Genomic DNA, 230,686 nt, shown 5'->3' on the forward strand with positions numbered 1-230,686 from the left:
CACTTGGTATTTATTCCTTCAAGAGTAATGCCACAGATGCCAAAACAAGTTTTGCATCGTTCTACCACGATAAATTTAATGGTAGAAAAACAGCAAGCGGAGAGATTTTCAATAATAAAGAGTTAACCGCTGCTAACAGAACCCTTCCTTTTGGAACAGAAGTAAAGATTACTAATTTGATTTCTGGGAAGAGTGTTGTAGTGAAAGTGAATGACAGAGGTCCTTACCATTCTTCAAGAGCCTTTGATCTATCCAAAGCTGCATTTAGTTCAATCGCAGATACCAGAAAAGGTACTATCGCCATTGAATACGAAATTATCGACTAAGATTATCTTACATTAAAAAGAAAAACCATCTCAAAACGAGATGGTTTTTTGTTTTTAGTATATGATGGTTTTTAATTCCAGATTTCATTCATTACTGTTAGGGTAATTGGTTTTCCGTCTGTAATGACAATCGACACTGTTGTTGATTTTTAGGATAAAATTACAAATGTTTAGGATTAAGATTGCTTTAAGGAAGCCATTTTATTTAACAACTCTTTCTTCATCAGAAAATATTTTCGTCCAATATAAAAATGGAAACTGTTGACAGCAAAAAACAATTGCTGTAAATGATGTTCCATATATTGATTTTGATTGAAGTACAGTAGATCATTATCGATGTAAAATTGCAGATCTTTCCTGTTATTTTCGTTGATCTCTTCGTTTAGAAATGGATTGCTCAGGATATCTTTTAGCTCTGCTTTCAGTTTTGTCTCCAAAGGTTTAAGGTTAAAGAAGTTCTTTTTAATCTGCTCAAATGGCGTTGTCGTGCTTACGAAATCCAATGCCTTACTAAGTTCGGTAAAGAGATTGAATTTTTCTTCATAAACTTTGTCATACTCGTGGAACTCAAAAAACTGATTTCTCATCTCGTATTCCATATTCTGAGTTTTTGCCAAACCAACAAAATAATGATAAATATTAATGTCATTTTGAGTGATTTCTTCATTCAGGGTTTTGATTTGATTTTCAAGCTTTGGAATCAGAGTTTTAGCCTCTTGTGATTTATATTTTTTCCCATCGTAATCAAATGTTTTGATTGGATACGTTTTGTCAGCAATTGATTTGATGATTTCTTTATCATTTTCCAAAGCAATCAGTGTATAAACCAATTCAATTTTTTCTTTTGAAAATAAATCATCAAAGGTAATATTAGTTTCTGATGGATTGGAAAGCGTCTGATTAAAAGTATTCGGGTTCTTATTGTCGTAATAACCATTAAAGATCCGGTCAAATGAGTTTTTATTGTAATTGTTTTCAAACTCATTTCGAAAACTATCAAAGCTTAATTCAGAACTTGGATGATCGTATTGAACTTGAGAAAATAATTTCGAAGTTAATTTTTCTTCAGTTGTTTCAATATTTTTAAATAATAATCTTGCCGAATCGTTATCGCTTTGTTTACTGATATTAAGTTGTTGTAGTCTTGCTACGCGATCTTCGGTTGACGGATGCGAGGCCCATTGATTTTCTATTACTAGTTTGGACTTGTTGAATAAACCTGCTTCTTCTATTTTTATAAAAGGAAGATTGTTTTTCGTTTCGATTTCACTTTCTTGTGCGAGGAAATTCATTACAAAAAATTGTTCTCGGTAGATGTTTTTGCTTGTTTTGTTGTCCGTAATCTTCCCATCATAAAAACTAATCACATTATTGTAAGAATTGGCAGCTAAATCTAATCTCAATAATGATTCTTCCAAAGCTTTTGATCCTGCAATATTCGCAGCAACTTCATCAGCGTGAAATTCCATTTCTCTGGAAAGTGCCATATGACGAATGTTTACAAAGGAATACATCTTTGAAAGAATCCATTTGATGCCTTGTGATACCTTCAAAGCTAACATTGCAAAAATGGCAAAGTAACCGCTTGTGTTAGCCCAGCCTTCGATGGCTTTTCTGTAAGATTCGTCGTCGTTTATCAGATTGAAAATAATTTGATTAACATTATAAACGTAGCTTCCAACCTTCATCGAGCGCTGGGAAAAATGCCCGAATTCGTGCGCTAAAATGGCTTTCAGCTCTTGCTTTGTACAGGCATTGACAAGACCAAGTCCAATAATCAGGTTTTTCTTGATGGGCAAAAACATACTCCAGAAGTTTGAGTCATAAAAAACACTGGCATTAACATCATAGGTAAGATAGACTTTTTTGGGGAAATCTGTTCCGGCTTCTTTCACTATTTCGTCGATCATTGCGAAGAGCTGTGGCTCATCAGTACGTTTGATTTCTGTAAGCGAACTCCGGTCATTGATGTGCTTTTTAAAAAGAAATTTTATCAAAAAATATGAAATCATAATCCCGAATCCGGCAAGACCGGCGCCGATCATCAGTGTGGAAAACATCGGTTTTGCGGCAATCAGGAAAATTCCGGCTGCAACACAGCCTAATGTTAAAGCAATGGCAGAAAGAAATAGTAAAATATAGACAATAATAAATAAGATAATGGAAAGAATGGCAGAGCTGCTTTTCTTTTTAAATTCTTTTGAAACCTGAATCAACATAAACGGTAATTAATTTTTCATAAAAATAAAGAATCAAAAGGTATTTTAAGAATATATTCGATAAATTATTTTACAAAAATTCAACAAAAAACCGCTCAGAAAATCTGAACGGTTTAATTTATATTGCTTCGGCTGCTGACCGTTACATCATTCCTGGCATTCCGCCACCCATTGGCATTGCAGGTTCATCTTTTTTAACTTCTGTGATAACACATTCCGTTGTCAAAAGCATTCCGGCGACAGAAGCAGCATTTTCCAGAGCAACTCTTGTTACTTTTGTAGGGTCAATGATTCCTGCTTCCAGCATATTCACGTATTCGTCAGACTTAGCATTGTACCCGAAGTCACCTTGTCCTTCCGCTACTTTAGCTACAATAACAGAACCTTCACCACCGGCATTAGCCACGATTTGTCTTAATGGTTCTTCAATCGCTCTTTTTACAATTTTGATACCGGTTGTTTCGTCAGCATTATCACCTTCGAAGTTAAGCGCGGCAACGGCTCTTACCAATGCAACACCTCCACCTGCAACAATACCTTCTTCAACAGCTGCTCTTGTAGCATGAAGTGCATCGTCCACTCTGTCTTTTTTCTCTTTCATTTCTACTTCAGAAGCAGCACCTACGTAAAGTACAGCAACACCACCAGCTAGTTTAGCCAATCTCTCCTGAAGTTTTTCTCTGTCATAGTCGGAAGTTGTAGTTTCCATCTGAGCTTTGATCTGAGCTACTCTTCCTTTGATTTGAGCTTCATCACCGCCGCCGTTCACGATAGTTGTATTGTCTTTGTCAATTACTACTTTCTCGGCGGTTCCAAGAATTTCAATAGAAGCATTTTCCATAGTGAAACCTCTTTCTTCAGAGATAACCTGTCCGCCGGTTAAGATAGCGATATCTTCCAGCATTGCTTTTCTTCTATCTCCGAATCCTGGAGCTTTAACTGCGGCAATTTTAAGAGAACCTCTCAATTTGTTTACTACCAGAGTTGCCAAAGCTTCGCCTTCAACTTCTTCAGAGATAATCAATAAAGATTTTCCACCTTGTGCTACAGGCTCAAGAACTGGCAATAATTCTTTCATGGAAGAGATTTTTTTCTCGACCAAAAGAATGTATGGATTGTCAAGTTCTGCAACCATTTTTTCAGGATTAGTAACGAAATAAGGTGATTGGTAACCTCTGTCAAACTGCATTCCTTCTACAACATCTACGGTCGTATCGATACCTTTTGCTTCTTCTACAGTGATCACACCTTCTTTACCAACTTTTCCAAACGCTTCAGCGATTAGGGAACCAATTGTCTCATCGTTGTTCGCAGAAACAGAAGCAACTTGTTTTATTTTATCATTATTGTCACCGACAGTCTGAGATTGGGATTTCAGGTTTTCAACAACCGCAGAAACCGCTTTGTCAATTCCTCTTTTCAAGTCCATTGGGTTGGCGCCGGCTGCAACGTTTTTAAGACCTTCTCTTACAATAGCCTGTGCCAGAACGGTAGCTGTAGTTGTACCGTCACCAGCGATGTCGTTGGTTTTAGAAGCTACTTCTTTCACCATTTGCGCTCCCATGTTTTCTACTCTGTCTTCAAGTTCGATTTCTTTTGCTACAGAAACACCGTCTTTTGTAACGTGAGGGGCACCGAAAGATTTTTCAATGACAACATTTCTACCTTTTGGTCCCAGAGTTACTTTTACTGCATTAGCTAATGCATCAACACCTCTTTTAAGAGCGTCTCTTGATTCGATATCGAATTTTATTTCTTTTGCCATAATTTTTTGATTTAGTCGAAAATTTTAATTTCAGATGAATTTTTAATATTAACCGATGATTCCTAGTAAATCTCCTTCTTTTACAATCAGGTAGTCTTTACCTTCAAACTTCAATTCAGTTCCGGAATATTTTCCATAAAGAACTTTGTCGCCAACTTTTACAGTGGTAGGTTCGTCTTTTTTTCCTGGTCCTACCGCAACAACAGTTCCTTCTTGTGGTTTTTCTTTTGCTGTGTCTGGGATAATGATTCCTGATGCTGTTTTTGTTTCAGCTGGAGTTGGTTCTACCAAAACTCTGTCTGCTAATGGTTTAAAATTTACTGACATAATTATATATAATTTTTTAATATTTATTCTGACTGGTTAGTCTCCAACAATGTGCCAATTATTTTTGATGTCTTAATTCATTACCAAAACGTAATATTTGGCAGAAATTTTTTAAATGATGTGAAAAAATGTCAGTATTTATCATAGTTTATTATGATTAGTTTTTTCGCAAAAATTTAAGATTTTATATGAAATATTTGGCAAACAATTTGAATAATAATTATTAATAACTAAAAAATTTTAAGTCATGATTAAAAAACTATTTCTTGGATTATGCCTTATTTTGGCAAGTTTTGTATGTAATGCTCAAACCATTTCTTTAACTGGGCAACAGTTTAATAACTGGAATAATGACATAGATTTAGCACCTTCCATAAGTGGGGTTCTTTATACTGCAACTAATGTAACGCTTGTGCCCGGAGAAGTCAAATTTCGGGAAAATCACAGTTGGACAAATAGTTGGGGTTCAGGAAGTTTTCCAGTTGGAGTGGGAATTCTTTCGGGTGCTAATATTAATGTTACAACTGGCGGAATTTATAATATTACTTTTAACAAATTAACAGGAGTTTATGCATTTGTTTTAACTGCTTTTCCAAGGGTTTCAATTTGTGGACAAAATATAGGAACAGCATGGACAACTGACATTTTTTTAAATACTGTTGACGGGATTACCTATAATTTGAATAATTGTAGTATGCCTGTTGGAGAATTCAAATTCAGATTAGAAGCCGGCTGGCTCGTGAGTTGGGGGAATGGCGGGTCAGGCTTGTTTCCGAATGGTATAGCTGTACTTGCCGGAGGTAATATTAATGCTACAGTTGCCGGAAATTTCAACGTGAGCTTTAATGTTGTGACAGGTGCATACATCTTTACTCAAACATTAGCGATTTCTGACACAACAAAAAAACAGATCGTGCTTAACACCCTTGTTAAAAATGATCTTAAATTTTCAGATCAGGTAAGAAATGTTCAGGTTTATTCGGTGGATGGAAGAGTGATTAACAGCTACGAAAATGTATCAACAATTAATCTTTCAACATTATCGAATGGCGAATATATCTTGAAAATCAAAACAAAAGATAACGAGATGTTTAGTCAGAAAATTATTAAAAATTAATTCTTATACCAAAGATTTTCGCCTTTTAAAAATAAAGGTGTTTCAAAATTATTGGTAAACAGACTTCCGGTGCCCAAACCTTGTGGCATCGGATTTTTTTTGATGTAAGTATATTGAGCAATAGCATTGAGGCCGATATTGCTTTCCAGAGCAGAAGTGATCCACCAACCGATGTTATTTTGCTCAGCTAATTCTATCCATTCATCAGATCCGGAAAATCCTCCAATCAAACTTGGTTTTAAAATAATATATTGAGGTTTGATAATTTTCAATAGATCTTTTTTGGATTCATAATTAAGAATGCCAATCAGTTCTTCGTCTAAAGCAATTGGTGTCGGCGTATTTTTACAAAGTTCCGCCATTGCTTCCCAATCTCCGGCTTTGATCGGTTGTTCTATTGAATGAATATCGAGAGCTGCTAATTCCTGTAAAACAATTTTAGCCTGTTCCGGAGAAAAAGCGCCGTTGGCATCCACACGAAGTTCGATTTTATCTTTCGGGAATTTTTGTCTTAAAGATTTTAATATTTTTTTTTCAGAATCCCAATCGGTTCCAATTTTTAGTTTAATGCAAGTAAAATTATTCTTTATTTTTTCCTCAATTTGAGACTGCATATAATCTGAATCACCCATCCAAATTAAACCATTAATCTTAATCGAATCTTTTCCTTCTGTAAATTCACTTGGAAAATAAAGATCTCCCTGATGCTCAAGATTAAGAAGCGCCTGCTCGATTCCGAAAATAATAGAAGGATGATTGACCAATTCTTCCTGCAGTTCTTCCAGTTTCAAATTAATATTTCGGCAAGCCCATTCCAAAGCATTTTCATAGTCATCATCATCATCAAAACTTAATCCCCGGAAAAGAGAACATTCTCCGATTCCCTTTTTATCACCTTCAGAGATTTCTATAAAATAAGTTTCTTTGGTATTCAGAACACCGCGCGAAGTTCCGCTTGGTACTTTAAAATTCAGAATATATTGATGAAATTTTGCCGTCTTCATACTACAAAAATAAGAAAAGACCGGCGAACCGGTCTTTTATATGATTTAAAATTTCAATATTATTTTTTGTTGACAGCTTTTGCCATAAATTCTTCGGCTTTGGTGACCATTGCAGCGCTTCCACAGAAAAAAGGAACGCGCTGATGCAGTTCTGTTGGTTCGATTTCCATAATTCTTTTGAATCCGTCACTGCATTTTCCGCCGGCTTGTTCGGCTAAAAATGCCATTGGATTACATTCATAAAGCAGTCTCAGTTTTCCATTAGGAGATTGTGAAGTGGAAGGGTAAATGTAGATGCCTCCTTTTAGCATATTTCTGTGAAAATCAGATACTAATGATCCGATGTAACGGGAGGTGTAAGGTCTGTCACCTTCTTCTTCCTGGCAATATTTGATATAATCTTTCACACCTTGGGGAAACTTGATGTAATTACCTTCATTAATAGAATAGATTTTCCCGGAAATTGGGAATTTGATGTTTTTATGGGACAGGTAATAGGTTCCGATGGAAGGATCGAGTGTGAATCCATTCACTCCGTTCCCGGTAGTATAAACAATCATTGTAGAAGAACCGTAAACAATATAGCCTGCGGCAACCTGGTTAACGCCTTTTTGTAAAAAATCTTTAAGCTCAACAGGAGTTCCGGGATTTGTAACTCTTCTGTAAATGGAAAAAATTGTACCTACAGAAACATTGACATCAATATTAGAAGATCCGTCCAAAGGATCGATCAATACAACATATTTGCTGAGGTGAGCATTTTCGGTGCATTTGATTTCGATAAAATCATCACTTTCCTCGGAAGCAATTCCACAGACAACTTCTCTTTGAGATAAAGCTGCGATGAAAATATCATTGGCTAAAACATCTAATTTTTGCTGATCTTCGCCTTGGATATTTTGATTACCTACATTTCCAATGATGTCAGCAATTCCGGCTTTGTTGACTTCTCGATTTACGATTTTTGAAGCAATTCTTATAGAACTGATGAGACGCGATAATTCTCCTGTAGAATATTTGAAATCATCCTGTTTTTCGATGATGAACTCTCCTAAAGTCTGTAAACCCTGATGCGACATAAATTGGTTAATTTGATTTCCTACAAAACTAAATTTTTTTTTAATCAAATAAAACTAAATTCATCAAGAATTGATAATAATCATTATAATATAGATTAATATGGTTTTATTATCTCATTTCGAAGCATTGGAAATTAAGTGTCAATTTTCATATTTCGTTCATTATTAATATTTTTGAAGGTTAATAATCAATTAACCATTTTTTGATTGACAAATAAATTCTAACAGTTAAAAATCTAATGAAAGTTTACAAATTTGGTGGAGCATCTGTAAAAGATGCCGAAGGTGTGAAAAATGTGGCCTTGGTTCTTGAAACACAGGGTTTTGAAAAATGTCTGCTGGTGGTTTCAGCAATGGGAAAAACAACCAATGCGCTAGAGAAAGTGGTCGAGTTTTATTTCAAGAAACAGGATTATCAGGCAGAAATTGAATTAATCAAAAAAAATCACATCGATATTGCCAAAGGTTTATTTTCAGAAAATCATCCGGTTTTTGGAGAGATTTCTTTGTTTTTTGATGATATCGATTCATTTTTAAGAAGAAATAAATCACCAAATTATAATTTCGTTTATGACCAAGTAGTGAGTTGCGGAGAGATGATTTCATCTAAAATTTTAAGCGAATATTTGAATGATATTCAGTTTTTCAACCATTGGCTGGATGCGAGAGACTATATCAAAACGGACAGTAATTACCGAGAAGGAATTGTGAACTGGCAGGAAACTGAACAGAATATTTCTAAACTGGATAAGATCAACTGTTATGTGACACAGGGTTTTATTGGTTCGGAAAGTAATAATTTTACAGTGACATTAGGTAGAGAAGGTTCAGATTATACGGCGGCGATTTTCGCTTATTGTCTTAATGCTGACGAAATGACAATCTGGAAAGATGTTCCAGGTGTGATGACTGGTGATCCGAGAAAATTTGAAAATGTAGAATTGCTATCTCATATTTCTTACGAAGAAGCGATCGAAATGGCTTATTACGGAGCATCGGTAATTCACCCAAAAACGCTTCAGCCGCTTAAGCAGAAGAATATTCCGTTTTTTGTAAAATCTTTTGTAGAGCCTAAAAAACCGGGAACCAAAGTAGGAAATTCCGAGGAAAATGAATTGATCGAAAGTTACATCCTGAAAGAAAATCAAACGTTGCTGAATGTGGAAACAAGGGATTTTTCCTTTATTGCTGAGGATCATATGAGTTTGATCTTTACACTTCTGGCAAAATATAAAATTAAAGTTTCTTTGATGCAGAATTCAGCAATTTCATTAGCTTTATGTTTGGAAGATAAATTTGGAAATGCCAACCAGCTTAATGAAGAATTGCAGCAGAGTTTCATCACTCAGATGACCAAGAATGTATCATTGTTCACGGTTAGAAATGCTGAGCTGGAAAAACTGGATCAATTCTACAAAGACAAAAAAGTCCTGTTGGAACAGATCTCCAAAAAAACCTTCCAAATGGTAACCGCATAAAAAAACTATGAGCTTAATTTCCAAAGAAGACTTGATAAAAGCATCCGGACTGGATAAAATTGGTTTCCTCAAGAAACCTGTGGCTTCAGCTATAATGAATCTTGCTAAGATCAATGATGTTAATAATCTATACAACAAACTCAAACATACAAAAGGTGTAGAGTTTTTTGATGAATTTATCAGAGAGCAGGACCTTAGTTATATTGTATTTGAAGAAGATCTTGCCAAAGTTCCGAAAACAGGCCCGTTCATTATTGTTTCCAATCATCCGCTTGGTGCATTGGACGGGATATTGATGTGTAAAATATTGTTACGTGTTCGCCCGGATTTCAAAGTAATGGGAAATTTCCTGTTATCGAAAATAGAGCCTATGGCTCCTTTCGTGATTTCCGTTAATCCTTTCGAAAGCAGAAAAGAAGCTTACAGCAGTTCTTCCGGAATGAGAGAAACTTTCAAACATTTGGAAGAGGGTGGATGTTTGGGGATTTTTCCTGCCGGTGAAGTTTCTAATAAAAATAACGAATACGGCGAAGTTCTCGACAGACCGTGGGGAAAAACGGCGCTGAAAATTATCAAAAAAGCAAAAGTCCCTGTTGTTCCAATGTATTTTCACGCGACCAACAGCCAAATGTTTTATAATGTAGCGAAATTGCACCCCGATTTGCAAACGATGATGCTGCCCGCAGAAATGATGAAGAAAAGAGATAAGCCGATCAGAATCCGGATCGGAAAGCCAATCTCTGTGAAACAAATGGAAGAGGAAGAAACGATTGAAGAACTAGGCGATTATCTCTATAATAAGGTTTATATGCTGAAGTCTTATTATGAACGGAGAAAAAGTATTACTGAGAAACTGAAGCTGCCTAATATGGCGCTTAAATTACCACTTCAGAAACAGAATAACATCGTCCAGAATATCATTGATGAGACGCCTGTAGAAGACATCATTAATGAAATCAATACACTGAAAAATACCGAAAACAAAAGGCTTTTTTCTCACGGTGACTATGATGTGTTTTTTACCAAATCAGAAGAAATTCCTTCCATAATGAGAGAAATCGGAAGGCAAAGAGAACTGACCTTTCGGGCCATTGGTGAAGGTACTAATTTGCCTTTTGATCTGGATGAGTACGATAATCATTATCATCATCTTTTTCTTTGGGATAATGCAGATAAAAAGCTGGTTGGAGCGTACAGAATGGCTCTAGGTTCCGAAGTGATGAAAAAATTTGGTATCAACGGATTTTATACCAGCTCACTTTTCGAATATGATCCTGAATTACAACCGTTTTTCCGAAAGGTAATCGAAATGGGACGCGCCTATATTTCTGTTGAATATCAGCAAAAACCGTTTCCATTATTTCTGCTTTGGAGAGGAATTGTTCACGTTTGTCTAAGAAATCCGGAACACAAATTCCTGATGGGCGGCGTGAGTATCAGTAACAAGTTTTCAGAGTTTTCAAAATCTTTGATGATAGAGTTTATGCGCTCTCATTATTATGATTCTGCAGTGGCTCAATACATTCACCCAAAGAATGAATTCAAGGTGGTGATGAAGGAGCGTGATAAAGCCTTATTCTTTGAAGATATGGATGCTGATCTCAATAAGCTGGATAAGATCATTGATGATCTTGAACCTGAATTAAGATTGCCTGTTTTGATTAAGAAATATATTAAACAAAATGCAAAAATGATTGCTTTTAATGTCGATCCTAATTTCAATGATGCGATTGACGGATTGATGTATATCAGGATTAGTGATCTTCCGGAAGATACAATTAAGCCTGTTTTGGAAGAATTGAGTGATTTTTTCAAAGCGCAGACCGAAAAAAAATCTTCTGATAATCAATGATTTTTATAGTAATGTGCGAAGAAATTCTAATATAATTTGCATTATAAGAATAAAGAATATACTTTTGCACCACTCAAAACAACAATAGAGTATGGTTTCTTAGCTCAGTTGGTAGAGCAACGGACTGAAAATCCGTGTGTCCCTGGTTCGATCCCTGGAGAAACCACTTAAAGCCACCTGGTTCAGGTGGCTTTTTTATTGGAAAATATTAAATTAGTGTTAATCTAATTTGGATTATAAAAGGAAAGAGTGTATTTTTGCACCACTCAAAACAATGGAGTATGGTTTCTTAGCTCAGTTGGTAGAGCAACGGACTGAAAATCCGTGTGTCCCTGGTTCGATCCCTGGAGAAACCACTTAAAACCGCCTGATTTAGGCGGTTTTTGTTTTTTGCTACTTTATTGTCTGATTTTTCATATTAAAATTGAGTTTTGAAAGTTAATTTTATATTTTAATAATAAAAGTTGCTTATTTTCAAAAAAGAAATATTTTTGCAAAAAAAACTAATTTTCAAAACTTCATGATGAGAAAACTCTATTTTTTATTATTACTTACTATATATTCTCAATTATTTTCACAAATAAAAAGTGATACAATCAATTATCTTTCAAATGGTATTGTAGAAGACTCGCATGGGAAAATAATAACAAATCATGTTTTAAGAGAAAAGTTTCTAAAAGAGAGAGTGATGAAAGTTCTTTCAGAAAAGAAAAAAATGTTAAAGGCAACCCCAACTCTTGTGGAATTGTGTTCTAATGGCGGCTTTGAACAATTTGAAAGTGTTGGGGGGAAAAACTATCTTAAGAATTTTTTATTTTCTATAGGAGATCCGCCCGGACCAACGCAGTGTAGGTCTATTTCTAATAAAGCAGACTCTTATATTAATCAATATGATCCTACTGACGGAGATCTGATGGCAACAACTGTTCCTGCCAATCTTATCGATTCTTATATGGGAGACATAAAAGCATTTGATCAGTATGCCCTTAAAATTAATTATCCTAATTCAAGTACTTATGGATCAATAGTACAGGGGAAAAGATTCAAAACCAATAATGAGAATTTTGTAAAATTTAATTATAAGGCCATCCTTCAAAGTGTTTATGATAATAGCCATACTGATAATCAAGCTTTTTTTAAAGCAAGAATACTTAATAAGTCAAATGTTGTAGTAAGTGAATTTTGTCTTGTTGGCGATGAAAAGAACTGTATATTTACAAAAGTTCCGGACGGCAGCTACGGGTATGTGACATTATATACAGCCAACTGGCAGTCAGGATTGCTCGATATCTCTTCTATTCCTAATAATGAGGAATTTACGGTGGAGTTTATGGCGTCGCGTTGTGGATTAGGGGGACATTTTGGATATGCGTATGTAGATGATATTTGTCTGCTACATTCGAATGAGAGTTTTGTCGGAAGCATTGATCTTAGCCCTTTGAATGCTGTTTGTCCAACATTACCCATTAACGTTTCAGGTGTGTTTACGGTTCCAAATTCCGGCGGAGTAACCGCATCTGTCAAAAATATCACTTTGAAATTATTTAATGAAAGCGGTGCTACTGTTTATACAACACAATCTGCTACAATTGATAATGTTAATAAAAAATTTAATTTTGTTCTTAGTAATTCGGATTTTCCCAATACAAACCAAGCAAATTATAATGTAGGTGTATATGTAGATTATGATATACAAGGCAGTTCCTGCGGTGGTAATAACTTTTTCACAAATGCTTCGGATACAGACGCTAATGAAGGTTGGGATATCAGTTTTCTTAATTGCTCATCCTCTTGTAATATCCCTGTAAACACGGCAAAATTATCAAAATGTGATACTGATGGGAATGGAGTAGAGGATTTTAATCTCACTGATTTTGATAGCAAAGTAGTAACATCTACAGCAGGTCTTAGTTTTACCTATTTTAAAAATTATAACGATGCACTTAGTAATTCTAATAGTATTAGCAATTTTACTAAGTATCCATCTGGTACTGGAAATGTATATGTAAGAATATCCCGAGATGCCGGCTGTTACAAAATAGTTTCAGTATCCTTAGAGGTTAGGAATCCAACTGCAAATATTACAGGTATCCTGAATGTCTGTTCGGGCAGTACGAACTTGACTGCATCAACAGGTAGCAGTTATCTTTGGAGTCCGGGTGGTGAAACAACGCAAACTATTTCCGTGAGCAATACGGGAGTTTACTCCGTTACGGTTACAGATAGCTATGGCTGTAGTAGCACTGCGAGTGTGAGTATAGAACCAAGTTTAACCGCCGTTACACCAACTTTACAAGTTATGCAACCTTCCTGTTTTGTATCTTCGGGAACAATAAAGGTAATATCCCCCGCATCGGAGTATAGTTTTGATAACGGCGTTACCTGGACTACTAATGCTATAAAATCTAATTTGTATCCAGGAAAATATTTTGTAAAAGTCAAAACTGTCAAAGGCTGCATATCTTACTCTCAAGAAGTTGATATTGTACAATCTTTGTTGCCGTACCCCAATTGCAACTCGACACAGCCAAGATTTTGTGGAGATACAGGTTCCATCACTGTTACCAATTCTGCAGCTTATTACAGTTTTGATAATGGTGTAACCTGGGTTAATAATCCAGTAGCAGATAAACTACAGCCAGGCAAGTATACTGTCCGAACAAAGGATGCTGCAGGATGTATATCTAATCCGCAAGTTGTTGCTATAGAAAGTCAAACTTTGGGCGATCCGGAATATACATTGGTTAGTCCCGCTTGTTCGGTTGCTGGCAGTATTACTATTAATACACCTGCAGATTTTTATACTTTTGACGGTGGTACGACCTGGGTAACATCGAATGTTCTAAGTAATGTCAATTCAGGTAATTTTTCTGTAGGTGTCAAAAACTACTTGGGCTGCATATCTTATTTTAAAACTATCTATGTATATAAATTTGAGAATCAGTCACCACAATATGAAGTGATCCAACCAGAGTGCGGAACTAATGGGGCTATCTATATAAAAACAGAGGCAGCTCAATATAGCTTTGATAACGGTGCAACTTGGACTACGAGCAATTTGGCAGAATTGCCAGCAGGAAATTATACAATAAAAATTAAAAACAGTGCCAACTGTATTTCTCAGGCTACTACTGTAACTCTTAATCCGCCTTACCTTCCTAATCCTATATATACGGTCGAGCAGCCTGGTTGTGGAGTTAATGGAAAAATCACTATTAACAGCATATATGACTTTTATAGTTTTGATAATGGTGTAACTTGGGTTACGACCAATTCCAAAGTATTACCTGCGGGATCCTATCAGATTATGGTGAAGAATAACATTGGCTGCAAATCTTATGCTCAATATGTATATTTGTACGAACAAAAACTACCGCAGCCTTCTTTCAAAGTTGTGCAGCCAACTTGTACAACAAAAGGAAGTATAACCATCAATACTGTAGCTGATTTTTATAGTATTAACGGAGGCTCTACTTGGAGTACTAATCCTGTGTTTAGCAATTTGACAGGATCTAGTTTTACTATTGTTATTAAAAATAACCTGAACTGTATCTCAGAGTCTGCTTATACGTATTTTAATCAGCCATATTTGGAGTCACCAACATATACTGCAGTTAATCCAAGCTGTGGTAATACAATTGGCAGTATAAAATTTACATCAGCAGCAGATCAATATAGTATTAATGGAGGAAGTTCATGGTCAACAAATGCAGATTTTAACAACCTTAACAAAGGTTATTATAGCCTGGTAGTGAAAAAAGCAGGATGTATTTCTAATAGTATTAGTTTTTACATGGACGACACCTCATTAGCTGCTCCATCGGTCACAGTTGTACAGCCTACTTGTGGAAGTAAAGGAAGTATCACTGTTAATGCGGTTGCGGATTCATATAGTATTGATGGTTATACATGGGTAACTACTCCTGTTTTTAATAATTTAAATCCAGGATATTATAGTGTTTATATCAAGAATAATTCTGGTTGTAAATCATCAGGAGTTTCAGTTAATTTACAAAATTTCTATTTAGATGATCCGGATTATACTTACACATTGCCATCGTGTGGTGTTGGAGGTACAATTACAATTACAACGCCAGCTGCTTCTTACAGTATCAATGGAGGCAGCACATGGAACACAAGTCCTGTTTTTACTAATCTACAGCCCGGTAGTTATTCTATAGCTATCAAGAATAGTCAAAATTGTACATCCAACCTTTCCGGAAGATATCTTAATTTTAATAGATTTTATCTGCCCAAGCCAGATGTAGAAGTCACTCAGCCTGTATGCGGGCAAAATGGTAGTATAAAAATTATAACTTCAGCATCACAATATAGTTTTGATGGCGGAAATACCTGGACAACCAATCCTGTTCTTAACAACCTGACTAGTGGTTATTACTATATAATGATTAAAAATGCTCAGAACTGCACATCAGATCCTTATGGCTTCAGTGTATCCATTAACGCTTATTATCTGCCCCGGCCAATGGTTAACGTTGTTCAACCAACTTGTAGCAACAACGGAAGTATAACAGTTGTCTCCAATGCAGCATCTTACTCTTTTGACAATGGTGTTACCTGGACCACAAGTTCTTCATTGCTGAATCCAGCCCCGGGATACTATAGTATTAAGATTAAAAATTCAATCGGATGTGTTTCTACTGCTGCTAATGTAAATGTTCAGAAGTATTATTTGAATGCCCCGCAAGTGACAACAATACAGCCAACCTGCTCATCTCCTTCAGGTACAATTATAGTAAATACTATTGCTGATCTTTACAGTTTTGATAATGGAACAACTTGGGTTACCAATCCAATTAAAAATTCTGTTCCCTCCGGATATTACAATATTTTGATAAAAAATAGTTTTGGTTGCATATCTCAGGCTGCCTACACTTATATTAATTCAAGTCCCAATGTCCCAGCTGCTCCTGCGGTTACTGTAGTACAGCCGACAGCTTGTGATAGTACAGACGGCAGTATCAAAATTAATACGACAGGTGTCAGCTATTCTTTCAATGACGGAGCCTCTTGGACTACTAATCCAATGAAAACAAATCTTGGATCGGGAACATATATTATTAAAATTAAAACTAATTCATATAGCTGCGAATCAAAAACAACAGTTGTAAATTTGGATTCCGGAGTTGCAATTGCAGCACCTGATGTATCTGTAACACAACCGACTTGTAGTGTTTCTACAGGTACTATAACCGTTACAAGTCCAGCTTCTACTTATAGTTTTGATAATGGGTTAACATTCACTTATTCAAACTCTAAAAGTGACTTGCTGCCGGGAACTTATAATGTTAAAGTTAAAAATACAACAGGATGTATTTCTAATGTTGCAACTGTGGTGGTTTCTAAGCCGGCTCCATTGCCAGCTCCAGCTTATGCTGTAAAACAACCGGATTGTAATAATGCATTCGGAGAAATCAAAGTTACAAGCCCGGCTTCGGAATATAGTTTTGATAATGGTCTTACATTTGGTGCTGCAGACACTAAGACAAATTTAACTCCCGGAACTTACAATATCGTAATCAAAGATGCAGCCGGTTGTATCTCTTTTGCCGCAATAGTTACGGTTAATACGAGACCTTTAACACCCGAGCTTCCTCAGGTTTCAATTACCCAACCAGTAGGTTGTACTGCTAATACGGGAAATATTGCAGTAATATCTCCCGCAGCATATTATAGCTTTGATGATGGACTTACATGGATTACAAGCTCTAATGCGACATTGCCGCCCGGAACCTATCTGGTAAGACAAAAACTTTCCAATTCAGGATGTCCATCGCCAGCATTGTCAGTAACGATAGATATGCCGCCTAATGCACCTGTTTTACCTACTTACAGCATTAATCAACCAGCGTCATGTGTTAATCCATTTGGGGATATTAATATTACTACACCAGCATTTGCTTATAGTTTTGATAATGGTTTGACTTATACTTCAAGTGCATACTCAGGACAATTATCTCCAGGTAATTATTATCTTAAAACCAAAAATTCTGCCGGTTGTGAATCGGGTTCTGTACTTGTAGTAATAAAAAAGCCTATCGATACGCCAGTTAAGCCGGTAGTACAAGTTCAACAATTAGACTGTCACCATTCTAGTGGTGAGATTTTAGTTAATGCAGGTATAGCTGTACAGTATTCAATAGATAATGGTCTCACCTGGGTTGGTAATAATTCATTTGCTAATCTTGTTCCCGGGTCATACAGTGTGAGATATAAAAATCCTAATGGATGTATCTCTGATCCTGAAATAGTAATTATCAATACGTATACTAATAGTACACCAAAGCCAATTGCTGATGCCCAACAATATTTTTGTATACAAAATAAGCCGACAATTGCCGACATAATAATAACGGGAACAGGTGTCAAATGGTATAACTCTGCATTTGGAACTAGTCAGTTGGCTGCTTCTACATTATTAGTTGATGGACAAACATATTATGCATCACAAGTGGTTGCGACTTGTACAAGTGATCGTATTCCTGTTACGGTTAGTATCCAGTCAACTTTGCCGCCAACCGGAGATTCTCCGCAATTGTTCTGTATTAGTCAGAATGCAAAATTATCTGATGTCAAGGTGAATGGCAGTTATATAAAATGGTATGCTGATAAATTATCAATTATTCCTCTTCCTTCCAATACGTCATTACAGGATGGTTTTACTTATTATGCAACACAGACGGTAAATGATTGTGAGAGTGTTTTGAGATTGCCTATATTGGTTAATATAACCTCTGGTGTTATTCCTAATATGCCAGGTCCGGAAATCCAAAATATTCAGATAGAAAATAATACAGCTACTGTTATAATTAAAGGAGCTTCTAATTATGAATATTCATTAGATAATACCAATAATTGGCAAAATTCTAACGTTTTTAAAAATTTGGATAATGGAAATCATAAGGTATATGTGAGAGAAGTCTCCAATATTTGTGCAGTTTCTTTAAAAGAATTTACTATTTTTAAGATTAATAACATTTTAACTCCTAATGGCGATGGTATTAATGATAACTGGGAAATAGAAGGATTAGAGAATTATCCGGGTACAAAAGTTCGAGTTATGGATAAGAATGGAAGAGTAGTCTTAGATACAGTAGTATCAGGAAAGTTTTTTTGGAACGGAACTTTTTCGGGCAGGTTATTGCCTACGGATAATTATTGGTATCATATTGTGTTAACAGATGGCAGGCTGTTGACAGGTTATCTTGTGATAAAAAATAGGAATTAAAAAAAAGGCGCTTAATAAAGCGCCTTTTTTTAATAAAATAAATTAAAATTTCTCCACTCTAACAGCTTCCGGAACCATAATTTCGTAGTTGCCGCCATAAGAAATGATTTCTCTTACAATGCTGCTGCTGATGTAAGATTTCCCGGATGAGGTTAGAAGAAATATCGTTTCAACTGTATTGTCTCTGGTCAGGGCTCTGTTGGTCTGTGCAATGGATTTTTCAAATTCGAAATCAGCAGGGTTTCTAAGTCCTCTCAAGATGAAATTGACATTTTTACTTTTACAGTAATCAATTGTCAAACCTTCAAAATCATCAACTTCAACATTCGGGAATTTTTCAAAAGTTTTCTTGATGAACTCTTTACGTTGTTCAAGGGAGAACATATATTTTTTCTGAGAATTTTTTCCGATAGCAATGATGATTTTATCAAACAACGGAACTGCACGTTCAACAATATCATAATGACCAAGTGTGATTGGATCAAAAGACCCGGGAAAAACAGCAATTTTCATAGAAATTTTAAATTTTAGATTATGAATTTTAGATTCTCTGCATCATTTAAAATCTAAAATTTATCATTGATGATTATTTGTTAAGTGCTTTTTCTACTTCGTTTCCGCAAAGGTCTTTGATAGAGATACCGTATATTTTTGCCTGTTGTGGAAGGATGCTGGCCGGTGAAAAACCGGGATTAGTATTCATTTCTAAAAGATGCGGAATTCCGTCAACGATAATGAATTCCGAACGCGAAAATCCGCTCATACCGAGTGATTTGTAAGCTTTGATAGAGATTTCTTCCACTTTCTTTCTGGTCTCTTCATCAATTCTTGCCGGTGTGATTTCCTGAGAAGCACCCTCATATTTAGCTTCATAATCAAAGAATTCTTTGTCAGGAACAATTTCCGTGATTCCCAAAACAATCACTTCGCCTTTATAATCCAAAACGCCAACGGAAACTTCCATTCCATTCAAAGCGCTTTCGATAAGGATTTCGTCATCTTCTTTATAAGCAACTTCAAGTGCTTTTACTAATTCGGATTTTTCTTTCACTTTAGAAATTCCCAAAGAAGAACCACTTTGATTTGGTTTGACAAAAACCGGAAGTCCTAGTTTTTCTACAATTTCGTCATTAGAAATTTCCTCTCCCTTTCTCAAATAAATACTTTTCGCGGAAGGAATTCCATATTTAGACAAAACAGCTAAAGTATCTTTTTTATTGAAGGTTAATGCGCTTTGATAGAAATCACAACCCGTATATTTTTGCCCGACTGCATCCCAATACGCTTGGAGGATTCCGTTTTCACCAGGTGTTCCGTGGATGATATTGAAGCAAACATCAAATTTCAAGCTTTCTCCGTTGCCAAAATCTGCAGAGAAATCAGCTTTATTGATTGGTTTTTTATTGTCGTTTTCGTCTGAGAAATACCATTCGTCTGTTAGAATTACAACTTTATAAACGTTATAGGCTTCACGGTCTAGCGAATCAAAAATCAGTTGTCCGCTTTTAAGAGAAACTTTGTATTCATCAGAATAGCCGCCCATTACAACGGCCACATTTTTTTTACTCATTTCAAAATTATTCTTGAAAACAAATGTAAAGATTTTATGAAAAAAATATAGATTAAAAATTGCCTAAATATTAAAATTGAGAATTTAAGTGTGAATTGAAAACACAAAGGCACAAAGAATCTATATTTATTGTAGTGTTATTAGGTACAAAGTTTAATTTCATTAAATAAAAAATCTTTGATTTTCCTTGTGCCTTAAAACATTTCGATCTAAAAAAAACCTCGCGCCTTTGTGTTAAGCTAATATTTACTAAAATAATAATCTCAAATAAGGCCAATAAATCAAAGCTCCAACACAAACCGAAGAAATAGTCGCTAACATGACAGCGCCTCCAGCCAAATCTTTAATTATTCCTATTCGAGAATCAAATTCAGGATGGATATAATCGCAGATTTTTTCAACACAAGTATTCAAAGCTTCTGTTACTAAAACAAAAAAACAACAAAAAATTATTAAAGCTGTTTCCATTTTCGAAAGGCTAAGAAAAACGATCAGAAAAAGATTAATCAGCAAACCGAAAATATGAATCTGAAAATTGCGTTCGGTTTTCAAAATCCACATCAAACCTTTGATCGTAAAATGGACACTTTTGTGAAATGGCGGTTTTTTCATACTCTATAATATCAACAAAGATAGATAAATCCGAAAATTGTTAATAACTAAATAAATACGGCTTTTAAAATTTGTCCGAAATCATTATCTTTGTGGAATTGAAATAAATACAGTTTATGAGATTTATTGTTGCCAGTGGCGATTTGCAGAAAGCTTTACAGACGGTGAGTGGCGTAATTTCCGGTTCACAATCCAGACCCATTTTGGAGAATTTTCTTTTCGAGCTAGACCAGAACTTATTGACAGTGACGGCTTCTGACGGAGAAACGACACTGATTACTTCTCTCGAAGTCAAGTCTGATGACAAAGGAAAATTAGCAGTTCCGGGTAAGATTTTTCAGGATTTTCTGAAAACTTACGGCGAGCAGCCTTTAACTTTAGTGGTTAAAGATTCCGAGGACGGAAACGGTAGCGTTTTGGAAATTTTGGATGAGAAAGACAACTTTGCTGTGGCATTGGACAATGCTGATGACTACCCGGAATTGCCGGAGTTTGATGCGTCTCAGAAAGTAACCATCGGAGGTGGTGTTTTGGCAGAAGCTTTGGCTAACACTTTGTTTGCCACAAGCAATGATTCTCTTCGTCCTGTGATGACTGGTGTTTTGTTTCAGTTCAAAGAAGATGAGACCAATTTTGTGTCTACAGATTCTCACAGATTGGTGGTTTACAAAAGAACAGATATCGTACATCCGGAGACTTTGGAATTCATAATGCCAAAGAAACCGCTGTCGATTTTTAAAAATATCCTGAATAATTCAAACGAAGATGTTGTGATCGAATTTAGTGATAATATGGCTAAATTCACATTCGGAAATAATATCTGGATCTGTCGTTTGATTGACGGGAAATATCCAAACTACAATGCGGTAATTCCGAAAGAAAATCCAAATGTTCTGACCATCAACAGAAGCTTGCTTTTGAGTTCTATCAGAAGAGCATCGATCATGTCCAACAAGTCTACAAATCAGGTAAGGTTCAAGTTGTCCGGCAACGTTCTTCACCTTCATGCCGAAGATACAGAATACGCAAATAAAGCCGATATGCAGATTCCTTGCGATTATAACGGCGATGATATCAATATCGGCTTCAGTTCAAAATTCCTGACAGAGATGTTATCTGTTTTAGGTTCTGACGATATCACGATGAAAATGTCTCAACCCAACAGACCGGGGATTGTAGAACCGGTTGACGGATTAGAAGAAAACGAGAGTATCCTGATGCTGTCAATGCCTGTGATAGGTTTGTAATTTTAAAATTAATCATATTTAAAATTTGAGATTTGAAATTCAGGTCTCAAATTTTAGTTTAAAAATCATAAATTTTTGGGCAGCTTTTCCGCCTTCCGTTCCCAATCTTTTTTACCAAAGCTTTTCCGGCCACAAAAAAAAGGATTTCCACTCAAGTCGGGCTGCTGTAATTCAACGTGTAAAGTAATCTTATTCGAGTTAACGCCTTTGTGAACTTAAATAGGTTTTAAATAAAAATCTTTGTGCACTTTGTGTTCAAAAAAATTCAAATATAAAAAAGAATGAAAATTTCTAATAATTGGCTTAAAGATTATATCAAAACAGACCTTAATTCTGACAAAATCAGTGCATACCTTACCGATATTGGTTTGGAAGTAGAAGGTGTTGATCAATTCGAAAGCATAAAAGGAAGTCTGGAAGGAATTGTTGTAGGCAAAGTTTTGACTTGCGAAAAACATCCGAATGCCGATAAATTAAGCAAAACAACTGTTGATATTGGAAACGGAAAAGTTTTGGAAATTGTTTGTGGAGCACCTAACGTTGCAGCAGGACAAACCGTACCAGTTGCCGTAGTCGGAACAAAAATCTATGCAAAAGACGGAAACTCCTTCGAAATTAAAAAAGCTAAAATCCGCGGCGAAGTTTCCGAAGGGATGATATGTGCCGAAGACGAATTAGGCTTGAGCGATGACCACGCCGGAATTATGGTTTTGGACGAAAATAAATTCGAAGTTGGAAAACCATTGGCCGATTATTTTGAATTAACGAATGATGAGGTTTATGAAATTGGTTTAACGCCAAACAGAACCGATGCCATGTCACATTATGGTGTTGCAAGAGATCTACAGGCATTCCTTATTTCAAATGATTTGAAATCTCAGTTTGAAAAAGTGACTTCTGTTGCTTTGAATATAGAAGGTTCTCACGATTTCAAATTAGAAGTTGAAAATTCTGAACTGACTCCGAGATATTTAGGCGCTGTGATTGAAAATGTTGAGATCAAAGATTCGCCAAATTGGTTGAAAAACAGGTTAAAAGCTATTGGGCTTTCACCAATTAATAATGTTGTAGATATTACCAATTATATCCTTCATGGGCTTGGACAGCCGCTTCACGCTTTTGATGCAGATAAAATTACTGGTAAAACTGTAAAAGTGGGAACGGTAAAGGCTGGAACCAAATTTAAAACTCTCGATGGTGTTGAGAGAACTTTGAGTGGCTCAGAAATTATTATCAAAGACGGCAAAGACAAGCCGATGTGTATTGCCGGAGTTTTTGGTGGAAGTGAAAGTGGCGTTTCATCCGAAACCAAAACGATTTTCCTGGAAAGCGCTTATTTCAATCCGGTGGCGATTAGAAAAGCATCCAAACTTCACGGACTTAATACGGATGCGTCTTTCCGTTTCGAGAGAGGTGTTGACCCAAATAATGCGAGAACTGCTTTGACTCATGCTATCAATTTGATTCAGGAATTAGCTGGCGGAAAATTAGTTGGCGAGATTCTGGAACATTACCCTGAGAAAATCAAAGATTATTATGTGGTTTTCAGATATTCGAAATTAGATCAGATTCTTGGCGCTAAGATCCACAGAGAAAAAGTAAAAGAAATTCTGAAATCATTGGATATTCAGATTCTTAACGAGATCCAGAATGGTTTGGAATTATCGGTTCCGGTTTACAGAGCGGATGTAACCAGAGAAATCGATGTTATCGAAGAAGTATTGAGAATATACGGTTACAACAAAATCGATGCACCTAAGAAGATCTCTTTCACACCGGTGAAATTGAGTTTCGATGATCAGGATGCTTTGGAAAATTCCTGGGCAAGAACATTACAATCCAATGGTTTTCACGAGGTAATGAACAATTCACTTCGTTCTGTAAAAGATGAAACAGACGCTGTGAAGTTATTGAATCCTTTGAGTAATGATTTAGCATTTATGAGAAAGTCTTTGCTGGAGGGACTTTTGGAAAATGCAATTTACAATATCAATAGAAAATCATCTGACATTAAGTTTTTCGAATTAGGAAAAATTTATCATAAAAAAGAAAAATACGAAGAAAGAAAGCAATTAGCAATTCTGACATCGGGAAGGGAAGTAGCGGAAAACTGGCTTCAACCAAAAAGTGCGACAGATTTCTACTATTTGAAAGCTTACGTCAAAGTTCTTTTGGAAAAACTAAATCTTGAACTTCACGAATCTGCGTTAGAAGACCAGCGTTTTTCTGATGCTTTGGAAATAAAATCCGGCGATAAAACGTTGGCAAGGTTAGGAAAAGTTTCTCCGCAAATGTTGAAGGATTTCGATATCAGTCAGGAAGTTTTCTATGCAGAAATCGAACTGGAAAACTGCCAGATATTGAGAACAAAAGAAAATCTGAAATTCATCGATATTCCTAAATTCAACAAAATCAGAAGAGATTTGGCTTTGCTAGTGGATAAAACAATTACTTATGCAGAATTATATGAGCTCGCAAAATCTAACAAGTCACCGTTCCTGAAAAATGTTAATCTGTTTGATGTTTACGAAGGGAAAAACCTTCCGGAAGGCAAAAAATCCTATGCTTTAAGTTTTGAACTTCTGAACGAAGAAAAAACCTTGGAAGACAAAGACATCACAGAAGTAATGAACTCTCTTATCAAATCTTTTGAAAAAGAATTCAAGGCTGAATTAAGATAATTAATTCAAATTTATATAAATCAAAATCGGGAAAATTCTCCCGATTTTTTTATTTTTAGCAAAAAATTAAAACCGTGAAAAAAATCTTTATCTCTTTCCTTTTTGTTGCCGGTTTAGTCTCTTCACAAACGTACAATTGGAGCACATTAAACTTTCCCCCTTCAACTACTGGTCGTTATGACGATGTTTTCTTTCTTAATGAAAACTTAGGCTGGGCTGCAAGAGGAGGCAATGGAACTGTTTTCAAAACCACAAACGGTGGAACGACCTGGACAGAACAAATTGTTAGTTCACAAACGGGGCAATACTTCAGGAATATAGAATTTCTGAATGAAAATATCGGTTTTCTGGGAACTCTGAATAATAACTTTTATAAGACGACTAATGGAGGAACAACGTGGACAAAGGTCAATAATATTTCTCCTTACCCAGCCGCAATCTGTGGACTAGATACAGTTGGATCATCCACGGTCTATGGTTGTGGAGCGTGGTTTTCTCCAGCTTATGTTATTAAGTCAACAGATTCCGGTAATACTTGGAAGTTTATCGATATGTCAGCTTATGCATCTGCCTTGGTCGAAGTTCAGTTCATTGATGAAAATGTCGGTTTTGTTTCAGGAAGTGACGAACAGGGTGCTGTGATTCTCAAAACGACTGACGGTGGTGACTCCTGGACCAAAATATACAGTGCCGGAGAATATGGCGATTACGTTTGGAAACTGCAAATTTTTCCAGATAATAAAATTATTTTCGGTTCGATTGAATCCGAAACTCAAGGCAAATTACTGAAAACTTTTGACGGCGGATTGACCTGGCAAACAAAAAATTTCCCTGACCCATATGTTCAGGCAGTTGGTTTTGTGTCAACTACGCACGGTTGGATGGGCGGCCACAATTCAGGTTTTATGGAAACTTTTGATGGTGGTAATACTTGGATAAATAAAAATCTTGGAGGTTCTCTTAACCGTATTTTTTTCGTGAACGGAACTACAGCTTTTGCATCGGGAAATCAAATCTATAAAATGACCACAACAGGTTTGTCAACCAATGAGTCAGGCAATGAAAAAGTTGAAAACCTGAAAATAGAAATCGCTCCAAATCCGATAAACGATAAGCTAAATTTGAACATTCATTACATTCATTCGGATCATATTATTGTTGGATTATACGATTTGACAGGAAAATTTTTGGGCAATATTCTAAAAGATGATGTTAGTAAAAAAGGTCTCAAAAAATATTCTCTGGACTTCAAATATCCTACAGGTGAATATCTTTTGGCGGTGCAATCCAATTTGGGAAGACAGTCTATAAAAATTATTAAGAAATAGTTTTAGGAGCTTAATCCCGCTATCCACTATATCTTTTTCTTTTTTGGCAAAAAAAGAAAAAGGATGCCGTTCCTATCGGGGCTAGGGATTTTGTCAACCATAGAAATTCAATTATCAATAATAGAATTTAACAATCAAAAATCATCTCTAATTCAAAATCATTCCAAACATAGTTTTCGTAACTTTGCAGCGATGAATTCTTTAGTTGACAAATACAATATTCCAGGTCCGCGTTACACATCTTATCCTACTGTTCCTTATTGGAACGAGGCGGATTTTACGCCAGAACTTTGGAAAAAATCCGTAATTAAATCCTTTTCTGAAAGCAATGCCCAAGAAGGGATTTCCATTTACATTCACCTGCCTTTTTGCGAAGCACTTTGTACATTTTGTGCTTGTCACAAAAGGATTACAAAGCAGCATTCTGTAGAAGTTCCATATTTGGAAAGTGTCTTGAAAGAATGGAGATTATATCTTGAATTATTCAGTGAAAAACCGAAGCTGAAAGAACTTCATTTGGGTGGTGGAACGCCGACTTTTTTCTCTCCGGAAAACCTGAAAATACTTTTACAAGGGATTTTTGATACAGTTGAAATTGCAGAAGAACAGGAATTTAGTTTTGAAGGTCATCCGAATAATACGACTCGGGAACATCTTCAGACTTTATTTGATTTAGGGTTTAATAGAGTGAGTTTTGGTGTTCAGGATTATGACCCAAAAGTTCAGAAAGCCATCAACAGGATTCAGCCTTTTGAAAATGTGAAAAATGTAACCGGATGGGCAAGAGAAATTGGCTATAAAGGAATCAGCCACGATTTGGTTTTCGGATTGCCGCATCAGACTTGGGAAGCCACCGAATATACGATTAGAAAAACTTTGGAGTTGAAACCAGACCGATTGGCGTTCTATTCTTACGCACACGTTCCTTGGGTAAAAGGAGTCGGACAAAGAGGTTTTGACGAAAGTGATCTGCCAAGTGGCGATGAGAAAAGAAGATTGTACGAAGACGGGAAAAAACTCTTAGAAGAACTCGGTTATATTGAGATTGGAATGGATCATTTTGCTCTGGAGCACGATGACCTTTATCAATCGTTGATTCAGAAAAAACTGCATCGTAATTTTATGGGTTATACATCCAGCAAAACCCAGTTGATGGTAGGTTTGGGAATGTCAGCAATTTCCGATTCCTGGTATGCTTTTGCGCAGAATGCAAAAACGGTGGAAGAATATCAAAAAATCGTGGAAGAAGGTAAAATTCCTGTTTTCCGGGGACATATTTTGGATGGTGAAGATTTGACAATTAGAAAACATATTCTGAATCTGATGTGTCAATTAGAAACGAGCTGGGATTTGCAAACTTCATTTCCTGAAATCGAAGATGCAATTGAAAAATTGAAAGAAATGGAAACGGACGGTTTGGTAGAAATCTTTGATAATCAAATTAAAATCACAGAGAAAGGAAGAGCTTTTACACGAAATGTGGCAATGGTTTTCGACCTCAGAATGATGAGAAACAAACCAGAAACCAGGATTTTCTCGATGACGATATAATGAATTAAAAGAAGTTTTAGTAACTTCTTTTTTTATTTTAAATAAGATTGAAAATGAATTTAACCCAACACAAAAACATCATTCTCAAAAGTTCCAGAGAATTTTTGGCTGATGCAATTTTTCCTGATTCTGGTGAAAAGCTTCCTCTAATCATTTTTGTTCACGGCTACAAAGGTTACAAAGATTGGGGCGCTTGGGAACTGATGGGAGAGAAGATGGCGAAAGCTGGATTTTATTTTGTTAAATTCAATTTTTCGCATAACGGAACTACGATTGAGAGTCCTGATGAATTTGCAGACTTGGAAGCATTTGGAGAAAATAATTATTCTAAGGAATTGGAAGATTTGGAAATGGTTATCAATCATTTCAAAAATCAGAAGGAAGTTGATGCTGATGAAATTATTTTGTTAGGCCACAGCCGAGGTGGCGGAATTTCTATCATCAAAGCTTCTGGAAATAGTTCGATTTCAAAATTAATTACATTAGCGAGTGTTTCTACACTTGACAGATTTCCTAAAGATGAATCTTTTGAAAAATGGAAAAGCGAAGGTGTTTACTTCGTAGAAAATGCGAGAACGAAACAGAAAATGCCACATTATTTTCAGTTTTTTGAAGATTATGAAAATAATAAAGAGAGATTTGATGTTGAAAATGCTTGTAAAAATTTGACAATTCCAAGTCTGTTCATTCACGGTTCTGTTGATGAATCTGTTCAGTTAAATCATTCTGAAAACCTTCATCATTGGACGAAGGGTTCTCAACTGAAAATCATCGACAATGCCAATCATACTTTCGGCGCAAAAGAACCATGGGAAAGTCATTCTCTTCCAAAAGAATTACATGAGGCTGTTGAAACTTGTATCAATTTTTTGAAAAAGAATTAATTTTTCTTTTTGATCAGGTTGTTATTTTCTATCCAGCGTTTGCTGGTGTTGATGTCTTTCAGATACCAAATGTCATTAGCATTCATCAGATAAAGGCTGTAAATAATTGGTATAGCAATCTGTTTCCCTTCCAGATAATTGGCTCTTACCGAGATAGCATTTTTTTTGCGGATAAAATCCCCTGAAAATATGTTGGAATAACTTTGTCCAGTCGCTTTGTCATCAATCAGCTCGATGAGTGTAAGGCTGTTGTCAGCATTAAACTGTAGAATATGACGCTCCGAATGGTCTTCAAAATCTTCTACCAAAACAAATTTTTTATTGCTAATGATATATCCTGAAGCATCCTTCATCTTTTTATGTTTATTTTCGATCTTTTCCAGGATGTCATTGACCGCTGAAAAATTCTGAGAATAAAAATAAACCGAAGAAATCAAACTGAATAAGAGAAATAATTTTTTCATTTTTTATGTGTCTTATTTACAAAATAAGTTATTGTAAATTGGATACACAAATCTTTGACCAAAAATAATCAGACGTTTTTTAATTATCTTTGCAAAATGATACGGATTACAAAAATTTTCAATTTCGAAACAGCTCACGTTCTTTACAATTATGACGGAAAATGCAAGAATATGCATGGTCATTCTTACAAATTATTTGTTACGGTAAAAGGTAATCCTATCGATAATCTGGATGACCATAAAAATGGAATGGTTGTCGATTTTGGTGATATCAAAAAAATTGTAAAAGAAGAAATTGTAGATGTTTGGGATCATGCAGTTTTGGTAAATGGCGTTTCTCCACACAAATCTCTTGGTGAAAATCTGCAAAACGAAGGACACAAAGTGATTTTCTGTAATTACCAGCCAACATGCGAAAATATGCTTTATGATATTGCCTCAAAAATAAAATCAAAACTTCCCGACCATGTTCAATTGGCCTATCTTAAGCTTCATGAGACAGAAAATTCTTATGGAGAATGGTTAGCTGAGGAAAACTAACATAGTTTTGCTATTTGCTGAATTTTTCTTAAAATTGCAGCCTTAAATTAATAAACTATGAAAAAACTATTTTTAGTTGGTGCTTTGTCACTTTTTGGAGCTATGAACGCTCAGTCGGCTAAGTTTGGGCTTAACGCAGGTATGCTGACAGGGTTTGCAAAAGCAAAAGTCCCTGGTTATAGTGAGACAGATTCTTCTACAGGATTTTATGTTGGAGCTCTGGTAGAAATTAAGTTTGGAAGTTTTGCGATTCAGCCTGCAGTTAACTATGCTAATATTAGTGATGGAAGCGGGTTGCAAATTCCTGTAATGTTAAAATATTACGCTATTCCAAAATTGAATTTTCAATTTGGTCCCCAGTTTTTATTTGATTTGGAAGATACACCGGCGGGTTATGAAAATTTTTATAATAAAACAAATTTTGGACTGGCAGTCGGAGCAGGTTTTGATTTTACGTCTAGCTTATTTGCTGAAGCAAGATATTCTTTCCAGGTAAATAATCATCTTAAAGATGCGCCTTCAGGATATGCATTAAAAGCTAATTATTTTAATCTTGGTTTAGGTTATAAATTTTAATCCAAATCCAGAATTATATAAAATAAAAAACCTCGCAACAGCGAGGTTTTTTAATTAGGATAGACAATATATTTCTGCCTTATTTTTTCAAAATTGGCGAGGTCTTTTTTCCAGCTATCTTTGATTTCTTTTTCAGATTTTCCTGCAATGATCTGTTTTCTTAGTTCATCACTTCCGGCTAACTTATCAAAGAAAAGATTTTTCAAAAAGAAATCCTGCTGAGGATTTTTATAACTTATGTAGGATTTCAAAAGCCATTCAAGATTTATTTGTCTTAAGTCTTGAGAGTATTGACTCAGATTTTCGCCATAACATAATTTGCCATTCAGAAAAGGATCTTTTGCACCTTCTGTTGGTTTCGGTGTGAATTGATATTGGAAATCTTTTGTCCACGGCGAACCGTAGATTTGGAATGGTAAATCTGTTCCTCTTCCTACAGAAACCTGCGTTCCTTCAAAAAAACAGAGACTCGGATAGAGATTGATGGATTTATCATTAGGAAGATTTGGAGAAGGTTTGTCAGAAACGCCGTAACGCTGTTGTTTGTGGTAATTAAGCATTGGGATCAACGTGTATTTTGCTGTCACTCCATTTTTCAGCCACTTTTCGCCATTGACCATTTTTCCATATTCACCAATTGTTAATCCATAAACAACAGGAACATTATGTAAGCCAATAAAACTTTTCCATTGGTCGCGCATCATTGGTCCATCTATGTAACCATCGTGTGGATTTGGTCTATCAAGAACAATCACTTCAACATTATTTTCCGCTGCCGCTTCCATAATATAAGATAGTGTCGAGATATAAGTGTAAAATCGTACTCCAACATCTTGGATGTCGAACAAAATAACATCAGCACCTTTCAGATATTCGGATTTTGGTTTCTTGTTGTCGCCATACAATGAAACAATCGGTAAGCCGGTTTTACTATCGGTTCCGTTTTTAACGTGTTCGCCGGCATCTGCAACGCCTCGGAAACCGTGTTCAGGCGCAAAAATAGATTTGATTTTTATATTGTTTTCGACCAAGAAATCAACCAAATGTTTTTTATTCTTCAGAAGACTGGTTTGGTTAGCGGCGACAATGACGTTTCTATTTTTAAGCAAAGGCAAATAAAGTTCTGAACGTTCAGCCCCATTTAAGAAACAATCTGCATTGTTCTGAGACTTAATAAATGGTATTGAACTAAAATAAATTAGCAGGATAAAAACTAAAGTTTTATTTTTGAAGCTTAAAATCATTGATTTGAATTTTCCGTTATATTTCTCGAAAAAGATAGCGTTTTCCAAAGATAACAAAAATAATCTCTCCAAGGTGATTGTCTATATCGGCAGGCTTTCTGTTGCTTTGGGCATCATTGTTTCGCTGATTACAATCTCCACAGGTCTCGGTTCTAAAAAAGCCATCGAAGACAGGATTTCTAATTTCAGCGGAGATATTTCTGTAAAATCCACACGTTCCAATTCTTCTTATAATTCTTCTGTTTTGGATACAAAAGGATTGGACACAAAAGCTCTGAGATCAATTCCTGGCGTTGCCGGTTTACAATCTTATGCTTCAGTGAGTGGAATCCTTAGAACTGAAAATAATTTTGCAGGCATCATTTTGAAAGGTGTAGGGAAAGATTTTGATAAAGAAAGATTTCAGCCGTTTATGATTTCGGGCTCGATTCCGGATTATAAAGAAGACGGTTATAATAACGAGGTTATTTTGTCAGACAAAATCGCCAGTGATCTTTCACTCAAAGCGAATGACAGTATTGTGGCAATATTTTCAAAAGAAGACCAAAAACCGATTTACAGAAAATTTGTGATTAAAGGGATTTACAAAACAGATATCAAACTGGTTGATGATCTTTATATGATCGGCGATATCAATCACGTCCGCAAAGTAATGAATATGAATGATAAAGAAGTTGGCGGACTTGATATTTTCCTGGATGATACGAGTGAAATCGATTCTACTTTTCCTCAAATCGAAAAATATATTGGATATAAAAATTATGCAGAAAAAGTAACGGAAAAATACCCACAGATTTTGGATTGGGTCAATATTTTCAATCAGAATATCTCTTTGATTATTGCCATTATGCTGATTGTTGTAGTCATCAACATTATTATGGTTTTACTGATTTTGATTATCGAAAGAACCAATTCCATAGGGCTTTTGAAGACATTCGGAGCTTCTAATGCACAGATCAGATATATTTTTATTAATTATACATTAATTATAATGATTCCGGGATTGCTGGCAGGAAATGTGATAGGAATCGGATTGTTACTGATCCAAAAATATACAGGAATTATAAAGCTTGACCCGGAAAATTACTTCATCAGTACAGTTCCGGTAGATCTTAACCCGTTATATATCATTTCGATTTCGGTAGGGATTTTTATCGTTTCAGGCATCGCAATGATTTTACCAAGTTATTTGATAAGTAGAATCTCACCATTAAAGGCTATTAAATACAGTTAATTAATTTTTATAGATTTAAATACTTGAAAAAAATACTTAAATGATACTAAAAAACCTTAATTATCCACTTGATTTTAAATTCAAGATCACCACATTGGCCAGCGACTTTAACATTACGGACAGAAACGGGAATTATGTGGCTTATGTTCGTCAGAAAATGTTTAAGCTAAAGGAAGATGTAATTGTTTTCAATGATGAGAGCAAAACTCAGGAATTATTCAATATTAAAGCGAACCAATGGATTGATTTCAACGCATCTTATGTGATGACGGATTTGGTTAACGGTAAAAAGTTCGGAAGACTAGCAAGAAAAGGGGTTCGTTCTCTCTGGAAATCCCGGTATGATATCATCGATGAAAATGACCAGCCCAAATATCAGATCAATGAAGACAATGGCTGGGTAAAGGTTTTTGACAGTTTCATTGGCGAGATTCCTATTATAGGATTGTTCACAGGTTATTTTCTGAATCCTTCTTACACCGTGAAAGATAATGCGGGTAAAGAATACTTCAGACTTAAAAAAATGCCTTCTTTGGTTGGGAGGAGATTCCAATTAGAAAGATTAATTGATATTGATGACGAAGACGAATCTCTTGTTGTTTTGAGTTTTCTGATGATGGTTCTTTTAGAAAGAGCGAGAGGATAATAGCCTTAATTAAAATAATAGAATATGAAATATTACAATAATATAGTTGAAACGATTGGTAACACACCTTTGGTTAAAATCAATAAAGTCTTGGGAGAGGATTTCCCGGCTTTGGTTTTGGCAAAAGTAGAAACGACCAATCCCGGAAATTCTGTGAAAGACAGAATGGCGCTTAAGATGATTGAAGATGCTGAAAAAGACGGACGTCTGAAACCTGGCGGAACAATCATCGAAGGAACTTCCGGAAACACGGGAATGGGACTGGCTTTGGTGGCAATTCAAAAAGGTTACAAATGTATTTTCGTGACCAATTCCAAACAATCCAAGGAAAAATGCGACATCCTTCGTGCAGTTGGTGCAGAAGTGATTGTTTGCCCGACGGATGTGAAACCGACAGATCCGCGTTCTTATTATTCGGTTTCCAAAAGACTGGCAACTGAAACAGAGAACGGTTGGTATGTGAATCAATACGATAATTTGTCCAACAGACAAGCACATTACGAAAGTACAGCGCCAGAAATCTGGGAACAGACGGAAGGAAAACTGACGCATTTCGTAGTAGGCGCCGGAACAGGCGGAACAATTACAGGCTGTGGAAAATTCTTCAAGGAGAAAAATCCAAATATTAAAGTTATTGGCGTTGATACTTATGGTTCAATTTTGAAAGAAATTCACGAAACAGGAGAAATTCATTTGAATCACGCTTACACTTACATCACGGAAGGTATTGGCGAAGATATTCTTCCTGAGAATTATGATATGAGTGTTATCGACCATTTTGAAAAAGTCACCGACAAAGACGGAGCAGTCTATGCGAGAAAACTGGCAAAAGAAGAAGGAATCTTTTGTGGTTACTCTGCTGGAAGTGCAATGGCTTCACTTGTTCAGATGAAAGACCAGTTTACAAAAGACGACGTGATTGTGGTTCTGCTTCACGACCATGGTTCCCGTTACGTAGGGAAAATCTACAACGATGAATGGATGAAGGAAATGGGTTGGCTGGATTAATAATTATGAATTGTTAATTATAAATTATAAAAAAAAAACTGCTATCGAGAGATAGCGGTTTTTTTAATTTAAGAAATGAATTGATTCCCTGAGACATATAAATCAAAATCAATTGACAAGTTCAGATTATTTAATTTTCTGATAACTTCTTTAGATAAATTTGGCCCTCCAATCATTCCATTTCCATTGTGGAACTTCATATTGACTTGAATGTAGCCGTTTGCAATATCAGTTAATTTCTTAATACCAGCGATATCATTTTCTAATTCTGAAATTAGTTGATTGAGTTTTCCATCAAAACTATCAGTTTTTTTATTTGGCTCGATGATGATACTGCTAAAAGTATAATTACCTTTTCCAAATTTTCTCTTGTCTCCCATATTCCAGCCATCAGTTATTTGAAGTTTTGTAATTTGCTTTAATTCGTCTTCCGATAAATTTTCAGAGGTTGCTCTAAAATAAATAGAAATATAAGCTTCAGTAGAAATTCCAGAAATTTCTTTTTTTATTGAATCAATGTAAAATTTGAGATAGAACCTTTCCCCAACAATTGGTAAATAAACAATGATTTCATTGTTATTAATGATAATATTTTCAATTTTGATAATATCATCAATATAAACAGGAGAATGAATTTCTAAGATTTGCTCTGTAAACCCCCAGCTTTTATTCTCGATTTCAGTTTGAATAAGATTAATTATTTCTAAATCTGTCATTCTTATATTTTAACTAAAAACCTCAAAATCCACCCCATCAAAACTTGCAAAAACCATCGTCGGATAAGAATCCTGATGAAAGATATTACCTTCAGAATCAATCCCGATTGCACCAGCAAAACCATCAATTTCTTTCAGTTCTTCAAAGGTTCTGTCGAAAGCATTTTCTATAGTTAAACCGTCAGTTACTCGGGTTACGATTTTTGCAGCAGTCGCATTGCTCACGATATCTTCGCCAACACCAGTACAGCTTACTGCACAAAACTGATTGGCAAAATTTCCTGCAACAGTCGCCGAATCAGAGATTCTTCCCGGGATTTCAAAACCTTTTCCACCAGTTGAAGTTGCGACAGCAAGTTTCCCGTGTTTGTCAATCGCAACAGCACCAACAGTTCCTTTTCCTCCGTTTTTTAGTTTCTCTTCGTATTCTTTTCTTCGCTGAGGAATTTCCGTTGAGAAGTTTTCAAAACCGTGTTGATTAGCATATTGTTTGGCTCCGTTGCCGCCCAAAACGCGGTCGTCTTCTTTCATCAATTCTTTGGCAACAAGAATCGGATTTTTCACATCCTGAATATTAATCACACCACTCATTTTCTGAGTTTCACCGTTCATTATCGCTGCGCTCATCCGGATAATACCATCACTTTGGATTTGTGAACCAATTCCGGCATTGTACAGTTCATCATCTTCCAACAGCGAAACAGCATAAGCCACTGTGTCGAAAGCAGAATTGTCTTTTAAGAATTCATAGGATTTTTTCGCAATATCTTTTAGTGAATTTTGTTTGGCCAATTTCACTTCATTACTTTGACTGCTTTCTGAGAAAAATCCGCCGTGGATAATTATTTTCATTTTTAATTTTATTAGTTTTTCAAAAAAAATCTCACAGATTAAGCAGATTGCTGAATTATTTTAAATGTTAATCTGTTGAATCTGCTTAATCTGTGAGAAATCTATATTATTCTGAGCTTACCTGCGGAATCGGATTATATTGCGAATTGACAATTGTCATCTCCCGGCTTTTTAAATCGAATGTATCATTCATAGAAAGCACATCCACAATCAGATTTTTGATAGAAATCGGTTGCCCCAATTCTACATTCGTCAGGTTCGTATCTTTAATCTGAAGGCCGTCCACCAAAATCACAAGACCGGAACCAATCGCCGTCATCGTTTCTTCTTCAATAAACAAACCTGTGTCTTCACCAAGACCAATTCCCAAAGTTCTCGGATTGTTCACAACCGCCTGAAATAATCTTCCGATTCTTCCTCGCTGTACAAAATGTGTATCAATAATCACATTTTCTATAAAACCAAGACCTTGAGTCGTTTTGATTTCACCTTTCAAAAGTGCCTCGGAGCTGGAACCTAGATAGATCATATTTTCCGATGCAGCAGCAGCTCCGGCAGAAGTTCCTGCATAGATAAAATCTTCGGTTTGATATTTGGTTAAAATGGCATCGTGAAATCTCGTTCCACCTAGAATTGATGTTAAACGAAGCTGGTCGCCACCAGTGAACATCACAACATCCGCAGCATTGGCTCTCGCAACAATCGCGTCGCTGTTGGCTTGTTCACGATTTTGGATATCAAGAATATTGCAGTTTTTTGCACCAAGATATTCAAACGCTTTTTTATATTCAGGACCAACAATGTCAGGAATCTGAGATGCGGTCGTAATCACTTCAATGACAGAATCTTCTTTCAGCTTCGATTCATCAATAATCTTTCTGAGGATTCCGCGTTCAAAAAAGTTAAGATTTTTTTCAACATTTTGGTCAAAACTGGTCTCCGTAAAACTACCTTTGTTTACAGCGCCTCCAATGATGACTAGTTTTCCTTTTGATTTCATATTAACAAAAATAATAAATCATTACAGAATAAACCTCATATTAATCGCTTAAAAATCCACAAAACAGATTTAAACTTTTAATAATTAAGGACTTATTTCCGGAAAACAATGTTTGTTGATTAATGAATTGTTAATTATTCTGATGAATCAATAACAAATTTCTTTTATAACAGAATAATTATTTTCAATTTTTCTTGATTTTACATTATCTTTGATAAAATAGAGAATAACGATTTACAAATTAGCAAGCGTATTTGATTTGACATTTTAGTTCGGCATTAGATTTGGGCAGCTTTATCCGCCCTCCGTTCCCGCTATTTTTATTTTTTATCAAAAAATAAAAATGAGCTCCACTCAGGTCGGGCTGCGTGCAATTCAGTGTAAAATCATAAGTTAAAATCAGTGAAATAGAAATATGAAAATAGAAAAAATACAAGTTTTAAGAGGTCCCAATATTTGGAGCATTACAAGAAAAAAACTCATTCAGATGCGTTTGGATTTGGAGGAAACAGAGCATCAGCCGACCAACAAAATTGAAGGTTTCCGGGAAAGGATAGAGCAATTGTTACCATCATTGTATTCTCACAGATGTTCTGAAGGAACCGAAGGCGGATTTTTCAAACGTGTAGAAATGGGAACCTGGATGGGACACGTGATCGAGCATATAGCGTTGGAAATCCAGACATTGGCAGGTATGGATGTCGGTTTCGGAAGAACAAGAGAAACCAAAACACCGGGAACTTACAATGTTGTTTTCAATTACATCGAAGAAAGAGCCGGCGTTTTCGCTGCGGAAGAAGCAGTGAAAATTGCAGAAAGTCTCATCGCAGGAACCGATTATGATATCAATTCTTGTATTCAGACTCTAAAAGAAATCCGAGAAAGAGAACGATTAGGCCCATCTACAGGAAGTATTGTCGAGGAAGCGGCGTCCAGAAGAATTCCTTGGATTAGATTGGGTAAAAATTCTTTAGTTCAATTGGGTTATGGAATTAATCAGCAACGTTTTCAGGCTACGATTACAGGAAATACGAGCAGTATAGCCGTTGATATCGCCTGTAACAAAGAACTGACAAAAAAAATGCTGGAAGATGCGGCAATTCCTGTTCCTTCCGGAGGTCTGGTGACAGATGAGGAGGGTTTGCAGGCGGTTATCAGAAAAATAGGTTATCCGTTAGTTCTGAAACCTTTGGATGGTAACCACGGAAAAGGTGCTTCCATCAATGTTAAAGATTATGAAACGGCTGTTATCGGTTTGGAGCACGCTCAGAAATATTCCAGAAAAGTTATTGTAGAAAAATATATTACAGGTTTTGATTTCCGTGTTTTGGTCATTAATCATAAAATGGTCGCAGCAGCGAGAAGAGTTCCTGCACACGTTGTAGGCGATGGTGAACTGAATCTTCAGCAACTCATCGATAAAGAAAATCTTGACCCAAGAAGAGGTTATGGACATGAAAATGTACTCACAGAAATTGATGTTGATAAAGACACGAATGAACTTCTTGAAAAACTCAATTATACATTAGAAACTGTTCCACAAAAAGGCGAAATCGTCTATCTGAAATCTACAGCAAATCTTTCCACCGGAGGAACGTCGATCGATGTCACAGATATGATTCACCCGGAAAATATCCAGATGGCTGAACGTGTTTCCAGAATCATCGGATTAGATGTTTGCGGTATCGATATTATGGCAGAAAATCTAACGCAACCTTTGAAAGAAAGTGGTGGCGCCATTTTGGAAGTGAATGCTGCACCTGGATTCAGGATGCATTTGGCTCCAAGTGAAGGTTTGCCTAGAAACGTTGCGGCTCCGGTTGTTGATATGCTTTATCCTCCGGGAAAAGAATTCAGAATTCCGATTATTGCGCTTACAGGAACCAACGGAAAAACTACGACCACGAGATTGTTGGCTCACATCGTAAAAAACAATGGAAAAAGAGTTGGATTTACTACTTCCGATGGGATTTATATTCAAAATACATTACTTGAAAAAGGCGATACGACAGGACCAATGTCTGCAGAATTTATTCTCAAAGATCCAACTGTAGAATTTGCGGTTCTGGAAACAGCCAGAGGTGGAATTCTTCGCTCTGGATTGGGATTTGGAACTTGCGATATTGGGGTTTTGACCAATATTAAAGAAGACCATTTAGGCATAAGTGATATACATAATCTGAAAGATTTAACAAGAGTGAAGCGGGTTGTTCTGGATAGTGTTAAAAAAGATGGCTGGTGTGTTCTGAATGCAGATGACGAATATTCTATGCGATTGGCGGATGATCTACGAGCAAAAGTAGCATTGTTCAGTCTGGATGAAAATAATCCCCATATCAAAAAATTTGCAAAAGAAGGTAAAATTACCTGCGTTTACGAAGAAGGTTTCGTAACTATTAAAAAAGGCGAATGGAAAATCCGAATCGAGAGAGTTAAGAATATCCCGATCACAATGGAAGGAAAAGCAAAGTTTATGATTGCAAATGTTTTAGCTGCGTCATTAGCCGCTTACGTTTACGGTTTCGAAATCCCGAATATTGCTTTAGCTCTGACGACATTCATTCCAAGTGCTCAGTTAACACCTGGAAGACTGAATGTCTTCAAATTCAAAAACTTCAAGGTAATGATTGACTTTGCACACAATCCCGCGGGTTATGAAGCGATTGAAGATTATCTTAAGAATATCGAATCCAACAAAAAAATCGGAATTATTTCCGGAGTGGGAGACAGACGTGATAAAGATATCAGAGAATGCGGTAAAATTGCAGCAAGGATGTTTGACCACATCATTATCAGAAATGAGAAACATCTGCGCGGAAGAACCGAAGACGAAATCAACGGATTGATTATAGAAGGTATCCAAAGTATTGATAAAAATGTAAGCTACGAGATTATCCCGAAAGAAATCGATGCTTTGAAACATGCGATGAGCTTAGCGGAAGAAGGAACCTTTATAACTGCGTTAAGTGATGTCATCAATAATGCTATAGAAATTGTCCAGGAATACCAGGCCAAAGAATTACAGGACGAATAAATTGAGATAATTAAAACCGCCAGACCTGGCGGTTTTTGTTTTATAAAGGAATACCTTGTCAATTAGATACCTGATTCTTCGTGGCAACCACGGAATACACCATTGGGATTTTATCTCCCAAATGTTCGATCCTGAACTTTTTAGGTTCGAATTCTATGGTTTTATTGAAGCAATTGTAAGGCGAATAATCGTATTCATCCAGAGAATTTATTTCTAGACCGTTTTGTATTAAACTATTGATAACTTCACTTAGACCATGATTCCATGTTACATATTCCTGGGTGATATCAGCTGTTTTATCAGCATAAGTTCCGCTTTCTGTTTCTATGATTGCTCCGGAATTAAAATAGCGGTAAAAGACCTTTTCAAAATCGTTATCAAACATCCAGACCACGGGGTGAAATTCCACAAAAACAAATTTTCCTCCCGGTTTTAGAAATCTCGCAATCACTTTTGCCCATCGGTCCAGATCCGGAAGCCAGCCAATCGTTCCGTAACTTGTATAAACAATATCGAATTGCTGATGCAGATGATTGGGAAGGTCGTAAACATCGGAACAAATGAATTTAGCATCGGTACCAGAATCTTTAGCGATCTGTTTGGCACTTTCGATGGCTTTATCAGATAGATCAATACCTGTTGCATCTGCTCCAAGACGAGCCAGTGATATTGTGTCCTGGCCAAAATGGCATTGGAGATGCAGGACTGATTTTCCTTTGATATCACCCAACAGGTCGAGTTCTATGCTGTTCAACGAAGTATTGCCTTTCAGAAATCCGTCAAGGTCGTAGAAGTCGGATGTGAGGTGAGTATCTGTTCTATTGTTCCAGGATTGACGGTTGATTTCCAAATAATCATTCTCTTTACTCATAATTATACTGAATAGTTACTTTTCCAAATATCCGAAAATCTTTATTATTATGAAAAATGATTTCCAGATCAATAAAAGTGTATGTTCATACTCTCTTTTGATTTGGTATATTTGTATTCAAATTCACAGCGTGAAGTTCCAAAATAAGAAAAAATATCTTAGCTTTTTAAAATTCAAAAAAGATTTCCAACAGTTTGGACTGGAGAAAGCACGCAGCTATGAACTGATTCTTCATTGGCTAAATAGCAGGTTAAGCAGAAATCAGTTTCTTCTTCTTTCGGGTATTTTGGTAGGACTTACTGCCGGTTTGGCTGGTGTGATCCTGAAAACTTTGGTTCACAATATTCATTATTTTATCACGCACAAAGTTCACTTCGAGTATCAGATTTTATTCTACATCGTTTTTCCGTTTTTAGGGATTGTGTTAACGACAATTACCGTGCAGACTTTATTTAAGGGGCAGGATAAAAAAGGCATTGGTGTGATTTTGTATGAGATTGCCCAGAACTCAAGTATCGTTTCGTCGGTTAAGATGTATTCCCAGATTGTGCAGAGTGCGATTACTGTCGGATTAGGAGGTTCTGCCGGTCTGGAAAGTCCGATTGCTGTGACCGGAGCCGCTATTGGTTCCAATTATGCCCAGACTTATAGATTGAGTTATAAAGAAAGAACTTTGTTGTTGGCGGCAGGCGCTAGTGCTGGGATTGCATCAGCGTTTAATGCACCGATTGCCGGGATTATGTTTGCCTTTGAGATTCTGCTGACGGGCGTTGTGTTTACCGACTTTATTCCTCTGGTTGTGGCTGCGGTTTGCGGTAGTTTGTTATCCAGGATATTACTGCAGGAAGACGTTCTGTTCAGGTTTTATACAAGAGAAGCTTTCAATTACAAAAACGTTCCTTATTATCTTATTTTGGGAGTTGTCACAGGTCTGTATGCAAGGTATTTTGTATTGATGTCTCAGAAGGTTGAACATTTTATTCATCAACTGAAGATGTCACCGTTGAGAAGAGCAATGTTTGGTGGTGCTGTTTTATCTCTGCTTTGTGTATTATTTCCGCCATTATTTGGAGAAGGTTATGACACTATCAAGGCTTTTACCAGTGGTGATACTCTTTTGATTATTGAGAACAGCCTGTTCAGATATTTTGAAGTCAAAAGCTGGACGGTGATTATTTTCCTGATCCTGGTACTGGTTCTGAAAGCCTTTGCCACTCCTTTTACGATTTTCAGTGGAGGAAATGGAGGAAACTTCGCACCATCTTTGTTTGCTGGAGGAACTGCTGGTTTTTTGTTTGCAGTAGTTTGTCAGCAGATTGGTTTTAAAGAAGTGCCGGTTACCAATTTGGTTTTAGTGGGAATGGCTGGTGCAATGAGCGGAATTCTATATGCGCCGCTTACGGCAATTTTCCTGATCGCTGAATCCAGTTTTGGTTATGATCTCTTTATTCCGTTGATGATTGTGTCAGTAATTTCATACCTGATAGCAAAAAGTTTCTCGCCGATTTCTCCGGAACTGAAATCACTGGCTGATCAGGGGAAAATCTTTACAAGCAAGCATGACAATAATCTTTTATTTTCTCTGAATACCAAAGATTATATCGATTTCCAGTCTCAGGTCATTAATGAGAATGCTTCTGTCACAGAGTTATTTGATATGATAAAAAATGGGAACAAAAATTCTTTTGCTGTCGTCGATCACGCGAACAAACTGAAAGGTATTCTTGATATGGATGATGTCCGTCCTTATCTTTTTAGCGATGACATTGATAAGCTTTCACTTAGTAAAATGATGAAGGCGCCGCCTGCGGTAATATTTCAAGATCATAAAGCACCTGAAATTTTACAGACTTTTGACGAAACCGGTTATTGGTATCTGCCTGTTGTAGATCATGATAACCGTTTCATTGGATTCATATCAAAATCGTCTATATTGACAGATTACAGACAGTTACTCAAATTGTATTCTGAATAAAGATATAATCACAAATACAGGATCTTAAATATTTCCGATCACGAACATATTTTCCATCGTAGGAACGGGACTTCCGCCTCGCTTTTCCAATGTGATGGCGAATGCCTGTGCATTTGGAATGTTAGATAAGACGATTTTGCTGTCTTTATCTTCAGAGTACATCCCTGCACTTACAGGTTTCCCGTCTGAGATTGCCCAGAGCTGATATTCCATTCCTTCAGGAGCTTTCGGAAGATGTTCAGCATTCAGGTAAACATTCTTTGTTTTTTTATCCCAGAAAACAATCGCTTTGGAATCCGGATGTTTTTCTACACCTTTCAGGGAGACCATCAGCATATCGGGGTTGGAGAACATCTCCATTTTCTGACTCAGTTTTTGGATAGCAAGACTCTGACTTTCTTTTTCGGTCTCGAGTTTTGCAATCTCCTGTTTTGTTTTGGATTGATCGTTCATCCAGAACGCATTTCCTGCGAGGCTAAGCAATAGAAGAATAGATGCCGCAGCAGAAAGCAATTTCCAGTTGCTGTTTCCCTGTATTCTTATTTCTTCCTGAGGTTTTGCTGCTGGAATATCAACAGAAGCCATAGGTTGTACATTGTCAACAAGCTGTTCCTGCTGAATTTTGTTCCAGATCTTAGACTTCAGATCACTTGGAGGTGTCACAGCCTGAGCAGTGGCCATATCTTCCAAAGTTTTTTGTGCCTCTTCAAAAGCTGCTCTTACATCAGCATTGTTCTTCATTACACACTCCAAAATACCTGCTTCTTCGGGAGAAGCAAGACCTAGAATATAAGATTCTATGATTCCGGATGATATGTATTCTTGTGTGTTCAATTTATTGATAATCTTTTAGCAAATCCTTTAATTTCATTAATGCATTACGCATTTTGGTTTTTACGGTTCCCAGCGGGATCTTCAGTTTTTCGGATATTTCATTTTGGGTAAATCCCTGATAATATGCCATATTTATAAGTTCCTGCTTATCAGCTTCCAGGCTTTCCAGAACATTTTTCAGTCCAATAAAGTCAGACTCTTCATTGGTTGTTGAAAGTTCTGCAGTGTTATATACGAAATCCGGGAGCGGTTGGTTTTTGAGTTCGTTCTGGAATCCTTTCGATTTCAGATAATCAATGGCTGTATTCCTTGCGATATTGATCATCCATGTATAAAATCTGCCTTTTGAAACATCGTATTGATGGATAGAATTCCAGATTTTGACAAAGACATCCTGGATGACATCTTCAGTATATTCTTTGGAGCAGACTATCCGCAGGATAACACCATAAAGTGCACCAGAATAGTTGTCATACAGATGATGAAAACCATTTTCGTCCTTATTTTTCAATAGAACGATAAGCTGCTCTTCAGAATATTTAGTTTTAATAATTGATTATTTTTCATTCCAAATGTAATAAAATAAAATATACCACAGACAAAATCCAAAGAATCTTTTATTCCGTAAATGATATTAAGTAATCATTCAACATTTATTAAAATGAAAAATTTAATATCACACACGACTTTCAAGGTTATTCTTATTCTGATTTCAATTAACGCTTTCTCACAATCCGGGAATTTCAAAATCAAAAACCCATATTATTCCAGAACTGATACAAAACCATTAAAGGTGAGCAATGCCGAATGGAAAAAAATCCTGAAGCCGGAACTCTATCAGGTGGCAAGAGAAGCTGCTACGGAAACTGCTTTCACGGGAAAATATTATGAGTTCGATGAAAAAGGCACTTATTACTGCGCAGTCTGCGGCAATGCTTTATTCCTTTCAACCTCCAAGTTTGCAACCACTTGCGGCTGGCCTTCTTTTTATCAGCCTGTACGCAAAAACAGTGTTAAGTATAAGAAAGATACATCTTACAATATGGAAAGAACAGAGGTTCTTTGTGGAAGATGTGACTCTCATCTTGGGCACATCTTCGATGACGGACCAAAACCTACAGGAAAACGCTTTTGTATGAACTCGGTTTGTCTTGATTTTATTCCTGATAAAAAAATAAATGGTTGATTTATAATTATTTAAATAAAAACATCAAAAAAATTAAATCCAAATTAAAACCAATATCGTAAATCCACATAACACTAAATATTAACAAAAAAATAAACTGAAATGAATTCAAGATCAAAAATCACAGTATTAAGTATCCTGACATTATCATTCGCTTTTAGCGGAAATATGTTTGCACAATCAATGAAGGAAAAAACGGTAATGGTTGGCGGTGCTGCCATGTACCCTTCAAAAAATATAATACAAAACGCAGTTAATTCTAAAGACCACAAGACTTTGGTTGCTGCTGTAAAAGCTGCAGGCCTGGTAGAGACATTGGAAGGCAAAGGACCATTCACGGTTCTTGCACCAACCGATGAGGCTTTTGCAAAACTTCCTAAAGGAACGGTAGAAAATCTGGTGAAACCTGAAAATAAGGAGACACTGACAAAGATTTTAACTTACCATGTTCTTGCAGGAAAGTATAATGCAAAACAAATCTGGGCTGCAGTGAAAGCTGGCAACGGAAAGGCTATGATGAAAACAGTAGAAGGCGAAAATGTTACTTTTTGGACAAAAGGTAACGATCTGTATGTGAGAGATGCTAAAGGAACGGATGCAAAAGTAACGATTGCTGACGTAAACCAATCCAATGGTGTTATTCACGTGATTGATACAGTATTAATGCCATAAGTAGTTGATAAGGCAGCATAAATTTTTTATGCTGCTTTTTTTGAATTTAAAAAAATAAACCAAATACTAAAAATAATATTATGAAAAAAACAATCAGTGTATCCAATCAGGGTGCTACCCTGGATACAGGCAGAAGAAACTTTTTGAAGCTAAGTGGGGTAGGATTGGCAATGGCTGGTCTTGCGCTCGTAGGATGTAACGATGATGATATGATGATTGGTGGTAATGACAATGTTTTTGACCTTGGAAAAGGAGATGTTGGTGTCCTCAATTATGCATATGCGCTGGAGCAGCTGGAAGCGGATTTTTATACCAAAGTGGTTAATAACTTCTACTCCGGAATTTCCAGTGCGGAAAGAGAAATTTTTACAGACCTGTATCATCACGAGGTGATCCACAGGGATTTTTTCAAGGCTGCCATCAGCGGTGCAACATCCAATGTGTTACCGACTCTGGAATTTCAGTATCCTAATGTGAACTTCAATGACAGGAACTCTGTACTGGCAACTGCAAAAGCGCTGGAAGATACAGGTGTTGCAGCCTACAACGGCGCAGGCAGGTATATTACGAATCCGGATTATCTGGTCATTGCCGGTAAGATTGTTTCTGTGGAAGCAAGACATGCATCAGCTATCAGGAATCTCATCAATCCGGGATCTGCTGATTTTTCAGGCGATGATGTGATAGATGCCAACGGATTAGATCTGGCAAAAGAGCCTAAGGATATTGTCATGGCAGCAGGTGGATTTATCAAAACGCCATTCACATGGAAAGAAAGAAACATCGGTTAATTATTCATCTTTTTAAAATCAATTATTATGAACATTCTCAAAATACTAGATAAGCTTTCTGATGACAGATTCTTCACAACAGAAGCTTCACGATTAAGCACTTTAAACAGCATAGCAGGTTTTGGTAAAAAAGTAGCAGTAGCGGCAGTGCCACTCGGGTTAGGAGCATTGATGACCACTCCCGTAAAAGCAGAAACAACAGATGCTGCATCTTCTTTTGCATTTAAAAGTACATTGACCGATGCATTGCAGCTGGCTTTGGTTTTAGAATACCTGGAAGATGAATATTATAGAATGGGGTTAGGTGTTAACAACCTTATTCCCACAGCGGACAGAAAAGTTTTTATGCAGATTTCAAAACATGAGACAGCGCATGTTGCTTTTCTTAAAAGTGCCTTAACATCATTGGGAGAAACGCCGGGATCAAAACCGACATTTGATTTTACAGCCAAAGGTAATTTCTCTCCGTTTACGGATTATAGCCAGTTTCTGATATTGGCTCAGGCATTCGAAGATACAGGTGTGAGAGCTTACAAAGGACAGGCAGGCAATGTGATGTCTAACAAAGATGTTTTAACAGCGGCTTTGCAGATCCACTCCGTAGAGGCCAGGCATGCGTCTCAGGTCAGAAGAATGAGAGCTAATAAAGGCTGGATAGAATTAGCCAATGGTGGTAATATGCCTTCCGCAACCAATCCCGTCTATGCAGGTGAGGATAATACCATGCAGGCAGGTTTCAATACGGCAACAGCTTTTGGTGCTCCGGCAGGATCCGCAGCTTATGACGAAACAATGAGCGGTTCAGATGCACAGACTATTGCATCCTTATTTATTGCGTAGACCTTACCATAATAGTTATTTTTTTTGCTGACCATTTTCCGGTTTTAAGCCGGAAAATGGTTTTTCGTTCTTAACATATCAGGGTTTAAATAATCCAACTAAAACAATTTATAGTTATTACTGAAACTTCCCGGTTATTATTAATCCATAAAAATAGCGTGATGATAGAGGAATTAACATTAAAGTCATTCGGAGCTGACATTGAAGAATACAATGCCGGAGATACTGTTTTTAAGGAAGGAGAAGTGCCACAGTTTTATTACCAGATTGCTAAAGGGAATGTTAAGCTGAATAATGTCCGTCAAAATAACAAAGAATTGATACACTGCATCCTGAATGACAAGCAAAGTATTGCAGAATTTACATTGTTTATGAATAAAACTTACCCGGTAAATGCTGTGGCTATCACAGCTTGCGAGGTGTTGAAGTTGCACAAAGCAGGATTTTTAGATCTTTTGGTCAGTTATCCCAATATATATTCCAAAATTATCTGCAATCTTTCAGATTTTGTACATTTCAGGTTGTTTATGGGTGGTGTTTTGTTTGAACAAAATCCTGCCAGTAAGTTGATTTCACTGTTGGATCATCTCAAAAGTTCGCAGGATGATCGGGATCCTTTTTCATATCAGGTTCCATTCACAAGACAGCAATTGGCCAGCTTGACCGGTCTTCGTGTCGAGACCACAATCCGAACACTCAAGATAATGGAGAAGGAAAATGTTGTGAAAATCTCAAACGGAAAAGTGTTTTACTAAAGTAAAATCGACCTGTTTTTCTGATTATGATTTGAAACAATCAAAGGCTAATTGTTAGTTTTTTTTCTGTAACCTTTGATGAGGATATAGAGGGCAAACAAAAACGTCAAAGCATACAAAGCGGCCAGCCATGGCTTCTCCACGGTCATAGTTTTAAAATCTATTTGCTTATATAATGCCGATCCTACAATGATGGCAATAATGCTCATAACGAACACAGGCGCTTTCCTGTTTTCCATAGTTCATAGTTTTTATGATGCTTAAAGATAAGATTTTTGAAGGAAATTTTCTGCTGTCTGGAATAAAAAACCGCTCTGTCTGGGCGGCTTTTTATTTCATATCATTTGATACAATATTGTGAGTGTCATTTTTTACCACGGAATTTCTCCCGATTCAGGGTTCGTTTCTTCGCAGAAAAATTTTCCCGTTACGTCGTCATTGCCAATTAAAGCATATTTTACAATCCGTCTTCCGGCATCTTCCACCGTGCCTGTTCCACGGTTGTTGTTAAAATCCGTCTTTGTAAAACCTGGACTTACCGCATTGATTTTGAAGTTGGTATCACGAAGTTCATACGCCAGGTTCACAGTGTACATATTGAGTGCTGCCTTAGAAGATAGATAAACTGCCCCTTTGTGGTTGTAATACTTGTAAGTCGGGTCGCTGTGCAAAGTTATGGAACCCTGACTCGAGCTTACCATCACAATTCTTGGCTCGTCCGATTGTTTCAGCAGGTCCAAAAAAGCATGTGTCACCCTTATCACGCCATAAACATTGATGTCGTACACTTCTTTGAAAACATCAATGCTGGTGTGTTCAGCAGTTTGTGGGATGTAATCGCCTTTTTCATCAAACTTTGCACCCGAGATTCCCGAATTGTTGATCAGGATATCCAAAACATCTGTTGTTTTGCCGATCTCCAGTCGGGCGTTGTTTACCGAATTGTCATCAGTGACGTCGATCTGAATGGCTTCTACCTGGCTCAGTCCTTCTGATTTTAGTTGTTCTACAGCTTTCTGCCCGTTTTCCAGGCTTCGGTTTCCGAGATATACGTAAAGTCCCTGTTGTAATAATTGTCTTGCTGTTTCGAAGCCGATGCTTTTGTTAGCACCTGTTATAAATACTTTTTTCATGTCCTGTTGATTTAGAATTTGCTGCTGCTAAGTTGCGGCAACTTAAAACAGAATCGTTTACCATTTGGTAAAAAGTGATTTTAGCGGATGTTTTTCCGGATTCTGCTCAACGATTGTTGCGTTATACCCAGGTAGGAAGCGATGTAAGAAAGCGGAACACGGTTGGCAAGGGTGGGGAATTTTTGAAGGAAGGTCAGGTAGCGGGTCGTAGCATCATCCGAAACTAATGAACTTCTCCGATCCAGTTTTTCAACCAATGACTTATGGAATATCTTGTTGGTGATATCGTTCCAGCCAACGATCGTATTGGAAAGTTCGTTCCAGTCCTGCTGCGAAAATACAATCAGCTTACAGTCTGTAAGGGTCTGGATGTATTCCGTGATTGGCTCGCCTGGGCTAGGGTTGGTAAACAGATGGTGTTCATCCACAAAATACTTGGTTATCTCCTCACCTTTGTTGTTGTAGTAATAGATGCGTAAAATACCTTCCAGGATAAAAACAAACTGGTTGAAGGTTTTTCCTGCTTCTACAAGATAGTCACCTTTAACAAGTGTTATTTCATCCGCTTTGCTGCGGATAAGGTCGATCTGCTGTTGGTTCAGGTTACCGAATTGTAAAATATAGTTGGTCAGTTCTTCCATGGCTGCAAAGTTAATTAAGCCTATTGAACTGTGGTTTACCATTTGGTAAAAATGGTGGAGAACTTATCTGAATTATTTCCTAAAAAAATTTTGCTTTTGTTAGTAAGGTTGAAAATTCGCACTATCGGCATAATTTAACTTTTCGAATCTTTTATAAGACTTTGTTCTCTTACTACAATGAAGCCGGCTAATCTAGTATGATTGCAAATTGTTATTCCGAACCAATGAAAAAACATGGCAAAATGACAAAGACCACCCAAAATCAGGTGGTCTTTGCGTTGTAATTTAAGGTCTAAAGGATTTAATTAATTTAATAGGGGTTCAAGAGCCTCAACCTGACACTGATACATTTCAATTAATATTGTAAACGGTCTCAGTATGATCATTAATAATTAAATCATATTTTTTCATTCTTAATTTCATCCACAATCTCAGGATTCAGCAGTGTAGATGTGTCACCGAAGTTGGAGAAATCGCCTTCTGCAATCTTTCTCAGGATGCGGCGCATAATCTTGCCGGATCTGGTCTTTGGTAACCCGGATACAAACTGAATCTTGTCCAGCTTGGCAATCGGCCCGATCTGTTCGGAGATCAGCTGGTTTATTTCCTTCGCAAGGTTCTCGCGGTTTCTTTCTTCTCCCGACTCTTTCAGGATTACAAAACCATAGAGTGCATTCCCTTTGATATCGTGCGGATAACCCACGATTGCTGATTCGGCAACAGCAGGATGCTCGTTAATGCTGTCTTCAATAGGTGCTGTTCCAAGGTTATGCCCGGAAACAATCACCACATCATCCACGCGCCCAGTGATTCTGTAATAGCCAACTTCATCTCTCAGTGCGCCGTCACCAGTGAAATATTTACCTGGAAATGCCGAGAAATAAGTTTCCTTGTAACGCTGATGGTCGCCCCAAATCGTTCTTGCAATTCCCGGCCAGGGAAAACGGATGCAAAGATTTCCTGTTACTTGGTTGCCGGAGATTTCGTTACGCTTATCATCCATCAACACCGGCTGGATTCCTGGCAAAGGCAAAGTCGCATAAGTGGGTTTGGTAGGTGTGACAAATGGGATAGGAGAGATAAGGATTCCGCCGGTTTCGGTTTGCCACCAGGTATCAACAATCGGACATTTCTTATGACCGACATTATCATTGTACCAATGCCACGCCTCATCATTAATTGGTTCACCAACAGAGCCGATGACTTTAAGAGAATCCAGGTTGTGTTTCTGAACCCATTCCACGCTTTCTTTTGCTAAAGAACGGATAGCAGTCGGAGCGGTATAAAACTGAGTCACTTTATGTTTCTCAATCACTTCCCAGAATCTTCCTGCATCAGGATAAGTCGGCACCCCTTCGAAAATAACGGTTGTTGCGCCATTCAGTAACGGACCATAAAGAATATACGAGTGGCCCGTGATCCAACCGATGTCTGCTGTACACCAATAGATGTCATTTTCTTTATAATTGAACACGTTCTTGAACGTGTAAGCTGTGTAAACCATATAACCGGCACAGGTGTGAAGCATTCCTTTTGGTTTCCCTGTAGAACCGGAAGTATAAAGAATGAACAACGGATCTTCCGCATCCATAATCACCGTCACAAAATCCGAAGATGATTTATCATAATACTCCGACATCCAGTGATCTCTGCCATCTTTCATTTTCACATCGTTGTGCGTTCTTTTGACGACCAAAACATTTTCTACAGTTGGTGCCTTTTCTAATGCTTCATCCACGATGCTTTTCAGGTCAAGGACTTTGTTTCCTCTATAACTTCCGTCTGATGTGATAACCATTTTTGCACCACAGTCATTCACTCTGGAAGCTACAGCAGACGCAGAAAATCCTGCAAATATCACCGAGTGTACTGCTCCCAATTTGGCGCAAGCTAGCATCGTGACTGCCAATTCCGGAATCATGGGAAGATAGATGCAGACTCTGTCGCCTTTCTGGATGCCCATTTCTCTCAGAACATTGGCTGTTTTGTTTACTCTTTCATAAAGTTCATTGAAACTGATGTGCTGTGCCTCTTCTTTAGGATCGTTAGGTTCCCAGATAATGGCGGTTTTATCTCCGCGTACGGAAAGATGTCTGTCAAGGCAGTTTTTGGTGATATTAAGTTTTGCGTTTTTGAACCATTTGATATTGGCTTCTTCCATATTGTAATCTACAACTTTGGACCAACGCTGATACCATACAAAATTCTCATCCGCAACCTTATCCCAAAACTTCTTAGGGTTTTTGATGGATTTTTTATATTCTTTGAAATAGTCCTGCAGATTCTGGATGTGATAATTTCTCATATTATTTCCGGCTAGATTTAATTGTTTTTCCGATTGTATTAATGTTCAAGCCAATTTACATAAAATTAAGCAAATATGAACTGGAAATCATTCATTATTGAGATAATATTATTGTTAATATAAATTTAACAGATAAAATAATCTTTATTATTTGGATTATAAAGATAATTATTTCTATTTTTGCGCCTTAATTAGATAATATCAATGAAATTAGAAGTTTCTTCAGAGAAACATTTGGTTTATGTGGAAGAAATCAGAAACGAAATGGAGGATTCCGCGAAAAAACGCGGAACTGGTATTGCAAAGCGTTCTTCCGACTATCTGGGCAAAAAAATCTCAGAAGGCAATTCTATTATAGCAATCGACGAAAATGGGAACTGGGCGGGCTTCTGTTATATAGAAACCTGGACTAACGGCGAATATGTTGCTAATTCCGGACTCATCGTTGCACCTCAATTCAGGAATGCCGGTCTGGCAACTCAGATTAAGGAAAGGATTTTCCAATTATCCCGTGAAAAATATCCGTATGCTAAAATTTTTGGATTAACAACTGGGTTAGCGGTGATGAAAATCAATAGCAATTTGGGTTACAAACCCGTCATCTATTCTGAACTGACGCAGGATGAACAATTCTGGAACGGTTGCAAAAACTGCGTGAATTACGAAATTCTGATGATGAAAGAACGCAAAAACTGCCTTTGCACAGCAATGCTTTTCGTTCCGGAAAATCTGAACCAAGAGAAAAAGAAAAATTTAGAATCTATAAATAACAATAATGAGTAAGAGAGTAGTTTTGGCATTCAGCGGAGGTTTAGATACTTCCTATTGTGCCAAATATCTGAGTGAAACTTTGGGTTACGAAGTTCACGCAGTTACGATTAATACAGGAGGTTTTGATAAAAATGATGAGATTTCGCTTAAAGTAAAAGCGGAAAAATTAGGCGTGACTTCTTACAGGTTTGTTGATGCTTCGGAAAAATATTATAATGATTGTGTCAGATATTTAATTTTTGGTAACGTTCTGAAAAACAATACATATCCGTTGTCTGTGAGTGCGGAAAGAACGGTTCAGGCGCAGATGATTGCTGAGGTAGCTTTGGAAATTGGAGCTGATGCGATAGCGCACGGAAGTACTGGCGCAGGAAATGACCAGGTTCGTTTTGATTTGATTTTCAAAGTTATGTGTCCGAAAATCGAAATCATCACACCAATTCGTGATATGAGTTTGTCTCGTGAAGATGAGATTCAATTCCTGAAAGACCATAACTACGAAATGGACTTTGAGAAAGCGAAATATTCTATAAATAAAGGACTTTGGGGAACTTCCGTTGGCGGAAAAGAAACTTTGACTTCAAGACATAATCTTCCGGAAGAAGCGTTTCCGTCACAAATCGAAAGAACAGAACCTTCTCAACTGAAAATCGAATTCAAAAACGGAGAACTGATTTCTGTCAATGGCAAGACTTATTCACATCCGGTTTTGGCGATTCAGAAGATTGAGGAACTAGCTTCACCTTACGGAATCGGTCGCGATATCCACGTTGGAGATACGATTGTCGGCATCAAAGGTCGTGTTGGTTTCGAGGCTGCGGCGGCATCAATCATCATCAAAGCACATCATTTATTGGAGAAACACACTTTATCAAAATACCAGCAGACGATAAAGTCGCAGTTGTCAGATTGGTACGGAAACTGGCTTCACGAAGCGCTTTTCCTTGACCCGGTGATGAGAAATATCGAATCATTTTTGCAGGATTCTCAGAAAACAGTCAACGGAAAAGTGTTTATCACGCTTCATCCGTATCGCTTTATTCTGAACGGAATCGAATCTGAAAATGATTTAATGTCTTCAAAATTTGGAAGTTACGGCGAAGAAAATCTCGCCTGGAGTGGTGAAGATGTGAAAGGATTTACCAAAATCCTCAGCAACTCGCTCAACATCTATCATCAGGTCAATAAACTGAACTAGAATTATTTGGGCAGCTTAATCCGTCTTCCGCTCCCAATCTTTTTTGCAGACGACTTCAGTTTAAAATAGAACTTAAGTACAAGCAAAAAAGGATTTCCGCTCAAGCCGGGCTGCGTGTAATTCAATGAAAATCTGTTAAATCAGAAAAATCTGCGAGAAAAAATAAAAGATTCAAAAAATTTGCGAGTTAAAAACAGTTAGTAGTTAAAAAAAATCTTTGCGCGCTTTGCGTTCAAAATATTTATAATTAAAAATGAAAAAATCAGTCGGAATCATCGGAGCCAATGGCTACACAGGAAGCGAACTCATTCGATTGCTCGCATTCCATCCGAATGTAGAATTAAAGTTTTTGTTCAGCCGTTCCAACTCCGGAGTCAGGATTTCAGAATTATATCCGGATTTGGATTCAATTTGCGATTTGGTTTTGACGAATGAAATTTCACAAACCGACATTCTTTTTCTTTGCCTTCCACACAAAGAAAGTCAGAATTGGCTAGATGAAAATCCGGTGTCAGATGAAACTTTGATTATTGATTTAGGAAACGATTTCCGATTGGAAGGAGAATTTAAAAACAGAAATTTCATCTACGGTTTGCCGGAAATTTATTTCAATGAAATTAAGGATTCGAAAAGTATTGCCAATCCTGGATGTTTTGCGACTGCGATTCAGTTGGCGTTATTGCCTTTAGCAAAAGAAAATCTGCTGAAAGATGTTTATACAACGGGAATCACTGGTTCTACCGGAGCTGGACAGTCGTTGCAGGCGACAACGCATTTCACTTGGAGAAATGACAATATTTCCGCGTACAAAACTTTGAACCATCAGCACGTTGATGAGATTTTGAAACAAATCAATTCGCTGAATCAACAGAATGTCGAACTTAATTTTGTGCCGTGGCGCGGCGATTTTTCAAGAGGGATTTTTACAAGTTCTATTATTGATTGTGATTGGGATTTAGAAAAGATTTACACCTTATACAAAGACTTTTACAAAGATTCACCTTTCGTGAAAGTTTCAGAGAAATCGATGGATATGAAACAAGTCGTTAATACCAATTTTTGTGTTATATCAATCGAAAAAGAAGGAAATAAAACAGCGGTTCATTCTGCGATTGACAACCTTCTGAAAGGTGCATCCGGACAAGCGGTTCAAAATATGAATATTGCCAATGGCTGGGAACAAAGTTTAGGTTTAAACTTAAAACCTATCGCGTTTTAAATCAATCAACAATCAAGCTACAACCATCAACTAAAATGAATTTATTCAACGTATATCCACTTTTCAATATCAATCCAGTAAAAGCCCAAGGTTCTTTTCTCTGGGACGAAAACGGACAGCAATACCTCGATTTTTATGGCGGGCACGCTGTGATTTCCATTGGTCACAATCATCCGCATTATGTTGAAAAACTGAAAAATCAATTGGAGAAAATCAGTTTTTATTCTAATTCCGTTCAGAATCCTTTACAAACTGAATTGGCTGAAAAATTAGGGAAACTGTCAGGTTACAAAGATTACTCGTTATTCTTATGCAATTCCGGAGCGGAAGCTAATGAAAACGCTTTGAAGCTGGCTTCATTTCATAACAGGAAAAAGAAAGTGGTTTATTTCTCAGAAGCTTTTCACGGACGAACTTCTGCCGCAGTTGCCGTAACAGATAATCCAAAAATTGTTGCGCCAGTCAACGAATCTGAGAATTTTATCAAATGTGAATTCAATAATTCAGAAGAATTGGAGAAGATTTTTGCTGAAAATCAGGACGAAATTTCTGCTGTGATTGTAGAAGGAATCCAAGGTGTTGGTGGAATCAATTTATTGACGGAAGATTTCATTTTAAAGATTGAAAAATTGTGCAAAGAAAACAATTCGATTTTGATTTTGGACGAGGTTCAGTCAGGTTACGGACGTTCCGGGAAATTCTTTGCGCATCAGGAATTTGACATCAAACCGGATTTGATTACGGTTGCCAAAGGAATGGGGAATGGCTTTCCGATGGGTGGCGTTTTGATTAGTCCAAAATTCCAGGCGAGTTACGGATTATTGGGAACCACGTTTGGCGGCAATCATCTCGCCTGCATTGCAGGATTAGCCGTTCTGGAAGTCATCGAAAAAGAAAATTTAATCGAAAATTCAGAAAAAACAGGTGCTTATATTGAAGAAAAAATCAAATATTTTCCTCACATCAAAAACATCAAAAGGCGAGGTCTGATGATTGGAATTGAGCTCGACCAAGCTTGTGCAGATGTCAGGAAAGCATTGCTGTTTGAGCATTTTATTTTCACGGGCAATGCCAATGGCAAGAATGTTCTGCGGATTTTGCCGGCGCTCAATATTTCGGAAAAAGAATCCGATTTGTTCATCAATGCTTTAGAAAAAACCTTGAAATCTATTGATTCGAAAAAAGAAATTATAGAATTTAAATAACGCAAAGGCGCAAGAAATCAATAATTATAATGTTGAAAAGTCGCAAAAATCGTGCATTAAAATTTGCGACTTATAAAAGTCGAATTACATAAAATAATTTAGCGCCTTTGCGATAAAAAAAAATAAGATGAAAAATTTCACTTCCGTTTACGATATAAATAACTTGCAAAATACCATTGCAAAAGCTTTAAAAATAAAAGAAAATCCATTAGGAAATCCAACCAAAGGAAAAGGAAAGACAATTGGTTTGGTTTTTCTTAATTCCAGTCTCAGAACAAGATTAAGTTCACAAATCGCCGCTCAGAATTTGGGACTGAATGTCCTGGTTCTCAACGCTGCTCAGGAAGCTTGGAATCTGGAATTTGCTGACGGAACCGTAATGAACGGCGACACAGTCGAACACATCAAAGATGCGATAGAGGTTCTGAATCAATATTGCAACATCATTGCTGTGAGATGTTTTGCAGGAATGAAAAACAAAGAAGATGATGTGAACGAGAGTATTCTGAGCCAGTTCCTGAAACACGCCAAAGTTCCGGTTGTTTCTTTGGAATCGGCAACTCGACATCCGCTACAAAGTTTGGCAGATTGCATCACAATCACCGAAAATTGGACAGAAAATAGAAAACCAAAAGTCGTTTTGACCTGGGCGCCTCACATCAAACCGATTGCGCAGGCGGTCGGAAATTCGTTTACCGAGTGGATGCAGCAGATGGATGTAGATTTCGTAATCACAAATCCGGAAGGTTATGATTTGGATAAAAATTTCACGAAAGGTACAAAAGTGATTCATAATCAGGATGAAGCGTTGAAAGATGCGGATTTCGTGTACGTGAAAAACTGGTCTTCATTTGATGATTATGCGAATATGCCAAAAGTTGAAGGTAACTGGATGCTGACGAATGAAAAATTAAAACTCACCAATCAGGCGAAAGTAATGCATTGTCTGCCGGTTCGTAGAAATCTTGAGCTGAGTGATGAAGTAATGGATGGCGAAAACTCAATCATCTATCAGCAGGCAAAAAACAGAATCTTTTCTGCTCAGATAGTTTTCAGTGAAATTTTAGATGAATTAGATAAACCACAAAAGTCACAAAAGAAATAATTGGATTAGAATTACAAAAATCTTTTGTGTCTTTTGTGGTTCAAAACTTAGCTGAGCGTAAGCGCCTTTGCGAACCTTAAAATATTTTTAATAATCAATAAGAAAACTTTGCGGACTTTGCGTTTAAAAAATCATCAATGCAAAAACTACATATCATAAAAATCGGCGGAACTCTTATCGATGACAAAAAAGCATTGAAAGCTTTTCTTGCACAATTTTCAGAGATTGAAGGCGCAAAAATCCTGATTCACGGCGGTGGAAAAATTGCTGAAACTTTAGCCGAAAAGCTAAAAATAAGGCAAACAATGATTGATGGACGAAGAATCACTAATAAGAAAACGTTGAAAATCGTAACAATGGTCTATGCAGGCAGAATCAACAAAAACATCGTGGCAAAACTGCAAAGTTTCGATTGCAATGCGATTGGATTTTCCGGAGCGGACGGCAACGTTATCAAAGCAGAAAAAAGACAACATCCAGAAATCGATTTTGGATTTGTTGGCGATATCGATGAAAAAAGTATCAATCACGAATTGATTATTAATATAATAAATCTGGGTTTGATTCCGGTGTTTTCTGCCATCACTCACGATAAAAAAGGAAATCTGTTCAACACCAATGCAGACACGATTGCCGGAACTATCGCTCAGGCTTTATCAAAATATTTCGATACAGAATTACTGTTCTGTTTCGATAAAAATGGGGTTTTGGAAAATATTGAAGACGAAAATTCAAATTTGAAAACAATTAACAAACAAGAATTTTCTGAATTGAAATCCGAAGGAAAACTCCACAAAGGAATTTTACCAAAATTAGAGAATGCTTTCAAGGCCAAAGAAAATGGCGTTCAGAAAGTGGCTTTAATCAAAGAAGAAAAATTATCAGACCAAATAAAACTAGGAAATGAAGGAACTGAAATCTGTATTTAGCAGAGAAGAATTAACGGAAAATGCAGTCAAATTGCTGAAAAAAATCATTGCAACGCCCTCTATGAGCCGTGACGAATATAACGTTTCGCTCATCATAGAAGGATTTTTCAATGAGCATCAGTTAACTGTCAACCGATTCAAAAATAACATTTGGGCAACCAACAAACATTTTGATGCTGGCAAACCTTCCATTCTTCTCAACACCCATCACGACACGGTAAAACCGAACAAAGCTTATACTTTGGACCCGTTTATTCCTGTAGAAAAAGATGGGAAATTATTTGGTCTGGGAAGCAATGATGCAGGTGCATCTTTGGTGGCAATGGCGCAGACTTTTCTTTATTTTTATGAGGCTGAAGATTTGACTCATAATTTGGTAATTGCTCTGACAGCTGAGGAAGAAATCTCTGGTCTGGACGGTATCGAAGCCTTGTTCCCACAACTCCCAAATGTAGAATTAGCAATCGTAGGCGAGCCCACAAAAATGAATCTTGCTATCGCTGAAAAAGGTTTATTGGTGATTGACGGGGAAATGACCGGAACACCTTCTCACGCAGCACATCCTAACAATGATAATGCGATTGTGAAATGTATGCAGGATTTGCAGAATATTCTGACTTTCAAATTTCCAAAAGTTTCGGATTATCTGGGTGAAGTGAAAGTGACTTTGTCGGTTATCAATGCGGGAACTCAGCATAACGTAGTTCCGGAAAAATGTAATTTCACTTTGGACGTGCGTGTGACAGACGAATACACGAACCGGGAAGTTTTCGAAATCCTCCAGTCCCAGATGAAATCGAAACTCACGCCGAGGTCATTCCGTCTCAATTCTTCAAAAATCGATGTCAATCATCCGTTTGTTCAGGCGGGATTAGCGTTGGGCAGGACGACTTACGGTTCGCCGACATCTTCGGATCAAGCAATTATTCCCTGCACGTCGGTCAAGTTGGGCGTTGGAGACAGTTTGCGTTCCCATACGGCGGACGAGTTTGTTTATATTGACGAAATCCGGGAAGGAATCGATGTTTACATCAAGATTTTAGAAAAAGTATTATAAAATAATTTGACTACGTCGAATCTCTATTTTAGGTTTGAGTAGCTTTATCCGCCTTCCGCAATTCGACTTTACAAAATGATGTTTTCTTTTGATGAGCGTAAGCGTCTTTGCGAACTTAAAAACATCAGATTAAAATAAAAAATCTTTGCGCGTTTTGCGTTCAAAAAAAATTAAGAAATGAAAAAAATCTGGCAAAAAGACAATACAAAAACCAATGATTTGGTCAACCAATTCACAGTCGGGAAAGACCTGGATTTTGACGACAGATTAGCAAAATACGATGTGTTGGGCTCTATTGCTCACGCAAAAATGCTGGCGGAAGTTGGTTTGATTCGTTTGGATGAAGAGCAGGATATCGTTGCGGTTTTGGAAGAAGTCCTTACCGACATCGAAAAAGGAAGCTTCGAAATCGATAAATCGGCAGAAGACATCCATTCACAAATCGAAACGATTCTCATCGAAAAGCTTGGCGAAACAGGAAAGAAAATCCACACCGCAAGGTCAAGAAATGACCAGGTTCTTACAGATATTAAACTTTATCTGTTAGATGAAATCAGAGAGACTACAGAACTAACGGATTCATTCTTTCAAATACTGAAAGACAAAGCGAATCAGCATAAAGATGTTTTGTTGCCGGGTTACACACATTTGCAGGTGGCAATGCCTTCGTCTTTTGGATTGTGGTTTGGTGCGTATGCAGAATCTTTGGTGGACGATTTGGAATTGCTGTTTGCAACGAAGAATATCATTAATAAAAATCCATTGGGTTCGGCTGCCGGTTACGGTTCATCTTTCCCGATTGACAGAGAAAGCACAACTTATAAATTAGATTTCAGAACACTGAATTATAATGTAGTTTATGCACAAATGACTCGAGGAAAGTCGGAAAAATTATTGGCTAATTCATTGTCGGTTTTGGCAGGAACTTTAAGTAAATTTTCTTACGATGTTTGTCTTTATTTGAGTCAGAATTTTGATTTTATCAGTTTTCCAAAGGAATTCACGACGGGAAGCAGCATTATGCCGCACAAAAAAAATCCGGATATTTTTGAATTAGTAAGAGCAAGATGCAACAGAATTCAGTCTTTACCAAATGAATTGATTTTGGTGACGAACAATCTGCCATCTGGTTATCACAGAGATTTGCAGTTGACCAAAGAAATTCTGTTTCCTGCCATTGATTCTTTGAAAGAATGCCTCGAAATCTTGATTTACACACTTCCGAATATAGAAGTGAAAGACAATATTCTGGACGATGAAAAGTACAGATATATTTTCAGCGTAGAAAAAATCAACGAAGGAGTGAAAAACGGAAAATCATTCCGAGATGCGTACATCCAAATCGGACAAGAAATTGAAAATAACGTTTTTGAGTACGGTTACAAAGAACTGAATCACACACATCAAGGCAGTTTAGGAAATCTTTGCCTCGACGAAATTGAATATCAATTCAATAAAGTGAGAGATAAACTGCTAGGATAATTATCAATTGTTAATGATTAATTTTCATAATTAACCATTAAATCAATCCAACTTAAACTTAGTCGTTTTTTTAACTTCGGCTAGAACAATAGAACTGTGATATTGTCCAATATGAGGTCCGTTTGAAATGACGTTAACCGTGAAAGTATTATAAGAATTGATGTCGTTTGCAAGAATCTTCAACATATAATCATATTCGCCGGAAAGACTGATAATTTCCTGTACTTCATCGTATTTGGAAATATAATCTTCAAACTCTTTCAGTGTTTTTTGAGATTGTTCTTTCAGACGGATATTACAATAGACCACGATGTTGATGCCAAGTTTTTCCCGGTTGAGAATCGCAACGTATTTTTCTACAACACCTTGCTTTTCAAGGTTTTTGATACGTTCGTAAGTCGGCGTGAAAGTCAATCCGATTTTTTCGGAAATTTCTTTTACAGATAGTGTAGAATCCTCTTGAAGGAGCTGAAGGATTAATTTGTCTTTTTTATCCAAACTCATAATGGCAAATCATTCTTTCAAAAATAGAGAAAATTTTTGATTGTAAAAATTTTAGAGCAGAAGTTCATTCATTTAACATAAAAAATTATGAAGAAGATTTCATAATATTAAAAATATTGGTATCTTTGCACCCAATGAATCTGGTACAGAATTTAGCGATAGAAACAATTGGCAAGTTTGCCGACAACAACAATATTTTTTATATTTAACGAAGTCTTTTAGGCTTCGTTTTTTTTTATTTAAAAATTTGAGATATGATTAAGCTTTCACGCGTCTCTACAGAAAGTATAGAGAAAATATTACAAGAAGCGCAGCAGTTTGCTGACGGTAAAATAAGTAAGATTAAAGGCGATGTTTTCGCAGCGAATCTCTTTTTTGAGAATAGTACGAGAACTAAAACAAGCTTTGAAGTGGCTCAGAAAAAACTGGGCCTTCAGGTCATAGATTTCGAAACAGACAAAAGCTCTATCGCAAAGGGGGAAACAATGTTGGATACGATCAAAACATTGGAGGCCATTGGTGTGGAAGTTGCAGTTATCAGACACTCAGAAAAACGTTATTATGATGCGTTGAAAGATGCTAAGCTAAGTATTATAAATGCTGGCGACGGTGTAGGAAGTCATCCTTCACAGGCGGTTTTGGATGCGCTGACAATCATTCAGGAATTTGGAAAAATCGAAGGTCTTAAAATCGGAATTGTTGGTGATGTGAAACACAGCCGTGTTGCTAATTCAGATGCAGGATTATTCAGAAGATTGGGTGCGAAAGTTTATTTCTCAGGGCCAGAATTCTGGTTTGATGAAGGAATGCTGGTCAACGGAACTTACATGCAGTTCGATGATCTGGTAAAAGAAGTGGATGTTTTGATTCTGTTGAGAATCCAGCACGAGCGTCATGAGAGAAACTTCAATTTCAAACCGGAAGATTATTTGAAGAAATTCGGTTTGACAAAAGAGCGTGAAGCGAAAATGAAACCGACATCAATCATTATGCATCCGGCGCCAATCAACAGAGGTGTGGAAATCGATTCAGAATTAGTTGAATGTGAAAGGTCGAGAATCTTCAAGCAAATGCAGAACGGCGTTTTTGCGAGAATGGCAATCCTTAAATTTGATTTGGAAAACAGAGGATTCCAATTCATCGACTCCAAAAATTAAAATATTGATTCACGCTTTCGGGCGTGTTTTTTTTGAGTAAAAATCTAAAAATAAGTATTTAAACTGTCACTCTGAGCTTGTCGAAGAGTCTGGCGTTTGATAAAATTTAAAAATGAAAAAGAAATTAATATTAGAATCCGGCGAAGTTTTTCATGGAACAGGATTCGGAGCAGAGCAGGAAACTGCTGGAGAAGTGGTTTTCAACACAGGAATGACGGGTTATCAGGAACTGATTTCCGACCCGAGTTATTGCGGACAAATCGTTTGTATGACTTATCCTTTGATTGGAAATTACGGCATCAACCGTGATGATTACGAAAGCATCGAACCTGCAATCAAAGGTTTGATTGTGAAAGAATTATGCGATTTGCCATCCAATTTCAGAACTCAAATCACTTTGGACGAATTGTTCCAAAAGAAAAATCTGTCAGGAATCTCCGGAATCGACACCAGAAGATTGACAAGAATCCTTAGAAACAAAGGCGTTGAAAAAGGCAAAATCGTCAATGCAGATGCAGACGAAAAAGCTGTAATCGAAGAGCTAAAAGCGACTCAATTCTCCACAAATCAAGTAGAGCAGGTTTCTACAAAAACATCTTATGCCAGTCCGGGAAGAGGTTTCAAAGTGGTTTTGGTAGATTTCGGTTCCAAATTGGGAATCATTCGCGAGTTGTCTCAAAGAAACTGTGATATCATCGTAGTTTCTCACGACACAACCGCAGAAGAAATTCTATTAATGGATCCAGACGGAATTATGCTTTCCAACGGTCCTGGCGACCCGGAAGATAATGCGGAAGCTTTGGTAATGATTCAGAAATTGTTGGGAAAAGTTCCGATTTTTGGGATTTGTCTAGGTCATCAATTGATTGGTCTGGCTTGTGGAGCAAAAACTTACAAACTGAAATTCGGACATAGAGGTGGAAATCATCCGGTTTTGGATTTGGAAAAAAATAAAGTCGCAATCACTTCTCAAAATCACGGTTATGCGATTGACCAGGAATCTTTGAAAAATACAGATTTAGTAGAAACCCATATCGCTCTGAATGACCGAACCAATGAAGGTTTGAAACACAAAATTCATCCTTGTTTCTCCGTTCAATACCATCCCGAAGCCAGTCCAGGCCCGGAAGACGCGAATTATCTTTTTGATGATTTCATCACTTTGATGGAGGATTTTAAGAAATAAATTTAATTAAAACGTTGCTGCTATAAGCTAATAAGTCTTAAGTAGGCAGTGACAAAAGCAAAGTAGACAGTTACAAGAGTATAGTAGACAGTCAGAAGAGTTAAATAGACAATTAGAAGATTTGAGTATACAGTCAGAAGAGTTAAGTAGACAATCAGAAGAGTTAAGTAGATAGTCAGAAGAGTTAAGTAGACAATCAGAAGACTTAAGTAGATAGTCAGAAGAGTTAAGTAGACAGTCAGAAGAGCTAAGCAGATAGTTTCAATTGTAAAGCTGTCAAAATCAAAAAGAAAATAAAAATCTCCCGACTTCCATCATTGGATTTTGGACAATAAAAGTAAAAATGAAAAGAACAGATATACAAACCATTTTAGTAATCGGCTCAGGTCCAATCATTATTGGTCAGGCTGCAGAATTTGATTATTCGGGAACACAGGCGTGCCTTTCTTTGAAGGAAGAAGGCTACAAAGTGATTCTGATCAATTCCAATCCTGCTACAATAATGACGGATGTGGAGATTGCCGACAAAGTTTATATTGAACCGATTTCTTTGGAATTCGTTTCCAGAATCATTCGCAAAGAACGTCCGGATGCGCTTCTTCCGACTTTGGGAGGACAAACCGGACTGAATATGGCGGTTGAATTACAGAAATCCGGAATTCTTGAAGAATGTAAAGTAGAAGTTTTAGGAACGAAGCTTTCAGCAATCAATCAGGCAGAAGACAGAGATTTGTTCCGTGAATTGATGCGAGAACTGAACGAACCGGTTCCTGAATCTGACATCGTAACAACTGTGCAAGGCGCTTTGGATTTTGCAGATAGAATCGGTTATCCTGTGATTGTTCGTCCTGCTTTTACAATGGGAGGAACTGGTGGTGGAATTGCTTCTACTGAAGCAGAATTAAAAGAAATTGCCGAACTGGGATTGAAACATTCGCCCGTAACACAATGTCTGATTGAACGGTCAATTGCAGGATTCAAGGAAATCGAATACGAAGTAATGCGAGATTCTAACGACAACGCCATCGTGGTTTGTAATATGGAAAACATCGACCCGGTTGGTGTTCACACAGGAGATTCTATTGTGGTGGCGCCTTCGCAGACGCTTTCTGACAGAGAATATCAGTTGTTGAGAAACGCTTCCCTAAAAATCATCAGAGCTTTAGGAATCGAAGGTGGATGCAACGTTCAGTTGGCATTAGACCCACATTCATTCAATTATTATATCATCGAAGTAAATCCAAGAGTTTCGCGTTCATCAGCTCTGGCGAGTAAAGCAACAGGTTATCCGATTGCCAAAATTGCGGCGAAAATCGCGGTCGGTTTAACATTGGACGAAATCAAAAATCCAGTAACAGGAACTTCTTACGCTTGTTTCGAACCTGCTTTGGATTATGTTGTGACTAAGTTCCCAAGATTCCCGTTCGATAAATTTGAAACCGCGGACAGAAGATTGTCAACGCAGATGAAAGCAACGGGCGAAGTAATGGCTATCGGAAGAAACTTCGAAGAATCTCTGCAAAAAGCCATTCGTTCTTTGGAAACAGGATTGAGACATCTTGGACTTAAGAAAAAGCAGGCGGATGCTTTGACAGACGAAGAAATCGAAAGAAGAATTAGGGTTTGTGATGACGAAAGATTATTCATCATTGGTGATGCTCTACGAAGAGGTTACGATTGGGAACAGATTGTGGAATGGAGTAAAATTGACAAATTCTTCATCTGGAAAATCAAGAAACTGATTGACTTCGAAACAACAATCAAAGAAAATAAATTCAACAAAGAAATTCTTCTTGAGGCTAAAAAATTAGGTTTCGCCGATTTGAATATTGCTCATCTTTGGGAAACCACTCAGAAAGAAGTGTTCCAGTTCAGAAAAGATAACGGAATAATGCCGGTTTACAAAATGGTTGACACTTGCGCCGCTGAATTTGAATCCGAAACACCATATTTCTACGGAACTTATGAAGAAGAAAACGAAAGCGTAGTTTCTGAAAAAGAAAAAATCATCGTTTTGGGTTCTGGTCCAATCAGAATTGGTCAAGGAGTTGAGTTTGACTATGCAACGGTACATTCGGTTTGGGCGATTCAGCAAATGGGTTACGAAGCGATTATCATCAATTCAAACCCTGAAACCGTTTCCACAGACTTCTCGATTTCTGATAAATTATACTTCGAACCTTTGGCAGAAGAAGACGTGATGAACATCATCGAACTTGAAAAACCAAAAGGCGTTGTGGTTCAGTTTGGAGGACAGACAGCGATTAATCTGGCAGATAAATTGGCTGCTCACGGCGTTCAGATTTTGGGAACTTCTTTGGAAGATTTGGACAGAGCAGAGAACAGAGATAAATTTGAAAAAGCACTTCAGGATTTAGGAATTCCACAACCATTGGGGAAAACTTCGACTTCAAAAGAAGAAGCAATTGTGATTGCCAACGAAATCGGTTATCCGGTTTTGGTTCGTCCGAGTTATGTTTTGGGAGGTCGTGCTATGGAAATCGTTTATAATGAGAAAGAACTCGCTCATTATATGGAAAACGCGGTGGATGCAAGTCCGGAACATCCTGTTCTGATTGACCGTTACCTGACCGGAAAAGAAGTGGAAGTGGATGCGATTTCTGACGGCGAAACGGTTGTGATTCCCGGAATTATGGAACATATCGAAAGAGCAGGAGTTCACTCCGGAGATTCGATTGCAGTTTATCCGCCTCAGACTTTGACGGAAACTCAAATCAAAACATTAGAAGATTACACGATAAGATTAGCAAAAGGTTTGAATGTCATTGGATTAATGAATATCCAGTACGTGATTTCCAACGGCGAAGTTTTCGTCATCGAAGTGAATCCACGTTCGTCCAGAACCGTTCCTTTCTTATCGAAAATAACGGATGTTCCGATGGCAAACTTGGCAACCAAAGCGATTCTCGGATCGTCATTGAAAGATTTGGGTTACAAATCAGGATTGGTTCCTAACAAGGAAGGTGTTTATGTGAAAGTTCCGGTTTTTTCTTTCAGTAAGTTAACGAAAGTAGACATCTCTCTAGGACCGGAAATGAAATCGACTGGAGAAGTAATGGGGAAAGATTTGACGCTGGAAAAAGCTTTGTACAAAGGCTTAATCGGCGCTGGAAGAAAAGTCCCGACATTCGGTGCAATTCTCTTTACTGTTGCTGATGCGGACAAAGAAGAAGCTTCTGAATTGGCAAAACGTTTCAACAACGCAGGCTTCAGAATTTGGGCAACGGAAGGAACGGCGAAATTCTTTGAAGAAAAAGGAATTCAGACAAAAATCGGTTACAAAATCGGGGAAGAAGATGTGAACTTGATCGATTTGATTCAGAAAGGAAAAGTACAATATGTTGTTAATACAATGACGAAAGGCAAACAATCCGAAAGAGACGGTTTCCAAATCCGAAGAATGTCCGTAGAAAACGGCGTTCCTTGTCTGACATCGATGGACACGGTGGAAGCTATTTTGAAAGTGATTGAAAGTATGACGTTTAAAATGGAGGCGATGTAATTTCAACCTAATAAAATAAAAAAGCGAAAGAGATTTATTCTTTCGCTTTTTTTATGGATACTTTTCAGGACTTTGTGATGTGTGGAAGATTCTTGCAATTAAAATTATATTTTCTTTTTTATCAACAGAGAAAAATATTAAGAACGGATATTTGGCTAATGGTTTAGCTCTAAATTCTTCAAACCAAATTTTAAAATAAGGATTATCCGAAATTATTTTTATTGATTTTCTGAAATCTTTAATAAAGTTATCCGCTACTTTTTTGCTGGCTTTTTCTTGATAATATAAAAATGAGCTTTCTAAATCTACTTTGGCTTCATTTGAAATAATGATTTTAAATGCCATATTTTTCACTCATTTCGTTGAGGAAAATATTAACTTCTGTATGTTCGGAATAAGATCGTTCCTTTATTTTGGATAGACTTTCTTTTTGTTCATTAGAAAGTTCAAAATTCAGATGTTCTTTATTTTTATCAATTTCAGATAAATATGCAGAAATCCTTTCCAAGACTTCTTTTGGAACAGTTTTTAATTTGTCTGTAATTTCCTGATAAAGTGTTTGATTAGAAATGTTCATCATTGATATTTTTATCAAAGTTAGTAAAATCATTATAATATGATAATTTAAAATTGTACTTTTAGCTTCAAATAAAAATCTATGAAAGTATCACACATTTTATCTCTAGGGATTTTCTCAACACTATTGTTTTCCTGCGCTACTGTTCATGGCAAACTTAATACAGGAACCATTGTAAGAGACTGTACAGGAACGTATCTGAGAGTTGCCGAGAATGAAGATTATCTGGTTTGTAATGCCGAAATTCTGGAATCTAAAAAGGATGGCGAGAAAGTATCTTTGGTCTATGATAATACGGATAAATGCCCGGAAAGAGACGGCAAAATTATGTGTATGATGTACCACGAGAACAAAGGAATGATTAGAGTCAAAAGCATAAAATAAATCTTGAACATTATAATAAAACCTCATATTTTTATGAGGTTTATTTTTTTTGAATAGCTATGATTCAGATTTTACTTGGGAATTTAGATTGGGAAATAAGAAAATTAAAACGAAATGAATTTCTCAAAACTTCCGGAACGATTGATACGAATGTCTATTTTGTAGAAGAGGGAAGTGTCCGGATTTTTATCGAAGATGAAAATGAGGAACGGATTATCAGGTTTGGTTATCAAGGCAATATTATTGTTTCGCTGGATTCATTTTTGTCCGGCAAACCTTCGGAATTTTATATCCAGGCGATTAAAGCTTCAACTGTCAAAATAGCTTCTAAAAAAGATTTTTATGAACTTATCAATTCCAGCAATGAGAATTTGAAACTTTGGAGTTCAATCCTGGAAGATCTGGTTTTACAGCAGATTGAACGCGAAAAAGATTTGTTGTACAGTTCTCCGAAAATCCGCTACGAAAGAGTCTTGAAAAGAAGTCCGAAATTATTTCAGGAGATCCCGAACAAGTACATTGCGAACTATCTCAGGATGTCGCCGGAAACATTATCGAGGTTGAAAAAATCTTGACTTCAATCAATCTTTTTATCAATGAAGTTTTAGACTTTTGTGAAAAATTTTGACGATGACAATTCCAATTATTCAATTACTTAACGAACTTAAAATCATTACAGAAAATAATATTGAATTTGCTGAATCTTTACAAAATGTAAGCACTGAAAATCTGAACTTCAGAACATCCGAAGACAGCTGGAGTGTTTTGGAATGTTTGGAACATCTTAATTTTTACGGTCAATTCTATCTTCCTGAAATCGAAAACCGAATCAATGAAAGTCGCTTTTCCGCAAAAAAGCCAGATTTCAAAAGTGGAATTTTGGGTAATTATTTTGCTAATATGATGCTTCCGAAAGAAAAGCTCAATAAGATGAAAACTATGAAAATGGCCAATCCGATTCATAAGAAATTGGACAAATCGGTTATTGGAGAATTTATCAATCAGCAAAATAAAATGCTCGAATTGCTGGAAAAAGCAAAAACCATTGATTTGGAAAAAACCAAAACTTCAATCAGCATTTCAAAGTTGATAAAGCTGAAATTAGGCGATACTTTTCGATTCGTTATTTACCACAATTTGAGACATGTCAGACAAGCCGAGAGTGTTGTGAAAAATATTTAAATTACCTTTTCAAAAGATTAATACTCACTGTGGCCAATTCAGAATCCGGGAATTTTTTGAAAAGATTGGTGTCCGGTTCTAGTCCTGATTCTTTACAAATCCTGTGAAATACATCGACTTCTACAATGTACTGATCAGAAAATCCGTGTGTGGCGTCATAAGCTGTTGCAGCTGTCAATCCCAGGTTTTTGGAAGTGATTTCCGGTGAAAGCGTATGCAGTTCAATTAACAACAGTCCGAATTTTTCTACATAAGGTGTCCATTTTTTGAGATGATTCAGAAGATTTTCCTCCACATCTTTGTTGGATAATCGTTTTCCACGGAACGCAAAAGCGCCGGTTGATGTGCTGATTCTATTGCTATTAGTTTCCAATACGTCTTCCCAAATCCTGTTGTGGTCAAGGAATGTCCTGATGTTTAACAAATCTCCTAATCCAATATTATAATCTGAATGTAAATCTTCCGCCAGCTGTTTCGGATTTCCAATGTCGCCCCAAATCACTTTTGCCCAGATGTCATTCTTGATAAGATTGGCTCTTGTCACTTTCAGCGCAGCCTGGTTATAATCTGCACCAACCAGAAACAAAGGATATTCTTCCAGGTGTTTTCCTCGCAGAGTCTGTCTTTCGATGATCTCGTAAAGATGTTGCAAAAGCGCTCCGTTTCCGCAGCCCATATCAAGGATTCCTTTCGGTTGTTCTTCCAAAGGACGATTGAAAATCTCGATGATAAACTCATCAATCACTTTGAAATAGGTCAGATGTGCGCCACCGCTTCCCCAGACATTCATTTCACGGTTCACATGGATCTCATCTTCGCCATCTTCTATTTCACGGATTTCAGACGCTTTCCCGAAAATCAATTGATTCAGTTTTGAGAACATCGGAAGATAAGAAACCGTTACGCCATAAGCCGTTGCGCGTCTTGCGAAAAATAATCCGGTTTCGGTGAACTGGAAGTTTTTCCCTTTCTTGGAAAACCAACCAAGTTCAGAAAGATAATCAAGGATTTTTCCAAAATATTCCGGGTTCTTATGGAATTCTTCTGCGCTGAAACTGGCCTCCATAAAGTACTTGTGGAACATTCCGCTCATTCCCAACTTGATGATGATTGGGCCGACTAATGCACCTTCGATATGTTTTTGAATTTGGTAATTCACAGAAGATTCGTCATCAATCTCATTCAGAAAAGATTTGTATTTCTCAAAAATCTGAATCCATTTTTTGCATAGATCTTCAGTCAATTCTTTTGAATTAATGACATCGTCATCTGCCAGGAAATCGGCCAAATCAACATAGATATTCTGATAAGAAAAAGCTTGTTCGGTTTTAGAATTCTTTGAGATTTTAATAATGTCGGATTGATTATCAAGCTGATAGTTCAAAAACCCCTGAGAAGCTAAAACACGTAAGGCCACATTCAGATAGCCTTCGTTAACTTCGAATTTTTTATTGATTTCGGAAAGTTCCAGATTGTCATTAGTTAAAATAAAATCCAAAACATTTTTCTTTGACAAAGCTGAAATCACTGGCGCTGTAACAATACCGTCCAAATGTCTGAAAATAGATTCACGAAGTTTTCTTTTGTCCATAAAACTGTTGATTTTCTGTTTTGGAAGATAAAAATTTTCCTTTAATATTGACAAAGAAAAAATACTTGTTCATTTTTCGGTTGTTGATTGGTTATTGAACATCTACATTTGTATCATTCAAGACAATCAATTATGGAATTGAGTAGCGAAATAATGTATCAGGCATCATTTGAAAAGGATCCCGAATTCGAAGGTGTTTTTTGGATGGGTGTGAAAACGACAGGGATTTTCTGTCGGCCGACTTGTACTGCAAGAAAGCCAAAGCCTGAAAATGTCGAGTTTTTTGACAGTGCAAGAGATGCTATTTTGAAAGGTTACAGACCTTGTAAAGTCTGCAAACCGCTGGAAAATCCTGACGAAACGCCAATTGAAATTCAAAAATTAATGGATGAATTATCTGCAGATCCAAGTTTGAAATTCAAAGACGTTGATTTGATTGAGCGTGGCTTACAGCCAGCGACCGTGAAACGCTGGTTTATAAAGCATCACGGGATGACTTTTCACGCTTTCCAAAGATCATTCAAAATCAATTCGGCTTTCAAGAAACTACAGCAAGGCGAGACTGTTCTGGATGTAGCTTTGGAAAATGGTTATGAAAGCTTAAGCGGGTTCAATGAAAGTTTCAGATCAATTATAGGAACTTCTCCTAAAAATTCGAAAATGGAAAAAATTGTTGACCTCAAAAGAATTGAAACACCTCTCGGAACAATGATTGCCTGCGCCAACGAAAACGGAATCTGTATGCTGGAATTCTCCGACAGAAAATCATTATCAAAAGAGTTTGAAGATATTTCGAAATATTTCAAAGCGAATATCATACAGGGCGAGAATCCTCACTTCAAAACTTTAGAAACAGAATTGGCAGAATATTTCGAAGGGAAAAGATTAGATTTTACAGTCCCTTTGGCACCGGTTGGTACCGATTTTCAGAAAAAAGTCTGGGAAATCCTCAGAACTATTCCTTACGGGACTACCAGAAGTTACCAGCAACAAGCCGATATTCTGGGCAATCCAAAAGCTGTGAGAGCTGTAGCCAACGCTAACGGACTTAATAAAATTTCGATTATTATCCCTTGTCATAGAGTGATTGGGACTAATGGAACCCTGACCGGTTATGGTGGTGGAATCTGGCGAAAGCAAAAGCTGTTGGAGTTGGAAAAAGCGATACTGTTTTAGAAGGTTTCGAGAATCTCAGCCTGACAATAATGTCTCGCAGATTAAACTGATTTTGCAGATTGATTAAAATCAGCTTAATTTGCTAAATCAGCAAGACCTTAAAATGAAAATTATAAAAGCAGAAGAATTAAAAAATATAGCCAACCTTTGGTTCAAGGCATTCAACGAGCAGAATTTAGATGATTTGCTTAGTCTGTATGATGAATCTGCACAGCATTATAGTCCGAAACTTAAAATCAGAGAACCCGACACAAAAGGTTTGATAAAAGGTAAAAATGCATTGAGGATCTGGTGGAAAGATTGCTTTGAAAGGCTTCCGACTTTGCAATATGAAGTTAATAAGCTGACTGCGGATTCTGAACAGGTTTTTATGGAATATACTAGAAAAGTGATGGGCGAGGAAGATATGAAAGTAGGAGAGGTTCTCGAAATTAAAGATGGGAAAATTATATGTTCAAGAGTCTATCATGGCTGATATTTTTTATCTTTGAAAAAAAACAGGAATGAGATTTTCTATCCAACCAACTTTAGAGAACGACTTTGTAAGATTAGTTCCCTTAGAAAAGGATGATTTTGAACCATTGTTTGCTGTTGCTTCTGACCCCAAGATTTGGGAACAACATCCCAACAAGGACCGGTATAAAAGAGAGGTATTTCAAAATTTCTTTCAAGGCGCGATGGAAAGCCGGGGCGCTTTCAAGATCATTGAGAAAAATACCGGAGAGATTGCCGGCAGTACAAGGTTCTACGATTACAATTCTGAAGACAATTCCATATTCATAGGCTATACTTTTTATGCGACAAAATTCTGGGGTTCCAAACTGAATCCTCAGGTCAAAAGGCTAATGCTGGATTACATCTTCCAGTTCGTAGATAAGGTCAAATTCCATGTTGGTAAAGATAATATCCGCTCTCAAAAAGCCATGGAAAAATTAGGAGCGAATAGAGTAGATGAGGTTAATGTTGCCTATTATGGCGAACCGGAAAAGCTGAATGTTGTTTTTGAAATTACTAAAGAAGATTATCAGATATGAAAAAGTACAGAATCCAAGCCAGTCCTTTTATTGTTCCCACAACCGACGGAAAGTTAATCGAGGAACATTGGGGTAATTCAACCAGAAATTCAGAGATCTCTATTGCTCATATGGTGGCACCGCCCAACTGGAGCGAACCGCATCAGACACCGGAGTTTGATGAGTTTACGTTGATAATATCCGGGAAAAAGCATTTTGAGATTGATGGTGATTCTGTCATTCTGGAAAAAGGACAAAGCATTATGATAGAAAAAGGAGCCAGAGTCCGTTATTCTAATCCGTTTTATGATCCTTGCGAATATATTGCTATATGTCTTCCTGCCTTTTCGATGGATCTGGTGAACAGGGAAGCGGATTGATAAATTGATGTACTTAATTACACTTTAGAAATATTGCTTAGTTTTATAAGGCACTTTTGGTAATTTTCTATTTGCCGTTTTGTCAGAAATCCCATTCTATAGTAGAAGATTCTTTTCCTTTTTTTAGTATTGATCGTTATTACGAGAAAAGAATTCATAAAGCCCTTTCTCATTTTACAGGACTCTATTTTATCAATAGGGACTTCCAGAACCGGGGTTACTTTTCTTTTTTGTAAAAATGGACGCCTGAGTTTTACAGATATGATATGTTCAGAAATATCTACCTCGGTAACTTTTAAAACCGATAACTTCCATACTATCATTACAAAAATCAGAAACAAAAGTATATATACAAGATTATTATTGACCTTAAATAAAACTTTTGCAGTACACAGAAAAACAATATCCAAAAACAATAGTAGTAAGAGGATATACATTGTTATTCTGATATTTTTTTTATTACTTAGTTTCATTTTTAAGAAAATATCCACCTCTGTAATTTCATTTTTGCTTTTCTCAGAAAGTGGTTTTGTTGTTTTAAAATAAATCCGGGGAGACAGGCAATCTCTTCTGTGTTTTTTCCATACAGCGATTGGATATTTCTTCTTTTTGCCGCATCCAGGATAACCTGATGCCAGTTTTTATAAAGCATTTCTTTCTTCGATTCATCCTGAGATATGCCTCTTTTATATTTCCTGTAAAAATACAGGGGCTCTTTTATGAATGTGAAATTACCGGTTTCATATAGCTTAAGGTATAGATCCTGGTCAACTGCTGAGCTAAGGTCGGGATTGATGCCGGACGTTTTCTCGTAAGCCGTCTTTTTAAAGCTAAAGAAATGGTTGACTTCAAAAAATATGTTGAAGAACTTTTGATCTCCATTTTTCACCGCTCCGGAGGATGGAAACATCTTAAGAGCCAGGTTATCTTCACAGAAAAAAAAGCGGGAGTAGACTGCTACGTTATCTCCGGCATGTTTTTTCAGACTGAGCTCTATGGCATTGTTTGCCAGGGCATCATCGGAATCCAGGAATCCGCAGACCTCACCCGAAGCCAGTTCCACACATCTTCTTTTTGTAAAACCAACGCCCTTGTTCTCCTTGTTTTTATACAGCCTGACCCTTGGATCATTTTGTGTCAGGGTTTTAATATTTTTAAAGGAATCATCCGTAGAACAGTCATCCACGATAATGACCTCAAAATCATCAAAGGATTGATTCAGGAGGCTTTGATAACAAGCCTTGAAATATTCGAAGTTGTTGTAATGGGCAATAAGAACTGAGAATTTTTTCATCGTGTGCTTTAAGAAGGAGTTAATTATTTCATCAAATCAATCCGTTTTTATTTTTTAATTTTCATTTGTTTTTACTGATATGGGATTTAAAAAGCAGCCGGATATGTAAACACTACTAAATCTCCGGCTGCAAACACTAAAATGATGTTATTTTGTATTGCTCTGCATCACAAACACTTTCTGCTGAACTCGCCGAGGCATCTGTTATTTAACAACTTCCTTTTTCGCCTGGGATGGCAAGCTGTTTTCTATAGTTTTCTTATATTGGACAGAATATATAGGGTGATTACTCTATCATCATTATCAAATTCTATAATTAATACCGTTTTCTTTCCGAGCCAGTAGTTGCTCAGGATATAAACCCATTCTTTTGAGTGACACAGTTTAGGACGACTATCAAGGTTTAACAGAACTTCCAGCTTGGACAGCCCGATAAATCTTTCCCGATCCTCTGTAATAATGTATTTCATATTATTATGGATTGGAATGAAGCTTAGCTTTTATACTGCTTACGGAAGTTACCCGGGGTCTGGCCCGTCCTGCTTTTGAAAAACTTTGAAAAGTTAGACGGGTCATACGTGAAGGTTCTTGCAATTGCAGCAATGGATACATCTGCTTTCAGTAGTATTTCCTTTGTCTTTTCTATGATTTTGAAATCGTAGAAATAACCGGGATGGTTCCCAAATTCGTGTTGGATAATATCTATAAGGTGCTTATGAGAAACTGCAAGCTCGGAAGCAATCTTGTTGAGCTCCATAAGATCAGTTGCTCTTGCAGCAACAACATCGTCTATATGCCGGTCCAGAAATGCTATATACTTCTCGGAGATTTCTTTACTCCTGCTCTTCTTTTGTTCTTCCATTCATATTGTGTTTTTTAGAATTCAATAGATTTGTAGTTATACTATAAACATCTTTTTCCATCTGGCTACTGAGTTGCGGCTAAGACCGAAATGCTTAGCCAGCTGGATATTATTAAGGTTATTCTTTTTCTGGTAGTCAAGAATATGGAGAATGTCCGACTTGTTGTAAGAACGGTATTTTTGACTGGACTTTTGAGATTCTCCGAAGATTCTTTTGTTCAGTTCCAGGATATCTATTACAGAAAGGTGTCTTTTGGTGAGCAGTCTTTGGCATTCCGATGTCTTTTCAGGATACTGCTTATCAAGTATATCCGAATAGATCAATTTGAAATCCGGTACTGCTTTTTTTATTCTTCGTGTTTTATGATCCATTTGTAGAGTGTCGTTTTGGGAATTTTGTAACGTTCTATCACCTCGTTTTTGGTCATTTCTTTAGAATTGATCCTTTGTAGTATGAAGTCGATTACTTCTTTGGTATAGATGTTCTTCCGGAACCTTGGTAGTTTTGCCTTACCCTGTTGCTGTTCTTTCTTTTTCTCAGCCGCAGAAGTAGGGGCATACAATATGAGATGCTGGGAATATAATCTGAAAAAATCATATTCCAGCAGCTTGCTCCATTTCAGCAGGATGTCTGTGGAGAGATCCTGTTGTTCATACATATTGTGCACGTCCTTCTCTGTGCAACTTAAAAAATTGCATATCCGTTCAATATCGGTATTGTTTTCCTCGACTCTGGTTTTTATCATCTCACCGATGTGGATGTCTTTGAAGTTCATATATGTATTTTGAATGTATTAGTTTAAGGTCTTCATTTGTAGCATCGGTACAATAATAATATCAAACTTGTCAATACTATCATTGGAGATCCTTCGACAAGCTCATGATGACATTACCTTGTCATGTTGAGCAGAGCGTTAGCGTCGTCGAAACATCTCTTTTTATGATCATCTTTCTTTTGTTAGAGATCCTTCGATTCCGCTACGGAACTACGTTCGCAAACTTCATTACAAGCTGTGCTTGCTCCTCATTTGTACTCAGGATGACAAGGCGTCTTGTCATGTTGAGCAGAGCGCAGCGTTGTCGAAACATCTCTTGTTTATGATAGGCGCTTCTTCTTCGGCTTCACCCAGGGTGACAATCCCTTCTATGGCTTCCAGAAGCTCCATACAGTTCCGTTATAGACTGCAAGCTGTTTTTTTGTGGTGTCATAGGCCATCATTCCCGGGGCAGGATTGATGATGTTCAGGTGTGGGCTTGCCACTCTTGGCAGGACCATGGCTTTATCGGTATCGGAAAGGACAAGGATGCCGGCGGTGCTGTTGGTTGCTCCGTCAGCGCCTATTACGGTTTTCGCATTTGCCAGTTCTGTTTTTGTGGATTGTATGGACAGATCAGCCTGTCCGGTTGTATCTACAGAAAGGTCAAACCAGCTTCCGTCTTTCAGATATTTTACCTTATGATCTGTGGCATCATAGATGATGGATCCGTTTTCTGTGATGGCTGTTTTGTTCTCTATATAGGGCAGGATGAGCCCTTTGTTCTCAGCATCGGTAAACTCCAGAGATACGGAGGTATTGGTAACCGATTGTTTTCCTATTGCGATCTGAGATTTTGTTGCAATTGCAGTGACCAGCATTGCAAATATTAGAATGTTACTTTTCATATTGTGTGTGTTTTTATGTCTTTTACAGGACGGTTTTGTTTGTTTTTTTCAATTATTTTAGCTCAGGATGACGGTGTTGTACTTGTCTTATTTTAAGCAACCGGATGATCAAAGATTAAACTCCGGTTGCTCAAAAAAGCATAAAGAACCTTAGGTAGTTTTAGCTTTAATCACAGGAGCTGTAGTTCCTGCCGGACATGGAATCACCGTTACCTGAGCCACATTGTTTGATGTTGTTGAACAGGTACCACCATTAGTCGCCACAACATAGTAATAGAATGTTCCCAATACATTGGTTGGTGGCGTATATGTCGAAGAATTGGCTCCCGGGATAAGCGTTCCCCCAGTATTACTGCTTGTAGTATTGCTGTACCATTGGTATGATGTGGCATTTGTAGCTGTAGCTGTAAGGTTGGTAGCTGTGCCATTGTTTACAACCGTCTGCGTAGCAGGGGCTACAGATACTGACGTAGGATTGGCAGTAACTGTTATACTACTCCCAGCCGGATAATAGCATGATGAAGCCGTGTTATAATAATAAGGCGTATAAGTATCTGCTGCCACAGGATTGCTTCCTGAAACAACTGCCGAAGAATTAAGCCATCTTAATTCCATGCCTGAAGGTGTTGCACTTACTACATAGGGCGCCAAAGCAGAAGTTACCGTTCCCGATACATTTGATAAACAAAGGCTAGATGGTGGGTTTACATTTGGTACCGGAGAAACATACAAGTTAGGGTTGTCCAGATATACATTGGTTTGTCCGTTAGTATTCCATACATACAGTTTAATCTGGTATGTTTTGGAAGGTCTCATCAGGTAGTTAACGTTCGTAAGGATATTAGGGTCTGAAGGGGTAATTGCCTTATCAGCAGCAATCTGTATTTCGGTACCAGTATCAGGATCTACAACTACAAGCCTGGTTGTGAAGTTAAGATTGTTCTGATTAGTTGCTGCCAATGGGGCTGCATAGTAATTCTGAAGTTTCATCAATGGGGCATTAGCTGCCATTGTAAAACTGAACGAAGCATATTTGGTAGCAGAAAAAGAACTTCCTACACCGGAAATCGTATAGTAACTTACACTAGTGCCTCCATTCAACGTTGTCCCATTAAGAGCAGTACCATTGGTTGCACTACCCCAGGTGACATTAGAAATATTGGTAGAAGAATAGTAGGGAGATAAAATACTCGATTGTGGGGTATTAGCATATCTATTACTGGAAGTATCTCCCCAATATGCGGCAATATTACCCGGAGTAGTGGCAACAGGACAAAAGTTCTGGGCTACTACACATCCTGATATTAATAGGATAAAGAGGGATGATATTTTGATATATGTTTTCATGATAGAAAATTATTTTTAGTTAATAGCAGGTCCCGTTGTACCAGCGGCACAACAAGGGGTTATAGTTACTGTTACCGCAGAGCTCACCGGACTATAACAATCATTTGTACTGTCATAATAATAAGCATAATAGGTACCTGCTGTGGCAGCCGTTGGAGTGGTATAAACCGAACCGGAATGAGTATTGTTGGTGAACCATACCAATGATGCTCCGCTAGGTACAGTTCCGGTATGGAGGCTGTTAAGATTTGCAGTAGATGCAGGACAAGTGTTACTTAATGTTGTAGCACTTAATGACGGTGCAGTTGTACCGGCATCGCAAGGACTGAGAGATACTCCAACTGTAAATACATCTCCATTATGAACTGAGGCTCCACTACCACCATTCCAATCAACAGGATTTCCGGCAATTAAACTGTTGTCCATTGCAATCAGATAAATCCGGAAGGATACCTGCGTAAGATTCGTACCGTTTACCCTCACAGAACCGCTCATTGCACCGCTGCCGGTAGTATTACCGTATTGGCTGGCACCATTGATGATGGATGTTGTGGTAGGTATAGTAAATTCTGTTGAACCGGAGAGCCTCGTAAGACTTGTTCCCGAAGTCATAAGTTCAAATTCCGTTGAGCAAAGAAATGGATTTCCCGAAGATGTATTATTGCCGGCTCCTAACCCTGCAAAGTGAAAGATAGGATTATTAACGGATTTGTTAAAAGTAACTATAAGATCGGCGAATTGATATCTTACTTTCGTGCTGGTGGTAGGCAAAGCAGAATTTGACTCATATAGAGGTCTAACAGAAGTAAAAATCTCAACATTCCGGTTTGCTGCAACATCAATTCCTGTTCCTGTTGTCGGATTTGCAGATGTAAAATTGGTATTGCTTGGACTTCCAATGCTATTTATCAGCGGAAATAATGCTGATGCAACTGGTGCTGAGGAACTTACTGAAGTTGTTCCTCCGAACATGACTCCAACCCCTGGGGATGGAATCATTGTCCTTTGTTGATTGGTAAGAGAAAAAGTAGCTGTAGTAACCGGAGTAAATGCTGCAAAAGTATTACCTGCTGGGTTATTGGTGTTATTTTGAAAAGTAATAACCTGGTTAGCGATCGTGGGACCATTGCCGGCAGGATTACCTGCACCAGCTGCAAATTCCAGAGCAGGGGTCTGAGCGGAAACAAAGCATCCAAAAGCAATACTTGAAAGAAGAAGTATTTTTTTGAAAGAGAAATTAATCAAATTATTATACATTTTATTCATCTTTTGTTTTATACATTTTAGTTATTGTGAGATACTTCGGCTGTTCCGCTACGCTTCACGCTCAGGACGACAGGGGTAAGCTTTCATTGGCATCGGTTGTCATGTTGAGCAGAGCGCAGCGGCGCCGAAACATCTTTTTAGTTATCCGGGCAGGTTTGTGTCGTTATACAATACCATCCGAACGAAACGCCGTTATCCTTTGATGTGTATATCTTCAGACATTTGTTGGTGGTGTCATACACCATCATTCCTTCCACAAAATTGGCAGCTGCAATACTCACCGGATTTCCTGATGCGTCAAAAGCTACTCTGTTAGGTACAAAAGCCTTTGTTTTGGCTTCCAGTGCGATGTGTCCGCCTTTTCTTGTCATTGGCCAGTTGTCTGCAGTTGTTGCTCCGGCTCTTCCCAATGCGGAGATACCTACTTTGGTGTCTAATACTGTTCCTGCTGTTATACCTGGTTTGTAACAGTATGGTTGTGTACAGACAGAGTCTGTTCCTACCAGTACCGGTGTCCCTACAGGAGAGTAGCAGTTGTTAACAGGATCATAGAAGAATGGGAAATAGATACCATCCGAAACCGCAGTCGGATTACTTACCAGAGTCCCATTCACACGGTTATCGGTAGTGTACCATACCAATGTACTCCCTGCTGGCGGTGCAGTTTGTGGCAAGCTTGTAAGATCTACTGTAGGATAATTACAGCAGCTGTTGGAAACTACTACAAGCTTGTTGCCCGGGCTGTAGCAGTTGTTTGTAGCATCATAATAATATACCCAATAGTTTGTAGGACTAGAGGTTGCCATTACTGTCGTGCTGCTCAGAAGTGTTGCAGCTGATGGCGTGGCAGAGTTGTGCCATTGTGTTGTTGTACCCGCCGGAGCAGCCGGGATGCTGATCCATGTATTCAGATCGACAGAAACAGGATCTGCTGAGCTACAGGTTGCACAAGGGTTAATGGTTACTGTCACAGCATTGGAGGCTGGTGAGTAACAACTGCTGGAAGCACTGTAATAAAATGCATAATAAGTTCCTGCTCCCACGGCTGTAGGTGTAGCTACTGCATTGTTATGTGCTGCATCTGTAAACCATTGCAAGGCAGCATTGGCTGGTACTGCCCCTGTAAATGCCTGGGTATTAAGGTTCACGGCAGATGCAGGACAGTTATTTGATACCGCAGAGTTTACGTTAGGGGCATTAGGAACTGCCGCACATGGTGTTACTATTACCTGTACTGCTGCCGAAGGTGTACTACAGCTTCCATTACCTGCAACAACATAATAATATGTTGTTCCGGCAATATTGGTTGGCGGGGTATAGTTGGCGGAAGTTGCTCCCGGGATCAATGTCCCACCTGTGTTATTATTAGCGGTATTCCTGTACCATTGATATGTGGTTGCTCCCGTGGCAGTCGCTGTAAGATTGGTTGGAACCGCATTGTAGGCTACGGTCTGTGTAGCAGGCGTCGCAGTAACGGATGAAGGCGCTGCAGTAACGTTGATATCCACCTGATCCGAGCTTACACAGGTTCCTGTCGTTATCGTCCAGGTAAAAGTATAGGTTCCGGAGTATGTAAGATTGGTTACCCCACTGTTATATTGTGTAGGTGCTGTGATTACAGGATCCGGTGCTCCGGAAGGTTTGGAAGTAAGTGTCCATTGTCCCGTACTACCTTGTGTTCCGGGATCGTTTCCATTGAGGGTAGCAGATGTGGAACACGTAATGCTTTGATCCGAACCTGCATTGGCATTGATCTGTGGTGATACGAATATAGAAAACTGACTCTGTAAAGAAGTTCCAGAGCAGGCGTATTCTTTGTCTAGAAATTGACTTGGAGATGGTCCCTGGGCTGAACCAGCGAATACCTTAAATACATATTCTCCTGCTGTGGTAAGATTTCCAAAGTCTGCTGTTGTATCGGTAAAATCATGTGGCCCAAACGTTGGTGTTCCCGATCCTGCCGGTTTTGAAACTACACTAAAGTGGTATCGCGCGTTAAAACCCTGGAAATAACTGCTGTTTACAACTCCTTTATAGACAGCTGGCAAATTGACTGTTGCTGATACTATGCCGCTGCCAGGATAGCATACCGTAACATTATTAATGCTGACAGCCGGTCTGGCTCCGTCGGATATATGAATAAAATATTCTTGAGTACCACTAACACAAGTTCCATTGCTAGTAGAGACGTTAAACTTATAAGTTCCCACTCGCCAGCCTCCTGCTGGTGGTGTTGCTGTAACAGTTCGCGTAGCGGTACCCGCTCCTGCAGTCGCAATGGTTGGAGACCCTCCCGGCGGAATGATGCCAGAAGATGAAACAGAAGAGGTATTCGTTACTGGATCCGCTGGGTCAAGTGTAAAACGAAATATGATAGGTGTTGTGCTGCCTGCCATACCGCATTGTACTTCTCCACCACTCCCGGTAGTACTATAAATCATCATCTGCTCAGGATCAGAAGCTACTAGAAAAGATACTGCATTAGGACGAATACCATTGTTAGTATAAGTAATCTCAGGTGTTGTGTAAGTACCGGAAGAATTTGTAATTGTTAATGTGAATTTATATATTCCTGGTGTATTAGCTCCGGTAAAGAACAGAATACCGTCAAAAATTTTATCATAGGCAATATTACCGCCTGCTGGCTGGCTATTAACATTCATTGTGATGGTTGTTCCATAGGTCGGATTACCTGCCGCTCCTGGGTACGAAGTCCCAAATATAGGAGAGGTAGCACTCAAATAGATATAAGTGTTATCAGTTGCACCTACACAAACAGAGGAATTTGGAACTATGATCTGTGGATTAGGGATAAAACGCACAATAGCTGTGTCCTCATACCAGCAGTTAGGATTATTAGTAGATGTAATCCTAAGTGTTACCACATAAGCAGGATCTTCACGGTGGATCGTTTTCTGGATAAGATTAAAAGTAGTCACAGCTGATGTAGGTGATCCAAAGGTTGAATTAGTATTGACTGTCGCATTGGATCTTTCACGTTGATAAATATTATACGCTGACCATTGCGCAGTATATCCAGCAGGTACAACACCATTAAGTGTCACTGTTCCTGTTGTTGCATTCACATTAGTAATGTCCGGACCTGCTGTAAACGTAGAAGCATCTCCCGGCGCGGTAATGGTGACCTGTGAGGTGCCGCTGCCGGAGCTGCAGTTTTGTGCTATCTGGAACACATAGTTGCCGGGGAAGGTCATCCCCGTTACATTAGGTGTATAGGAATTGATGTTACTGATAACGGGGTCAGGTGCGCCTGCCGGCTTGGATACAAGCGTCCAGGTGGGATTTCCAACCGTAGTGCCCGATGCGCTGCCCTGAAGGGTATAGGATGTACCGCATATCGTGGCATTACCCCCGGCATTAACGGTGCAGCTCTGTGCATAGAGCATCCTGTTGCCCAGAAACAGCAAGAGAACAAGCAATAGGTTTTTTGCCTGTTTTGTTGTTAGTTTAGTAGTGTTTTTTTTCATTATGCATTTGTTGTTTATTATTTAATCGTTTTTGTAGAGATCCTTCGACAGGCTCAGGATGACAGAGTTGAGATCCTTCGGCTATGCTCAGAATGACATCGTTGAAGATACTTTGGCTATGCTCAGGATGACATGATTTTGTCATGCTGACGACGGAAGCATCTTTTGTCATGTTGAGCAGAGCGCTAGCGGCGCCGAAACATCTCTTTTTAACAGACATCTTTTTTTTCACTGCCCGTAAGCGACGGACGTCGTTGGGGATCGATGATGCACGTCACAGGCTGTCGAAGATGGACGACGCTGGTTGCCAGCGTCGCCCGTCGTGTGTTATGATACGGTGAGCACTTTTTCAAATGCTGCCGTTCTTGGTTCTTTCAATAAGGTGCTACCGGATTGTTGCGTCACAATCTCAAGCTTGTAGGTTCCGGCAGGCAGGGTAGGGATGATAACGATAAGCTCCGAAGGATTGTTCACCACCACGTCGGTTTCTTCTACTTTTGTTCTTGTATTGGTATCTGTGCTTACGAAGTAGATACCATTCTCTGGGTTATCTCCGCCTACTTTTATTTTGGTTCCTGATATTTTCAGGTTTCGCCCCGGTGTCAGCAAGTCGTTGATGTTGCCGCTTTTCACATCTGTTACCTGCAGGATTGCTGATGAGGCATCTGCCACCCCAAGGATATTGATCTCTATATTTGGTATTTCTGCTCTCAGCTTTTCTCCCTGGTTGAACTGGAAAAGGATGCTGTGCTTTTCACTGTTGAAAGTCTCAGAAGGACTGTCAAATACCCCGCGGATCTGTGTATTTGCCGTGAAATATCCTGTGTTTACAGAAAAGCCGTCGCATAGCTGGTAAGCCATTTCTTTCAGGAAAAGCTCCGTCGCATGCTCCATGGCAGAGGCGGAAATGTCTGCGCCTCCACGGTTTACCGCAGATTCACAGATTTGTTTTACAGAAAGGGAACGCTCACTTACCGTGCGTGCAATGAAATCGTTCGGGTTATCTTTGGTAAGCTGGTTATCATACAGATAAGCTTTGATTTTGTGTAGTATCACCATTTGTTTAAATTTTAATTGTTAATTTTTTGTCTTTTATGTTTTTTTTTGATCCTTCGGCTGCGCTTTGCTTCGCTCAGGATGACAGCGTTGAGATCCTTCGGCAAGCTTAGGATGACATGATTTGTCATATTGGGCGAAACGCAGTGAAGTCTAAACATCTCTTGTTCTGATGATTGTCTTCTCTTTGTTAGAGATCCTTCGACTGCACTCAGGATGACAGGTTGTTTGTTATGCTGACGAAGGAAGCATCTTTGTCATGTTGAGCAGAGCGTAGAGGCTCCAAACATCTTTTTTCAACAAGACAGCTCGGGGAATTTAAAGGCTTATGGGTGGAGGACGCTGGAGATTGCATCCTAAAAACAGATTGTTACCGGGAGGTCTCAGGTAAGCCGGAATCAATATCATAAGCAATATTAATATCACACTGATGGCGATGATGTTGATTACTCTGCCGATATATTTGAAGCTGATATTAGAAGTGATGGATAATTGCTTGTTATAAGGGGTATTTGTACTCCAGGTGTGCTTAGAGTCATTTGGAGAAACAGTCTCAACAGGAGCAGGGGATGTAGGTTGGGATGATGCGGCTGTTTTATGTTCAGCTTTAGGCTTCTCTGTAATCGTTTTAAGGGGCTTACTCTTTGGTTGCTGTATATCGGCTGCATCTGTATGGATGATTTCTGCACCTGATATATTTGTGTCCTCTGCAACGACTAGTGCTGCCCCGTCCGATATATAGATCTTACCGGATTGTGCCTGGCCTTCTTCCTGGCTGCCGGCGTATGCTTCTTCCGGCTTGCATGCAGCATATGACATAGTGGTTGCAAATATAAAGATGGCCAGAAAACAAAAATATCTCCCGCTTATCATAAGAGGAGATATAGTGTTCTTTTTTCTGATCATTTGCGTTTTCACCATCTGTACTTTTAGTTAAATACTTATAAATAATAACCGACCATATATATAAGGTGCACTTACTATAGATCCATCATCATTATCAATTCGTGTTATTTACGATTGCAATTAGTAAATATCAAATGGTGTGACCAGTTCTACACTAATAGTAATCGATGACAATATTAAGGTGAACAGTTCTTTTCAACAAGAATTAGATTTGGTGATTTCCGAATTGTCTCACATATTATTCGTGTTATGTAGTGAATTTTACAAATAAGTATTATTGATTATCAGTTGTTTATGTATTTGTGTTTATTTTAACTGTTGTAAAGTGAACTTTTAACCTGTACATGTAGAGGTTGGTCTTTTTTCTGAATTTATACATTAAATTTGCAAGCGATCCTCAGATGTTATTATGATTAAAAAAATAAATTATGATACTTAACAAAAACACACATTTTATGAAAAAATTATTTTACTCTTTTATTCTCATTTTTTGCTTCCATAGTATGTTTGCAGAAAACATAAAGGAGCCTGATCATCTACCACAAACTGAAAAACAAATCATTGACCGCTATGATAAAATCGAGATGGATGATAAGGAAGAGGCCAATATTGATGAAATAAAAAAACTATATGAGCAGTCTAAAAAGCTGAACTTTTCCGAAGGAATCCTTAGGGGGTTAATAATACAGCAACAGGTTGCAGCAACGCAAAAAAACTATACCCTTTCCGCGAAATATGGAAATGATGCAGAGGCTATTGCTGAACAAGTGCAAAATTATAAAGTATTAAGTAAGATCAGTAAGCTTAGAGGGTATATTGATATGATGCTGGATAAATATCCTGAAGCTGAGGTTCACCTCAAGACATCGATAAGCTATGCGGAAAAAATTGAAAATAAAGCGGATAAGCATATTGCTCTTTGCAGCATATACATGAATCTTGCTGGAATGTATGAAGGGCTTGATAAGCCTGAAAAAGTACTGGAAAGCCTGAAAAAAAGCTTGCACTATATAGAAACAATACCCGTAGATGACTTAGACGAATATCAAAAAAACACATACTATTATCTGTACATTAACGGGTTGCAGAGTATGGGCGGTTATTATATCATTCGTAAACCACAAGATCTTGATCGTGCCGAGCTCTATTTTAAAAAGGTTTTGAATTTTCAGAACACGGCACCGGAATATTTCAAAGGACATGAAATGGATATCTATTTATCTCTGGGTGGCTTATATCATGATAAAGGAGAGTATCAAAAGTCGCTGGACTATTCTTTCAAATTTCTTGAAGCTGAGAAAACACAAAAAGATCCGGTATCCAGATGGAAAGTTTACAATACCATTAAAGATGATTATAAATTTTTGAAAAATACAGATGAAGAAATCAAATATATGCGATTGGCTACTGCTCTGAATGACAGTCTTACTTATGCGGAGAAAAAAGCCATTATATCCCTTTCAAGAGACCAGATAAAAAAATCCGATAATAAAAACAGTCTTTTTCTTGAAAAAATTATAGCTGGAAGCGCAAGCATAATTCTTGTTATTATCATTGGATTCTGGGTATTGATCAATAAAAAAAATAAACTGCATCGCAAAAAATATGAAGAGCTGATTGATAAAATAAATAGTAAAAAAGATACTTCTGCTCCTCTTAGCACGTCATCCGGTAAAATTGAAAATAATGATACAAGATCTACCATTGTACCGGAAACGGCGAAAGCCCTGCTTCAGAAGCTGGAGAAATTTGAAGCATCGGAAAAATACCTTAAGAAAGAAGCTAATCTTACATGGCTTGCCCATAACCTCAATACCAATACCAAATACCTCTCGGAGATTATCAGGATCTACAGAGGTAAAAACTTCTCAAACTACATCAACGGATTACGAATCAACTACATTGTCCATAAGTTGTACAACGAACCCAAATACAGGGATTATAAAATAAGCCACCTTGTTGAAGAAAGCGGATTTGTCACCTATAAGGTTTTTGTAATTGCCTTTAAAAATGAACATGGTGTAACACCTTCTTATTTTATCGAAAAACTGAAACAGGAAAATATGTAATCTGCGTTTGGTAGGTTACAGAACCAATTCTTCAAATAACCTGTCAAATGTTCTCTCCAGGTCTTTACTTGAGCCCGGATGAGGTCTTGAGGTCTGTATAATGCTGCTTTTTACAGCTGTTAACCAGCGGAAACGTTCCGGAATATCAAGCTGGGAAATAGAACCGGCGGATGGTTCGCCTTTTGCGATCTTTTCAAAAGATTCAAGATGTTTACGTACCTCCTCATATTCCGTTTTGGAATGTAACAGCCTGAATTTATCCTCACAAAGATGGATCTTAACTTTAATAAACTTCTCTTTTTTCGAGAACATAATTAATCCGACGTTGAAGAATTCTTCACGTTCAGGTTTTGGAACCAGACGGATTACAGCATATTCATATAACTTTTGCTCTTGCATTTTTGGCTTCATTTAAAAAGTTATCAGAATGTTCCAGTCTTATCATAAGGAATCTATAATAGACTTCTTTGATCTCTTCAGGTGACAATTCGGTGTCGTTCCAATGCAGCCAGTCTGTCGGGATCAATTCTACAATTTCTCTCAGTATCTCTGGGGTGAGAATAGATTTGAATCTCATATTGACATCATCTAACTCAGAGGCTTGGGGAAGCAATACGTGATCTTTTATCATTACAAAAGGACTCACGGCATTCTTCTCCCAATTATCCCAGGAATGATGAAAATATAAGGATGCGCCATTGTCAATCAGCCAAAGTTCTTTGTGCCAGATCAACATATTGGTGTTGCGAAATGTTCTGTCGATATTGGTAAGGAATGCATCCAGCCAGACAATCTCAGAAGACAGTTTTGAATCGATTTTCACTGCGCCCGGATCATAAGTGATGGCACCGGAAAGATAATGTAAAGCCAGATTGAGCCCGCAGCTGGCTTTTAGAAGATCCTGAATCTCTTCATCGGCTTCACTTCGTCCAAAGTCTTCAGATAAATTTGCAAACACTAATTCTGGAATTCTGAATCCTAAAACTTGTGCGATTTTCCCGCCAATCAACTCAGAGATCAACGCTTTTACGCCATGACCTGCACCACGAAATTTCAGTACATATTTGAAATCGTCATCTGCTTCTGCTAACGCCGGTAGAGAGCCGCCTTCCCGCAAAGGAAGGATGTACCGTGTAACGGTAACTGTTCTTAGAGATAAGTCCAATTTATAATTTTTTGTAAAAATAGGTATTTGGAAAGAAAAAGAGTGCTATCTGCAAAATGTTAACATTTATCAATTCGAAATATAAATGCCTTTCTAATGCGTATTTGATATTAATATGTGATTAAGTATAAATACGTAATCTTTATTTTTTGTTGTTGTTTAATTTATTTGTGTTAAAAAATAAGTTATATTTGTGAATGGAATGATTGTATATGCTGTTATTGTTGAATTTATTTTAAAACTACTATGAATAACCTCAAAAATAATATATATGAGAAATTTTTACCTAAAAATTTGTATTCTCTTAATTATGTTTTGGGCGAAATTGAGTTTTGCCCAAGCCTTTACAGAGAATTTTGACAATGTTGCCACACTCACCGCGAGTGGTTGGTATCAGCAGAATAATAGTTCTACAATTGGAACCAATCCTAATTGGATTCAAGGTGTACCCACTCCCACAGGTCCTTTCGATTCTTATAATGGTGCAGCAAACTCGTACATTTGTACAAATTATAACTCAACAACCGGCAATAATACGATCAGTAACTGGCTCGTCGCACCGAACAGAACTTTGCGGAACGGAGATGTCTTTACGTTTTATACCAGAATACCAACCCCAGCCCCGACAGAATATCCTGATCGCCTTGAAGTTCGTATGAGTACAAATGGAGCCAGTGTAAATGTTGGAACAGGTCCAACCGGACTTGGAGATTTTACAACATTGCTGTTAAGCGTAAATCCAAACTTGACAACAGGAGTTTATCCGAAGGTGTGGACGCAGTTTACTATTACAATTTCCGGTTTGCCTGCGCCTACATCGGGACGTATAGCATTCAGGTATTTTGTAACAAGTGGAGGCCCAACTGGAACAAATTCAGATTATATAGGAATAGATAATGTGGTTTACACGCCTTATGTTTGTCCGGCGTTTACTATGACACCTGGTGGAGCTTTAACAGCTGGTGCTGCGGGCAGTCCTTACAGTAAAACGCTTACGCAGACAGGGGCTTTAGGAACTCCTAGTTTTGCCATTACAGCAGGTGCACTTCCTCCGGGATTAACTTTATCTTCCTCAGGAACTATTTCGGGAACACCGACTGCTACAGGGACATTTAATTTTACTGCGACGGTGAGTGATGCCAGTGGATGCTCAGGTTCTCAGAATTATTCTATTACTGTACTATGTCCGTCAAACCCGATTACTATAGCTAATTTTCCAACACTTTGTAGTAATAGTGGATTATATACTTTGACAGAAGCTTCTCCCGCAGGCGGGACATATAGTGGAACGGGAGTGAGTGGAGGCAAATTTGATCCGGCTGCAGGTACGCAAACTATTACTTACGATTATACAGATGCTTATGGATGTGCGCATTCCATGAGTAAAACTATAACAGTTAATCCTGAACAAAATATTACATCCCAGCCAAGTGCCAGCACAATTTGTGCAGGTGCTAATACCACATTCAGTGCTACAGCTAACAATGCTACAGGGTACCAATGGCAGGTTAATACTGGTTCAGGCTTTACAAATGTCAGCAACACTGCACCATATTCCGGAGCAACGACGGCTACGCTGACTATTACAGGAGCGACTGCCGCAATGAACGGTTATGTTTATCGTGTAGTAATTTCAGGCTCTACGGGATGCGATCCTAAAAATTCAAACAGTGTAGCCTTAACAGTTAATTCTGCTCCGTCAATTACGACTCAACCGATTGCAAGTACGATCTGTGCGGGTTCTAATACGACATTTACCGCTTCTGCAAGCAATGCCACCGGTTATCAATGGCAGGTTGATTCAGGCTCCGGCTTTACGAATATCAGCAACACAGCACCATATTCCGGAGCAACGACAGCTACGTTGACTATTACCGGGGCAACAGCTGACTTGAATGGTAATGTATATCGAGTTGTGGTAACAGGATTGTGTACACCGGTTGCAACTTCAAACAATGCAGCCTTAACAGTTAATTCTGCTCCGGTAATTACGACCCAACCGATTGCAAGTACGATCTGTGCGGGTTCTAATACGACATTTACCGCTTCTGCAAGCAATGCCACCGGTTATCAATGGCAGGTTGATTCAGGCTCCGGCTTTACGAATATCAGCAACACAGCACCATATTCCGGGGCAACAACAGCTACGTTGACTATTACCGGCGCAACAGCTGGCTTGAATGGTAATGTATATCGAGTTGTGGTAACAGGATTGTGTACACCGGTTGCAACTTCAAACAATGCAGCCTTAACAGTTAATTCTGCTCCGGTAATTACGACCCAACCGATTGCAAGTACGATCTGTGCGGGTTCTAATACGACATTTACCGCTTCTGCAAGCAATGCCACCGGTTATCAATGGCAGGTTGATTCAGGCTCCGGCTTTACGAATATCAGCAACACAGCACCATATTCCGGAGCAACGACAGCTACGTTGACTATTACCGGGGCAACAGCTGGCTTGAATGGTAATGTGTATCGAGTTGTGGTAACAGGATTGTGTACACCAGTTGCAACTTCAAACAATGCAGCCTTAACAGTTAATTCTGCTCCGTCAATTACGACCCAGCCGAGTGCAAGTACGATCTGTGCGGGTTCTAATACGACATTTACTGCTGCCGCAAGCAATGCTACCGGTTATCAATGGCAGGTTGATTCAGGCTCCGGCTTTACGAATATCAGCAACACCGCACCATATTCCGGAGCAACGACAGCAACGTTGACTATTACAGGCGCAACAGCTGGCTTGAATGGTTATGTATATCGGGTTGTGGTAACAGGATTGTGTACACCGACTGCAACTTCAAACAATGCAGCCTTGACCGTTAATTCTGCTCCGTCAATTACGACCCAACCGATTGCAAGTACGATCTGTGCAGGTTCTAATACGACATTTACCGCTGCTGCAAGCAATGCCACCGGTTATCAATGGCAGGTTGATTCAGGCTCCGGCTTTACGAATATCAGCAACACAGCACCATATTCCGGGGCAACAACAGCTACGTTGACTATTACCGGCGCAACAGCTGTCTTGAATGGTTATTTGTATCGAGTTGTGGTAACAGGATTGTGTACACCGACTGCAACTTCAAACAGTGTAGCCCTGACCGTATCATCAGTAAGTGGTTCGACAACCAAAACTGATGTTACTTGTAATGGAAGCTCTAATGGAACGATAACCCTTACACCTTCTGGTGGCGTATCTCCTTACACTTTTGTTTGGAATGATGGGGCAGATACTCAAAATAGAACAGGTCTTGCAGCAGGAACTTATACGGTAACTATAAAAGATGTTAATGGTTGTACAGGATCTGCTTCTGTAACGATTACGGAGCCAGATGCATTGGTTGCTACGGCAGGAGCGCAAACTAATGTTGCTTGTAATGGTAGCGCGACGGGTTCAGCAACAGTTAATGTTACTGGAGGAACAGGTAATTATACTTACAGCTGGAATACAACACCGGAACAGACAGGGATGACGGCAACAGGATTGGCTGCAGGAACTTATATTGTAACGGTGAAAGATGCCAACCAGTGTCAGACAACACAATCATTTACAATTACAGAAGCAGAAGCGGTAATTGCTCCTACAGGTGCGGCAACACAAAGCTTCAATGCCGGAGATACACTAAGTGTTTTAGTTGCTAATGGTCAGAATATCAAATGGTATGCAACAGCAGGTGATGCAACCAATCATATTAATAATTTACCAATGAGTACTTTGATTGTTAATAATACGACTTATTATGCAACGCAAACTGTTGGCGGATGCGAATCTAAAACATCATTAGCAGTTTTAGCCTGGAATGAAGATATGGGTGTGATAAATAATGATGGTAAGACCAAAATCCAAATTTATCCAAATCCGGTTAAAGAAGTCTTACACTTCGGTGGCGAAGAGAAAATCAATAAGATTGTAATTATGTCAATTGATGGTAAGAAAGTCTCAGAGAAAACAATGTATGGCGAAAGGAAACTGAATGTTCATACTTTGATACAAGGTACTTATCTGATTAATATCTTTACAGATAAAGGTATTCAAACCATTAAGTTTATCAAAAACTAAAACTTAAATTATAATTCTATAAGAGCCATCACAAATTTGTGATGGCTTTTTGTTTTTATGATATTCAGAACAAAAACCAACGCTTTCATAACATTTTTAACGAAGTGGTCAAAGAAGATTATATATTTGAATTTGATGAAAAATGCTATTAATAGTTTAAAAAAAATCAGAAACTGCATTTGTTTATCTTTGTTATTATGAGAATATATTCTAGTTTTTTCCTGCTTTTTCTGGTGATTTTTTGTTCCGGACAAAATGCTTTTCACGTATTGCGTAAAGAACTTGGTAAAAAGATTCAAAATTCGGATTATACATCTGCTTTGGACTTCCCGTTTTTTTATTCTCAATCCGAATCGCTATTTTTGGAAAAAATATAAAATGTCCAGTTTCATAGATTTTGGAATCGCTCAAAAACAATACAACAGAATGAATAGAATCACGCAGCTTTTCGGAACAAAATATCCAATCATTCAAGGTGGAATGATCTGGCATTCCGGATGGCGACTGGCTTCGGCGGTTTCTAATAATGGCGGATTGGGATTGATTGGTTCGGCGAGTATGTATCCCGACATTCTGAGAGAAAATATCAGAAAATGTAAAACGGCGACGGATAAACCTTTCGGAGTGAATGTCGCTTTGCTTTACCCGAATCTTGAAGAGATCATCAACATTATTTTGGAAGAAGGCGTAAAAATCGTTTTTACATCGGCTGGCAATCCGAAAACTTATACCGAAACTTTGAAAAAAGAAGGCATCAAAGTCGCTCACGTTGTATCGAGTGTGAAGTTTGCCATAAAATGTCAGGAAACTGGAGTTGATGCGGTTGTAGCAGAAGGTTTTGAAGCTGGCGGACATAACGGACGAGATGAAACGACAACACTTTGTTTGATCCCGAATGTCAGGAAACATATCGATATTCCTTTGATTGCTGCGGGAGGAATTGGTTTAGGAAGCCAGATGAGGGCAGCAATGACTTTGGGTGCTGACGGCGTTCAGATCGGTTCCCGTTTTGCAGCAACAGTCGAAGCAAGTTCTCACGAGAATTTCAAAAATAAAATCGTTGAACTGAAAGAAGGTGATACGCAATTAACATTAAAGGAATTAGCGCCGGTTCGATTAGTTAAAAATAAATTCTTTCACGACTTAGAAAATCTTTACGAAACGGGCAGAAATATCGAAGCTCTGAAAGAAACGCTCGGAAGAGCCCGTGCAAAACGCGGAATGTTCGAAGGTGATTTGGTAGAAGGCGAATTGGAAATCGGACAGGTTTCTGCTTTGATAGATGAGATTCTTCCTGTTGAAAAAGTCTTCGAAAACTTAATTAAGGAATTTAATGAAGCAAAAGTAGATTTGACTTTGTAAGAAATAAGATAAAAGTAAAAAAAATAAAGTTTAAATGGCTTTCCTTCGACAAGCTCAAGATAAACTAAATCTAGCCTGACAAGCTTTAACATTAGATCAAAAAAGAGAAGCAGCGAATTGCTCGTCTTTTATAATCATCATTAATCATTTATAATTAACCACGTGTTTTCCAAACAAGAAGCTCAAAAATTGAAAACAGAATTCTGGACGGCTTTCGGGAAGGCTTTTCCGAGAAAATGGCTGTTGTATGATACCAAAATCAAGGATTTTTCTTTCAAATTTTATGCAGATAACAAAAAAGCTGAGGTTTCGATTGATATCGAGATGAAAGATGAACTGTTCAGAAATGCTTATTACGAGAAGATTTGGTCTTTGGAATCAATCCTCGAAGATTTTATTGGTGGATTTACAAAAGATGAATTTTATGCTTTGGACAACGGGAAAATCATCAGCAGAATTTGGGTTGAGAAAACCGGAGTCAGCATTTTCAACAAACAAACCTGGCCAGATATCTTCGAGTTTTTTGTTGAGAAAATGGATGGTTTTGAACGGTTCTTTTATGAATATGAGGATTTTATAAAAGATGTTTAATTCATTAAAATTTTAATAGGGATGAAATATAACACAAACAAAGGAAATGAAATTAAAGGTCATTTAGATATTTTTAGTTATCAAATTATTGACGAGAATCAAAGGAAAATAATGATTCACGGTAATCCGGAAGGATTAAGAAGCTTTGCAAAATTATTGTTAGAAGTTGCAGATTTGGATCAAGAAGAAGTTGATAATAGATATTTACCAATTGGAGCAAGAGAACATTATCACCTGAGACCAGAAATAGAATTATCAAAAAGTTCTGACGAAGTAATAGTTGGGAGACTTGATGCTAAAGGAACGGGAGATTTCTATGATAGGTATGAAGCTAAAGATTAATTAAATATGAAAAATATTACAATAAAAGCCAACGATTTTTTTGAATTACTGAAGCTGAGAGATCAATCGATGTGGGATGTTTTTGCATCAATGATTGATGGCGAAGAGAAAGAGATCGTTTTCCTGAATGATGAGAATCAATATCTTTTCCACTACGTTTTGCCAACAACTATAGAAAAACTGCAAGAGGATAAAACGCTTTTTGCGAAGGAGTATTCAGAAAAATTATCAGGACTTAACTAAGTGTTTCTTCCATTCAAAATAACCGATAATCGCCATAATGGTGAAAACAAAATACTGCAAAGTCGTGAATCCCAGACCTTTGTAATACATCATCGGGATGCAGATAAAATCGGCAACAATCCAGAAAATCCAGTTTTCGAGATTTCGTTTAGCCATAAAATACATCCCGACAAGGAATAGGGAAGTGGTTAGAATATCGGTGTAATTAGCCCAATCCAGATGGTAAAGTCCGAGTTTGACGCCTTGCATTGAAAACTGATTATCAATATACGGTTTGAGATAGTAAATCAATCCGACAAAAAGCAAACTTCCTGCAAATAGCATGCTTCCGACCTGCCAGTCTTTTTTGCCGGCTTTCTTTACTTCTACGTGGATGTGGTCATCAGAATGTTTGGACCAAAGAATCCAGCCATAGATACTCATCACAGTATAATAAACATTAATGAGCATATCGCCCAAAAGTCCGAAGACGAACATAATATAAATAAAAAGCACGGTGGAGATAATTCCTGTCGGGTAGACCCAGATGTTTTTTCGGATGGAATAATAGACACTCATCAACCCAAACAATACGGCAACGATTTCTAAAACAATAAGATAAGTCTCGTAAGAACTGTATTGTGCAGTCAGATATTCGAAGAAATTCATAGTCTCAAAGATAATTATTAATCTCCTAAAAATGTTAAACGCTATTGATAATTAATACAGATAAGTAAAATTAATTAGTTAAAAAAAGTTAATGAAAGCAATTTTTTAATATTTTCGTAATTCAAAAATAAATATAGAAGAAAAGCCCCCTTTGAATTTTTGGGGATAAAAAATTTTAAATTATGGCAAACATTTGGATTAAAAAGCCGATGGAAGCGTATGAAGCGGACATTAAAAAGAGTCAGCTAAAGCGTGTATTGGGAAAATGGAGTTTAACAGCTATCGGGATTGGTGCCATCATTGGAGGTGGTATTTTTGTTTTAACAGGTACAGGTGCGTATTATAATGCTGGTCCTGCTTTAGCACTTTCCTTTGTCATTGCTGGGATTGCCTGTGTTTTTGCGGCATTGTGTTATGCAGAATTCGCATCCATACTTCCGGTAGAAGGTTCAGCTTATGCTTATGCTTATGGAACAGTAGGAGAGATCTTCGCCTGGATTATCGGTTGGGGACTGATTCTGGAATATGCAATGGGTTCTATGACAGTTGCTGTTTCCTGGTCCGGATACTTTGGGAAATTACTGAAGATGTTTGGGCTGCATTTACCGGCTTGGTTAACGACTGACCCACAAACCTATCTTGCTGCAGGTAATTCTGGATTTTCTATGAACCTACCTGCATTTTTAATTGTTTGGGTAGTGATAGGGATTCTTTTGAGAGGAACAAAAGGCGCTGCAAAAGCGAATAATTTCATCGTGATGCTAAAAGTTTCTGCCATTATCTTCGTGATTATTGCCGGCGTATTTTTTATCAATCCGGAGAACTGGTCGCCTTTCATTCCAGCTGCTACTACGATTACAGAAAACGGTGTTTCGCATTCTGCATATGGTTATGCGGGAGTTGTTGCAGGAGCTTCAGCGATTTTCTTTGCTTATGTTGGTTTTGATGCGGTTTCTACACAGGCTGGGGAAGCGATTGACCCTAAAAAAGATGTGCCATTTGCAATCATCGCATCTTTGGTAATCTGTACATTATTATACATCTTGGTATCATTGGTTTTAACCGGAATGATGCATTATACAGATTTCAATCCACTAGGAAAATATCCGGACGCGATCAAAGCGCCGGTTGCTTACGCCTTTGATATTGCCGGACAGGCTTGGGCTGGTTATATAATCACCATTGCAGCAACAGTTGGTTTGATTTCCGTACTGATGGTAATGATTATGGGACAATCCAGAATCTTCCTGGGAATGTCAAAAGACGGGTTAATTCCGAAAACCTTCTCAAAAGTAAACCCAACGACAAGCGTACCATCAAAAAACTTAATTATTTTAGGTGGTGTGATTTCAGTAATTGCTTCATTTACACCAATCAATGATTTGGCGCATATGACCAGTTTTGGAACCTTGTTCGCGTTTACAATGGTATGTGTTGCGGTTTGGGTTTTAAGAGTTAAAGAACCGAATCTTCAAAGAAACTTCAAAGTGCCTGCATTGCCGGTCATTGCGGTTTTAGGAATTGCAATTAACATCTATTTGATCATCAATCTGAGCAAAGAAGCACAAATGTATTCTTTAGGTTGGTTGGTCATCGGTTTCTTCATTTATTTCTTGTACAGTAAAAGAAATTCAAAACTTCAGAACGGAGGATTTGGAGAGACGTTCAAAGCAGAGCAAGAACCTTTGGAAGATGTTGATATTGATATCGACAACAAGCACTAAAATATAAATTCCGCATCTGTTGCGGAATTTTTTTTGGAGCTTAATCCCGCTATCCACTATATCTTTTTTGTCATTGCGAACGAAGTGAAACAATCTGTTGAACAATTTACCCATCGCAATAACAAAAAAGGATGCCGTTCCTATCGGGGCTATGGATTTTGTCTGTAAAACAAAAATTTTCTCAGTAATAATCAACATTACCCAACTTTCATTATTTTTATAAAATGAAAAAACTAGTACTATTTTCACTCACGATGATTTCATCATTTCTACTATCTCAGAAATTCACGATCGATACTCTATTGACAGATAAAATCAGCATCAGAGCCATCCAAATCTGGGACGAAAAAGTCTGGTATGCCGGAACGGATTCAAAATTCGGTTATGTCAATATAAAAGATAAATCAGATAAAAAGCAAATTAAACTTTCAGATAAAAAGCTACAGTTTCGGACACTTGCTCAAAATAAAAAAAGCTTCTACGCTATTAATATAGAAAGTCCAGCTTATTTTTTTCAAGTTGATAAAAAAACATTAGATTTCAAAGTCGTGTTCAATGATAATGAGCCGACGGCTTTTTATGATGCTTTGAAATTCACGGATAATAATTTTGGATTAGCATTTAGCGACCCGGCAGCCAATCAAAGATTGAATATTTCTCAAACCCGAAATGGTGGTTCTAAATGGATCCATTGTAATGATTGTAAAGATTTTCCTTATTTAGAAAGAGGTGAGGCTGCTTTTGCTGCAAGTAATACCAATATTGCAAGTGTGGGAAATTTGATTTGGATTGCGACCGGAGGTTCAAAATCCAGAATCTTCAGAATGAAAAACAAGGATAGTAATTGGCAGGTTTTCGAAACACCATTTACTCAGGGAACTTCTTCCAAAGGAATTTATTCTATTGACTTTTACAATGAAACTAATGGAATTGCTGTCGGCGGAGACTACACAAAACAATCCGATAACATAAACAATATTGCAACAACCAATGATGGTGGGCAAACCTGGAAAATCCAAGCCAGCGGACAAAATGCAGGCTATATGACTTGTGTCAAATTTCGACCAAAAACCAATGGAAAAGAAATAGTTGCGGTTGGAGATCAACACATCAGCTTCTCCTCAGATTATGGAAAAACCTGGACAAAAATCTCCGACGAAAAAAATCTATACGCCTGCGAATGGCTCGATAAAAACACTCTGATTCTAGCAGGAAAAGACAAAATAATAAAGTTGAATTTCTAGACAGTGAATGTATTGCTTTGATGAGCGAAGCGCCTTTGCGAATCTTAAAATATTTTCAATAAATTCAAAAATCTTAGTGGACTTTGCGTTCAAAATTAAACGTTAAAAACATAATCCCTATTTTTGCACCGAATTAATGGAATAGGCATAACTTGCAAATGAAAAATACGGTTATTTTCGATATGGACGGCGTGATTGTAGACACGGAACCGCTTCACAAAAAAGCTTACTATCAACATTTCAAAGAATTAGAAATCAATGTAGATGCAGAATTATTCTCAAGATTTACAGGAAAATCGACCCGAAATGTTTACCAGATGATTAAAGAGATTTTCGGAATAGATACCAATGTTGAAGAATTAATCCAAAGAAAAAGAACCCTATTTTACAACTTATTCGATTCTGACCCCGCTTTGAAATTATTAGATGGAGTCGAGAGTTTGATAAAAAATCTTTATTCTTCTAATTTCCAATTGATATTGGCTTCATCTGCTGCCAAATCTACGATTGACCGGGTTTTCAAACGTTTCCATTTATTTCCCTATTTCTCACATCTTGTAAGTGGCGAAGATTTCCCGGAATCTAAACCAAATCCTGCGATTTTTATCGAAGCTCAAAGATTATCAGGAAATGATAAATCCAATTGTATTGTCATAGAAGACAGCACCAACGGAATCCAGGCTGCAAATGCTGCAGAAATATTTTGTATTGGTTATAAAAGCGTAAATAGCAAAAATCAGAATTACGAAACCGCAGACTTAGTCATCCATCATTTTGATGAATTGAAAGTAGAAGAATTGGAGTTGATTTAAGAAACTCTTTTCTTATTGGAAGATTCTACCCATTCATCATTTTTGCAGACTTTACAATTGCCGTGTTCTCCGGATTTGAATTCCTGTGTATAGCCGCAAAAAATACAGGAATAATGAGTGTCTTTACTGAATGTCTTCAATGGGTTTTCTAATGAGTTGGGAAATATCGGTAAACCATATTTGATGTCTTTATCTTCATAATAAAAAACACTGATTTCGCCGGAAATTTCCTCAATAGCTTTTTCAACCTGACCAAGTTGTGAAACGCCTTTCAGTCTTAGTTCCGCAAAGAATTCATCTTCTCCAAGTGATTCTTTTCGGAAATCATCAATGCAAAAAACACCATCCTGAATCAAGCAAATCGGTTTGCCTTCAACCAGTTTTTCAAATTTTTTGCTTTTGCCAATAAAGTATGTGATAATGGTGTATAAGCTGATTATCATTGTGAAAACAACAATCGCTGGCATTATTCCAACATCTTTGTAAAACATCGGATCACCGGCAGCAGAACCAAGTCCGATAATCACAACCAGTTCAAAAACTGAAAGTTGTTTTACGCCTCGTTTTCCCAAAAGACGGAGCCCAAAAATAATCACCAGAAACATTATTCCGGTTCGGAGAACTGTTTCCAGAAGGAAAGTCCATTCTTCAGAACCTAATAAAATTTGTTTGAAATCGAACATAGTTTTTATCGCTATGTCCAAAAAATAAGCCAGAGAATTTAGTTTTGAGTTGAAATATAAATGAATGATAGAATATTCAATTTTTCTTGTAAACGGTCATTTTTTTGTCACCTGTTTTTGTGATGATTTTACTATCAACAGCTGATTTCAAATCTCTGCTCGCGGTTGCCGAAGAAATATTTTTGAAATAATTGATGTAATCTTTTCTTGTGAATTCTTGATTGATATTCTCCAGAAAAATCAAAATTCTATCATTTTCAGAAAGTTTTTTTGTAGAATTTTCCAACAGTTCAGAAAGGGATTTATCTATGATTTGCAACATATATTCTATGAACTTGGTAGATTTTCCCTCCTTATCAGAAGCCGATAAAGCACTGTAATATTCATCTTGATTTTTTGAAATCAAAGTTTCAAAAGGTATGAATTCAAAAATGGGATAGTCATTCATCAAAATCAAAGTCTGCCAAAGTCTTCCCATTCTGCCATTTCCATCCATAAATGGATGTATGAATTCCATTTCGTAATGAAACACACAGCTTTTTATCAAGGCTAATTCTGATTTATTCTTCAAATATGCAAAAAGGTCTTTCATCAAATAAGAAAGATTTTCCGCTGGTGGTGCAATATGTTCAACTTTCGAACCTTTTACAATTCCAACACTTTTCGTTCGATATTTCCCGGGATTTTCTATGAGGTCTTTCATCAGAGATTGATGTGCTTTGAGAAAATCTTTTTCTTTATCAAATTTTAGTTGAGCCAGATTTTTATAAACATTCAAAGCGTTCAGAACTTCGATTATGTCTTTTTGAGGTCCCGCAATACGTTTGTTTTCCAAGATTGCCGTGATTTGTTCTTCAGAAAGAGTGTTTCCTTCGATACTTAAAGAAGAATGAATCGTTTTGATTTGATTTTGCTTTCGAAGAGTAGGATTTGTTTTAGTCAGAAATTTAGCATTTACGACTCCGATTTTTTCTGAAATCGATGCAATATATTTTAATATTTCTGATGTAATATCGTAAGGCGGTTTCATTTTTGATAGTATCATTTGATAGTATCAAAGATACAAAAAATTAGCTGCCAAAAAACGCCATAGAACTTCCAATCCAAATCGCATCTTTCTTGTTAAAATCCACATTCACCATTGCTGCTTTCGTCATTCTGACAAGGTTTACGAGAAGTTCAGGATTTTCTTCATCAGGATTCCAAGCAAATAGCAAACGGATTTCGGCTTTAGAAAATTCTCCGTTGATGTCTTCAAAAAGAGGCGCATAAGTCACTTTTCTTTGAAGGATATAATTTTCTTTATCTTCAATTTTATTGATGATTTCCTGTGTAGGATTTAGATTCACACCGCTTCCGGCAAAAGAAAAAAGTGGTTTCAAAACGAAATTTTCCAATGGTTCATTTTCAGGAAAGTCAGACAAGAAATAACTTTTCGGAACAAATTCGTGCTTTAGTTTTGGGAGAATATATTTTGAAATTTTGAAAAACCAATTCGGATGCGTAATCCATTCTACATCGATGTCTTCCCGGAAATCAAATTCCGTTTCCAAACCTTCTATTTTATCCAATTCATCAAAAATCACACGATTGTAAATTCTGTTAATAGGAACTAATTTTCCATCATTTTCGTAGAATAACTTTTTGCCTTCTTTTTTAACTTTGGTCAGACAAACCGTTTTGATTCCAAGATATTGTTCAGTCAGAGCGAAATCAATCGCGGTTTTTTGTTTTTCAGGGTAGATCTCCAGAAGAATTACATTTTCTGGATTTTCGTTTCCTACGATAACTTGTTTCAGTTTTTTGATGTATTTATCTTTCGGAAGTGAGTTTTTCAATTCGTTCAGAAAAGGATAAACTTCGGTGATCACTTCTTCAAACAACTTCTGGAATCCAAATAAGCTCGGAAAAGCCTGCAATTCTATCAACTGCGGAATCACATTTCCACTCTCATCCTGACAAATTCCAAAATCTATCGCTACAAAATGGGGTTTCTGAGTGTCGTTCGGAACATTACAATTAGCAGGAATAGCTTTTCTCAGTTCTTCGTCAGGCATTTCCTTGATTTGCGAAATAATCGACTGAGAAGCAGCATCCAGCTTTTGCCAAAAGTCTTTGGTAAGGAAAATTGGACTCTCAGAAAGTCGAAACGCGGCTTCGTGACCGCATTTCTCTTTTATTAATTCATTGACTCTTTGATATTTTTCCGGAGAAAATTCTTTGTTAAATAGAGTTCTGTATTTTGGGATCATAGTTTGTGTTTGGTTAATAGATATTGGTTTAAGTTGTATTTAACCCAATACTAAGTTTTTAGTAATTTGTTCAGAAGCAAGTTGTAAAAATCTTGGGATGATTTGCGCTCTGGTTAACACGATTTTGTCGTCATCGTCCATTCTGTCGATCGTTTCAAGATATTTTTCCATTCCGAAGGTTTCAATCATCGCTTTCTTATTTTTCTCGTCTTCCAGGTTTTTGATGAAGCCAAGCGGATCCGCTTCCGGATGAAATTGTGTTCCGAATATTTCGTCAGAAAAACGAACGGCCATCATTGCTCTTTCCAGGTGTATTGTTGGACGGATTTTTTCCAAAGCCACGATTTTCATTCCCAACTCGTCCAATTTTTCCTGATTGGGTTCAATACATTGATACGCCCTGGAATCTACGCCGTAAAAAGGGTCTGGCAGATTTTTGAATAAAAATTCCTGCTCGCCGTCTTCCGATTTATGGATTGGCATCACACCAAAAGAATAGGATTTTCTCTTGCAGACATTCGCAATTCCGAAATGGATCATCGCCAGCTGGAAAGAATGGCAAACCAAAAACAAATATTTTTTCTGCTCATTGTTTTTGTTATGATCCCAAATCTGTGTCAAAAAATCAGCAAATTTCTGCTCCCATTCATAACCTTCGCGATGCGGATTTCCCGGACCTCCCGAAGAGATGAAGATGTCAAAATCCTCCACATTAGGCATTTCATTTTTATAACGAACATCAAAAAAATCCACAGAAACTTCGTATTTCGACTGCTTCTGAAACGCCTGAGACAGCTCTTTTATGTTTCTCATCCCTTGATTCGGATGATTATTATTCATATCCAAAAGTGCAATTCTTACATCATTTTTACTCATATTCATAAATTTTTACAAAAATACGGAATCTAGAATTGATGAAAAGTTAATAAAATTCTAAAAAAATATTAATTTGGCAAACTATAAGTAAAGAATAAGACTTATCAAAAACTCATAACTTATAATTCATGACTCATAATTTACAAAAGCCCTTTCTCTGTCTCATAAATCATATAATCCACGACTTTCTTCATATCGCCGCCACTTTCGTGAAAAACTTTCAATTGTCTGTCTGCTCCTGTTCCATTTTTGACAATTTCTCTTGCATATTCAACTTCTTTTCTACAACCTAAATCATCCACAACATCATCGATGAAAGCTAATAATTCTTCCAACAAATCCTTATAAGGAACGCTTGCCTCTTTTCCGAAGTCAATCAGATGTGCATCAATTCCGTCTTTGGAAGCGCGCCATTTATTTTCTGTCAAAAGTAATCTTCTGTAACTTCTGTAGCTGGTATTTTGCTGGTGCATTTTGTAGATTTTAGCAACCAGAGCCTGCATGATTGCCGCAAGACAAACAGTTTCATCAATGGTCAAAGGCATATCACAAATCCTGAATTCAATCGTAGGATAGAACGGATGAACTCTCAGATCCCACCAGATTTTCTTAGCGTTATCAATCGTGCCGGTTTTGACCATCAGATTAACATACGCATCAAATTCGGCAACACTACTGAAATAGCTTGGCAACCCGGTTCTTGGGAATTTAGCAAAAACTTCCTGTCTGTAAGATTTAAAACCTGTTAATCTTCCAACCCAAAACGGTGAATTGGTGGATAGTGCGTAAACGTGAGGCAAGAAATAGCGCATCACATTTTGGATTCTAATCCCTTCTTCACGATCAGGAATGCCGATGTGAACGTGCAATCCGAAAATCAGATTCGACCTTGCCACATCGCCCATATCACTGACGATTTTGTCATAACGCGCATCTTTTGTGATGATATTATCTTTCCAATGAGAAAACGGATGTGTTCCGCCTCCCGAAACTCGTAAACCTTGGTCGTGAGCAGTTTTTACAAGATGTCTCCTAAGATCGGTCAATTCCTGACGCGCCTGCTGGATATTTTCACAGATGCCTGTTTCCATTTCTACGACAGATTCGTGCATCTCGTGTTTTAAGTTTTCGCTTAGAACGGCTTTTCCTCCTTCTATTATTTTGGAAACGTGAGAAACCAAATCGCGGCTTTCCGCATCTATGATTTGATATTCTTCCTCAACACCTATTGTGAATTTGTGCATTTTTTTTCTTGTGTTAGTTAAGTTAGTAGTTAAGTTTTAAAGTTGATTGGTTACAAATTTTCCCCAATCGATACTGATTTTTCCGGGCTTGTAGTCTTTAGCTTTTTCGATTGCTAGTTTTGCAGCGTGTTCTACAATCCATTGGAAATTTTCCTCACCGACAGAGTTTCTGTCAGCATCAGGAGCCGGATTACAGAAGTCAATCGCATAAGGAATGCCGTCTCTCACAGCAAATTCCACAGTGTTGAAGTCGTAGCCCAGGGCTTCGTTCATTTTAATGGTATAATCCGTAATGGTTTTTAATAGTTTTTCGAGTTCTTTTCCTTCGGTTTGATGTGTTGTAGCATATCTCAGATGATGCGGATTTCTAGGTTCGTAAGGCATAATGTGAACATATTTTCTGCCCAGACAATAAACCCTGTAATAATCTTCGAAAACAATCTCTTCCTGAACCATCATTACCAATTGTTCTGTCTCAGCGTGTTTTGCCCACATATCTTCAGGGCTTTCCACACGGTAAACATTTCTCCAGCCGCCGCCGTCGTGAGGTTTCATATAAGCAGGAAAACCGATATAGTTGAAAATATATTCCCAGTCGTGAGGGAATTTTAGGTTTCTGAAAGATGTTTCAGAAGTGTTTGTAGGTCTTTCGTGTGAAGGTAGTAAAACGGTTTTCGGCAACGGAATTCCAATTTTGGACATCAATGCATTATTGAAAAATTTCTCATCTGCGCTCCACCAAAATGGATTGTTGATAACGTAAGTTCCATTAACAGCCGCATTTTTAAGATAAGCTCTGTAAAATGGAACATCTTGTGAAATCCTGTCGATAATCACAGCGTAACCATAATCTGCACCTTGTTCCAATTTATCGATTTGAACGGGTTCTGCAATATATTCTCCTTTTCCAAGTTCATTTACTTTATCGATGAATGCCCACGGAAAAGTGTCTTCCATCCCGAATAAAATTCCAATTTTTTTTGCCATAATGTTTTGTTTTTGGTCAGAAGTCCTGATGTTGGATGTCTGAAGTTTGTATGTTTGTTTTATTAATTTAAAATTATTTGCCTTGCTGATTAAGCAAATTATGCAGATTTTTTATGATTATATATTTGCTAAATCAATAAAATCTGCGAGAAATTTATTTTAAGATTTACCCGAAAAACCGCCCAATGAATGTCGGAAAAACCATTCTCCAAAGTACCCAATCGTGATCTATCCATTTTTGCTCATCATACCAATGATTGATTCCTTTTTCAGTTAAGATTCCTGCCATTTTTCTAGTAGGTTCCAAACAAATGTCACGGTCAGATGTACTTAGAACAATATGCATATGCTTATATTTCCAGGCTTCGTCATTTTTCACGAATTCGTCCGGGCAATTGAAATAAATCAGTTGGTCTTGATAACCGTCCATAAAATTCCTGATGTTAAAAGCGCCTGACAAACAGAAAAGATGCGAAACTAAATCCGGAAATCTGAACGCAAAATTAGCAGCGTGATAACCTCCAAAACTTGCGCCTGCAACAGCTACGCGATGTGTGTTGTGAGTTCTTTGGATATAAGGAATGAATTCCTGAACGAGAAACTGAACGTACATCTCATAATTTCTGATTCTTTCGTAAGGAGAAATTCCTTTGTCATAAAAACTTAATTTATCAATCGTCTGAACATTGAATAATTTTAAAATCCCATTGTTTGTGAAGTGTGAAATGCTTCCGTTCAAATGAAAATCGGCATTCTGAGTATAAGAACCTTGCGAAGTCGGGAACATAATAATCGGATAACCGAAATGTCCTGTAACTTCGACCTGAAGGCTCATTCCAAGAATATGTGAATAATAATCTGTATGTGTTATTTGAGGCATTTATATTTAGTTGAAAGTTATTTAGTTACTTAGTTGTCAGTTGGAGGTGAATATTAATCATTAATAATTTATCATTCATCATTAATCATTAACTCGTCGGTTTATCTTTTGGAGGAAGAATATTCAGAATCTGTTCTGTGACAACTTCTGCTGCTTGGTCTAATCTTTCCTCGATGATATCTGCAGTTTTTGCTTTGTAAACAATCCCGATATGATAATCGATTGGTAGGAATTTTTCCACTTCGTCACTTTGTAAATTCTGAGTATTGGGATGCTTATCTTTTGCTAATGCCACAATCAATCCGGAATATAATTTTTGAGTTTCCTCAACTGAATAGTGAGTTCCTTCCAATAACGCATTTTCTAGCCTTGCCCATTCTCGCCAGATATTAACTCCGGTTGCAGCTTCAACCATATCAGGAATATGAGCACCACCAACTCTGGAAGATGTTTCAAGGAAATAGTATCGTCCGTCTGTTCCTCTGATATATTCACTGTGAGTTGCGCCGTTTTGGATTCCGAATTTATCCAAGACTTGTTTGTTGATTTGGTCTAAGCCTTTTGCTTCCTCCGAATTTTTGTCTAAAGTTTTAGTGCGAAAAACGCCGCCTTCGTGAGAAACCTTCATTGGTGGAGAAAGGTATTTTGAAAAGCAGGAAAATACAATTTCTTTATTGTAAACCAGACAATCGACGTGATAGACATCGCCTGGTTTGAAAGCTTCTAAAAGGAATTTGTAACGTTCATCGCCAAGATTTTCCACAGCCGGCCAAAGTTCATCCGCAGAATTGATTTTCTTTATACCACTTGCCGAAGCTTCGGAGCGAGGTTTCAAAACCCAAGGTCCAGGAACATCCTGTGTGAACTGGTGAAGTTTTGCATCATTGAAAATGGAAGAAAATTCAGGAACAGAAATGCCGTTGTCTTTTGCCTGCTGACGCATTGCCAATTTATCTCGGAAATAACGATGCGTTGTCTGTCCCATTCCTGGAATACGGTAAGTTTCCCGAATCATCGCTGCTTTTTCTACATCGTAATCGTCCAAAGCAATGACGGCATCGATTTGGTGATTCTTCATCAGGTAAGCAAATCCCTGAACCAAATGGTCGAGATTCCAAACCGAAGGTTCAAGTTCTGGCATATAATAAATCTCGTCTATGGCGTGCCAAGGCCAAGGTTTTTCCTTCAGGTTTTCGGAAGTAATCAAAATGACTTTGTTGCCGAGTTTTTTGCACTCGTCCATGAAATCATAACCTTTGTAATAACAAGAGATACAGACAATTGTTTTTTCCATATTCATTTTTTTGACGGAGGTCAGATGACTGATGCCCGATGATTTAATTATAATTTTCTATAAAGTCTAATAAAAGCTGAACGCCGTAACCTGTCGCTGCTTTATCCTTTGCATAACCGACATTCCCAAATGCGACGCCGGCAATATCCAGATGCGCCCAATTCTCGTGACCTTCTATAAACTGTTCCAAAAACTTCCCTGCAATAATGCAGTCTCCAAAAGGTTTCATCGAAATATTCTTGAAATCTGCTACATCTGAAGTAAAATCATCTTTCCAAATATCCCAAAGTGGAAGATTCCAAAGCCTTTGATTGGTTTTGTCTGCGGATTTTTCCAGTTTCTTTTTCAACTCATCATTGTTCGAAAAATAAGCGCCACAAGTGTAACCGAACATTCTTACCGAACTTCCTGTGAGCGTTGCCAAATCTATTAGAACATCAGTTTTATAGTTTTTTGATAAATAAGAAAGTCCGTCTGCCAGAGTCATTCTTCCTTCTGCATCGGTGTTTAGGACTTCAATTGTTTTTCCGTTGTAAGCCGTTACAACATCGCTCGGCAAATACGCATTTTCCGAAACAGCATTATCTGTAATCGGAAGAATGGCAATGATATTGACTGGAAGTTTAAGTTCAGAAGCTGTAATCAAAGCTCCGATTACTGCACTTGCTCCGCCCATATCGCTTTTCATATAATGCAGATTGTCCGATGGTTTGATGGAAATTCCGCCTGTGTCGAACAACACACATTTTCCGACTAAACCGAAAGTTTTCACATTTTCTTTTCCGCAATTGTATTCCAAAATGGTGAAAGCAGCTTCCTGCGAACTTCCCTGATTAACTGCTACAAATGCGCCTAAACCTTCTTTGATCGATTCTTCTCTGTTGAAGACTTTATATTTTAAGCCATATTTTTCTGCTGTTGATTTCAGGAAATCTGAAATCTGATTCACTTTTTTATGGTTAGCTGGTTTGTTCAGCCATTCCATTCCAGCGAATTGTCCATTGCAAAGTGCTTCCGTTTTTAAAGCTAAATTCTTCGCTTCTTCCTCAGAAATATTTTCAAAATGAAGTTCAAAATTCTCCTGCCAAAACGGATGAGATTTTTCAAAAGGGTAGAGATAAGTTCCTAAGAACAAACCTTTTACCAATTCTTCCGTTAAATCTAATCCTAACTTTGAATAAACTGAAGTTGGAACTGCTTGCAGATTTTTCTTGTAATCATTCGTGAATTTGTTCGCAATGGATTGAATTTCAAATCCTTTTGCGTCTTTTCCGATTCCAATGAAAAAACTGATTTCATCTGAATTGGTCTTAATGAAAACCTCGTTCTTTTTTCCATTGAAGAATAATTCAACATTTGGATGTGAGTTTTTTTCCTGTTCCCAATCGTCTTCGCTGAACAGATATATGTTTTGAGTTGTTGATTCTTTTTTATTGTAAATTTTAATCATTTGCTTCGTTCTTTTCTAATTCATTTTTGGCTTTCACAGGACTTTCCAGACTGTCTATGAAAAGCCATTCTACGGCTCTTGGAAATTCCTGCGACCAGAAAAATTCCTGATGAGTTCCTTGGTCATTGATATTGGTCCTGACTTCAAAATCGAAGGATTTCTGAGCAGTTATTTTTTTCAAAGCTTTTTCAAATAATCTTATTCTTCCCACCATTCGAGAACCTTCTTTTTTACCGCCATAGAGATAAATCTTCAGTTTGTAGGGGTTATCAAACCTTATCATTGGAAAATTATTTTCCGGTTCTACCCAAAGCGAAGGTGAGAAAATCAGCAATTTGGAATAAACTTCCGGATAAAGAAATCCGCCATAAATGCTAATCAATCCACCCAAAGAGCTTCCGCCGATTCCCGTGTTTTCCCTGTCTTTTTTCGTTCTGTAATTTTTATCAATCCAAGGTTTCAATGTATCAGTAATGAACCTTAGGTATTTTTTACCTTCTGCATTTTTCGTGACATCTTCATTATCAAAAATATATTCTTTGATCCGGTCGTCGTTGCCGTGTTCTACTGCAATGACAATCAAATCGCCCCGTCCATATTCTGCAAGAAGAGCCAGTTTTTTATCTATTTCCCAATTTCCAAATTCGGAACCGTCATTAAATAAATTCTGTGCATCCTGCAAATACAAAACCGGATAATTCTTCTCAGAATCATAATAATCATAAGGCAAAAGCGCCCAGACTTTTCTGGTCTTATCAAGCTGTGGGATATAGAATGCATCATCAACCAATTCCGTAATCGGGAAAAATTCTTTTTTGAAAGGTCCCCAATTCAGTCTCCATTTTTCAACTTTATCCTGCGTTTTCTTTTTCTCTTTTTTTGTCTTTCTGTTCGGTGTGATGTTGTTGTATTTGTCGATCTCGACATTTTCCCAGCCACCTTTTGTAAACTTATATTCTATCTCATCGTTTAGTAATTCATCAGGAATATTGATGTAATAGTTGTTGTCATCCATCTTTTCCAGTCTGAATTTTGAATCTTTCGGATTCCACTTGTTAAAATTGCCGGTAATAAAAATCGGTCGGTCATCATTATCTTCTGATGTCAGAAAAAACTCCATTCGCTGTTAAATTCTTTTACTGTTTATAAATTTATAAAATTATTTCAATTAATGAAAAAATGTTGAGTATTTTTCTTTTAAAATTTGAGTTTATTAATGAATATTAATCTAATTTTTAAAATCATTGAATTAATGGAAATTTAATATTTCGAAATAATAATCATGAAAAATAAAAAAGCTTTCGAAGAAAGACTTCGAAAGCTTGAATTTTTGTCTGTAAAACTTTAAAATTTATTCTGATTTTATAACCTCTGTTCTTTCAGAGATTCCGTTGGCATTAAAGGCCTCAATTTGAAAATAATAGGCATCTGTTCTATCTGCGCCGGTAAAGAAATATTCGTTTTTTCCGTAAACCATAATGCTCCCATATAATTTTTCCGGCGATTTTCCCCAATAGATAACGTAACCGTCTGCATCAGAATTTTGCTGCCACTTCATCCAAATACTTCTTCTTTCGCCATATTTTTTCGGGTCAGCTCGCAGTGGAACAAAATTTTGAACTTTTTCGGGTTTTGTTCCAGCGCCTTTTCCAAACACTCGGAATCCACTTAAAGCAAATTTTCCTGTCGGCATTTTCAGGTTTTCCATTTTCAGGAATCTTGCTTTTGCAGGATTTTCTAATTCAATGTAGTCGTGAGGAACGTCGGTTTGGTTTTTAGATTTATCGACAATCACTTTCCAGTTTTTGCCGTCATTAGAACCATAGATTTTATACTGATGCATTTTGCCCAATGTTTTTCCCATAAACTCCACATCCTGATCCGCATAATTCACCTGAATCGCTTTAATTGTGGAAACTTCTCCTAAATCCGTTTGAAACCATTCTCCGGAATTTCCGGTTTTTGCAGACCAGTAAGTTTTGATATCCTCATCCACTGCATAATTAGAATGATAACCACCTAGAGTCGATGATACCTGAACGGGTTTGTTATAGTTCAACAACATCCAACCCGGAAATAATCCTTTTGAAAAATCTTTTCCTTGCGCATATTGTGGTAACAAAGTTGGATAATCGCCATAAGCAGTGTTGGTGTACATCACATCATCTTTATCAAATCCGGTCGGCCAAATTCCTAATCGTCTTTCGAAATTATTTTTTGTTGAAATAAAAATGGTTGAAATGTGCCACCAGTTTCCAAAGTTGTCCTGAAATGTTGCACCGTGTCCGGCGCCTCTTGCAAAACCTCCAGGTTTATAGGAAAAAGGATTGTGTTGTTGGTACTCAAAACCTTCCAATGGATTTTTTGAAACATAAACGCCATCAGAATATCCACTGAATTCCGTTGCTGGCGCACCATATTGAAGATAATATTTGTCTTTATATTTGGTCATCCATGCTCCTTCCACAAATGGCTGAAGAAAAACATTGTCATTGTATTCTCCAAATCTTTCCCAGCCGTGGTCTTCAGGTTTTAGTCTGATGACAGGTTTTACGAAACCTTCCGACTGCAAAGTTTTGGTTTTGACTTCGGTTCCAAGAAGAGGCCATTCGTTGCTGGAACCCCAATACAGGTATAATTTATTTTTGTCCTCATCGTAATGAAATGCGGGATCCCAAGCGCCGACTTTCAAAGTGTCAACAGCAATTTTCCAATCGTCTTTTGTAGGATTGGTGCTTTTCCAAATCGGGAAATCCTGCTCCCAGGTTGAACCGAAAACGTAAAGCGTATCTTTCATTGCCCAAACTGCAGGAGCGTTCAGGTCGTGAGTGTATTTGTTATCTAAGAGAAATTTTCTGTGGACAAATTTCCAATCCAACATATTGTCAGAATACCAATAACCTTCCTGGTTGGTAGAAAATAGAAAAAGTTTTTTCTGAAAATTGACAATGACAGGATCAGCCGTTGCACGATGCTTTCCTTGTTTGGAAAAAACTTCGAAAGGTGTGTAACCGTAGTCTATATTGATCGGGTTACAGAACGTTTTTTGTTGAGAGAAAATTGGATTGAATAAAAGTATTAAATGTGTTAATAATAGTTTCCTCATTATATATTTATTTTATCGTGTTTTTGTCAAACATCATTATATTATTATTTTCAAACCTGAAGGTGTCTTTTGTGATCCTGTTTTCGTTTTCCGGGTCTTTGGATAAAAGCAGAATATAATCTTTGTCCTGGATGTTTATCTTTGCCCCAACAGATTTTGCATCAAAAAATTTGTCTAATTTATATATAAAATACCTGCCACTTTTCAAGGTTATAATAATAGGAAAATATTGTGAAGGTACAATGGACGTTTTATTAAAATTATTGCTGACATTAGCCATATAATCTTCTTCTCCGTCATGGTTAAAATCTCCTGAAACTAAAGTCAGTGCATTGTTTTTGATTAAATAATTTTCAAAATTGATGTCTCTTTTCCCATCAGATCGATAAAATTTCATTTCATCATTGATGTTCAGCTTATTGGTATAATAGCTTTTGCTGATAATGTCCTGAAGGGTTTTCAGGTCCATGTCTGTTCTTATACAGGAAAGTAAGGATGCGCAGGCGAGTAATAAAATTAATTTTTTCATTAGGATAAGCTTTACTGATTTTTGTGACTTATCATGTCTAATGAAGCAATGCAAATTTTACGCAAAATTATATTTTCCAGTTTTTTTCTATCAGTCTCAATAAAAAATCAGGGCATCTCACGATTTTATTGGTTTCAGCATCCAGAAAAAAAAGTGTGGTTGAAGCTTCGGTGATTTTTATTTTGTCTTCATTATAAATTTCATAATCGAATTCAATTTTAACCCCCGGAATTTTTTTTACATAGGTGTGAATTTCCAAAAGCTGGTCATAAAGTCCTGGTTTCAAATACTTAATTTTATATTCGGAAACGGGTAAGAAAATTCCCCTCTTTTCGATCTCGTCATATGACATCCCGAGTTCACGAAAAAGCTCAACTCTGGCGACTTCAAAATATTCTGCATAGTTTCCGTAATAGACATATTTCATTGGATCTGTTTCTCCGTAACGTACTCTTATTGAGTGTGTTGTGTGTATCATTTTAAGTCGTTAATAATTCATACAAATATATTTTTAAATAATCAATAGCTAAAAAATTTTTTTATGAAAATTAATAATTAGATATTTGTCTTCTTCTAAAAAAACTAAAATCTTACCGGAAATAGCAGCAGCAAAATGAATGAAAATTTAGTATTGATCTGGGATAGATGCATCCAGTTTATGCGGGATAATCTAAACGCAGCGGAGGATAATACAGACCTCAAAAAGTTAGAGAATTCTTTCGACTTATTATTTGATAAAGTTCAGCCAATTTCTTTGGTGAACAATAATCTTACGTTGCTTGTTCCTAGTGATTTTTACAAAGAATATATCGAGGACAATTACTTGTCTTTACTGTCTGCTGCGCTTAAAAAAAATATCGGTAAAGGGGTGAAGTTGTGGTATTCTGTAATGGAAAACAAGCCTGCAGGAAAAGAGAAGCCAATTACAGTCAATGTAAAAGGGATTTCCACACAGGCACCAAAAATCCAGGAAGCAAGACCGGTTATCAAGGAAAACAACATTAATCCGTTTGTAGTTCCGGGAATCAAAAAAATCAATATTGATTCTAACCTGAAAGCGGATCAGTCTTTTGATAACTTTGTAGAAGGAGAGAGTAACAAATTTGCCTGTACCGTTGCGAAATCGATTGCAAAAAGACCAGGCTCAACAGCTTTCAATCCATTGTTTGTTTACGGTGGCTATGGTGTTGGGAAAACGCATTTGGCACAAGCAATTGGACTGGAAGTGAAAGCATCTTTTCCGGAGAAAGTGGTTCTTTACCAATCTTCAGAAAAATTCATTCAGGATTTTGTAAAAGCGGCTAAGTCTCAAAACAAAACGGATTTCCAGAATTATTATCAGATGATTGACGTTTTGATTATCGATGATATCCAGTTCCTTTCCGGAAAAGCTGCGACTCAGGACAGCTTCTTCCATATTTTCGATTACCTTCATCAGAACGGGAAACAGATTATCCTCACTTCTGATAAAGCGCCGGCTGATATTTTGGATACTCAGGAAAGAATTATTTCCCGTTTCAAGTGGGGACTTTCTGCAGAAATCAAATCCCCTAATTTCGAGACGAGAAGAAAAATTATCGTTGATAAATTAAGCCGTGACGGTATCGAATTAACGGATGATATGCTGGATTATCTGGCTTCGGAAGTTAAAACCAACGGCGTAAGAGAACTGATCGGTGTTGTAAATGCAGTAATTGCTTACTCAACCGTTTATAAATCTGATTTCAGTCTTGATCTTTTAAAAGATACGATCAATAAGTTAGCAACTACTCAGAAAAAAACCATCAATATTCCTTATATTCAGGAGATTGTTTGCGATTATTTCGGAATTCAGAGAGAGCAGCTGTTATCCAAAACAAGAAAAAGAGAAATCGCTTTGCCAAGACAACTGGCTATGTATTTTGCTAAAGAATATACCAATGCGACGTTTACTAAAATCGGTGAGGAAATGGGTGGAAAAGATCATTCGACGGTAATGTATGCCTGCGATACAATTAGGGATGTTTCCAAAATTGATAAGGAGTTGAAGAAGTATATCAAAGATCTGAAAGAAAAAATTGCCCAATAAGATTTAAAGTCTGAAATTTTTTTCAGACTTTTTTATTTATGATATTTTCAGACTTCGTCTTTCCAAGAGAATTGTGTCTCTCCAGATGCCATCCATTTTGGAAATCTTTTCCCGATAACCGACTTCTCTGAATCCAAACTTTTCATGAAGCTTTATGCTGCTTTCGTTTTCTGGGAAAACACTGGATTGTAATGTCCATATTCCATTGTTTTCACTTTCAGAAATCATCTTTTCCATTAATTCCGACGCAAGACCTAATCTGCTAAAATCTGGATGAATGTAAACACTAACCTCTGCAACGCCATTATAATTGCATCTTGATGACACAGGACTTAGAGCTATCCAGCCAACAATTTTATCATCAGTTTCTATCACCAATCTTGAATGCTGAAGATGACCTTTATCCCATTCTTCCCAAGTTGGAACAACAGTATTGAAAGTCGCATTTTTGGTTTCGATTCCCAATTTGTAGATTTCCAAAACTTCGTTCTTGTGTTTCGGTTCTAAGGGAGACACTTTGTATTTCATTAAAGATTTTCTTCCACAAATTTAAAGCAATATTGTTTTATTTGGTCTCTGACTTTTCTGAACTCAGCCATGATTTCTTCGTCAGTCCCAATAGCTTTCGCCGGGTCCGGAAAATTATAGTGTAACTTTTTAGCATTTGAAGTAAAGTGCGGGCAGTGTTCTTTTGCATTGTCACAAACAGTAATTACAAAATCAAAATCTATGTTTTGATATTCTTCTGTTTTATTGGACGTTTGACTAGAAATGTTGATTCCTTCTTCTTGCATTATCGCAATTGCTTTCGGATTCACGCCATGTGTTTCTATACCAGCACTGAAGATGTCTGCTTTCCCATTGGCGAAATATCTCAGATAACCTTCCGCAATCTGACTTCTACAGCTATTTCCTGTACAAAGTAATAAGATTTTTTTATTCATGATTTTTTTTGAATTTAATCCTAGCAACATCCAGAATCTGGAGTACAACAAGATTGCTTGTTAGATAGTGATGCAAGATTTAACTTTTGTTTTTCTGCAGGAATCCCACAAACATCCTGAGCCAGGCAAGCTGTTGTTTTATTTTTCAAAATAAAATTCTTACCGTTGAATTCCAAATCATACTTTCCGATAGTCTCGCTCTGATATTCCACTTCGATTTCTGCATTTTCTATTCCTAGTTTTTCTTCGGAAAGCTGGATGATATTGAGTAATTTATTCGGTTTTAAGCGATGTTCATAATCATTCGCATTCCAAAGTTGAAAATTTACAACCTTCTCATTTCGGATAGTTCCGCCACAATCAATGAAGTTTTTATGGATGATTCCTACTTCTGTGACATGAAAATGTTCGGGCACGAAAGTTCCGTTTTCCAATTGAAATTCTACATTTTCCAATGTTGGTAGAATCTCTTTGATTTGATTAAGAGTCATATTAATAAGCTTTTATATACATTATTCTGTTTTATTGCAATATTGCGATATTTGTTTTCAAAAAAAGATGCCTAGCAACATTTTCCTTTAGAAACGGTTTCGATGATTTGTGAAAAATAAGAGTTGATTACTTCAATCGTCTTTTCGTCAATACAATAACATATTGAATTTCCCTCAACATTTCCTTTGATAATGCCTGCATTTTTTAATTCTTTAAGGTGTTGGGAAACAGTTGGTTGTGCAAGCGGAAGTTCATTCACAATATCGCCACAGATGCATTCGTTGACTTTAATTAGATACTCGATAATAGCAATTCTCGCAGGATGTCCAAGTGCTTTGGCAATAATGGCAATTTTGTTTTGTTGTGCTGTGAAATGTTCAGTTTTGGTGGCACCCATTTTTATTAATTTAATATTGCAATATTACGATTAATATTTTATTAGTCATAATTTTTGGGATTAAATTCTAAAATTGATAAATTGAGCTTTGGAACAATAATCTATATTTTTACAATGAAAATACTAATGGTCTGCCTCGGAAATATTTGCAGAAGTCCTTTAGCAGAGGGGATTTTAAAATCTAAACTTGATGATAGTTATTTTGTTGACAGCGCTGGAACCATCAATTACCACGAAGGAAGTGGTCCGGATGAGCGTTCTGTAAAAACTGCTTTCAAAAACGGAATTGATATCTCGATGCAAAAATCAAGACCGATCAAAAAGTCGGATTTGGATGAGTTTGATTTGATTTTCTGTATGGATAAGAACAATTACAAAGATGTTCTGAAAATGGCTGACGATTCTCAAAAGCACAAAATTAGATTAATCCTCGATAATGAATTAGAAGTTCCGGACCCATATTTTGGCGGAATAGACGGATTTGATAAAGTTTACAAAATGCTAGACGATTCCTGCGAAATAATTGCAGAAAAAATCAGGAAAAATATGATATAAGTCACAAACAATTCTAAATTTGTAAGATAAGTCTTTTTATGAATTTGGACATTGAACAAAAACCTGTAAAACCGAAAAAAATCTATCAACTTCTTTATATTCAGGTGCTGATTGCGATTGTTTTCGGTGTTTCTCTCGGCTATTTTTATCCCGATTTGGGTGAAAAAATGAAACCTCTCGGCGAAGGCTTTATCAAGCTGGTCAAAATGATTATTGCGCCGGTTATTTTCTTGACTGTTTCCACAGGAATTGCCGGAATGAGCGACCTCAAAAAAGTGGGCAGAGTAGCTGGTAAAGCATTCATTTATTTTTTCACATTTTCAACTTTAGCTTTGGTTATCGGTATGATTGTCAGCCATATTGTTCAGCCGGGAAAAGGCCTTAATATTGACCCGACTACTCTGAATGGTGCAGAAGTTGAAAAATACGTCAAAGCGGCGCACGACAACTCTTTGGTCAGTTTTATCTACAATATTATTCCGGAAACTTTGTTCAGTCCGTTAACTGGTGATAACATTTTGCAGGTACTTTTGGTTGCAATTTTATTTGGAGTCGCTTTGGCGTTGACTTCAGAGAAAAGTTATCCGGTTTTCGATTTTCTTCAGGCTTTGACTATTCCGATTTTCAAGGTTGTAGAAATTTTAATGAAATTGGCACCAATTGGCGCTTTCGGAGCAATGGCTTTTACGATTGGCAAATATGGTGTAGAGTCGCTTAAAAATCTGGCAATGCTTGTCGGAACATTTTATGTGACCTCGGCTTTGTTTGTTATTTTGATTTTGGGAAGTGTAGCTTGGTATAACGGATTTAATATTTTCAAATTTCTGAGATATCTCAAAGACGAGATTTTTCTGGTTTTAGGAACAAGTTCTTCTGAGCCCGCACTTCCCGGACTGATGAGAAAGATGGAAAATGCAGGCTGCGACAAGGGTGTTGTGGGTTTGGTCGTTCCGACAGGTTATTCCTTCAATCTCGATGGAACGAACATTTACATGACTTTGGCAGCGCTGTTCATTGCGCAGGCTTGTAATATCGATTTGACTCTGGAACATCAGCTCGGCTTGCTTTTGGTGGCAATGTTGAGTTCAAAAGGTGCGGCTGGTGTTACAGGCGCAGGATTTATTACGTTGGCAGCGACTTTGGCAGTTGTTCCCGAAGTTCCGATTGCCGGAATGACTTTGATTCTCGGGATTGATAAATTCATGTCAGAATGCCGTGCATTGACCAATGTCATTGGGAATGCCGTCGCAACTGTTGTCGTCTCTAATTGGGAAAACCGGTTGGACAAAGACCGGTTAAAAGAAGTTTTGAATTAACTTTGTAATGATTTTGGCAGCTTAATCCGTCTTCCGCTCCCAAACCTAACGAAGTGGTTCGACGTAGTCAATCTTTTTTGCAGAAAGTTATCAACAGGATAGAACCTGAATTTACGAGTAAAAAAGGATTTCCGCTCAAGTCGGGCTGCAAATTCAACATAAAAATAATAGTCAACATAAAAACATAATTTTGTTTTTCCGTAGGAATCTGAAATGCTGAAATTCTTACCTGATGACAAAAATTGTAAATACTTTATACATTTTACATTAATACGACAGAAATGCTATACCTTCTCCCTGCTTATCTTTCAGAAAATTCACCGATAGAATATTTTGCGCCATCAATCAAAGACATTATTATGAATGTCGATCATTATTTTGTGGAGAACGAAAAAACGGCCAGAAAAGTCATCAAATTTTTTGCGCCGGAAAAAAAACAGCCAGAACTCAAATTGTTTCTACTCGACAAGTATTCCGAAACAGCAGATTTGAAAGAAGCTCAAAAACTGATGAAAGAAGGTGTTGATTTCGGATTGTTGTCGGAAGCCGGTTTGCCTTGCATCGGTGACCCGGGAAATATTATGGTTGGCTGGTCTCACAATAATAACATCAAAGTGACTCCTGTTAACGGGCCCAGCTCTTTCGTTCTGGCTTTGATAGCAAGTGGATTCAACGGTCAGCAGTTTTCTTTTCATGGCTATCTTCCTATTGATAAAGAGAAAAAGAAAAAAGAAATTCAGAACCTGGAAAATGTGGTTAATAAAACAGGATTCACACAGATTTTTATGGAAACACCCTATCGTAACAATCAACTTTTGGAAGATTTGGTCAAATTCCTGAATCCAAATACGAAATTGTGTATCGCTGCCAATATCAACGACCCGGAAGCCGAATTGATCCAAACAAAAACAATCTCTGATTGGAAAAAGAATAAACCGGAATTGCATAAGATTCCGGCAGTTTTTCTCATCGGAAAATAAATCAATAAGATTATCAGTCTAACTTCTAAAAACTAATCATATGAATCAGACTTATCCATTTTACATCAAACTGTCTTGCATTCTTATCAGCATCATTATTTTAGGATTTTTGGCAATTATCGGACAGCAGATTTTGGTGCCGATGGTGCTGGGATTGCTTATTGCCATTTTGCTGATACCACTTTGCCGTTTTATGGAAACAAAACTGAGATTTCCCAGAGGCTTGTCATCTGTATTGGCAAGTGTTCTGGCTCTGGCTATTATCGGAGGCGTGATCTATATGATGTCAATGGAAGTGGCTAAACTGGCGAATGACTGGCCGCAATTTCAAAAACAGTTTATAGATCTGATCGACAATTTACAAGGATGGATTTCCAGAACTTTTGGAGTCAGAAGACACGACCAACTGGAATATCTGAATGATACCTTGAAAAAGTCAATTAGTACAGGAACGGCAATTCTGGAGAAAACATTGACTTCCGTTGGCTATGTTCTGATGCTGACAGCTTTTACCTTCTTATTCACCTTGTTTTTTCTGTTGTACAGAACACATCTTCTGAAATTCTTAGTTGCGAGTTTTACAGAAACTTATCATAAAACGGTATTCGAGATTGTTGAGAATATCCAGTTTATGGTGAAAAAATATCTTGTAGGATTGTTTCTGCAGATGATTATTGTAACGATTTTATCTTTTATAGCTTACACTATAATTGGTGTCAAATATAATTTTATGCTCGCCATTCTCACAGGTATCCTTAATATTCTCCCTTACATCGGAATTTTTACCGCGTTGTTGATTGGCGCTTTGATTACGTTTGCAACCTCGGGAATCAGTCACGTTTTGTTTATTGTGATTGCAATTGTTGTAATTCACGCGATTGACGGAAACATCATTATGCCAAGAGTAGTGGGTTCTAAAGTGAAAATCAATTCTTTGATAGTGATTATCGGTTTAGTAGTTGGCGAAATGCTTTGGGGAATTGCAGGAATGTTTTTGACGATTCCGGTTTTGGCGATTCTGAAAATCATTTTTGAAAGAGTAGAAGGCCTTCAATCCTGGGGATTCCTGATGGGTGAAGATGATGAAGTTCCGGTTTTCAAATCGACTTTTGATAAATATTTCTACACTAAAAAAGCTAAAGTTGATAAAATAATTGCGGATTCTGATAACGAAACTCAGGAATAATAGTATCCGAATATTACCAGCGAATAACAGCAGCCCGACTTGAGCGCAAATCCTTTTTACGCAACGTAGTGAAGTGAAAAGATTGACTACGCCGAACCACTTCGTTAGGTTTGGGAGCGGAAGGTGGATAAAGCTGCCCTAATAATTAAATTAACCTATGAAAAAATTAAGTTTTCTGTTCATTATATTATCTGTATTTCTAAATGCGCAGACGGAAAAAGAAAATATTGCGGCAATCAAAAAGTTTCAGAAAGAACTGAACGCAGAATATCTAAACCCAAAAGAAACGCCTTTGCGAGGTAATAACCTTAAGCAATTTAAAAAACATCCGTTCTTTCCAATCAATTTGAAATATAGAGTTACTGCGCAATTTATAAGAACGGAAAATCCTGTTCCATTTGAATTGCCGACTTCTTCAGGGAAATTCAAACAATATCAGGAATATGGAAAAGCGACTTTTGAGTTGGACGGACAATCTTTCACATTGACTTTATACCAAAGTCTGGATCTCATGAAAATGGAAAAATATAAAGATTATCTTTTCTTGCCTTTCCGGGATTTGACAAATGAGAAAGAAACTTATGGCGGCGGAAAATATATGGATTTGAAAATCCCGACTGGAAACGAAATAGTTTTGGATTTTAATCAATCTTATCAACCGTATTGCGCCTACAATGCTTTCGATTATAACTGCCCGATTGTTCCGGAAGAAAATAAGTTACCAATAAGAATTGAGGCGGGCGTGATGTATGAGGATGTGTATCATCATTAAGATTTAACTTACCTTAACATCACTTTTGCACAATCCTTGAAATTTATCTGATTCAAATTAAAAAATTATGACTGATAAAAAAGTAGCCGGACTTTGGATAGACGGCAGAAAAGCAATCGTAGTGACAAATCATAATGCTCAGGAAGTGACAGATTTTGCAGTCCGAGAAGTTGTAAAAGCTGACGTGCAGCATGGCAACTCCAACGAGAATGCTGCGCATAATGTGGAACAGACCAACCGTTCAAAGTTCTACAAAGAAATCGAAAAGTTGATTACAAACAGTACTGATTTGTATATAACAGGACCAGGAACGTCTCAGGAAGAATTGAGAAATCATCTTTTGGAAACGCCTCAGTATAAAAACCTGAATATCAAATTGGGAACAGATTCGCAACTAAGCGAAGAACAGGTACTGGAAGAAGTGAAAAAACATTTCAATTCATAAAGAAAAAAGCGCAGAATTTCTGCGCTTTTTATATTCTCTCCAATTCTCCGGAATCAATCGTTGTTTTGAAGGTTCCGTAATTCACAATGACTTTGTTTTTCGAAATTTTTTCAATAGTGCCGACACTTGTGCTTCCGGCGATCCGGACGCGTTGCCCGACTTTCATCCAGACTGCCCGTTCGGCTTGGCGTTTTTGCTCCAGTTTCTCGTTGGTTTCCGCAATTTTTTCAATAACCTCTTCTTTCTTAAGTTGTTGTGTGATTTTACGTTTCACCACCTGCAAACGTTTTGTTTCATCTTTGTCAGTTCCTAATTTTCGGAATTTTTCCTGTTCCAGAATTTTCACGAAATCTTTAACCACATCTTTTCTCGATTTGCCTTTTACATAACTGTCGATGAACGTTTCTATCTTGTTTCCAAATTGCAGTTTTCTGTGTTCTTCTTCGTATAGCTTTTGAAAATTGAATAACTTTTGCTGAAGCTGTTCATTCAATTTCTGGAGATTATCACGCTTGTCTTCTACAGATTCTTTAGTCTCTGCAAGATTGGATTTCAGTTTTTCAACTTCAAATTTTTCCTGCTGAAGTTTCACAATGGTTTTATCAAGGTTGACAATATCGTGTTCTACTTTCTTTCTTGCATTCTTGATAATGAATCTCGGAATTTTATTTTTCTCGGCAACTTCAAAAGTAAAAGAACTTCCGGCTTGTCCTATTTCCAGCTTGTAAAGTGGTTCAAGCGTTCTCTCATCAAAAAGCATTGCAGCGTTGGTGGCTGCAGGAAGCTGTTCCACAACTAATTTGATGTTGGTGTAATGCGTTGTGATGATTCCGAAACTTTTCTTGTCGTAGAAATATTCCATAAAACTTTCTGCCAAAGCGCCGCCTAATTCCGGGTCGGAACCGGTTCCGAACTCGTCAATCAACAACAACGTTTTGTTGTCGGCTTCGCGAATCATTCCGGACATTTTTTTCAGTCGGGAAGAATAAGTTGACAAGTGATTTTCTATGGATTGATTATCGCCAATGTCTGTCATTATCTTTTCAAAGAAAAACATCTCGGATTTTGGATGACAAGGAACTAAAATTCCACTCTGGATCATCAATTGCAACAATCCAACAGTTTTTAATGTGATGGATTTTCCTCCGGCATTCGGTCCTGAGATGCAGATGATTCGGTTGTGTTCTGTTAAGGTTAAAGTTTGCGGAAAAATCTCCTTGTTTTCATTTTTATTCCTGATCCAAAGCAATGGATGAAAGGCATCTTTCAAACGTAAGGTCTGATGTCTGTTGATCTTTGGTAAAATTCCGTTAACTTTTTCAGCAAATTTAGCTTTGGCTCGAATTAAATCCAAATCGAAAATATAGGTTTGATAATCCGAAAGTTGTGGCTGGAATTCTGCCAATTCCGCAGTCAGTTGACGTAATATTTTATCGATTTCTTTTTTCTCTTCTTCCTGATTTTCTCTCAGTTTGAAATAATGTTTCACCACACTTTCCGGCTGAATGTAAGTGATAGAACCTGTTTTGGAAATACCTAAAACACGTCCGTTGACTCTTTTCTTGAAACCGGATTTGACAGCTAGAACACGTTGATCTTCAATAATACTTTCTCTGATATCTTCCAAAAAATCCGAATAAGTTGCCAAGGAGCGATTGAAGTTTTCATCAATTGCTTTTCTGGCGTGTTGGATTTCTGTTCTTAAGGTTTTCAGAATTGTAGAGGCTTCGCTTTTGACTTCTCCAAAGCGGTTGAACACTTTGTCTACTTTATCGATGATTTCTTTCCGGAAGTCCAGATCTTTGATTTCGTCCAACAATGTTGGGAAGTTTTCTGCAAACTGTGGAAAGAACTTCTGCAGTTTCCCGACTTGTTCCGTTATAGTTTTGATTTTGATGAACGATTTGTTCTCTAATCGGTAATTTTCTATCGGCATCAGCTTCAGTTCCTCTTCGATATCTTCGTATTCATCAAAGGGAATGGCGTTGGAACTTTCGAAACTGGTGAGGAATTCTGAGGTTTTTTTTAAAGAAATTTCTGCCTCGTCTATTTCCATCGGACGAAGTTCCATGATTTGGTCTGCCGTTTTCGGCGAGTAAGCGAAAGGGGCGATTTCCGAAAGAAGTTCCGGGAATTCTAATTCGTTAAGATCGGTTTGATTAATATTCACAATACAAATTTACGAATTTGAAATGTTTTAAATTTTGAAAATTTTTGATGGATAATTTCTTTCAGAAATTGATTTTTTTATTTGTCTTCGAGAGCCTCAGACTGACAGTTTGCTAAATTGTGCGATACTTTATATGGTAACTTCTTTAGAATTAAGTTTTTATTTGTCTGCGATTGGTTTGATTTGAAAGTTGAATCATCAATAGTAGCGAAGCGCGTCCAGGCAAAGATTTTGTTATTGCGATGTACAAAAGTTCTGCAAATTGCTTCACTTTGTTCGCAATGACAGAAAAAAGTGGGAGCCGGAGCCGGATAAAGCGCCCAAAACCAAATGAATGGTTTGGTGAAGTTAAATAAAAAGGAACCTACAGCTGAGTCTGCAAGTTCCCTCGATTCACAATATCTTTCTAGCGCGATATCGTGACACTGAAAAATCTAATTATATGAAAAAGTTATTTGTTTAAATTTTTGTTGCTAAACTGAAGACGAGGTTCAGGTCATCTTTCACGACAATCATTCCGCCCATTTTTTTCGGTGGCGTGATGTTGAAATCACTGAATTTTACATTCTTGCGTCCTATTAATTTATTATTTTCTATTTCAAATTCTACGTTGTATCTTTTGCTTTGGTTCATCATTTTGACTTCTACAACGGCGATATAATTTTTCTGAACTTTGGTAAAGTTGATGAACTTGATAGTCATATTCGGATATTTTTCAGAATTCAGGATTTTCTGAAAATCTTTGGTCATCATCTTGTTTCCGCAGTCGAACTCATTGACTTTTAAAATGATATTCGGAAGGTTTCTCTCTGTGAAGGCGTAAACACCGGTTTCTGCTTTGAATTTGTTGTTCACACATTGAAATTTATTTACATTGGTGCTTCCGTTAATCTGAACAAAATTTTCCTGAGCCTGCGCGAAAAGCGTTATAAAACCGAAAAGTAAATAAAGAAGTTTCATTTTTTTAATTTTTTAAAACAGAGGAAACCCGAGAGTTTCCTCTGCTTCTGTTAACTGAATATCTAGAAAGCTATGGCTGCTTCTATTACATATCCTTTGAACTGACCACCATTATAGATGCTTGTAGTGGGGTATCCGTCGTATTTCTGGTTAACATATTCTGCTTTGGCCAAGATGTTTTTTGTCATAAACCAGCCACCACCAATGTTGAATCTTTTAACGGTAATTTTATCTCCTGAGATTAATTTTCCATCAGCCTGGTTGTATCGTCCGCCAAAGTAAAAGCTGTCTTCTTTTCCAAAACGGTATAGTAATTCTCCTGAATATTGACTGTATGTTCTTCTGTCTGTTTCTGCTAGGTTTCTACCAGATGTTGTTTCATAAGTTCCGAAGAATTCTAATCCTTTGTAACGGACGAAAGGGTTGATCATAACTGCTGTCATTTTATTGACAAAATCCGGAACTACTTTTGCTGAATTTAAGCTGCTTGCGCCGGTTGCTGCCGTGTTTTCCATTACAAAATAGTATCTGGATCCGGCTCTGTCTCCGTTGTAGAAATCTAACCTTGAACTGTTAGCATTATTATAGATAGATCCGGTTAATCTTACTCTGAGATCCTGATTGATTTGTTTATCGTAACCTACTTTTGCATAAAGTGAAGGCGCTGTTCCGCTGGTTGCGGTCTGGTTCAGTCTTCCGTTTGAAGCTCCAATCATTCCTATGAAACCGTCTCTTCTATAATACACTTCCATGAAAGGAAAAGTAGCATAAGCATCCATCAAAAGATTTCCTGCTATAAATGGGTTGGTAAGTGAATAGGCATTGTCTGTTCTTCTGAAGTGCGCATCACCGTAGTTAAGTTCATCTTGCCCTACTTTGATCGTTGCATACTTCATAAAATCTTTAAGGAAGTCTTTTTGTATGAAGTCTAACTTATCAATTTGTAAATATCCTCCTTTTACATAAGTCTCATTGTGGTGTCGGGAAGATAGGAAAGTTCTCAAGTGCAAATTAACACCATCGTATAAAGCAACATCTATATCTAAGTTGGCTGTTGGAAGATTGAAGTTGTTGCTGATTTTATATAACTGATTTTGATTAACACCATTAACAATAACGGGAGTTGCGGTATTTTCGTGACTAAGTCCTTGGAATTGTAATGCAAATGCACCGCCTACTTTAACTCGTAAATGATCAAAAGTTGTTACTGAATCCTTTTTTGGTTCAAAAGCATTGATAGATCTTTTGTCGCTGGGATTGAAGTTATCTAATTGGTGTTCCTGTGCAATACCTAAGTTTGAGATTGCTAAAGCAGCGATTAGGCCGGCTTTTAATAGATTTCTTTTCATGATAACAGAATTTAAATATTTATAGAATTAATTTGTTGCACTGATGTTGATGTTAATATTGATCTCGTCACCTGTTTTAATGGTTCCCATCATAAAGCTTGGTGGCTTGATGCCGAAAGTGGACATTTTTAATTTTGTGCTACCTTTGATAATGTAGGTATTTCCACTTTTGGTTACAGTTACCGGGAATTTGATGGCTTTTGTAACATTTGTAATGGTTAAGTTACCGCTGACTGTTGCTGTTCCGCTTGCTGGAAGTGATGCAGTTGTAAAAGTGATGTCTGGATATTTACCCGATTCTAAGGACTTATAAGCATTTTTGTCCATTGCAGATTCTTTGCTTTTAAGAGAAGTTGTTTTCATCACAAACTTTACATCACTGATTGTTGATCCGCTCGCGTTCCCGGAAAATGTAGCCTGAGCCGAAGCCATACTCCAATCATGCAAAGTAGAAGTCCCATCAATTTTTATATTAGAACTTTGGGAGGATAATTTTTGAGCATTTGATAATTGCGTTAAACATAATGTTCCAATTGCCAATGTCATTTTGATTAGATTTTTCATTGTTTTCATTTTCGTAATTTTTAATTGTTATAATTAATTATATTTCATTATTGATAGGACAAAGGTATAATTGTGTTAATTATATTGCTATTTTTTTATTATGACAAAAATCTTATCAATGACTTCGGTTATTAAATCGATAAATATTTTAAATAATACTTATTGATTTTATCTTATTTCAATTTATTTGATTGATGATAAAAAGCTCTTTATTCATAATTGATAACAAAAAATCAGAAATGACATTTGTTAGGTTAATAAATACTGATGAAAGTCAGTGTCTATATTTTTGATTATCTATAAAAAATGTTAAATTATTGAAGATTCAATAAAAATAGATGACGGATGTCATGTCTGAACAAGTGACGGATGTATGATTGCTCTCGGTTGTTAATATCATTCTTTGATCGAACAAATGGCTTGATTTGTGAATGTTGATTTATATAATATTTAAAAAAATGAAAGATCAACAAATTATCGTAATTATAGGCGGCGGTTTTGCCGGCATAGAGTTGGCTGAACGTTTGCTGAAATCGGAATATGATGCATCAGTTATCCTGGTGGACAAGAATAATTATAATTTTTTTCCACCATTGTTATATCAGGTGGCAACAGGCTTTTTGGATGTTTCTAATATTAGTTATCCATTCAGAAAGCACTTTAGGTCAGAAAAAAAGTTTTCCTTTATTATGGGAGAATTGCAAGAGATTGTTCCGGGAGATAATAAAATTATTTTGAATTGCGGCGAGGTCTTTTATACGAAACTGATTCTTGCAACTGGTACGATTACAAACTATTTTGGCAACAAAAGCATCCAGGAAAATGCGCTTCCCATGAAAACCATTTCAGATGCAATTAATCTCAAAAACAAAATCCTGGAGAGATTGGAAAAAGCTTCCAAAATATCTGATGAAGAATTGAGAGCTAAGCTTACAACCTTTGTCATCGCTGGAGGCGGACCGACTGGTGTTGAGGTGGCTGGCATGCTCAGTGAGTTAAGAAAGGATATTTTATTTAAAGATTATCCTGAACTGAAGAATGCAGCATTTAACATCTACTTGATTGATGGTTTACCGAATATTCTTGCACCTATGAGTAAGGAATCTCAGCAATATGCCCGCAAAACTCTTGAGGGCAGTGGCGTTATAGTAAAATTGGGACAAGTTGTAAAAGATTATATTGATGGTGTCGTTCATCTGGCTGATGGAACATCCATACCAAGTGAGAATCTCATTTGGACGGCTGGTGTTACAGCGCAGAAGTTCAATGGTATTCCTGAAGAATCATACGGAAAAGGAAACCGCCTGATTGTAAACTCTTTTAATAAGGTGATTGGCGCAACTGAAATCTATGCCATAGGAGATACTTGTATTATGACCTCAGATCCTGCATTTCTGCAAGGACATCCTCAATTGGCGCAGGTTGCAATTCAACAGGCCAAATTGCTGGCTAGGAATATTATTGCTAAGCATCAAGGAAAAGGAAGAAAACCATTTATATATAATGATAAAGGATCTATGGCTATCATCAGAAGAAACAGAGCTGTTGCAGATCTTCCCGGGCTGTTTAAACATTTTAATGGTTTTTTTGCATGGCTGATCTGGATATTCGTACATCTTATGTCATTGATCAATGTAAGAAATAAAATAACAACTTTCTTTAACTGGCTTAATTCCTACATTACAAAGGATCAGCCCCTGCGTATGATCATTGATCCCTCAAAAAAATAATTTTTCTAAAAATCCTGAAACCCCAAATATTATTGATATGTTTATTAAGGTTTTTACTGCGCCCAATACTTTCGTTCTGGTTAATGTTTCGCATATTGTTTACATCAATCCCGGAAACTCAAATCGTGGTTGTTCACTCATTCTTGATACGGGAGTGAGGTTGAATTCCATCGAGGATTACGACGTTCTGCTAAAACAGATTGAATGATTGTAGAGGTGAATTATGACCACAAGCCTTTCCATAACAGCCAGAAAACAAGCAAAGGGAAATTAAAAATACCAAAAAGAAGTAGTTTCCATGACAATTTTATCAGGCCGATTTTTCCATCGACGAAATAGATTCTTCTGATTTATTGATCAAAATAATTCATAATTTATTTTTTTTCGAACGCATCAATCCAAATACTATTCCTCACCGGCATTTTAATATTAAGAAAAAGTTAATTATAATCTTGCGTCTCTTTTATTATCAAGAACACCTTTAAACTGATGCGTGTAGTCTTTGATGGTTTTTAATTGTTCTGCAACTGTTTCTGCGCTTTTATCGTCCAGGTCGCCACTGTCCAATGCTTCCTGATAAGCCTGTATTGCTGCGTTCTCTCCAAATAAAACGTTTTCCAGGGTAGAGCTTTCAAGACTGCCCAGCAGAAAGACATTTTTGATGTCGATCCATGCACGGTGAAATCCTCCGGCAACAGATGTTGAATCATCGGGTTTACCACCTTTTTCAGATATAAGATTAATTAGCTGATTTTTCATGATTTTGCTTTGAGAAGTCATATGTTCATAAAAATCCTGCAAGTCGTGGTTCATTTCCCATATTTTACCTTCTACTTTCTCAAAACCTTCCAGTCTGTCATTGGCAATATGAAGAAGGTTATTCAGGATACTGATAATTTTTTGATTGTCCATTTTGTAATATTTTTATTTTGTTACAACAATTATAATGCCCTCAAATATTATTTTTTTGGGGGTGGAATATTTTATTTTTTATGATTCAGGTCATAATTTTTTGGGTAAACTTCTGTATAACTTTGGATTACCAAAAAATAAATATTATGAAAGAAATGATTTTATCTGGAACAATTGTGCTTCTGTTCAGTTGTAAGGATAACAAATCTGCCGAAGTTTATAAAAGCGATTCCATCTCTGTAGATAACACTGCGTCGGATTCTGTGATTGTATCTTCTCAAAACAATAATTCTGCTACTGACAGTGTTGCTAATAATTCTTCAACAAGAGACACTGCATCTTTGAAAAGAGATTCTGTTCAGAGGCGATAAAATTATATTTTTTATAGAATTTTTTACTTACCAACCTTGCTATTTTTGTAGCAAGGTATTTTTGGTTTAACTATAACTAATTGATAATCAATTTGTTGGAATGGTTTTTGTAATCTGTATTTTCAAATAATTCCAACATCATGAAAGAAAATAATTCGCACAAAAATGTAAAGTTGCAAAAACTTCAGGATCATATTACTGATAATGAAGGAGAAAAACTTTCCACCAATCAAGGCCTCAGAATTAATAATAATCAGGATTCTCTCAAGTCAGGAGAGCGGGGGCCAAGTTTGTTGGAAGACTTTATTCTCAGAGAAAAAATTACTCATTTTGATCATGAAAGAATTCCGGAGAGAATTGTTCATGCCAGAGGTTCCGGAGCTCACGGTGTTTTTAAGCTAAATCAAAGTCTGGAAAAATATACCAAAGCCAAATTTTTAACAGAAGAAGGAAAGGAGACACCGGTTTTTGTGAGATTTTCCACAGTTGCGGGATTCAGAGGAAGTACAGATCTGGCAAGAGATGTTAGGGGATTTGCGGTTAAATTCTATACGGAAGAAGGTAATTATGACCTGGTAGCGAACAACATGCCTGTGTTTTTTATTCAGGATGCGATTAAGTTTCCGGATCTTGTTCACGCGGTTAAGCCGGAACCTGATAACGAAATACCGCAGGCTGCTTCTGCCCACGATACGTTTTGGGATTTTATTTCATTGATGCCGGAAAGTATGCATATGATTATGTGGCTCATGAGTGATAGAGCGATCCCAAGAAGCTACAGGATGATGGAAGGTTTTGGCGTTCATTCTTTCAAATTTATCAATAGTGAAGGCGATTCTCATTTTGTGAAGTTTCATTTCAAACCAAAGCTTGGTGTTCATTCCGTCGCTTGGGACGAAGCCACGAAAATTTCAGGTAAAGATCCTGACTTTCACCGGAGAGATCTTTGGGAAGCTATAGAAAATGGTGCTTTCCCCGAATGGGATTTTGGAGTACAATTAATTCCTGAAGAGAACGAAAATGATTTTGATTTTGATCTTCTCGATCCAACTAAGATTGTTCCTGAGGAATTGGTTCCCGTTCAGATTATAGGAACATTAACCCTTAATAAAAATCCAGATAATTTTTTTGCTGAAACAGAGCAGGTGGCTTTCCATCCGGGACATCTGGTTCCGGGAATCGATTTCAGTAATGATCCATTATTACAGGGTCGGCTATTTTCTTATACCGATACTCAGTTATCACGATTGGGGTCACCAAATTTCCACGAAATTCCAATCAACAGATCGATTAATACGGTTCATAACAACCAACGGGACGGCCACATGCGACAACAGATTGTTAAAGGCAAGGTCAGCTACGAACCGAATTCTATCGGTGGCGGATGTCCTTTCCAGGCAATGATGAAAGAAGGCGGATTTGTATCACAAGCTGAGCGTGTAGATGGACACAAAGTCCGTGCAAGAAGCCAGAGTTTTGTAGATCATTATTCTCAGGCCAAATTATTTTATAGCAGCCAATCCGAGCCGGAAAAAGTTCATCTTCAAAATGCATTGATTTTTGAATTATCCAAAGTAACAATTCCCGCGATCAGAGAAAGACTGGTGGGACAGTTGTTATTTATTAATAAGGAATTAGCTTCAGTTGTAGCCAAAAAAGTGGGTGTTGATGTGATCAAATTAAAACAACCTAACGGCAGTATTCCTGCAGATGCTGATCCAAAAACTTTACAGAGCAAAGAAAGAGAACCGAGTATTCCAAGTTCCGAAGCTCTGAGTATGGCTAATACTATTAAAGATACCATTAAAAGCAGAATTATCGGTTTTATTATGGAGCAGGGCGTGAATGGAAAAGAAGTGAATCAATTACAATCTAAATTAGAAAAAGAAGGTGCTGTGATTCAGATAGTTTCCGGAAGTCTTGCGCCTGTAAATGCGGATGACGGAACGGTTTTCGAACCTAAGCATTCTTTGACCAGTACTGCCAGTGTTTGTTTCGATGCGTTGTATATCTGTGGTGGAAAAGAGTCAGCAAAAAATCTACTCAATCCGGAAAACAAAGCTGGAACATTACTCTTTGTGAACGAGGCTTACAAACATTGTAAAGCGATCTATTTCGGTTCGGATACGGATCAGATTTATATCGAAAGTAACATCAGTCTGAAACAGCACGAAGATTCTGCCATTATTCACGCCACGGAAAAAAATAGTGATAAATTATTTATAAAAGCTGTTGCCAATCATAGGGTTTGGGAATTTGAACAGCAAAGAAATAATCCTGCATAAAAAGAATGATATGGAGCAGAAGAAAAATAAATTTGAATGGCTTGCAGATAAAGTGACGCAATGGTCAGGTAGCTCTTATGCCTTTGGTGTTGCAACAGGGATGATTGTAGTCTGGTTAATTTGCGGACCTGTTTTCAAGTATTCGGACACTTGGCAATTGGTTATCAATACAAGTACAACAATCATTACTTTTCTGATGGTTTTTGTTATCCAGAAATCTCAAAACAAAGATTCCAAAGCTATTCAATTAAAATTAAACGAACTGATTGCGGCCAGCAAAGAAGCAAGTAACAGGCTTGTGGATGTGGAAGATATGGATGAAGAAGACATCGATACGTTACATACATTTTATGAGAAAATTTCTTCGGAATGTGAAAATGACGAGGATATCCATACCTCGCATTCAATAGACCGTGCAGAAGAAAACATTGAAGGAAAGAAGCCAAAAAGGAAAGCATAGTAAGATTATTACCGCTAATCAATAAACATTTATAAAAAGAAGAATCATGGAATTTCCCAAGATATTATTAGATAAAATCAGTTATAATTTGAGGCAAAGAAATGAGTCGATTTCTATTGCGGAAAGTGTGACGTCAGGATTTATGCAGCTTGCATTTTCTCAAATGCCTAACGCAGAGAGTTTTTATAAGGGTGGAATTACTGCATATACGCTTGAAGAAAAAGTCAGACATCTTAACCTGGATTATGATGAAGCGAAAGCTGTTAATTGTGTTTCAAGACACATTTCTGAAGTAATGGCTCAAAACGTAGCATTACTGTTTGATACAGAATGGTCAATAGCTACCACAGGCTATGCAACGCCGGTTGAAGGATCCAATAATGAAATATTCGCCTATTACTGTATTGCTTACCGCGGAAAGATCATAAGAAGTGACCGTATAGAATTACATCCGATGACCAAAGCCCTGGATGCACAGAAATATTTCATGGAGTACATTCTGGGTTGTCTCAGATGTGAAGTAAAAAGGCATTTGGAATATATCACAATTTAAATATTTAATCTAATGAAAAATAATAACAAATATGCATTGGTAACAGGAGCAACTAGTGGTATTGGCTACGAACTTGCTAAGCTTCTCGCACAAGACGGCTATAATCTTGTCATTGTTGCCAGAAATCACGATGAACTGAATGTCAAGGAAAAAGAATTTCGAGCGTATGGAATAGAAGTCATTGTTATGGCAAAAAACCTTTTCCAGGCTGGTGATGTTTATTCTCTTTACGCTGATCTTACCTTGAATGGCATTAGTCCGGAAATTCTTGTAAATGATGCTGGGCAGGGTGTGTATGGGAAATTTCAGGATACAGATATTCATCGTGAGATTGATATTATCAACCTGAACATTATTTCGGTGATAATTTTAACTAAGCTTTTTATCAAAGACAGACTGGAAAAAGGAGGTGGGAAAATTCTCAATCTTTCTTCTGTTGCCAGTAAATCGCCCGGACCTTGGCATTCTGTCTATCACGGTACCAAAGCATTTATCCAATCCTGGTCAGAAGGAATCCGTGAGGAGCTTAAAGATTCCGGAATCACTGTTACGGCATTATTACCAGGTCCGACTGATACGGACTTTTTTAACAAAGCGGATATGAATCAAAGTAAAATCTTAAAAGACAGAGATGATCTAGCTAATCCTGCGGATGTTGCAAAAGATGGGTATGATGCAATGATGAATGGTGACGATAAAGTCATCTCTGGTCTCAATAACAAATTAACTGTGGCAATGGCAAACATGACAACCGACAGCATGGCTGCGTACAGGATGTCAGAAATGCAAAAACCTGTCAATGAAAAATAAAAATTATGACGAAGGAAAATCATTTACAATTAGAAGGAAAATCGGTATTGATCTCTGGGGCGGACAGCGGTATCGGAAAAGCAGTAGCATTACTTTTTGCAAAAGAAGGTGCTGATATTGCGATCATCTATCACAGCGATGACAAAGACGCCGAAAAAACAAAAAAAGAAATCGAACAGTTGGGGAGAAAAGTGATCTTATTTTCAGGTGATGTCAACAATTTCCAGTTTTGTAAGGTTTCCGTCAACAAGACAATTTCAGAATTCGGAAAATTGGATATCTTGATTAATAATGCCGGTGTTCAGTTTCCTGCAGATGATATCCTGGATCTTGAGGAGGAAAATATCAGAACCACTTTTAATGCTAATATTATCGGGATGATATTATTGACCAAAGCAGCATTTCCGCATCTAAAACAAGGTGATTCTGTAATCAACACAACTTCTGCCACCGCTTATCAGGGGCATAAAGAACTTTTGGATTATTCTGCAACCAAAGGTGCTATTGTTTCTTTCACAAGGTCTTTAGCTCTGCAATCCAAACCAAAAGGAATTCGTGTTAATGCTGTTGCGCCGGGTCCGGTTGCGACACCGCTTACCAAAGAAACCTTTGGCGAGGAAGAGGAAGATCCAAATAAACCACCATTTGAAAGAAACGCAACACCTGAAGAAGTGGCTGCAAGCTTTCTTTTTCTCGCAACTGATGCTTCATCTCAGATTACCGGGCAGGTCTTGCATCCGAACGGTGGATTGATCGTAAATGGCTAACTAAATTTTTTAAAACTATGAACGGCGTTATCTTGCAGTTTTTCCATTGGTATCATCCGGGAAAGCTATGGAATGAATTTATCGATAAAGCAGAATATCTAAAAAGCCTTGGGTTTACTTCGGTTTGGTTTCCGCCCGCAATCAAATGTACTTTAGGAACAGAAGGCCGTGGTTATGACGTTTATGACCTCTATGATCTTGGAGAATTTGATCAGAAAGGTGGAGTTCCTACAAGATATGGAACCAAGGAAGAATATCTCAGGGCAATAGAAAAAGCACACGAGGTTGGAATGGAAGTTTATGCAGATATTGTTCTCAATCACAGGATGGGAGCTGATGAGATGGAAACTGTAACGGTTCATCAGGTGAATGAGGAGAACCGGAACGAGGTTATTCGTGAAGCTTTCCAGGCGGATGCAATGACCAAGTTCACATTTCCCGGGAGAAATGGAAAATATTCTGATTTCATTTGGGATTATCAGTGTTTTAGCGGTATTGATAAAGTTAAGACCGGAAATGAAGAACATAATGGGATTTTCAAAATCTATAACGAATATGGAACTGTGTGGAACGAGCACGTGAGTCATCAATTCGGAAATTATGATTATCTGATGGGCGCTGATGTCGAATTCCGTAATCCTTATGTTGTGGAAGAACTGAAACGCTGGATCAAATGGTATATAGACACAACCAAAGTTGACGGTTTGAGAATGGACGCATTGAAACATATTTCAACCGAATTCCTGAAAGAATGGATCGATTACATCAAATCCGAAATCAATGAAGATTTCTTTATGGTCGGCGAATTCTGGAAAGATAATGTTGACAAGATCACAGGATTTTCAGAAAAGATGGATCATCGCATCTGTTCCTTTGATGTGCCTTTACATTTCAATTTTTTCAGAGCATCACAGGAAAAGCAGAATTACAACCTGAGTGAAATACTGAAAGGAACTTTCCTCGATTGCAACCCGGAATGCTCGGTGTCATTCGTAGGAAATCACGATACGCAAAAGCTTCAGGCTTTGGAATCAACAGTAGAAGATTGGTTCAGACCGATGGCTTATGCAATTATTTTGTTATCAGAGAATGCTTATCCGTGTGTGTTCTATCCGGATTTGTTCGGAGCGGAATATATCGATAAAAATACAGATGGCATTGATGAAAAAATTGTAATGCCGAAAGTAGAAATTCTTCCACTTTTGATGCAGGCTCGTCGGGAATTTGCTTACGGAGAGCAGGTCAATTATTTCGATCATCCGAATTGCATTGCCTGGATCAGGAAAGGAAATGAAAATCACAAGGGTTGTGTTGTTCTGATTTCAAATAGCGAAGAAGGTTATAAAGAAATGGATCTTGGAAAAGAAAATGCATCAGCAAAGTTTACAGATTTTCTGGGATTTCGGAAAGAAACCATTGAGTTGGATGAGGACGGTAAAGGAACTTTTTGGGTTAATGCAGCATCGGTAAGTGTCTGGATAAAAAATCAGGACCAATCAATTTAAAAAAATAAAAGTTATGAACAGAGACGGCGTTAGGAAAAGTATCTGGCAGGAAGAGATCAAGCCTTTTCCTGCAGCTATTAATTTTGAAACCGAATATGATGTCGCTATTATTGGCGGTGGAATTACAGGCGTTTCTACAGCTTATCAGTTGCAAAAATCGGGAAAAAAATGCATCTTAATCGAGGCGGCTAATATCGGATTCGGGACTACTGGAGGAACCACAGCTCACATCAATAACTTTCTGGATACTACCTATTCCGAAGCGATAAGTAAATTTGGTCTAGAAGATGCCGTGCTTCTTTATCAGTCAACAGTTGATGCGATTGGTGTTATTGAAAAAAATATCAGCGATAATCAAATTGATTGTGATTTCGAAAAGAAAACGGCGCAATTATTTGCTTTGGATGAGAAGCAGTCAAAACAGCTGGACGATATTTTGGAAGGTACCGAAAAAGTCGGTTGTCAAATGAATTTAATTAATAATATTTCATTTCCGATTCCTTTTGTAAGAGCAGTGGAAATTCCCGGTCAGGCACAATTCCATCCAATTAAATATATTGATGCGTTGTGTCGTAGCTTTCTTAATTTCGGTGGAACTATTGTAGATAATTGCTTTTGTAAAAATCATTCGGAAGAAGAGGAGTGGATTGTGGTCAAAACCTCAAAAGGAACTATCAGAGCCAGAAATCTGATTTATGCAACCCACATTCCACCGGGTGTCAATATGTTACATTTTACCAATGCGCCTTACCGGAGTTATGCAATGGCTTTCACATTAAAAAATCAGAATTATCCCAAGGAACTTGGCTATGACCTGATGGATCCTTACCATTATTACAGAATTCATGAGGTCAACGGAGAAAAACTCTTAATTGCTGGTGGGGAAGATCACAAAACGGGGCATTCCGAAGATACGGGCGTTTGCTTTACCAATCTGGAAAATTATGTTAGACAATATTTTGATGTTGATGTTGTAAAATACAGTTGGTCCAGTCAATATTACGAACCAGTGGATGGTTTTCCTTACATCGGAAAGATGCCGGGAACGTCCAATGTTTACACGGCAACGGGTTTTCGCGGGAACGGAATGATATTCGGAACAATATCGTCAAAAATTATTTCTGAATTAATTCTGACTGGAAATAGTCTGTATAAAAAATTATTCAGCCCTTCCAGGGTTACACCAATTGCAGGTTTTACGGAATTTGTAAGGGAAACGGCAACGGTTGTAACAGATTTTATCAAGGATAAATTATTTGTTGAAAAAGTTTCGTCTTTGGCGGAAATCAATGAAGGCGAAGGAAAAGTTGTAGCATACGAAGGCGAGTCCTATGCGATTTATAAAGAAAAAGGCGGACGGGTTCATGTGCTGAAAAGTACCTGTCCGCATGCCAAATGTGAGGTGCGGTGGAATAGTGCGGAAATCTCCTGGGATTGCCCTTGCCACGGGTCTCGCTTCAGTGTGAATGGCGAAGTTTTGACGGCGCCTTCTGTGACTGATCTTGCTAGAATCAGAGAAAAAGATTTATAACTAAAATTTGAGATGATGTCTAAGAATAGTTTCTTTTACCGCAATAGTTTAAGTATTGTATTAATTTTATTAATGCTGATTTTCTGGGCAGGGCAATTTTTCACAGGTTGGAAAACTGAAAATAAGGAATTGGCGGAAGAGGGGCGAAGGTTATTAAGTTTTGGACAATATGTTCAGAGCGGACATTTTATACAAGCCACGTTTGAGAATTGGGAAAGCGAATTTCTGCAGATGATGCTTTATGTTTTACTGACGGTTTCTTTAAGGCAGAAAGGTTCCAGTGAATCCAAATCCTTAACCGAACAGGAAGATGTCGATAAAGAACCGAAACCGCATCCAGGCGCACCTTGGGCTGTGAAAAAAGGTGGGATTTGGCTGAAGATTTACAAACATTCTTTATCTCTGGCTTTTGGTGTTTTATTTCTGATCAGTTTTGTTCTTCATTTTTATGGCAGCTATAAAGATTTCAATTCGGAGCAGATGATAAAAAATCAACCGGCAGTTGGTGTGAGTGATTATTTTTTTGAATCCAGGTTTTGGTTTGAATCTTTTCAGAACTGGCAAAGCGAATTTCTGGCTGTGGCATCTATAGTGCTTTTGTCAATATGGCTTAGGGAAAAAGGTTCACCCGAATCCAAACCTGTCGATATGGCTCACGACGAAACACCCTGATGTGTTTTAATTGAGTTTTTATTTTACCTTATTTTCTTTGAGGTTGTTTTTAAAACAACTTCTGATGCATTATGCATAATAATTAAGTGTTTATTTTATTAATAATTCATTTATAATAAAATATATTTGTTTTGTTTTGGTATAATGATTGTAATATTTGATTTATTAACATTGATTAATATAAAAATAAAAAATTATGGCAACTACAAAATCAGCTACAGCTACGAAAACAAAAACAGCTGTCAAAAGTTCAACATCAACAAGGAAAGCACCTGCAAAAAAAGATGCTGCCAAAGACCTTAGCGATCTTTTTGAAGATAGTTTAAAAGACATCTATTGGGCAGAAAAAGCTTTAGTAAAGGCTTTACCGAAAATGATGAAAAATGCAACTAACGAAAAGTTAAAAGCTGCTATCGAGAAACATCTTGGTGAAACAGAAACTCATGTTTCTCGTTTGGAAGAAATTTTTGAATCTATGGGCAAGAAAGCGCAGGCTAAAAAATGTGATGCGATGCAGGGTCTTCTGGATGAAGGTAACAGCATCATAGAAGAAACCGAACCTGGAACTGTAAGAGATGCTGGCATTATCGCTGCGGCACAAAAAGTGGAGCATTATGAGATTGCCACTTATGGTACATTAGCAGCGTTTGCTAAAATCCTGCAAGAATCAGAACCATTAAAAATCCTTCTTAAAACTCTGGAAGAAGAGAAAAAATGCGATGAACTTTTGACTAATCTTGCGGATATTAATCTCAATTCCAAAGCAGTATAAGTTTAAAAATAAAAACTTGCTAAATTAATAATTATGAAAGTACAAGAACTCAGACTTCACAATCTACTTCAATATAAGAATGATGTAGTACCTGTAGTGGGATTCAATTTGGATAAAGGAGCGAATCAAAGTTTGGTGGAGATCCAGCAAGGGAATGTCAAAATTCCCATACATTCGGAAAAACTGAGGCCGATCAAACTTACAAGCGAATGGCTTTCCAAATTTGGTTTCCGGGAGAGTTACCGTTCAGATACCAGGATCCGTTATGATTTGCCGAATTTTGGAAAGTATGACTTTGATCTTACAAAAGATAAGATTCTGGAAGGCTTTTTATATTTCGGAAACTACATAAGATGTCCTTATCTGCATCAGCTGCAAAATCTTCATTTTGTACTGACTGGAAAAGAATTGAAAGTGGAGAGCAATTAATTGCTCTCTTTTTTTGAAAATGCCTTATGACTAAGATCATAAATTAAAAAGGCTTGGTTTTATAGCTTTGAGGATATTGAAATGGATTAAATGAAAAATTTATTACTCATCTCTTTAACAGGGCTGATTTTCAGTTGTTCAAAAAATAATACGGGTCACGAAACAAATAAAGATTGTCTTATGATGACAGATGGCAAAATGTCTTCCAGTCGGGCAGGAAAAGATACGGTCAAAGTATCAAAAGACATTAGAGAACGCAACATAATGAGAAGAAAGAAACTATTCTAAATCAAATTACCAATGGAAGCTAAGAAAATACCAGGGGTCCCTGAACAAAAAAAAGGAGCGTTTCATGACACCGAAAGTCAAAAAAACTTTATTGTAAGCGAGCTTGCAGCACAACAATTCGGAATTTTGAAGGAACGTTTTTTTTCTATCAATCATTGGAAAGATTATTGCGGAGATTTATCTTCGGAATTCAAGCTTTATAACAGTCAAGGATTTCCTATTGACAGAGTCCCGGAAATAGGCGATTTTGTGAGGATTGATATTCCCGGGCCAGGAGATCCCGAAGCCAAAGGTTATGATTGGGTGGAGGTAGTAATGGTTGATAATCGTTGTTGTAATGATGAATTGGAAAGATATCTGATTTCCTGCAGGCCGTCTGAACCGCCGGGGAGAAATAGAAATGGAAATGTTGCTCATTTCTATTCCCGTGAGTCTTCTTCCACTTTCATTATTTCCCGAGGTGAGGATTATATAAAAGTTGGTGTGTATGGGCGCAACGAGATTGCTAATTTATCCGATAAGGGAATTTTTGCGAAAATCAGGAACTTTTTGGTTTCTCTCGGAGGCTTTTCCAGGTTGACGAAAATCCAGTGGAAAAGCTTAACGGACGGATTGCTGGACTTTTGAATCAATTAATTATCAATTTAGTTTATGCATAAAAAGATTTTATATTTTCTTTTTTTTAGTTCCTTCTGCTTTGGCCAGAGCTATGAGGAGCTTATGAAATATGCTCATTATTATGGTAAAAATATTGATGAATTCAAGGGGTTTATAAATGCAGAACCATCGGCCAGCCATTCAGATGCCGGTATCCAGCGGATTGTTTATGAGTTATATAATCATCATATTGGCATAGAAGAGCATAGAAGCAACAGTGGTAAGATAGGAGAAATATTTGTCTTTCAGATTAATGAAAATCATGTTAAAGCGAATTATCAATGGAAGAGATATTTTGATTCGATGCAAGCGGATGAATCTTTACAATTTGTGAAGGCAATATTTGATAATGGCATTATAAAAGAAAATGATTTGTCGCTTTCGGAATTCAGATTATTACTGAGTTCGGAAAACATGAATTCTAATGCCAGCTATGGCGTGAGATACAGGAAACAGAATGCATATTATTCTTTATTTGTGGTTAAAAGCAAGCTTGTTTTCACTGTTGATGATAAAAATTTTTAGATCTGTTTTTTTAGGTTTTGCAATGAGCGGTCAAATCTTTTTAATAATACTCATTTCCCCATTTTGTTCCATATAGATTTTCGAAATCTGTGAAAAATCTTCATTTCCGGCGGATAAGCGGATCGCCTGGAGAATGTCTTCGTAAGATACCAATGCGCGATGCATGTTCTTTAACAAAAATTCTCCCTCATCATATAGCAGAATTTTCTTACCGTCAATCCATTTCCCCGAGTCTTTTATTATGACTTTGATATAGCTTAATAAGCGATGCGAAAAAGCAATGATAAAGCTGGCTGTTACGATTGGTAAAAATGGAGAAGCGCCAACAACTGCTCTTGAAAGTATTGCTCCCAAAAGTATAACAATAATATTGTCCGAAGCGGTTTTCATTCCGAACGATCGGCGACCGGATAATCTTATTAACAATAATGCAATTATAAAGATAACAATCGCCCTGCATCCCATTTGAAAAGATGTTAATGTATTGCCTTTTCCCCAAATGTCATCAAGAATTTCCATGTTTTGATTTGAACAAAAATTATTCCTCAGTATTATTAATAATAAGGAAAATTATAATTTTTAGAATCAGAAAATCAGGTTATTATGACTCGAATCATAAACCAGCTATTATGCTGTTTGTAAATTTGGATTAACCAAAAAAATAATATTATGAAAAAGTTATTCTTAACATTCACAATCGGATTATTGTTTAGCTGTACAAATAATAAATCCTCACAAGAAGAAAGCTCAACATCTACCTCTGCAGACACAACCTCTACTGCAGGTGCAGTGCAGCCAACACCCAATTCCAATGGCAGTTCAGCTGCAGACAGCAGTTCCCTTAATGCCAGCAGTACATCTCCAAAAGATACTATTTCAACAAAACGGGATTCTGCAAGATAATTTTAGAATTAATTTTTTTAATAAGCATTTCTTAAGAAGTCGTTGCTAAATATTGTAGAGGTTTTAGGACTTAAGCAGATCTTAAAAACTGGTGACTTTAGTATTTCGAAATTGTTCAACAATAGATTTTATATTAATATAAGATTTCTATTAATACAACTGCTATGAAAATATTGATGATGTTATTCTTGTTTATGATTTTTCTTGGCTGTGTCTGCGATCCGGAAGACAGAGATCAAAAACAAAGGGATAAAGAAAGGAGTCAACACAGATACTTGACAAAAATTCCCATTGGGGATAAAAACTAGAACAAGATAAAATATTAATATGGTTGAACGGAAGTTATTACCTTTTGCGCAAGGCCTTTATTTTATCATGACTTCTTTGTGGCCTTTGTTGCATCTTGATAGTTTTCTGCAGATTACTGGCTACAAAACGGATATTTGGTTGGTTAGAACAGTAGGCATATTGTTATTTCCTTATGGTCTTCTTGCGATATATGCTGCGTTTTCTAAAAAAAATGCAATTGTCGGTGTTGTGTGTGGACTAAGCTGTTTCGGATTAGCAGTAATAGATTTGTACTATTACTTGGCAGGAGTTATAAAATGGGTTTATCTCATAGATTGTTTTTTACAGAGCGTGTTTGTGATCTATTGGATTTTTTATGTGATTACCAATAAAGTTAATAATAAATCTTTCGATTAATTATCTTAACAATATTTTGCTGCTCCATTTTTTTTATTGTTCTTATCACCGTTTCAACTCTTAAGCCGGTCATCGATGCTAATTGCTGTCTTGTAAGAGGCACTTCAAAAGAAAATTGTTCCTGATTATGATCGAAACTTTTATGATAATCCAGCACACCTTTGATTCTTATATCAGCGTATAAAGAGGAATTATTTTTAAGCATGATATATTTGTAATAAAGACGTTCGGATAAAAATTTATTAATATCTCTTGATATGTCGGGATTCTCTTTTACAAGCTGTGTAAAGCTGGTCTTGGAAAGTTTTAGAACACTGCATGGTTCAAAGACAACTGCATTGACAGGATATTTTTCATCAATAAAAAGCAAAAGCTCACACACGCTGAGACCTTTGGATAATATAGCCAGAATTAATTCCTTTCCTTCCTCATTGAAATGGTTCAGCTTAACCCTTCCGGAGAGTACCTGGTAATAGAATTTGGGAGTTTCCCCTTCATTAAAAATAATATCACCGGAATCAAACGTTTCGGTTTCGGCACCATAATTTAACAGAAGATTTGCGGCGATTAGCATATAAAAATTTTAGTAGTAGTTTTCAAAACAATTGATAGTTTGCAAACAAAGTACCAATGCAATAAATTAATGAAAAAATAGTATTAATGTTTTATGACTGCAATCATAAGCAAAAAATTCTCTGTGTCATTTTAATGTTGCGATTTGGAGATATAATTTCTACCAAATTATTCCAAAGCAAATCAATTCCAAATGTTAAAAATTAACCTTTAAATGTTAAATAATGATTTTGTTTTAAATAAAATTATTTTAGGGTTAAACTTCTGTAATTCTTTTTAACAGCTGTTTTTTTAGTGTTTTAAAATTAATCAATCGTTTAAAAATAATACCGTTTTTTAACTCTTATGACTCAGATCATAACATGACAAATGTCACATTGTCTAGCTTTGAATTACCACTTTTCACAAAAAATTTTGCTGTTCTAAATACTAGTCACAGACCAGCAATTTTATCACTAAATATTAATATAAAAAATTCAAAGTTATGAACACTAGAAATTCAAACAGCCGTTCAAACAATTCATCCAATTCTTCAAACGATGCAAGATCTGTTTTTGAAGAAATTTATCAATTAGGTTACGACCACGGTTTCAACGATGCCTCAGAAGATGAGGATTATGATGACGATTTCTCGGACTACGAGGACGAATTTGACGATTACGAAATATCAAATTATGATGATGACGATGAAGAAGATTATGATGATGAGGAATACGACGACGAAGAAGACTATGATGATGATGAAGATTACGATGATGACGAGGAAGACTATGAAGATGATGACGAAAACGAAGATGATAGTCGCGGGGGATCACGAGGCGGAAGAGGAAATCAGCAGCGTGACAGCCAGGGAAGATTTACATCCGGTGGAGGACGTTCTGGATCTGGAGGCAGCTCACGTTCTGGTTCACGGGGCGGAAATTCCGGATCTGGAAGTGGAACATCCAGAAGAGGATTTGCATCTATGAGTAAATCAGAACGTACAAGAATCGCAAGAATGGGCGGCGAAGCATCTCACGGTGGAGGCCGGTCATCCGGTTCGGGTTCTAACTCTGGTCGAGGTGGTAATTCCGGATCTGGAAGCAGATCAAATTCCGGAAGGTCAGGCGGAAACTCTGGTTCAGGCAGCGGAACATCCAGAAGAGGATTTGCATCTATGAGTAAAGCAGAACGTACAAGAATTGCAAGAATGGGCGGTGAAGCGTCTCACGGTGGAGGCCGGTCATCCGGTTCAGGTTCTAACTCTGGTCGAGGTGGTAATTCTGGATCTGATAGAGGTCGATCCAATTCCGGAAGATCAGGCGGAAACTCCGGTTCAGGCAGAGGAACATCCAGAAGAGGATTTGCATCTATGAGTAAAGCAGAACGTACAAGAATTGCAAGAATGGGCGGCGAAGCTTCTCATGGCGGTGGACGATCTTCTGGCTCAAGGAGATCAGGATCTGGAAGATCCGGTTTCGGAGGAAGAAGAAACAATTCTTAATCTTTAATTCTTCACTTCATTATATGCATGATTACCTCTCTTGGGAGGTAATCATTTTTAAACTCATTTAAAATCAATCATTATGGCTACCAAAACAGAAAATAATACGAGCTCTACAGTTAAAAAAGATATTGTAGAAAATCTAACTCAAACACCGGAATCCAAAGATAAAGATCAAAATATGGCAGATTCGCCTTTGCACAAGCTTTTTGTAGATGCTTTGAAAGACATCTATTATGCAGAAAACGCAATTGTGGATGCATTGGAAAAAATGGAAGCAGCCGCTACAACAGAAGAACTGAAAGATGCTTTTGAAGATCATCAGCTTCAGACCAAAAAACACATCAGCCGTTTGGAAAAAGTATTCAAACTGATTGGTGAACAGGCAGAGAAAAAAGAATGTAAAGCTATTGTAGGCATCATCAAAGAAGGTGAAGAGATTATCAAATCTACAGAAGAAGGCTCTATGACACGGGATGTGGGATTGATTATCGCTGCTCAGAAAGTGGAACATTATGAGATTGCAACTTATGGTGGTCTTGTTCAATTGGCGATTACAATGGGACATGAGAAAGCTGCCGATCTGTTGGACAGAACTTTACAGGAAGAAGAGGATACCGATTTGTTATTGACAGATATTGCAGAATCTTCTATCAATATCAATGCGGAGCAGGAAGATTAAATTTTAAGTTTTACATATTGAGCCATACAGAATCACTTTTGTATGGCTTTTTACATCTAAAAATTTTGTGAACTAAATTAATTAAAAATGACACCAAAAGGCAGATTAATAATTATTGGAGGAAAAGAAGACAAAAGCGAAACCGTTCCTGAAATGGAAGATGTCAATCACGGTTTTATTCCCAAAGAAATTCTCAAACTGATTGCAGAATCCAAAGATGACCGCATCGAAATCATTACAACTGCAACGTCAGATCCTGATGATATGGAGAAAACTTACAGTCAAACTTTTAAAGATATCGGTTACACCAACTTTGGATTTCTCTATATCACGCAAAAAGATAATAAAGAAAGTTTACAACGATTAGAAGATGCTAAAACAGTATTTTTTTCCGGAGGTGATCAGTCAAAATCTGTGATGTCTTTAAAAATTCCGAGATTATTGAACGGATCCATGAAAGATATTTGCATGAACAGGATTTCACAATTGCCGGTACCAGTGCGGGTGCAATGTGTCTGTCATCAATTATGATTGCTGATGCCATTAATGGGGAAGCGATTGTCGGTTATGATCTCGAACTGGACAATGGTCTCGGCTTTATGGATTGTATTATTGATACGCATTTTGTTCATCGTGGTCGTTTTGGAAGATTAGCACACGCTACGATTTTACACCCGGAATTTTTAGGAATTGGTCTCGGGGAAGATACATCGCTGATTATAGAACAGGGTAAAACAGCAACTTGCAAAGGTTCCGGAATGGTAATCATCATCAATTCGAAACAGATCAAACAAACCAATATCGAAACGGTAAAAAAAGGCTGCCCTGTTTATGCGGAAAATCTAGTGATTGATATTTTGACAGAAGATTGTAAGATTAATTTGGAAACAGGAGATATTGATGTATCGGATGCAAGATAATTTTCAAATTTTAGCTAAATCCTAATCAAAATTAAGCAAAGAGCAAAAAGTGGTTTCTTAATTCTTTTTTCATTGAAAAATGTGATGCAACTGTTTTATTAATAGTGAGTTATAGATGTTTTTTTTAATATCGAAATCGTGGAAGTTTACATAATTACGCTAGTGTTGTCCTGTTATTTTAGGTACAGCATTTATAATTTAGAACTTTCAAAGCGATCAATTCCAAAAAATGTGTTGGAATATTAAATCAATTATAACTAACTAATTAAAGCAGTATGAGAAAAATTAACTATTTGGCTTTTTTATTAAGCGGATTATTATCTGCACAAACTACCTTCACTTTGGTAAAAGACATCTATCCCGGAGCAACGGGTTCAGGACCTTCAAATTTCACACTTTACAAAGGAAAATTATATTTTTCTGCCAGTTCTAGTGTCAATGGTACTTCCATTGGGACTGAACTTTGGGAGAGTGACGGAACTGAAGCCGGTACCAAGCTGGTTTCTGATAATATTCCTGGTTCTTCTTCCACTTCACCAGGTGGTTTATTTACATTTAATGATAAAATTTATTTCAGTGGAACCAATATTGTGAATGGCACTAATGTTTCAGGATTGCTATTGTCTTACGATGATGTCAATGGTATCCAGACTGTATCTACCGTTTCTAAGTTCAGTACCAATTTTACAAAAGTAGGCAATACATTATATTTTAAAGCAACTAATACATCTGTTACGCCGAATACCCAAAGGCTGTATTATCTTGACAGCTCCGGCCAATCTGTTATTGCTGACGATAATCTTAATGTGAATACAATTGGTTTCATCGGGAATAAAGTTCTTGCAAATGCGCAACTAGCCAATGCTGCAAGCCCGTTTTTAACGCAGCTTTTTAGCTTTGACGGTAATTCTACATCGCTTGTTAAAACAATTAATCCTTCCACGTCTTCTTATCCGCAGTATTTTTTGTACAGCCCGGCGTTAGGTAAGACTTTTTTTAATGCCAATGGCGGAAACGGAGGTGAGCCTTGGATGACCGATGGAACCGAAGCAGGAACATCTATTGTAAAAGACATTAATGTTTCCAATGCTACTGCCGGTTCTAATCCCACAAGTTTCACAGAGTATAACGGAAAAGTTTATTTTGCAGCTTCTGATGGGCTTACAAGCGGCATAGAACTATGGGTGACAGACGGAACTGAACAAGGAACTAAAATGTTCAAAGATATCATACCCGGAACAACAGGATCTTTCCCGGAAAAATTAACAGTGTATAAAAATAAATTATACTTTTTTGCTACAAATGCAAGCAATGTGAAACAGCTTTGGGAAAGTGACGGGACAGATGCCGGAACAAAAGCGTTAGTTTCTATAGGCACAGCTTCTGCTCTTGTTATATACAATGATACGCTTTATTTTTCTGGTAGAATTAATAATACGGACACACTAGGTGTTGAGTTGTATAAGATTAATCTTCAGGATGATACATTGGCTGCTTCGGAAATGCAAAATAATAATATCAGCGTATATCCAAATCCTTCAAAAGGTGAAGTTTTTATATCAAATTTAAAGTCGGGAAAATTTGAATTGTATGACACAACAGGAAAACTGATCAAAGGAGGTAATTTCTCTGATAGTAAGATTCTCTTAAGCGCTCAGCAAGGTGTTTATGTGCTGAAATTAAAATCAGAAAATTCAAAAGCAAACTTTGTAACAAGAGTTATTATCAAATAATCTGATAAAAATTAAAACTGAATTTTTAAAAGCTGGAATGTGATAACATTCCAGCTTTATTTTTTAAATAAGAGAAGACTTAATAGAATTCTATTAAGTCCAGTGATTTAGGCTTTGATTTTTTATCAAGACAAATAAAAAGCTTCCCTATTAAAGGAAGCTCTAAAAAACACAAATGATGAAAAATCTTACTTAACCATTATCTGTAAGAAAATCCATTTATTTTTTGATTACGTTTTTTGTAGCAGTTGTATTATCACTGAAAGTTGCTTTTAATATATACGAACCTTTTGTAGCTTTGGAAAGATCTAATTCATTGGTTGCTGAGGTTGACAGACTTTTTCCGCTGATTTCGTATAGTTCCAATGATTTAACATTTTTTTCTGATTTTACCGAAATTTTTCCTGCAGTTGGATTTGGAAATACAGTGAAATTGGATTTGCCGGATTCTGTTACATTCATAGATGACTTTAACTGTACTTTAAAATTATCTACGAAGATTCGGTAGTTTGCCTGAGAGTTAAAAACCGTGCCGTCTGATGCGTAAAATGCAAACTTGACATTGTTGCTTTTGTAAGCAGAAACATCGATCGTCAGTTTATTTCTTTCATTAGAAATGGTGATATTGGGATTATCCCAGTTTCTCAGCTCTTGCCAGGTTGCTCCATTATCTGTCGTAACAAGAATCTTAAATTTGTCTCCTCCTTCAACCTGTGGTGCCGGTCCATTAGGATTAGTCATAAAAGGACCGTTGGTTGTTGCGTAATCAAAGCTGATTTCATAATCACCCGCAGATAGATCAAAAGCATTAGTCACAGCCCAATAAGAGATATTAGATGTATACATATTAACACATAATGACTGGTCATTAGCTGCAGTATTTCCCATAAAGGGCTTCTGTTGCCAATAATTGGTTGAAGCGTTAGTTGGTCCATTTCCAACGTTGGCATTAAAAGTATAGCCCAGATACCAGCCGGTTAATGGAAATGTTGTAAAGTCCTGAGTATAAGGCGGAGTAGTTTGTGAGTATAAAGATGATGCAAAAGCCATCATCGCGAATAGATAAAGTTTTTTCATTTTTTGTAGTAGTTGAGTTAAAGAGATGCCCTGACTTGATAGCCAGGACATCACTGATAAAAAATAATTTATGAAGTTATTGTTTGATAAGTTTCTGCGTGTCAGTTTTACCATCATCAAATGTTATTTTGATAACATACTGGCCAGTGGTAAGCCTAGAAACATCAATTGTTTTCGATGTAGATTCCATTACTTTTCTACCATTCATATCAATGACTTCAGCTTTTTTAAGGCTTTTATCATTTTTGATATTAACCATATCTTTGGCAGGATTCGGGAAAATAATTGTACTAATTTTTTTATCGGTTTCAGTTACTGCAAGCGTTTCTTTTAGAATTGTGAAGGTGTAATCTTCAGCCTGTCCCTGGTCAAAAACACTACAAGAATAAGTTGGATAGTTAAAAGCTTCTGAGATGATTCTCACTTTTGTATCTCCTAAGTTGGCCGTCAGAGGGATTGACAATTGGTAAGTGATGGTGTTGCTATTTGAAGCATTAACTTTTCCAAGATTATAAATTTCTCCCACATCGCCCAAGAATCCATTTTGATTCCAGTCTATAAAAGCTGTTAGGGCTTGAGCGGATGAGCTATTATAAGTTTGCGCATTGATCGTGATTGGATAAGTTTTCCCTCTTTCAAGATCCGTTTTGATTACAGAGAAATCTTCATAACCTACCTCAGCAGTAGAAGTATTGTTGATTGTTCCTATTTTTACCTGATCAATTGGCATCAGGAAATTGAATCTAGGCGTACAATAGCTATCAGTAGGATTGGTTTCTATACAGCTTCCAACTAATGTGAATACACCATCAACACCATTGTTAACAGCTCTCCAGATAGATCCGTCATTGCTGTAATAGGTTTCTTTTCCGCTGTTACGTATAGAAGTCGCTTCTATAAAAGATGCATTTTCCGGGACTTTATTTACAGCTTTTACAACCAGCCAGTATCTTGAACCCACAGCTCCGCCGGTAATAACAAGCGGTTCGGGAAGATTGAAAGTATTTTTTCTGAACGTAAATCCTTCTCTTTCATTCAAGTCTGTGACCGTATCAGGAACGATCGTGTTATAGGCTTTTACTGCGTCTAATGGCAATCCGTCAGGACCAGCTTTCATAATGAAAATATCGAAAGATTCTATACCACCTTTGTCAATTGTGTTCAGGATGATACTGGTTACAGTTAAGTTAGTATGCGCTGCAACATTAAAGTCATTAGCAAGATATAAAAGCTTCAGATCACCAGTTCCTGTTTCAAAATTGTTGCTCGGCGTAGAAGGCGCACAGGCTGACGGGTAAGTTTCAACACTATCACTATTTCCTACAACAATGTCATCCAGAACATTAGATCTTCCGGTTTTCATTACAGCTTCAAAACAAATCTGCAGTTGGGATGATTTTTCCGGTAAATTAATAATCTGCTGTTTCCATTCCGGAACATTGAAATTATAATTCTTCAGCGTTATCCATTCGGAGGTAGGAGAAACACGATAATAAACATTCAGTAGATTCTGATAGATTCCCCAAGCTTCTTGTCCCATAAAGAATGAAACCGTTGGTGTTTGTAATGCTGTAACATCCATTACAGGACTGATTAACCTGACCTTTGCATCAGGAGAGTTAGCTGCAATCTGAGCACAGGCATTCAGTTGTCCGGAATGCGCATTTACTATATTATAATCAACACCTCCGCCAGAACCTTTTTTATAAGCCCAGCCATCATAACTAGGATAGTGTCCGCCGATGACCTGTTGTGTCCAGCAGCCTCGCGTTGGGCTGTCTGTTTCAAAAGTTTCTTTGAAGGGAAAGCTGCTCAGTGTATTACAACTTTGAGCATTAAGACCCGCATTAATTATAGCAAAGAATGCTGCGATCAGATAATAAAGTTTCTTCATTTCAGTTAACATTTAATGAGTACGAAAATATCCCTTAATCAATGTAAAAACAAGAAATTGAATAGCTTTATTATAGAAAATTTATGATTTTGACAGTGGATTTTTTAATTTAAACTATTGATTGATAGGTTTATATGTTTTTGAATGCCTCGTTCTTCAACAACTTGCGTTTTTGCTCTTTTCTAATGGTTTCGATCAATAAAAAAATGATTAATCCGGAGAAAAAAACTGAGGTTACCAAAATCCAGATGGCATATTTTTTCCCGATAGATTCTTTTTCGGAATCATTGCGTTTGTCTTCTTCAAGAATTAATTGATTGACTAATTTTGCGGCTTCACGATTACTTTCCTTAACACGATTATTATACATTGTGTTATAATAATTGTACTGTTTGATGTCAGATTTTTGTAAATAATTATCGGCTAAAAGTTGGTAGATTTCATTCTCTATGTCATCTCTTGCCGGCTGATTTTTTCGCAGGTTCAAGATCCTGAAAAGAATTTCGTTGGACAAATCCGGTTTTTTCTGAAGCGATAAGATTTTTGCTTTTCCCAGCTCAATAAATATTTCCTGAAGCTCTGCAAACTGTGGAGGATAAGGACGTGATGTCTCATAGATGTTAACACTTGCCAGTTTCAGATTTTCTGCAGCCTGATGCAGTTGCTTCTGTTGTATCAATGCATAAGCTTTGTTGAGATAAGCTAGTTTGATATTAATTTCAGCTAAAGAATTTTTCGATAAAAGATATTGATTAATAGCCTTGTTGAAATATGATAATGCAATATCACTGTCCAGACTGTAAAAATAATTCATTCCTTTCAGGTAATAGATATTTCCTTTTACAAGATTAAGCGAATCCGAAGCTTTGGCTGACGATAAAAGCGATTCTGCCTGATCCAGATAAACTCTTGTTTTTTCATTAAGCTGCAGTGACTGATAGGTGTTTCCAACAATGCCCAGTATTTTGATTTTGATGATTTTATCACCGCTGTTGTCAGCATTTTCCAGAGCTTCATTGCCATATTTTATAACATCCAGAGGTTTTTGCAAAATATTGGAAGTGTTGGTTAGTATAAAAAGACATAAAAGCTTCTGCTTATGATTCAGATCCTTATTCTTATAAATTTTTTCAGCAATCTTGCATGATGCTGCAGGATCTAGAAGCATCAGATTTTCAGCTTTACTTAAATCATCTTTTGGATCAGAAGATCTTGCGGCTACTAAAAAACTTAGAAATAACGTTATTATACAGATAATCCTTTTCATTATTCCTTCTGTTTTAATAGTTGGATGTAATTGGCCGGTGACATTCCGGTAACGGATTTGAACACTGCTGCGAACGCACTGTGAGTAGAAAAACCACTTTCTTCTGCAAGGTATTTTATTTTATAGCTTCTGTATATTGGCTTGTTTTTTAGTTTGCCGATGATGTAGTTGATACGAAGCTCGTTAATATAGGCATTGAAGTTTTTTTGTTTATGGTTATTGATAGCTTCGGAAAGATATTTTGTATTGGTCTCTAATTTTTTAGCGAGACTTTGTAAAGAAATATCAGGATTGATACAATCATCGGTATTTTCAAAGTCATCGAGTTTTTTCAATAATAGATTTTCCGTTTTCTCCGGTATTGTTTGTGTTTGTGGTGTCTTTTTATCTTTTAAGGCATTAATTTTATTAATGAAATTTTGATATTCTTTGATATGAAAGTTAGTTTGATAAAATCTTAATAAAATCAGAGTTACACTTATTAATCCTATGATAATTATGGTTAATATTATATTTTTCCTTTTGGTTATCATGAGGTCAAGATCATCATTGTTTTTTTCTTCGGAGATGTTGAACCATTTATTCTTTGCCGAATATTTTGCCTGATCTATTTTTTTTAGCAAATCCTGCTTTTTATTAATAGAGTCTGAAAAGTTGTTGGAATCTCCAATTTTGGAATAATAGGATGCCAAAAGCTCGTAATACTCATATTTGATTTTTGGATTCGATGATTGTTCCAATTGCTCTTTGGGAAGGCTGAGGATAATTTTTTTTGCCTTTTCCAGATTGTCATTATTGAGCAAAAATTGGCTGTACACAATATCAAATTCTATATCATTTTTATATAGATTTCTTATACCAATCAGAAATTGATCTGATAGTTTGTTAGTAGCTACATAATCAAACAGACTGAGTATATCGTCCCTAAGAATCATAAGATTACTGGACTTTGCCTTTTCCAGAACAGCCAGCAAATTATTGTTGAGGTTGTTTGTTCTATTCTGATTAAGTTTGGTCAGAAGGAGAATGATTTCATCAGAAAATACAAGGTCTTTATTTTGTGATGTTTTTTTAGTTGCAGATACATCGTTGGTGCTGATGCTAAGATAATTTAGGATGCTTCTTTTAAGAATAAAGATGCTTATTGGCAGGTCATTATTATTTGCGGAAATTTTTTTTAAAGCATCGGTAAGATTATTTTGGTAATACAATGATTTGATTCTCAAATAATCGGATTTCTCTTTTTCGTCATCTGTGAGTATGAAGTTTTTTTCAAGATAGTCCAGAGATTCTGTAGCTTTATCCGGCATCAGTGTTATTTCATAGCCGGCTTTTTGGAGAAGCTGTTTTTTCTCCAGATCAATAGGTTTCCCACTTGCAGCAGTAAAAAATAATATAAAAAAAACAAAAAAAAATTTTAGCACCGGACTTTAATTGAAGGTTAAAATTATGTTTTTATTTTAAACCTACAATCGCTCTTTTGAGAAAATATCATTAATAAAAAGCAGATAATAACCATATCAAGCTAAAACAGAGCAGTCCTTTAAGAATTTTATAACTGTTATAAGGGTCATCATCGTGGTTATTGGAATCTTAGGAAGGCTAATGCACTTTAAAAAATTCAATAACAAATTAAAGTTGATAATTACCGGTCATTCTGCTAAGAATGAAGTTGACAAATTCATCATCGATTTTCTTTCTGTCAATTAACTTATTCCTGTACTCATAAGAAGTTAACATTTTTGCTAACCGACCATAGTTTTGATAGTCGGATTCTGCGATCATCATTCTTCCGGCTCCGCTTTTTGTCTTTATAATCTCATTATCGATTGTTCTGAGTTTGATAACAATGTGATAAAATTTCGACAGGTCTTTGCCTTTATATCTTTCAATGATATTGATCTTGAAAGCATTAAAATAGATTGTTTTAAAGCCAAGATTTGATCCTCGTTCAGGCGTATTGATTTCTAATGTAAAATTCATAAATATTGCTGCAAATATACTATCGGATTTGATAAATACAAACCAAAAGTGAAATATTATTGAATTTTTATGACTAAATATTATTTTTTATATATTTTTTTTGTCGTTTATGATTTGGATCATAAAGCTGTACTGGACGAATAACTAATTTTATTTTGTTTTATCTATTTTTTTAATCAGAATTAAATTCAAAGTCTTTTATTTGTAATTACAGATTTAAAATCCAATTATTCTGTGATTAACAATAATGTATGAAGTTATGTAGAAATTAAACTATGGATATATTTAACAAATCGGAAAATAAGCAAGCATTACTCAATGCCATAGTGATGTCTAGTCACGATGCTATTATCAGCAAATCACTAGATGGGATTATAACAAGCTGGAATACCGCTGCCGAAAGAATGTTTGGCTACTTGCAGGATGAAGCAATAGGAAAGCATATTTCATTGATCATTCCCGCAGATCGGTTGAATGAGGAAGATTTTATTATTGGTCAGATAAAGGCCGGGAAAAGAGTTGATCATTTTGAGACCATCAGAAAAACTAAAGATGACCGATTATTTCCGATTTCTGTTACAGTATCGCCCGTAATTGATAAAAATGGCAACATTATTGGCGCATCAAAAATTGCCCGCGATATTAGCGAACGTCATAACGCACAGAAAGAAAAGGCGGAATTGCTTGACAGATTAAAGGATCTCAATAAAAGAAAAGATGAATTCATAGCATTAGCCAGTCATGAGCTAAGAACTCCATTGACCAGTATGGATGCCTATCTTCAGATCTTATCCAGAAATATTAGTGATGAGAAAGTGAAGGTCTTTGTAGAAAAAGCACTTTCACAATCAAAAAAAATTAACCATCTGATATCCGATTTGCTGGATGTTTCTAAAATAGAATCTGGTAAATTGATCTTACGTCCTGAAGAATTTGATGTCAAAAGTTTACTTGAGGATACGATTGAACTCATTTCACATTCAAATGAGAGCTTCGTCATTACTTTACATTCTGATCTGGAGTCTGTTATGTTGTTTGGTGATAAATATAAAATCGAACAGGTAATCGTTAATCTGTTAACTAATGCAGTGCGGTATTCAAATGACAACAAAAATATTGAAGTCTCGCTGAAAAATGATGATGATAATATTCTGATAAGTGTTAAGGACTACGGATTAGGTATTGATCCCGACCATTTTGAAAATATTTTTTCAAGATTTTACCAGATTCATAACTCGAGCAATATTTCCGGATTAGGTTTGGGCCTGTATTTGTGTAGACAGATTATTTCTCAGCATCAAGGTCAGATTTGGGTTGAAAGTGAAATTGGAAAAGGAAGTACTTTTTGGATAAAGCTTCCGATCAGAATAAACAAGAAGCCTTGATTTTAAATTAAATCTAAATGATTGAAGTAGCAATTTAAGACTAAAAAATTGTAAAGGTACACCATTCTATTATATAGCTTTTCCGATAATTTCTATTTGATATTAAAAAATTCAATTTTTCTACAGAATTAGATTGCAATATTGCACGCTTGTAAAATTGATACATTTTTAATATAAATTGCTATTTATGAACAGAATAATTATTCTTACTTTATTAGGTGCTGTTATTTTTTCAAAAGCACAAACTAAAATTTTATTTGATGCCACAAAAGCGGAAATGGCGGGAAATGGAGATTGGGTAATTGATGCGGATTCACATAACCTTAAAGCAAATTCTAATGGAACTGTTACTACAGGCGGATCGGACTCTAATCCTCAAAGGTTACCGACTCCGGCACAAAGCGGTATAACTATTAATACGACGGAAACCTATTGGACTGGTGCTTTAAGTGCCTGGGCGATAGATTTGGTAAAGAGAGGATATGTTGTAGAAACGCTTCCTTATAATGGTAAAATCACTTATGGCGATTCTTCAAATGCGCAGGATTTGTCCAATTACAAAGTTTACATCATTGATGAACCTAATCTGAAGTTTACAACAGCTGAAGCCAATGCCTTGATTAATTTTGTGAACAACGGTGGTGGGCTGTTTATGATCAGTGATCACGATATAAGTGATAGAAATGGTGACGGGTGGGATTCTCCCGGAATTTGGAATGATATCCTAAGTAATAATACAGTAAAACCTAACCCTTTCGGGATCACTTTTGATTTGCAGAATATTTCACAAACGAGCACCAATATTGCAAATCTTCCAACAGACCCCATTCTGCATGGTCCCGCAGGAACACCGACACAGATCCAGTTCAGCAACGGGACGACAATGACTCTTAATAAAGTTGCAAACCCATCTGTAAAAGGCCTGATGTTTAAAACCGGCTCTTCTGCATCCGGAACTACGAATGTTTTATTTGCAACCGCTACTTACGGACTTGGGAAGGTTTGTGCTCTAGGAGACAGTTCGGTTCCGGACGATGGAACAGGTGATCCTAGCGACACTTTATACAATGGCTATACGGGCGATGCCAATGGAGATCATAAACCATTATTATTAAATGCGACTATCTGGCTTGCAACAAATTCTTCTAATTTAAATGTAAATGATCTGGCAGGCACAGCTAAGGACATCAGCATTTATCCGAATCCAACTTCAGATTATATTTACATTGCAAACGACAAAGACTCGGATAGCTATCAATATTCAATCACAGATTTCTTAGGTAGAAACCTGGAAACAGGAGTTGTAAATTCAGGGAAAATCAATGTTGAAAAATATAACTCAGGCAACTATATTCTGACAGTAAAATCCTCTTCAAATATCATGAGATTATTCAGGTTTATTAAAAAGTAAGCTTATTAACAAAAATTGTTTGTGCATATTGGTGCTAGAAGTAAAATAAAAAAACCTATCTGATTAATCAGATAGGTTTTTATTTAATTGTACCCAGGACCGGGATCGAACCGGTACTCCTAAGAACTGGTGTTTGAGACCAGCGCGTCTACCAATTCCGCCACCTGGGCTTGCTTTAAATTGGTGTGCAAATATATGTCAAAAATTATTGATTCAGAAATTTTTTTCAAAGTTTTTTCAAATTTAAAATTCGATTTCCAGACTGTCATAAGCAAGATGTACATTATCAGGAAGTTCACTTTCGACTTCTTCATGAAAACCCAAATGATGACTGATGTGGATAAGGTAAGTTTTCTTTGGCTTCAGCTCTTCAACCAGTTCAAGAACCTGTGGTAATATGAAATGCGAGTGATGAGGATCTTTTTTTCTGAGACAATTAATGATGAAAAAATCCAGATTTTTCAGTTTTTCTTTTTCTTTATCATCAATTTTACTCGCATCTGTTATGTAAGCCAGATTTTTGAATTTAAATCCCAGAATATTAATCTCAGAATGCATAATATCAATTGGTTGAACTTCAACTTCGTCAAAAAGAATAAAATTATTCTCGATTTCAAATAAATCAAAACTTGGTGCGCCAGGATATTTGTGCTCAATAAAAGCATAAGGAAAACGGTCTTTGATTTCTGTTGCAACGCGTGAATTACAATAGATTGGCATTGATGATCTATTTTTAAAAATCAGTGGTCGCAGATCATCCAATCCGATAATGTGATCGTTATGCTCATGTGTTATCAAAACCGCATCGATTTGCTCCTCGTTATTCATCAACATTTGTTGGCGAAAATCTGGTCCGCAATCAATCAAAATCTTCTTTCCAGAGTCGGAAGTGATAAGAGCAGAAGTGCGTAAACGTTTATCTTTTTGGTCTTTGGAGAGGCAAACCGGATGATGGCTGCCAATAACAGGAATGCCTTGAGAAGTACCGGTGCCTAAAAATTTTAAAAGCATTTTTGTTTTTGCTGTTATTTTGGTAAATTTACAAAATAAATCTAATTCTTCGTGATAAAGCCAAAACTTACCCCTAAGCAGAAAGCATTAGCCATTAATTTAGATTCATCCATCTACGGAACTTTTGCGGAGATAGGAGCGGGTCAAGAAACTGTAAGGCATTTTTTTCGTGCCGGCGGTGCCTCTCAAACCATTGCAAAGGCAATGTCTGCTTACGATAAGGACTTTTCTGACGCTATTTATGGTAAAGAAACCAAAAACCGGTATGTAACGCAAAACCGTCTCAGAAAAATGTTGCGTTACGAGATGGCACTTATTGAAGAAAGAATCCCGAGAGAGAAAAATCCGGGCAAAAAATTCTTTTCCTATGCTAATACGGTTACAACCATTAATTTTGATAAAACATCAAAAGGCCATGGTTGGGTAGGAATCCGATATCAGAATAACGAGAACGAAGATTTTAACGAGATTGTTATCCATGTCAAATTTAAAGAAACCAATGCAACCCTTCAGCAGGAAACATTGGGAAGTCTTGGGGTGAATCTGATTTATGGTGCTTATTTCTATATTGATAATCCGCGCGTTTTAATAGAATCTCTTTATGATGATCTTTCTACCGACCGATTAGAAATTGATATGATTGATTTCAGCGGGCCGGCTTTCCAATATGTAGATAACCGTCTGATGAGTCTTCAGCTGGTAAAACTGGGAATGACTGATGCTGTGATTTTCAATTCCGAAGGTAATAATATGTTGCCCGCAGATATTCTTTACAAAAAAAATATTTTTGCAGTAAGAGGAAGTTTCCGTCCGGTTACAAGAGTTAATATCGATATGTTTGAACACGGATTGGAGATGTTCAACCAGGATAATGCGTGTGACCACGAGAATACACAGATTTTATTTGAAATTACGATTTCTAACCTTAGAGCTGCTGGTGATATTGATGAAAGAGATTTTCTGGATAGAGTCGATATCCTGGGAACTTTAGGCTATACCGTAATGATTTCCAATTTCTCCGAATATTACAGAATGGTAGATTATTTCTCAACCTTTACCAATCAGCATATTGGTGTTGCGATGGGCGTTAATAATCTTCTGGATGTTTTTGATGAGGAATATTATAAAAATCTTCCCGGAGGAATTTTGGAAGCCTTTGGTAAGTTCTTTAAAAAGGATATGCGTGTTTATCTTTACCCTTATAAAAATCCTGAAAACGGTGAATTGCTGACATCAGAAAATCTGAAGGTTCATGATAATCTGAAAGAATTATATAAATACTTCAAACTTAATAAGAGAATTGTGGATATTGCCAATCATAACCCAAAGTTCTTGGAAATCTATTCCCGCGAGATTCTCAAGAAAATTGTTACCCACGAACTGGGTTGGGAAGAAGAATTACCAAAAGGTGTTGCCGAAATCATAAAAGAGCGCGGCATGTTTGGCTACAAAGAATTGACATTTGAAGGATTAAATTAAACTTTATTATAACACTTCTGGTTATAACATATAATAATTACAAAATGGTAGAACTTAGAAATAGACTTTCGTTCATTTTGGAAAGTCCCGAACACGATACAAATTCAAAACTTCTGAAGATCTGTCAGGTTTTAGATAAAGAGATTTCTTATTATAACTGGACGGGATTTTATTTCAAGAACGGGGACAAGGATGAGTTGATTCTCGGTCCTTATGTTGGAGCGGAAACGGATCATACGATTATACCTTTTGGAAAAGGAATCTGTGGGCAGGTGGCAGTTTCCGGCGAGACTTTTGTGGTTCCTGATGTTTGGGCTCAGGATAATTATTTAGCGTGTTCGCTTGACACCAAAGCAGAAATTGTTGTTCCAATCTTCAAAAACGGAGAAAATATCGGTCAGATTGATATTGATAGCCACTCCAAAGATCCATTCACAAAAGAAGATGAAGAATTGTTGAACTGGCTTTGTGTAGAGGTTGCGAAGATTTTGTAATTACTTTTTCTATAAAATTTTAAAGTCGCAATTATTGCGGCTTTTTTTATTGATTCATTCTATTCAAAAGAAGCCGATTTACCGGGTTTTTTCACTAATTATCAATCATTAATTTCACTGATTTTTGAAATTATATTGTTAGCTGTAAAAATTATTTTATAGCTTTTTTGTAATTTTCAATTAAGAGATAAGGCAAAAGTTATTTTCGTTTTTTGATAAATGTCAAAGGAAACAAAGCCTTACATTCGGAAATTTGCACCAACAAACAGAACATAAAATGAAAACATTAAAGAAAATTGTCTCTTTTTCAATCATTTGTTTTCCTTTGGTTTTACAGTCACAATCTGCTCCAACATTACAAGAGCTGGTAAGTGCTGCAATGGCAAAAGATGCGGTAATTGAACAGCAAAACTTAGAGTCTAAATCCAATCTGCTGGACCAGCAAAAACTGAAAGATGTTTTTCTTCCAAAAATTGAATTTTCTGGAAAAACGGGGTATGTCAATGCAACAGCAAGACTTACCTCTCCGGAAATTACTCTGCCAGCAATCCAACCTGTTTTTCCAGGGGCAACAATCCCAAAAGGTAGCTTTAACAATAATTTCACCTTATCCGGTTTTGAAGCAGCGGCCAAAGCCGAAGCCAAAATTTTGATATACTCAGGTGGAAAAGTGAAACACCTAAAACAGGCTTTGATTGAAAAAAATAACGCCAGTCAGGCCCTAAAGGCAAAAAATATAGATGAAGTGATAACCGAAATTTCGAAAGCTTATGATCAATTTGCACTAATTGCAGAAAGTAAAAATGTACTGGATCAGGGCAAAAAAAGATTGAACATCAATAAAAAAACTGCCGAAAAAGCACTTGGTTACGGATTGATAACGCCGTATGATTTTAAAAAAATAGAATTGGCACAGGCTACTTTGGATTCTAAAATGGTAGAATATGAAGGCAAAAAAGAATTACTGATTACACAAATGCATATTTTGACAGGAATTGATAGGGATAGAATTGCTCTTATTAACCCATATCTGGAAAGAATTGAGTATCTGGATGATAATCAAAATATAGAAAACAGAGTAGAGCTGACAGCTTTAGATTATGGCATGAAAGCAATTGATGCTAAAATAAAAGCTGAAAAAACCTGGTGGATTCCAAAAGTTCAGGCTTCCACATCATTATCATATCTGGGCTTCTACAATACCAATATTTCTTCTTCCAAAGAAATAATACCAGGCACAGGATCTTCATTAGACTATAAGCTGACTAATCTGAATTTATTTCCAATTTTTCAGGCAGGTATAGGCTTCAAATGGGATGTTTTTGATGGGAATGAAGGAAAGCACGAAATCGAAAAAGCAAAGATTGAAAAGGAAATCCTGGAAAGTAAAAAATCGGATGCTAAGAAGAAATTGCAACTAAATCTTGCAAACAATCAGACCAACTACAATATTGCATTTTCTCAAATAGAATTGAAAGAGAAAGCGAGGCAAATTGCCAGAAATGCCTTAACCCAGGCCGAAAAAGAATTCAGATATGGCTTGATAAAATCCAGTCAGCTGATAGAAGCTGAAAATGATATGGAAACAGCAGAATTGGAATATCAGACCGCTATTTTTAATCAGAGAAGAGCCGCTGTAGAACTAATGAAGTCCACACAAAATCTATCAATTGAAAAACTTTAACAACAAACATTCGACATAAAATGCAAACTTATACTTTAAAATCTATCGCTATAGCAAGTCTACTTTCTTTAGTTGCTTGTAAAAATGAGAAACCTAATAAACTTATCGAAGGAAAAACAAAAAAAGAAATTATTTCCTTTGCTCCAAAAATCAGTGGTCGTATTCTAAAAATCTATGTAGAAGAGGGACAGACGGTCAAGGCAGGTGATACACTGGCAATGCTTGATGTGCCGGAAGTCTCTGCAAAAATTGCACAGGCAAAAGGGGCTACTGCTGCTGCCAAAGCTCAGGCGCAATTGGCAAAAAACGGCGCCACAGCAGATCAGCTTCGGCAGTTACGAGCCAAACAAAAAGGTCTGGCCGAACAATATGAATTTGCACAAAAATCTTATAAAAGAGCATCCAATATGTTCAAAGACAGTCTGATGTCACCCCAAAATTACGATGAAATTTTTGCAAAATATCAAGGTGCAAAAGCTCAGTTAGATGCCGTGAATGCGGAGCTACATGATGTAGAATTGGGAACCAGAGTAGAGAAAATAGAAATGGCCATAGGACAGGAAAATCAGGCAAAAGGAGTATTGCAAGAAGCTAATGTGGCCTATTCCGAAAGATATATCATTGCAACAAACGATATGGAAATTGAAACTATTTCTTTGAATGTAGGAGAGTTAGCGACCGCAGGATATGCATTATTCAATGGATATATACCGGGAACAACATACTTTCGTTTCACAATTCCTGAGAGTGGAATGTCCAAGTTTCATAAAGATTCAATTGTAAATATGAAATCTACCTATGGTAATCAAGAATTTTCAGGTAAAATAGTTTCCATCAAGCAATTGACAAAATATGCGGACATCACAACAGCTTTTCCGGATTATCAGCCGGGAGATGCAGTTTATGAAATAAAGGTAATCCCAACAGACAGAACAAAGGTCAATGGGCTTTTGGTCAATTCTAGTGTTGTTTTGAAGTAATCTAAACTTACAAAAATGAAACAGTTAAGATATCTTTTGAAAAGAGAGTTTAAATTGTTCTTAACGAACAAAACAATGCTTTCTGTGTTTTTTATTGCACCGGTTTTCTATGCATTGCTGATGGGATTTACATACAAAAGCGGGAAGGTTACGGATATTCCTGTAATTGTGGTTAATTATGATAAAACACCGTTATCATACCAAATAATAGACATGCTGAATGATAACAAATCAATTAAGGTACTGAATTACGAAGAAGAGCCGGCTGTTATAAAAGACGAGGTTATAAAGACCGAAGCGGGTGCAGTTGTAATCATTCCGGAAAGATTTGAAGCTAATATTCTTCAGAAAAAATATCCCGAAATCAACGTGTATATTAATACTTCTAACGTGTTGACTGCCAATTTTGCTTCAAAAGCTATTCAGTTGACTTTGGGAACTTTTTCGGCAGGTGTAGATATAAAGGCTTTGCAGAAAAAAGGAATGAGTGCAGAACAGGCAAAAATGAATATTGAGCCTTTCAAAGCAAACTATATTACACTTTTTAATACAACAGGTAATTATCTGGTTTTTATGTGGCCGGCTTTGATGGCGGTCGTTTTACAGCAAGTTATTCTGCTGGCAATGGCAGTTACCTTTTCTGAGGAGTTTAAAAGAGAATCCTTTATAAAAGATTTCGCGGGGAAACATAAGTATGCGGTTTTGGTTATGGCGATAAAATGTCTTCCTGTCTGGATTTTTTCTAATTTCAATATTCTGATATTCTATCTATGCAGTATTTATTTTAAAATTCCTGCACCGGAAAATGTCGCGAACTTCTTTTTATTGACTGCTGTATTTATAGTTGCAGCAACCAATCTGGGAGTTTTGGTAAGTATTATCATCCCCGATGCACTCAAAGCGACACAAATTCTTATGGTAATTGCATCACCGGCGTTTATTATCAGTGGATTTACGTGGCCGACCTATGCAATGCCTTCATTTATCGCCAATTTTACCAATATCATTCCGCTAACGCCTTATTTAGAGGCTTTGAAGATAATGGTTGTAGAGAAAGGATCAGATTATCTCACCTATAAATATTTCTGGCATTTATTTATTTTAGGATGGGTTTATTTTATTTTAGGATGGATTGCTTTGAAGATAAAAATCAATATGTTATTCAAGGCTCATCATATTGTGGAAAATTATGAAGGTCAGGAAATTGACCCGGAATAAGTTTTCATTTGTTCTAATGTTTGTATGTGAGCGTTTCGGAAAATTTTGAAACGCTCATTTTTCGTATTTTTACGAAAAATAATCTATGGACATTCTTCTTGAGCTGGAAAAACATATAAAAATCGATACCGAAATAGAGCGTTTTTTTAATGAAGAATGTAATACTCAAAGTTTTGAAAAAGGTAAACTTCTTAGTCAGCAAAACCACTATAACAGAACTATTTTTTTTGTAAACGAAGGTTTGCTCCGGATGTTTTACTATGAAAACGGAAAAGACATAACGACTAATTTTTATTCGGAGGGTAAGGTTACTGCGAATCTTGATACACTTTTTAAAAATGAAGCCGCCAGAAATAATATAGAAGCGGTAGAACAATCGATCGTTACCAGCTGCAATTACGACAAATTAGAAAAATTATGTTCAGCATCGCTTACTGCGGCCAATTTCAGCAGGTACATACTTGGGAATCTGATGACGCAAATGTTAGCCCGCATTGTGTCGCTCCAGCATATGACAGCTAAGGAAAAATATAAACAACTTCTGGAGGAAAATCCGGATATTATTCTGCGTGCACCTCTTGGGATGGTTGCTTCGTATCTCGGCATTTCACAGGAAACATTGAGCAGGATCAGAAGCGAAATTTAGTGCTAATTTTAATTTACAAATCATCTAACAACTCCCGATAATAATCCCCACATTTCGCCAGATGTGTTCCGTACCAGGAAAAAGCTTCGCCGTCAACTATCATAATTTTCTGATTTTGACAGACTTCCCGGATCTCGACAATATGTTTTTCTTTAAAAGGAAAAGGCTCTGACGACAGGAAAATCAGATCAGCATCCTTCAAATCTTCCAGCTGAACTTCCGGATAGCGATTCTGATTTTTGAACAGATTTTCAAATCCCAGTTCTTCCAGAATCTTCGAAATAAAAGTATCGCCGCCAACTGTCATATAAGGATTTTTCCAAATCAGATAAGCAACTTTTAAACGTTTCTCATATTTCGTAATATTAAAGGCTTCATATGTTTTCAGGTTGAAAAACTGAGCTTTTTCTTCCTTTCCGAATAGATGGCCAAGTTGTTTCAATAAGTAATAATTGTCTTCCAGCGTTTCGATATTCGTTACCAAAACTTTGAAATCCTTCATCAGTTCTTCCACCTGCTCTTTGATATTTTCCTCCTTATTGGCAATGATGAGGTCAGGTTCCAGAGCTTTGATTTTATCAATGTTGAGATTTTTAGTTCCACCAATTATTTCAACTTTATCAACCCAATCTTTTGGATGGATACAGAACTTTGTGCGACCAACAATTTCATCAGTTGCTAAACCCAAATCAAACAAAGCTTCTGTGATCGAAGGAACTAATGAAATAACTCTCATAAATGACAAAAATTAATTTCTCGAGATGTCAGTCTGAGGCTCTCGAAGACTTTAAATATAAAAAAGCTCTCTCAAAAATAAGGAATTTTGAGAGAGCATATAATTTAAAAGACTAATAATTAATCTTCTTTCTTGGTCGTTTTTTTAGCAGCAGGCTTTTTAGCGGCAGGTTTCTCTGTTTTAGCTTCTTCTGTTTTTTCAGCAGCTTTTTTTGCCGGAGCTTTTTTAGCGGCAGGCTTTTTTTCTGCTTTTTCAGTTTTTTCTTCAGCTTTAGTTTCTTCAACAACTTCTGCTGCAGGCGTTTCTTCTGGTTTTACAAAGCTATCAGGAGTGATATAACCAGCTTTTTGAAGCAAGTTGTACCATTGAGCCAATTTTTTGATATCAGACTCATAAACTCTTTCCACATCATAGTTAGGAAGAGATTCTGCCATAAAAGCTCTCAACTCCTCGCTGGAAGACTTGTGGTTGATGGTTGGTTTGTAGTCGTATTTTTTTGCAATATTCTCAAAAACTTCGAATAAAGGAACTTCTTTATCAAATGTGAACATAGCGATATTGTCAAGAAGACTTACCTGGCTGGAGTTTGAGATGCTCGCTTTTTTCTTAGTGGTGATGTCCTCAACGATAAAACCGTTTTTAAGCTGAGAAACCAATTTGAAAAGTCCCGGTTTTCCGGAGATTGAAATAATTTTTTCTAACTGCATTTTAATATTTTTCTTTAGTATATTTTTATTAGTTGATATTGTCGGTTTATAGTTGTTAGCCTAAAATCTAGATTCTAGCATCTAACGTCTATTTTGGAAATCTCATTTTATAGCTGACGCTCACGTCCCCGTTAGCAATTTTCTGTAGTTTTCCTTTGACGATTTTTTTCTTCAAAGCGCTCAGGTGATCTGTGAAAAGAATGCCTTCGATGTGGTCATATTCATGCTGGATCACTCTGGCTCTGATGTCGGAAAATGTATCGGTATGTTTAACGAAATTTTCATCATAATATTCTATTTTGATGGTTGATTTTCGCTTCACATCTTCACGGACTTCCGGAATACTGAGGCATCCTTCGTTGAATTTCCATTCTTCGCCAGATTCTTCTAAGATTTTTGCATTAATGAAAACTTTTTTGAAGTCCTTCAATTCTTCAGCAATGTCTTCATAATCTTCATCATCAGAAAGAGGAGAAACATCCACAACAAAAAGTCTGATATCCAAACCAATCTGTGGTGCAGCCAAGCCAATTCCATTGGCACCGTACATGGTCTCGAACATATTGTCAATCAAATTTTGAAGCTCAGGATAATCTTTTTCGATCTCATGTGCTTTTTTTCTCAAAACGGAATCTCCGAAAGCTCTAATTGGTAAAATCATCTTTTTTGTTCTAAAAAATTTTGCAACAATATTGTTGCACTTACTTTGTCAATCAATCCTTTTTCCTGCCTCTGCTTTTTGTTCTTTCCGCTTTGGCTAATGAAAAAAGAAGCCATTTTGGAAGTGAAACGTTCATCCAGACGATTGATTTTCTTATCAGGGAAATCCTTCTCAAATACCGAAATAAATTTCTGAATATCAGTTTCGATTTCGGACATGTTTCCTTTCAAATCTGTGGGAAGTCCTATGACAACTTCGTCCACGTTATTTTCGGAAAAATATTTTTTCAAAAAATCTACAAGTTTTGAAGTCTCAACCGTTGTAAGCCCACTCGCAATAATTTGCAGGTCGTCCGTTGCGGCGATTCCCGTTCTCACTTTTCCGTAGTCAATGGCTAGGATTTGTCCCATAAGTGTGCAAATTTACAAAAATTTTCAGCTTATGGAAATTGGTTTTTTCTTCATTTAAAAATGAACCCTCCGGAAGTTTAAACTGGAGGGTTTGTGATGAATAATTGTAAAAATTATTCTTTTATAATTTTTTTTGAAATAACATTGTTGTCTGTTTTAACTTTTACAACATAATTTCCTTTTTCCAATTTTGATAAGTCAATATTCTTGCTATTAGAAATTTTTAGAACTTGTCCGTTTACATTATAGACTTCTGCAGATAAGAAAGGTTTTTTTGTGTCTATTGTAAGATTTTTCTTAACGGGGTTTGGATATATTGAAACTGCTTCTTCACTAGATGCGTCCTCTGCTGACAGAGTTTCATTGATGGAATAGACCAAATCATCGTAATATACAGACGGTCCAGGCTGTACTTGGCTTCCTTTTTTGTATTCTACGGCAAAACTTTTAACATTAGTCCAATTTAAAACAATATATTGATAATCAAAATTTGAAAGAAATGTTGTAGGAGGAAGAGACTTGGAGTATAAGACATTTCCGTTGATATCATATCCTTTTAAATTGAGGTATTCTAAATCATTAGTATTACTTATAAAACAATATATCCAGACTCCGTATATATTGATGTTTTTGGTTGTGCTGAGTTTTGAACTATACTCACTGGCGGTTGCGCCATGCCCTGTTCCACTTTTAGGATTGTAGTTTCTAATGTTATCCCAACCGGACTGATCCCAGCTCCAATTGTAACCATCTTCTGTCCAGTTTTTTGTACCAAACGGCTCATCGAAATTGAGGGTTAAATTCTGTCCCTTCGTTTCTATATTTCCAAATATTATTAAACATACAACCAGCAGGAAACTTTTAAGCAGATATATTTTTTTCATATTAATAATTGTTTATTATGCTGTAAATCAGTAGCAATTTAACTTATTAATTTTTAGAATACAAAAAAAATATATATTTTTATTTTAAGTCTTCAACCAGTTTTTTGATTTTATCGATGTATTTTCCATAAAAATGTTTGAACCACCAATTTCCAAAAAAATAGAGTGCAAATAATCCAAACAAAATGGAAATGATGAATTTGACAGCTAATAGTCCGTCCGTATATTGATGTGAATAAGGAATCGATTCTGTAATGATGATGATCTCACAAACAAAAAATGGAACAAAGCTCAGATAGAACGAAAGGTAATATTGCTTATTCAATTCAAATTGGTGAAATAAATCTTTCAGAGAATCATAAGTTCCTAAAGTCGGATTGCTGATTTCCCTATAAAGTTTAAAGAATTTGCTAAAGAAGAAAACCGTCACCAAAGTCATTGAGGCCACCAGAACTTCGATGTAAAGCCTAAAACGAAAAGGTATATTGAAAAACCAAATGGCGATTAAAACTATTGGTAAAAGAATAATGGTTGACCAAAATTCATTGCGCATATTTTTTCTGATTTTTTCCAGAGGTAGATGTATTTCTTTTTGTCTTTCAGTAGAGATTTCCGGTGTTTCGGAAACATCTTCTTTATTCCAAAGTGATTTAAGATTATCTAAGTCCATATCTTTGATAGTTATAGTTGATAGTTGGTCTGAGCTGAGTTTTTGGCTGTCAGGCTGATGCTCTCGAAGCCTCTTTATTAATTAATTCCTTTAACTTTTCTTTCGCACGGTTCAGCTTCACTCTTGCGTTTCCTTCCGAGATTCCCATTTGTTCTGCCATTTCTTTCCCCGAGAAATCTTCCAGGTAATAGAAGATCAGAGCTTTGTCAATCGGGTTCAGTTTTTGGATAGATTCGTACATCACTTTCAGTTTTTGTTCGTCTTCGTGGTTGTATTCGTCTTCTTTTATTTTGTAAAGTGAGACATCATCATTTTGAATGAAGTTCCGTTTTTTCTCAGATTTCAGAAAGATAATTGCTGTGTTCAGCGCAATTCTGTAAAGCCAGGTTGAGAATTCACTTTTACCTTCGAATGTCGAAAAAGACTTCCAAACCTGATAAACAATCTCCTGAAAAAGGTCATTCTGATCATCACGATTATCCATATACATTTTGGAAATCTTGAAGATGATTCCTTTATGTTTATCGATTTTCTCTAAAAATTCTTTCTCAGACGAACCCATTTTTGCTTTAACTCTATCCGGTTAGTAATGATATCAAAAATTTGTTACAAAAAAAGTTAAGTGAAGGGTGAATCAATGGAAAATTAGCTTAGATGGTTGTTACACGAGTCGAGTAGACTATTACAGAGGTCAAGTAGATTGTTACAGAAGCCAAGTTGATTGTTACAGGAGTCGAGTAGACTGTTAGAGGTATCGAGTAGACAATCAGAAGAGTTGAGTAAACAATCAAAGGTATTAAGTAGACAGTCAAAGTAAATTAGAATACTTTCATTGCGTTGTGAACTTCAAAAATATGTTTGATGTTGTATAAAAATCTTTAGGCTCTTTGCGTTAAAATAAAACCAATCAATTTTCATAATTTTGTAACAATAAAAGAACAAGAATGTCTTTAAAAATTTCAGGACTTACCAAAAAATTCGGAGAGCAAGTTGCGCTCAATGATATCAACATAACGATTGCCAATAACGAGATTATCGGATTACTCGGACCAAACGGCGCAGGAAAATCCACGCTGATGAAATCCATAACAGGTGTTCTGAAAATTGATGAAGGCGAGATTCTTTTGGACGAAAAAAGTATTTCAGAAAACGAAATCGAATCCAAAAAGAAAATCGGTTTCCTTCCGGAAAATAATCCGCTTTACAACGAGATGTTTGTGAAAGAATATCTTCAATTCGTCGCGAATCTTCATAATATCAAAAAAGAAAGAGTAGAACAGGTTATCGATTTGGTTGGCATTACGCCGGAAAAATCAAAGAAAATCAGTCAGCTTTCCAAAGGTTACAAACAAAGAGTTGGTTTGGCTCAAGCCATTCTTCACGAGCCGGATTTGTTGATTTTGGACGAGCCAACTAACGGACTTGATCCGAATCAAATCATAGAAATCCGAAATGTCATCAAAGAAATCGGAAAAGCAAAAACCGTGATTTTGTCCACGCATATAATGCAGGAAGTTGAAGCGCTTTGCTCGCGCGTGATTTTGATTCATCAAGGCAATATCATCCAGGATTCTCCAATTTCAGAATTCAAAGGCAAATTTGCAAGCTTGGAAGAGGCCTTCCAGAGTTATACGGTTTAGGTTATAAGTGATAAATAATTGTCATTGAATTTAAATTAGTATTTATTGGCTAAGTTTTACGGCTTTGTGATCTTAAAATATTCTCAATAATTAATAAAAAATCTTTGCGCACTTTGCGTTAAAAATATAACAAATTGCAATTCGCTCAAATCATTCTTCCACTCAATCTTAAAGGAACTTTCACGTACAAAGTTCCGGTAGATTTTTTGGAGAAAATTGAAGTTGGAATGCGGGTTTTGGTTCCGTTTCGTGGGAAGAAAATCTACACAGGAATTGTTGCGGAACTGTTCGATGATTTTGAAGAAACATTTGTTCCGAAAGACATCATCAGTCTATTAGACAATCAACCGATTGTTCCGAAACAACAACTGGGATTCTGGAACTGGATGAGTTCTTATTATCTCTGCAATCTGGGCGAAATTTACCGTTTGGCATTTCCGTCTTCTCTCAAGCTGGAAAGTGAAACATACGTCAGATTATTATCCGAAAGAACCATTGACTGGCAAAATCTGGACGCGAACGAAACGTATCTTCTCCAAGCTTTGGAAGTTCGACAAATGCTGAATTTGCAGGAGATCGAAGCCTTCATCCCGAAAAAAGAAATTATTAAAACCATCAATTCGCTGATTGATGAACGCTACATTTCAGTCGATGAAAAAATCACTGAAAAATATAAAGCAAAAGAAATTGCCTACCTGAAAATCAATGACGAAGCGCTGGTTTCTGAGAATCTGGCAATGATTCTTTTGAAACTGGATAAAGCCAAAAAACAAAAAGATTTATTCTTAAATATCCTTTCAAAACAAATTGATAATCCGGAAAATCCAATCAGGAAATCTTTGGTTTTTGATGAAGGCAATTTTGTCAATCAACAACTGAAATCCTTGGTAGAAAAGGGCTGGGTCACAGAATATTTTCTTGAAAAAGACAGAATCGATTCTTATGAAGGCGAGATTGAAGATATTGAAAAACTGACAGATAATCAGAAAATCGCCATTTCGGAAATCAATCAGGCTTTTGAAGAAGAGAAAAATGTGCTGCTTCACGGTGTGACTTCATCGGGAAAAACGCACATTTATCTTGAGAAGATTGAAGACTGCGTCAACTCCGGAAAAAATGTTCTTTTGCTTTTGCCAGAGATTGCTTTGACCAAACAAATCACAATCCGTCTGGAAAAAAAATACGGCAAAAAACTAGGTTTTTATCATAATAAACTGACTGATTTTGAAAGAGTAGAGGTCTGGAAAAAAATCAAAAATAATGAGCTTCAAATCCTGATTGGAACGCGCAATTCGTTGTTTTTACCATTTGAAAATCTGGGATTAATCATTGTTGATGAAGAACACGATTCGGCTTACAGACAAAGAGACCAGTACTTCTTTTTCAATGCGAAAGATTCTGCGATGATGCTGGCAGAATTTTATCAATCCAAATTGATTTTGGGTTCAGCAACGCCTTCTTTAGAAAGTTACGACTTGGCGATGAAGGATAAATTGCGCTATGTGGCTCTTAATGAAAGATTTGGGAAAGTGGATTTGCCGAAATTTGAAATCATCGATATCAAAGAAGCGCAAAATCAAAAGAAAATTGTTGGGAATTTTAGTCAAAAAATGGTTGAAGAAATCAATCTTCAACTCGATCATAAAAAGCAAACGATAATTCTTCATAATCGCCGTGGTTACGCGAATGTCATCGAATGTGAAACTTGCGGCCACGTCACTTATTGTAGTAATTGTGATGTGGTAATGACCTATCACAAAGCTTCGAATGAGCTGAAGTGTCATTATTGCGGCCACCGTTCCGGAAAACCAACGGTTTGTCCAAGCTGTCACGGTGAAAACCTGAATACAAGAGGTGTTGGCGTTGAACAAATCGAAGAGGAAACCAAAAATATATTCTCTGATTCGGAAGTGGACAGAATGGATGTTGACTCGATGCGAAAGAAATTTGCTTACGAAAAGCTCTATGAAAAGCTAGAGAACGGCGAAACTGATATCTTGGTTGGAACGCAAATGATATCCAAAGGTCTGGATTTTGATAATATAGAATTGGTGGCGATTCCAAAGGCAGATGCTCTGATTCATGTTCAGGACTTTCGTGCGGAAGAGCGGGCATATCAATTGATTACCCAGGTTGCAGGACGCGCAGGACGTGTGTCCGGAAACGGGAAAATTCTCATTCAGACTTATAATCCGTCACATTCTGTTTTTGAATTGATTAAAAATCAGAATGTTAAAGAGATTTATAATTATTTTCTTGATGAAAGGAAAAAGTTTCTCTATCCACCATTTGTGAAATTAATAATGATTGAACTGAAACACAGAAAAGAAGACAAAATTAACCGTGCTTCTCAGTTTTTAGGTTCGATTCTCAGAAAATACATTCCGGAAGAATGTGTTCTTGGCCCGGAAAAGTCACCTATAGCAAGGCTTAATAATCTTTATCAATATCAGATTCTTCTCAAATTTCCTAAAAATAAAAACTATAAAGTCTATAAAGAATTACTTTTAAAATCTTTTGATGAGTTTGATGAGATTACGGCTTACAAATCCGTGAAAAAAGATTTGTTTGTTGATTTTTAACAATTTTTAACGCAATTTCGAATTTTTTATTACGGTCAACTGTAAAACCCTTGGCAATATTCTCTAATTTTACTTCGTTTTGAGAATAAGATTTAGTTCTATAAAATTTATTATTAATAATAATTCAACAAAATTGTAATTCGTTTGAGAATGAATAAATTAAGAAATTACTTTTCAATTATCTCAATTGGTATTTCCTCATTTGTTTTTTCGCAAGGAAGCGTCGCAGTTTCTACATATCCGCAAGTTGCTGACCAGCAGAATCTTGTCAAGGATGTCACCGCAGAAAAGGCGCTGCTTTCTCCAAAAGAACAGATTGAATTTAATATCAATAAGATGTTTACAGATCCGGTTCTAAGAAATGCGAACTGGGGATTTGTAGTGTATGATCCGAAAACGGAAAAAATTGTTACGGCTTATAACGAGACAGCTCCGTTGATTCCGGCTTCTACAACCAAATTACTGACAACTGAAACCGCATTTGCTTTGTTAGGGACGCAATATCGATGGAACACTCAGTTAGAATATTCCGGAAGTATTGATGCGGACGGTGTTTTGACAGGAAATCTCTACATCGTAGGAAGCGGTGATCCGTCATTAGGTGGAAACCGAGGTGGCGCAGCAAGCTACGGACAGATCGTTAGTCAGTATATGGATGCGATTCAGGAAAAAGGGATTAAAAAAGTCACAGGAGATATTGTCATCCAGACTGCAGTCTTTAAGGAGAATAAAAGACAGGAACTTCCGCAGAATGTGGTTTGGCTGGAACAGAAGAATTACTATCTGCCTGTAGGAACGACAAAAGATATCGATCCAAGAAACGAAAAATTGCTGATCAACCAGTCTAATAACCCTTTTAATCAGCAGAAAAAGTATTTTTATATCTCTCCTTACGCTAACAAACTGGTTTATGCCGATAAATTTGAAGGCGCCTGGGTCACCACTAAAATAGCCGAACCACCAGCTTTTCTGGCAAATAAATTAAGAGAAAGCCTGCTTAAAAATAAGATTACTGTCGTTGGAAAAGTAACGCCGAAAATTGTTGACAGGGAACCGGAACCACGGGAAATTCTGACGACTTATAAATCTCCGACTTTGGCAGAAATCGTCAATTATACCAATCAAAGAAGTGACAATGGTTATGCCGAAGCGCTATTGAAGTCTAATGGTTTTCAAAAATTGGGTGATCAGACAATAGAATCGGGAAGACAGGTTGTAACAGAACATTTGCAGTCCATTGGTTTTGATTTGAATGGTCTTAATTACATGGACGGAAGCGGATTGTCAAAAGCGCATACGGTAACACCGATTTCTCAGGCTAAATTTTTAGCTAAGATGATGAAGTCACCTTATTATAAAGAATATTTTGAATCTTTGCCAATTGCCGGACAATCTGGTACATTGAAGCATATGTTTATGGTCAATTCCAACGGACAGATTTTTGCAAAAACTGGAACGCTGAATGGTGTAAAATGTTTGGCAGGTTACATCAAAACAAGAAGCAACAAAACACTCGTTTTTTCTTTGCTGATCAATAAGTTTTCTGGATCTGTGAATCAGGTAAAAGACAGAATGGAACAGTTGCTGGATCCGACTTTAGATTTGTAATAATCAATGTTTTATAATTTAAAAACTCATCTCTTCGGGATGAGTTTTTTTTGTAGCTTTGAATAAAATTAAATAAAATGAAACAATTATATGGATTGTTAATGGTTTTACTGACAATTAATTCTGTTTTTGGGCAATTTGATAACGAAAGGAAGGAATTAATAGAATCTGAAAAAAAATCTGCATCCAGATCCGCCTTAGATGTCAATATTAATCCTAACACTTTGAACTATGATCTGCAATATGTAAGATTGGAACTGGACTTGGACCCTACACAGCAGTATGTTTCAGGAACTGTGACTTCTCATTTCAAAATGTTGCAGAATTCAGCTGATATTTATTTTGATCTGGCTAATAATCTGACAGTTTCTAATGTAAAATATCACGGACAGAATCTGACTTTCCAACAACTGAATACCGATGAAATCAAAATTAATTTTCCGGCAGCTCTGTCTGCTCAAACAACAGATTCTTTGTCAATAACATACAGCGGAATTCCGGATGGAAGTTCAGATGCTTTTGTCGCAGATTTCACAACTGCAGGAGATCCTGTTCTGGCAACTTTGTCAGAACCTTTTGGTGCAAAAGAATGGTGGCCGACAAAGCAAAGCATGAATGATAAAATTGAAAAGCTGGATATCAAAATTACCACACCCGCTGAATACACGGTTGGCTCTAATGGAAAACTGATGTCTGATACTATTTTAGGAAACGGAAGAAAACTCACTTATTGGCAGACCAATTATCCGATTCCGGCTTATCTTTTTGCTTTAGGAATTTCTAATTATACTAAGTTAAACTCTACAATCACGACATCCAACGGATCTTTTCCGTTTCTTAACTATGTTTATCCCGGTTTTGCTACTTCCTCTACACAATCAACACTGAATTGGACAAGTACATGTATGCAAAACTTTGAAGATCATTTTGGTTTATATCCTTACAGAAACGAAAAATATGGACACATGCAGTTTAATTGGGGTGGCGGAATGGAGCACGCAACAATGACATCAATGGGAGGATTCAACCAAAGATTGATTGCACACGAATTGGCGCATCAATGGTTTGGAGATAAATTAACTTGCGGCGCATGGAATGATATCTGGCTGAATGAAGGCTTTGCAACTTTTGGCGAACATTTGACAAATGAAACATTGCTAATGACTACATCACAATTTCAGACTTTTTTGTCCAACGAAATTGATTTTATCACAAGTGATCCTGGTGGAAGTGTTTACATCCCGGATAGTGATTTGAATTTTAATAGGATTTTTAATGGAAGGTTATCTTATGGTAAAGGTGGTTATGTTCTTAGGATGATGAAATGGGTTCTTGGCGACAATCAGTTTTATGCCTTGTTAAATGCTTATCAGAATAATCCTGCTTTTGCTTATAATTATGTGAAAACAACTGACTTTAGGGATTTTTCCACCTCTTTTACAGGAAAGAATTTTACCGAATTTTTTAATGACTGGATTTTTGGAGAAGGCTACCCAATATATCAGATAAGATGGACTCAAAATATCAATACCAAAAAACTAACGTTTCTGGTTGGTCAGACCACCAGCTCTCCAACAGTTGCTTTTTATGAAATGCCTTTACCGATCAGGGTAAGCGGTTCTGGCGGACAGACAGCTTATTTTGTCTTGGATCATACTTCTAATAATCAATATTTTACTCAGGATGTCGGTTTTGATGTTACTAATGTTAGCTTTAATTATGACAGGCAGATATTGACAAAAGGATCTACAGTTACAAAAGATAATAATCTTGCCGTAAGTGACATCAATCAAAAAAGTAATAACGTTTATCCAAATCCTGCAAAATCTTTTATCAAGATCTCAGGTTTAGAAAAATCAACCGATTATGAGATTTTCTCAATAGACGGAAAACTAATTAAAAACGGAATTGCGAATCCGGATTCAGAGATCAATATTTCGACTTTTGTTAAAGGAACTTATATTTTGAAATTTAATCAGCAGACTATCAAAATTATAAAGGAATAAAAAATAAAAACATTCAAAAAAGCACTTTATTACGGTGCTTTTTTTATTTTTGTTAAAATCGAAAATCAATAAAAATGATATCACAAAAATTCCTTGAGAACATCACAAACGAATTAAAAAACATAGAAAACGACGGACTTTTCAAAAGAGAAAGAATCATTACATCGCAACAAAGCGCTGAGATAGAAGTTGGTGGTAAAAAGCTTCTGAACTTTTGTGCCAACAATTATTTGGGATTGTCCAACAATCCGGAAGTGATGAAAGCGTCACAAGATGCCATTGAATCTCACGGTTATGGGATGTCATCGGTTCGTTTCATCTGTGGAACTCAGGATATTCATAAAGATTTGGAAGCTAAGATTTCTAATTTCTTGGGAATGGAAGACACAATTCTTTACGCCGCTTGTTTTGATGCCAATGGAGGCGTTTTTGAACCATTATTCTCGGAAGAAGATGCAATTATCTCCGATGAGCTGAATCACGCTTCTATTATTGATGGAGTAAGGTTATGTAAGTCTGCAAGGTATCGTTACAAAAACAATAATATGGAAGATCTGGAAGCACAATTGATTGCGGCTTCTGAAAAAAATCACAGATTCAAAATCATTGTGACGGACGGTGTTTTCTCTATGGACGGAATCGTGGCTGACCTAAAAGGGGTTTGCGATTTGGCAGATAAATATGATGCTTTGGTTATGGTTGATGATTCTCACGCAACAGGTTTTATCGGAAAAACAGGTCGTGGAACCCACGAGGCTAATGGTGTTATGGGCAGAGTAGATATCATTACTTCAACTTTAGGAAAAGCTTTAGGAGGCGCATTGGGTGGATTTACTTCCGGCAAAAAAGAAATCATAGATATGTTGAGACAACGTTCTCGTCCTTATTTATTTTCTAACTCATTAGCTCCGGGAATTGTTGGTGCCGCTTCCAAAGTTTTGGATATGATTTTCGGCGATACTTCTTTAAGGGATAGAGTCATGGAAAACGCAGAATATTTCAGAAAAGAAATGAAAGCTAAAGGATTCGATATTCCAAACGGCGATGCAGCGATTGTTCCGGTAATGTTGTACGATGCTAAATTAGCACAGGAAATGGCGGAGAAACTTTTAGCTCAAGATATTTATGTGATCGGGTTCTTTTATCCTGTTGTTCCGAAAGGAAAAGCCAGAATCAGAGTTCAGCTATCGGCAGCTCACACCAGGGAACATCTGGATAAGGCCATTGCCGCTTTTGAAAAAGTAGGAAAAGAATTAGGAGTAATCTAAATAAAAGAAAAGCTTACAAATTTGTAGGCTTTTATTTACAAAAAAACCAGCAAATCAATTTGCTGGTTTTGTATTTTTGAGAAAGTCTCAAGATTATTTCTTAGTATAAGACTTATCTTTGATTCTTGCTTTTTTACCTCTAAGATCACGGAAGTAGTAGATTCTGGCTCTTCTAACTTTACCTTGTCTGTTAACTTCAATTTTCTGAAGTGCAGGCATGTTGATTGGGAAAACTCTCTCTACACCAACATCACCACTCATTTTTCTGATAGTGAAAGTTTTTGTAGCTCCAGTTCCTCTCAATTGGATCACAGTTCCTTTGAAAAACTGAGTTCTGGTTTTCTGACCTTCTTTAATTTCGTAGTAAACCGTGATGGTGTCACCGGCTTTGAATTCTGGGAATTCTTTTTTCGTAATGTACTTGTCCTGTACGTACTTTAATAAATCCATTTTTTATAAAAAAAATTTGTTTTGTCAAGCTAAGCAACATTCACGTCCTTCGTCAGAGGTTGATTAACAGGTTGCAAAAATAAAAATAATTTTCATAACTGCAATACAATCTGTCAATTAAATTTTACTTTTTTGGATGTATCCCTTGGCTCGGGCTATCCACTGCAAACCTAACGTAGTGGTTCGGTGGAGCCAATCTTTTTCCAACCGCAAGGCCGGCGCAAAAAAGGATTTCCGTTACTATCCCTTACGCAGCTTCGCCAGATTCAGCATTTGTCATAAAATTCACTATCAAAATTGGATTCCACATCCATTAAAAACCTTAACTTTGTTTAGAAACATTACAAATTATGGCGAATTGTAGCAGCGGATGTTGCGAAACAGACCACGAAAAACAACACACTCATCAGCATAATCATGACGATCATGACCACAATCACAGCAATTCAAAAATAGCATTGATTATAAGTCTGGTTATATTTTTTTCAGGACTGATTCTGGATTTCTGGATCAAAGCTGATTGGTTTGCTGAGAACGTTTGGTTAAGATTTGGATGGTATTTTATTTCATACATTCTGGTAGCATTTTCAGTTTTCCGGGAAGCTTTTAAATTAGTTGGAAAGTTAGATTTTTTCAATGAGTTTTCTTTGATGGGAATTGCAACGATTGGGGCTTTTGCAATTGGAGAATTTCCGGAAGGTGTTGCGGTCATGCTATTTTATACAATTGGCGAGATGTTCCAGGAATCTGCGGTTAACAGAGCTAGAAATAATATCAAATCATTACTGGACGTACGCCCAAAAGAAGCCACTGTTTTTCGGGAAGGAATTTGGCAGACGATTTCTCCGGAAGATGTCAAAATCGGAGAAAAAATTCAGGTGAAAGTAGGAGAAAAGATTCCGTTGGATGGTGTTTTGTTATCTGAAAAAGCAAGTCTCAATACATCAGCTTTGACAGGTGAGAGCAAACCTTCGTCAATTCAAAAATCCGAAGAAGTGCTTGCCGGAATGCTGAATCTTGACCAAGTCATTGAGATTGAAACTACCAGATTATTTGAGAACAGCTCGATTGTCAGAATTCTCCAAATGATTCAGGACGCAAGTTCCAGAAAAGCCAAAACTGAATTATTCATCAGAAGATTTGCAAAGATCTATACACCAATTGTTTTCGTTTTAGCACTTTTGGTAACGCTTGTTCCCTATGTTTTTGTTGAGAATTATATCTTCAGGGATTGGCTTTACAGAGGTTTGGTTTTTCTCGTGATTTCTTGCCCTTGTGCTTTGGTGATTTCTATTCCTTTAGGCTATTTTGGAGGAATTGGTGCCGCTTCTCGAAACGGAATTTTGTTCAAAGGTTCCAACTTTTTGGATATTATTGCGAATGTAACAATGGTTGTAATGGACAAAACCGGAACATTGACAAAAGGTGTTTTCAAAGTTCAGGATATTGTTCCGGAGAATATTTCGAAAGACGATTTTCTGTCTATTTTATCATCGGTTGAGAGCCATTCTACACATCCTATTGCAAAAGCAGTTTCAGAGTTTCATCCTTCTGATCAGATTCCGGAATCTGTAGAAGAGGTTTCCGGAAAAGGAATCAAGGCGGTTATCAACCAGCAAAGGATTCTTGCCGGAAATACAAAACTGCTGAAAACCTTTAATGTCAATTATCCGGAATTTTTGGAAGAAATTGTAGAGACAACAGTAGTTTTAGCCATTGATAACGAATATAAAGGTTACATCACAATTTCTGATGAAGTGAAAGAAGATTCGGAATCGGCTATCAACAATCTGAAAAATAATGGCACTAAAACGGTGATGTTAAGCGGCGATAAAGATTCTCTGACTCAGAATATTGCTAAAAAACTAGGAATCGATTCTGCTTTTGGCGGCTTGCTTCCGGAAGGAAAAGTTGAAAAACTGGAAAATTTGAAAAGCAATCCGAAAGAAGTGGTCGCTTTCGTTGGTGATGGAATCAATGATGCGCCCGTTTTAGCTTTGAGTGATGTCGGAATGGCAATGGGAGGATTAGGCTCCGATGCTGCGATTGAAACTGCAGATGTGGTCATCCAAACCGACCAACCTTCGAAAATTGCGACAGCAATCAAAATCGGAAAAGCGACGAAGAAAATTGTTTATCAAAATATCGGTTTGGCTTTTGGAGTCAAAGTGGTTGTCCTGATTTTAGGCGCCGGCGGTTTGGCGAATATGTGGGAAGCCGTTTTTGCAGATGTTGGTGTTGCGTTGTTGGCGATTCTCAATGCGGTTAGAATTCAAAATATGAAGTTCGGATAATCTAATTTGTTTACATAATCTAATTACGCTCGCAGATTTGGCGGATTTAGCAGATTTTTCATCTGCATAATTTGCTAAATTTGTGAGAAACATTAACTACTTCAGATATTTATTTAAAAAAAATAATCTGCAAACCATATCCGATCATTCTCAACTATCCTCATAAAAATTTAATTTTTCAAATCATTTGTCCACTGAGAAAATAGTTTTATATTAGTTGAAAATGAAATTATGTTAAGAACTGCCGTGTTTTGCACACTTTTATTGTCTCAATTTGGGACAGCTCAAGGCTTTTTAAAGACTCAAGGTCAAAAAATTGTCAATTCTAAAGGAGAAAATGTTTATTTGAAAGGTCTCGGACTGGGCGGTTGGATGCTTCAGGAAGGTTATATGCTGAAGACTGCGGATTTTGCAGGACCTCAATATCAAATCAAAGAAAAGATTGCAGAAGTAGCTGGTGAGGATGGAAAAGACAAATTTTACAAAGCTTATCTCAAAAACGGAATTACCAAAAAAGACATCGATTCTTTAGCAAAATGGGGATTCAATTCTATAAGACTTCCGATGCATTATAATCTTTATACTTTACCAATTGAAAAAGAGCCCGTGAAAGGACAGAATACTTGGTTGGAAGAAGGGTTCCAAATGACGGATAACCTTTTGAAATGGTGCGAGGACAACAAAATCTATTTGATTCTCGATCTTCATGCAGCGCCCGGAGGTCAAGGTAACGATGCCAATATCTCGGATAACGACAAGTCAAAACCTAATCTTTGGCAAAGCGAAGAGAATCAGAAAAAAACAGTCGCGCTTTGGAAAAAACTGGCAGAACGTTATAAAGATAAAGAATGGATTGCAGGCTATGATATGATAAATGAACCTAATTATGGCTTTACTGGGAAAAACCCAAACGGAACGGACGAGATGTCTAATGCACCACTTTGGAAACTCCAGAAAGAGATTTCCGATGCCATTAGAGAAGTAGATAAAAACCACATTATCATTCTGGAAGGTAATGGATGGGGAAATAATTATAATGGTTTACCGAAACTTTGGGATGATAATTTAGTTTTAAGTTTCCACAAATATTGGACAATTAATTCTCAAGATGCCATCCAGAATATTATCGATTTAAGAGAAAAACTAAATGTTCCAGCTTGGTTAGGCGAAACCGGAGAAAATTCTAACGTTTGGTTTACAGAACTGAATCAATTATTATTAAAAAATAACATCGGCTACGCTTACTGGCCAATGAAAAAGATTGATAATATCGCTGGTGTAACCAATGTGAAAATCACTCCGGATTATCAAAAATTACTTAATTACTGGAAAAATGGTGGAACTAAACCAACTAAAGATTTTGCCAAAAAAGCTTTGATGAAAATTGCTGACAATTACAAACTGGAAAATGTAGAGGTTAAAAAAGATGTCATCGATGCATTGTTTCGCCAGGTAAATGATGACAGTACAAAACCTTACAAAAACCACACAGTCCCGGGAAGAATCTTTGCGACGGAATATGATTTGGGAAGATTTGGAAGTGCTTATTCTGATAACGATTTCCAAAACCTTTGGGTGAGTAATGGAACTCATACAGAATGGAACTCCGGAAATAAAATGAGAAATGACGGCGTTGATATCTACGCTTGTAATGATAAAATCACCAACAAATATTATGTCGGGAAAACTGAAAAAGGAGAGTGGCTGCAATATACTGTGAATAACAATCTGGCTAAGAAGTATAAATTGAACATCAGATATAATAATGAATCTACTCAAGCTTCAGAATTGGTCATCAAAACAGAAAATGGCGATGATTTGGGCAGTATAAGATTAACTCCAACAGGAAAAGCTTGGAAAACAGTTTCCGTAAATAACATCAACTTGGTAAAAGGCGAAAATAAATTGAGATTGTACTTTGAAGCTGGAAATGCTAATCTTAATTACTTCGAACTTCAATAAAAAATTAAATTTTAAATAAACCAATAAAACCGAATGTTGAAAAATGTTCGGTTTTTTCTTTATAAGATAGACTTTGGCTTGATATTGTATAAGGTAATTTGTTGTAATAAATTAATTTGTAAATTAGAAAGAGGAATATCGTAACAATAACGATAATTTTTTGACTACTTAATAAAAACTAAACTATGAACAAAATCTTTTCTTTAACCTTTCTGTTTTGTTTCTCAATTGTTTTTTCTCAAAGCACGCTGAGTGTTTATAGAGCGGACAATCATAAGCCGATCAAAGGCGCGAAAGTCTATTGTAATAATCAATACATAACAGAGACCGATGAGAAAGGTGTGGCAGCTTTCACAACCAAATGTTCCAAGGTTGATGTAGAAATCAACGGGTTTATAGGAGATGAAGTTGTTGTTGACAAAATAATGGAATTGGAACTGGACAGAGAAAACGCCAAAACCCACGAGATAGAAGGCGTAACACTTTCCAACGAAAGCGACCCGAGAGCTTTGGCAATCATAGATAAAGTTTTCCGAAGATTCAAAGATAATTCTCCTAATGCATTAGATTCTTATTCGTATAAGTCTTACGAGAAAATGTCTTACGATGTGGATGAGGACAGCATCAGAGAATACAGAAGATTCATAGATGCAAGAGAAGATTCATTATCAAAGCTTCCGAATCGTGAGTTTTCCCAGAGAGATAAAAAGAAAAAAGATTCGATAGAAGGCGAGCAGATGATGTCGATCATCAAGGATAGCAAGATGTTTCTTTGGGAGCGCGCAATGCAGTTTTTGTATTCTAAAAAATATGGCGAGAAAGTCAATATCCTGGATAACAGAATCTCCGGCTTGAAAAATCCTGTTTACGAGATGCTGGCTCTGAGATCCAATAGAGACAAAATCCCAAGAGAAATCCTTCCTGAAAACAGAAGCCTTTACAGGTACTTTTTAACAGACTCCATCGAGATTGATGGCAGGGATAATTTCGTAATACGTTTTCGACAGGTTGATTACAAAGTGCCTGTTAACCGTAGAAAATACAACGGTTATCTGTACATCGACAAAGAAACTTATGCCATCAAAAAAATCGAGAGTAATAGCAAAGTAAGAACAGACGGAAGCATCACTTCGGTTTGGATTCCGATTCAAAACAAATGGTTTCTGAAGACCGAGAACCTTAAAATCAAAATGGGTTCATCAGAATTTTCGACGGTTAAAAAGAAAGATAACGAAACGGCTGAGGAGAAAAAAGAACGATTGTCCAAAACCAAAAGATTTGGAAATTATGCTTATATGAAAGCCGATTATTTTGATTTCCAGACACCTGTCGAGTTCAAAGCGTCACAGTTCAAAGGTTATACGATGGGTGTTCAGAATGCGGACGGGTCATTATTGGATCAATATAGGACCGACAGTCTCACCACCAGGGAAAAGCAGACCTATGTGAAGATTGACAGTATCGGAAAGAAATATACATTGGACAGCAAAGTCAAAGTTTTAACGGCTTTATTAAGGGGAAAATTCACCATTGGGATGGTGGATATCGATCCTTTGCAAACCAAGTATAACCGTTACGAAGGTTTCAGATTGGGCGCTGGTTTTAAGATGAATGAGCGTTTTAACCGTTATATTTCGCCTGATGTTTATTTGGCTTACGGCTTCAAAGACAGGGATTGGAAATATGGTGCAGGAATCGATTTCCGAACAACTCTGGAAAGAAATTCTTTCTTCCGAGTCGAATATTTCCACGATGTAGCCGCTTCGGGGAGATTCAGTCAGAATCTTTGGAATATGAAGATGACGATCAACAATACCGGGATGTCCATCCAAAACGATAAATATTACAAATACGACGGTTTTCGTGTTGGTTACCAGATTGATTTGTCTAATTCTTTGACGCTGAATGTCTCTGCTAATAGACAAACGGAGGAAGCAGGGTTCGATTATCAGTTTATGAATCAGTCTGGTGGATTTGATAACTTCAGCTCGTTGGCGACAATCAAATTCTCTCCGAACAGCAAAAATATTATGACGCCTGCCGGCAAATATACTTATGATCAGAATTTTCCCGAAGTTTATTTCAACTATGAGCAAGGCTATAAAACTCTGGGCGGCGATTTCAATTATAGCAGACTGGACGTTCTGTACACACATCAGTTCAGAACTATTTTAGGAAATACCGGGACAAGAGTTTATGGCGGTTATTATCTTGGCGAAGCACCGATCTGGCACGCCTTCGAGATGGGCGGTTTGGATTCTAATAAGAATACGGGCATCTTATCCAATTTCAACTTCACGACATATCTTGGATTTGCTACGATGACTGCAGGAAAATATTTCAATGATAAATTTGCCGGGTATTTTATCACGCACCGCATTCCCTGGTATTTCAAAAGTTTTGGGAAGAACACGTCCAGCTTCGATTTCATCTATAAGGGAGTCATCGGTAATATGAAAAATCCGGAGTATCATCAATTCGAATTTTCGCCTTTGGATCATCTGTATCAGGAGGTCGGGTTAGAATATAATAATTTCCTCAGTTCCCGATTTAATTTAGGTTTCTTTTACAGAGTCGGGCATTATGCCAACAATAATTTTAAAGATAATTTTGCTGTGCAGCTAAAGCTTAAACTTCTAGAATTTTAACAATGAACGATCTATTCAAGCAACAGGTTTACGAAGTTACAAGACTGATCCCTAAAGGCAGAGTATCCACATACGGTGCTATTGCGAAAGCAGTTGGCTATCCCAATCATTCCCGCCACGTTGGCAATGCGATGGGAGGATGTCCCAAAGATGTTCCGGCACACAGGGTCATTAGTAGTTCAGGGAAATTATCGGTTCCTTCGTTCCGGGAAAGACTGGAAAAAGAAAATGTTATGGTGCAGGAAAACAGGAAGATTAAAGATTTTAAAATACTCTTTTGGGATCCGTTGAAAGAGTTGTGAAAAAACAAAACCTCAAACTAATTTGAGGTTTTTTAATAATATTCGATTTTTCTAATCCATTTGTACAAGTCTTTCCCATTCACACTCTTGACAATTTCTGTCCAGTTTTTTTGTTTGTCAAATTTGTACTTAAAAGTGATTACCGTGGGCTCTACTGGCTCATCTTCCCTTCCGAATTTATCTAAATAATATAGCTTGTTAATATAGTTGTCTTTGTATTCAAATTTTTTATCATTCCATATTTTATGATCATAATGCGTTGTTATTTGTTCAAGATTGTGATTCTTATTATATATAAAAGTTGTAGTTAAAGTTTTTCCATAGTCATCATTCACCATTTCTTCTATTACTTTTCCGGCATTGTTAAATAGATAACTATGCCGCTTTCCATCTCTTAAATTAGTTTGTTTTTTAATTTTTCCAGATTCATCATATTCATATAACATATGCGTCTCTAAAAAGACTTTTTTTCGAATATAGTCATCCGGTTTGAATTTTTTTTCTTCAATTACTTTAAACTTCGAATCATATTTTTTTACAAGAACTAATTTTTGATGATAAATAGAATCAATGGCTTCAGTATAACTTCCATCGCCTAGATTTTTCATATATCTATTAGTAACTGAAAAAATACTGTCTGTCTTCGTTAAGGAATCAAACTTCGTGGTGAACAATGGTTTGAAACTTTCCGTATTATTCACATATTTTTCCACAGCTTCATTTTTTCTTTTATAATAACGTTCCTTAAATTTTGCTGTTTTGCTATTTCCTTCATAAAAATTACTAACTGTTCTTTCTGAATATTTATTTTTAGATTTTTCAGTTATTAACCTACTAAGATGATCATATTCATAAACATATTCATCAACTATTTCTCCAGACTTATAATACCAGATTTCTTTTGTAATATTCCTATTTTCACTGTAATAGGTTTCATTGTTTATGTACCGGCAAAAATCACTTTCAAACCAAGTATCTTTCATACTGTTTCTTAAATTTTCTGGTGTCATAATCATAGCGTGACCATACTCATCATCACCTTCCATAAAAGTAAATGGACCAGATTTATTTAGAAAAATGACGGACTCTTTTACATATCTGGGCTTCCCTAAGATAGAATCTGTTACTACCTGCGAATTGAGCAGAGAAGACAAAAGAATAAAAAAGAAGATAAGTTGTTTCATCATTTGTGACGATTGATAAAGTCCCAATTCACGGGTTTATTAATTATTCTTTTATTTTCTGACAATAAAAATACTGATCTCGAATTGTGTTTTCACAGGTATCGAATAGATTTTCGCCGATGCCCAGTTGTCCAGTTCTTTCAACTTAAAAACATCTTCAATAGCTTGCTTGGTATCAACATCGGTATATTGCAGTATTTCTATTTTTTCAAGATTATTATTTTTCCCAATAGTTACTCTTACCCGATTTTCTCCTTCTTTCGCATTTTGGGGAAGTTTAAAATTATTAAATAATATCATTCGAAATTTAGTTATTCCTCCTTTAAACTCCACCCATATTTCAGAACTATCTATGGTACAATTTAGATTTTCCCGCCTACATTTTTCAGAAAATTCTTTCGACTTCTTATTTAGAGAATCTATCGTTTTAGCTTCTCTTTCTGTAGGTGGAAAGTCTTTTATATTTTCTAATGTAGATAAATAATAGCTCAGCCTAACAGGTTTTGCAACACAGCCACAAATTAAAAATAGTAATATAAAAATAATGTTCCTCATTAGTATAGATCAAAGCCCCATTGCTGAGGCTTTTGATTTACTGTTTTGTAAAAACTAGGTTCTCTGTTTCTGGCAGATAGATATGGTAATCAAGATTTGGTGGGCAGGTTACATCATTTCTTGTTGTAACTCCCGGATAATAACTCCAATAAAACTGTGTATTGCTGATTTTCTGAAATTTTATTTCTCCACCACCTGCGCCACAATTTCCGCCGGCATACGCAAGATTTACTTCATTGTTGCTATCTCGATTTGTTCCCGTGCTTATTATTAAATATTTTACACTACCGCCAGTAGGATATACAGCATTTAAAGATGTTTGTAATATATTTCCATTTGTATCTTTCACTTCATATTTTACAATTAATTGATCGGTAAAATAATTTTTGCCCAGCAATGTAAATGACTTTTTAATTTCTTTTGTAATATTTAAAGTTATAAACTTTCCATTAAAGTTTGTTTTCCACGTTCCAACATAAGGATCTAATTCATTATTTGTATCTTTAAAATATGAATTTTCTGGCATATCTACAGCTGACTCATTTAATAAATAGGTTTACTGTGCTCTACACGATATTATAGTGATTATAAAACTTAATAAGAATATATTTTTCATAATAATTAATTTTTGATTAAGGACAAGGTAGTGAAGTTGTGGTTTTATCAGGATTTTGTATAATAATTGATACATTGTTGTTATCATCCATTTTTTGAACAACAACTTTATCTTTTAATCCCATTTTCTCTAATGTATCAAATAATATCTTTTCTAAACCTTTGGAATTTAATGTTTTTTTTCCATTAATAGTTTGTGTAAATTGATTTTCTGATAACAAATCATTCTTCTGTATCGCTTGCTCAATATTCCAAATTTCTTTTTGAACATCAGAAAAACTATTAAATGGCGGTAAATCTGTTTGAAGCCCATTAAATCTTATTAAATAATGGATGCCGTTTGGTGCAATAAGCCCCATAAATGCATTAGTGGGATTAGAAGAACCATTATACCTGGCTATTTCTATCAAAGTAGAAATATCCTTTGCAGAAAAAATATCCACTTTTGTCCCGGTATGGTTATGATAACCGCCTGTTAATAAAGAAGGATCTCCAAAATTCACGCTATGATCACTGTTTTCTGTGGTCGGTGAAGCTGTGCCATTCTTTTTGATGCCATAGCCTTTTTCTCCTCCTTTCCCACTGGTAATATGATCCCTTAAGTCTTTTACGACATCTTTAACATCATTATTCACCATAAGTGCTTTTGTTTTCGTACAAGGGTCTGTATCTTTTACGATATTAATAGTTGTAGGAACGCCACCGCAGTTCTGTCTTCCTGTTGTATTTAGGCTTTGGGGCTGGTCGTTTACAACTAAAAATACAAAGCCCCATTGCTGAGGCTTTTAATTTATTGTTTCGTCAAAGTAAACTCTCCTCTCGGCATTTCGTTATAAGGTGCACAGCCTGAATCATCTGGTACTAGTTCCTGCTCTGTATAATATGTCCAATGCATCTGTGTTTTTTGGATATTTTCAAAACTAAGTACAATTTGTCCTCCAATACACAAGTCATTAAACATAAGCCTTAATTTAGTTTTATTAGTACCTTCTACAAAACCAAGACTCATAACCTTAGCTTTTTCATCCGAAAGATTATAGGTAGAGTACAGTTGGTTGCCACTAGCATCAAGCATACGGTATTTTCCAGCTAATCTATCTTTATAATAGTTACCGGTTGAATTATAATTCTTATATTTTGAAAAAGTTATAATAAATATTTTATCATTAAAAACACCCTTCCAAGTACCAATATATGGGTCTAATTCATTGTTTAAATCTTTGTAATAAGTGTTTTCAATAGGAAAACCTTTAGTTTCTAAAGGAATTATTTGCTGTGATTTGCACGCAAAAAATGATAAACAGAATATAAATAGTAAATTTCTCATAATTGTAGTTCTATTTGAGTTATTGTGGACAGCTCTGTTCTGTTGGGTTGCCATCTGTATCAAAATTAATTATTTTGGTTTTGTTTACGTCGTTCTCTATTTTACTTAATACCACATTCTTAAGATTCATTTTCTTTAAAAACTTAAAAAATAATCTTTGCATATCTGAATGACTTAATACTCCATCATTATTATTTAATATTTCTTGAGCCATTGCTCTATAATCTATTCTCAAAGCATCCAGCTGCTCTTTAGTAAAATCATCAGCTGGCAGATCATTCCCAGTTCCTGTGTATTGCATCTGGTAGATATTGTAGTTTGTATCCGGATCAGAGGCCAACATACCGCCAAAAATATCACCAAGAGGTGTTCCATTTGCCTTTGCATTTTTTAGAAAAGCGATGAAGGTATTAATATCTGCGGGAGAAAAAATCTTTACAGACATTTTGCCATTAGCCTTGTCTAGATGCGTATGGGCATAGCCATAGCTGGTAGGGAAAATGGCAACTTTCATTTTGTCTGGATTTACAGCATCGGGGTTTAGTGGTGTAGTTTGGGTTGTTGTGCCGCCATTACCATCAGAAACCGTTCTGAAACCATACCCCGTTTCATTTGCGTCAGAAGTATGTTGCTTAAGCACATCATATCTTGATTTTACAGCTGTGTTATTGTAGATAGCTTTTGTTTTCGTACAAGGATCTGTCTCTTTTACGATATTAATAGTTGTAGGAACGCCACCGCAGTTCTGTCTTCCTGTTGTATTTGGGCTTTGGGGCTGGTCGTTTACACCACCGGAGCCACCATTGCAGGGGTTACTAGTTGCTGGAGGTGTATCACTACCGCCTCCGCCTCCGGTACCGCCACCTCCGCCTCCGCCAGGAGATTGCGGATCTTCCTGCTCCGTGCATTGGTAAACCATCGTGGTATATACATAGGGCTTGGTACTGGCTTCACATTCTCCCCATTCTTCTATATTCCATTCCCCATGTTCATTGGAGCTGCAGGCATGGATGTGTGTTACTTCTACCCATTTACACCCCATGCTATTGTTGGTTTCGGTAGGGATCTGGTCATTTTCCAGATAAACGATATTTATTTTACCAGCAATATCAACATACTGATCCTGAGAAATAGCCGTTTTTTCGGCTTCTGTAAGATGATAGGTTACCAGGAATCTCTCATAGGAGCCATCAGTAAGCGGACTCATTACCAGATTCTGTACATCTGCTGACGGATCCTGGCTGATCACACGGAAGGTGTACGTATGATAATTGGATCCGTTTTCCATATAGATGATGTTTTCCGTATCCAGAGAAAGATCTTCATCTGCAGAAGATTTGCCTGTATGAGAGGATCTGGTTTTGATTTTGGCTTCGGTTTCAGCCATCAGAGTTGAGATGGCATTTTTGTGCTGTGCCTTATCCAGGGATACGGTTTTCTTTGTAAGCCGGAACTTACCATTGTTATTGTAACTTTCAGCCTCGGGAAAATGATCTTGCCTGCACCCGATAAGGAGGAGTGCCCAAAGGGCAAACCAAAGTAAATAGGTTTTTTTCATCTTGTTTGTTTTTTTGTTAAAATTAAAAATATTTTCCGAATTCAAAAATGAAAAAAAAATAAAATGGATATCATTATTATTTTAATATTTTTGATTAAAATATTAATAAAATGAGCTTAGGAACCAAAGTAAGACGCTACCGCGAAGCCAAAAACTGGTCACAGGACGATCTGGCACTGCGCCTGGATGTGACGCAAGGGACTATTTCCAATATAGAATCGGACAAGAGCATCCCCAATTCGCTCCTTCTCAACAGCATTGCCAAAGCGCTGGAGGTGGATATGAATGACTTGCTAAGTGATGCTAATAATATTATGACAAACAGTGATTTTAGTGATAATGCTGTTGCTGCTGTCAATCAATATAATCCTACTTTTAATATGCAGTCTCCGGAACTGATGGAAAGTATCCTCAAAAACCAGGAGCAGATCGCTAAACTGATCGAGTCCCAGAACAAGCTTATAGAAGGTCTTCTGAAGAAGTAAAAAAGACAAAAAAACACCCCTCTGCAAGTCCGATGAACAGGGCGTTTGCAGGGGTGGTCAAAAACGCACGTACGTTTCAATTAAAACGCACGTACGTTTTGATAAAAAGATACGTACGTTTTTACAAAAAGGAACGTAGGTTTTTAGTGAAATATACCTTTCTTGTTTTATGTTGTATTTGTAGATTTTTTTCTACAAGCTAAAATATTTAATAAAATTTGCTTTTTTGTTTAATTAAAATTTATAATTTTATCCCAATCAATAAAATTTAATTTTAATTAAAAAAATACAAAAGATGCCAATTAAATTCAAAGTGGTTCCAAAAAAGAACCCACAAAACAGAGATGAGCCTGCAAAGTATTATGCCAATATCGTAGGCGATGGGAAAACCACACTTGATGATCTTGCCAGGTATGCCGCTTCTACATCCACTGTTTCTAAAGCAGATATCTATGCGGTGCTGGAAAGTACATTTTCTAAGATTGCTGAAGATGTAGCCGATGGCAAGATTGTTTATGTGGGAGGATATTTTACCCTACAGGCCGGCGGTTCCAGCAATGGTGAAGAAAATGAAAAGGATGTGACAGCATCCAGCATCAAAAGCGTGAAGCCGGTCTTCCGCCCCGGCAAAATGATAAAAGATGCCTTGAAGCTGGCAACATTCCAGAAGAAGGGCTAAGTGTTTTTAGATTTTTTATTATTTTCCCGTAGATCTTGTAGTATTGGTTGGCGGATACTTGTCATCATCATTTGTGTTTTTTGCTATTTTGGTCTGCGGGATTTATTCTTCAAATCACTTTTTATAAAAAAGCCATCTCATTGAGATGGCTTTGTCGATCTAATAAGGCTTCAGGATGTTGTAAGATGACAGAATTGTCATATTGAACACAGCTGAAGTATATCTCTATTCTAATTTCTATTTAAAAGCTTCGATAGATTTATTAATGGCATCAATCTGACGGTTAATTGTAGGGCTGTTAGGATTGTTTTTCAACACCTCCATTTTCTTGTTCAGCCCGTCTTTCAGCATTTGGCTGATCATCATTTTGATCTGCGGGTTGTCCGGCATTTGAGATTTAGCCTGAACCAAAACTTTGGTTACTTTCTCTGTTGCTTCCAGGTTGTCGGATGACATAATCCAGTTGTATCCTTCCTCTGCAGATTTGCCAAGTGCAGGATCCTGAAACTTGATAAAAGGGTAGAAGGCAACAGTTGTCCCGATAGCCGGCATTTGTTTTTCGATTTTATTCTTGACAATGAGTGGAAGCAGTTTCGACATCAGATCTTCCGATGCGCCATTCAAATCAATTTTATCCAAAGATGCTGCTGCTTTGGAAGGATCCAGTTCAGCTATTCCCGCTAATGAAGCCCCTTTTACGGCATTAGAAACGGCATTCAGTCCTTTTTCGTAAACCAGACTGTACTTGGCATTTTTAGTTTTTGCCAAAGCTGAGATCGCGGCTGCCTGAACCAAAGTTTTCGGATCATTTGAAGCTAATTTTTCAACTTCTACATTTAAAGCTTTTGCCTGGTCAGGGATTGTCAGATCAATTTGTTCCAATGCCTGCTCTCTGATTCTGAAGAATGGATCTTTCAGCGCTGCAGCCAATAGTTTGATGCCTGCAGGATTTTTTGCAGCGTCTTCTTTGATAGTGCTCAGAGCGATAGATTTACTTTTATATTCTTTAGAGCCTATGAATTGGAGAAGGCTTTGCTCCGGTGTTTTGGTATCGGTAATATCTGCAACCAGAATTCCGTCCGCATTGATATTAATCAAATCAGGTGTTTTAGAAGAATCAAAAGTGAAGGTGTTTTTTGCTTTTGCATCTACCCAAACATTGAAACGCTTTGGTTTTCCATTATCATACACATCAATGGCTAAAGGAAACTCGAAAGGCTGATCCTGGGACTGGCTGATGACAACAGTAACTTGTTTTTTAACAGGCTCGAAGGTTGAAGTATAAGTCAGTTTTGGATGCCCGCTTCCGAAATACCATTGATTGAAAAACCAATTCAGATCTTTTCCCGATACCTTCTCGAATGATAATCTTAATTGATGAGCTTCGGCATTCTGATATTCGTAGGTTTTAAGATAATCATTCATCCCGGCAAAAAATGCATCATCACCCAGATAATTTCTCAGCATATGAAGAACCCCGCCACCTTTCTGATAAGTAACCAGATCGAAAACATCTTCACGGGAAGCGTAATTAAATCTCACCAAATCCTTTTTGAAATCTCCCGGGTTATGGATGTAATGATTCACATCTTCCATTTGATGGTAATCAGCCTGGTCTTTTCCATATTTGTATTCGTTCCAGAGATATTCTGAGTAATTGGCAAATGATTCATTAACCGTCAAATTACTCCAACTTTCTGCTGTTACCAAATCTCCGAACCAATGGTGAAACAACTCGTGAGCAATAGTGTCCTCCCATTTATTTTCATCGATTAACTGTCCTGGCTTCTGCAAAATATCACTTCCGTGGAGTGTTGCAGTTGTATTCTCCATAGCGCCGGAAACATAATCTCTTCCGGAGATTTGCGCATATTTTGCCCAAGGATAATCGTAACCTAATTTCTTAGAAAAGAATTCAATCATCTCTGGCGTGTTGCCATAGATTTGTTTTGCATAAGGTTCATATTCTTTCTCGATGTAATAATCTACAGGAATATTTCGCCATTTGTCCTTTACGATTGCATATTCCCCAACGCCCATAAAGAAAAGGTAGGTTGAATGTCTCTTGTCCATTACCCAATGGTCCGTTCTCATATTTCCTGATTCCTTTTGAGAATCTTTCAGAATTCCGTTAGAAAGGGTAACGTATTTATCAGGAACGGTCATATAGATTTCCTGTGTAGTTTTCTGGTTGGATTTGTCAATGGTCGGAAACCAGGCAGATGAAGATTCGGTTTCTCCCTGGGTCCAGATTTGTGTTGGTTTATCCGGATCTTTGCCTTGAGCATTGATAAAGTAAAGGCCTTTTGCGTCACTGATTGCCAGGCTTCCTTCCTGTTTTACCTCATTGGGACGGGCAGTGTATTTGATATAAACAGTGTAATCCTGATTTTTTTGATAAGTTTTATCAAGCGTGATTTTCAGAACATCGTTTTTATAATCGAATTTAAGTGGTGACTTAGAACCATTTTTGTCCAAAGCCACTTCATGGATCAACATTCCTTTTGCATCAAGAACCAATTCGTTGGTTGCATAAAAGAAAGGACTTGCTGTCAGCCATTCTTCACCGTTCATCTGTTCTTTCTGATAATCGAAACTGACTTTCAGTTTGGTATGTTTCAGTTCTGTCGTTTTGGTGTGTGTTGCTCTGTAAGGAACAGTTCTGCCGGAAGTTTCTGTCTGTGCAAAAGCAACATTGGAATTAAAAATTGCACCTAAGAAAAGTGCCGCGATGAATATTTTTTTCATTCTTACGAATTTTTATATCAATGTTTATTTTAAGTGTTATAAGTACTTGATTTTAAAGAATTGTTACAAAAAAAGTGGGGAAATCCCACTTGGTTTTTATATCGCCACCGGTGCTTTAATCCCCGGATGCGGGTCATAATTCTCCAAAGTAAAATCTTCAAAATCAAAATCGAAAATATCTTTGATGTCCGGATTCAGTTTCATTGTGGGTAAAGGTCTTGTTTCTCTGGAAAGTTGTTTCTGAACCTGCTCAAAATGATTATTGTAAATATGAACATCGCCAAAAGTATGAACATAATCGCCAACTTCCAATCCTGTAACTTGCGCAACCATCATTAATAAGAGCGCATAACTTGCAATATTGAAAGGAACGCCCAAGAAAACATCAGCACTTCTTTGGTAAAGTTGAAGCGACAATTTTCCATCTGCTACATAAAACTGAAACAAGGCATGACAGGGTGCCAAAGCCATATTCGGGATCTCAGCAGCATTCCAGGCGGAAACGATTAACCTGCGGGAATCCGGATTTTTTTTAATTTGCTCAATCACTTCAGAAAACTGGTCAACCACTTTTCCGTCGGCACCGTTCCAGCTTCTCCATTGTGCGCCGTAAACCGGCCCAAGATCTCCGTTTTCATCTGCCCATTCGTCCCAAATAGAAACACCGTTGTCTTTCAGATATTTGATGTTCGTATCACCTTTGATGAACCAAAGTAATTCATAAATAATAGATTTCAAATGAACCTTTTTAGTTGTTACCAAAGGAAATCCTTTCGATAGATCATAACGTAACTGGTAGCCAAAAACGCTGCGTGTTCCGGTTCCGGTTCTGTCGGTCTTATCAGTTCCGTTATCTAAAATATGCTGAAGTAGATCTAGGTAGTTTTGCATTGGGAGCTATAATTATGTGTTACAAAATACGGAAAATTTTAGCAGATATTTTCAATTTTTTGATTGATGTTGTTTATTGAAAAGGTTTCGTTTTTTCTTTTTCCATTCATTGCTTTTGCTAATGGAGATTCCGGAGAAATGCAAATGATTTTTTGATTTTCAAAAGTAATTTCGCCTAAAGAAACTGAGATAAAAAACAAACCTCTTTCTGTTTTTACAATGGCTCCTTTTTCAGCTTTGTCAGAAATTTTCACAGGAATGGTTTTTAGAAAATCCTGTTGCTTCAAAACTTCATTAAGCTGAACCTGTAGATTATTGATCTCCTGTTGAAGCATTTCTCTTCCAGTCTCGTATTTATCGCCCATAGAACTTTTTGTGTCGTTGTTAGAAGCTCGGGTTTCAACAATCAGTTTTTCGAAATTTTGGATTTTTTCGGAAAGTTTTTGATTGATTAGTTTAATTAGTTCTGTCTTATTCATATCAAACCAAATTTAATCCTAATTTTTCCGCTTCAGCAATCACAAAATCTCTCGCTTCATTTTTATCATTTTTAATTTCTCCTTCAAGAATCGCTTCTTTTACTTTTTCTTTTAAAATTCCTATCTCTCTTCCTGGTTTCAGATTAAACATTTCCATAATCTCTTCTCCGGAAATGGGTGGCTGGAAATTCCTGACCTGGTCTTTTTCTTCCACTTCCTTTATCTTTTGTGCAACGTATTCGAAATTCTTTTTGAAGCGAGCCTGTCTAGAATAGTTTTTTGTCGTGATATCTGATTTGCAAAGGGTGAAAAGGTCTTCCATATCTTCTCCGGAATCAAAAAGCAATCGTCTCAATGCAGAATCAGAAGCATCGTCGGTGATCAGTGCAATTGGTCTGGCGTGCATCCTTACCAGTTTTTCAACATATTTCTGTTCTTGTCCAAGTGGAAGTTTCAGTCGTTTGAAAATATTTTTAATTTGCTTTGAACCAACAAATTCGTGACCGTGAAAAGTCCATCCGATTCCTTCAACATATTTTTTTGTTGGTGCTTTTCCAATATCGTGAAGCAAGGCTGACCAACGTAGCCAAAGTTTGTCTGTACTTTCTGCAATATTATCAACAACTTGTAAGGTGTGATAAAAATTGTCTTTATGTGTTTGTCCGTCGATGTCTTCGATGCCTTTGAGAGCAACCAATTCCGGGAGAATATAATTCAGAAGCCCGGTTTCTTCCAATAGTTTCAACCCTTTTGAAGGTCTGTCGGAAAGCATTATTTTGTTGAACTCAACCATAACACGTTCCATCGAAACGATTTTCATTCGCTCTGCTTCTTCTTTAATAGCTTTTAGAGAATTGTCTTCAATATCGAAATCCAATGTAGTTGCAAATCTGATGGCTCTCATCATTCTCAAAGGGTCATCGGAATAAGTTTGATGAGGTTCCAGCGGTGTTCTCAGGGTTTTGTTGGACAAATCCTGCATTCCACCAAATGGATCGATCAATTCACCGAAATTATCTTTGTTAAGAGAAATCGCCATCGCATTAATGGTAAAATCTCTGCGTTTCTGATCGTCTTCCAAAGTTCCGGTTTCGACAGATGGCTTCCTGGAATCCTCGCTGTAACTTTCTTTTCTTGCGCCAACAAATTCCAACTCTAGCTCTTTGTAACGAAACATTGCCGTTCCATAAGTTTTGAAAACCGCCACTTTTGTTTTTGGGTCAATCTCTTTGGCGATACTTTCAGCGAGTTCTATACCGCTGGATTCTGTAACGAAATCGATGTCGGTTGATGCTTTTCTTTTCATCAGAAGATCCCTTACGAATCCGCCTACTGCGAAAACAGACTGTCCGTTTCTGTCGGCCACTTCAGAAATAATTTTGAAAAGTTTGAGGTTTTTATTTTGGTTGAGGTTGATAAACATTTTATTGGTTCAAAAATGAGTATTTAAACGCAAAGTCCGCAAAGATTTAAACTACTAACTGCTTTTAAGTCCGCAAAGCCGTTTTACTTAGCAAATAATATAATTGGAGCTCTTGTTTTATTATTTGTTGCAAAGATAATTCTTTTGGGAAAAGTTTCTACTATGCGAAGCTGCGTAAGCGATAGAAGCGGTTATCCTTTTTTGTCGACTTGCGAGCCGACGAAAAAGATATGAGCGGATGGCGCAGTCTTCATATTTTTTGATTTGGAAAAGCTGCCGGGAAAAATATGTAGATACGCCCCAAATTTTTGAAAATCAAGACTTTTTGTCTTTTGATTTCGTTTGAAAAGCTAAGAATCAGACATTTTGCTATGAAAAAAGATGCGGTATTCTTTTTGTGATTATGGTCAATACAAAAAGTAGTTTTTTTTCATAGTTTATTTTTCCGGCGGATGGTCTTGCAAAAGGTCATCCGCCGGTTTTTTTATTCGCGGAGGATTTTGATTTGGTTATTGTTCCAGACTTTGATAACGGATGAGCCGGAAAACTCCGAAACCTTGTCATGAAAATCTTCTACAATATAATCAACTGCACTCTTGATTTCGTATGAGATATCGCTGAATTTCATCGGCGACTTTTGTCCGCTGAGATTGGCCGATGTTGAAACGAGAGGTTTGTTAAGTTTTGAAATCAATTTTTTACAGTAATCGTTTTTCACAATCCGTATGCCTACGCTTCCGTCCTCGGCCAATAATTCTTTAGGAAGATTCTTGGGATTTTCGTAAACAATGGTTACCGGTTTCTCACTAAGATCGATGATTTGCCAGGCCATTTCCGGAACATCTACCAGATCTTGTAATCTTTTCTCAGACTCTACTAAGATAATAAGGGATTTATTGGGTTCTCTTTTCTTGATGTCGAATATCTTTTTGATAGCTTCCGGATTGGTCGCATCACAGCCGATTCCCCAGATGGTGTCAGTCGGGTAAAGTATGGTTCCGCCACATTGTAAAGTTTCTATTGCCTGAGTTAAGTCCATTTAAGTTCAAATTTTGGTAAAAATCAAATATGAATAACTGTTAAAGTTTTCAATGTGTTGATTTTCATTGGTTTGTTAAGTTTTAATAAAATTGGCAGATAAATTTATCTATTGCAAATTTAACAATAAATGAACAGATTTTTAAAAAGTATTAACCTGTTAAAGTTGATTTAACATAATTCGGTATTTCGTAATGCTTAATTAAAGAATATTTAAAAATTCTTATACATTCGGATTGCTTTTCATATCATTTCTTTGGCAACGAAGAAAAAAGAAAAGTAAAAATGAAAGTAAAAACAATAAGCATCAGTGCTTTGTTTCTTTGTATGCCGATGTCTCTTTTATTGGCACAAAACACTCAGGATACTCTGAAAGGTGAAAAGAAAATCGACGAAGTTAAGATCATCGGTAACACAAAAAAAAGCAGCGAGTCGAATATCATCCAGGCTCAGAAAAAATCTGTTGAAGTGATTGAGCGGGTAGGAGCAGCTCAGTTATCCAAACAAGGTGTCGGAGATGTGGCAACTGCTGTGACAAAAGCTACAGGGACACTGAAACAGGAAGGAAGCGGGCAAATCTTTGTTAGAGGTCTTGGAGATCGTTACAATGGGACTACTTTGAACGGCATGGAGATTCCGTCAGAAAACCCGGAATTTAAAAACATGGATCTTGAGATTTTTAAAACTTCCATGATTGAGTATGTTTCGCTTGATAAGGTTTATAATCCAAGATTCTCTGGTGATTTTGGTGGAGCTAATATTGATATTGTTTCAAAAACGCATGTTGGAAAACCTTATTTCAATGTAGGGATCGGAAGCTCGATTAATCTTCAGACTTTTGATAAAGGGAATTTTAAATTACAGGATGGTGGGCCTGGATTTTTTGGATTTAAGGAAACTACCTATAGAAAAGGAAATCCTAATGTTCAATATCCTTTCTCTACAAAATGGAATTTTAAAAATGCACAGAATCCATTTGATTCTAATATGAATTTTGAAGGCGGTGTTACCCTTGGAAAATTGGCTTTTTTTGGATATGTAGGCTTTGATAATTCATATGAATATAGCGATGGAAAAGAAGGATTTTATTTTGCAGACGGAACGCCTAATAAAAAATTCGATAATGTTCAGCGTTCTGATTATAAAACCAATACGACAGCATTGCTTAATATCGATTATAAACTGAATAGTAATAACAAATTAAAATTCACCACCAATTACATTCACTCTTCTCAGCAGGAGGCTAAGATCTATCAGGGCTATTCTTATGATGTTGATAAAAATGTTATCATCAACAGAGGGGATAACAAATTGACCGATACTTGGGTCAATCAGCTATTCGGGAATCACAAAATTGGCGAAACGTGGGTTGCTGATTGGGGATTAGGTTTTAATATATTGAACAGCAAAAGACCGGATCGTTTACAGAACACGATCAATGGGGAAACCAACGAGCTTCTTGCAAGCAGCGCAATCAGCAATCACAGATATTTTGATGAACTGAAGGACAAAACAGCTTTAGCTCATATTTATATCACCAAAAGCTTCGGAGATAGGTATAAGCTGATTTTTGGTTACGACGGGTCTTACAAAGACAGGCAATTTGAACAGACAACTTTGGGGATGAATTTTAATTTGTCCATACCTGTAGATCCACAAGATATAGATGCTTACATTAATTCCTACAATAATGGCTTGTTTGTTTATAATGTTCAAAAAAGCGGATATAGTATAAAAAGAAATATTCAGTCTGGTTTTGCAAATTTAGATATCAGATTCTCGGATAAGTTTGTATTGCAGGCTGGTGCCAGGTTTGACTATATCAATTTTGATAACGCCTGGAATGACATTCTTGATACCAATAAAAAAACAAAGCAGTACAACAAATTCTTACCGGCGATTAATGCTAAATACAGCATTAATGACAGACAGAATTTAAGATTTGCAGCATCAAAAACTTATACACTTCCACAGCCGAAAGAGCTTATCCCGATAGCTTATTATGATGTTACGACAAACATTTATGGTAATCCTTATTTATATCCGTCTGATAATTATAATGTGGATTTGAAATGGGAGCTTTTCCCAAAAGCAGGCGAAGTAATCTCTGTGACGGCCTTTGGGAAATATATTCAGAACCCTATTGCCAGAAGTACTTACGCATCTGCAGCGCCTAGTGATATGACATATTTCAATATTGCAAACTGGGGTTACATCTTCGGTGCAGAAGCAGAGATCAGAAAAGATATCTACAAATGGAATAATTCCAAAATATATGCTTTCCTGAACGGGACATATATGCATTCTCAACAACAGCTTAAAACGCCTGATGAGATAGCGGCGGAAAATAACGGGAAAACATTGGAGTACAGTGGACAGACCAAAGATGACGTACAAGGTGTTGCGGATTTCTTAGCAAATGCTAATATAGGCTATAACTACAAATGGAACGGGAACAATACCCTGGACCTTGTAGTGTCTTATTCCCGTGTCGGTAAAAACCTGTATGCTATTGGAACCAATAATGGAGGTAATTTTTATGAATTACCAAAAGATATTCTGGATATCAATTTAAACCTTACTCTTAAACAAATTAATGTTGGGATTACTGCAAAAAATTTGTTAAACCCGCATGCTAAAATTGAGCAAACTAACAATGCCGGAACATTTACCCACAAAGATTATACAAATGGAAGGCAGATAGGTGTTAGCCTAACATACAAACTCTAATCAATAAACAATTTAATTTAAATCTAAAATAAAATGAAAAGAACATTTTTAAAAGCGATCCTTGGTTTGTCAATGGTAGCTTCAACAACAGTATTTGTAGTTTCTTGTAGTAATAATGATGATGAAATCATTGACAATACATCATCAGTTGACCCTAATAATTTTAAAGGGGATATCATGGGTAATGTCACGCTTGATCCGTCCAAAACATATACGATTACAGGCAAAGTAGCGGTCAAAGCTGGAGCATCACTTACAATCCCGGCAGGAACAAAATTTCAGGTTACTGCAGGAGAGCTTAACAGTGACGGGACTGTTAAGACAGTTAGTTATCTTATAGTAGAAAGAGGGGCTAAAATTTATATCAATGGAACGGCTTCTCAACCGGTAGTTTTCGAGGGAACTACTCATAAGCAGGGACATTGGGGAGGTATTGTTGTTCTTGGAAACGCACCTTCCAACAGAAGTGCTGCCGGAACTTCTACTTCAGAACTTGGAGAGCTTACTTATGGTGGAACAGATAAAACAGATAATTCAGGAAGCATTACGTATCTGGTGATCAAGGATTCTGGCTACAAGTATAATCCGGAAAAAGAATTCAATGGTCTTTCATTGTTTGGTGTAGGTAGTGGAACAAAGGTTTCTTATGTATATGTTACCAATGGGGCAGATGACGGTGTAGAGATGTTTGGTGGCAACGTCAACGTAGATCACATTCTTGTTACAGGAGTAGGTGATGATTCTTTTGACTGGACAGAAAGCTGGAGCGGATCTGTAAACTATATCTATGCTGCAAGAATGAAACAGTTTATGGATGCTGCAGAACCGGGTAACAGAGGAATAGAAGCGGACAGCCAGGATACTGATGCTAATACTACAAACGGTGCAAACGGTGGGGTGTCAAATCCAACAGTTACAAATGCAACTTTCATCGGTAACACCAAAGGTGCGGAATCTCAGGGAATGAAGATCAGAGCAGGATCTGCAGGTAAATTTGATAATGTAGTTTTGGCTAATTTCTCTACAGGATTAGATTTTGAAACCGATAGAACGTACACATGGTTCAAAAGTGGCGCTTATCTTAACAATATTCGTTTTGTTAATATTGGTACCGAATGGAAAGCAAAAGCGACTACAGCTAACCCAACACCGGACATGTCAACTGTATATGTCAAAAGCACAACTGCAACAGGAGCCGGTAATGGTACAGCTCTGCCGGATTGGGCAAAAGGTTGGACTGGACTTACCACTTTTGACGTTGCAGATGCTGGAAACTAATCTGTCTTTTCTAGAAAATTTCTTTTTTCTTCATATCAAATCAAAAATTTTTGAACCTGCAGATCTTCTGCAGGTTTTTTTGAAATAAAGTCTGTATTACGGTGGACATTTCTGTAATCTCGGTCTCAGTTCTGAAGATATAGTTTTATATTGCATTAATTTAGTTTTAACTTTCTGCAGTTTTGTTATATATTATTACAATATATTTTTCATTTATAGCGATGTGATTTTATATTATTTCAATCTAGTTTTATATTCTCACAGTATAGTCTTATCTTGTTTTAACAAAATTTTCTATGGTTACCAAATAGTTTTCTGTTCTTTCTATACTGTTTTCTATTATTACACTTTAAGAATGATATTTTTGAAATTTAGTGTAAACTTGCAATAGAGTTTTCCAATATTAAAAAAACATTTCCCGAAATTTGCAATCAACAATCAACAATCAACAATCAACAATCAACAATCAACAATCAACAATCAACAATCAACAATCAACATGAACATCATTCTGGCATCCACATCCACACTCTTTGGCGGACAATATTTAGAATATCTCAGACCGCAGCTCGGGACTCTCTTTGATGGAATTGATGAATTGATATTCATTCCATTTGCAAGACCGGGCGGGATCTCACATGATGATTATACCGCAAAGGCAAGACAATTTTTCTCGTCCATCAGTATCAGTGTCAGAGGTCTTCACGAATTCACCAATAAAGAAGAAGCTGTAAATTCAGCACAAGCTTTTTTTACAGGCGGAGGTAATACCTTTCTTTTAGTGAAAACTTTGCACGAGTTAGGATTGATGGACGTCCTTAAACAAAATATAGAATCAGGAAAACCATACTTAGGTTGCAGCGCAGGAAGCAACATCGGAGGCATCAATATGAAAACAACCAATGATATGCCTATCGTTTATCCGCCAAGCTTTGACTGTATGGGGCTTGTTCCTTTCAATATTAACCCGCATTACCTGGACCCGAATCCTGAGATCAGACACAACGGAGAAACCAGAGAAACCAGGATCAAAGAATTTCTCACCCAGAATGATATCAAGGTTATAGGACTCAGAGAGGGCAATTGGATCAGAAGAATTAATAATAAAATAACAGTGGAAGGTTCAGAATTGACGAGGATTTTTGAAAAAGGAAAAGAACCTTACGAAATAACATCCGGAACCGAACTATAAATTAAATCAATGAAAAAAGTTGTTCTCTTTCCGTTGATCATCTTCGCTCAGTTCTATATTGCACAGGCAAAATTTGAGATTAAAGACGGTTCTAAAAGATTTGATGTACAGATGTCTGTTAAAAGCTGTGAAGGCGATACCTGCAGTGGAGAAGGCATAATCAAATTAATTGATAAAAGATCGAAACAGGTTTTTCAGACATTGACATCGGAAGATCTTTATTTTTATCTCAATCAGAACCAGAAACCAAGCGTCAACATCATTCAGCTTTACAATGAGCAGAGTCCTTTGATTTTTGATGATTTCAATTTTGATGGTTCGGAAGATCTTGCGATCAGGAATGGAAACCAAAGCGGCTATGGTGGACCGTCTTATGATGTTTATGTTTACAATTCCACCAGGAAACAATTTGTTCTTAGTAATGAATTAACGGCTTTAGCTTACGAGAATCTAGGAATGTTCCAAACAGATCACAAAAGAAAAAGAATTATAACTTTTGCCAAATCTGGATGTTGCTGGCATATCACAACAGAATATACGGTTGTTCCGAAGAAAGGCCTGCAGAAAGTTTACGAAATGGAAGAAGATGCAATGGATGGAGAATATGTAACAGTCACAACCCGAAATCTCATAAACAATAAATGGGTAAGTCAATCGAAAAAATATGAAATCAAAGATTATTACAAAGAATAATGAAAATACAGAAAGAAATAGATTTCATCCTTGCAGTCGATGCCTTGAAAAATGTTCAGAGAAGAAATTATAATGCTGATGACTCCAGAAGAGAAAACACGGCAGAACACAGCTGGCAGATTATCATTCTGGCTCAGATCCTTTTTCCCTATGCAAAAAACAATGCAGAAATCGATTTATTGAGAGTCATCAGGATGTTGTCAGTTCATGATTTGGTAGAAATTGATGCCGGCGATACTTTTCTTTTTGATGAAGAAGGAATGAAAGGTAAATTCGAAAGAGAAAAATTGGCTGCAAAAAAAATTTTCGGTATTTTGGATCAACCGGTCGCCGAAGAATTTTATAACCTCTGGATCGAGTTTGAAGAAGAAACAACACCGGACGCCATTTTTGCTTGTGCGATCGACAGGATTATGCCTTTTATTCTCAACTCATATACATCGGGTAAAAGCTGGACAGAGGCTGCTGTTACGGAGAGACAGGTAAGAAATATGCTGGAAAATGCAATTTGCCGGGCATCGGATGATATGGCAGAATGCTTTCAGGTACTAATGAAGAAATGTTTCGATGAGAAAAAGTTTTCTGAATAAAAAAAACGCTTCCAATTTTTGGAAGCGTTTTTTTATAAATATTTTTAATTACTTAGTAGCTGGTGCCTGAGTTGCAGGAGCATTATTTGTAGGCGTTTTTACCGGAGCTTCAGTTTTTACCGGCGTTGGCATTGTTGGAGCTGGCTGTGAAGGTTTTCCCGTAAGGATAATGCTTAACAAAATCAAAACTACAATAGTCGTTCCAAGTGTCCAGGTTGCTTTTTCCATAAAATCATTGGTTCTCTGTACCCCGAATGTAGCAGAAGAAGCTCCCCCGAACGTTCCGGAAAGACCGCCGCCTTTTGGATTTTGCGCCATGATGATGATAACTAATAAAATGCTAGCAATGATAATTAGAATCATAAACAGCGTAAATATTGTGCTCATAGTATCGTCTTAAATAATAAATTTTGAAGCGCAAATATATGGATTATAAATCAATAAACGAAAACTTATTTTTTAATAAATTTCACAACATTCGTTTCATTGCTTAGTGATTTTAGTTTGATGAAGTAAACCCCTACTTTCAAATTGCTAATATCAATTTTAGATGAATTGAAATCTTTGCTTACAACCATTTTTCCTGACTCATCGATGATTTCGTAAGCAACAAAATTCTTGTCGGATTCGATATTCACATAATCCTGAACTGGATTAGGGAAAATCTTTACAATCGCCACTTTTTTTGAAGGATCATTGACAGCTAGCAAACAAGCCGGCGGATTAGAAATTGGTCCTTCGGAATAATCGTAGAAAATAGTGTCTTCTGTAACTAGTGTATAGTTTTCATAATTAGGAAATATAACCCCATTAAAAGCATTACAGTTATTAAAATCAATATTTGCTTTGTAAAAAGCATAAGTTGTTTTGTACCAACCCTCACAAGCAGCCGTCATCTGATTACCCGGAGGAAAAAAATCGATTGTCACAATTGGATCAATGAAATTCATGTAAGAACAGACATTGGTCCAGTTCGTTGGTGGTTTGAAATAAACCGTTTTTTGCGGAAGATTCTCAAATTGACCAAATGTCAATTGAAAAAAAGTGATTAAGGAAAAGAGTAAAAGTTTTTTCATAGAATTAGTTTTTTGGTTATCCTCAAATTTACATAATAATTTAATAACTTCGTCCGAGTTTTTTCAAAATCAATTACTTATATAATGAAATTAAAAAAGATTCTTGCTGTAGCAATCGCAGCGCCTTTTATGATGAACGCACAACAGGTAATGACACCGGAAATCATGTGGACACTTAACCGCTTAGGTGTTCAGTCCGTTTCTCCGGACAATTCTTCTCTGATTTATAAAATCAGCAAAACCGACCTTAAAACCGAAAAATCCAATTCAGAAGCTTTCTGGCTTGATGTTTCCGGAAAATCTGTCAAAATTGATTTAGGAAAGAAAAACCTGATCCAATGGGACAAAAACGGAATTTATGCACTTGAGAATAATAAGATTTTTCAATCCAAAGATTCCGGAAAAACTTGGACAGAATTCTACAATATAGGAGAAGTTGATAACATTGTGATTTCTCCTGACGGTAAAAAAGTAGCTTTTAGCAAGGCAGTAAAAGTTCAAGATATTTTAGGAAAAGATAAATATAAAGATCTGCCAAAAACAACGGCTCAAATCTATACAGACCTGAATCATCGTCATTGGGACGCCTGGAACGAAGGTTCTTACAATCACGTTTTTGTGGCTAATGTTTCAGAATCCGCGGACAAAGCAAAAGATCTGTTGGAAGGAAAAGCTTTTGACTCGCCTCAGAAACCATTTGGTGGTGCCGAGGATTTTGTCTGGAGTCCGGATTCTTCGGAATTGCTTTATGTGACAAAGGAAAAATCAGGTGCAGAATACGCTCAAAGTACCAATACAGATATTTTCGCATATAATCTGGCTTCCGGAAAAACTACGAATTTAACTGAAGGAATGATGGGTTACGATGTGAATCCGAAATTCAGTAATGATGGAAAATTCCTGCTTTGGAATTCAATGGAAAGGGACGGTTACGAAGCAGACAAAAACGATATCATCATTATGGATTGGAAATCCAAAGCTAAAACCAATCTTACCAAAACCTGGGACGAAAGTGTAACCGGCGATGTAAAATGGGCTTCGGATTCAAAATTGATTTATTTTACTTCAGCTTTCCGAGGAACAAAACAGTTGTTTTCTGTTGATGTCAAAACCAAAACCGTAAAACAATTGACGAAAGGAGATTTTGACATTAATGATGTTGTTTTGGAGAACAAAGGAAAACTTTGGGTTACAAAAACCGATATCAATCATAATGCGGATTTGTTTGAAGTTGATTTGAAAAGTTCAGTTTTGAAACAGATTACAGATATTAATAAAGATAATTACTCAAAATTAGTTCAAGGAAAATCGGAACTGAAAATGGTGAAAACCACCGACGGGAAAGAAATGGGCGTTTGGTTCCATTATCCACCAAATTTTGATCCGAATAAAAAATATCCAACGTTGGTTTATTGCCAAGGTGGACCACAATCTGCATTGACACAATTTTTCTCCACCAGATGGAATTTCGCTTTGATGGCAGCAAACGGTTACATAGTGGTGGCGCCGAACAGAAGAGGAATGCCAGGTTGGGGTGTTGAATGGAATGAACAAATCAGTGGAGACTGGGGAGGACAGCCAATTAGAGACTATTTATCAGCAACAGATTTCGCGAAAAGTTTACCGTATGTCGATGGAAATAGAGTGGCAGCTGTTGGTGCGAGTTACGGAGGGTATTCTGTGTTTATGCTGGCTGGCCTTCACGAGAATAGATTCAAGACTTTTGTCGCACATGATGGATTATTTGATATGAGGTCTTGGTATGGTATAACTGAAGAACTTTGGTTTGCAAATTGGGATCTAAAAGGGTCTTATTGGTTCAAGCCAATGCAAAAAGCTTATGCAAAGTATAATCCAATTAATCATATAGATAAATGGAATACACCAATAATGATTATTCAAGGTGGAATAGATTTTAGGGTACCTTATGAGCAAGGTCAACAAGCTTTTCAATCGGCTAAATTAAAAGGCCTTAAAACAAAATTCCTTTATTTCCCGAACGAAAACCATTGGGTTCTACATCCACAAAACGGTTTGGTTTGGCAGAGAGAATTCTTTGACTGGCTGAAGGAGACTTTATAGATTGAAACCCCTTCAGAGTTTCAAACTCTGAAGGGGTTTTTTGTGACTTTGCTATAAAAATTGTTCAATCTTAACAGCCCAATCAGCTTTCCAATCTTGATTCTTTTCCAATTTTAAAATCCCAAATTTCTCTGTCAGTTCCTGATTATGATTTTCCAGATCAGCAACACCTTGCCAAGGTTCCAGGCAAACGAAATCCGCATTTTTTGCTGCCCAAATTCCGAAATAGGGGAAATTAGAAAAAGTAAAAGTAATCTTATGATGATTCTTTTTGTTTCTTAGAATCAATTCCCGGCTTTTCATGTTTGTCATTACCAAAGCATCTTTTGCGAATAATTCGTAAGATAAAGGAAGTGTTTTATTAGAAAGTTTAATGGTTTGTGTTTCATTGCTGATCAGGTTATCAACTAAAGGATGGATTTCCAGTTTTTCATCATCAGAAAAAGCGATTTCATAATCGTTATAATTTAATCCATTTTCTGTGTCGATTGCAAATCCCGGATGCGCTCCAAGAGAAAAATACATTTCTTTTTGAGAAAGGTTTTTGACATTGTAAGAAACTGTCAGTTTATTTTCTGTCAAAACATATTTGATTTCCAGACTGAATTCAAAAGGATAGATTTTCAAAGATTCTTCATCAGAATTTAATTCAAAAACAACTTCATTTTCAGAAAATCCTTTCACTTCAAAAACTCTTCTTCTTGCAAAACCATGACGCGGCAATTCATAAGTTTGACCTTCAAAAATGTATTTGTCATCTTTCAAAGCGCCAACTGTTGGAAAAAGAACAGGACTTTGACCACCCCAGAAATCAGGATTGCCTTCCCACATTATTTCATCTTCGTTTTCGAGATTGATGAGTGAAATCAATTCTGCACCCAATTCATTAAGTGTGGCTTTAAGTCTATTATTTTGAATCGTTATCATTTTGTTAATTTATTCTAATACAAATATCAGTATTAATCTTGGAATTTTTGATCTGATATCTAATGTCTAAAATCTAACGCCTGATTTTATATAATAAATTCCTAAATTGCCGTTTTATAAGCAATAATGAAAGGATTTAATTTTCTGAAACGTATCAATAGCTGGGTCGTATATTTTATATTGACTGCTATTGTTTTTGGAATTGCAATTTCTTCTTTCCTGATGATTGATCAGCTTCGTAAACAGGAAATTCAGAAAATCAATCTTATTGGTACAGCTCTTAAAGCATACACAGATGATGATATTTCTGCTGATCCTAAAATTCAGGAGTTGTATCTTGCTGTAATGCAGGATAATACAAATCTGCCGATTGTTGTTACTGATAAAAACAAGACGCCAATATTCCAAGCCAATATCCCGGCAGAAATAGAACAGGATACTTTGAAATTAAAGAATCTGATTCGGAAAATGGAGAATTCTTACGATCCATTCGTTGTAGAATTACCGTCAGGTCAAAATCAATATATCTATTATGATAACTCAGATTTACTGAATTATTTCCGTTATTATCCTTATGTCTTAGCGTTATTTGTAGGAGCTTATCTGGCTTTTTCCTTCTGGTTTCTCAGAACTTTGAAAAAAACGGATGAAGGCTTTGTTTGGGCTGGTTTGGCGAAAGAAACGGCGCATCAGATCGGAACACCACTTTCATCAATGATTGGTTGGGTTGAGATTATGAAGCTCGAAGATGAAAACAGTTTGGGCGTCAAAGAGCTGGAAATGGATGTCAACCGATTGAAAACCATTTCCGAAAGATTCTCCAAAATTGGTTCTATTCCTGAACTTAATGACCTTGATATCAACGAAACTGTTCAGCAGAATTATGATTACTTGAAGAAGAGAATTTCCGCAAGAGTAGAATTTACTCTCAGAAAAACTTATGAGCCAGTTCTCATTCCACATAGCAGAATTCTGATGAGCTGGGTGATTGAGAATCTGGTGAAAAATGCAGTCGATGCCATGAAAGGCGAAGGAAAATTGGAATTGTCTCTTTACAAAAAGAACAAAAATATCTATATCGATGTGACTGATACAGGCAGTGGAATGACTAAACAACAGATCAGAAATGCCTTTAAACCAGGATTCTCTACCAAAAAACGTGGCTGGGGATTAGGGCTTTCTTTGACAAAAAGAGTTGTCAGCGAGTATCATAAAGGTGATGTGAGAATTGCCCATTCTGAAGTTGGAAAAGGCACAACTTTCAGAATTATCCTGAGAGAAAATCAGAAATAATATCAACAAAAAAATAAGCTTATCTTTGCAAAATGAATAAAACCACTTTTGCAGATTTCGATTTACCGGAAAAGATTCTTGATGTTCTAGCCGATTTAGATTTATTTGAACCGACGCCTATTCAGGAAAAAAGTTTGAAACCGATTCTTTCAGGTCGTGATGTGATGGGAATTGCACAGACCGGAACCGGAAAAACTTTGGCTTATCTGCTTCCTGTTCTCAAAACTTGGAAATATAATAAAACGGGGAATCCAACGGTTTTGGTTCTTGTTCCTACAAGAGAATTGGTAGTTCAGGTAACGGAAGTTCTTGAAAAACTGACGGAAAATATAACTGCAAGAGTTATCGGAGTTTATGGTGGAAAAAACATCAATACACAGAAATTGTTGTTCAATGACGGATGCGATATTTTGGTAGGAACACCTGGAAGAGTGATGGATTTGTCGATTGATAATGCGATTTCTCTAAGAGAAGTTAACAAATTAATCATTGACGAGTTCGACGAAATGCTGAATCTTGGTTTCCGTCCACAACTCACTCACATCTTCGAGATGATGAAAGAGAAAAGACAGAATATTCTTTTTTCTGCAACAATGACAGAAGCATTGGATGAAATATTGAACGAATATTTCGCTTCTCCAATCGAGATTTCCTTGGCAAGGTCGGGAACACCTTTGGAAAAGATTGTCCAATCTGCGATTCCTGTTGATAATTTCAATACCAAATTGAACTTGTTAATTCATCTTTTGAAAACCGAAGATAATCTTGAGAAGATTCTAATTTTCGCAAATAATAAAAAACACGCTGACCTTATCTTTGAAAAACTGAATGTAGAATTTCCAGACGAGTTTGGCGTCATTCACTCTAATAAATCTCAGAATTTCAGATTAAGAGTAATGCAGGAATTCAGCAATGAGGAATTGCGAGGTGTCATTACAACTGATATTATGGCGAGAGGTTTGGATATTCCGGATATTTCCCACGTTTTCAACTTCGAAGTTCCTGAAGTTCCTGAACAATACATTCACAGAATTGGTAGAACCGGACGTGCAGACAAAGACGGAACTGCTGTGACTTTCTTCACGAAAAAAGAAGAAGCTCAACTTCTTGACATCGAATTATTGATGGACAAAGAAATCAATAAAGTTAAGTTTCCGGAAGAGGTAACCATTTCGAAAGTCAAAATCGCGTCTGAACAGGATGAAGTGAAAATGAAATTCCTGACAACAGCAAAACTCAACGAAGGCGAATCTGCTTTCCACGAGAAAAAAGATAAGAACAAGAAAATCAATCTTGGTGGACCAAGCAAACGAAAAGCACCTAAAAAATTCGGTGCGAATAGAGCGCAACAAAAGCAAAAGTCAAAAGCTAAGAGAAAGAAATAAAAAAACGCTTCAGAATTTTCTGAAGCATTTTTTTGCTTATTAAGTATTTATTTTTTTAAGTGAACAAGAGTCTTGTCGGACTTTCCATCATTGTCATAGTCTTCATCCTCGGCTCCTACAAAAATAAGTTCGGAACTTGTTAACTGTTCTACGGAAACAGTTTCAGTAGAACCATTTTCAGTAACTGTTAAGAGTTTTTTTCCAGAATCATAACTATATATCGCCGAATAAGAGCTATTTAAGCAAGAAGAATTATCGTTGTAGTATATTTTTACAGCTAACTTCCCATCGTTTCCAAAATTATAAAATGATTGGGATTCACAAGTATTTGGTGTTACCGAGTTTGTTGTTCCATTCCCATATTTTATTTCGGTCTTATTTAGTTTCCAAGTGCCATTGATAGAAATTGTATCATCGTCATCTTTCCTGCAAGAAATAATTACTAACGAAGCAAAAGCAAATAGAATAAGTTTTTTCACGGTATTAATTTTCTACAAATAAAATAAAAATTGATTAATAATGAAAATCAACTTCTAATCCACTTCCAAATCTCCTTCAAAGTCGCTTTGTTTCCATACATCAAAATTCCCACTCTATAGATTTTCGCCGCAATATAAACCATCAATAGAGTAGAAGCGATCAATAGGAAAATCGATAACAAAATCTGCCAAAGCGGAACGCCAAACGGAATTCTCGCAATCATCGCAACCGGCGAAGTAAACGGAATAATAGACAACCAAAAAGCCATTGGTCCATCAGGGTTATTCATAATAGTGAAGCTTCCGTAAAGTCCCAACATCAAAGGAACAATCGCAAACATCGTGAATTGCTGAGTTTCGGTTTCGTTATCAACAGCACTTCCGATTGCTGCATACATCGAGCTGTAAAAGATGTATCCAAACAAAAAGAAAAATACGAAAACACCAATAATTCCTACATAATTCATATCCAAAAGAATATGAGAAACCTCGGTTGCGATTTGCTGAAAATCCAGATTTTTCATCAGTTCTTCTTGTCCTGCCGGAATATTTTTCTGCATCGCCGCGAATCCTGTATTAAGGAAAAAAGCTGCAGTTACAGACATCGCAATCCAAATGATAAACTGGGTTAAAGCAACTAAAGTCACACCCAGGATTTTGCCCATCATCAGTTCAAATGGCTTTACAGATGAGATGATGATTTCCACAACACGGTTATTCTTCTCTTCCAAAACGCTTCTCATTACTCTGACACCGTAAATAATGATGAACATAAAAACCACGTACATCAATCCAAAACTCAACGCAGTCTTAATTCCGAAAGCCAGGTCACTTTCCGGTCGGTCGCTTTCCGTCACGTTTTGAGAAATGATTTTGAAGCTTTTATCAAGATTCACGATTCTGTCCTCGGAAATTCCAAGCATCTTGATTTTTTCTTTTTTCAAAATTTCGCTCAAATCTCTGGAAACCGCACTTTTCGTATCCACACCGATTTTCTTGTTGGTCAATAATTTTGTTCCATTTTCCAACGCATCAAAATTTTTGTCTTTCAATTCCGGGATGATGAGAATTCCGTCCGAACCTTTCAGTTCTTTCAGATTTTTAACCAATGCATTTTCCGTATTAGTTGGGACAAAAGTGTAAGTAATATCTTTTGTAGACTTCAGTTGGCCGGCAAAGATTCCGCTTTTGTCAACCACTTCGAATTGGTATTCCGCTTCGTTAGCCTTGAACATAAAGCCAATCAAAGCACCAAATCCAATAATCATCAGCGGAGCCAGAAGTGTCAGGATAATAAAAGATTTTTTCTTAACCTGTGTCAGAAATTCTCTTTTCGTTATGAGGAATATATTTTTCATTCTTTTTGTAAAAAGTAAAATGTATTAAGTATAAAGTAAATCAATTATGGATTATCAGTTATCAATTATGACTTAACTGCATTAATGAAAACCTCATTCATACTCGGGATTTTCTCATTGAAGGTTCGTATCGTTCCGGCTTTCAGAAGGTCTTGAAGCAAAATATTCTGATTCTCTGTATTTTTCAACTCGAAATTGAAAAGGCCATTCGCAGTTCCAAGATTTTCAATTTGATATTTTCTCGTCAGTTCTTCCAGATTTTCAGAATTCACATCCGATAAAACCACAGAAAAAACATTCTGCTTAAATTGTTCCCTAACATCAAAAACTTTCCCGTCCAGAACTTTCTTAGAATTGTTGATAAGCGCCACAAAATCACACATTTCCTCTACACTTTCCATTCTGTGAGTCGATAAGATTATTGTCGTTCCTTCGTTTTTCAGGCGAATGATCTGGTCTTTGATGAGGTTCGCATTCACTGGGTCAAATCCTGAAAAAGGCTCATCCAGAATCAATAATTTCGGACGATGCAGAACCGTTACCACAAACTGAATTTTCTGTGCCATTCCTTTCGAAAGTTCACTCAGTTTTTTCTTCCACCATTGGTCGATGTTCAGTTGTTCGAACCAGAATTTAGCCTGCGAAAACGCTTCCTGTCGGGACATTCCTTTCAGTTCCCCAAAATACAAAAGCTGGTCGCCCACCGTCATATTCTTGTAAAGACCACGTTCTTCCGGCATATAACCGATATTTTTGATATGTTCCGGATTCAGTTTTTTGCCGTCGATCCAAACATTGCCTTCATCAGCCTGAGTGATTTGATTAATTATTCGGATAAACGATGTTTTTCCGGCACCGTTCGGACCTAAAAGTCCGTAAACACTTGCAGTAGGAACTTCAATTGAAAAGTCCTGAAGCGCAATTTTCTTCCCGGCGTTGTATGTTTTTTTGATACGTTCTGCTTTCAGCATACAGATATTTTTTATTTTTAGGAGCAACAATATTTGTCCTTCGGTTCAATTTATCAACCCGCTTTCCGTTGCAATCTTTTTCTTTTCTGAAAAAGAAAAAGGATTTACACTACAATCGGGGCTATGTTGAGGTTTTGTCTTTTTTCTCAACCGATTTTTAAAACCTCACAAAATTAGTTTAAAAAAGACAAAAATGTTACAGAATAAGAAGTTCAAAATATGATATTAATTTCTTTGCCGCCTTTGCGAACCTTAAAAATATTTTCAAGAATTTCAAAAAATCTTCGCGCTCTTTGCGTTTAAAACCTAAAGTCGAATTTAAAATAATTAAATTTGCGCAACAAAAGCAATTCGCTAAAATCCAAACTATGACTCAAGAATTTTTGGGAAATTCCCAATTCCAGATATCCAATCAACTAGTTTCCGCAAGCTGTCCTTCTAATATCGCATTGATTAAATATTGGGGAAAATACGAAAATCAGATTCCTGCCAATCCAAGTATTAGTTATACTTTGAACCATTGCAGAACCAATACGACGATGGAGTTTTTTGCCGGAGAAGATTTTTCTGTTCAGACTTTTTTATCAGGAAATGAAGAAAAAAAATTCGCTGAGAAAATTGAAAAATATTTCAAAAATATTGAGCCATATTTGCCTTGGATTCTGAAAGGAAAATACATCATCAGAACCGAAAATACATTTCCTCACAGTTCAGGAATTGCAAGTTCAGCTTCAGGTTTTGGAGCAATTGCAAAATGTCTGATGAGTTTAGATGAAATTTTCACTAATAATTCGGATGACAATTTTAAAACCAAAAAAGAAAGCTTTTTGGCAAGATTAGGAAGCGGAAGTGCTTGCAGAAGTCTTTATGAAGGTTTGGTAGTTTGGGGAAAAACTGAAGAAGTGGAAGGAAGTTCGGATTTGTTTGCTGTTCAATATCCGAACGAGGAAATCCATCCGATTTTCAAAAACTTCAACGATTGGGTTTTACTGATTCACGAAGGTCAGAAATCGGTTTCTTCAACGGTTGGTCATGGTTTGATGAACACCAATCCTTATGCAGAAAGACGTTTTCAGGAAGCGCACGAAAATTTTACCAAACTCAAAACCATTCTTGCGACAGGCGATATGGAAGGTTTCATCAAATTGGTTGAGCACGAAGCTTTAACGCTTCACGCCATGATGATGATGAGCGATCCGGCATTTATTCTGATGAAAGCAGGAACTCTGGAAGTCATTAATAAGATATGGGATTTCAGGAGAATTACAGGATTATCATTGTTTTTCACATTAGACGCTGGAGCGAACGTTCATTTGCTTTTCCCGAATGATATCGATAATGATAGAATTACAGATTTCATCAAAACAGAATTGATTCCCTTAACACAAAAAGGTGGAGTAGTGAAAGATGTGATGAGGTTTTAGGATGTCGAAAGCTAAAAAGTGAAAATCTACCGTAATAATAAAACAGTATTTTTTCATTCCGGAGGAATCTCAGCGCTCTAGATTCCTCCGGAATGACAAAATTGTGAATAATAACTATTCTTAATTTATGAAAAAACTAACAATACTTTTCCTACTAATCATTTCTTTCATCGGAAATGCACAAACCGTTACAGAACCAAAAAACAATCCTGAAAAATGGTCACAACCCTATGAGCCATTCAAAATTGTGGGCAATCTGTATTATGTCGGAACTTATGATTTGGCATCGTATCTTATTGTTACAAACAAAGGAAATATTCTCATCAATACAGGTTTAGCCGATTCTTATCCGCAAATCAAAGCGAATATTGAGAAGTTAGGATTCAAATATAAAGACATCAAAATCCTGACTTTGACTCAGGCACATTTTGATCATATGGGCGCAATGGCTGATATCAAAAAAGATACTGGGGCAAAACTTTATGTGGACAAAACAGAAATAGCTGAACTGAAATCTGGTGGAAAATCAGACTACGAATTAGGGAAATATGGAGTGACATTTAAACCATTAACACCGGATTTTCTCTTGAAAAACAATGACAAAATCAAATTAGGAAATACGACTTTGACTTTGCTTCATCATCCTGGTCACACAAAAGGTTCTTGTAGTTTTATCTTCGAAACCAAAGATAAAGACAGGACTTATAAAGTTTTGATTGCCAATATGCCGTCCATCATCATTGACCACAAATTTTCTGATGTTCACACTTATCCTGAGATGCAAAAAGATTATGCTTACACTTTTGATGCGATGAAAAAGCTGGATTTCGATGTTTGGGTCGCTTCTCACGCCAGTCAATTCGATTTGCACGAGAAACGTAAACCAGGCGATGCTTACAATCCGAAATTGTTTACGGATAAGGAAAATTATTTTAAGTATCTGAAGGAATTGGAAGATGATTATTTAACCAAATTAAAAGAAGAAAATTGATTTGAAATCGAAATTCAAGATTACAATGCTCGTTACAGTATTGTTTTGTTTTGCATTTATTCTGATATTCTATTATAAGATGACAGAATTGGTAATTACAGATTTTGATGGGTTTGTCAATACTTATATGTCAGAAAACATCTATGGCAGAATATTGATTCCTCTTGGTCTTTTTGGTTTTTTATGGAGTCCTATTTATCTTCTCAGGTATTTTAAAACAATCCGGATTTATCCGTCTAATATTGAGGTTAATTATTTCTTTCCAATCTTTAATCATAATCTTCAGTTAAAGGATTTTGATTATTATATTTTAGTTAATGAGATGACAAGAAATGTTCCTGTTGAAGCGATTTGGTTTATTAAAGACAGAAAAGTTAAGTTCATTATTCCGGGACAGCTTTATTCTAATTATTATGAAATAAGAAATGAAATTTCAAAATATAATATTGAAAATAAAGGTAAAGTGAAACTTAACCCTTTTCAGGAAATAAAAGCTAAATTAGGATTTAAAATAAACAAAATCACATAATTAAAATGCATATCCACCACATCGCCATCATCTGTTCCGATTACGAAGTTTCCAAAAAATTCTATACAGAAGTTTTAGATCTTAATATTATTCGTGAAGTTTATCGTGAAGAACGACAATCCTACAAACTGGATTTAGCAATCGGAGATCATTACGTTATTGAGTTATTTTCGTTTCCAAATCCTCCAAAACGTCCTTCACAACCAGAAAGTTGTGGACTACGTCATTTGGCTTTTTCAGTTGAAAGTGTAGAAAATAAAAGAGATGAATTAATCAAAAAAGACTTGAACTGTGAAGAAATTAGGATCGATGAATTTACAGACAAAAAATTCTTTTTCACCACAGATCCGGATAATTTGCCTCTGGAATTTTATGAGAATTAGACTTACAAAATAATAAACTTAAAAAAAATCAATTATCGCTTATCAATTATCATTTATAATCAATGGGAATAACCTGTCAGGAAGCTTACAATCATAATGGTTAAAACAATCATTGAAATGATAACATATGTGTAATCCTTTTCTTTCAGATAACCGATTAATGCGAAGATAATTCTTACGAGAGGTGTTAAGATCAAAAGCAAAATACCAAGCTGTATAATCGCCATTCCTTCACCTTTACAAAGCGAATCCCAGAAACTTCCCCAGACTTTTTCCGACGAGTCTCCCATTTCTAAAAGATTGTACTTTCTAGGCATTTTGAAACCTTCTGTAAAAAGCTTTATAAAGCCGATAAAAGATGTCACAACAGAAAGAATAACGCCTAATCTCAAAAGATTTCCAACTGAACGGTTCAGGTCAACATCGGTAAATGGTCTTGTTCTCATTATTGGAAATTTTTGGCAACACCGTTATACATCATATAAATCGAAAGTAATGTGATGACTATCGCAAAAAATGTTTTCAGTTTTTTAGTTTTCGAAATCATCAAAGTTTTGGAACCTATAAAGCTTCCGACTACAACCCCGATCAACACCGGAGCTGCAATCACAGGAATAATCTGTCCTCTCTGGAAATAGATCAAAGCACCGGCAACAGCCGTTACACCGATCATGAAGTTACTCGTAGTCGTAGACACTTTGAACGGTAATTTCATCATGTTGTCCATTGCCAGAACTTTCAGCGCACCGGAACCGATTCCCAGAAGTCCGGACATTGCACCTGCAAAAACCATCATTAAGAATCCAGGAATTGTATTTCTGGAAGCATAATGTTTAATGCCATCTTTATCTGGAAAAGTCCCATAAAGTTTGAGTTTATCAGCAAGACTCCCTTTAATTAATTCTTCCTGATGGTCGGGCTTTCCTTTAAGATTTAATAATACGGTAAGAATTAAAATACTCGCAAAAATAATCCCGATAGTATTAGGATTAAGAAAACCAGAAACTAATGCGCCAACAACAGCGCCCATCGTAGTTGCAATTTCCAGGAACATCCCGATTCGCATATTGGTAAAGCCTTCCTTCACAAAAGCAACAGCAGCACCTGAAGAAGTCCCGATCACAGATACAAGAGAGGCACCAATCGCATAATGCATCGGTACGCCAAAACCTAGTGTCAATAAAGGAATAATAATAACGCCGCCGCCCAATCCTGTAAGAGAACCCATCAATCCCGCAGCGATAGCTCCAATAAATAGAATTATGATTTCTGACATGGGACAAATATAGAGTTTTGAAAAATATTTTGACCGGTAAATAATGATTTTTTTATAAATAATTAATTCATATATAGCCTATTAACATTGTAGGAATTAGTGATTTTTGCTCTCTTACAAGACTCAGTTTACGGATTGGATTTTACATATTATTTTAAGTATTTTTGTGAAACATTTTCTCGGAATGAAATTATTCTACGTTATTTTAGGCGCAACACCAAAGGGCAGAAATATCGAACAACACGATGTTTTTTTCGGGGTTGCAGAACGTTTTGAGGATCTGATTCCGGAGATGAAGAGTTTTTGGTCAGATGCCAAAATCCATATCGATTGCTATCAGGAAGTCCGTTTTGCCAATGGCTTTGAAGTGAAAGTCATGAATAAGCTTTCCGAAAAATCATTTGATCAATTGTTTTTTATCAATCTCGGTGGTTACAAGCCGGGGCATTTTGAAGAGTTTCACGAGCAGCATCTAATGGTTGGGAAATCTCTCAGCGATGTTATCAAGAGAGTGAAACAAACCGAATTTTATAAAACCATGGGTTTCGCGAACGCTGTAAGTCACATTGATGATAAACATGGTGTGGATATCGATGATATCTACAATGTTAATGATCTGTTGTCAGAGAATTCCAAAGAAAAATATTCCATTATCCTTGAAAAATCTGATATTGAACATCAGGAAAATGTGATGAAAATCGGTTATCTTAAAATCAAATAATTATGAAAGCAATTTCTCTAATTCTCGTTTTCGTTTCTTCGTTTTTCTTGGCCCAAAAATCTGAAGAAGAATCAATTAAATCGACAGTCAATCAATTATTTACTGGAATGAAAACTTCCGATTCTGTATTGATTAAAAAATCATTTCATAAGAATGCCGTTTTGCAGACTATTACAAGAACAGCAGAGATTAAAAATGAAAGTATCAATGATTTTGCATTGAGCATTTCTAAAGCTGAAAAAGGTAGTCTGGATGAGAGAATCATTTTTTCAAATATTCTGATTGACGGAAATCTGGCATCGGTTTGGACACCTTACGAGTTTTATTACAAAGGTCAGTTTTCGCATTGCGGCGTCAACTCGTTCCAGTTGGTAAAGTCGAATAACGAGTGGAAAATCCAGTACATCATCGATACTAGAAGAAAAGATAATTGTAAAAATTAATATCAATAGGAATGGGCTTTAGCCCATTTTTTATTTTAAAAATCAATTGACTTTAGTCAAAAAATAATTTGCGAAATTTGCGTTTAAAAATAAATCTAAAAGAAAGTAAAAAAATGAAAATCGGAATTTTAGGCGGCGGACAATTGGGAAGAATGTTCATTCAGGAAGCATTAAAATATGATGACGAATTCTATGTTCTCGACCCCAATCCGGAATGTTCCTGCGCCCATATTTCTCGTTTCACTAGAGGTGATTTCAATGATTATGATACTGTTTTGGAATTTGGACGAGACAAAGATGTTGTGACGATAGAAATCGAACACGTGAATGCAGATGCGCTTGAAACATTGGAAAATCAAGGTGTAAAAGTGGTTCCTAGTTCTAAAATTATCAAGATCATTCAACAGAAGATTTTGCAAAAACAATTCTATGAAGAATATAGAATTCCGTCTCCTGAATTCGAAATTATGGACGGTAGCGAGGACGAAATCAAAATCCAATTGCCTTTCGTGCAAAAACTGAATACAGGCGGTTATGACGGGAAGGGTGTTCAATTGCTTCGCTCAAATCAGGATTGGAGAAACCTTTGGACTCAGGAATCGGTTTTGGAAAATCTGGTCGATATTGATAAAGAATTATCTGTCATTGTCGCTAAAAACGAGAACGGCGAGATCAAAACATTTCCAGTAACAGAAATGGTTGCAGACCCAAAACTGAATCTTCTGGATTTCAACATCTGTCCGGCTGATATTTCTGAGGAAACTCAGAAACAGATTAATATAATTGCCAATCAATTCATAAGAAGTGCAGATTCTGCAGGACTTTTTGCGATTGAATTATTCCTTGACAAAAACGGAAAAGTTTGGGTGAATGAAACAGCACCTAGACTCCATAATTCCGGCCATCAGTCACAGGAAGGCAACGCCAATTCCCAGTTTGAGCAATTTTACAGAGTCGTGACCAATCAGCCTTTAGCTGATACAGATACATTCGGATTTTCCGGAATGCTGAATCTTGTCGGTGATGACAATTATTCCGGAAAAGTAAAATATGAGGGTTTGGATGACGTGTTAAAATTACCCAAAACTTATGTTCATCTCTATGGAAAAACGGAAACCAAACCGGGAAGGAAAATGGGACACATCAATGTTCTGGCGGATTCCAGAGAGGAATTAATGGAAAAACTAATTCACATTAAGTCTTTGGTGAGAGTAACAGCATAAAAAAACGGTCAGAATTATCTGACCGTTTCTTATTTAAAAATTATTTGGCTTTGGCACTTTCTAACGCATTGTTATAAGCATCTTTTGCATCGCCCGCCGCTTTTTTAGAAGCTTCCTTAGCATCCTGCGCCGTTTTGTTAATAGCTTCTTTTGTGTCCTGAGCAGCAGCTTTCATATCCTGCTTGGCATTTTCTGCAGCTACTTTTGTTTTATCAACAGCATTGTCAACGCCTGCTTTCACGTCCTGCGCTGCATTGCCAACAGCGGTTTTGGTATTTTCCCAAGCCATATTGGCGTCCGCTAAGGCTTTTCTGGCAGCAGCTTCGGCATCTTTATCACCTTTTTTTATAGCGGCGTCCAGGTCGGCTTGTGCTTTGTCTACAGCAGCTTTGGCCTCCATTTCAGTCATTGGCGCTGTTTCCGAAGTTACTACTGCCACTGTATCTTTGTTAGCATCTGTAACAACAGTTTCTTCCTTTTTGGTACAAGACGTTGCGAATAATAGTCCAGCTGCGGAAGCTGTCAATAAGATTTTTTTCATTGTAAAATTTTTATTTTGGTTAATAAATGTGTTTTATATTATTGTAAATATATTAATTCGAAGAATATCTCAATCAACAAATTTTATCATTTTAAATATTTTTGCATCAGCCTGAATTTTAGCATTCCGGGTTTGTAATTAATAATGAATACACCGCTGATGATACACGCTGTAGCAATAATGAATTTAGTAGAAATTGTTTCTCCAAGAATCAGCCAGCTGAGGAAAATACTGATTATAGTATTCACGTAAGACAAAATCGAAACTTGTGTTGGTAGTAATGTTCTGAGTAGATAATGATAAGAGAAAAACGCCAGTACAGAACCGAAAACAGCAAGATAAATAATGGCTGAGATACTTTTTACAGACCAGGCTGAAATATCAATGGTTTCTGAAAATGAGAAAGCGAAAATCAACTGGATAATTCCTGCAAATGCAAACTGGTAGAAAAGATTCAGGAATAGATTGTTATTTTTAACGTTAATCTTTTTCGTGTAAATTGTTCCAAGTCCCCAGCTCATTATTGCGATAATCAAAATTAGCAGTCCTAATCTGTAGCTTGGATTCATCAGGTCATTAATGCCGTCCCAGAAAATAAAGAGCACACCGAAAAATCCCATTAGAAGTCCTGCCATTGTCCGGTAAGTGAATTTTTCCATTCCAATAGCCATACTCGCAACAAAAATGAAAATCGGAGATAGCGCACTGATTAAAGATGTTAAACTGCTGGTGAGATTTTCCTCGGCAACCGTTGTCAAGCCATTCGCACCAACCAGCATTAATGATGAGAGTGTAATCTGAATTCGGAAATTTCTCCAGCCAATCCATTTCAGGTTTTTCGTATAAATCAGAATAGGAAGCAGGACAAGCGATGCTAAAAATTGACGTAACCCTGCAACAAACCAGGGCGGAACAGTTTCTACACCTATTTTGATGCCGAGAAAAGTCGTTCCCCAGACAATAGCCACGACAAAGATTGCGATAATGGTTTTTGAACTCAAAGCTTTTATTTGAAAAAAATACTAATCCAAAGGTATTCCAAAAACTCCGATTTTACCTATAAATTTTTATCTTTGAGCATCTAATAAAAAATGAAATGGTAGGAATAATAATGGGCAGTCAAAGTGATTTGCCAATAATGCAACAAGCGGCTGATTTTCTCAAATCTCTGGAAATTCCTTACGAACTAACTGTTGTTTCCGCACACAGAACGCCGGAACGTATGTTCGACTATGCAAAAACAGCGAAGGGAAGAGGTTTGAAAGTTATCATTGCAGGCGCTGGCGGCGCGGCGCATCTTCCGGGAATGGTCGCCAGTTGTACCATCTTGCCGGTGATTGGCGTTCCCATTTTATCAAGTAACTCTATTGACGGTTGGGATTCGGTGTTGTCGATTTTGCAGATGCCTTCAGGAATTCCTGTTGCAACAGTTGCTTTGAATGGTGCTGCCAATGCCGGGATTCTCGCAGCGAAAATCATCGGGACGTGCGATTCCGAAGTTTCTGAAAAATTACAAAAATACCAGGATTCTCTTAAAGATAAAGTTCTTGGAACTGTTGATGATATTAAGAAGCTGCATCCGAATCAGTTTGATAAGTAGGTTTATAATTATAATTGCTTTAAAGATTTAATAGTATTTTGATATTCTCTGAATGCATTTCCAAATTGTTCTGTAAATTCATAGTTGCTAAATTCATATTCTTCATTCAGTCCAGTTTGTGTATGTAATTTGATTTCTCCGTATTTAACAACAGGTATTTGATAGTTACCTTTGAATCGTTTATTTGGTGTTCCGTTTTTATTAACCTTAAACCAAGTTCTATCAATAATTTTTGAATCTTTTGGAACAAAACCGGTTTCAGTAAATCTCACATAACTTTGATTGAAAGTCAACTCATCAAGTCCAATAATAGCGAATTGAGTTTTTGAAGAAAACATTAAAATAAAATTCGGATAGAAATATAAATCTGCTCCATTTGCATTTTGAAAATATAAGGTCTCAAAATTTGATTTTATATCAGGCAATGTTTTAATTCCAAATCTCACTTCCCTTTTTCTTACAAGAGTACTCGCGGATGAACGAGTCGCAATTCTATCTTGATAATGTGCACTTGTGACATCCCAAATTTTATGACTGTTAGCTAAATTTTTGAAGCTATTAATAAGTTTGTTATATTTTTCTTGTATTTCAGGTTCGAAATTTACATCCAATTTTACATAACAATTTTCTATTTGTTCTTTTAATTGTTTAATAGTCTCCTGCTGTTTTTTTATATCTATTTTTATTTTTTCAGAAATAGATTTTTTAATTAAACCGTAAAGCAAAATATAACTTGTTGTCAATTTTAGTTTAGAACCACCAATTGTGGTTTGGACTTTCAATAAATCAATTTTAAGTTCTTTTCTTTGCTGATGAGCCAATATTATGGCTTCTTTCACACCTTGCATATTCTGGCTTGTGATTTCCTGAATATCTCTACTGAAAATATTATCTCCTAATTCTACTATTGGAGGGTTATAATTTGAAGGCAATGGATTATTAACACCAGATAATTTATGTCTATTATGAATTCCCAGAATATTGGTATTTATAAAGGTGCCTGATTTTCCAAATGTCATATTAGCACCTTTTACTCCAATAGAAGTGCTAATGCCGTTTTTACTTAAATTGAGATGAACTCCTGGAATGATTTTAATCCGTTTTCTATAACTCCAAGCCATATTAAATTAGTTTTATTATTCAACATTGTAAAACTAATTTTTGAATGAGTGATTTTCTTACGGATTTCCGTAATCTGAAAACTATTTATCCAAAATCCCTCTGATCTTATTCGCATTCACAATCAATTCTTCCAGATAATCAAAATTCTCTTTCTCCAAAGCGGATTTGAATTTTCTCAGCTGCGAAATGTGCTCGTTCAGAACATCCAAAACATTTTCTTTGTTTTGGCGGAAAATCGGAACCCACATTTCCGGATGAGATTTTGCCAGACGAACCGTACTCGAGAAACCAGAGCTCGCTAGCTGAAAAATAGTATCTTCTTCACGCTCTTTTTCTAAAACCGTATTTGCAAGTGCATAAGAAGTAATATGCGAAATATGCGAGATGTAAGCCGTATGAACATCGTGCGCATCGGCATTCATATAGATTGGATGCATCTCTAATGTTTTAATGAGTTCTTCTACAAGTTCTAAAGCATTGTCGTCGGATTCTTCTTTGTTACAAATCACGGCTGCTTTTCCTGTAAAACTATCTTTGGTTGCCGCATTCGGACCGGAGTTTTCCGTTCCCCACATCGGGTGAAACGCTACGAAACGTTTTCTGTTCGGATGATTTTTGATAGAGTCCACAATGCCGGATTTCGTGGAACCAACATCCATTACAACCTGATTATCATTAATCAAATCTAAAACATCAGATAATATTTTCCTGGCCGAATCTACCGGAATTGCAATGATAATCAAATCCGAATTTTGGATTCCTGTTTCGAAACCTGCTTTTTCATCAATAATGTTAAGTTCAAGTGCTTTATTGAGGTTGTATTCATTTTGGTCAATTCCATAAACGAAATTGGTGAAGTTTTTCTCTTTTAATTTCAATGCAATGGAACCTCCGATTAATCCGGTTCCGATAATTCCTATCTTCATCTTTAATATTTTTCTAATCGATTTAAAAAACAAAAAACCCCGTCATCAGGACGAGGTTTTGATATTTCTATATACGAATCCTAATCCTGTTTCAGGTTTTGAATTGCGTAATAATATGTTCTGCTTGTAGTTTTCACAGAACGAAGATAGAATTAATTTTATTAAATTCAAAAAAAATTATGGATTTGAAATAATCAATGTCGACGGAATATCTGATAACCAAAGACTTTTGGTGTCAATCAAATTTTTCCAGCTTTTGCTGCTGATGAGCATCAGATCCTGAGATTCCAGGAACTCTTTTTCAATGGTTTTCTCGTTGTAAAGTGTAATGTGATTTGGTGCGATATGTTCGATATTCCTAATTAGTTCGCGTATTTCTGTATTTCTTCGGATTTGTCCGGCAGCATCCAAGATAATGACCTGAGAATCGTTATTATTGATGAGTCGCTTGGCATATTCAACCAGATAAAAATCGCTCAAATCAAAAATCGGAATGAAAATTTTATCTGCACTTTCGAAGTTTTTGTCAACCATAATTCCCACAGGAATATTGGTTTTGTCCAGTATGCTCAACGTAAAATCATCGAAAGGAGAAGAATTGAAGATATATGATTTGCCTTTAACTGTGTTCAGTAATTTCTCAGGATTAATGATTTTGGTCGTAAAACCCAGCAATTTTCCAAGCAACGTTCCTTCATATATAGATTTTCTCAGCATTATCAGAAGCAAGTCATAGTTACCTTTGTTAGTGATATGCACCAAATCATTTTCGATGTCATTGGAAGCTTTGAAAAGGGTAGTGACTTCCAGCTTCAGCTCCTGCGATGTGTCGATAATGTTAGAAAACATTTCCTCTTCATAACTGTCGGAATCGAAGGTGTGAAGTCCTTCCACAGGCGCAGTGGTCATTGCGGTAATACTTTTGTTACCGTTCATTTTGTTAGTGAAATTATCAGCAAGCTTCAAGAGTGTACTTCCGGATTCCGGATTTTCAAATGAAAGCAAAACTTTATATTTTCCACTATTATCACTATTTTCTTCATCGCTCATTGACTTTTTTCCTCTGAACAGAAAATTGATTAAATCCAAAGAAGGTCCCGTCATAAAGGTGGTAAACAAGGCCATTATAACCATCATTGCAAAAATCTCAGGACTTAGAACGCCCAAATCATAGCCGATGTTGAGGACAATCAGTTCCATAAGACCTCGGGTATTCATCAAAGCACCGATTGTGAGACTATCTTTCCAATTGATTCTCAGGAATTTTGCAGTGAGGGCACTTCCGATGAATTTTCCCGTCACAGCGACCGCGATAATCAGACCTGCCGTCATCCAGAGATGTCCGTCATTCAACAATCCGATTTGGGTTCTTAATCCTGTGAAAACAAAGAATAATGGTAATAGTAAAACTAATGCGACATCTTCAACTTTCTCAATAAAAAGATTCCTGAATTTCACATTTTCCGGCATTATCGCTCCGGCCATAAATGCTCCAAACAATGCGTGAATTCCAATCACTTCCGTGGCATAAGCCGAGATAATCAGTGTTAAGAAAAAAATTGCAACGATCGATTTGCTGATAATTCCTTTACCGGATTGCAGTTCGGCAATTCTTTTCAGGAAAGGTCTCACGATTTTTATCATTAGAAAAACATAGGCAATCGCCATCAGAATGACATAAATTGAGCTGGCAAAAGAACCGGCTTTTACAATAGCAATCACGGCTGCCAGAATACACCAGGCTGTGATATCATCGGCTGCAGCACAAGTGATGACAATGGTTCCAAGTTTGGTTTTCTGGAGATTCCGTTCCTGCACAATTCTCGCCAAAACCGGAAATGCCGTAATGCTCATTGCAATGGCGATAAACAACGCAAACGAACTGAATTGGACACCATCCGGCGCAAATTCCTTATAAATGAAATAGGATAATCCGATTCCCAATGCAAATGGAATGATGATACTAGCGTGGCTGATGACAACGGCGTCGTGCGCTCTTTTCCTGAGAACGCTCAAATCCAGCTCCATTCCCACGATATACATAAATAAGATTAATCCTATCTGGCTGAGAAACTGTAAATTAGGAAGTGATTCTTTCGGGAAAAGGAAAGCTGAAAATTCAGGGAGATAAAGTCCTAAAAGCGAAGGTCCTAACACAATTCCTGCAATCATTTCACCGATAACAGAAGGCTGTTTCATTTTCATACAAATCCACCCGAACAATCTTGCCACAAAAATTATTGTGACGATTTGGATAAGAAGCAATGCCAGCGGATGATGCAGGTTGGTCATAAATGAGTCGACAAAATTGTCCCACATTGTGCCGTTGCTGGTTTTATGAATAATATTTTCGCCGGCTTCCAGCGTTTTCCCTTCCACAAAAAACCAATACATCAAAGCCGAAAAAACCAAAATTGTTGTAACGTAAAATATAATATTCCTGTACTTTGCCATAATCACCGACTTAGATTTTACCTAATTTTCAAGATGTAAAGTTGAGAAGTTTTTGAATATGAATTTTATATCAAATTCAAAAATGTAATAAAATGGCCTTTTTCTGCGCTGAAATTATTTTGAGAGTTTTTCGGAGACCTGGCTTTTAAACGTATCACTGATATTTAATTTTATTGGATTTCCTTCTGATGAAGCCAAATCCAGAATAATTTCCGAAGAGGAAAAAACCTTAATAAAATCGATGTTAACCATTTCTTTTTTGTTGATTTGAACAAAATTCTTCTGGGGCAATAATTCGGATAAATTTTTAAAACTTAAGTTTTTAAGAATGATTTCTGAATGGTTTTTCAGCTTCAAATCCTTATCGCGACTATCGATTTCCGATGTTTTGATGTAAACTACATCATTGACAAAAATTCGGGTTTTGCCCAGATTGGTGTTCCATTCAAAAAACTGATTTTTTCGCTGTTCACCCAACAATTTTTCTACCTTTTCAAAAGCCTGCTGGAGGCGTTCTTTTTTGATAGGTTTTCGCACATAATCCAACACATCGAGATCAAAAGCTTCTGCTGCGTATTCTTTGTAAGCCGTCGTAAAAATAATTTTTTTGTCTTGGATTAATTCAGCAACTTGAAGTCCGTTCATTCCAGGCATCTCGATGTCAAGAATACAAATATCACAATCGATGTCGTTGATTTCCTGTAAAAAAACTTTTGGATTGTTAAAGGCTTTGACCACCTCGATATTTTCCATTTCACTGCAAAGCAATTTTAAGTAGCTGATTGCCAGTAACTCATCGTCCAGAATAACGCACTTTATCATAAAATTCTGAAAGATTAATGGTTAGATGTGCTGTGAAAATACCATTGCTGATATTTTTGCTGAGTTTGTAATGATTCTTGTAAATTAATTTCAAACGCTGGTCAAAAGATTTGCTTCCGAATCCACTGTTTTCCTTTTGCAACGGCGTTTTCTCTGAAATTTTATTCGAAACTTTCATTTCAAATGTTCCGTCATCCAAAACTAAATTAACGGAAATAAAAGAATCCTGGGCCAGAAAATCTGTGTGTTTAAAAGCATTTTCAATCAAATCAACAGAAATCAGCGGTGCAAAAACTTTCTCCTGATAAACAGGATCTTCTTTGTTGATTTTGGTCTTAATTCTGAAATCGAACAAAGGATTGATTTTGATTTTGTTGATTTCGATGAGATTCATTGCAAAATCCAGTTCTTCTTTTGGAGTGACAAATTTGTTGCCGCTTTCGTAGAGAATGTAATCCAGAATATTGGCCAGTTTGTCCAATGAAATGTAAGTCTGATAAGCGTGCGATTGCACTGAATTCAGGATGTTTTTGAAAAGATGAGGATTAAGTTTGGTCTCGATGTGTTCCAGTCTCACATTGTCGAGTTTGTTTTCAATGGCTCTGTAATTGTCTTCGAGAAACTTATTTTTTGCCTTTACGGATTTATATTTTCCGAAGAGAAAAAAACTCAGAACCAACAGTAAAAAAATAACAAAAATCCCACCAAATAAAAGATAATCGGGTAGAAGAAGATTTTTGCCGTTCATCGTTTATTTTAACTTTTTAAGACCGATAAATTCCGCTTTTTCCTTGCATTTGAAATAATGGATTTCATAGGTCGGATTGTCTTTAGGATAATTCAGAATATATTCCGGACAAGGTTTTTTCTGAGCGTTGCTTTTGTCGAAATCGATTTTACCTTTGGAAATGATATCGTCTTTCATGGATTTTTCAGAGATTTTATTCGCTTCCATTTCTTTTTTGAATTGGTCAGAATAAGAAAAATCTTTGGTCAATGTTTCCGCAATCACTCTGTCATTAGGAAAATACGAGCAGCTTGCACCTTTCTGATTGAGGACAAAGAAAACGATTAATAATCCAGGAACCAGTCCGATAAAATAGAATTTAAGTTTTTTGAGCATTGTTTGATTTAAAAAATCAGAAGGTTGATGTCGTGGTAAGGAAGGTCGAACTTGTTGCAAATCAGTAGCTTGGTGTGTCGGCCTTTGTACATATACAAGGATTGCTTGATTTCGTTTTTGTGAACCAGCATATTTTCAAAACCGCCTTCTTCATCGTAACCCAGCAGATAGCTCAAAAAGAAATTGCTGATTGCTTTCGTAGTTGTTCTTGGCATTTTTGACGTCAGGTTCGGCAATCCGCAATGGATAACGCCGTGCTTGATGATGAACGGTTTTTCAGTAGAAGTTAGTTCCGATGTTTCGATAACTTTTCCGTTATCTATGGTAATATCAATGATGACACTTCCTTTTTTCATTTTCATCACCATATCTTCCGTTACGATAGGTGACAGGTTAAGTCTTGGTAAAGCACCGATAACAACATCTGCACGTCTAAGAGATTTTGTGAGTTCTTTTGGATCGATGATTGAAGTCGGAACTCGGCTGTCCACCAACGTGTGAAGTCTTCGTAGTTTTGACAAGGAATTATCAAAAACTTTGACACTTGCACCTAAGCC

General features: G+C 36.7%; 218 protein-coding genes, 3 tRNA genes and 1 pseudogene (2 of these 222 only partly in view). 117 read left to right on the plus strand and 105 right to left on the minus strand.

Going from position 1 to position 230,686, the window contains the following annotated elements; genetic code table 11:
- Positions 1–326, plus strand: the 3' portion of a protein-coding gene (locus tag AC5P2S_RS04585; protein ID WP_120212887.1) for a septal ring lytic transglycosylase RlpA family protein. Its footprint begins 43 nt before the window's first position; the window shows 326 of its 369 coding nt (coding positions 44–369); its start codon lies beyond the left edge, outside the window; its stop codon occupies positions 324–326.
- A 176-nt stretch (positions 327–502) separates the two neighbouring features.
- Here AC5P2S_RS04585 and AC5P2S_RS04590 read toward each other — a convergent pair whose 3' ends face one another.
- The 3 genes from AC5P2S_RS04590 to AC5P2S_RS04600 form a co-directional block, all read right to left on the minus strand.
- A complete protein-coding gene (locus AC5P2S_RS04590) occupies positions 503–2,545 on the minus strand; it encodes a M48 family metallopeptidase (protein WP_494556388.1) in 2,043 nt (680 codons plus the stop codon).
- Between the two features lie 142 nt (positions 2,546–2,687).
- Positions 2,688–4,310, minus strand: a complete 1,623-nt coding sequence (gene groL / locus AC5P2S_RS04595; protein WP_283417314.1) for a chaperonin GroEL — start codon at positions 4,308–4,310, stop codon at positions 2,688–2,690.
- A 48-nt stretch (positions 4,311–4,358) separates the two neighbouring features.
- On the minus strand, positions 4,359–4,637 hold the full coding sequence (locus tag AC5P2S_RS04600) for a co-chaperone GroES (RefSeq protein ID WP_072998155.1): 279 nt from the start codon (positions 4,635–4,637) through the stop codon (positions 4,359–4,361).
- Positions 4,638–4,884: 247 nt separating this feature from the next.
- Here AC5P2S_RS04600 and AC5P2S_RS04605 point away from each other — a divergent pair, with 247 nt between their 5' ends.
- Complete coding sequence (locus AC5P2S_RS04605) at positions 4,885–5,754, plus strand: T9SS type A sorting domain-containing protein (protein ID WP_494556389.1); 870 nt, start codon at positions 4,885–4,887, stop codon at positions 5,752–5,754.
- On the opposite strand, the gene AC5P2S_RS04610 is transcribed toward AC5P2S_RS04605, so the two are convergent.
- Positions 5,751–6,758: an o-succinylbenzoate synthase gene (locus AC5P2S_RS04610; RefSeq protein WP_494556390.1), complete on the minus strand. Its 1,008-nt coding sequence runs from the start codon at positions 6,756–6,758 to the stop codon at positions 5,751–5,753. The two genes, AC5P2S_RS04605 and AC5P2S_RS04610, sit on opposite strands and share 4 nt — an antisense overlap.
- Before the next feature lie 59 nt (positions 6,759–6,817).
- Positions 6,818–7,837, minus strand: a complete 1,020-nt coding sequence (gene fbp / locus AC5P2S_RS04615) for a class 1 fructose-bisphosphatase (RefSeq protein WP_494556391.1) — start codon at positions 7,835–7,837, stop codon at positions 6,818–6,820.
- Between the two features lie 239 nt (positions 7,838–8,076).
- Between fbp and AC5P2S_RS04620 the strand changes: the two genes are divergently transcribed.
- From AC5P2S_RS04620 to AC5P2S_RS04640, 5 genes are all read left to right on the plus strand, one after another.
- Positions 8,077–9,315, plus strand: coding sequence for an aspartate kinase (locus tag AC5P2S_RS04620; protein ID WP_283417310.1), 1,239 nt, complete (start codon positions 8,077–8,079; stop codon positions 9,313–9,315).
- Positions 9,316–9,322: 7 nt separating this feature from the next.
- A complete protein-coding gene (locus tag AC5P2S_RS04625) occupies positions 9,323–11,167 on the plus strand; it encodes a bifunctional lysophospholipid acyltransferase family protein/GNAT family N-acetyltransferase (protein ID WP_494556392.1) in 1,845 nt (614 codons plus the stop codon).
- A 93-nt stretch (positions 11,168–11,260) separates the two neighbouring features.
- A tRNA-Phe gene (locus AC5P2S_RS04630) sits at positions 11,261–11,333 on the plus strand.
- A 117-nt stretch (positions 11,334–11,450) separates the two neighbouring features.
- Positions 11,451–11,523: transfer RNA gene (locus tag AC5P2S_RS04635), tRNA-Phe, on the plus strand.
- Positions 11,524–11,855: 332 nt separating this feature from the next.
- The gene (locus AC5P2S_RS04640) at positions 11,856–18,416 is read left to right on the plus strand and encodes a T9SS type B sorting domain-containing protein (protein WP_494556393.1); all 6,561 of its coding nucleotides are present in this window, start codon (positions 11,856–11,858) and stop codon (positions 18,414–18,416) included.
- 42 nt (positions 18,417–18,458) lie between these two features.
- On the opposite strand, the gene coaD is transcribed toward AC5P2S_RS04640, so the two are convergent.
- The 3 genes from coaD to AC5P2S_RS04655 form a co-directional block, all read right to left on the minus strand.
- The gene (coaD, locus tag AC5P2S_RS04645) at positions 18,459–18,929 is read right to left on the minus strand and encodes a pantetheine-phosphate adenylyltransferase (RefSeq protein WP_283417247.1); all 471 of its coding nucleotides are present in this window, start codon (positions 18,927–18,929) and stop codon (positions 18,459–18,461) included.
- Positions 18,930–19,002: 73 nt separating this feature from the next.
- A complete protein-coding gene (locus AC5P2S_RS04650; protein WP_494556394.1) occupies positions 19,003–19,986 on the minus strand; it encodes a D-alanine--D-alanine ligase in 984 nt (327 codons plus the stop codon).
- Between the two features lie 249 nt (positions 19,987–20,235).
- A complete protein-coding gene (locus AC5P2S_RS04655) occupies positions 20,236–20,598 on the minus strand; it encodes a diacylglycerol kinase (protein ID WP_494556395.1) in 363 nt (120 codons plus the stop codon).
- A gap of 116 nt (positions 20,599–20,714) precedes the next feature.
- Here AC5P2S_RS04655 and dnaN point away from each other — a divergent pair, with 116 nt between their 5' ends.
- The 5 genes from dnaN (at position 20,715) to AC5P2S_RS04680 (ending at position 28,289) form a co-directional block, all read left to right on the plus strand.
- Positions 20,715–21,845: a DNA polymerase III subunit beta gene (gene dnaN, locus AC5P2S_RS04660; protein WP_494556396.1), complete on the plus strand. Its 1,131-nt coding sequence runs from the start codon at positions 20,715–20,717 to the stop codon at positions 21,843–21,845.
- Positions 21,846–22,126: 281 nt separating this feature from the next.
- A complete protein-coding gene (pheT, locus tag AC5P2S_RS04665) occupies positions 22,127–24,526 on the plus strand; it encodes a phenylalanine--tRNA ligase subunit beta (RefSeq protein WP_494556397.1) in 2,400 nt (799 codons plus the stop codon).
- Between the two features lie 74 nt (positions 24,527–24,600).
- Positions 24,601–25,854 (plus strand): YCF48-related protein, encoded by a 1,254-nt coding sequence (locus tag AC5P2S_RS04670; protein ID WP_494556398.1) that lies wholly within the window; start codon positions 24,601–24,603, stop codon positions 25,852–25,854.
- 192 nt (positions 25,855–26,046) lie between these two features.
- Positions 26,047–27,405 carry an oxygen-independent coproporphyrinogen III oxidase gene (gene hemN, locus AC5P2S_RS04675; RefSeq protein WP_494557004.1) on the plus strand — a complete coding sequence of 453 codons (1,359 nt, stop codon included), beginning with the start codon at positions 26,047–26,049 and terminating at the stop codon, positions 27,403–27,405.
- A gap of 53 nt (positions 27,406–27,458) precedes the next feature.
- Positions 27,459–28,289 (plus strand): alpha/beta hydrolase family protein, encoded by an 831-nt coding sequence (locus tag AC5P2S_RS04680; RefSeq protein ID WP_494556399.1) that lies wholly within the window; start codon positions 27,459–27,461, stop codon positions 28,287–28,289.
- Here the strand turns inward: AC5P2S_RS04680 and AC5P2S_RS04685 are convergent.
- Positions 28,286–28,753, minus strand: a complete 468-nt coding sequence (locus AC5P2S_RS04685; protein ID WP_494556400.1) for a hypothetical protein — start codon at positions 28,751–28,753, stop codon at positions 28,286–28,288. The genes AC5P2S_RS04680 and AC5P2S_RS04685 overlap by 4 nt on opposite strands.
- Before the next feature lie 96 nt (positions 28,754–28,849).
- Here AC5P2S_RS04685 and queD point away from each other — a divergent pair, with 96 nt between their 5' ends.
- Positions 28,850–29,293, plus strand: coding sequence for a 6-carboxytetrahydropterin synthase QueD (gene queD, locus AC5P2S_RS04690; RefSeq protein WP_494556401.1), 444 nt, complete (start codon positions 28,850–28,852; stop codon positions 29,291–29,293).
- A gap of 57 nt (positions 29,294–29,350) precedes the next feature.
- Entirely contained in the window at positions 29,351–29,869 is a 519-nt protein-coding gene (locus AC5P2S_RS04695; RefSeq protein ID WP_283417238.1) for an outer membrane beta-barrel protein, read from the plus strand.
- A gap of 50 nt (positions 29,870–29,919) precedes the next feature.
- On the opposite strand, the gene AC5P2S_RS04700 is transcribed toward AC5P2S_RS04695, so the two are convergent.
- A complete protein-coding gene (locus AC5P2S_RS04700) occupies positions 29,920–31,113 on the minus strand; it encodes an exo-beta-N-acetylmuramidase NamZ family protein (protein WP_494556402.1) in 1,194 nt (397 codons plus the stop codon).
- A gap of 4 nt (positions 31,114–31,117) precedes the next feature.
- Here AC5P2S_RS04700 and AC5P2S_RS04705 point away from each other — a divergent pair, with 4 nt between their 5' ends.
- From AC5P2S_RS04705 to AC5P2S_RS04715, 3 genes are read left to right on the plus strand one after another with little or no spacing between them, the layout of a single operon-like run.
- Positions 31,118–32,347 carry an ABC transporter permease gene (locus tag AC5P2S_RS04705; protein ID WP_494557005.1) on the plus strand — a complete coding sequence of 410 codons (1,230 nt, stop codon included), beginning with the start codon at positions 31,118–31,120 and terminating at the stop codon, positions 32,345–32,347.
- Positions 32,348–32,387: 40 nt separating this feature from the next.
- The gene (locus AC5P2S_RS04710; protein ID WP_120212845.1) at positions 32,388–32,993 is read left to right on the plus strand and encodes an LURP-one-related family protein; all 606 of its coding nucleotides are present in this window, start codon (positions 32,388–32,390) and stop codon (positions 32,991–32,993) included.
- Positions 32,994–33,017: 24 nt separating this feature from the next.
- Positions 33,018–34,001: a PLP-dependent cysteine synthase family protein gene (locus AC5P2S_RS04715; RefSeq protein ID WP_494556403.1), complete on the plus strand. Its 984-nt coding sequence runs from the start codon at positions 33,018–33,020 to the stop codon at positions 33,999–34,001.
- A 68-nt stretch (positions 34,002–34,069) separates the two neighbouring features.
- Here the strand turns inward: AC5P2S_RS04715 and AC5P2S_RS04720 are convergent, their stop codons facing one another.
- The 3 genes from AC5P2S_RS04720 to AC5P2S_RS04730 all read right to left on the minus strand — a co-directional run bounded on the left by AC5P2S_RS04720 (position 34,070) and on the right by AC5P2S_RS04730 (position 36,569).
- A complete protein-coding gene (locus tag AC5P2S_RS04720; RefSeq protein ID WP_494556404.1) occupies positions 34,070–34,717 on the minus strand; it encodes a DUF4279 domain-containing protein in 648 nt (215 codons plus the stop codon).
- A gap of 9 nt (positions 34,718–34,726) precedes the next feature.
- The gene (locus tag AC5P2S_RS04725) at positions 34,727–35,569 is read right to left on the minus strand and encodes an isoaspartyl peptidase/L-asparaginase (RefSeq protein ID WP_494556405.1); all 843 of its coding nucleotides are present in this window, start codon (positions 35,567–35,569) and stop codon (positions 34,727–34,729) included.
- 106 nt (positions 35,570–35,675) lie between these two features.
- Positions 35,676–36,569: a cyanophycinase gene (locus tag AC5P2S_RS04730; protein WP_494556406.1), complete on the minus strand. Its 894-nt coding sequence runs from the start codon at positions 36,567–36,569 to the stop codon at positions 35,676–35,678.
- A 415-nt stretch (positions 36,570–36,984) separates the two neighbouring features.
- Between AC5P2S_RS04730 and cphA the strand changes: the two genes are divergently transcribed.
- Positions 36,985–39,603 (plus strand): cyanophycin synthetase, encoded by a 2,619-nt coding sequence (gene cphA / locus AC5P2S_RS04735; protein WP_494556407.1) that lies wholly within the window; start codon positions 36,985–36,987, stop codon positions 39,601–39,603.
- 58 nt (positions 39,604–39,661) lie between these two features.
- Here the strand turns inward: cphA and AC5P2S_RS04740 are convergent, their stop codons facing one another.
- Entirely contained in the window at positions 39,662–40,474 is an 813-nt protein-coding gene (locus AC5P2S_RS04740; RefSeq protein WP_494556408.1) for a class I SAM-dependent methyltransferase, read from the minus strand.
- A gap of 49 nt (positions 40,475–40,523) precedes the next feature.
- Here AC5P2S_RS04740 and AC5P2S_RS04745 point away from each other — a divergent pair, with 49 nt between their 5' ends.
- Complete coding sequence (locus AC5P2S_RS04745) at positions 40,524–42,449, plus strand: chloride channel protein (protein ID WP_494556409.1); 1,926 nt, start codon at positions 40,524–40,526, stop codon at positions 42,447–42,449.
- A 24-nt stretch (positions 42,450–42,473) separates the two neighbouring features.
- Here AC5P2S_RS04745 and AC5P2S_RS04750 read toward each other — a convergent pair whose 3' ends face one another.
- Both AC5P2S_RS04750 and AC5P2S_RS04755 read right to left on the minus strand, forming a co-directional pair.
- The gene (locus AC5P2S_RS04750) at positions 42,474–43,283 is read right to left on the minus strand and encodes an anti-sigma factor (RefSeq protein WP_494556410.1); all 810 of its coding nucleotides are present in this window, start codon (positions 43,281–43,283) and stop codon (positions 42,474–42,476) included.
- A gap of 1 nt (position 43,284) precedes the next feature.
- Positions 43,285–43,794 (minus strand): RNA polymerase sigma factor, encoded by a 510-nt coding sequence (locus AC5P2S_RS04755; RefSeq protein ID WP_283417227.1) that lies wholly within the window; start codon positions 43,792–43,794, stop codon positions 43,285–43,287.
- A gap of 150 nt (positions 43,795–43,944) precedes the next feature.
- Here AC5P2S_RS04755 and msrB point away from each other — a divergent pair, with 150 nt between their 5' ends.
- The 5 genes from msrB to AC5P2S_RS04780 all read left to right on the plus strand — a co-directional run bounded on the left by msrB (position 43,945) and on the right by AC5P2S_RS04780 (position 47,527).
- Positions 43,945–44,469 (plus strand): peptide-methionine (R)-S-oxide reductase MsrB, encoded by a 525-nt coding sequence (gene msrB, locus AC5P2S_RS04760; protein ID WP_494556411.1) that lies wholly within the window; start codon positions 43,945–43,947, stop codon positions 44,467–44,469.
- Positions 44,470–44,571: 102 nt separating this feature from the next.
- A complete protein-coding gene (locus AC5P2S_RS04765; protein WP_494556412.1) occupies positions 44,572–45,141 on the plus strand; it encodes a fasciclin domain-containing protein in 570 nt (189 codons plus the stop codon).
- Between the two features lie 80 nt (positions 45,142–45,221).
- On the plus strand, positions 45,222–45,932 hold the full coding sequence (locus tag AC5P2S_RS04770) for a ferritin-like domain-containing protein (protein WP_283417224.1): 711 nt from the start codon (positions 45,222–45,224) through the stop codon (positions 45,930–45,932).
- 27 nt (positions 45,933–45,959) lie between these two features.
- The gene (locus AC5P2S_RS04775) at positions 45,960–46,772 is read left to right on the plus strand and encodes a ferritin-like domain-containing protein (RefSeq protein ID WP_494556413.1); all 813 of its coding nucleotides are present in this window, start codon (positions 45,960–45,962) and stop codon (positions 46,770–46,772) included.
- A gap of 161 nt (positions 46,773–46,933) precedes the next feature.
- Positions 46,934–47,527 (plus strand): Crp/Fnr family transcriptional regulator, encoded by a 594-nt coding sequence (locus tag AC5P2S_RS04780; protein WP_494556414.1) that lies wholly within the window; start codon positions 46,934–46,936, stop codon positions 47,525–47,527.
- Positions 47,528–47,574: 47 nt separating this feature from the next.
- Here the strand turns inward: AC5P2S_RS04780 and AC5P2S_RS04785 are convergent, their stop codons facing one another.
- From AC5P2S_RS04785 to acs, 4 genes are all read right to left on the minus strand, one after another.
- On the minus strand, positions 47,575–47,766 hold the full coding sequence (locus AC5P2S_RS04785; RefSeq protein ID WP_494556415.1) for a hypothetical protein: 192 nt from the start codon (positions 47,764–47,766) through the stop codon (positions 47,575–47,577).
- Positions 47,767–47,898: 132 nt separating this feature from the next.
- Positions 47,899–48,660, minus strand: a complete 762-nt coding sequence (locus tag AC5P2S_RS04790) for an SDR family oxidoreductase (RefSeq protein ID WP_494556416.1) — start codon at positions 48,658–48,660, stop codon at positions 47,899–47,901.
- A gap of 80 nt (positions 48,661–48,740) precedes the next feature.
- Positions 48,741–49,343 (minus strand): Crp/Fnr family transcriptional regulator, encoded by a 603-nt coding sequence (locus AC5P2S_RS04795; RefSeq protein WP_494556417.1) that lies wholly within the window; start codon positions 49,341–49,343, stop codon positions 48,741–48,743.
- Positions 49,344–49,698: 355 nt separating this feature from the next.
- Positions 49,699–51,645, minus strand: coding sequence for an acetate--CoA ligase (gene acs / locus AC5P2S_RS04800; RefSeq protein ID WP_494557006.1), 1,947 nt, complete (start codon positions 51,643–51,645; stop codon positions 49,699–49,701).
- 165 nt (positions 51,646–51,810) lie between these two features.
- On the opposite strand from acs, the gene AC5P2S_RS04805 reads away from it, so the two are divergent.
- From AC5P2S_RS04805 to argH, 8 genes are all read left to right on the plus strand, one after another.
- Positions 51,811–52,389 (plus strand): GNAT family N-acetyltransferase, encoded by a 579-nt coding sequence (locus AC5P2S_RS04805; protein ID WP_494556418.1) that lies wholly within the window; start codon positions 51,811–51,813, stop codon positions 52,387–52,389.
- Entirely contained in the window at positions 52,382–53,575 is a 1,194-nt protein-coding gene (locus AC5P2S_RS04810) for an argininosuccinate synthase (RefSeq protein ID WP_494556419.1), read from the plus strand. Before AC5P2S_RS04805 ends, AC5P2S_RS04810 begins: the two co-directional genes overlap by 8 nt.
- 253 nt (positions 53,576–53,828) lie before the next feature.
- Positions 53,829–54,794 carry an N-acetyl-gamma-glutamyl-phosphate reductase gene (gene argC, locus AC5P2S_RS04815; protein WP_494556420.1) on the plus strand — a complete coding sequence of 322 codons (966 nt, stop codon included), beginning with the start codon at positions 53,829–53,831 and terminating at the stop codon, positions 54,792–54,794.
- A 35-nt stretch (positions 54,795–54,829) separates the two neighbouring features.
- Positions 54,830–55,999: an aspartate aminotransferase family protein gene (locus AC5P2S_RS04820; protein ID WP_494556421.1), complete on the plus strand. Its 1,170-nt coding sequence runs from the start codon at positions 54,830–54,832 to the stop codon at positions 55,997–55,999.
- Between the two features lie 127 nt (positions 56,000–56,126).
- Entirely contained in the window at positions 56,127–57,104 is a 978-nt protein-coding gene (locus tag AC5P2S_RS04825) for a Rossmann-fold NAD(P)-binding domain-containing protein (protein WP_494556422.1), read from the plus strand.
- 137 nt (positions 57,105–57,241) lie between these two features.
- Positions 57,242–58,033 carry an acetylglutamate kinase gene (argB, locus tag AC5P2S_RS04830; protein ID WP_494556423.1) on the plus strand — a complete coding sequence of 264 codons (792 nt, stop codon included), beginning with the start codon at positions 57,242–57,244 and terminating at the stop codon, positions 58,031–58,033.
- Positions 58,008–59,090 (plus strand): M20 family metallo-hydrolase, encoded by a 1,083-nt coding sequence (locus tag AC5P2S_RS04835; protein WP_494556424.1) that lies wholly within the window; start codon positions 58,008–58,010, stop codon positions 59,088–59,090. Before argB ends, AC5P2S_RS04835 begins: the two co-directional genes overlap by 26 nt.
- Before the next feature lie 177 nt (positions 59,091–59,267).
- Entirely contained in the window at positions 59,268–60,572 is a 1,305-nt protein-coding gene (gene argH / locus AC5P2S_RS04840) for an argininosuccinate lyase (RefSeq protein ID WP_494556425.1), read from the plus strand.
- Positions 60,573–60,614: 42 nt separating this feature from the next.
- Here argH and AC5P2S_RS04845 read toward each other — a convergent pair whose 3' ends face one another.
- Positions 60,615–61,076 carry an Lrp/AsnC family transcriptional regulator gene (locus AC5P2S_RS04845; RefSeq protein ID WP_346772099.1) on the minus strand — a complete coding sequence of 154 codons (462 nt, stop codon included), beginning with the start codon at positions 61,074–61,076 and terminating at the stop codon, positions 60,615–60,617.
- Positions 61,077–61,330: 254 nt separating this feature from the next.
- Between AC5P2S_RS04845 and AC5P2S_RS04850 the strand changes: the two genes are divergently transcribed.
- The 3 genes from AC5P2S_RS04850 (at position 61,331) to carB (ending at position 66,942) form a co-directional block, all read left to right on the plus strand.
- Positions 61,331–62,233, plus strand: coding sequence for an aspartate carbamoyltransferase catalytic subunit (locus tag AC5P2S_RS04850; protein WP_494556426.1), 903 nt, complete (start codon positions 61,331–61,333; stop codon positions 62,231–62,233).
- A gap of 112 nt (positions 62,234–62,345) precedes the next feature.
- Entirely contained in the window at positions 62,346–63,419 is a 1,074-nt protein-coding gene (locus AC5P2S_RS04855) for a carbamoyl phosphate synthase small subunit (RefSeq protein WP_494556427.1), read from the plus strand.
- A 343-nt stretch (positions 63,420–63,762) separates the two neighbouring features.
- Positions 63,763–66,942, plus strand: coding sequence for a carbamoyl-phosphate synthase large subunit (gene carB, locus AC5P2S_RS04860; RefSeq protein WP_494556428.1), 3,180 nt, complete (start codon positions 63,763–63,765; stop codon positions 66,940–66,942).
- Between the two features lie 51 nt (positions 66,943–66,993).
- Here the strand turns inward: carB and AC5P2S_RS04865 are convergent, their stop codons facing one another.
- Both AC5P2S_RS04865 and AC5P2S_RS04870 read right to left on the minus strand, forming a co-directional pair.
- Positions 66,994–67,287 carry a type II toxin-antitoxin system RelE/ParE family toxin gene (locus tag AC5P2S_RS04865; RefSeq protein ID WP_494556429.1) on the minus strand — a complete coding sequence of 98 codons (294 nt, stop codon included), beginning with the start codon at positions 67,285–67,287 and terminating at the stop codon, positions 66,994–66,996.
- Positions 67,277–67,552 (minus strand): hypothetical protein, encoded by a 276-nt coding sequence (locus AC5P2S_RS04870; protein ID WP_494556430.1) that lies wholly within the window; start codon positions 67,550–67,552, stop codon positions 67,277–67,279. Before AC5P2S_RS04870 ends, AC5P2S_RS04865 begins: the two co-directional genes overlap by 11 nt.
- 48 nt (positions 67,553–67,600) lie before the next feature.
- Here AC5P2S_RS04870 and AC5P2S_RS04875 point away from each other — a divergent pair, with 48 nt between their 5' ends.
- From AC5P2S_RS04875 to AC5P2S_RS04885, 3 genes are read left to right on the plus strand one after another with little or no spacing between them, the layout of a single operon-like run.
- Positions 67,601–67,903, plus strand: a complete 303-nt coding sequence (locus AC5P2S_RS04875; protein WP_494556431.1) for a hypothetical protein — start codon at positions 67,601–67,603, stop codon at positions 67,901–67,903.
- Between the two features lie 59 nt (positions 67,904–67,962).
- Positions 67,963–68,478 carry a Crp/Fnr family transcriptional regulator gene (locus AC5P2S_RS04880; RefSeq protein WP_494556432.1) on the plus strand — a complete coding sequence of 172 codons (516 nt, stop codon included), beginning with the start codon at positions 67,963–67,965 and terminating at the stop codon, positions 68,476–68,478.
- 55 nt (positions 68,479–68,533) lie between these two features.
- Positions 68,534–69,085, plus strand: coding sequence for a DinB family protein (locus tag AC5P2S_RS04885; protein ID WP_494556433.1), 552 nt, complete (start codon positions 68,534–68,536; stop codon positions 69,083–69,085).
- 1 nt (position 69,086) lies between these two features.
- Here the strand turns inward: AC5P2S_RS04885 and AC5P2S_RS04890 are convergent, their stop codons facing one another.
- Complete coding sequence (locus AC5P2S_RS04890) at positions 69,087–70,676, minus strand: class I SAM-dependent methyltransferase (RefSeq protein WP_494556434.1); 1,590 nt, start codon at positions 70,674–70,676, stop codon at positions 69,087–69,089.
- Positions 70,677–70,829: 153 nt separating this feature from the next.
- Between AC5P2S_RS04890 and AC5P2S_RS04895 the strand changes: the two are divergent.
- The 5 genes and pseudogenes from AC5P2S_RS04895 to AC5P2S_RS04915 form a co-directional block, all read left to right on the plus strand.
- Positions 70,830–71,006, plus strand: a pseudogene (locus AC5P2S_RS04895) (Ada metal-binding domain-containing protein); the annotation flags it as partial.
- Between the two features lie 54 nt (positions 71,007–71,060).
- Positions 71,061–71,852 (plus strand): methylated-DNA--[protein]-cysteine S-methyltransferase, encoded by a 792-nt coding sequence (locus AC5P2S_RS04900; RefSeq protein ID WP_494557007.1) that lies wholly within the window; start codon positions 71,061–71,063, stop codon positions 71,850–71,852.
- Between the two features lie 103 nt (positions 71,853–71,955).
- Positions 71,956–72,327 (plus strand): nuclear transport factor 2 family protein, encoded by a 372-nt coding sequence (locus AC5P2S_RS04905; RefSeq protein ID WP_494556435.1) that lies wholly within the window; start codon positions 71,956–71,958, stop codon positions 72,325–72,327.
- Positions 72,328–72,355: 28 nt separating this feature from the next.
- Entirely contained in the window at positions 72,356–72,886 is a 531-nt protein-coding gene (locus tag AC5P2S_RS04910) for a GNAT family N-acetyltransferase (RefSeq protein WP_494556436.1), read from the plus strand.
- Positions 72,883–73,245, plus strand: coding sequence for a cupin domain-containing protein (locus AC5P2S_RS04915; RefSeq protein ID WP_494556437.1), 363 nt, complete (start codon positions 72,883–72,885; stop codon positions 73,243–73,245). The genes AC5P2S_RS04910 and AC5P2S_RS04915 overlap by 4 nt, the downstream gene beginning before the upstream one ends.
- 475 nt (positions 73,246–73,720) lie before the next feature.
- Here AC5P2S_RS04915 and AC5P2S_RS04920 read toward each other — a convergent pair whose 3' ends face one another.
- The 11 genes from AC5P2S_RS04920 to AC5P2S_RS04970 form a co-directional block, all read right to left on the minus strand.
- On the minus strand, positions 73,721–74,539 hold the full coding sequence (locus AC5P2S_RS04920; protein WP_494556438.1) for a glycosyltransferase family 2 protein: 819 nt from the start codon (positions 74,537–74,539) through the stop codon (positions 73,721–73,723).
- 248 nt (positions 74,540–74,787) lie between these two features.
- Complete coding sequence (locus AC5P2S_RS04925) at positions 74,788–75,009, minus strand: hypothetical protein (RefSeq protein WP_494556439.1); 222 nt, start codon at positions 75,007–75,009, stop codon at positions 74,788–74,790.
- A gap of 23 nt (positions 75,010–75,032) precedes the next feature.
- Positions 75,033–75,401, minus strand: a complete 369-nt coding sequence (locus AC5P2S_RS04930; protein ID WP_494556440.1) for a helix-turn-helix domain-containing protein — start codon at positions 75,399–75,401, stop codon at positions 75,033–75,035.
- Between the two features lie 36 nt (positions 75,402–75,437).
- Positions 75,438–75,773 carry a helix-turn-helix domain-containing protein gene (locus AC5P2S_RS04935; protein ID WP_494556441.1) on the minus strand — a complete coding sequence of 112 codons (336 nt, stop codon included), beginning with the start codon at positions 75,771–75,773 and terminating at the stop codon, positions 75,438–75,440.
- Positions 75,749–76,177: a transposase gene (locus AC5P2S_RS04940; RefSeq protein ID WP_494556442.1), complete on the minus strand. Its 429-nt coding sequence runs from the start codon at positions 76,175–76,177 to the stop codon at positions 75,749–75,751. Before AC5P2S_RS04940 ends, AC5P2S_RS04935 begins: the two co-directional genes overlap by 25 nt.
- Positions 76,178–76,545: 368 nt before the next feature.
- Positions 76,546–77,064, minus strand: coding sequence for a phage tail-like protein (locus AC5P2S_RS04945; protein WP_494556443.1), 519 nt, complete (start codon positions 77,062–77,064; stop codon positions 76,546–76,548).
- A 150-nt stretch (positions 77,065–77,214) separates the two neighbouring features.
- Positions 77,215–78,411, minus strand: a complete 1,197-nt coding sequence (locus AC5P2S_RS04950) for a hypothetical protein (protein ID WP_494556444.1) — start codon at positions 78,409–78,411, stop codon at positions 77,215–77,217.
- A 15-nt stretch (positions 78,412–78,426) separates the two neighbouring features.
- Positions 78,427–79,668, minus strand: coding sequence for a hypothetical protein (locus tag AC5P2S_RS04955; RefSeq protein ID WP_494556445.1), 1,242 nt, complete (start codon positions 79,666–79,668; stop codon positions 78,427–78,429).
- 146 nt (positions 79,669–79,814) lie between these two features.
- The gene (locus tag AC5P2S_RS04960; protein WP_494556446.1) at positions 79,815–83,165 is read right to left on the minus strand and encodes a DUF8696 domain-containing protein; all 3,351 of its coding nucleotides are present in this window, start codon (positions 83,163–83,165) and stop codon (positions 79,815–79,817) included.
- A 327-nt stretch (positions 83,166–83,492) separates the two neighbouring features.
- Positions 83,493–84,224: a DNA-binding domain-containing protein gene (locus AC5P2S_RS04965; RefSeq protein ID WP_494556447.1), complete on the minus strand. Its 732-nt coding sequence runs from the start codon at positions 84,222–84,224 to the stop codon at positions 83,493–83,495.
- A gap of 315 nt (positions 84,225–84,539) precedes the next feature.
- A complete protein-coding gene (locus tag AC5P2S_RS04970) occupies positions 84,540–85,040 on the minus strand; it encodes a hypothetical protein (protein ID WP_494556448.1) in 501 nt (166 codons plus the stop codon).
- Positions 85,041–85,582: 542 nt separating this feature from the next.
- Here AC5P2S_RS04970 and AC5P2S_RS04975 point away from each other — a divergent pair.
- Positions 85,583–87,196, plus strand: coding sequence for an AraC family transcriptional regulator (locus AC5P2S_RS04975; protein WP_494556449.1), 1,614 nt, complete (start codon positions 85,583–85,585; stop codon positions 87,194–87,196).
- Positions 87,197–87,211: 15 nt separating this feature from the next.
- Here AC5P2S_RS04975 and AC5P2S_RS04980 read toward each other — a convergent pair whose 3' ends face one another.
- Positions 87,212–87,595 (minus strand): DUF3037 domain-containing protein, encoded by a 384-nt coding sequence (locus AC5P2S_RS04980; RefSeq protein ID WP_494556450.1) that lies wholly within the window; start codon positions 87,593–87,595, stop codon positions 87,212–87,214.
- Positions 87,573–88,361 carry a HipA family kinase gene (locus AC5P2S_RS04985; RefSeq protein ID WP_283417625.1) on the minus strand — a complete coding sequence of 263 codons (789 nt, stop codon included), beginning with the start codon at positions 88,359–88,361 and terminating at the stop codon, positions 87,573–87,575. The genes AC5P2S_RS04980 and AC5P2S_RS04985 overlap by 23 nt, the downstream gene beginning before the upstream one ends.
- Before the next feature lie 271 nt (positions 88,362–88,632).
- Between AC5P2S_RS04985 and AC5P2S_RS04990 the strand changes: the two genes are divergently transcribed.
- From AC5P2S_RS04990 to AC5P2S_RS05010, 5 genes are all read left to right on the plus strand, one after another.
- A complete protein-coding gene (locus AC5P2S_RS04990; protein WP_494556451.1) occupies positions 88,633–92,427 on the plus strand; it encodes a choice-of-anchor J domain-containing protein in 3,795 nt (1,264 codons plus the stop codon).
- A 426-nt stretch (positions 92,428–92,853) separates the two neighbouring features.
- A complete protein-coding gene (locus AC5P2S_RS04995; RefSeq protein ID WP_494557008.1) occupies positions 92,854–93,789 on the plus strand; it encodes an NAD(P)H-dependent flavin oxidoreductase in 936 nt (311 codons plus the stop codon).
- 162 nt (positions 93,790–93,951) lie between these two features.
- Entirely contained in the window at positions 93,952–94,380 is a 429-nt protein-coding gene (locus AC5P2S_RS05000; protein ID WP_283417620.1) for a DUF4268 domain-containing protein, read from the plus strand.
- Positions 94,381–94,401: 21 nt separating this feature from the next.
- Positions 94,402–94,722 (plus strand): Imm32 family immunity protein, encoded by a 321-nt coding sequence (locus AC5P2S_RS05005; RefSeq protein ID WP_494556452.1) that lies wholly within the window; start codon positions 94,402–94,404, stop codon positions 94,720–94,722.
- Between the two features lie 6 nt (positions 94,723–94,728).
- Positions 94,729–94,965 (plus strand): hypothetical protein, encoded by a 237-nt coding sequence (locus AC5P2S_RS05010; protein ID WP_283417619.1) that lies wholly within the window; start codon positions 94,729–94,731, stop codon positions 94,963–94,965.
- Here the strand turns inward: AC5P2S_RS05010 and pnuC are convergent.
- A complete protein-coding gene (gene pnuC, locus AC5P2S_RS05015) occupies positions 94,951–95,613 on the minus strand; it encodes a nicotinamide riboside transporter PnuC (protein WP_283417618.1) in 663 nt (220 codons plus the stop codon). The genes AC5P2S_RS05010 and pnuC overlap by 15 nt on opposite strands.
- A gap of 182 nt (positions 95,614–95,795) precedes the next feature.
- On the opposite strand from pnuC, the gene AC5P2S_RS05020 reads away from it, so the two are divergent.
- The 3 genes from AC5P2S_RS05020 (at position 95,796) to AC5P2S_RS05030 (ending at position 99,393) form a co-directional block, all read left to right on the plus strand.
- Positions 95,796–97,337 (plus strand): APC family permease, encoded by a 1,542-nt coding sequence (locus tag AC5P2S_RS05020; RefSeq protein WP_229728454.1) that lies wholly within the window; start codon positions 95,796–95,798, stop codon positions 97,335–97,337.
- Positions 97,338–97,561: 224 nt separating this feature from the next.
- Positions 97,562–98,581, plus strand: a complete 1,020-nt coding sequence (locus AC5P2S_RS05025) for a WD40/YVTN/BNR-like repeat-containing protein (protein WP_494556453.1) — start codon at positions 97,562–97,564, stop codon at positions 98,579–98,581.
- Between the two features lie 158 nt (positions 98,582–98,739).
- Positions 98,740–99,393: an HAD family hydrolase gene (locus AC5P2S_RS05030; RefSeq protein WP_494556454.1), complete on the plus strand. Its 654-nt coding sequence runs from the start codon at positions 98,740–98,742 to the stop codon at positions 99,391–99,393.
- On the opposite strand, the gene AC5P2S_RS05035 is transcribed toward AC5P2S_RS05030, so the two are convergent.
- From AC5P2S_RS05035 to AC5P2S_RS05095, 13 genes are all read right to left on the minus strand, one after another.
- Positions 99,390–100,076 carry a DUF421 domain-containing protein gene (locus AC5P2S_RS05035; RefSeq protein ID WP_494556455.1) on the minus strand — a complete coding sequence of 229 codons (687 nt, stop codon included), beginning with the start codon at positions 100,074–100,076 and terminating at the stop codon, positions 99,390–99,392. The genes AC5P2S_RS05030 and AC5P2S_RS05035 overlap by 4 nt on opposite strands.
- A 76-nt stretch (positions 100,077–100,152) precedes the next feature.
- A complete protein-coding gene (locus AC5P2S_RS05040) occupies positions 100,153–101,106 on the minus strand; it encodes a Fic family protein (protein WP_494556456.1) in 954 nt (317 codons plus the stop codon).
- Between the two features lie 40 nt (positions 101,107–101,146).
- Positions 101,147–102,328 carry a hypothetical protein gene (locus AC5P2S_RS05045; protein WP_494556457.1) on the minus strand — a complete coding sequence of 394 codons (1,182 nt, stop codon included), beginning with the start codon at positions 102,326–102,328 and terminating at the stop codon, positions 101,147–101,149.
- A 39-nt stretch (positions 102,329–102,367) separates the two neighbouring features.
- A complete protein-coding gene (locus AC5P2S_RS05050; protein ID WP_494556458.1) occupies positions 102,368–103,204 on the minus strand; it encodes a type 1 glutamine amidotransferase in 837 nt (278 codons plus the stop codon).
- 140 nt (positions 103,205–103,344) lie between these two features.
- Positions 103,345–104,448, minus strand: coding sequence for a carboxylate-amine ligase (locus AC5P2S_RS05055; protein ID WP_494556459.1), 1,104 nt, complete (start codon positions 104,446–104,448; stop codon positions 103,345–103,347).
- Between the two features lie 36 nt (positions 104,449–104,484).
- Positions 104,485–105,435 (minus strand): ATP-grasp domain-containing protein, encoded by a 951-nt coding sequence (locus tag AC5P2S_RS05060; RefSeq protein WP_494556460.1) that lies wholly within the window; start codon positions 105,433–105,435, stop codon positions 104,485–104,487.
- A 166-nt stretch (positions 105,436–105,601) separates the two neighbouring features.
- Complete coding sequence (locus AC5P2S_RS05065; RefSeq protein WP_494556461.1) at positions 105,602–106,315, minus strand: alpha/beta hydrolase-fold protein; 714 nt, start codon at positions 106,313–106,315, stop codon at positions 105,602–105,604.
- A gap of 88 nt (positions 106,316–106,403) precedes the next feature.
- Positions 106,404–107,609 (minus strand): ATP-grasp domain-containing protein, encoded by a 1,206-nt coding sequence (locus AC5P2S_RS05070; protein ID WP_494556462.1) that lies wholly within the window; start codon positions 107,607–107,609, stop codon positions 106,404–106,406.
- Positions 107,610–107,652: 43 nt separating this feature from the next.
- Positions 107,653–109,059 (minus strand): M17 family metallopeptidase, encoded by a 1,407-nt coding sequence (locus tag AC5P2S_RS05075; RefSeq protein ID WP_494556463.1) that lies wholly within the window; start codon positions 109,057–109,059, stop codon positions 107,653–107,655.
- On the minus strand, positions 109,052–110,179 hold the full coding sequence (locus AC5P2S_RS05080; RefSeq protein WP_494556464.1) for an alpha/beta hydrolase-fold protein: 1,128 nt from the start codon (positions 110,177–110,179) through the stop codon (positions 109,052–109,054). Before AC5P2S_RS05080 ends, AC5P2S_RS05075 begins: the two co-directional genes overlap by 8 nt.
- Before the next feature lie 231 nt (positions 110,180–110,410).
- A complete protein-coding gene (locus AC5P2S_RS05085) occupies positions 110,411–112,165 on the minus strand; it encodes a discoidin domain-containing protein (RefSeq protein WP_494556465.1) in 1,755 nt (584 codons plus the stop codon).
- A 7-nt stretch (positions 112,166–112,172) separates the two neighbouring features.
- A complete protein-coding gene (locus AC5P2S_RS05090) occupies positions 112,173–112,694 on the minus strand; it encodes a hypothetical protein (RefSeq protein WP_283417604.1) in 522 nt (173 codons plus the stop codon).
- A 67-nt stretch (positions 112,695–112,761) separates the two neighbouring features.
- Positions 112,762–113,172 (minus strand): acyl-CoA thioesterase, encoded by a 411-nt coding sequence (locus tag AC5P2S_RS05095; protein ID WP_494556466.1) that lies wholly within the window; start codon positions 113,170–113,172, stop codon positions 112,762–112,764.
- Between the two features lie 135 nt (positions 113,173–113,307).
- On the opposite strand from AC5P2S_RS05095, the gene dnaA reads away from it, so the two are divergent.
- Positions 113,308–114,762, plus strand: a complete 1,455-nt coding sequence (dnaA, locus tag AC5P2S_RS05100) for a chromosomal replication initiator protein DnaA (protein ID WP_283417602.1) — start codon at positions 113,308–113,310, stop codon at positions 114,760–114,762.
- 36 nt (positions 114,763–114,798) lie between these two features.
- Here the strand turns inward: dnaA and AC5P2S_RS05105 are convergent, their stop codons facing one another.
- The 4 genes from AC5P2S_RS05105 to AC5P2S_RS05120 form a co-directional block, all read right to left on the minus strand.
- On the minus strand, positions 114,799–115,290 hold the full coding sequence (locus AC5P2S_RS05105) for a GNAT family N-acetyltransferase (RefSeq protein WP_494556467.1): 492 nt from the start codon (positions 115,288–115,290) through the stop codon (positions 114,799–114,801).
- On the minus strand, positions 115,290–115,706 hold the full coding sequence (locus tag AC5P2S_RS05110; RefSeq protein WP_494556468.1) for an arsenate reductase ArsC: 417 nt from the start codon (positions 115,704–115,706) through the stop codon (positions 115,290–115,292). Before AC5P2S_RS05110 ends, AC5P2S_RS05105 begins: the two co-directional genes overlap by 1 nt.
- A gap of 20 nt (positions 115,707–115,726) precedes the next feature.
- Positions 115,727–116,197, minus strand: coding sequence for a DUF6428 family protein (locus tag AC5P2S_RS05115; protein ID WP_494556469.1), 471 nt, complete (start codon positions 116,195–116,197; stop codon positions 115,727–115,729).
- A gap of 71 nt (positions 116,198–116,268) precedes the next feature.
- Entirely contained in the window at positions 116,269–116,595 is a 327-nt protein-coding gene (locus AC5P2S_RS05120; RefSeq protein WP_283417598.1) for an ArsR/SmtB family transcription factor, read from the minus strand.
- Between the two features lie 114 nt (positions 116,596–116,709).
- Between AC5P2S_RS05120 and AC5P2S_RS05125 the strand changes: the two genes are divergently transcribed.
- The 6 genes from AC5P2S_RS05125 (at position 116,710) to AC5P2S_RS05150 (ending at position 121,849) form a co-directional block, all read left to right on the plus strand.
- Positions 116,710–117,150: a low molecular weight protein-tyrosine-phosphatase gene (locus AC5P2S_RS05125; RefSeq protein WP_494556470.1), complete on the plus strand. Its 441-nt coding sequence runs from the start codon at positions 116,710–116,712 to the stop codon at positions 117,148–117,150.
- A 38-nt stretch (positions 117,151–117,188) separates the two neighbouring features.
- Entirely contained in the window at positions 117,189–118,466 is a 1,278-nt protein-coding gene (locus AC5P2S_RS05130; protein ID WP_283417596.1) for a dicarboxylate/amino acid:cation symporter, read from the plus strand.
- A 281-nt stretch (positions 118,467–118,747) separates the two neighbouring features.
- Positions 118,748–119,446, plus strand: a complete 699-nt coding sequence (locus AC5P2S_RS05135) for an SAM-dependent methyltransferase (RefSeq protein WP_494556471.1) — start codon at positions 118,748–118,750, stop codon at positions 119,444–119,446.
- Between the two features lie 40 nt (positions 119,447–119,486).
- Positions 119,487–120,632: an AI-2E family transporter gene (locus tag AC5P2S_RS05140; protein ID WP_494556472.1), complete on the plus strand. Its 1,146-nt coding sequence runs from the start codon at positions 119,487–119,489 to the stop codon at positions 120,630–120,632.
- A gap of 157 nt (positions 120,633–120,789) precedes the next feature.
- Positions 120,790–121,404, plus strand: coding sequence for a DUF1684 domain-containing protein (locus tag AC5P2S_RS05145; RefSeq protein ID WP_283417593.1), 615 nt, complete (start codon positions 120,790–120,792; stop codon positions 121,402–121,404).
- 67 nt (positions 121,405–121,471) lie between these two features.
- Positions 121,472–121,849 carry a hypothetical protein gene (locus tag AC5P2S_RS05150; RefSeq protein ID WP_494556473.1) on the plus strand — a complete coding sequence of 126 codons (378 nt, stop codon included), beginning with the start codon at positions 121,472–121,474 and terminating at the stop codon, positions 121,847–121,849.
- Between the two features lie 28 nt (positions 121,850–121,877).
- On the opposite strand, the gene AC5P2S_RS05155 is transcribed toward AC5P2S_RS05150, so the two are convergent.
- The 4 genes from AC5P2S_RS05155 to AC5P2S_RS05170 all read right to left on the minus strand — a co-directional run bounded on the left by AC5P2S_RS05155 (position 121,878) and on the right by AC5P2S_RS05170 (position 126,892).
- On the minus strand, positions 121,878–124,019 hold the full coding sequence (locus tag AC5P2S_RS05155; RefSeq protein ID WP_494556474.1) for an endonuclease MutS2: 2,142 nt from the start codon (positions 124,017–124,019) through the stop codon (positions 121,878–121,880).
- A 459-nt stretch (positions 124,020–124,478) separates the two neighbouring features.
- Positions 124,479–124,979: a YceI family protein gene (locus tag AC5P2S_RS05160; RefSeq protein WP_283417590.1), complete on the minus strand. Its 501-nt coding sequence runs from the start codon at positions 124,977–124,979 to the stop codon at positions 124,479–124,481.
- Between the two features lie 62 nt (positions 124,980–125,041).
- Positions 125,042–126,328, minus strand: coding sequence for a hypothetical protein (locus tag AC5P2S_RS05165; protein WP_494556475.1), 1,287 nt, complete (start codon positions 126,326–126,328; stop codon positions 125,042–125,044).
- A gap of 27 nt (positions 126,329–126,355) precedes the next feature.
- On the minus strand, positions 126,356–126,892 hold the full coding sequence (locus AC5P2S_RS05170) for a YceI family protein (protein ID WP_494556476.1): 537 nt from the start codon (positions 126,890–126,892) through the stop codon (positions 126,356–126,358).
- A gap of 458 nt (positions 126,893–127,350) precedes the next feature.
- On the opposite strand from AC5P2S_RS05170, the gene AC5P2S_RS05175 reads away from it, so the two are divergent.
- Positions 127,351–128,622 carry an NAD(P)/FAD-dependent oxidoreductase gene (locus tag AC5P2S_RS05175; protein WP_494556477.1) on the plus strand — a complete coding sequence of 424 codons (1,272 nt, stop codon included), beginning with the start codon at positions 127,351–127,353 and terminating at the stop codon, positions 128,620–128,622.
- Positions 128,623–128,659: 37 nt separating this feature from the next.
- Positions 128,660–128,830, plus strand: a complete 171-nt coding sequence (locus tag AC5P2S_RS05180; RefSeq protein ID WP_283417586.1) for a hypothetical protein — start codon at positions 128,660–128,662, stop codon at positions 128,828–128,830.
- A 236-nt stretch (positions 128,831–129,066) separates the two neighbouring features.
- Here AC5P2S_RS05180 and AC5P2S_RS05185 read toward each other — a convergent pair whose 3' ends face one another.
- Entirely contained in the window at positions 129,067–129,534 is a 468-nt protein-coding gene (locus AC5P2S_RS05185) for a PA2169 family four-helix-bundle protein (protein ID WP_494556478.1), read from the minus strand.
- A 146-nt stretch (positions 129,535–129,680) separates the two neighbouring features.
- Between AC5P2S_RS05185 and AC5P2S_RS05190 the strand changes: the two genes are divergently transcribed.
- The 14 genes from AC5P2S_RS05190 to AC5P2S_RS05255 all read left to right on the plus strand — a co-directional run bounded on the left by AC5P2S_RS05190 (position 129,681) and on the right by AC5P2S_RS05255 (position 141,159).
- Positions 129,681–129,905, plus strand: a complete 225-nt coding sequence (locus AC5P2S_RS05190; protein ID WP_494556479.1) for a hypothetical protein — start codon at positions 129,681–129,683, stop codon at positions 129,903–129,905.
- A gap of 140 nt (positions 129,906–130,045) precedes the next feature.
- A complete protein-coding gene (locus tag AC5P2S_RS05195) occupies positions 130,046–132,190 on the plus strand; it encodes a catalase (protein WP_494556480.1) in 2,145 nt (714 codons plus the stop codon).
- A 10-nt stretch (positions 132,191–132,200) separates the two neighbouring features.
- A complete protein-coding gene (locus AC5P2S_RS05200; RefSeq protein WP_494556481.1) occupies positions 132,201–132,650 on the plus strand; it encodes a low affinity iron permease family protein in 450 nt (149 codons plus the stop codon).
- Positions 132,651–132,696: 46 nt separating this feature from the next.
- Positions 132,697–133,203: a CinA family protein gene (locus AC5P2S_RS05205; RefSeq protein ID WP_494556482.1), complete on the plus strand. Its 507-nt coding sequence runs from the start codon at positions 132,697–132,699 to the stop codon at positions 133,201–133,203.
- 12 nt (positions 133,204–133,215) lie between these two features.
- The gene (locus AC5P2S_RS05210) at positions 133,216–134,013 is read left to right on the plus strand and encodes an SDR family NAD(P)-dependent oxidoreductase (protein ID WP_494556483.1); all 798 of its coding nucleotides are present in this window, start codon (positions 133,216–133,218) and stop codon (positions 134,011–134,013) included.
- A 5-nt stretch (positions 134,014–134,018) separates the two neighbouring features.
- Positions 134,019–134,780 carry an SDR family oxidoreductase gene (locus AC5P2S_RS05215; RefSeq protein WP_494556484.1) on the plus strand — a complete coding sequence of 254 codons (762 nt, stop codon included), beginning with the start codon at positions 134,019–134,021 and terminating at the stop codon, positions 134,778–134,780.
- Positions 134,781–134,797: 17 nt separating this feature from the next.
- Entirely contained in the window at positions 134,798–136,285 is a 1,488-nt protein-coding gene (locus tag AC5P2S_RS05220) for an alpha-amylase (RefSeq protein ID WP_494556485.1), read from the plus strand.
- A 13-nt stretch (positions 136,286–136,298) separates the two neighbouring features.
- Positions 136,299–137,816 carry an FAD-dependent oxidoreductase gene (locus tag AC5P2S_RS05225; RefSeq protein WP_494556486.1) on the plus strand — a complete coding sequence of 506 codons (1,518 nt, stop codon included), beginning with the start codon at positions 136,299–136,301 and terminating at the stop codon, positions 137,814–137,816.
- 15 nt (positions 137,817–137,831) lie between these two features.
- Positions 137,832–138,488 (plus strand): DUF6766 family protein, encoded by a 657-nt coding sequence (locus AC5P2S_RS05230; protein ID WP_494556487.1) that lies wholly within the window; start codon positions 137,832–137,834, stop codon positions 138,486–138,488.
- 196 nt (positions 138,489–138,684) lie between these two features.
- Positions 138,685–139,260: a YciE/YciF ferroxidase family protein gene (locus AC5P2S_RS05235; RefSeq protein WP_494556488.1), complete on the plus strand. Its 576-nt coding sequence runs from the start codon at positions 138,685–138,687 to the stop codon at positions 139,258–139,260.
- A gap of 33 nt (positions 139,261–139,293) precedes the next feature.
- The gene (locus tag AC5P2S_RS05240; protein ID WP_494556489.1) at positions 139,294–139,689 is read left to right on the plus strand and encodes a hypothetical protein; all 396 of its coding nucleotides are present in this window, start codon (positions 139,294–139,296) and stop codon (positions 139,687–139,689) included.
- Positions 139,690–139,779: 90 nt separating this feature from the next.
- Positions 139,780–139,977, plus strand: coding sequence for a hypothetical protein (locus tag AC5P2S_RS05245; RefSeq protein ID WP_494556490.1), 198 nt, complete (start codon positions 139,780–139,782; stop codon positions 139,975–139,977).
- Between the two features lie 12 nt (positions 139,978–139,989).
- Positions 139,990–140,604, plus strand: coding sequence for a hypothetical protein (locus AC5P2S_RS05250; protein WP_494556491.1), 615 nt, complete (start codon positions 139,990–139,992; stop codon positions 140,602–140,604).
- 24 nt (positions 140,605–140,628) lie between these two features.
- On the plus strand, positions 140,629–141,159 hold the full coding sequence (locus AC5P2S_RS05255; protein WP_494556492.1) for a hypothetical protein: 531 nt from the start codon (positions 140,629–140,631) through the stop codon (positions 141,157–141,159).
- Between the two features lie 30 nt (positions 141,160–141,189).
- Here the strand turns inward: AC5P2S_RS05255 and AC5P2S_RS05260 are convergent, their stop codons facing one another.
- Complete coding sequence (locus AC5P2S_RS05260) at positions 141,190–141,678, minus strand: DUF421 domain-containing protein (RefSeq protein WP_494556493.1); 489 nt, start codon at positions 141,676–141,678, stop codon at positions 141,190–141,192.
- 150 nt (positions 141,679–141,828) lie between these two features.
- Between AC5P2S_RS05260 and AC5P2S_RS05265 the strand changes: the two genes are divergently transcribed.
- Together AC5P2S_RS05265 and AC5P2S_RS05270 are read left to right on the plus strand one after the other, a co-directional pair.
- The gene (locus tag AC5P2S_RS05265) at positions 141,829–142,062 is read left to right on the plus strand and encodes a hypothetical protein (protein WP_494556494.1); all 234 of its coding nucleotides are present in this window, start codon (positions 141,829–141,831) and stop codon (positions 142,060–142,062) included.
- Between the two features lie 327 nt (positions 142,063–142,389).
- Positions 142,390–142,767 carry a hypothetical protein gene (locus tag AC5P2S_RS05270; RefSeq protein ID WP_494556495.1) on the plus strand — a complete coding sequence of 126 codons (378 nt, stop codon included), beginning with the start codon at positions 142,390–142,392 and terminating at the stop codon, positions 142,765–142,767.
- On the opposite strand, the gene AC5P2S_RS05275 is transcribed toward AC5P2S_RS05270, so the two are convergent.
- Entirely contained in the window at positions 142,745–143,341 is a 597-nt protein-coding gene (locus tag AC5P2S_RS05275) for a Crp/Fnr family transcriptional regulator (RefSeq protein WP_283417568.1), read from the minus strand. The two genes, AC5P2S_RS05270 and AC5P2S_RS05275, sit on opposite strands and share 23 nt — an antisense overlap.
- Before the next feature lie 483 nt (positions 143,342–143,824).
- On the opposite strand from AC5P2S_RS05275, the gene AC5P2S_RS05280 reads away from it, so the two are divergent.
- The 5 genes from AC5P2S_RS05280 to AC5P2S_RS05300 all read left to right on the plus strand — a co-directional run bounded on the left by AC5P2S_RS05280 (position 143,825) and on the right by AC5P2S_RS05300 (position 148,158).
- Entirely contained in the window at positions 143,825–144,823 is a 999-nt protein-coding gene (locus tag AC5P2S_RS05280) for a hypothetical protein (protein ID WP_494556496.1), read from the plus strand.
- A gap of 82 nt (positions 144,824–144,905) precedes the next feature.
- Positions 144,906–145,505 (plus strand): YciE/YciF ferroxidase family protein, encoded by a 600-nt coding sequence (locus AC5P2S_RS05285; protein WP_494556497.1) that lies wholly within the window; start codon positions 144,906–144,908, stop codon positions 145,503–145,505.
- Between the two features lie 87 nt (positions 145,506–145,592).
- Complete coding sequence (locus AC5P2S_RS05290) at positions 145,593–146,036, plus strand: hypothetical protein (protein ID WP_494556498.1); 444 nt, start codon at positions 145,593–145,595, stop codon at positions 146,034–146,036.
- Complete coding sequence (locus tag AC5P2S_RS05295) at positions 145,970–146,425, plus strand: cyanophycinase (protein WP_494556499.1); 456 nt, start codon at positions 145,970–145,972, stop codon at positions 146,423–146,425. Before AC5P2S_RS05290 ends, AC5P2S_RS05295 begins: the two co-directional genes overlap by 67 nt.
- 275 nt (positions 146,426–146,700) lie before the next feature.
- The gene (locus AC5P2S_RS05300) at positions 146,701–148,158 is read left to right on the plus strand and encodes an ELWxxDGT repeat protein (protein WP_494556500.1); all 1,458 of its coding nucleotides are present in this window, start codon (positions 146,701–146,703) and stop codon (positions 148,156–148,158) included.
- 219 nt (positions 148,159–148,377) lie between these two features.
- On the opposite strand, the gene AC5P2S_RS05305 is transcribed toward AC5P2S_RS05300, so the two are convergent.
- From AC5P2S_RS05305 to AC5P2S_RS05325, 5 genes are all read right to left on the minus strand, one after another.
- Positions 148,378–149,235 (minus strand): T9SS type A sorting domain-containing protein, encoded by an 858-nt coding sequence (locus AC5P2S_RS05305; protein WP_494556501.1) that lies wholly within the window; start codon positions 149,233–149,235, stop codon positions 148,378–148,380.
- A 76-nt stretch (positions 149,236–149,311) separates the two neighbouring features.
- Positions 149,312–151,129: a T9SS type A sorting domain-containing protein gene (locus AC5P2S_RS05310; RefSeq protein WP_494556502.1), complete on the minus strand. Its 1,818-nt coding sequence runs from the start codon at positions 151,127–151,129 to the stop codon at positions 149,312–149,314.
- 130 nt (positions 151,130–151,259) lie between these two features.
- Positions 151,260–152,396: a hypothetical protein gene (locus AC5P2S_RS05315; protein WP_494556503.1), complete on the minus strand. Its 1,137-nt coding sequence runs from the start codon at positions 152,394–152,396 to the stop codon at positions 151,260–151,262.
- Positions 152,396–153,820 carry a helix-turn-helix domain-containing protein gene (locus AC5P2S_RS05320; RefSeq protein ID WP_494556504.1) on the minus strand — a complete coding sequence of 475 codons (1,425 nt, stop codon included), beginning with the start codon at positions 153,818–153,820 and terminating at the stop codon, positions 152,396–152,398. Before AC5P2S_RS05320 ends, AC5P2S_RS05315 begins: the two co-directional genes overlap by 1 nt.
- 208 nt (positions 153,821–154,028) lie before the next feature.
- Positions 154,029–154,379: a prevent-host-death protein gene (locus tag AC5P2S_RS05325; RefSeq protein WP_283417559.1), complete on the minus strand. Its 351-nt coding sequence runs from the start codon at positions 154,377–154,379 to the stop codon at positions 154,029–154,031.
- A gap of 275 nt (positions 154,380–154,654) precedes the next feature.
- Between AC5P2S_RS05325 and AC5P2S_RS05330 the strand changes: the two genes are divergently transcribed.
- Positions 154,655–155,764, plus strand: a complete 1,110-nt coding sequence (locus AC5P2S_RS05330; RefSeq protein ID WP_494556505.1) for a PAS domain-containing sensor histidine kinase — start codon at positions 154,655–154,657, stop codon at positions 155,762–155,764.
- A gap of 187 nt (positions 155,765–155,951) precedes the next feature.
- Positions 155,952–157,175 (plus strand): T9SS type A sorting domain-containing protein, encoded by a 1,224-nt coding sequence (locus tag AC5P2S_RS05335; RefSeq protein ID WP_494556506.1) that lies wholly within the window; start codon positions 155,952–155,954, stop codon positions 157,173–157,175.
- 90 nt (positions 157,176–157,265) lie between these two features.
- Here AC5P2S_RS05335 and AC5P2S_RS05340 read toward each other — a convergent pair.
- A tRNA-Leu gene (locus tag AC5P2S_RS05340) sits at positions 157,266–157,345 on the minus strand.
- A 73-nt stretch (positions 157,346–157,418) separates the two neighbouring features.
- Positions 157,419–158,186, minus strand: a complete 768-nt coding sequence (locus AC5P2S_RS05345) for an MBL fold metallo-hydrolase (RefSeq protein WP_494556507.1) — start codon at positions 158,184–158,186, stop codon at positions 157,419–157,421.
- A 54-nt stretch (positions 158,187–158,240) separates the two neighbouring features.
- Here AC5P2S_RS05345 and AC5P2S_RS05350 point away from each other — a divergent pair, with 54 nt between their 5' ends.
- The 6 genes from AC5P2S_RS05350 to AC5P2S_RS05375 all read left to right on the plus strand — a co-directional run bounded on the left by AC5P2S_RS05350 (position 158,241) and on the right by AC5P2S_RS05375 (position 164,687).
- Entirely contained in the window at positions 158,241–159,665 is a 1,425-nt protein-coding gene (locus AC5P2S_RS05350) for a TonB-dependent receptor (RefSeq protein ID WP_283417631.1), read from the plus strand.
- Between the two features lie 44 nt (positions 159,666–159,709).
- Complete coding sequence (locus AC5P2S_RS05355) at positions 159,710–160,159, plus strand: GAF domain-containing protein (RefSeq protein ID WP_494556508.1); 450 nt, start codon at positions 159,710–159,712, stop codon at positions 160,157–160,159.
- 277 nt (positions 160,160–160,436) lie between these two features.
- Positions 160,437–161,843 (plus strand): TolC family protein, encoded by a 1,407-nt coding sequence (locus tag AC5P2S_RS05360; RefSeq protein WP_494556509.1) that lies wholly within the window; start codon positions 160,437–160,439, stop codon positions 161,841–161,843.
- 20 nt (positions 161,844–161,863) lie between these two features.
- Complete coding sequence (locus tag AC5P2S_RS05365; protein WP_494556510.1) at positions 161,864–162,823, plus strand: HlyD family secretion protein; 960 nt, start codon at positions 161,864–161,866, stop codon at positions 162,821–162,823.
- 15 nt (positions 162,824–162,838) lie between these two features.
- Complete coding sequence (locus tag AC5P2S_RS05370) at positions 162,839–164,041, plus strand: ABC transporter permease (RefSeq protein ID WP_283417526.1); 1,203 nt, start codon at positions 162,839–162,841, stop codon at positions 164,039–164,041.
- An 85-nt stretch (positions 164,042–164,126) separates the two neighbouring features.
- Entirely contained in the window at positions 164,127–164,687 is a 561-nt protein-coding gene (locus AC5P2S_RS05375) for a Crp/Fnr family transcriptional regulator (protein ID WP_494556511.1), read from the plus strand.
- Between the two features lie 13 nt (positions 164,688–164,700).
- On the opposite strand, the gene AC5P2S_RS05380 is transcribed toward AC5P2S_RS05375, so the two are convergent.
- The 7 genes from AC5P2S_RS05380 to AC5P2S_RS05410 form a co-directional block, all read right to left on the minus strand.
- Complete coding sequence (locus tag AC5P2S_RS05380) at positions 164,701–165,423, minus strand: ABC transporter substrate-binding protein (RefSeq protein WP_494556512.1); 723 nt, start codon at positions 165,421–165,423, stop codon at positions 164,701–164,703.
- Positions 165,424–165,542: 119 nt separating this feature from the next.
- Positions 165,543–166,130 carry a DUF5606 family protein gene (locus AC5P2S_RS05385; protein ID WP_494556513.1) on the minus strand — a complete coding sequence of 196 codons (588 nt, stop codon included), beginning with the start codon at positions 166,128–166,130 and terminating at the stop codon, positions 165,543–165,545.
- An 88-nt stretch (positions 166,131–166,218) separates the two neighbouring features.
- A complete protein-coding gene (gene def, locus AC5P2S_RS05390; RefSeq protein ID WP_494556514.1) occupies positions 166,219–166,791 on the minus strand; it encodes a peptide deformylase in 573 nt (190 codons plus the stop codon).
- A complete protein-coding gene (gene ruvX / locus AC5P2S_RS05395; protein ID WP_494556515.1) occupies positions 166,788–167,201 on the minus strand; it encodes a Holliday junction resolvase RuvX in 414 nt (137 codons plus the stop codon). The genes def and ruvX overlap by 4 nt, the downstream gene beginning before the upstream one ends.
- A 113-nt stretch (positions 167,202–167,314) precedes the next feature.
- Positions 167,315–168,085, minus strand: coding sequence for a T9SS type A sorting domain-containing protein (locus tag AC5P2S_RS05400; RefSeq protein ID WP_494556516.1), 771 nt, complete (start codon positions 168,083–168,085; stop codon positions 167,315–167,317).
- A gap of 79 nt (positions 168,086–168,164) precedes the next feature.
- The gene (locus AC5P2S_RS05405) at positions 168,165–168,755 is read right to left on the minus strand and encodes a hypothetical protein (protein ID WP_283417519.1); all 591 of its coding nucleotides are present in this window, start codon (positions 168,753–168,755) and stop codon (positions 168,165–168,167) included.
- A gap of 49 nt (positions 168,756–168,804) precedes the next feature.
- Positions 168,805–169,317 carry an RNA polymerase sigma factor gene (locus AC5P2S_RS05410; protein ID WP_120214472.1) on the minus strand — a complete coding sequence of 171 codons (513 nt, stop codon included), beginning with the start codon at positions 169,315–169,317 and terminating at the stop codon, positions 168,805–168,807.
- Between the two features lie 382 nt (positions 169,318–169,699).
- Between AC5P2S_RS05410 and AC5P2S_RS05415 the strand changes: the two genes are divergently transcribed.
- From AC5P2S_RS05415 to kbl, 5 genes are all read left to right on the plus strand, one after another.
- Positions 169,700–170,395, plus strand: a complete 696-nt coding sequence (locus AC5P2S_RS05415) for an ABC transporter ATP-binding protein (RefSeq protein WP_494556517.1) — start codon at positions 169,700–169,702, stop codon at positions 170,393–170,395.
- A gap of 134 nt (positions 170,396–170,529) precedes the next feature.
- Entirely contained in the window at positions 170,530–172,977 is a 2,448-nt protein-coding gene (gene priA / locus AC5P2S_RS05420; RefSeq protein WP_494556518.1) for a replication restart helicase PriA, read from the plus strand.
- Positions 172,978–173,127: 150 nt separating this feature from the next.
- Complete coding sequence (dacB, locus tag AC5P2S_RS05425; protein WP_494556519.1) at positions 173,128–174,585, plus strand: D-alanyl-D-alanine carboxypeptidase/D-alanyl-D-alanine endopeptidase; 1,458 nt, start codon at positions 173,128–173,130, stop codon at positions 174,583–174,585.
- Positions 174,586–174,662: 77 nt separating this feature from the next.
- Positions 174,663–176,591 carry a M1 family metallopeptidase gene (locus AC5P2S_RS05430; RefSeq protein ID WP_494556520.1) on the plus strand — a complete coding sequence of 643 codons (1,929 nt, stop codon included), beginning with the start codon at positions 174,663–174,665 and terminating at the stop codon, positions 176,589–176,591.
- Positions 176,592–176,665: 74 nt separating this feature from the next.
- A complete protein-coding gene (gene kbl / locus AC5P2S_RS05435; RefSeq protein ID WP_494556521.1) occupies positions 176,666–177,859 on the plus strand; it encodes a glycine C-acetyltransferase in 1,194 nt (397 codons plus the stop codon).
- A gap of 93 nt (positions 177,860–177,952) precedes the next feature.
- On the opposite strand, the gene rplS is transcribed toward kbl, so the two are convergent.
- Positions 177,953–178,309 (minus strand): 50S ribosomal protein L19, encoded by a 357-nt coding sequence (gene rplS / locus AC5P2S_RS05440; protein WP_283417513.1) that lies wholly within the window; start codon positions 178,307–178,309, stop codon positions 177,953–177,955.
- A 350-nt stretch (positions 178,310–178,659) separates the two neighbouring features.
- Between rplS and AC5P2S_RS05445 the strand changes: the two genes are divergently transcribed.
- From AC5P2S_RS05445 to AC5P2S_RS05460, 4 genes are all read left to right on the plus strand, one after another.
- A complete protein-coding gene (locus tag AC5P2S_RS05445) occupies positions 178,660–180,603 on the plus strand; it encodes a heavy metal translocating P-type ATPase (RefSeq protein WP_494556522.1) in 1,944 nt (647 codons plus the stop codon).
- 231 nt (positions 180,604–180,834) lie between these two features.
- Positions 180,835–182,565 carry a cellulase family glycosylhydrolase gene (locus AC5P2S_RS05450; protein WP_494556523.1) on the plus strand — a complete coding sequence of 577 codons (1,731 nt, stop codon included), beginning with the start codon at positions 180,835–180,837 and terminating at the stop codon, positions 182,563–182,565.
- Between the two features lie 185 nt (positions 182,566–182,750).
- Positions 182,751–185,213 carry a hypothetical protein gene (locus AC5P2S_RS05455; protein WP_494556524.1) on the plus strand — a complete coding sequence of 821 codons (2,463 nt, stop codon included), beginning with the start codon at positions 182,751–182,753 and terminating at the stop codon, positions 185,211–185,213.
- A gap of 2 nt (positions 185,214–185,215) precedes the next feature.
- Complete coding sequence (locus tag AC5P2S_RS05460; protein WP_494556525.1) at positions 185,216–185,515, plus strand: MGMT family protein; 300 nt, start codon at positions 185,216–185,218, stop codon at positions 185,513–185,515.
- 32 nt (positions 185,516–185,547) lie between these two features.
- Here AC5P2S_RS05460 and AC5P2S_RS05465 read toward each other — a convergent pair whose 3' ends face one another.
- From AC5P2S_RS05465 to AC5P2S_RS05490, 6 genes are all read right to left on the minus strand, one after another.
- Positions 185,548–186,702 (minus strand): hypothetical protein, encoded by a 1,155-nt coding sequence (locus tag AC5P2S_RS05465; protein ID WP_494556526.1) that lies wholly within the window; start codon positions 186,700–186,702, stop codon positions 185,548–185,550.
- 48 nt (positions 186,703–186,750) lie between these two features.
- Entirely contained in the window at positions 186,751–187,254 is a 504-nt protein-coding gene (locus AC5P2S_RS05470; protein WP_494556527.1) for a hypothetical protein, read from the minus strand.
- Positions 187,255–187,291: 37 nt separating this feature from the next.
- On the minus strand, positions 187,292–187,780 hold the full coding sequence (locus AC5P2S_RS05475) for a hypothetical protein (RefSeq protein WP_494556528.1): 489 nt from the start codon (positions 187,778–187,780) through the stop codon (positions 187,292–187,294).
- A gap of 106 nt (positions 187,781–187,886) precedes the next feature.
- The gene (locus AC5P2S_RS05480; RefSeq protein ID WP_494556529.1) at positions 187,887–188,507 is read right to left on the minus strand and encodes a hypothetical protein; all 621 of its coding nucleotides are present in this window, start codon (positions 188,505–188,507) and stop codon (positions 187,887–187,889) included.
- Between the two features lie 152 nt (positions 188,508–188,659).
- Positions 188,660–189,250 carry a DUF6705 family protein gene (locus AC5P2S_RS05485; RefSeq protein WP_494556530.1) on the minus strand — a complete coding sequence of 197 codons (591 nt, stop codon included), beginning with the start codon at positions 189,248–189,250 and terminating at the stop codon, positions 188,660–188,662.
- Entirely contained in the window at positions 189,216–190,754 is a 1,539-nt protein-coding gene (locus tag AC5P2S_RS05490) for a hypothetical protein (protein WP_494556531.1), read from the minus strand. Before AC5P2S_RS05490 ends, AC5P2S_RS05485 begins: the two co-directional genes overlap by 35 nt.
- Positions 190,755–190,864: 110 nt before the next feature.
- Here AC5P2S_RS05490 and AC5P2S_RS05495 point away from each other — a divergent pair, with 110 nt between their 5' ends.
- Together AC5P2S_RS05495 and AC5P2S_RS05500 are read left to right on the plus strand one after the other, a co-directional pair.
- Positions 190,865–191,239, plus strand: coding sequence for a helix-turn-helix domain-containing protein (locus tag AC5P2S_RS05495; protein ID WP_494556532.1), 375 nt, complete (start codon positions 190,865–190,867; stop codon positions 191,237–191,239).
- Between the two features lie 295 nt (positions 191,240–191,534).
- A complete protein-coding gene (locus AC5P2S_RS05500) occupies positions 191,535–191,918 on the plus strand; it encodes an HU family DNA-binding protein (protein ID WP_494556533.1) in 384 nt (127 codons plus the stop codon).
- Positions 191,919–192,155: 237 nt separating this feature from the next.
- On the opposite strand, the gene AC5P2S_RS05505 is transcribed toward AC5P2S_RS05500, so the two are convergent.
- The 5 genes from AC5P2S_RS05505 to AC5P2S_RS05525 form a co-directional block, all read right to left on the minus strand.
- A complete protein-coding gene (locus tag AC5P2S_RS05505; protein ID WP_494556534.1) occupies positions 192,156–194,666 on the minus strand; it encodes a M1 family metallopeptidase in 2,511 nt (836 codons plus the stop codon).
- A 96-nt stretch (positions 194,667–194,762) separates the two neighbouring features.
- Positions 194,763–195,557 carry a thymidylate synthase gene (locus AC5P2S_RS05510; protein ID WP_283417503.1) on the minus strand — a complete coding sequence of 265 codons (795 nt, stop codon included), beginning with the start codon at positions 195,555–195,557 and terminating at the stop codon, positions 194,763–194,765.
- Between the two features lie 38 nt (positions 195,558–195,595).
- The gene (locus tag AC5P2S_RS05515) at positions 195,596–196,036 is read right to left on the minus strand and encodes a hypothetical protein (protein WP_494556535.1); all 441 of its coding nucleotides are present in this window, start codon (positions 196,034–196,036) and stop codon (positions 195,596–195,598) included.
- Between the two features lies 1 nt (position 196,037).
- Positions 196,038–197,459, minus strand: a complete 1,422-nt coding sequence (locus tag AC5P2S_RS05520) for a CCA tRNA nucleotidyltransferase (RefSeq protein WP_494556536.1) — start codon at positions 197,457–197,459, stop codon at positions 196,038–196,040.
- Positions 197,460–197,943: 484 nt separating this feature from the next.
- A complete protein-coding gene (locus AC5P2S_RS05525; protein WP_283417500.1) occupies positions 197,944–198,498 on the minus strand; it encodes an L-threonylcarbamoyladenylate synthase in 555 nt (184 codons plus the stop codon).
- A gap of 284 nt (positions 198,499–198,782) precedes the next feature.
- On the opposite strand from AC5P2S_RS05525, the gene AC5P2S_RS05530 reads away from it, so the two are divergent.
- From AC5P2S_RS05530 to AC5P2S_RS05550, 5 genes are all read left to right on the plus strand, one after another.
- Complete coding sequence (locus AC5P2S_RS05530) at positions 198,783–201,227, plus strand: TonB-dependent receptor plug domain-containing protein (protein ID WP_494556537.1); 2,445 nt, start codon at positions 198,783–198,785, stop codon at positions 201,225–201,227.
- Between the two features lie 33 nt (positions 201,228–201,260).
- On the plus strand, positions 201,261–202,505 hold the full coding sequence (locus tag AC5P2S_RS05535) for a beta-helix domain-containing protein (RefSeq protein WP_494556538.1): 1,245 nt from the start codon (positions 201,261–201,263) through the stop codon (positions 202,503–202,505).
- A gap of 499 nt (positions 202,506–203,004) precedes the next feature.
- Positions 203,005–203,697 (plus strand): dipeptidase PepE, encoded by a 693-nt coding sequence (gene pepE / locus AC5P2S_RS05540; protein WP_494556539.1) that lies wholly within the window; start codon positions 203,005–203,007, stop codon positions 203,695–203,697.
- Between the two features lie 9 nt (positions 203,698–203,706).
- The gene (locus AC5P2S_RS05545) at positions 203,707–204,390 is read left to right on the plus strand and encodes an XAC2610-related protein (RefSeq protein WP_494556540.1); all 684 of its coding nucleotides are present in this window, start codon (positions 203,707–203,709) and stop codon (positions 204,388–204,390) included.
- Positions 204,390–204,980: an HD domain-containing protein gene (locus AC5P2S_RS05550; protein WP_494556541.1), complete on the plus strand. Its 591-nt coding sequence runs from the start codon at positions 204,390–204,392 to the stop codon at positions 204,978–204,980. The genes AC5P2S_RS05545 and AC5P2S_RS05550 overlap by 1 nt, the downstream gene beginning before the upstream one ends.
- A 48-nt stretch (positions 204,981–205,028) precedes the next feature.
- Here the strand turns inward: AC5P2S_RS05550 and secG are convergent, their stop codons facing one another.
- Together secG and AC5P2S_RS05560 are read right to left on the minus strand one after the other, a co-directional pair.
- The gene (secG, locus tag AC5P2S_RS05555) at positions 205,029–205,367 is read right to left on the minus strand and encodes a preprotein translocase subunit SecG (protein ID WP_283417494.1); all 339 of its coding nucleotides are present in this window, start codon (positions 205,365–205,367) and stop codon (positions 205,029–205,031) included.
- Between the two features lie 65 nt (positions 205,368–205,432).
- A complete protein-coding gene (locus AC5P2S_RS05560) occupies positions 205,433–206,056 on the minus strand; it encodes a T9SS type A sorting domain-containing protein (protein WP_494556542.1) in 624 nt (207 codons plus the stop codon).
- An 84-nt stretch (positions 206,057–206,140) separates the two neighbouring features.
- On the opposite strand from AC5P2S_RS05560, the gene AC5P2S_RS05565 reads away from it, so the two are divergent.
- Entirely contained in the window at positions 206,141–208,138 is a 1,998-nt protein-coding gene (locus tag AC5P2S_RS05565) for an alpha/beta hydrolase family protein (protein WP_494556543.1), read from the plus strand.
- 51 nt (positions 208,139–208,189) lie between these two features.
- Here AC5P2S_RS05565 and AC5P2S_RS05570 read toward each other — a convergent pair whose 3' ends face one another.
- The gene (locus AC5P2S_RS05570; RefSeq protein WP_494556544.1) at positions 208,190–209,065 is read right to left on the minus strand and encodes an aldose 1-epimerase family protein; all 876 of its coding nucleotides are present in this window, start codon (positions 209,063–209,065) and stop codon (positions 208,190–208,192) included.
- A gap of 126 nt (positions 209,066–209,191) precedes the next feature.
- On the opposite strand from AC5P2S_RS05570, the gene AC5P2S_RS05575 reads away from it, so the two are divergent.
- Both AC5P2S_RS05575 and AC5P2S_RS05580 read left to right on the plus strand, forming a co-directional pair.
- A complete protein-coding gene (locus AC5P2S_RS05575) occupies positions 209,192–210,358 on the plus strand; it encodes a sensor histidine kinase (protein ID WP_494556545.1) in 1,167 nt (388 codons plus the stop codon).
- A 32-nt stretch (positions 210,359–210,390) separates the two neighbouring features.
- Positions 210,391–211,743: a DEAD/DEAH box helicase gene (locus AC5P2S_RS05580; protein ID WP_494556546.1), complete on the plus strand. Its 1,353-nt coding sequence runs from the start codon at positions 210,391–210,393 to the stop codon at positions 211,741–211,743.
- Between the two features lie 47 nt (positions 211,744–211,790).
- Here the strand turns inward: AC5P2S_RS05580 and AC5P2S_RS05585 are convergent, their stop codons facing one another.
- The 3 genes from AC5P2S_RS05585 to AC5P2S_RS05595 form a co-directional block, all read right to left on the minus strand.
- Positions 211,791–212,222 (minus strand): lipocalin family protein, encoded by a 432-nt coding sequence (locus AC5P2S_RS05585; protein WP_494556547.1) that lies wholly within the window; start codon positions 212,220–212,222, stop codon positions 211,791–211,793.
- Positions 212,223–212,269: 47 nt separating this feature from the next.
- Entirely contained in the window at positions 212,270–213,580 is a 1,311-nt protein-coding gene (locus AC5P2S_RS05590) for an ABC transporter permease (protein WP_494556548.1), read from the minus strand.
- A gap of 65 nt (positions 213,581–213,645) precedes the next feature.
- Positions 213,646–214,551 carry an ABC transporter ATP-binding protein gene (locus AC5P2S_RS05595; RefSeq protein ID WP_494556549.1) on the minus strand — a complete coding sequence of 302 codons (906 nt, stop codon included), beginning with the start codon at positions 214,549–214,551 and terminating at the stop codon, positions 213,646–213,648.
- A 368-nt stretch (positions 214,552–214,919) separates the two neighbouring features.
- Between AC5P2S_RS05595 and AC5P2S_RS05600 the strand changes: the two genes are divergently transcribed.
- From AC5P2S_RS05600 to gloA2, 4 genes are all read left to right on the plus strand, one after another.
- A complete protein-coding gene (locus AC5P2S_RS05600) occupies positions 214,920–215,975 on the plus strand; it encodes a diphosphomevalonate decarboxylase (RefSeq protein ID WP_494556550.1) in 1,056 nt (351 codons plus the stop codon).
- A 127-nt stretch (positions 215,976–216,102) separates the two neighbouring features.
- Entirely contained in the window at positions 216,103–216,966 is an 864-nt protein-coding gene (gene bla, locus AC5P2S_RS05605; RefSeq protein WP_494556551.1) for a subclass B3 metallo-beta-lactamase, read from the plus strand.
- A gap of 1 nt (position 216,967) precedes the next feature.
- Positions 216,968–217,495, plus strand: a complete 528-nt coding sequence (locus tag AC5P2S_RS05610; RefSeq protein ID WP_494556552.1) for a hypothetical protein — start codon at positions 216,968–216,970, stop codon at positions 217,493–217,495.
- Between the two features lie 5 nt (positions 217,496–217,500).
- The gene (gene gloA2, locus AC5P2S_RS05615) at positions 217,501–217,878 is read left to right on the plus strand and encodes an SMU1112c/YaeR family gloxylase I-like metalloprotein (RefSeq protein ID WP_494556553.1); all 378 of its coding nucleotides are present in this window, start codon (positions 217,501–217,503) and stop codon (positions 217,876–217,878) included.
- 59 nt (positions 217,879–217,937) lie between these two features.
- Here the strand turns inward: gloA2 and AC5P2S_RS05620 are convergent, their stop codons facing one another.
- Positions 217,938–218,324, minus strand: a complete 387-nt coding sequence (locus AC5P2S_RS05620) for a DUF1634 domain-containing protein (protein WP_494556554.1) — start codon at positions 218,322–218,324, stop codon at positions 217,938–217,940.
- Positions 218,324–219,154 (minus strand): sulfite exporter TauE/SafE family protein, encoded by an 831-nt coding sequence (locus tag AC5P2S_RS05625; RefSeq protein WP_283417480.1) that lies wholly within the window; start codon positions 219,152–219,154, stop codon positions 218,324–218,326. The genes AC5P2S_RS05620 and AC5P2S_RS05625 overlap by 1 nt, the downstream gene beginning before the upstream one ends.
- Positions 219,155–219,338: 184 nt before the next feature.
- On the opposite strand from AC5P2S_RS05625, the gene AC5P2S_RS05630 reads away from it, so the two are divergent.
- The 3 genes from AC5P2S_RS05630 (at position 219,339) to AC5P2S_RS05640 (ending at position 221,541) form a co-directional block, all read left to right on the plus strand.
- A complete protein-coding gene (locus AC5P2S_RS05630; RefSeq protein WP_494556555.1) occupies positions 219,339–219,875 on the plus strand; it encodes a DUF1543 domain-containing protein in 537 nt (178 codons plus the stop codon).
- Positions 219,876–219,877: 2 nt separating this feature from the next.
- Complete coding sequence (locus tag AC5P2S_RS05635; protein ID WP_494556556.1) at positions 219,878–220,318, plus strand: nuclear transport factor 2 family protein; 441 nt, start codon at positions 219,878–219,880, stop codon at positions 220,316–220,318.
- A gap of 113 nt (positions 220,319–220,431) precedes the next feature.
- The gene (locus AC5P2S_RS05640; protein WP_494556557.1) at positions 220,432–221,541 is read left to right on the plus strand and encodes a 5-(carboxyamino)imidazole ribonucleotide synthase; all 1,110 of its coding nucleotides are present in this window, start codon (positions 220,432–220,434) and stop codon (positions 221,539–221,541) included.
- A gap of 40 nt (positions 221,542–221,581) precedes the next feature.
- On the opposite strand, the gene AC5P2S_RS05645 is transcribed toward AC5P2S_RS05640, so the two are convergent.
- A complete protein-coding gene (locus tag AC5P2S_RS05645) occupies positions 221,582–222,082 on the minus strand; it encodes a hypothetical protein (protein ID WP_494556558.1) in 501 nt (166 codons plus the stop codon).
- An 86-nt stretch (positions 222,083–222,168) separates the two neighbouring features.
- Positions 222,169–223,083: a DMT family transporter gene (locus AC5P2S_RS05650; RefSeq protein ID WP_494556559.1), complete on the minus strand. Its 915-nt coding sequence runs from the start codon at positions 223,081–223,083 to the stop codon at positions 222,169–222,171.
- A 95-nt stretch (positions 223,084–223,178) separates the two neighbouring features.
- Here AC5P2S_RS05650 and purE point away from each other — a divergent pair, with 95 nt between their 5' ends.
- On the plus strand, positions 223,179–223,682 hold the full coding sequence (gene purE, locus AC5P2S_RS05655) for a 5-(carboxyamino)imidazole ribonucleotide mutase (RefSeq protein ID WP_494556560.1): 504 nt from the start codon (positions 223,179–223,181) through the stop codon (positions 223,680–223,682).
- Positions 223,683–223,690: 8 nt separating this feature from the next.
- Here purE and AC5P2S_RS05660 read toward each other — a convergent pair whose 3' ends face one another.
- From AC5P2S_RS05660 to AC5P2S_RS05690, 7 genes are all read right to left on the minus strand, one after another.
- On the minus strand, positions 223,691–224,803 hold the full coding sequence (locus AC5P2S_RS05660; RefSeq protein ID WP_494556561.1) for a DUF4236 domain-containing protein: 1,113 nt from the start codon (positions 224,801–224,803) through the stop codon (positions 223,691–223,693).
- 81 nt (positions 224,804–224,884) lie between these two features.
- Positions 224,885–225,730: a prephenate dehydrogenase gene (locus tag AC5P2S_RS05665; protein WP_494556562.1), complete on the minus strand. Its 846-nt coding sequence runs from the start codon at positions 225,728–225,730 to the stop codon at positions 224,885–224,887.
- A 177-nt stretch (positions 225,731–225,907) separates the two neighbouring features.
- Positions 225,908–228,184, minus strand: a complete 2,277-nt coding sequence (locus tag AC5P2S_RS05670; RefSeq protein ID WP_494556563.1) for a cation:proton antiporter — start codon at positions 228,182–228,184, stop codon at positions 225,908–225,910.
- Between the two features lie 114 nt (positions 228,185–228,298).
- On the minus strand, positions 228,299–229,006 hold the full coding sequence (locus AC5P2S_RS05675; RefSeq protein ID WP_494556564.1) for a LytR/AlgR family response regulator transcription factor: 708 nt from the start codon (positions 229,004–229,006) through the stop codon (positions 228,299–228,301).
- A complete protein-coding gene (locus AC5P2S_RS05680; protein ID WP_494556565.1) occupies positions 228,978–229,754 on the minus strand; it encodes a histidine kinase in 777 nt (258 codons plus the stop codon). Before AC5P2S_RS05680 ends, AC5P2S_RS05675 begins: the two co-directional genes overlap by 29 nt.
- Positions 229,755–229,757: 3 nt before the next feature.
- Positions 229,758–230,129: a hypothetical protein gene (locus AC5P2S_RS05685; RefSeq protein ID WP_494556566.1), complete on the minus strand. Its 372-nt coding sequence runs from the start codon at positions 230,127–230,129 to the stop codon at positions 229,758–229,760.
- An 8-nt stretch (positions 230,130–230,137) separates the two neighbouring features.
- Positions 230,138–230,686, minus strand: the final stretch of a protein-coding gene (locus AC5P2S_RS05690) for an alanine dehydrogenase (protein ID WP_283417467.1). 648 nt of this gene lie beyond the right edge of the window; only the last 549 of its 1,197 coding nucleotides appear in the window; the start codon falls outside the window, past its right edge; its stop codon occupies positions 230,138–230,140.

This window comes from Epilithonimonas sp. 33E (genome assembly GCF_059372615.1).

What these genes read in the sequence shown, in the direction of transcription:
- AC5P2S_RS04590 (WP_494556388.1), bottom strand. Translation starts at nt 2,545, where the DNA reads ATGTTGATTCAGGTTTCAAAAGAATTTAAAAAGAAAAGCAGCTCTGCC.
- groL (WP_283417314.1), bottom strand. Translation starts at nt 4,310, where the DNA reads ATGGCAAAAGAAATAAAATTCGATATCGAATCAAGAGACGCTCTTAAA.
- AC5P2S_RS04600 (WP_072998155.1), bottom strand. Translation starts at nt 4,637, where the DNA reads ATGTCAGTAAATTTTAAACCATTAGCAGACAGAGTTTTGGTAGAACCA.
- AC5P2S_RS04605 (WP_494556389.1), top strand. Translation starts at nt 4,885, where the DNA reads ATGATTAAAAAACTATTTCTTGGATTATGCCTTATTTTGGCAAGTTTT.
- AC5P2S_RS04610 (WP_494556390.1), bottom strand. Translation starts at nt 6,758, where the DNA reads ATGAAGACGGCAAAATTTCATCAATATATTCTGAATTTTAAAGTACCA.
- fbp (WP_494556391.1), bottom strand. Translation starts at nt 7,837, where the DNA reads ATGTCGCATCAGGGTTTACAGACTTTAGGAGAGTTCATCATCGAAAAA.
- AC5P2S_RS04620 (WP_283417310.1), top strand. Translation starts at nt 8,077, where the DNA reads ATGAAAGTTTACAAATTTGGTGGAGCATCTGTAAAAGATGCCGAAGGT.
- AC5P2S_RS04625 (WP_494556392.1), top strand. Translation starts at nt 9,323, where the DNA reads ATGAGCTTAATTTCCAAAGAAGACTTGATAAAAGCATCCGGACTGGAT.
- AC5P2S_RS04640 (WP_494556393.1), top strand. Translation starts at nt 11,856, where the DNA reads ATGAAAGTTCTTTCAGAAAAGAAAAAAATGTTAAAGGCAACCCCAACT.
- coaD (WP_283417247.1), bottom strand. Translation starts at nt 18,929, where the DNA reads ATGAAAATTGCTGTTTTTCCCGGGTCTTTTGATCCAATCACACTTGGT.
- AC5P2S_RS04650 (WP_494556394.1), bottom strand. Translation starts at nt 19,986, where the DNA reads ATGAGTAAAAAAAATGTGGCCGTTGTAATGGGCGGCTATTCTGATGAA.
- AC5P2S_RS04655 (WP_494556395.1), bottom strand. Translation starts at nt 20,598, where the DNA reads ATGAAAAAACCGCCATTTCACAAAAGTGTCCATTTTACGATCAAAGGT.
- dnaN (WP_494556396.1), top strand. Translation starts at nt 20,715, where the DNA reads ATGAGATTTATTGTTGCCAGTGGCGATTTGCAGAAAGCTTTACAGACG.
- pheT (WP_494556397.1), top strand. Translation starts at nt 22,127, where the DNA reads ATGAAAATTTCTAATAATTGGCTTAAAGATTATATCAAAACAGACCTT.
- hemN (WP_494557004.1), top strand. Translation starts at nt 26,047, where the DNA reads ATGAATTCTTTAGTTGACAAATACAATATTCCAGGTCCGCGTTACACA.
- AC5P2S_RS04680 (WP_494556399.1), top strand. Translation starts at nt 27,459, where the DNA reads ATGAATTTAACCCAACACAAAAACATCATTCTCAAAAGTTCCAGAGAA.
- AC5P2S_RS04685 (WP_494556400.1), bottom strand. Translation starts at nt 28,753, where the DNA reads ATGAAAAAATTATTTCTCTTATTCAGTTTGATTTCTTCGGTTTATTTT.
- queD (WP_494556401.1), top strand. Translation starts at nt 28,850, where the DNA reads ATGATACGGATTACAAAAATTTTCAATTTCGAAACAGCTCACGTTCTT.
- AC5P2S_RS04695 (WP_283417238.1), top strand. Translation starts at nt 29,351, where the DNA reads ATGAAAAAACTATTTTTAGTTGGTGCTTTGTCACTTTTTGGAGCTATG.
- AC5P2S_RS04700 (WP_494556402.1), bottom strand. Translation starts at nt 31,113, where the DNA reads ATGATTTTAAGCTTCAAAAATAAAACTTTAGTTTTTATCCTGCTAATT.
- AC5P2S_RS04710 (WP_120212845.1), top strand. Translation starts at nt 32,388, where the DNA reads ATGATACTAAAAAACCTTAATTATCCACTTGATTTTAAATTCAAGATC.
- AC5P2S_RS04715 (WP_494556403.1), top strand. Translation starts at nt 33,018, where the DNA reads ATGAAATATTACAATAATATAGTTGAAACGATTGGTAACACACCTTTG.
- AC5P2S_RS04720 (WP_494556404.1), bottom strand. Translation starts at nt 34,717, where the DNA reads ATGACAGATTTAGAAATAATTAATCTTATTCAAACTGAAATCGAGAAT.
- AC5P2S_RS04725 (WP_494556405.1), bottom strand. Translation starts at nt 35,569, where the DNA reads ATGAAAATAATTATCCACGGCGGATTTTTCTCAGAAAGCAGTCAAAGT.
- AC5P2S_RS04730 (WP_494556406.1), bottom strand. Translation starts at nt 36,569, where the DNA reads ATGAAATCAAAAGGAAAACTAGTCATCATTGGAGGCGCTGTAAACAAA.
- cphA (WP_494556407.1), top strand. Translation starts at nt 36,985, where the DNA reads ATGAAAATAGAAAAAATACAAGTTTTAAGAGGTCCCAATATTTGGAGC.
- AC5P2S_RS04740 (WP_494556408.1), bottom strand. Translation starts at nt 40,474, where the DNA reads ATGAGTAAAGAGAATGATTATTTGGAAATCAACCGTCAATCCTGGAAC.
- AC5P2S_RS04745 (WP_494556409.1), top strand. Translation starts at nt 40,524, where the DNA reads ATGAAAAATGATTTCCAGATCAATAAAAGTGTATGTTCATACTCTCTT.
- msrB (WP_494556411.1), top strand. Translation starts at nt 43,945, where the DNA reads ATGAAAAATTTAATATCACACACGACTTTCAAGGTTATTCTTATTCTG.
- AC5P2S_RS04765 (WP_494556412.1), top strand. Translation starts at nt 44,572, where the DNA reads ATGAATTCAAGATCAAAAATCACAGTATTAAGTATCCTGACATTATCA.
- AC5P2S_RS04770 (WP_283417224.1), top strand. Translation starts at nt 45,222, where the DNA reads ATGAAAAAAACAATCAGTGTATCCAATCAGGGTGCTACCCTGGATACA.
- AC5P2S_RS04775 (WP_494556413.1), top strand. Translation starts at nt 45,960, where the DNA reads ATGAACATTCTCAAAATACTAGATAAGCTTTCTGATGACAGATTCTTC.
- AC5P2S_RS04780 (WP_494556414.1), top strand. Translation starts at nt 46,934, where the DNA reads ATGATAGAGGAATTAACATTAAAGTCATTCGGAGCTGACATTGAAGAA.
- AC5P2S_RS04785 (WP_494556415.1), bottom strand. Translation starts at nt 47,766, where the DNA reads ATGGAAAACAGGAAAGCGCCTGTGTTCGTTATGAGCATTATTGCCATC.
- AC5P2S_RS04790 (WP_494556416.1), bottom strand. Translation starts at nt 48,660, where the DNA reads ATGAAAAAAGTATTTATAACAGGTGCTAACAAAAGCATCGGCTTCGAA.
- AC5P2S_RS04795 (WP_494556417.1), bottom strand. Translation starts at nt 49,343, where the DNA reads ATGGTAAACCACAGTTCAATAGGCTTAATTAACTTTGCAGCCATGGAA.
- AC5P2S_RS04805 (WP_494556418.1), top strand. Translation starts at nt 51,811, where the DNA reads ATGAAATTAGAAGTTTCTTCAGAGAAACATTTGGTTTATGTGGAAGAA.
- AC5P2S_RS04810 (WP_494556419.1), top strand. Translation starts at nt 52,382, where the DNA reads ATGAGTAAGAGAGTAGTTTTGGCATTCAGCGGAGGTTTAGATACTTCC.
- argC (WP_494556420.1), top strand. Translation starts at nt 53,829, where the DNA reads ATGAAAAAATCAGTCGGAATCATCGGAGCCAATGGCTACACAGGAAGC.
- AC5P2S_RS04820 (WP_494556421.1), top strand. Translation starts at nt 54,830, where the DNA reads ATGAATTTATTCAACGTATATCCACTTTTCAATATCAATCCAGTAAAA.
- AC5P2S_RS04825 (WP_494556422.1), top strand. Translation starts at nt 56,127, where the DNA reads ATGAAAAATTTCACTTCCGTTTACGATATAAATAACTTGCAAAATACC.
- argB (WP_494556423.1), top strand. Translation starts at nt 57,242, where the DNA reads ATGCAAAAACTACATATCATAAAAATCGGCGGAACTCTTATCGATGAC.
- AC5P2S_RS04835 (WP_494556424.1), top strand. Translation starts at nt 58,008, where the DNA reads ATGAAGGAACTGAAATCTGTATTTAGCAGAGAAGAATTAACGGAAAAT.
- argH (WP_494556425.1), top strand. Translation starts at nt 59,268, where the DNA reads ATGAAAAAAATCTGGCAAAAAGACAATACAAAAACCAATGATTTGGTC.
- AC5P2S_RS04845 (WP_346772099.1), bottom strand. Translation starts at nt 61,076, where the DNA reads ATGAGTTTGGATAAAAAAGACAAATTAATCCTTCAGCTCCTTCAAGAG.
- AC5P2S_RS04850 (WP_494556426.1), top strand. Translation starts at nt 61,331, where the DNA reads ATGATTAAGCTTTCACGCGTCTCTACAGAAAGTATAGAGAAAATATTA.
- AC5P2S_RS04855 (WP_494556427.1), top strand. Translation starts at nt 62,346, where the DNA reads ATGAAAAAGAAATTAATATTAGAATCCGGCGAAGTTTTTCATGGAACA.
- carB (WP_494556428.1), top strand. Translation starts at nt 63,763, where the DNA reads ATGAAAAGAACAGATATACAAACCATTTTAGTAATCGGCTCAGGTCCA.
- AC5P2S_RS04865 (WP_494556429.1), bottom strand. Translation starts at nt 67,287, where the DNA reads ATGGCATTTAAAATCATTATTTCAAATGAAGCCAAAGTAGATTTAGAA.
- AC5P2S_RS04870 (WP_494556430.1), bottom strand. Translation starts at nt 67,552, where the DNA reads ATGATTTTACTAACTTTGATAAAAATATCAATGATGAACATTTCTAAT.
- AC5P2S_RS04875 (WP_494556431.1), top strand. Translation starts at nt 67,601, where the DNA reads ATGAAAGTATCACACATTTTATCTCTAGGGATTTTCTCAACACTATTG.
- AC5P2S_RS04880 (WP_494556432.1), top strand. Translation starts at nt 67,963, where the DNA reads ATGATTCAGATTTTACTTGGGAATTTAGATTGGGAAATAAGAAAATTA.
- AC5P2S_RS04885 (WP_494556433.1), top strand. Translation starts at nt 68,534, where the DNA reads ATGACAATTCCAATTATTCAATTACTTAACGAACTTAAAATCATTACA.
- AC5P2S_RS04890 (WP_494556434.1), bottom strand. Translation starts at nt 70,676, where the DNA reads ATGGACAAAAGAAAACTTCGTGAATCTATTTTCAGACATTTGGACGGT.
- AC5P2S_RS04900 (WP_494557007.1), top strand. Translation starts at nt 71,061, where the DNA reads ATGGATGAATTATCTGCAGATCCAAGTTTGAAATTCAAAGACGTTGAT.
- AC5P2S_RS04905 (WP_494556435.1), top strand. Translation starts at nt 71,956, where the DNA reads ATGAAAATTATAAAAGCAGAAGAATTAAAAAATATAGCCAACCTTTGG.
- AC5P2S_RS04910 (WP_494556436.1), top strand. Translation starts at nt 72,356, where the DNA reads ATGAGATTTTCTATCCAACCAACTTTAGAGAACGACTTTGTAAGATTA.
- AC5P2S_RS04915 (WP_494556437.1), top strand. Translation starts at nt 72,883, where the DNA reads ATGAAAAAGTACAGAATCCAAGCCAGTCCTTTTATTGTTCCCACAACC.
- AC5P2S_RS04920 (WP_494556438.1), bottom strand. Translation starts at nt 74,539, where the DNA reads ATGAAAAAATTCTCAGTTCTTATTGCCCATTACAACAACTTCGAATAT.
- AC5P2S_RS04925 (WP_494556439.1), bottom strand. Translation starts at nt 75,009, where the DNA reads ATGAAATACATTATTACAGAGGATCGGGAAAGATTTATCGGGCTGTCC.
- AC5P2S_RS04930 (WP_494556440.1), bottom strand. Translation starts at nt 75,401, where the DNA reads ATGGAAGAACAAAAGAAGAGCAGGAGTAAAGAAATCTCCGAGAAGTAT.
- AC5P2S_RS04935 (WP_494556441.1), bottom strand. Translation starts at nt 75,773, where the DNA reads ATGGATCATAAAACACGAAGAATAAAAAAAGCAGTACCGGATTTCAAA.
- AC5P2S_RS04940 (WP_494556442.1), bottom strand. Translation starts at nt 76,177, where the DNA reads ATGAACTTCAAAGACATCCACATCGGTGAGATGATAAAAACCAGAGTC.
- AC5P2S_RS04945 (WP_494556443.1), bottom strand. Translation starts at nt 77,064, where the DNA reads ATGAAAAGTAACATTCTAATATTTGCAATGCTGGTCACTGCAATTGCA.
- AC5P2S_RS04950 (WP_494556444.1), bottom strand. Translation starts at nt 78,411, where the DNA reads ATGAAAACATATATCAAAATATCATCCCTCTTTATCCTATTAATATCA.
- AC5P2S_RS04955 (WP_494556445.1), bottom strand. Translation starts at nt 79,668, where the DNA reads ATGTATAATAATTTGATTAATTTCTCTTTCAAAAAAATACTTCTTCTT.
- AC5P2S_RS04960 (WP_494556446.1), bottom strand. Translation starts at nt 83,165, where the DNA reads ATGAAAAAAAACACTACTAAACTAACAACAAAACAGGCAAAAAACCTA.
- AC5P2S_RS04965 (WP_494556447.1), bottom strand. Translation starts at nt 84,224, where the DNA reads ATGGTGATACTACACAAAATCAAAGCTTATCTGTATGATAACCAGCTT.
- AC5P2S_RS04970 (WP_494556448.1), bottom strand. Translation starts at nt 85,040, where the DNA reads ATGTCATATGCTGCATGCAAGCCGGAAGAAGCATACGCCGGCAGCCAG.
- AC5P2S_RS04975 (WP_494556449.1), top strand. Translation starts at nt 85,583, where the DNA reads ATGAAAAAATTATTTTACTCTTTTATTCTCATTTTTTGCTTCCATAGT.
- AC5P2S_RS04980 (WP_494556450.1), bottom strand. Translation starts at nt 87,595, where the DNA reads ATGCAAGAGCAAAAGTTATATGAATATGCTGTAATCCGTCTGGTTCCA.
- AC5P2S_RS04990 (WP_494556451.1), top strand. Translation starts at nt 88,633, where the DNA reads ATGAGAAATTTTTACCTAAAAATTTGTATTCTCTTAATTATGTTTTGG.
- AC5P2S_RS04995 (WP_494557008.1), top strand. Translation starts at nt 92,854, where the DNA reads ATGAATAGAATCACGCAGCTTTTCGGAACAAAATATCCAATCATTCAA.
- AC5P2S_RS05005 (WP_494556452.1), top strand. Translation starts at nt 94,402, where the DNA reads ATGAAATATAACACAAACAAAGGAAATGAAATTAAAGGTCATTTAGAT.
- AC5P2S_RS05010 (WP_283417619.1), top strand. Translation starts at nt 94,729, where the DNA reads ATGAAAAATATTACAATAAAAGCCAACGATTTTTTTGAATTACTGAAG.
- pnuC (WP_283417618.1), bottom strand. Translation starts at nt 95,613, where the DNA reads ATGAATTTCTTCGAATATCTGACTGCACAATACAGTTCTTACGAGACT.
- AC5P2S_RS05020 (WP_229728454.1), top strand. Translation starts at nt 95,796, where the DNA reads ATGGCAAACATTTGGATTAAAAAGCCGATGGAAGCGTATGAAGCGGAC.
- AC5P2S_RS05025 (WP_494556453.1), top strand. Translation starts at nt 97,562, where the DNA reads ATGAAAAAACTAGTACTATTTTCACTCACGATGATTTCATCATTTCTA.
- AC5P2S_RS05030 (WP_494556454.1), top strand. Translation starts at nt 98,740, where the DNA reads ATGAAAAATACGGTTATTTTCGATATGGACGGCGTGATTGTAGACACG.
- AC5P2S_RS05035 (WP_494556455.1), bottom strand. Translation starts at nt 100,076, where the DNA reads ATGTTCGATTTCAAACAAATTTTATTAGGTTCTGAAGAATGGACTTTC.
- AC5P2S_RS05040 (WP_494556456.1), bottom strand. Translation starts at nt 101,106, where the DNA reads ATGAAACCGCCTTACGATATTACATCAGAAATATTAAAATATATTGCA.
- AC5P2S_RS05045 (WP_494556457.1), bottom strand. Translation starts at nt 102,328, where the DNA reads ATGATCCCAAAATACAGAACTCTATTTAACAAAGAATTTTCTCCGGAA.
- AC5P2S_RS05050 (WP_494556458.1), bottom strand. Translation starts at nt 103,204, where the DNA reads ATGAGTAAAAATGATGTAAGAATTGCACTTTTGGATATGAATAATAAT.
- AC5P2S_RS05055 (WP_494556459.1), bottom strand. Translation starts at nt 104,448, where the DNA reads ATGCACAAATTCACAATAGGTGTTGAGGAAGAATATCAAATCATAGAT.
- AC5P2S_RS05060 (WP_494556460.1), bottom strand. Translation starts at nt 105,435, where the DNA reads ATGGCAAAAAAAATTGGAATTTTATTCGGGATGGAAGACACTTTTCCG.
- AC5P2S_RS05065 (WP_494556461.1), bottom strand. Translation starts at nt 106,315, where the DNA reads ATGCCTCAAATAACACATACAGATTATTATTCACATATTCTTGGAATG.
- AC5P2S_RS05070 (WP_494556462.1), bottom strand. Translation starts at nt 107,609, where the DNA reads ATGGAAAAAACAATTGTCTGTATCTCTTGTTATTACAAAGGTTATGAT.
- AC5P2S_RS05075 (WP_494556463.1), bottom strand. Translation starts at nt 109,059, where the DNA reads ATGATTAAAATTTACAATAAAAAAGAATCAACAACTCAAAACATATAT.
- AC5P2S_RS05080 (WP_494556464.1), bottom strand. Translation starts at nt 110,179, where the DNA reads ATGGAGTTTTTTCTGACATCAGAAGATAATGATGACCGACCGATTTTT.
- AC5P2S_RS05085 (WP_494556465.1), bottom strand. Translation starts at nt 112,165, where the DNA reads ATGAGGAAACTATTATTAACACATTTAATACTTTTATTCAATCCAATT.
- AC5P2S_RS05090 (WP_283417604.1), bottom strand. Translation starts at nt 112,694, where the DNA reads ATGAAAAAATTAATTTTATTACTCGCCTGCGCATCCTTACTTTCCTGT.
- AC5P2S_RS05095 (WP_494556466.1), bottom strand. Translation starts at nt 113,172, where the DNA reads ATGATACACACAACACACTCAATAAGAGTACGTTACGGAGAAACAGAT.
- dnaA (WP_283417602.1), top strand. Translation starts at nt 113,308, where the DNA reads ATGAATGAAAATTTAGTATTGATCTGGGATAGATGCATCCAGTTTATG.
- AC5P2S_RS05105 (WP_494556467.1), bottom strand. Translation starts at nt 115,290, where the DNA reads ATGAAATACAAAGTGTCTCCCTTAGAACCGAAACACAAGAACGAAGTT.
- AC5P2S_RS05110 (WP_494556468.1), bottom strand. Translation starts at nt 115,706, where the DNA reads ATGAATAAAAAAATCTTATTACTTTGTACAGGAAATAGCTGTAGAAGT.
- AC5P2S_RS05115 (WP_494556469.1), bottom strand. Translation starts at nt 116,197, where the DNA reads ATGACTCTTAATCAAATCAAAGAGATTCTACCAACATTGGAAAATGTA.
- AC5P2S_RS05120 (WP_283417598.1), bottom strand. Translation starts at nt 116,595, where the DNA reads ATGGGTGCCACCAAAACTGAACATTTCACAGCACAACAAAACAAAATT.
- AC5P2S_RS05125 (WP_494556470.1), top strand. Translation starts at nt 116,710, where the DNA reads ATGAAAATACTAATGGTCTGCCTCGGAAATATTTGCAGAAGTCCTTTA.
- AC5P2S_RS05130 (WP_283417596.1), top strand. Translation starts at nt 117,189, where the DNA reads ATGAATTTGGACATTGAACAAAAACCTGTAAAACCGAAAAAAATCTAT.
- AC5P2S_RS05135 (WP_494556471.1), top strand. Translation starts at nt 118,748, where the DNA reads ATGCTATACCTTCTCCCTGCTTATCTTTCAGAAAATTCACCGATAGAA.
- AC5P2S_RS05140 (WP_494556472.1), top strand. Translation starts at nt 119,487, where the DNA reads ATGAATCAGACTTATCCATTTTACATCAAACTGTCTTGCATTCTTATC.
- AC5P2S_RS05145 (WP_283417593.1), top strand. Translation starts at nt 120,790, where the DNA reads ATGAAAAAATTAAGTTTTCTGTTCATTATATTATCTGTATTTCTAAAT.
- AC5P2S_RS05150 (WP_494556473.1), top strand. Translation starts at nt 121,472, where the DNA reads ATGACTGATAAAAAAGTAGCCGGACTTTGGATAGACGGCAGAAAAGCA.
- AC5P2S_RS05160 (WP_283417590.1), bottom strand. Translation starts at nt 124,979, where the DNA reads ATGAAACTTCTTTATTTACTTTTCGGTTTTATAACGCTTTTCGCGCAG.
- AC5P2S_RS05165 (WP_494556475.1), bottom strand. Translation starts at nt 126,328, where the DNA reads ATGAAAAGAAATCTATTAAAAGCCGGCCTAATCGCTGCTTTAGCAATC.
- AC5P2S_RS05170 (WP_494556476.1), bottom strand. Translation starts at nt 126,892, where the DNA reads ATGAAAAATCTAATCAAAATGACATTGGCAATTGGAACATTATGTTTA.
- AC5P2S_RS05175 (WP_494556477.1), top strand. Translation starts at nt 127,351, where the DNA reads ATGAAAGATCAACAAATTATCGTAATTATAGGCGGCGGTTTTGCCGGC.
- AC5P2S_RS05180 (WP_283417586.1), top strand. Translation starts at nt 128,660, where the DNA reads ATGTTTATTAAGGTTTTTACTGCGCCCAATACTTTCGTTCTGGTTAAT.
- AC5P2S_RS05185 (WP_494556478.1), bottom strand. Translation starts at nt 129,534, where the DNA reads ATGGACAATCAAAAAATTATCAGTATCCTGAATAACCTTCTTCATATT.
- AC5P2S_RS05190 (WP_494556479.1), top strand. Translation starts at nt 129,681, where the DNA reads ATGAAAGAAATGATTTTATCTGGAACAATTGTGCTTCTGTTCAGTTGT.
- AC5P2S_RS05195 (WP_494556480.1), top strand. Translation starts at nt 130,046, where the DNA reads ATGAAAGAAAATAATTCGCACAAAAATGTAAAGTTGCAAAAACTTCAG.
- AC5P2S_RS05200 (WP_494556481.1), top strand. Translation starts at nt 132,201, where the DNA reads ATGGAGCAGAAGAAAAATAAATTTGAATGGCTTGCAGATAAAGTGACG.
- AC5P2S_RS05205 (WP_494556482.1), top strand. Translation starts at nt 132,697, where the DNA reads ATGGAATTTCCCAAGATATTATTAGATAAAATCAGTTATAATTTGAGG.
- AC5P2S_RS05210 (WP_494556483.1), top strand. Translation starts at nt 133,216, where the DNA reads ATGAAAAATAATAACAAATATGCATTGGTAACAGGAGCAACTAGTGGT.
- AC5P2S_RS05215 (WP_494556484.1), top strand. Translation starts at nt 134,019, where the DNA reads ATGACGAAGGAAAATCATTTACAATTAGAAGGAAAATCGGTATTGATC.
- AC5P2S_RS05220 (WP_494556485.1), top strand. Translation starts at nt 134,798, where the DNA reads ATGAACGGCGTTATCTTGCAGTTTTTCCATTGGTATCATCCGGGAAAG.
- AC5P2S_RS05225 (WP_494556486.1), top strand. Translation starts at nt 136,299, where the DNA reads ATGAACAGAGACGGCGTTAGGAAAAGTATCTGGCAGGAAGAGATCAAG.
- AC5P2S_RS05230 (WP_494556487.1), top strand. Translation starts at nt 137,832, where the DNA reads ATGTCTAAGAATAGTTTCTTTTACCGCAATAGTTTAAGTATTGTATTA.
- AC5P2S_RS05235 (WP_494556488.1), top strand. Translation starts at nt 138,685, where the DNA reads ATGGCAACTACAAAATCAGCTACAGCTACGAAAACAAAAACAGCTGTC.
- AC5P2S_RS05240 (WP_494556489.1), top strand. Translation starts at nt 139,294, where the DNA reads ATGAAAGTACAAGAACTCAGACTTCACAATCTACTTCAATATAAGAAT.
- AC5P2S_RS05245 (WP_494556490.1), top strand. Translation starts at nt 139,780, where the DNA reads ATGAAAAATTTATTACTCATCTCTTTAACAGGGCTGATTTTCAGTTGT.
- AC5P2S_RS05250 (WP_494556491.1), top strand. Translation starts at nt 139,990, where the DNA reads ATGGAAGCTAAGAAAATACCAGGGGTCCCTGAACAAAAAAAAGGAGCG.
- AC5P2S_RS05255 (WP_494556492.1), top strand. Translation starts at nt 140,629, where the DNA reads ATGCATAAAAAGATTTTATATTTTCTTTTTTTTAGTTCCTTCTGCTTT.
- AC5P2S_RS05260 (WP_494556493.1), bottom strand. Translation starts at nt 141,678, where the DNA reads ATGGAAATTCTTGATGACATTTGGGGAAAAGGCAATACATTAACATCT.
- AC5P2S_RS05265 (WP_494556494.1), top strand. Translation starts at nt 141,829, where the DNA reads ATGAAAAAGTTATTCTTAACATTCACAATCGGATTATTGTTTAGCTGT.
- AC5P2S_RS05270 (WP_494556495.1), top strand. Translation starts at nt 142,390, where the DNA reads ATGGTTGAACGGAAGTTATTACCTTTTGCGCAAGGCCTTTATTTTATC.
- AC5P2S_RS05275 (WP_283417568.1), bottom strand. Translation starts at nt 143,341, where the DNA reads ATGCTAATCGCCGCAAATCTTCTGTTAAATTATGGTGCCGAAACCGAA.
- AC5P2S_RS05280 (WP_494556496.1), top strand. Translation starts at nt 143,825, where the DNA reads ATGAACACTAGAAATTCAAACAGCCGTTCAAACAATTCATCCAATTCT.
- AC5P2S_RS05285 (WP_494556497.1), top strand. Translation starts at nt 144,906, where the DNA reads ATGGCTACCAAAACAGAAAATAATACGAGCTCTACAGTTAAAAAAGAT.
- AC5P2S_RS05290 (WP_494556498.1), top strand. Translation starts at nt 145,593, where the DNA reads ATGACACCAAAAGGCAGATTAATAATTATTGGAGGAAAAGAAGACAAA.
- AC5P2S_RS05300 (WP_494556500.1), top strand. Translation starts at nt 146,701, where the DNA reads ATGAGAAAAATTAACTATTTGGCTTTTTTATTAAGCGGATTATTATCT.
- AC5P2S_RS05305 (WP_494556501.1), bottom strand. Translation starts at nt 149,235, where the DNA reads ATGAAAAAACTTTATCTATTCGCGATGATGGCTTTTGCATCATCTTTA.
- AC5P2S_RS05310 (WP_494556502.1), bottom strand. Translation starts at nt 151,129, where the DNA reads ATGAAGAAACTTTATTATCTGATCGCAGCATTCTTTGCTATAATTAAT.
- AC5P2S_RS05315 (WP_494556503.1), bottom strand. Translation starts at nt 152,396, where the DNA reads ATGAAAAGGATTATCTGTATAATAACGTTATTTCTAAGTTTTTTAGTA.
- AC5P2S_RS05325 (WP_283417559.1), bottom strand. Translation starts at nt 154,379, where the DNA reads ATGAATTTTACATTAGAAATCAATACGCCTGAACGAGGATCAAATCTT.
- AC5P2S_RS05330 (WP_494556505.1), top strand. Translation starts at nt 154,655, where the DNA reads ATGGATATATTTAACAAATCGGAAAATAAGCAAGCATTACTCAATGCC.
- AC5P2S_RS05335 (WP_494556506.1), top strand. Translation starts at nt 155,952, where the DNA reads ATGAACAGAATAATTATTCTTACTTTATTAGGTGCTGTTATTTTTTCA.
- AC5P2S_RS05345 (WP_494556507.1), bottom strand. Translation starts at nt 158,186, where the DNA reads ATGCTTTTAAAATTTTTAGGCACCGGTACTTCTCAAGGCATTCCTGTT.
- AC5P2S_RS05355 (WP_494556508.1), top strand. Translation starts at nt 159,710, where the DNA reads ATGGTAGAACTTAGAAATAGACTTTCGTTCATTTTGGAAAGTCCCGAA.
- AC5P2S_RS05360 (WP_494556509.1), top strand. Translation starts at nt 160,437, where the DNA reads ATGAAAACATTAAAGAAAATTGTCTCTTTTTCAATCATTTGTTTTCCT.
- AC5P2S_RS05365 (WP_494556510.1), top strand. Translation starts at nt 161,864, where the DNA reads ATGCAAACTTATACTTTAAAATCTATCGCTATAGCAAGTCTACTTTCT.
- AC5P2S_RS05370 (WP_283417526.1), top strand. Translation starts at nt 162,839, where the DNA reads ATGAAACAGTTAAGATATCTTTTGAAAAGAGAGTTTAAATTGTTCTTA.
- AC5P2S_RS05375 (WP_494556511.1), top strand. Translation starts at nt 164,127, where the DNA reads ATGGACATTCTTCTTGAGCTGGAAAAACATATAAAAATCGATACCGAA.
- AC5P2S_RS05380 (WP_494556512.1), bottom strand. Translation starts at nt 165,423, where the DNA reads ATGAGAGTTATTTCATTAGTTCCTTCGATCACAGAAGCTTTGTTTGAT.
- AC5P2S_RS05385 (WP_494556513.1), bottom strand. Translation starts at nt 166,130, where the DNA reads ATGCAGTTAGAAAAAATTATTTCAATCTCCGGAAAACCGGGACTTTTC.
- def (WP_494556514.1), bottom strand. Translation starts at nt 166,791, where the DNA reads ATGATTTTACCAATTAGAGCTTTCGGAGATTCCGTTTTGAGAAAAAAA.
- ruvX (WP_494556515.1), bottom strand. Translation starts at nt 167,201, where the DNA reads ATGGGACAAATCCTAGCCATTGACTACGGAAAAGTGAGAACGGGAATC.
- AC5P2S_RS05400 (WP_494556516.1), bottom strand. Translation starts at nt 168,085, where the DNA reads ATGAAAAAAATATATCTGCTTAAAAGTTTCCTGCTGGTTGTATGTTTA.
- AC5P2S_RS05405 (WP_283417519.1), bottom strand. Translation starts at nt 168,755, where the DNA reads ATGGACTTAGATAATCTTAAATCACTTTGGAATAAAGAAGATGTTTCC.
- AC5P2S_RS05410 (WP_120214472.1), bottom strand. Translation starts at nt 169,317, where the DNA reads ATGGGTTCGTCTGAGAAAGAATTTTTAGAGAAAATCGATAAACATAAA.
- AC5P2S_RS05415 (WP_494556517.1), top strand. Translation starts at nt 169,700, where the DNA reads ATGTCTTTAAAAATTTCAGGACTTACCAAAAAATTCGGAGAGCAAGTT.
- dacB (WP_494556519.1), top strand. Translation starts at nt 173,128, where the DNA reads ATGAATAAATTAAGAAATTACTTTTCAATTATCTCAATTGGTATTTCC.
- AC5P2S_RS05430 (WP_494556520.1), top strand. Translation starts at nt 174,663, where the DNA reads ATGAAACAATTATATGGATTGTTAATGGTTTTACTGACAATTAATTCT.
- kbl (WP_494556521.1), top strand. Translation starts at nt 176,666, where the DNA reads ATGATATCACAAAAATTCCTTGAGAACATCACAAACGAATTAAAAAAC.
- rplS (WP_283417513.1), bottom strand. Translation starts at nt 178,309, where the DNA reads ATGGATTTATTAAAGTACGTACAGGACAAGTACATTACGAAAAAAGAA.
- AC5P2S_RS05445 (WP_494556522.1), top strand. Translation starts at nt 178,660, where the DNA reads ATGGCGAATTGTAGCAGCGGATGTTGCGAAACAGACCACGAAAAACAA.
- AC5P2S_RS05450 (WP_494556523.1), top strand. Translation starts at nt 180,835, where the DNA reads ATGTTAAGAACTGCCGTGTTTTGCACACTTTTATTGTCTCAATTTGGG.
- AC5P2S_RS05455 (WP_494556524.1), top strand. Translation starts at nt 182,751, where the DNA reads ATGAACAAAATCTTTTCTTTAACCTTTCTGTTTTGTTTCTCAATTGTT.
- AC5P2S_RS05460 (WP_494556525.1), top strand. Translation starts at nt 185,216, where the DNA reads ATGAACGATCTATTCAAGCAACAGGTTTACGAAGTTACAAGACTGATC.
- AC5P2S_RS05465 (WP_494556526.1), bottom strand. Translation starts at nt 186,702, where the DNA reads ATGATGAAACAACTTATCTTCTTTTTTATTCTTTTGTCTTCTCTGCTC.
- AC5P2S_RS05470 (WP_494556527.1), bottom strand. Translation starts at nt 187,254, where the DNA reads ATGAGGAACATTATTTTTATATTACTATTTTTAATTTGTGGCTGTGTT.
- AC5P2S_RS05475 (WP_494556528.1), bottom strand. Translation starts at nt 187,780, where the DNA reads ATGCCAGAAAATTCATATTTTAAAGATACAAATAATGAATTAGATCCT.
- AC5P2S_RS05480 (WP_494556529.1), bottom strand. Translation starts at nt 188,507, where the DNA reads ATGGTGAATAATGATGTTAAAGATGTCGTAAAAGACTTAAGGGATCAT.
- AC5P2S_RS05485 (WP_494556530.1), bottom strand. Translation starts at nt 189,250, where the DNA reads ATGGCAACCCAACAGAACAGAGCTGTCCACAATAACTCAAATAGAACT.
- AC5P2S_RS05490 (WP_494556531.1), bottom strand. Translation starts at nt 190,754, where the DNA reads ATGAAAAAAACCTATTTACTTTGGTTTGCCCTTTGGGCACTCCTCCTT.
- AC5P2S_RS05495 (WP_494556532.1), top strand. Translation starts at nt 190,865, where the DNA reads ATGAGCTTAGGAACCAAAGTAAGACGCTACCGCGAAGCCAAAAACTGG.
- AC5P2S_RS05500 (WP_494556533.1), top strand. Translation starts at nt 191,535, where the DNA reads ATGCCAATTAAATTCAAAGTGGTTCCAAAAAAGAACCCACAAAACAGA.
- AC5P2S_RS05505 (WP_494556534.1), bottom strand. Translation starts at nt 194,666, where the DNA reads ATGAAAAAAATATTCATCGCGGCACTTTTCTTAGGTGCAATTTTTAAT.
- AC5P2S_RS05510 (WP_283417503.1), bottom strand. Translation starts at nt 195,557, where the DNA reads ATGCAAAACTACCTAGATCTACTTCAGCATATTTTAGATAACGGAACT.
- AC5P2S_RS05515 (WP_494556535.1), bottom strand. Translation starts at nt 196,036, where the DNA reads ATGAATAAGACAGAACTAATTAAACTAATCAATCAAAAACTTTCCGAA.
- AC5P2S_RS05520 (WP_494556536.1), bottom strand. Translation starts at nt 197,459, where the DNA reads ATGTTTATCAACCTCAACCAAAATAAAAACCTCAAACTTTTCAAAATT.
- AC5P2S_RS05525 (WP_283417500.1), bottom strand. Translation starts at nt 198,498, where the DNA reads ATGGACTTAACTCAGGCAATAGAAACTTTACAATGTGGCGGAACCATA.
- AC5P2S_RS05530 (WP_494556537.1), top strand. Translation starts at nt 198,783, where the DNA reads ATGAAAGTAAAAACAATAAGCATCAGTGCTTTGTTTCTTTGTATGCCG.
- AC5P2S_RS05535 (WP_494556538.1), top strand. Translation starts at nt 201,261, where the DNA reads ATGAAAAGAACATTTTTAAAAGCGATCCTTGGTTTGTCAATGGTAGCT.
- pepE (WP_494556539.1), top strand. Translation starts at nt 203,005, where the DNA reads ATGAACATCATTCTGGCATCCACATCCACACTCTTTGGCGGACAATAT.
- AC5P2S_RS05545 (WP_494556540.1), top strand. Translation starts at nt 203,707, where the DNA reads ATGAAAAAAGTTGTTCTCTTTCCGTTGATCATCTTCGCTCAGTTCTAT.
- AC5P2S_RS05550 (WP_494556541.1), top strand. Translation starts at nt 204,390, where the DNA reads ATGAAAATACAGAAAGAAATAGATTTCATCCTTGCAGTCGATGCCTTG.
- secG (WP_283417494.1), bottom strand. Translation starts at nt 205,367, where the DNA reads ATGAGCACAATATTTACGCTGTTTATGATTCTAATTATCATTGCTAGC.
- AC5P2S_RS05560 (WP_494556542.1), bottom strand. Translation starts at nt 206,056, where the DNA reads ATGAAAAAACTTTTACTCTTTTCCTTAATCACTTTTTTTCAATTGACA.
- AC5P2S_RS05565 (WP_494556543.1), top strand. Translation starts at nt 206,141, where the DNA reads ATGAAATTAAAAAAGATTCTTGCTGTAGCAATCGCAGCGCCTTTTATG.
- AC5P2S_RS05570 (WP_494556544.1), bottom strand. Translation starts at nt 209,065, where the DNA reads ATGATAACGATTCAAAATAATAGACTTAAAGCCACACTTAATGAATTG.
- AC5P2S_RS05575 (WP_494556545.1), top strand. Translation starts at nt 209,192, where the DNA reads ATGAAAGGATTTAATTTTCTGAAACGTATCAATAGCTGGGTCGTATAT.
- AC5P2S_RS05580 (WP_494556546.1), top strand. Translation starts at nt 210,391, where the DNA reads ATGAATAAAACCACTTTTGCAGATTTCGATTTACCGGAAAAGATTCTT.
- AC5P2S_RS05590 (WP_494556548.1), bottom strand. Translation starts at nt 213,580, where the DNA reads ATGAAAAATATATTCCTCATAACGAAAAGAGAATTTCTGACACAGGTT.
- AC5P2S_RS05595 (WP_494556549.1), bottom strand. Translation starts at nt 214,551, where the DNA reads ATGCTGAAAGCAGAACGTATCAAAAAAACATACAACGCCGGGAAGAAA.
- AC5P2S_RS05600 (WP_494556550.1), top strand. Translation starts at nt 214,920, where the DNA reads ATGACTCAAGAATTTTTGGGAAATTCCCAATTCCAGATATCCAATCAA.
- bla (WP_494556551.1), top strand. Translation starts at nt 216,103, where the DNA reads ATGAAAAAACTAACAATACTTTTCCTACTAATCATTTCTTTCATCGGA.
- gloA2 (WP_494556553.1), top strand. Translation starts at nt 217,501, where the DNA reads ATGCATATCCACCACATCGCCATCATCTGTTCCGATTACGAAGTTTCC.
- AC5P2S_RS05620 (WP_494556554.1), bottom strand. Translation starts at nt 218,324, where the DNA reads ATGAGAACAAGACCATTTACCGATGTTGACCTGAACCGTTCAGTTGGA.
- AC5P2S_RS05625 (WP_283417480.1), bottom strand. Translation starts at nt 219,154, where the DNA reads ATGTCAGAAATCATAATTCTATTTATTGGAGCTATCGCTGCGGGATTG.
- AC5P2S_RS05630 (WP_494556555.1), top strand. Translation starts at nt 219,339, where the DNA reads ATGAAATTATTCTACGTTATTTTAGGCGCAACACCAAAGGGCAGAAAT.
- AC5P2S_RS05635 (WP_494556556.1), top strand. Translation starts at nt 219,878, where the DNA reads ATGAAAGCAATTTCTCTAATTCTCGTTTTCGTTTCTTCGTTTTTCTTG.
- AC5P2S_RS05640 (WP_494556557.1), top strand. Translation starts at nt 220,432, where the DNA reads ATGAAAATCGGAATTTTAGGCGGCGGACAATTGGGAAGAATGTTCATT.
- AC5P2S_RS05645 (WP_494556558.1), bottom strand. Translation starts at nt 222,082, where the DNA reads ATGAAAAAAATCTTATTGACAGCTTCCGCAGCTGGACTATTATTCGCA.
- purE (WP_494556560.1), top strand. Translation starts at nt 223,179, where the DNA reads ATGGTAGGAATAATAATGGGCAGTCAAAGTGATTTGCCAATAATGCAA.
- AC5P2S_RS05660 (WP_494556561.1), bottom strand. Translation starts at nt 224,803, where the DNA reads ATGGCTTGGAGTTATAGAAAACGGATTAAAATCATTCCAGGAGTTCAT.
- AC5P2S_RS05665 (WP_494556562.1), bottom strand. Translation starts at nt 225,730, where the DNA reads ATGAAGATAGGAATTATCGGAACCGGATTAATCGGAGGTTCCATTGCA.
- AC5P2S_RS05670 (WP_494556563.1), bottom strand. Translation starts at nt 228,184, where the DNA reads ATGGCAAAGTACAGGAATATTATATTTTACGTTACAACAATTTTGGTT.
- AC5P2S_RS05675 (WP_494556564.1), bottom strand. Translation starts at nt 229,006, where the DNA reads ATGATAAAGTGCGTTATTCTGGACGATGAGTTACTGGCAATCAGCTAC.
- AC5P2S_RS05680 (WP_494556565.1), bottom strand. Translation starts at nt 229,754, where the DNA reads ATGAACGGCAAAAATCTTCTTCTACCCGATTATCTTTTATTTGGTGGG.
- AC5P2S_RS05685 (WP_494556566.1), bottom strand. Translation starts at nt 230,129, where the DNA reads ATGCTCAAAAAACTTAAATTCTATTTTATCGGACTGGTTCCTGGATTA.